This is a genomic window from Blastococcus xanthinilyticus, from assembly GCF_008124835.1.
GTDB lineage: Bacteria > Actinomycetota > Actinomycetes > Mycobacteriales > Geodermatophilaceae > Blastococcus > Blastococcus xanthinilyticus.
In genome coordinates, this window is the sequence record NZ_VNHW01000001.1 from 282,874 (window position 1) to 511,253 (window position 228,380).

Sequence of the window (228,380 nt, forward strand, 5' to 3'; positions counted from 1 at the left end):
ACGCGCTTCTGGGGTGCTCCTCGCGCTTCCCGGGTCCTGCAGGACCGGAGAAGCGCGAGGAACACCCCAGAAGTGGGAGCGGGAAGGTCCTAGACGCGGAAGCCGAGGGCGCGGAGCTGCTCGCGGCCGTCGTCGGTGATCTTGTCCGGGCCCCACGGCGGCATCCAGACCCAGTTGATCCGGATGTCGTCGACCAGGCCGGGGCCGGGGCCGCCGGTCAGCGCCTGACGGGCCTGGTCCTCGATGACGTCGGTCAGCGGGCAGGCCGCCGAGGTGAGCGTCATGTCGATGATCGCGACGCTGGAGCCGGGGCTGCTGTCGTCGACGTCCAGGCCGTAGACCAGGCCGAGGTCGACGACGTTCACGCCGAGCTCGGGGTCGACGACGTCGCGCATGGCCTCCTCGAGGTCCTCGAGCAGCGCCGACTTGTAGGCCGGCAGGTCGCCCGGGGCGCCGTCGGTGGCGGGGGTGGCGTTCTCGGTCATCTCGCTCATGAGTGGCCTCCGGTCGGGGTCGCGGGCGCAGCGGTGGTGGACATCGCTCGGGCGGACGCGTCCTTCAACGCCATCCAGCTCATCAGCGCGCACTTGATCCGCGCCGGGTACTTGGAGACGCCGGCGAACGCGACGGCGTCCTCCAGCTCGTCCTCGAGCTTCTCGGCGACCGACGGGTCGCCCTTGGCCTGCATCAGGGTCATGAAGTGCTCGCCGGTCTCCAGCGCCTCGGTGACCCGCTTGCCGACGACCAGGTCGTACATCGCCGACACCGAGGCCTGGCTGATCGAGCACCCCATGCCCTCGTAGGACACGTCGGCGACCGTGTCGCCGTCGAGCTTCACCCGCAGGGTCACCTCGTCGCCGCACGTCGGGTTGACGTGGTGGACCTCGGCGTCGAACGGGTCGCGCAGACCGCGCCCGTGCGGGTTCTTGTAGTGGTCCAGGATGATCTCCTGGTACATCGACTCCAGCTGCATCAGCTCGTTGCTCCCTCGCTGTCTCCAGAGGGTGCAACACCGAAGAAGCGCTGTGCTTCCCGGATCCCGTCGGCGAGCGCGTCGATGTCGTCATAGCCGGTGTGCACGTAGAACGTCGCCCGGGTGGTGGCCGGCACGCCGTAGCGCCGCACCACCGGCCAGGCGCAGTGGTGCCCCACCCGGACGGCGATGCCCAGGTCGTCGAGCACCTGGCCCACGTCGTGCGGGTGGATGTCCTCGACCGTGAAGGAGACCGCTCCCCCGCGGGCGACGGTGTCGGCCGGGCCGATGACCGTGACGCCGGGGATCTCGGCGAGCTTCGCCAGCGCGTAGCCGGTGAGCGCCTTCTCGTGCTCCTCGACCTTCGCCATGCCGAGGGCCTGCAGGTAGTCGACGGCCGCGCCGAGGCCGACCACCTGCGCGGTCATCGGGACGCCGGCCTCGAAGCGCTGCGGCGGCGGCATGAAGGTGGAGCCCTCCATGCGCACGACCTCGATCATCGAGCCGCCGGTGAGGAAGGGCGGCAGCTTGTCGAGCACCTCGTACCGGCCCCACAGCACGCCGACGCCGGTGGGCCCGAGCATCTTGTGCCCGGAGAACACCAGGAGGTCAGCCCCCAGCTCGGTCACGTCGACCGGCTGGTGCGGCACCGACTGGGCGCCGTCGACCAGCACCAGCGCGCCGACCTCGCGGGCCCGGGCGACGATCTCGCCGATCGGGTTGATCGTGCCGAGGATGTTCGACTGCTGGGTGACCGCGACGAGCTTCGTGCGCTCGTTGATCACCTCGGCGAGGTTCGACAGGTCCAGCCGGCCGTCGTCGGTCAGCCCCAGCCAGCGCAGGGTCGCCCCGGTGCGCTCGCACAGCTGCTGCCACGGGATCAGGTCGGCGTGGTGCTCCATCTCGGTGACCACGATCTCGTCGCCCTGGCCGACCGCGTAGGTGCGGAACTCCGGCTCCTTCGCCGTGACGGCGTTGGAGAGCGCGTAGGCCACGAGGTTGATCGCCTCGGTGGTGTTGCGGGTGAAGACGATCTCGCGCTCCGGCGCGCCGATGAACGCGCCGATCTTCGCCCGCGCCTCCTCATAGGCACCGGTCGCCTCCTCGGCGAGCTGGTGGGCCCCCCGGTGCGGCGCGGCGTTGATGTTCTCGTAGAACCAGCGCTCGGCGTCCAGCACCGAGCGCGGCTTCTGCGAGGTCGCCCCCGAGTCGAGGTAGACCAGCCGCTTCCCGTCGCGGACGGTGCGGGTCAGGATCGGGAAGTCCGCCCGGATCGCCCCGACGTCGAGGGGCAGGGGCACCTGCTGCGCCCCGGCTCCGGGACGCGAGACGGTCTGGGTCATGCGGATGCAACCTCCGGGGAGCCCTTGACGTAGGCGGCGTAGCCCTCGTCCTCGAGCTTGGCGGCGAGCTCCGGCCCGCCCTCGTCGACGACCTTGCCGGCGACGAACACGTGCACGAAGTCGGGCTTGATGTAGCGCAGGATCCGGGTGTAGTGCGTGATCAGCAGGACGCCGACGTCGCTGTCCTCGCGGCTGCGGTTGACGCCCTCGGAGACCACGCGCAGGGCGTCGACGTCGAGACCGGAGTCGGTCTCGTCCAGGATCGCGATGGCCGGCTTGAGCAGCCGCATCTGCAGGATCTCGTGGCGCTTCTTCTCACCACCGGAGAAGCCCTCGTTGACGTTGCGCTCGGCGAACGCCGGGTCCATCTCCAGGCCGGACATCTCGGTCTTGACGTCCTTGACCCAGGTGCGCAGCTTCGGGGCCTCGCCCTTGATGGCGGTGGCGGCGGTGCGCAGGAAGTTCGACACCGAGACGCCGGGCACCTCGACCGGGTACTGCATGGCGAGGAACAGGCCGGCGCGGGCGCGCTCGTCGACGCTCATCGCGAGGACGTCCTCGCCGTCGAGGGTGACGGTGCCCCCGGTGATCGTGTACTTCGGGTGGCCGGCGATCGAGTACGCCAGGGTCGACTTGCCCGACCCGTTGGGGCCCATGATCGCGTGCGTCTCACCCGAGCCGACGGTCAGGTCGACGCCGCGGAGGATCTCCTTCGCGTCGTCGCCCTCCCCCACGCTCACGTGCAGGTCGCGGATCTCCAGAACGGACACTTCTTCTCGCTCCTCAGTTGGCGGCCGCGGCGGGCAGGGCGCCGTCAGCCTCGGTGTCGACGTACACGTCCTCGCCGTCCAGCTGGACGGGGTAGACGTCGACCGGCTCGGTGGCCGGCAGGTTGGTGGGTTCACCGGTGCGCAGGTCGAAGCACGACCCGTGCAGGAAGCACTCGATCGTCGGCGCATCGTCGAAGATCTCGACGTCGCCGTCGGTCAGGGGGACGTCGGCGTGCGAGCACCGGTCCTCCAGCGCGTAGACCTGGCCCTCGAACCGGACGACGGCGAGGTCGATGTCCGAGAGCTCGACCCGCAGGGAGCCGTTCTCGGGGACGTCGGACAGCGCGCAGACCCGCTCGAACGCCACGGTCAGGCCACCTCGACCGGCTGCTCGTCCAGGCCCGGCAGGGCGCCCAGACGGGTGTCGATGGAGGCCATCAGCCGGTCCTGCAGCTCGTTCACGCCGATGTGCTGGACGACGTCGGCGAAGAAGCCGCGCACGACCAGCCGGCGGGCGGTCTCGGCGTCGATGCCGCGCGAGCAGAGGTAGAACAGCTGCTCGTCGTCGAACCGGCCGGTGGCGCTGGCGTGGCCGGCACCGACGATCTCGCCGGTCTCGATCTCCAGGTTCGGCACCGAGTCGGCGCGGGCGCCGTCGGTGAGCACGAGGTTCCGGTTGAGCTCGTAGGTCTCGGTGCCGGTGGCCGCCGGGCGGATGCGGACGTCGCCGATCCAGACCGTGCGGGCGCTCTCGCCCTGCAGCGCGCCCTTGTAGAGCACGTTGCTGGTGCAGTTGGGCACCGCGTGGTCGACCCACAGCCGGTGCTCCTGGTGCTGGGTCTCGTCGGCGAAGTAGACGCCGAAGAGCTCCGCGGAGCCGCCGGGGCCGGCGTACTGCACGTTGCTGACCAGCCGCACGAGGTCGCCGCCGAGGGTGACCACGATCTGCTTGAAGGTCGCGTCCCGGCCGATGACCGCGTCGTACTGACCGCCGTGCACCGCACCGGGTGCCCACTCCTGCACCGACACCAGCTTCACCTGGGCGCCGTCTCCGACGAGCACGGTGACGCCGCCGGCGTACCGGGCCAGGCCCGAGTGGTCGAGGACGACCGTCGCCGAGGCGAAGGCGCCGACCTCGACGACCAGCTGGCCCCAGACCACGTCGTCCGAGCCGCTGCCGGCCAGGCCGAGGGTGACCGGGCGGTCCAGCTGCGCCTCCTTGGCCACGCGGACGACGGCGGCGCCGCCGCTGCGCTGCCGGGCGAGGGCGGCCAGCCGGTCCACCGGGTCGGGCAGGCTCTTGAGCAGCGGGTCGCCGGCCTCGACGCTGGTCAGCTCGACGCCCTCGGGGAGGTCGGTGGTCCAGGTCAGGTGGGCGTCGGACGGGGCGCCGTCCAGCAGCGGGCGGATCCGCTTCATCGGCGTGAAGCGCCAGGTCTCCTCGCGGCCCGTGGGCACGCCGAAGGCGTCCGGGTCGGTGGAGGTGAACCGCTCGGCCGGCGAGCCGGTCGGCGTCGGGCCACCGTGCGAGTGCGCGCCGGGGGTCACCTCCGTCGAGTCGGCCGGGGTGGTCGGGGGACCCGCCTGCGCACCCACGCCCGGAGCGAACAGCTCCGAGGCGAGGGTGGCCGGCTGGGTGGTGAGATCGGTCGTACCGGTGTTCGGGTCGGTCATCAGCCGACGGCACCTTCCATCTGCAGCTCGATGAGCCGGTTGAGCTCGAGGGCGTACTCCATGGGCAGCTCGCGGGCGATCGGCTCCACGAAGCCGCGCACCACCATCGCCATGGCCTCGTCCTCGGAGAGGCCGCGGCTCATCAGGTAGAAGAGCTGGTCCTCGCTGACCCGGGAGACGGTCGCCTCGTGGCCCATGGAGACGTCGTCCTCGCGGACGTCGACGTAGGGGTAGGTGTCCGAGCGGCTGATCGTGTCGACCAGCAGCGCGTCGCACTTCACCGTGGACTTCGAGCCGTAGGCGCCCTCGTCGACCTGGACCAGGCCGCGGTAGGACGTCCGGCCGCCGCCGCGGGCCACCGACTTCGACACGATGGTCGAGGAGGTGTGCGGCGCGGCGTGCACCATCTTGGCGCCGGCGTCCTGGTGCTGGCCCTCGCCGGCGAACGCGATCGAGAGCACCTCGCCCTTGGCGTGCTCACCGGTCATCCAGACCGCCGGGTACTTCATCGTCACCTTGGAGCCGAGGTTGCCGTCGACCCACTCCATGGTCGCGCCCTCGTGGGCCACGGCCCGCTTGGTGACCAGGTTGTAGACGTTGTTCGACCAGTTCTGGATGGTCGTGTACCGGCAGCGCGCGTTCTTCTTGACGATGATCTCGACGACCGCGGAGTGCAGCGAGTCGCTCTTGTAGATCGGCGCGGTGCAGCCCTCGACGTAGTGCACGTAGGCGCCCTCGTCGACGATGATCAGCGTCCGCTCGAACTGGCCCATGTTCTCGGTGTTGATCCGGAAGTAGGCCTGCAGCGGGATCTCGACGTGCACGCCCGGCGGCACGTAGATGAACGAGCCACCCGACCACACGGCGGTGTTCAGCGCGGCGAACTTGTTGTCACCGGAGGGGATCACCGAGCCGAAGTACTCCCGGAAGATCTCCGGGTGCTCCTTGAGCGCGGAGTCGGTGTCCAGGAAGAGCACGCCCTGGTCCTCGAGCTCCTTCTGGATCTGGTGGTAGACCACCTCGGACTCGTACTGCGCGGCGACGCCGGACACCAGGCGCTGCTTCTCCGCCTCCGGGATGCCGAGCCGGTCGTAGGTGTTCTTGATGTCGTCGGGCAGGTCCTCCCACGAGGCGGCCTGGGCCTCGGTGGAGCGCACGAAGTACTTGATGTTCTGGAAGTCGATGCCGGAGAGGTCCGAGCCCCAGTCGGGCATGGGCTTGCGGCCGAACAGCTTCAGGGCCTTGAGCCGGCGCTCGAGCATCCACTCGGGCTCGCTCTTGCGGCGCGAGATGTCGCGGACGACGTCCTCGTCGACACCGCGGCGGGCCGAGGCGCCGGCGACGTCGGTGTCGGCCCAGCCGTACTCGTACCGGCCGAGCTGGTCGATCTGCTCGTCCTGGGTCAGCTGCGTGGCCGTTCCCGGCTGCTGCGTGCTCGTCATGCGGGCGTCCTCTCCCGGTCGTTCGTGGGGGTGGTGGTGCTGGACGGTGCGGTGCGCGCCCGGGCGGGCCGGGACGCTCCTCGCTCACCGGGTACAGGGCGCGCGGGGTCCGTTCTGTTCCCCGCACGCGAGTGGTCCCGGCCGCGGCCGGGACCGGTCCCGGGCACCAACGGCCCCGGGATGTGGGTGGTGCAGATCCCGTCGCCGTGGGCGATGGTGGCCAGCCGCTGCACGTGGGTGCCCACGAGCCGGCCGATCACCGCCGTCTCGGCCTCGCACAGCTGGGGGAACTCCGCCGCGACGTGCGCCACCGGGCAGTGGTGCTGGCAGAGCTGCCCGCCGCCGGAGAGCGCCGAAGCGGTGGCAGCGTAGCCCTCGGCGGTCAGCGCGGCGGCCAGCGCCTGGGCGCGGTCCACCGGCTCACCGGGACGAGCGTCGACGGCCTGCTGCACGGCGGTCGACGCGCGCTGCTCGAGCCCCGCGAGCTGCCGCTCGGCGACGGCCCGCACGGCGTCCAGGCCGCCCGCCTCTGCGACGTAGCGCAGCGCGGTCAGCGCAAGGTCGTCGTAGGCGTGCGGGAAGGCGGAGCGGCCGGCGTCGGTGAGGTGGAAGCGGCGGGCCGGGCGGCCGCGGCCGCGGTGTGCCTCGCGCGACTGGCGCTCCTCGACCCGGGCGGTGGCCAGCAGGGCGTCCAGGTGCCGTCGGACGGCGGCCGGCGAGATGCCCAGCCGCGTCGCCAGCTCCGTCGCGGTCTGCGGGCCGTGCTCGAGGAGGAGCGCGGAGACGCGGTCGCGGGTGCGCCCGTCGTCGGCAGGCGCCGACGGCCGGGGGTGCGCCGCGATGGATTCCACAACACGAGTGTGTCCTATTTCGGGAGCCCTGCAAGCAAGGTCCACCTAAGAACGGAGCTCCACGGCCCCTCGGGTGAGCAGCATCACGACGCCGGGCGTGATCCCGCTCCCGGAGCAGGCCCCGGTGGCCGGGGCCGGCCCCGCTCACGGCCTAGCATCGGGGCGTGCCGGTGCTGCCCGCCTCCTTCTCCCCCGCGACGATCTCCCGGATCGCGTTCGCCAACGTCGTGGCCAACGGCGCGATCGTTCTGACCGGCGGCGTCGTCCGGCTCACCGGCTCGGGCCTGGGGTGTCCCACCTGGCCGCGCTGCACCGACGACAGCTTCGTCACCACGCCCGAGATGGGCATCCACGGCGTCGTCGAGTTCGGCAACCGGTTGCTGACCTTCGTCCTGTCGGTGCTGGCCGTCGCCCTGGTCGTCGTCGTCGTCCGGTCGGCCCGTCGGGATCTCCGGCCGCTGGCCGTCGCCGCGTTCCTCGGCATCCCGGCGCAGGGCCTCATCGGCGGCATCACCGTGCTCACCGGGCTGAACCCCTGGACGGTCGCCGCCCACTTCCTCGTCTCCATGGGGTTGGTCGCGCTCACCACGGTGCTCTGGCTCCGCTCCCGCGAGCCGGGCGTCGGGGAGCCGCTGGTCGGGCGCCCGTTCCGGCTGCTCGTCGGCGGCGTCGCCGCGGCGGCCGCCCTCGTCCTGGTCATGGGCACGGTGGTCACCGGCAGCGGGCCGCACAGCGGCGACCGCGAGGCCGGCCGCACCGGTTTCGACACCGAGCTGGTCAGCCACCTGCACGCCGACGCCGTCTTCCTGCTCGTCGGGCTGACCGTCGCCCTGCTCGTCGCCCTGCACGCCACCGAATCCCCTGCCCGGCTGCGCCGGGCGGCCCGGGACCTGCTGGTCGTGGAGCTGGCCCAGGGCGTGATCGGGTACGTCCAGTACTTCACCGACCTGCCGGTGCTCCTGGTGCTGCTGCACATGCTCGGCGCCGTGCTGGTCGCCGCCTACGCCGCGCGGCTGGTGTGGTCGGTCCGCGGCCCGGCCTCCGAACCGGGCACACCGTCGTCCTCCGGACGACCCCGCGACCAGGTGCCGTCCCTCCTGAGCTGAGCCGCTGCGTCCCGCCTGCGCGGACCCCTCCGGGGCCCACTCGGCGAGACAGGGCTCCGCCCACCGTCGACGCCGTCGACGCCGTCGGTCAGCCGTGCCAGACCAGGACGAGCGCGGTGGCCCCGTCGACGGCCTCCCAGCGCCCGCCGGTCACCGAGTCCGGCTCCGGCAGGCCGGTGGTGAGCGAGCCGCGGGCATCCGCCCAGGCCGGCCAGGCCTCGTCCTCGTCGTGCCAGACCAGCCGGCCACCGGGCAGGTAGGTGACGACGGGGCAGCCGGACTCCGCCAGCGCCTCCGCCTCCAGGGGCTCGATCCGGGTGGTGCGCCGGCGGTAGGTCCGGCCGTCGGGGCCGATGAGCACGCCGGGCCCGAGCGCCTTCCAGTCCCGGTCCGGGAGGTCGCGCCGCACTCAGACGATGGCGTCGACGATGATCGCGACGGACAGCAGCGACAGGTACGAGATCGAGACGTGGAACAGCGTCATCGGCTTGAAGTCGCCACCGCGCTTGATGCGCGCCAGCAGCCGGTGCGACTCGACGACGAACCAGCCGCTCAGCAGGGCCGCCGGGATCGCGTAACCCAACCCGATGCCGTAGCCGGAGGCCACCGGCCAGAGCAGCAGCGAGACGGCGGCGGTCGCCCAGGCCCAGGCCACCGACTGGCGGCCGACCGACAGCGCGGTGGTGACCACCGGCAGCATGGGGATGTCGGCCCGCGCGTAGTCGTCCTTGAACCGCAGCGCCAGCGCCCAGAAGTGCGGCATCTGCCAGCAGAAGACGATCCCGAACACCACGACCGCCGGCCAGTCCAGCGACCCGGTCACCGCGGCCCAGCCGATGAGCACGGGGGCCGCGCCGGGCACCCCGCCCCACTCGGTGCTGCGGCGGGTGTGCCGCTTGAACACCATCGTGTACAGGACGGCGTAGTAGAAGATCGCGCCCGCGGCGAGCGCGGCGGCCAGCGGCGTCGTCGTCGCCAGCAGCAGGGCGATCGAGCCGACCGTCAGGACGATCCCGAACACCAGCGCGGCGCGCGGGGTCACCTCCCCGGTGACCAGCGGGCGCTTCTGGGTGCGCTGCATCAGCCGGTCGATGTCCCGGTCGAAGTAGCAGTTGAAGACGTTGGCCGCGCCCGCGGCGAGGGTGCCCCCGGCGAGCGTCCACAGCAGCAGCGACAGGGACGGCCAGCCGCGGGCGGCCAGCATCATGGCCGGCACCGTGGTGATCAGCAGCAGCTCGATGATCCGCGGCTTGGTCAGCGCCACGTAGGCCCCGACCCGCGTGCGCAGGCGGGCGCCGAGGCGAGGCGCGGAGGAGGCGGCGGCGGAGCGCTCGGACAGCGCCGTCACCGGGTGCCCTCGTGCGCGATCGCGCGCGGGCAGCAGGGCACCACGAGATCCCTTCGGACCGGAGAGCGGGACCCGCCCACTGTAGCCCCGGCCCGTCCGGAGGCAGCCGCACGCCATGACCTCGGATGACTAGGGTTGATCACGTTGCTGCCGGTGGTGCAGCGGGTAGGGCCGACGCCGACGACGCCGTCGCGTCCCCGTCCGCAGGGGGTCCGGGGACGCCGCAGGCAGCCCCCGACCGCCCCGCCGGCGGCCGGCCGCTCCGCCCGGGCACGACGTCAGGCCTACTCGAGGGAGAACCGACCAGATGGACACGCGAAGCACCGGACCCGAGGCCCCGGCCGAGGCCGCGACCGACGCGCCGACCGGAAACCCGTCGCAGCCGCGGCCGACCCTGCCGGAGGACTTCGGCGACCTCGACCGCCGCGCCATCGACACCGCGCGCGTGCTGGCGATGGACGCCGTCCAGAAGGTCGGCAACGGCCACCCGGGCACGGCCATGAGCATGGCGCCGACCGCCTACCTGCTGTTCCACAAGTGGCTGCGGCACGACCCGACCCAGCCGAACTGGGTCGCACGCGACCGCTTCGTCCTCTCGATGGGGCACTCCAGCCTCACGCTGTACGTGCAGCTGTTCCTCTCCGGCTACGGCCTGGAGCTCGACGACCTCAAGGCGCTGCGCACCTGGGGCTCGAAGACGCCGGGGCACCCCGAGGTCAACCACACCCCCGGCGTGGAGACGACGACCGGCCCGCTCGGCCAGGGCGTCGGCAACGCGGTCGGCATGGCGATGGCCGCCCGCCGCGAGCGCGGCCTGCTCGACCCGGACGCCCCCGAGGGCGAGAGCCTCTTCGACCACGCCATCTGGTGCTTCGCCTCCGACGGGGACATGGAGGAGGGCGTCAGCGGCGAGGCCTCGTCCCTGGCCGGCACGCAGAAGCTCGGCAACCTGACGCTGGTCTACGACGACAACAAGATCTCCATCGAGGACGACACGACGGTCGCCTTCACCGAGGACGTCGGCAAGCGCTACGAGGCCTACGGCTGGCACGTGCAGCACGTCGACGACGGCGAGGACCTCGCCGCGGTCGACGCCGCGTTCGCCGCCGCGAAGGCCGAGACCACCCGGCCGTCCCTGATCGTGCTGCGGACGGTCATCGCCTGGCCGGCCCCGACGAAGCAGAACACCGGCGCGTCCCACGGCTCGGCGCTCGGCGACGACGAGGTGCGCGCCACCAAGGAGATCCTCGGCTTCGACCCCGAGCGCACCTTCCAGGTCGACGACGACGTGCTCGCCCACGCCCGCTCGGTCGTGGACAAGGGCCGCGCCGACCGCGCGGAGTGGGAGGAGCGGTTCGCCGCCTGGGAGCGGGCGAACCCCGAGGGTGCGGCGCTCCTGGCCCGCATGCGCGAGCGCCGGCTGCCCGAGGGCTGGGCCGACGGCCTGCCCACCTTCCCCGCCGACGAGAAGGGTGTCGCCACCCGCAAGGCGTCGGGCAAGGTGCTGGCCGCCCTGTACCCGGCGCTCCCGGAGCTGTGGGGCGGTTCGGCCGACCTCGCGGAGAGCAACAACACCGCCGTGGAGGGTGAGCCGTCGTTCCTGCCGGCGGACCGCCAGACCAAGATGTGGAGCGGCGGCCCCTACGGGCGCACCCTGCACTTCGGCGTCCGCGAGCACGCCATGGGCGCGATCATGAACGGCATCGCGCTGCACGGCGGCACCCGCGTCTACGGCGGCACGTTCCTCACCTTCTCCGACTACATGCGCGGCGCGGTCCGCCTCGCGGCGCTGATGCAGCTGCCGGTGGCCTACGTTTGGACGCACGACTCGATCGGCCTGGGCGAGGACGGCCCGACGCACCAGCCGATCGAGCACTTCGCCGCGCTCCGGGCGATCCCCGGGCTGGACTTCGTCCGCCCGGCCGACGCCAACGAGGTCGTCGTGGCCTGGCGGACCATCCTGGAGAACAACGACCGGCCGGCCGGCCTGGCGCTGTCCCGGCAGAACCTGCCGGTCTTCGACCGCGACGAGTTCGGCTCCGCCGAGGGCACGGCCCGCGGCGCCTACGTCCTCGCCGAGGCCTCGACCGGCACCCCGGAGCTGATCCTGCTGGGCACCGGCTCCGAGGTGCAGATCGCGATGGCGGCCCGCGAGCGGCTGGAGGCCGACGGCGTCCCGACCCGGGTCGTGTCGGTGCCCTGCGTCGAGTGGTTCGCCGACCAGGACCAGGCCTACAAGGACGCCGTGCTGCCGCCGACCGTCCGCGCCCGCGTGAGCGTGGAGGCCGGCGTGCCGATGGGCTGGCGCGAGTTCGTGGGCGACGCCGGCCGGATCGTCGGGCTCACCCACTACGGCGCCAGCGCGTCCTACTCCGTCCTCTACGAGGAGTTCGGCCTGACCGACGAGGCGGTCGTCACCGCCGCACGCGAGAGCCTCGAGGCGGCGCACTCCGGCACCGCCGTCCCCGCCGGTCCGGTCGCCGCCACCGGCGGGCTCCCCCAGGCGACCGGCGACCGCTGAGCACCGACGCCTCCCGTCCACAGAAAGGCACTGTCATGGCACAGAACGAGAACCTGGCCGAGCTGTCGTCCGCGGGGGTCGCCGTCTGGCTCGACGACCTCTCGCGTGACCGCATCCGCAGCGGCAACCTGCAGTCGCTGGTCGACGAGCACTCCGTCGTCGGCGTCACCACCAACCCGACCATCTTCGCCGCGGCGATCAGCGGCTCGGACTCCTACGACGACCAGCTGCACGCCCTCGCGGTGCGCGAGGTGAGCGTCGAGGAGGGTCTGCGGACGGTCACCGCCGCCGACGTCCGCGACGCCTGCGACCTGCTGCGGCCGGTGGCCGAGCGGCAGCCCGGCGACGGCCGGGTCTCCCTCGAGGTGGCGCCGGGGCTGGCGAACGACACCGACGCCACGGCCGCGGAGGCCGCGCACCTGTGGTGGCTGGTCGACCGGCCGAACCTCTACATCAAGATCCCCGCCACCGAGGCCGGGCTGTCGGCGATCACCACGTCGATCGCCCGCGGGATCAGCGTCAACGTCACCCTCATCTTCAGCCTCGAGCGGTACCGCGCCGTCATGGACGCCTACCTCTCCGGCCTGGAGCAGCGGCTGGCCGACGACCCGGAGGCCGACCTGTCGAACCTGGAGTCGGTGGCCTCGTTCTTCGTCTCCCGGGTCGACAGCGAGATCGACAAGCGCCTCGACGCCGCGGGCGCCGACGCCTCGCTCAAGGGCAAGGCGGGCGTCGCCAACGCGCAGCTGGCCTACCAGGCCTACGAGGAGGTCTTCTCCTCCGACCGCTGGCAGGCCCTGGAGGCCAAGGGCGCCCGGCGGCAGCGGCCGCTGTGGGCCTCGACGGGCGTCAAGAACCCGGAGTACTCCGACACGCTGTACATCAGCGAGCTGATCGCGCCCGGCACGGTCAACACCATGCCGGAGAAGACGCTCATGGCCTACGCCGACCACGGCCGGCCCGGCACCCCGATCCAGAAGTCCTACGACGACGCCGCGGCCGTCATGAAGGCCGTCGCCGACGCCGGCGTCGACCTCGATGACGTCTTCCGCGTCCTCGAGACCGAGGGGGTGCAGAAGTTCGTCGACTCCTGGGACGAGCTGACCGACTCGGTGCGCTCCGAGCTGGAGGACAAGGCATGAGCCTTGGGCTCACCAGCACCGGGCTGGAGGTCCCCGAGCCCGTAGCGGCCCAGCTCCGGCAGGACGACGTCGCGGCGCGGCTGGTCCGCAAGGACGCCACCCTGTGGGGCCCGGACGCCGAGAACGAGGCGGCGATCCGGCTGGGCTGGCTCGACCTGCCGGCCAGCTCCCGGTCGCTGGTGACCCAGCTGGCCCAGCTGCGCTCGGAGCTGGTCGCCGAGGGGCTGGACCGGGTGGTGCTCTGCGGCATGGGCGGCTCGTCGCTCGCGCCGGAGGTGATCTGCCGGACCGCCGGGGTCCCCCTGGTCGTCCTCGACACCACCGATCCGGGCCAGGTGGCCGACGCCCTGACCGACCTGGCGCGCACCGTCGTGGTGATCAGCTCCAAGTCCGGCGGCACGGTGGAGACCGACAGCCAGCGGCGCGCCTTCCTCGCCGCCTTCGCCGAGGCGGGGCTGGACGAGCAGGCGATCGGCTCCCGGTTCGTCGTCGTGACCGATCCCGGGTCGCCCCTGGCCGAGACCGCCGCCGCCATGGGCGCCCGCGCGGTCTTCCTCGCCGACCCGACGGTCGGCGGCCGCTACAGCGCCCTGTCGGCCTTCGGGCTGGTGCCCTCGGCGCTCGCCGGCGCCGACGTCGCCGCCCTGGTCGACGACGCGGAGGAGCTGGCCGAGCGGCTCGCCGACCCGGGCAGCGCCGCGATGGAGCTGGGCATCGCCCTCGGCGCGGCCTTCCGCACCGGCCGGGACAAGCTCGCCCTCGCCGAGGCCGGCGAGACCCCGGTCCAGGGCTTCGGCGACTGGGCCGAGCAGCTGATCGCGGAGTCGACCGGCAAGGAGGGCCGGGGCATCCTGCCGGTCGTGCTGGAGTCGCCGGAGGCACCCGGCGGATCGGCGCCGGATGTGCTGCTCGCCCTCGTCGGTGCGCAGGCCCCGGCCCCGGGCCCCTCGATCGGCGTCACGGGTCCGCTCGGCGCGCAGTTCCTCGGCTGGGAGTACGCCACCGCGGTGGCCGGGCGGATCCTCGGGATCAACCCGTTCGACCAGCCGAACGTGACCGAGAGCAAGGAGAACACCCAGGCGATCCTCGGCGCCGGGCTGCCCGACGAGCAGCCGATGGCCACCATCGGAGCGGTGGAGATCCGGGCCACCCGCGGCCTGCTCGACGGCGTGGACCTGTCCTCGCACGACGGGCTCTCCCTCGCCATGGACGCCCTGCTCGCCGCCGTCCCGACCCGCGGGTACCTGGCGGTCATGGCCTACCTCGACCGCGTCCGCGACGCCCGCGCGGGCGAGCTGCGCGCCGCGCTCGCCCGCCGGATCGAGCACGCCGTGACGTTCGGCTGGGGACCGCGCTTCCTGCACTCGACCGGCCAGTACCACAAGGGCGGTCCGCAGGTCGGCGTCTTCCTCCAGGTGACCGGGGCGTACGGGCCGGACCTGCCGGTGCCCGACCAGCCCTACACCTTCGGCACGTTGCAGGCCGCCCAGGCCGCGGGCGACCGCAAGGCGCTCGCCGACCGGGACCGCCCCCTGCTGCACCTGCACCTGACCGACCGGGCGGCCGGCATCGGTCAGCTGCTCACCATCCTCCGCTGACCGCCCGCCGCCCGGCCGGTGTGCCGGGCGGCCGCTCCACCCCACGACGAGGACGGACGATGACTTTCTCCCCGCTGGCGCGGCCCAGGACGGCCTCATCCGCTCTGCGCGGCCCGAGATGATCCCCAACCCCCTGCGCGACCCGCGGGACCGGCGCCTCCCACGGGTGCCGGAGCCCTGCGCCCTGGTGGTCTTCGGCATCACCGGCGACCTCGCGCGCAAGAAGCTCCTGCCCGCCGTCTACGACCTGGCCAACCGCGGGCTGCTGCCGACGAACTTCGCGCTCCTCGGCTTCGCCCGCCGCGACTGGGGCGACACCGAGTTCGCCGAGCTCGCCCGCGACGCCGCCCGGCAGAACGCCCGGACGCCGTGGCGGGAGGAGGTCTGGGAGCGGCTGGCGGCCAGCGTCCACTTCGTCCAGGGCTCCTTCGACGACGACAACGCCTTCGACGAGCTCGCCGGGGCGCTGGCCGAGCTCGAGGGCAGCCACGGGATCGGGGGCAACGCCGCCTTCTACCTCTCCATCCCGCCGGCGATGTTCCCCGTCGTCCTCAAGCAGATGCAGCGCACCGGGATGGCCGAGAGCACCCCGGGGCGGTGGCGCCGGGTGGTCGTCGAGAAGCCCTTCGGAGAGGACCTCGCCTCCAGCCGCGAGCTCAACGAGCTGGTCGACTCGGTGTTCACCGCCGACGACGTCTTCCGGATCGACCACTACCTGGGCAAGGAGACCGTCCAGAACCTTATGGCGCTGCGGTTCGCCAACACGCTGTTCGAGCCGATCTGGAACGGCCACAACGTCGAGTCCGTGCAGATCACCATGGCCGAGGACGTCGGCATCGGCGGCCGGGCCGGCTTCTACGAGAAGACCGGCGCCGCCCGCGACGTCCTGCAGAACCACCTGCTGCAGCTCCTGGCGCTGACCGCGATGGAGGAGCCGGTCGAGTTCTCCGCCGAGGAGATCCGCACCGAGAAGCTCAAGGTGCTGCGCGCCGTCTCGCTGCCCGAGGACCTGGCCACCTTCGCCGTCCGCGGGCAGTACCAGCCCGGCTGGCTGGCCGGCCAGCGGGCCAAGGGCTACCGCGAGGAGGACGGCGTCGATCCCGACTCGACGACCGAGACCTACGCCGCCGTCCGGCTGGGCGTGGAGACCCGCCGCTGGGCGGGCGTGCCGTTCTACCTCCGGACCGGCAAGCGGCTGCCCCGGCGGGTCACCGAGATCGCCCTGGTGTTCAAGCGGGCGCCGCACCTGCCCTTCGCCGACACCGACACCGAGGAGCTGGGCAACAACCAGCTGGTGGTCCGCGTGCAGCCCGACGAAGGGGTCACCCTGAAGTTCGGGTCGAAGGTGCCGGGCAGCGTCATGGAGGTCCGGGACGTCTCCATGGACTTCCTGTACGGCGAGCAGTTCACCGAGAGCAGCCCCGAGGCCTACGAGCGGCTGCTGCTCGACGTCCTGCTCGGGGACGCCACCCTGTTCCCGCGCAACGCCGAGGTGGAGGCCTCCTGGGCGGTCATCGACCCGCTCGAGGAGTTCTGGGCCGGCACGAAGCCGCACCCCTACCGCGCCGGCGAGTGGGGCCCCCGGGCCGCCGACGAGATGCTCGCGGCCGAGGGCCGCAGGTGGCGGCGACCGTGACCACCCCGCGCTCGTCCGCCCCCCGATCGGAAGGAACACCGTGACCACCCTGTGGGACACCACCGGTTCGGCGGTGGTCAAGGAGCTGGCCGCCCAGCGGCGCACGGGAGGCGCGGTCCTCTCGGGGGTCGCGCTGACCGTCGTCGTCGTCGCCGACGAGAGCCGGGTGACCGAGGCCGAGGAGGCGGCCACCCACGCCGCCGAGATGCACCCGTGCCGGGTGCTGATCGTGGTGCGCCGGCAGATCGACGCCCCCGCCCCCCGGCTCGACGCCGAGGTGCAGATCGGCGGACGCCTCGGGCCGGGCGAGGCGGTCGTGATGCGCATGTACGGGCGCCTGGCCCTGCACGCGGAGTCGGTGGTGCTGCCGCTGCTCGCCGCGGACGCGCCGGTCGTCACCTGGTGGCACGAGGCCGCTCCCGACCGGCTGGCCACCGACGCGCTCGGGGTGCTCGCCGACCGGCGGATCACCGACAGCTCGCTGGCCGCGGACCCGCTCGCCGCGCTGAGCACCCGGGCGGAGGACTACGCCCCCGGCGACTCCGACCTCGCCTGGACCCGCAGCACGGCGTGGCGGACCGCGCTCGCCTCCACCCTCGACTCCGTCTCCGGCCGGCGCGGGGACGCCGTGCGGATCCTGGGCGGCGCCATCCAGGGCGACCCGGGCAACGCCACGGCCCGCCTGCTCTCCGGCTGGCTCTCCTCCCGCAGCGGCTGCCGGATCGACGTGACCGCCGGGCCGCAGCACCCCGGCCCCAGCGGCGTGGCGGCGGTCGAGCTGGAGCTGGACCAGGACGAGCGCGTGGAGATCCGCGCCGACCGCCGCGGCGGGGCCGTCATCTCCCAGCCCAATCGGCCCGACGCCACGGTCGCCCTGCCGGAGCGACCGCTGGGTGACCTGCTCAGCGAGGAACTGCGCCGGCTGGACCCGGACGAGCCCTACAGCGAGGCGCTCGAGGCGGCGACGGGCGTGCACGACATCCACGACCGTCCCGCCGTGCGCGAGTTCGTGTGGCTCGACCCGGCCACCTCCTCCGCCCGGCGGGAGACGCCGGCCCCCACGGTGCCCGGCGACTCCGAGGACGCCGACGAGGTCGCGCTCGCCGGCTCCCCCGACGACACCGACCGGCCCACCGGACAGGACGGAGCAACCGCATGAGCCTCTCCCCCGGCGACCGGGTGTCCGCCGAGCTCGCCGACGGCGACCGGCCCGCCCCCGACGTCGTCATCGAGCCCGACGCCGACCGGCTGGCCCGCGCGGTGGCCGAGGCGCTGGTCGCCCGGCTGGCCGCCGCGCAGGCGGTGCACGGCACGGCGTCGGTCGTCCTCACCGGCGGCGGCGTCGGGATCGCCGTCCTCGAGCGGATGGCCGGTCTGGCCGCCGAGCCGGTGCGGGAGACCGTCGACTGGACCGCCGTGGACGTCTGGTGGGGCGACGAGCGGTTCGTGCCCGACGGCGACGAGCAGCGCAACGAGCGGCAGGCCCGGACCGCGCTCCTCGACGCGGTCGGCGTCCCGGCCGAGCGGGTGCACGCCATGCCGCCGTCGGACGGCGAGTTCCCCGGTCCCGACGAGGCCGCTGCCTGGTACGCCGGGCAGCTGGCCGCCGCCGCCCCGGAGGGTCAGGAGCTGCCCCGCTTCGACGTCCTGCTGCTCGGCATGGGCCCCGAGGGCCACACCGCGTCGATCTTCCCCGGCTCCCCCGCGGTGCGGGACCCCCGGCCGGTCGTCGCCGTGCGGGACTGCCCGAAGCCCCCGCCCACCCGGGTCAGCCTGGGTTTGCGCGCCATCAACAGCGCAGAGGAGGTCTGGCTGGTGGTGGCCGGCGCAGAGAAGGCGCCCGCCGTGGCCGCCGCCCTCACCGGCGCGGCACCCGAGGAGATCCCGGCCGCCGGTGTCCGTGGCCGCCGGGCCACCCGGTGGCTCCTGGACGCCGGGGCGGCGTCCGCGCTGCCCGCCGCCGGCTGAGCTCAGCCGCCGCGGCGCATCCGGAGCCGGTCCAGCGCCTCCTGGAGCAGCGCGTCGCCGTCGGCGTCGCTGCGCCGCTCCCGGACGTAGGCGAGGTGGGTCTTGTACGGCTCGGTCCGGGGGGCGGGCGGTGGGGCCGTCTGGTCCTGCCCGGCCGGCAGACCGCAGCGGGGACAGTCCCACAGCTCGGGGACGTCGGCCTCGCTGGCCAGGATCACCCGGGTCTCGTGCCCGTTGGCGCACCAGAACGGGATGCGCCGCCGCGGCGCGGACTCGCCGCGCTCGGCCTCACCCATCGGACCCGCACCGACCCGGCTGCCCCGGATCGCGTTCCCACCTGCCACGTGTGCCCCCTGATCGTCGCTCCGGGTGCGGTGGCGGCGACCACCGTGCGGGCAGTCTAGGGCCTGTGAGCTTCGTCTCCGGTCACGTTTTCGCGCCAGTTGCCCGGCGCCCGGCGGGCTCAGGCGTTGATCTTGATCAGGATGCCGAGGCCGACGATGCACACCGTCCAGACCAGCGCGGTGAACACCGTCAGGCGGTTCAGGTTCTTCTCCACGACCGACGATCCGGACAGCGACGAGGAGGCGGCGCCGCCGAACATCGACGACAGCCCGCCACCCTTGCCGCGGTGCAGCAGGATCAGCACGATCAGGAGCAGGCTGCTGAGGACCAGCAGCGCGTTGAGGACCAGCTCCATTGACACTTCTCCGCAAGGCTCGACGACCGGCGACCGACGCCAGCTCTCGTACCGAGCCTAACCGACGACCGGGCCCCGACCGGTCAGCGGACCCCGGCGGTGGCGACGTCGTACCCGTCGTAGGGCCGCATCACCAGGCCGTTGCGCAGCCGCTGGCCCGACACCAGCTGGATGCGGCTCTCCGCCAGCGGGACGTACGCCCCCGTGGCCTGCGCGGCCGCGGCGACCTCCGCCCACTCCACCTCGCCGAGCCGGGCCCGGTCGACCAGCGCGTTGACCTCGGGGGCGTCCAGCCGCGCGTAGTTCGTGTTGCCCACCGTGGCGATGCTGCGGCCGTCGACCAGCGGCACGAGGAAGGACCCGGCCGTCGGGACGTCCGGGGTGCGGGTGGCCAGCACCAGCCCGTAGCCGTTCGCCGCCACGTTGGTCGGGTTGCCGACATCGGTGGCGTAGAAGCTCGCCGGGTCCAGCGGGCGGACCTCCACGTCGATGCCGACCTCCCCCAGCTGCCCGGCGACCTCGTCGGCGATCGCCACGCTGCTGGCCACGTCCGGCACCGCCAGCACGGTGGCGAAGCCGTCGGGCCGGCCGCACCGTTCCAGCGCGGCGCGGGCGGCCTCCGGGTCCGGGCCGTCCGCCGCGCCCTCCGGGCCACCCTCGAGCGCCTGCGGCCACAGCTGGGGGCTGCGCACGGCCTCGACCTCACCGCCCACTGCTGCCTGGACCCCGGCCCGGTCGACCGCCGCCGCGACGGCGACCCGGCAGTCGGCGTTGTCCATCGGGGCCACGTCGGTGGGCAGCGCCAGCACCCGGACGGCGCCCGTCGTCACGTCGTCCACCCGGTCCCGCAGGGGCTCGTCCTCCCCGGCCAGCCGCCGGGTCGTCGCCTGCTGCACCCCTGTGCCCGAGATGTCCAGGTCGGCGGAGCCGGCCAGCAGCGCCTGGTCGCGGGCCAGGCCCGGCAGGCCGGTCCGGACGACGACGCTGTCGGGCAGCGCGGTGCGCACCTCGTCGGTCGCCGGGTCCCACTGCGGGTTGCGCTCCAGGAGGATGCCGGTGACCGGGTCCACCGAGGTGATCGCGTACGGGCCCGAGGAGACCGGGTCCCGGCCGTACTCGGCGCCGGTGTCGGCCTCGACCGGCACGGGGCTGCTCGAGGGCAGCGCGAGGACGTACGGGAAGTCCGGCTGGGGCGCGCGGAGCCGGAAGACGATCGTCCGCTCGTCGGGCGTCTCGATCGAGGTGAGGTCGGGGTCGTCCTCCTCGCGGGAGTACGGGCCGGGATAGGGGTTCGCCGGGTCGTCGAGGAGGTCGACGACGTAGGTCGGGCCGCCGACGATCACGTCGGAGGCGAAGGACCGCTGGATGCCGTACTTGACGTCCTGCGCGGTGATCGGTCGGCCGTTCTCGAACCGGACGCCCTCCTTGAGGGTGTACGTCCAGGTCAGCCCGTCCTCGGACACGGTGCCGAGGTCGGTGGCCAGGTCGGGCACCAGCCCGCCGGTGCCGCCCGGCTCGCTCGCGAACGTGACCAGGGTGCGGGTGTACAGCCGCATCAGGTTCCACACACCGGGGAGGTAGGTCCGCTGCGGGTCCAGGCTGTCGATCTCGGGGGCGACGACGCGCAACGTGCCGCCGGGCTCGTCCGAGGGCGACCGGACGCCGTCCACGCCCGCGTCGGGGCCGTCGGCCAGCACCGGGACGTCGGCCCGGCCCCCGGAGCTGCCCAGGCAGCTCACCCCGAGCACCAGGACCAGCACGACGACGACCGCCGAGCCGAGGAGCCGGCGGCGGGACCAGCCACGCAGCCACGGCGGCAGCCGGTCGGCACGCCGCTCCAGCGTCTCCGGCGTCACCCGCTGCCCGCCCCCCACCCGTGTCCGGCCGGCGGCGGGCAGCAGGACCTCAGCTGCCGCCGGCGGCGATCCGACAGATCTGCGCGAACTCCTCGGCGTCCAGGCTCGCGCCGCCGACCAGTGCGCCGTCGATGTCCGCCCCGGCCAGGATCCCGGCCGTGTTCGCGGCCTTCACCGACCCGCCGTAGAGAATACGGACGGACTGGGCGGTCTCGGTGTCGAAGCGCTCGGCGAGCCGCGCCCGGAGCGCCCCGCACACCTCCTGCGCATCGTCCGGTGTGGCGACCTCGCCGGTGCCGATCGCCCAGACCGGCTCGTACGCGAGCACGATCCCGGTGCCGGGCTCGGCGCCGCGCACCTGCTCGGCGGACAGCCCCTCGAGGGCGGCGTCGAGCTGGGCGGTGCAGTGCGCGACGTGCGTGCCCGCCCGCCGCACGTCGAGCCCCTCCCCCACGCACAGGATCGGCACGATGCCGTGCCGCAGGGCGGCGCCGAGCTTCGCGGCGACGACGGTGTCGTCCTCCGCGTGCAGGGCCCGGCGCTCGGAGTGGCCCACGGTGACGTAGCCGCAGGCCAGCGCGCTGAGCATGGCGCCGCTGACGTCTCCGGTGTAGGCACCCGAGTCGACCGCTGCGAGGTCCTGCGCGCCGTACCCGATCGCCAGCTTGTCGCCGGCGACGAGCGTCTGCACGCTGCGCAGCGCGGTGAACGGCGGGAGGACGACCACCTCGGCGGCGTCGAGCTCCTCCTCCTTCAGCGAGAAGACGACCTTCTGGACCAGGCCGATGGCCTCCAGGTGGGTCAGGTTCATCTTCCAGTTGCCCGCGATCAGCGGCCGGCGCCCCTCGCGCGGCCGGGACCGGTCGTTGCGCGCCACGTCACTCCCCCGCTCGATCGGCGAGCACCGCGAGACCGGGCAGGTCGCGGCCCTCGAGGTACTCCAGGGACGCCCCGCCACCGGTGCTGATGTGGCCGTAGGCGTCCTCGTCCAGGCCCAGCACCCGCACCGCGGCCGCCGAGTCGCCGCCGCCGACGACCGACAGGCCGTCCACCGCGGCGACCGCCCGGGCCACGCCCCGGGTCCCGGCCTGGAACGGCGCCATCTCGAACACGCCCATCGGGCCGTTCCAGAAGACCGTGCGGGCGTCGCCGAGGGTGGCGCCGAACAGCTCCACCGTGCGCGGCCCCACGTCCAGGCCCAGCTGGTCGTCGGGGATCGCGTCGACGGCGACCGTGGTGGTCGGGGCGTCGGCGCTGAAGGCGGGAGCGCAGACGACGTCGACCGGCAGCACGATCCGGTCGCCGGCCTCGGCCAGCAGCCGCCGGCAGGTGTCGACCTGGTCGGCCTCCAGCAGCGACTTCCCGACCCCGTGCCCCTGGGCGGCGAGGAAGGTGAAGCACATGCCGCCGCCGACGAGCAGCCGGTCGACCTTCGGCAGCAGCGCCTCGATGACCGCGAGCTTGTCGCTGACCTTCGAGCCGCCGAGCACCACCACGTACGGCCGCGCCGGGTCGGCGGTCAGCCGGGTGAGGACCTCGAGCTCGCGGGCCACCAGCCGGCCGGCGTAGCGCGGCAGCCGCTGCGCCACGTCGAACACCGACGCGTGCTTGCGGTGCACGGCACCGAAGGCGTCGTCGACGTAGACGTCGGCCAGGGCGGCGAACCGGTCGGCCAGCTCGCCGCGCGCGGCGTCGTCCTTCGACGTCTCGGCGGCCTCGAAGCGGACGTTCTCCACGAGCAGCACGTCGCCGTCGCTGAGAGCGGCCACCTTCGCCTGCGCGTCCGCACCGGCGACGTCGGCGGCCAGCGGGACCGACGTCCCCAGCAGCTCGCCCAGCCGCGCCGCGACCGGCGCCAGGGAGAACTGCGGGTCCGGCGCGCCCTTCGGCCGGCCCAGGTGGGCCGCCACCACGACGCGGGCGCCGGCGTCGCGCAGCGCCTGCAGCGTGGGCAGGCTGGCGCGGATCCGGCCGTCGTCGGTGATCGCAGCGCCACCTTCGGACAGGCGGTCCTTGTCCAGCGGGACGTTCAGGTCGGCGCGCAGGAGCACGCGCCGACCCGAGACGCCCTCGGCGAGGAGGTCGTCGAGGGAGCGCATCAGAGCTTCGAGCCCACCAGGGAGACCAGGTCGACGAGGCGGTTGGAGTAGCCCCACTCGTTGTCGTACCAGCCGAGCACCTTCGCCATCGGGCCGAACACCTTGGTCAGCTTCGCGTCGTAGATGCACGACGACGGGTCGGTGACGATGTCGGAGGAGACGATCGGCGCGTCGGTGTAGGTCAGGTACCTGCCCAGCGGACCGGCGGCGGCCTCGCGGTAGGCGGCGTCGATGTCGTCGGCGGAGGCCTCGCGGGCCAGCTGCACGGTGAGGTCGGTGGCCGAGCCGGTGGGCACGGGCACGCGGATGGCGTAGCCGTCGAGCTTGCCCTTGAGCTCGGGCAGGACGAGGCCGATCGCCTTCGCGGCCCCGGTGGAGGTCGGGACCATGTTCAGCGCGGCCGCCCGGGCGCGGCGGAGGTCCTTGTGCGGGCCGTCCTGCAGGTTCTGGTCGGCGGTGTAGGCGTGGATCGTGGTCATCAGCCCGCGCTCGATGCCGAAGGCGTCGTTGAGGACCTTGGCCAGCGGCGCCAGGCAGTTCGTGGTGCAGGAGGCGTTGCTGATGATCGTCTGCGAGCCGTCGTACAGCTCGTCGTTGACGCCCATGACGATCGTGATGTCGTCGTCGGTCGCGGGCGCGGAGATGATGACCTTCTTGGCGCCACCGGCGTCGACGTGCTTGCGGGCGTCCGCGGCCTTGGTGAAGAAGCCGGTGGACTCGACCACGACGTCGACCCCGAGGTCGGCCCACGGCAGGTTGGCCGGGTCGCGCTCGGAGAGGACCTTCATGGTCTTCCCGCCGATGGTGATGCCGTTGCCGTCGGAGGTCACGTCCTCCTTGAGGACGCCCAGGATGCTGTCGTACTTGAGCAGGTGGGCCAGGGCCTCGTTGCTGGTCAGGTCGTTGACCGCCACGATCTCGATGTCCTGGCCGCTGGCCGCGGCGGCCCGCCAGAAGTTGCGGCCGATCCGGCCGAATCCGTTGATGCCTACCCGGACCGTCACTGCAGACCTCCCATGGGAAACGTCACGTTGGCTGCCGCGCGCACCGCGCGGCCTCGCTCCGTGCAGACCCTATCGGTCACGCCGGGACGCGGCTCCCGGTCCCTGGTGATCAGGTCACCTGATCGTCCAGGGTCCTGGCTCACCTCCGACGGTGAGCCAGGACCCCGCACGGTGAGCCAGGACCCCGCACGGTGAGCCAGGACGCCGATCGGCGCGGGGGCGGCGAGGTGCTCCTACTGGGCGAGCATGTCGTCGGTGACGACGGACTCCGTGTCCGGGATGCCGAGGTCCTTGGCCCGCTTGTCGGCCATGGCCAGCAGTCGCCTTATGCGGCCGGCGACGGCGTCCTTCGTCATCGGGGGGTCGGCGCGCTGGCCGAGCTCCTCCAGGGACGCCTGACCGAACTCCAGGCGCAGCCGGCCGGCGACCAGCAGGTGCTCGGGAGCGTCCTGGCCGAGGATCTCCAGGGCCCGCTCCACCCGCGCACTGGCGGCCACCGCGGCGCGCGCGGACCGGCGCAGGTTGGCGTCGTCGAAGTTCGCGAGCCGGTTGGCGGTGGCGCGCACCTCCCGGCGCATCCGCCGCTCCTCCCAGGCCAGCACGGCGTCGTGGGCGCCCATCCGGGTGAGCAGCGCGCTGATCGCGTCACCGTCACGCACCACCACCCGGTCGGCGCCGCGCACCTCGCGCGCCTTCGCGGCGATGCCGAGCCGGCGTGCGGCCCCGACGAGGGCCATCGCGGCCTCCGGCCCGGGGCAGGTGACCTCGAGGGAGGACGAGCGGCCGGGCTCGGTCAGGGACCCGTGTGCGAGGAAAGCCCCGCGCCAGGCCGCCTCGGCGTCGTTGATGCTCCCGGAGACGACCGCCGGGGGCAGCCCGCGAACCGGACGCCCGCGCTGGTCGACCAGGCCGGTCTGCCGCGCCAGACCCTCGCCGTGCTTGGCGATGCGGACCAGGTAGCGGACACCGCGCCGGATGTTGCCGCCCGCGAGCACGCTGACGCCGCTCGTGTAGCCGTACACCTCGCTGATGTCCCGCCGCAGCCGCCGGGCCACCGAACCGGTGTCCAGCTCGGCCTCGATGACCACCCGCCCACCGACGATGTGCAGCCCGCCGGAGAACCGCAGCAGCGCGGTCACCTCCGCCTTGCGCTCGGAGGTCTTCGTGCACTCCACCCGGGAGAGCTCGTCCTTCACCATGGCGGTCATCGCCACGCCGTCCACCCCCACGTTCCCCCGGGGTATCCCGCCCCCGCCATTCGGGCCAGCGCCATGTACGCCGTCCCCTTTCGCACTCGTGCCGGCCAGTCGGCCGTGCACTCCGGTACCCGTTCGGACACCCCTACCCGCTCACCGCACACCGACCACGGAGGCCAGTGCGCTCGACAGTCGCACGGGGTCGTGCCGTGGCGCGCCGTCCGGCTCGGCGACAGCCGCCAGCAGCAGCTCCGCACCGCACTCCCGGACAGCCTCCAGGAGACCACGGCGGTCAACAACCGCCTCCGCATCCGCGATCACCGTGTGCAACGCCACCCCGTCCAGATGGGCCTGCAGCACGGACAGATGCTCCTCCGGGGAGAAACCGTCCGTCTCTCCGGGCTGCGGCTCCAGGTTGAGGACGACGACGACCCGGGCCTGCGTGGCGGCCAGCGCGGCGCGCAGCCGGGGCACGAGCAGGTGCGGGAGCACGGAGGTGTACCAGGACCCCGGCCCGAGGGAGACCACGTCGGCCGCGGCGATCGCCTCGAGCACCGCGGGGTGCACGACCGGATCGGCCGGCGCCAGCCGGATCTCCCGGACCCGCCCCGGGGTCGCCGCGATGGCGACCTGGCCGCGGATGGTGCGCACCCGGTCGGGGTCGTCGGGATCGGCGACCTCCACCCGGGCCACCAGGTCCAGGGGTTCGTCGGCCATGGGCAGCACCCGGCCGTGCGCCCCGATCAGCCGGGCCAGCTCGTCGAGCGCCCGGACCGTGTCGCCACCGTGCATCTCGGTCAGGCCGGTGAGCAGCAGGTTGCCGACGGGATGCCCGGCGAGCACGCCGCTGCCGCCGAAGCGGTGCTGGAAGAGCGCCGCCAGGGTCTGCTCCCGCTCGGCCTCACCGGCGAGGGCGGCCAGGGCCATCCGCAGGTCGCCGGGCGGGAGGACCGGCATCTCGCGCCGGATCCGGCCGGAGGAACCGCCGTCGTCGGCGACCGTCACCACGGCGGTGAGGTCGGGGGTGATCCGCCGCCACGCCGCCAGGGCCGCGGCCAGGCCGTGCCCGCCACCGAACGCCACCACCCGGGGCGGCCGCCCCGGGAACGCCAGCCCGCCCACTACTCGCGACCCAGGTCGCGGTGCCGGGCCACGGCGGCGACGCCCTCGTCGCCGAGCCGCCGGGCGAACTCCTCGGCGATCGCGACGCTGCGGTGCTTGCCACCGGTGCAGCCCACGGCCAGCGTGAGGTAGCGCTTGCCCTCGCGGCGGTACCCGGGGACCAGCAGCCGGAGCACCTCGAGGTAGCGGTCGAGGAAGGCGGCCGCGTCCTCCTGCCCCAGCACGTAGTCCCGGACGTCGGCATCGCGGCCGGTGTGCGCCCGGAGCCCCGGCACCCAGTGCGGGTTGGGGAGGAACCGGGCGTCGACGACCAGGTCGGCGTCCAGCGGCAGGCCGTACTTGAAGCCGAAGCTCATCACCGTCGCGGTGAGCGGCGGGGTGCGGCCGTCCCGCGCGAACGCGTTCTCCAGCGTGGCCCGCAGCTGGTGGACGTTGAGGTCGCTGGTGTCCACCCAGAGGTCGGCCTCGCCGGCGATGCCGGTGAGCAGCCCCCGCTCCTCGGTGATCCCGTCGGTGAGCGTGCCGCTGCCCTGCAGCGGGTGCTCGCGGCGGTTGGACTCGTAGCGGCGGACCAGCACCTCGTCACGGGCGTGCACGTAGACCACCCGCGGGCGGTGCCCGGCCCTGGAGAGGACCCGGATGGCGTCCTCCAGGTCGCTGGAGAAGGCCCGGCTGCGCACGTCGACGACGGCGGCGAACCGCCGCAGGTCCCCCCGCGCACCCAGCTCGACCATGGGCAGCAGCAGGGCCGGCGGCAGGTTGTCGACGACGTACCAGCCGAGGTCCTCGAGCACCCGGCCGGCGCTGTTCTTGCCCGCCCCGGACAGGCCGGTGACCACGACGACCTCCAGCGGCGGGGTCTCGGTGCTCGACGGGTCCAGCGCCGGTGAGCGTCCGTCCTGCGGCCCGGCGCCCGAGGGCGCCTCGGGACCGGCCGTCACGAGGCCACCCGGCCGACCTCGGCGGTGTCCCCGGACCCGGGACGCGGGTCGCCCTGCTCGGCGGGCCCCTGCGGGGCCAGCGAGCTCTCCACCGCCGCCGTCGGCTCCGCGTCGGGTGCCTGCGCCGGTTCGGCGACCGCCATCTGCACCGCCTCCGCCGTCCTCCGGCCGATACCGGGCACCGCCATGAGCTCCTCCACTGTGGCCGCGCGCAGCCGCTTGAGCGATCCGAACTGCTTCATCAGCGCCTTCCGGCGAGCCTCCCCGAGGCCCGGGACGTCGTCCAGCAGGGAGACCAGCATGCCGGTGGACCGCTTCTGCCGGTGGTACGTGATCGCGAAGCGGTGGGCCTCGTCGCGCACCCGCTGCAGGAGGTACAGCGCCTCGGAGGTGCGCGGCAGGATGACCGGGTCGCTCTCCCCCGGCAGCCACACCTCCTCCATGCGCTTGGCCAGCCCGCAGACCGCGACGTCGACGATGCCGAGCTCGTCCAGCGACCGGGCGGCCGCGGCCACCTGGGGGGCGCCGCCGTCGACCACCAGCAGGTTCGGCGGGTAGGCGAACCGGCGCGGGCGCCCCTCCTCCGCGGCGATGCCCTGCTCGTCCCTGCGGTCGGCCTCGTCCTTGAGATGGCGGGCGAACCGGCGGCGGACCACCTCGGCCATCGCCGCGGTGTCGTCGGTGCCCTCGGTGACCGAGAACCGGCGGTAGTCGGACTTCTTCGCCAGGCCGTCCTCGAACACCACCATCGACGCCACCACGTTGGTGCCCTGCACGTGGCTGATGTCCATGCACTCGATCCGCAGCGGCGCGTCGGGCAGCTCCAGGGCCTCCTGCAGCTCCGAGAGCGCCAGCGAGCGGGCGGTGAGGTCGCTGCTGCGCTTCACCCGGTGCCGGGCGAAGGCCTCCTTGGCGTTGCGCTCGACGGTCTCCATGAGGCTGCGCTTGTCGCCGCGCTGGGGCACCCGCAGGGACACCCGCCCACCGCGCAGCTCCTCGAGGAGCTCGACGTAGACGTCGGCGTCGTCCGGGAGCTCGGGGACCAGCACCTCGCGCGGCACCGCCTCGCCGGCCTCGCCCACGCCCGTCTGCTCGTCGACGCCGCCGTACACCTGCAGCAGGAACTGCTCCACCAGCTCGCCGGTGCTGACCGCCTCGACCTTGTCGATGATCCAGCCGCGCTGCCCGCGCACCCGGCCGCCGCGCACGTGGAAGACCTGGACGGCGGCCTCCAGCTCGTCCTGCGCGAACGCGACGACGTCGGCGTCGGTGCCGTCACCCAGGACGACGGCCTGCTTCTCCATGGCGCGCCTGAGGGCGCCGATGTCGTCGCGCAGCCGGGCGGCCTTCTCGTACTCCATCGCCTGGGCGGCGTCGGCCATCTCCCGCTCGAGCCGCCGGATCATCGAGTCGGTGCGGCCGGCCATGAAGTCGCAGAAGTCGTCGACGATCTGCCGGTGCTCCTCGGCGCTGACCCGCTGCACGCACGGGGCGGCGCACTTGCCGATGTAGCCGAGCAGGCAGGGCCGGCCGATCTGGCCGGCGCGCTTGAAGACGCCGTTGGAGCAGGTGCGGGCCGGGAAGACGCGGGTGAGCGTGTCGAGGGTCTCGCGGATCGCCCAGGCGTGCGCGTAGGGGCCGAAGTAGCGCACGCCCTTCTTCTTGGGCCCGCGCATCACCTGCAGCCGGGGGTACTCCTCGTTCAGCGTCACGGCCAGCGACGGGTAGCTCTTGTCGTCGCGGTAGCGGACGTTGAAGCGCGGGTCGAACTCCTTGATCCAGTTGTACTCGAGCTGCAGCGCCTCGACCTCGGTGCCGACGACGGTCCACTCGACGGCCGCCGCCGTCGTGACCATCTGCCGCGTGCGCGGGTGCAGACCGGCCACGTCGGCGAAGTAGCTGTTCAGCCGCTGACGGAGGCTCTTGGCCTTGCCCACGTAGATGACCCGGCCGTTCGGGTCACGGAACTTGTAGACCCCCGGGCTCTCGGGGATCGAGCCGACCGCCGGGCGGTACGTGGACGGATCGGCCATGTCTCCAGCCTAGGTCGGCCCACCGACACGCTGTGCAGGACGGGGACCCGTCCGTCTCACCCGTCCCGCCCTGCTCCCTGGCCCCGGGCACGCAGACGGACGGCGCACCGCCGGGCTGCCCGGCGGTGCGCTGGTCAGGGGTGGGTCAGGCTGCGGGCTGGGACCGCCGGACCGTGACGGCCGGCATGCGCGCGCTGACGGCGGAGGCGCCCCGGGCGGCCAGCCGGACGCCGCGCCGGGTGAGGGCCACGGCCGCGAGCACGCCCACCGGGACGGCGACGAAGTCGAACGCGTCGGCCACCAGGTCCTTGGTCACGACGAGCAGGGACACCCCGAGCAGGCCCATCAGCACCGCCGCGGAGAGGAGGCCCGCTCCTGGCTTGCTCTTTCCCTGCCAGGGCTGACCGCAGTGAGCCATGTCCGGGTCGCAGTCGGGCGTGAGCGCGCTCATCGAGCCTCCTCGCAGCAACACAGGGGGTGTCCCGGTGATGTCGATCACAGCCACTGTACGCCCGAGATGACTTATCTCACAAGCACGGACAGCGGCCCGCGCCCCCGGTGATCGGGGACGCGGGCCGCCGCACGGGGCCGCGCCGGGTCAGGTCGCCGGGTCAGCTCGCCTTCTTGCGCACCCGCTTCTTGACCGGCCCGGCAGCGGCCGCGGCGATCGCGTCGGCGTCGAGCATCGGCACGAGGTACCGGCCGGTGTGGCTCTCCGGCACGGTGGCCACGAACTCCGGCGGACCCTCGGCGACGACGCTGCCGCCGCGGAAGCCACCCTCCGGGCCCATGTCGATGAGCCAGTCGGCGCTCTTGATGACGTCGAGGTTGTGCTCGATGACGATCACCGAGTTGCCCTTGTCGACCAGGCCCTGGAGCACGAGGAGCAGCTTGCGGATGTCCTCGAAGTGCAGGCCGGTGGTGGGTTCGTCGAGCACGTAGATGCTGCGGCCGTTGGACCGCTTCTGCAGCTCGCTGGCCAGCTTCACCCGCTGCGCCTCACCGCCGGAGAGGGTGGTCGCGGGCTGCCCGAGCCGCACGTAGCCCAGCCCGACCTCGGTGAGCGTGCGCAGGTACCGGGCGATCGCCGGGATGGCGGCGAAGAAGTCGGCCGCCTCCTCGATCGGCATGTCGAGGACCTCGGACACCGTCTTCCCCTTGTAGTGCACCTCGAGGGTCTCCCGGTTGAACCGGGCCCCCTTGCACACCTCGCACGGGACGTAGACGTCGGGCAGGAAGTTCATCTCGATCTTCAGCGTGCCGTCGCCCGAGCAGGCCTCGCAGCGGCCGCCCTTCACGTTGAAGGAGAAGCGCCCGGGCAGGTAGCCCCGCACCTTCGCCTCGGTCGTGCTGGCGAAGAGCTTGCGGACGTGGTCCCACACCCCGGTGTAGGTGGCCGGGTTCGACCGCGGCGTGCGGCCGATCGGCGACTGGTCGACGTGCACCACCTTGTCCAGGTGCTCCAGGCCGGTGATGGTGCGGTGCCGGCCGGGCACCTGACGAGCCCGGTTCAGCTGGTTGGCCAGCGTCGTGTAGAGGATGTCGTTGACCAGGGTCGACTTGCCCGACCCCGAGACACCGGTGACCGCCACGAGGCAGCCGAGCGGGAAGGTCACGTCGATGCCGCGGAGGTTGTTCTCGCGGGCACCCTTCACCACCAGCTCCCGGCCCGGCTCGGACTGGCGTCGCGTCTCGGGGACCGCGATCACCTTGCGGCCGGACAGGTAGGCGCCGGTGAGCGAGCGCTCGCTGGCGAGGAGCTCCTCGACGGTGCCGCTGACGACGACCTCGCCGCCGTGCTCCCCCGCTCCGGGGCCGATGTCCACGACCCAGTCGGCGACCTTGATCGTGTCCTCGTCGTGCTCGACGACGATCAGCGTGTTGCCCATGTCGCGGAGCCGGACCAGGGTCTCGATCAGCCGGGTGTTGTCGCGCTGGTGCAGGCCGATCGACGGCTCGTCGAGCACGTAGAGCACCCCGACCAGGCCGGAGCCGATCTGGGTGGCCAGCCGGATCCGCTGCGCCTCGCCGCCGGCCAGGGTGGCGGCGGGTCGCTCGAGGGAGAGGTAGTCGAGGCCGACATCGACGAGGAAGGACAGCCGGGCCTGGATCTCGCGCAGCACCTGGTCGGCGATCGCCTTCTCGCGCTCCCCCAGCTCCAGCGCGCCCAGCCACTGCGACGCCTCACCGATCGACAGGCTGGTGACCTCGGCGATCGACCGGCCGTTCATCTTGACGGCGAGGATCTCGGGCTTGAGCCGCGTCCCGTGGCAGACGGCGCACGGCACGTCGCGCATGTAGCCCTCGTACTTGTCCCGCATGTAGTCGCTGTCGGTGTCGTCGTGCCGGCGCTCGAGGAACGGGAGCACACCCTCGAACGCGGCGTAGTAGCTGCGCTCGCGGCCGTAGCGGTTCTTGTAGCGGACGTGCACCTGGTCGGGCGAGCCGTGCAGGATCGCCTTCTGCACCTTGGCCGGGAGCCGCTCCCACGGCTCGTCCATGGAGAAGCCGACCTGCTGGGACAGACCGGTGAGCAGCCGGGTGAAGTACTCGTTGCTCATGGAGCTGGCCCACGGCGCGACCGCGCCCTGGTTGAGGCTCTTGCCCGGGTCGGGCACCACGAGCTCGGGGTCGACCTCCTTGCGGGTGCCGATGCCGGTGCACTCCGGGCAGGCGCCGAACGGGGAGTTGAAGGAGAACGAGCGCGGCTCCAGCGCCTCGAACGACAGGCCGTCGTCGACGCAGGCCAGGTGCTCGGAGAAGGTCCGCTCGCGCTGCGGGTCGTCCTCGGGCAGGTCGACGAAGTCGAGGACGACGAGACCGCCGGCCAGCCCCAGGGCGGTCTCGACCGAGTCGGTGAGCCGGCGCTTCGCGCTCTCCTTCACGGTGAGGCGGTCGATGATCACCTCGATGCTGTGCTTCTCCTGCTTCTTCAGCGTGGGCGGCTCGGTGAGCGGGTGCACCGTGCCGTCGACGCGGACGCGGGAGAAGCCCTGCGTCTGCAGGGAGCTGAACAGGTCGACGTACTCGCCCTTGCGGGCCCGCACCACCGGGGCGAGCACCTGGAAGCGGGTGCCCTCCTCCATCGCCAGCACCTGGTCGACGATCTGCTGCGGCGTCTGCCGGGAGATCGGCTTGCCGCAGTTCGGGCAGTGCGGCTGCCCGGCCCGCGCGTAGAGCAGGCGCAGGTAGTCGTAGATCTCGGTGATGGTCCCGACGGTCGACCGGGGGTTCCGGTTGGTCGCCTTCTGGTCGATGGAGACCGCGGGCGAGAGACCCTCGATGAAGTCGACGTCGGGCTTGTCCATCTGGCCGAGGAACTGGCGGGCGTAGGCCGACAGCGACTCGACGTAGCGGCGCTGGCCCTCGGCGAAGATCGTGTCGAAGGCGAGGCTGGACTTGCCCGACCCGGAGAGCCCCGTGAACACGATGAGCGCGTCACGGGGGAGGTCGATGGTGACGTCCTTGAGGTTGTGCTCACGGGCGCCGCGGACGACGAGCCGGTCCATGTGATCCCTGTCGGTCGCTGGTGGCTGGCACCAGGTGGGTGTGCTGCGTGGGGTGTGCTGGTCTGCGGGGTTGCGGGGGTGGTGCTGTGCGCGGCGGCCGTCCCGGCCCGGTCGCGGTCCCCCGGTGCAACGCACCGCCGACCCCGGGACGTCCGCCGGGCGGTGTGAGCTGCGCCCGGTCGCCGCGCCCGCCGCGGTCGGGCCGAGCGGATCAGGTGGTGCCGGATGGACTGGTGCCGGACGAGGTGGTGCCCGTGGTCGAGGGCCCGGTCGGGTCGAAGACCGGTGCGTACCGGCGCCACGGCTGCCGGGCCTCCAGCTCTCCGGCGACCCAGAGTAGTAGCCCTTCGGCCCCCGGCGGGCCGACCAGCTGCACGGGCACGGGCAGCCCGCCCGGCCGGGTGCCGGCGGGCAGGACCGCGGCCGGGATGCCGGCCAGGTTCCACGCCGCCGTCCAGGGGGCCCAGCGCGCGTTGGCCGAGATGTTGGCGAGGAACGACCGCTCGTGCCACGGCCGCGCCGGGAGCGGCGGACCGGTGGTGACCGGCGTGACCAGCAGGTCGACGTCGTCGAAGAAGCGGGTCATCCGCTCCCGGAACCGCGCCTGGGTGCGCGGCCGCACCAGCCCGAGACGGCGCACCGCCCGCCCGATGCGCGCGTGGGTGCGGCTCCGCGGCTGCAGCTCGGCCCGCGGGATGCCGAGGAACTCCGCGTCGTCCTCCGCGCCGGCCATCCACCGCACCACCGCGCCGAAGGCGGCCGCCGGGGTGATGGGTGGCGTGCGCGGGACCACCGTGTGCCCGGCGGCGCGCAACTGGGCCACCACCGCGTCGACCGCGGCCCGGACGGGGGCGTCGCCACCCAGCCCCGGAACGGGTGACCGGGTGCTGACCGCGATGCGCAGCGGGCGGCCCGGGTCGGCGGACGGACCGGGCTGCTCACCGGCGAGGACCGCGTGCGCGACGGCGAGGTCGGCGACGGTGGTGGCCAGCGCGCCGTTCACGGCCATGTTCGACCAGTCGTCGGCGCCGATGCCGCCGGGCACCACGCCGATCCCCGGCTTCAGCGTCACGAGACCGCAGGCGGCGGCGGGCAGCCGGAGCGAGCCCATGCCGTCGTTGCCGTGCGCGAGGGGCACCGAGCCAGAGGCCACCGCCGCCGCGCTGCCCCCGGAGCTGCCGGCGGGCGAGAGCGCGGTGTCCCAGGGGTTGCGCGTCACGGTGCCCGGGCCGTCGGTGGCGGCGTACAGGCAGAGCTCGGGCGCCCGGCTGATGCCGACGACGACCGCACCGGCCTTCCGCAACCGCCGCACCACCTCGTGGTCGTGCGTCTCGGGGACCGCCGGGCGGGCGGGCGAGCCGTCGGTGCAGACCTCCCCGGAGACGGCGATGTTGTCCTTGACCGCCACCGGCACCCCGGCCAGGGGGAGCGCGAACCGGGTCAGGCTCGCGTCGACCGCCGCCGCCTCGGCCAGCGCCGCCTCGCGCCGCACCACCCGGAAGGCACCGATGCGCGCGTCGACGGCCTCGATGTGGTCGAGGTGCGCCCGGACCACCTCGACGGCGGTCAGCTCCCCCGCGCGGACGAGGGCCGCGATCTCGGTGGCCGGCAGGCCGACGATCCCGGGCCTGCTCCCGGCCGGATCCTCGCCTCCGCTCCCGGTCCGGCCCCCGGCCCGGCCCCTCCCGTCGCCCTGAGCTGTGCCGAGACCTCCGCTAGCGTCCATGCCTGGACCGTAACGGCGTCCGCCGACACTTTCCGAACGGAGTCCGGATGAGCCCCTCCCCCTACACCGGCGACGTCGCCGTGGGCGGCCCCGCCGACGTCCGCGAGCTGCCCGGGCTGACGATCAGCAAGGTCGCCGTCAGCGAGATGGCCAACAACGCCTACCTGCTCCGCTGCACCGCGACCGGCGAGGGGCTGCTGGTCGACGCGGCCGCGGAGCCGGACACCCTCCGCGACCTGATCGGCGGCACCCCGTTGCGCACCGTGGTCACCACCCACGGGCACTGGGACCACCACCGCGCGCTGCCCGACGTCGTCCGGGACACCGGCGCGGAGACCGTGGCGCACCCGGCCGACGCCGCCGAGCTGCCCGTCCCCGTGCAGCGCCCGGTCGGGCACGGCGACGCAGTGCGGGTGGGCGAGCAGATCCTCGAGGTCGTGCACCTGCGCGGGCACACGCCCGGGAGCATCGCGCTGGTGTGGCGCGGGCCCGCCGACGCGGGCGTGCACGTGTTCACCGGCGACAGCCTCTTCCCCGGTGGGGTCGGGAACACCCAGCAGGACCTGGCCCGGTTCACCAGCCTCCTCGACGACGTCGAGGAGCGGTTGTTCGCCGCGCTCCCCGACGACGCCTGGGTCTACCCCGGGCACGGCAGCGACACGACGATCGGCACCGAGCGCCCGCACCTCGCGGAGTGGCGCGAGCGCGGCTGGTGAGGCCGGCCGTCAGGCGACGCTGAGCGTCAGTCGTCGGTGAAGAGGCCGACCAGCTCGTCGGGGGTGCCGGGCACGTGCAGCGGCAGCACCGAGACGCTCCACTCCGGCCGGCGCCCGTCGACGCCGATCGCCAGGTCCCAGGCCGCGCGCGGGGTGAGCGGGCCGAAGCAGGCGTCGTCGCCGTCCTCCCCCAGGTCGATCTCGACCAGCCACTGGTCCGAGAGGTCGGCCGCGAGTTCGGCGAAGTCGGGAGCCGCGTCGTCGTCGGGCTCGGGGGTGTCGAGCCGGACCGGGTAGATGAGCGCCATTCCGCGACGCTAGGCCACCCGGGGCCGCGAGGGCATCCCGGCGTGCGCCGGACGTGGGAGAGCCGCCGCCGGCGCCCCGGAGGACGTCGGCGACGGCTCGGGAGAGCGGGCGGCCGGCCGCAGCCGGTCGCCCGCCCTCAGCGGTCAGCCCAGCGTGTCGTGGTCGTGGTCGTGCTCGAGACCACCACCGCCGGCCGTCTCCTTGAAGGTTCCCTGCTCACCGGCGGGAGCCGGCAGCTCGAACGCCGGCCCGGGGACCGGCCGGCCCCGCACGCCGTTCACCGACTCGGTGGAGAAGGCGTAGGTGAGCATCGCGAACGCCATCAGGTCGCTGTTGACGTCGAGCGCCTGCAGATCGAGGTTGTCGATGTCGTCGCAGGCCTGGTGGTAGCACGGGTCGAACTGCTCACCCGCGGTGCCGCCCCAGATGGCCTCCTGCTCCTCGGTCTTGATCACCTCCGCGCCGGTGAAGAGCCCACCGGCGGGGATACCGGCCTCGATGAACGCCTGGTAGTCGCTGCGGCCGGAGTACTCGGCGTCGTCGTAGGGGACGCCGATCTTGGTGTAGTAGGACTCGAAGAGGTCCTCGATGGCCGTGGAGCCGTCGGGGATCGCGACCGGGGCCTCCCAGGTCGACTGGTCGGCGTCGTAGACCATCTGGACGTAGTTCGGCGAGCCGATCATGTCGTAGTTCAGGTACAGGGCGATGCGGTCGAGCTCCTCCTGCGAGAGCTTCTCCACGTAGCTCGTCGAGCCGACCAGACCCTGCTCCTCCGCGGCCCACCAGGCGAACCGCAGCGTGTTGTGCGGCTTCATCCGGGCCATCGACAGGGCCGTCTCCAGCAGCGCCGCGGAGCCCGAGCCGTCGTCGTTGATGCCGGGGCCCTCGATGACGCTGTCGAGGTGCGCGCCGGCCATGACGACGTTGTCCTGGTCCCGGCCGCGCCGCTCGGCGATCACGTTGTAGTCGGTGCGCGTCTCCGCGGGGAGCACGTGCACGTAGGCGGTGGCGTCGTCGGCCGCGAGTGCCACGCCCTGGTCGAAGCTCGCACCCACGACGGGGATGCCGTGGGTGACGGTGCTGCCGTCGCCCAGGGTCGCCGCGTTGGCGACGATCAGCTCGAACCGGTCGGGGGCGTTGCCCTGGTTGAAGATGATCACGGCCTCGGCGCCGGCGTCCTCGGCGTTCTTGGCCTTGTCGCCGAAGTTGCAGGTGCCGCGCTGGACGAGCGCGATGTCCGCGTCGCCGGTGAACAGCGCCGGATCGAAGTCCTCGGCCTCGCAGCCGCTGGAGCTCGCCCGGTCTCCCTCGAGGTTGATGTCGACGGGGATGACCGCGCCCGTGACCTCGCCCGAGCCGCTGCCGGTGAAGACGCCGGTCTCGTACTCGGCCGCCACCGGCGTGAGCTGCCGGAGCTCAGCGGGGAAGTTGAAGGTGACCTCGACCGGGTCCAGCGTGACGTCGAAGCGGGCCTCCCGCAGCAGGCCCGCCACGTACTCCACGCTGCCGGCGTAGCCAGCGGTGCCCGCCGCGCGGGTCCCGGGGTAGACCGGGTCGCCGCTGTTGTCCGCGATCTTCTGGAACATGCGCTCGTGCTCGAGGACGTCCTCGAGGTCGACGCACTCCAGCAGCTTCTCGTAGGTGATGTTGTGCCTGCGGTCGCACGAGTCGCGCGGCAGGGTGTTCGAGTCGTGCGGCACGGCGTTCGCGGTCGTCACGGGCAGTGCGAGTGCGAACAGGAGTCCGCTGCTGCCCAGAGCGATGGTTCGAGCCGCCGTCCGTCGTGCGGACGCGGTCCGTCGTTCGTCCACGCTGCATCCCTTCGATCGGTCCTGGCGACGGCGAGCGTCGCCGGTGGTGCCGACACCGTTGTCGGCACGGCGACCTTGGCCGACCGGTGGCGCGTTGCCTAGGGGCGCTCCGTGGTCACTCAGGGGGACCGAAGCGCGCCCGCACGCGGCCGACCTGCGGAAACACGTGACCCAGGTCACGACACGCTGCTGAGCGGACGTCACGGAGCGTGCTGTGGCGTGTTCAGCCGGTCGGGGGCGGCCTCGTCGGCGACTGCGCTCGCGTCCCGAGCCGCGGTCGGCAGCCACCGGTCCCACCAGCGCAGCAGGTGCTCGAGCCGGGCCACCCGGTGCCGGGGACGCCCGGTGCGGCGCAGCTCGTGCCCGTCGCCCGGGAACAGCAGCAGCTCGGCGGGCACGCCCCGGTGCAGCAGCCCGGCGTGCAGCTCCTCCCCCAGCGCCGCGGAGGCCGCCCGGTCCCCCTCCGCCTGGATGACCAACGTCGGGGTCGTCCCGGTGGACGCCCCGACCACGGTGCGCTCCTCCGCGGCGAGGGCGGCCGCCGGCCGCTCGACGACCGCGGCGGCGAACCGGTCGGTGCGGCTCAGCAGGTGGACGGCGAGGTCGCCGCCGGCGCCGCTGCCCGCGATCCCCACCCGGGTGCCGTCGAGCTCCGGGGCGGTCAGCGCTGAGTCGAGGAGCGCCTCGACGTCGTCGGCGGCCCGGGGGTGGCACCGCAGCACCGCGTAGCCGGCCGACACCAGCACCTGGGTCTCGTCCGACAGCGACCACCCGGACTGCCCGCCGTGCACCGCGAGCAGCACCGGGTGCGGCCCCGGTCCGGGTGGCGTGGTCACCCAGCCGCGGACCGGGTGCCCGTCGGGTGCGGTCACTGCAACGTCCGCGCTCCGGTGCAATCGCCCCGTCTCCCCCAGCGGACGGCCGAATCCGCTGAGCAGCCGCCGGCCGGCACCGGTGACGGCGACGAGCTCACCGGCGGAGCGGTCGTGCCCCACGCACGCGACGACCACCCCCGCCGCCGCGCTGACCCCGTGGACGGTGAACGAGCCCTCGACCAGCACCTCCGGGGGGCCGCCGTCGAGCGGCACGCGCAGCAGGTCGACGGCCCCGCCCCGGGCCACCCGCACCAGGACCGCTCCCCCGGTCAGCACGGTGCTCCCCGGGGAGCCGGCGGCCAGGACGTAGCGCTCCGGGTCGAGCAGCGGCCGCAGGGGGCCGCCGTCCACGGGCATGGTGCAGGGCACGTCGGTCGGGTCGGCGGCGTGCCCGTCGCCGGCGTCGGGCACGGCGGTGAGCACGATCGTCGTGCCGTCGGGGGTGTACGCCGGTCCGGCGCAACGGGCGCCGGACCCGGTCACGCGGCGGAGCCCCGAGCCGTCGGGCCGGACGGCGTGGACCTCGCGCACCAGGTGGGCCTCGGCGGGGTCGGAACGGGCCCGCACGAAGGCCAGCTCGGCGCCGTCGGGACGCCAGGCCACGTCGGTGCAGTCGGCGTCGGAGGCGGTGAGCTGCACCGGCTCGGGCGGCGGGCTGCTGTCGTCGGTGAAGTCACCGGGCAGCTCCAGCAGGAACACCTGGCCGGGCCGGTCGGGCCAGAAGCCGACCCCGTCCAGCCGGGACGACGCCGTGGTGATCAACCGGGGCGGCTCGGCCGCCGGGCCGACGCCCGGCACGGTGCCGTACCGGCCGTGCTCGGGCACCCGCGCCACGTAGGCCAGCCGGCGGGAGTCCGGTGCCCACACCGGCGCGCCCGCGCCCAGGGGGTGTGCGGTCAGCCGGCGGGGCGCGCCCCCGGCGGCCGGCAGCACCAGGATCTGGGGGCGGGTGCCGGGCTCGCAGCCCAGGTAGGCCAGCCACCGGCCGTCCGGCGAGAACGCCGGATCCGTGTCGCGCTGCCCGGAGGTGAGCGGACGGGCCGGCGCGGATCCGTCCGTGGGCACCGCCCACAGCTGGCTGCGGCAGGCGTCCCCGTCGAGATCGAGCCACTCGACGGCCACGACCGCGATCCGGCCGTCGGGCGAGACCGCCGGCGTCCCCGGGACGCGCAGCAGCGCGAGGTCCGTCGGCAGCATGGCCGCGACGCTAGCGGAGGGCCCCGGCGCCGCCGCCCCTGCTCGGGGCGGGCGGCGCCGGGTACCGCTCAGCGGGTGGGGCGGTCCTGATCGGCGTCCTCGGTGGCGGCGACCCGCTGCTCGGCCGCGGCGGCCGCCTCCGGACCACCCGTGGGGATCCGCTCGGCCTCCTCGGGCTCGATCACCGGCTCCTCGCGGGACACGTCGCCGCGGGTCTTGAGCAGGCTGGCCACCGTCGCGATGACCAGCACGCCCAGGATGATCGTCAGCGACAGCCAGATCGGGATGTGCGGGATCGCCTCGATGGGCTCCCGCTCACCGGCGAACGGCAGCTGGTTCTCGTGCAGCGCCTCCATGATCAGCTTGACGCCGATGAAGGCCAGGATGACGGCGAGGCCCATCGAGAGGTACACGAGCCGCTTCAGCAGGCCACCCAGCAGGAAGTACAGCTGGCGCAGACCCATGAGGGCGAACACGTTCGCGGTGAAGACGATGAACGGTTCCCGGGTCAGGCCGAAGATCGCCGGGATGCTGTCGAGGGCGAAGATCAGGTCGGTCGTGCCGAGCGCCAGGATGACCACGATCATCGGCGTCCACATCTTCTTGCCGTTCTCGCTCACCCGGATCTTGGCGCCGTGGTAGTCCTGGGTGATCGGCAGCACCTTGCGCATCTGCCGGATGAACGCGTTCTCCTCGTAGTCCTCGTCGTCGCCGCGGTGCCGGACGAGGTTGAACGCGGTGTAGATCAGGAAGACGCCGAAGATGTAGAAGACCCACACGAACCGCTCGATCACCACGGCGCCGAGCAGGATGAAGATCCCGCGCAGGACGAGCGCGATGATGATGCCGATCATCAGCGCTTCCTGCTGGAACTTCCGCGGCACCTGGAACCGCGCCATGATGATGACGAAGACGAAGAGGTTGTCGACCGAGAGCGAGTACTCGGTGAGCCAGCCCGCGTAGAACTCCGTGGCGTACGTGCCGTTGGTGAACGCCAGCATCAGCAGACCGAAGATCAGGGCCAGGCTGATGTAGAAGCTCACCCAGATGCCGGCCTCCTTGATGGAGGGCTCGTGCGGACGGCGGGCGACGATCGCGAGATCGGCGAGCAGCAGGACGGTGAGTCCCACGAACGTCGTGATCTCGAACCAGACGGGTAGCTCCATGCGGTGGTTTCCTCCGGGGGACATGCCGTGTCAGCACCGGAGGTCTCTCCCACCGCACGCCCCGGGGGGCCTGCGACCGGCAGCACCGGAGGCCATGGGACCTCGTGATGACGACACTGCCGCGGGGGGATACTCCCCTCCTTCGCATCCCCCGGCGGCAGCGATCGTCAGTGTTCGCGCCGGCCCGGGTTCGCGGCGCTCACGCTACCTGCTCGCTCCGCGTCGGACCCGCTGGACATGGGGACGTCGTCCACCGGCGCCCCGTCGACGGCCGACAGTGCGGTCGGGTCGGCGGCCGCCGCCTCGGCGACGACGTGCTCCCGCCGGTCCCTGCGGACCCGCCAGAGGCTGGCGACGGTCGTCACCACCAGCGTCGCCAGGATGACCAGCAGGGAGATGGTGATCGGCACCTCGGGGATCACGGTGACGGCCTCACCCCCGTTGACGAACGGCAGCTCGTTCTTGTGCAGCGCGTGGATGACCAGCTTCACGCCGATGAAGCCGAGGATCACGGCCAGGCCGTAGGCCAGGTAGACGAGCCGGTCGAGCAGCCCGTCGATGAGGAAGAACAGCTGCCGCAGCCCGAGCAGCGAGAAGGCGTTGGCCGCGAAGACCAGGTACGTCTCCTGCGTCAGGCCGAAGATCGCCGGGATGGAGTCGACGGCGAAGATCACGTCGGCCGTCCCGATCGCGATCAGCGTGATGGCCAGCGGGGTGAGGAACCGCTTGCCGTCGAGCCGGACGGTCATCCGGTCGGAGTGGTACTCGTCGGTGGTCCGCAGGCGCTTGCGGGCGAAGCGGAGGACGGCGTTCTCCTTGAAGTCCTCCTCGTCGGAGTGGCCGCCGCTGCGCGCCTGCACCCAGGCGGTGTAGATGAGGATCGCGCCGAACAGGTAGAAGACCCAGCTGAAGTTCGCGATCGCGGCCGCGCCGACGAGGATGAACACCGTGCGCAGGACCAGCGCGAAGGTGATTCCGAAGAGCAGCACCTTCTGCTGCAGCTCCCGCGGTACGCCGAAGGCGGCCATGATCAGCACGAAGACGAAGAGGTTGTCGACCGAGAGGCTCTTCTCGGTCACGTAGCCGGCGAAGTACTCGCCGGCGAAGCCGGCTCCCCAGCCCCACCAGACGAGGAAGCCGAACACGATCGCGATGCCGACGTAGACCGCCGACCAGATCGCGGACTCGCGGAGCGTCGGTGCGTGCGGCGTGCGCACGTGACCGACGAGGTCGAAGACGAGCATTCCCACGATCACGCCGACCGTGAGTGCCCACACCCAGAAGGGGACGTCCAAGAAAAACCTCCGGAACTGGCAGCCGTCAGTAACCGGAGGTCTCTCCCACCGCCCTGCTGGGCGGCCGACGGGCCGGGGATCGTGGGATCCCGTAATGACGACCCGTTCGCGCGGGGATACTCCCCTCCACGAACCCACGGCGTGCAGACGTCACCGCCCGCACGACCCGTGTGGTTCACAGGCCACAACGGCCGACCCCGCCCCCGTGTTCCCGCCCCCGCGGAACGGCCGCACGCGTCCACCCCGCGGGCCGGGGTCGCGCCCCTGGGTCAGGCGTGCGCGGCGTCGAACTGGCGCAGCTCCTTCTTCAGCTCGGTCAGCTCGTCGCGGAGCCGGGCGGCGACCTCGAACTGCAGCTCGCGGGCGGCGGCGAGCATCTGCTCGTTCATCTGCGTGATCAGGTCGGCCAGCTCGGCGCGGGGCAGGCCCTGGACGTCGATCGAGCCGGCCTTCGCCTTCGACTTGGACGACAGCCCGGGCACGGGCGACTTCCCACGGGACTGCTGCCGCCCCGACCCGCCCAGCAGCTCGGTGGCGCCCTCGGCGTCCTCCGCGGCCCGGTAGATCCCGTCGAGGATGTCGACGATCTTCTTCCGGAGCGGCTGCGGGTCCAGGCCGTGCTCGGTGTTGTAGGCGATCTGCTTCTCGCGCCGGCGGCTGGTCTCCTCGATCGCCTGCGCCATCGACGGGGTGATCTTGTCGGCGTACATGTGCACCTGCCCGGAGACGTTGCGCGCCGCCCGGCCGATCGTCTGGATGAGCGAGGTGCCCGACCGGAGGAAGCCCTCCTTGTCGGCATCCAGGATCGCGACCAGCGACACCTCGGGCAGGTCCAGCCCCTCGCGCAGCAGGTTGATGCCGACCAGCACGTCGTACTCGCCCTGCCGCAGCTCCCGGAGCAGCTCCACCCGGCGCAGGGTGTCGACCTCCGAGTGGAGGTAGCGCACCTTGATCCCGAGCTCGAGCAGGTAGTCGGTGAGGTCCTCGGACATCTTCTTGGTGAGCGTGGTGACGAGGACCCGCTCGTCCTTCTCCGTGCGCAGCCGGATCTCGTGCACCAGGTCGTCGATCTGGCCCTTGGTCGGCTTCACCACGACCTCCGGGTCGACCAGCCCGGTGGGCCGGATGACCTGCTCGACGACGTCGCCCTGCACGCGGCCCAGCTCGTACGGGCCGGGGGTGGCCGACAGGTAGACGGTCTGGTGGATCCGGTCGGTGAACTCCTCCCACTTCAGCGGGCGGTTGTCCATCGCCGAGGGCAGCCGGAAGCCGTGCTCCACCAGGGTGCGCTTGCGGCTCATGTCGCCCTCGTACATGCCGCCGATCTGCGGGACGGTCACGTGCGACTCGTCGATGACCAGCAGGAAGTCGTCGGGGAAGTAGTCGATGAGACAGGCGCCGGCGCTGCCGGGCGCCCGGCCGTCGATGTGCCGGGAGTAGTTCTCGATGCCCGAGCAGAAGCCGACCTGGCGCATCATCTCGATGTCGTAGGTGGTGCGCATGCGCAGCCGCTGGGCCTCGAGCAGCTTGCCCTGCTTCTCCAGCTCGGCCAGCCGCTGCTCGAGCTCGGTCTCGATCCCGCGGATGGCCGCTTCCATGCGATCGGGCCCGGCGACGTAGTGGCTGGCCGGGAAGACGAAGAGCTCCTCGACCTCCCGGACGACCTCCCCCGTCAGCGGGTGCAGGTAGTACAGCCGCTCGACCTCGTCGCCGAACATCTCGATGCGGACGGCGAGCTCCTCGTAGACCGGGAAGACCTCGATCGTGTCGCCGCGCACCCGGAACGTGCCGCGGGTGAACGACAGGTCGTTGCGGGTGTACTGCTCGGTGACGAGGGTGCGCAGCAGCTCGTCGCGGTCGCGCTCCTCCCCCACCCGGATCTTGAGCGCCCGCTCGACGTACTCCTGCGGCGTGCCCAGGCCGTAGATGCAGGAGACGGTGGAGACCACCACCACGTCGCGCCGGGTGAGCAGGCTGTTCGTCGCCGAGTGGCGCAGCCGCTCGACCTCCTCGTTGATCGAGGAGTCCTTCTCGATGTACGTGTCGGTCTGCGGGACGTACGCCTCGGGCTGGTAGTAGTCGTAGTACGAGACGAAGTACTCGACCGCGGCGTCGGGCAGCAGTTCTTTGAACTCGTTGGCCAGCTGCGCGGCGAGCGTCTTGTTCGGCGCCATCACCAGCGTCGGCCGCTGCACCTGTTCGATCAGCCAGGCGGTCGTCGCCGACTTGCCGGTGCCGGTGGCGCCCAGCAGCACCGTGTCCTGGGCGCCGGAGTTCACCCGCTCGGCGAGCGCCGTGATGGCCGCGGGCTGGTCACCCGACGGCTGGAACTCGCTGACGACGCGGAAGCGCCCCTCGGTGGGCCGGAGATCGGTGGTCGTGCGCACGCGTCGACGGTACGTCGGGGGTGTGACAGAACGCGTCGCGAGCGGCCGCGGGCACCTCGAGGGGCTCGCGAGGTCCCGGTGGAGCGGCGGGTCCTTGTCTCTCCGGCCGGACACCCCTAGCGTGCCTGGTCGCAGGAGCGGTCCGGCGCCGAGGACCAGCGCCACCCGGGGAGGCCCGGGCGAGGTCGGTCCCCGGTTCCCCGGACGCGGCGCACGCGGCCCCGGGTGTTCCGGCCGGACCTGCGCACGACGCCCCCCGCGGTCCGCCGCGGGGGGCGTCGTCGACCGGCCGGACGCGCTGCCCGGCTGCACCCCGGGAAGCGGGCACGTCTCACATCCCGCGGAGGTGTGGCGGGGCCCGGACGGGGGCAACGGCATGCTGACGTCCGTCCAGACCCGGGGCGCCGGCGCGCCATCCGGGTTCCCGGCCCACACCCCACGCCGCCCCGGAGCCCACGGGGCGCCCCGCGCAGGAGGAACTGCTCACGATGACCCAGGTATGGCCCGGCAGCGCCTATCCCCTCGGCGCCACGTACGACGGCACCGGCACCAACTTCGCCATCTTCAGCGAGGTCGCCGAGAAGGTCGAGCTGTGCCTGTTCGACGAGCAGGGCAACGAGGAGCGCATCCGGCTCCCCGAGATGGACGGCTACGTCTGGCACGCGTTCCTGCCCGGCATCCACCCCGGCCAGCGGTACGGCTTCCGCGTGCACGGCCCGCACGACCCGGCGCAGGGGCTGCGGTGCAACCCGAACAAGCTCCTGCTCGACCCCTACGCCAAGGCGATCGACGGCCAGATCGACTGGGACCAGTCGGTCTTCGGCTACGACTTCGAGACCAAGGAACGCAACGACGACGACTCGGCGCCGCACATGCCGAAGTCCGTCGTCGTCAACCCGTACTTCGACTGGGGCGTCGACCGGCCGCCGAAGACCCCGTACAACAAGACGGTCATCTACGAGGCCCACGTCAAGGGCCTGACGATGACCAACCCGCGCATCCCCGAGGAGCTGCGCGGCACCTACGCCGGCGTCGCGCACCCGGCCACGATCGAGCACCTCACCGAGCTGGGCATCACCGCGATCGAGCTGCTGCCGGTGCACCAGTTCGTGCAGGACGACACGCTCCAGCAGAAGGGCCTGCGCAACTACTGGGGCTACAACACCATCGGCTTCTTCGCGCCGCACAGCGAGTACGCCAGCGACACGAACGCCGGGCAGCACGTGCAGGAGTTCAAGGGCATGGTCCGCGCCCTGCACGAGGCGGGCATCGAGGTCATCCTCGACGTCGTCTACAACCACACGGCCGAGGGCAACCACATGGGCCCGACCCTGTCCTTCCGCGGCATCGACAACCGCACGTACTACAAGCTCGTCGAGGGCGACGAGCAGTTCTACATGGACTACACCGGCACCGGGAACACCCTCAACGTCCGGACGCCGCAGTCGCTCCAGCTGATCATGGACTCGCTGCGCTACTGGGTCACCGAGATGCACGTCGACGGCTTCCGCTTCGACCTGGCCTCGGCCCTGGCCCGCGAGCTGCACGCCGTGGACCGGCTGGCCACCTTCTTCGACCTGGTCCACCAGGACCCGGTGGTCAGCCAGGTGAAGCTGATCGCCGAGCCCTGGGACGTCGGCGAGGGCGGCTACCAGGTCGGCAACTTCCCCGCGCTGTGGACCGAGTGGAACGGCAAGTACCGCGACACCGTGCGCGACTTCTGGCGCGGCGAGGGCGGCACGATCGGCGAGTTCGCCGACCGGATCTCCGGCTCCTCGGACCTCTACCAGCACTCCGGCCGGCGCCCGATGGCGAGCATCAACTTCGTCACCGCGCACGACGGCTTCACCCTCAACGACCTCGTCTCCTACAACGAGAAGCACAACGAGGCCAACGGCGAGGGCAACAACGACGGCGAGAGCCACAACCGCAGCTGGAACCACGGCGTCGAGGGCGAGACCGACGACGCGGAGATCCTGCAGCTGCGCGCCCAGCAGCGGCGCAACTTCATCGCCACGATGATGCTCAGCCAGGGCGTGCCGATGCTGCTGCACGGCGACGAGCTGGGGCGGAGCCAGGGCGGCAACAACAACGGCTACTGCCAGGACTCCGAGCTCACCTGGATCGACTGGGAGAACGTCGACGAGGGCCTGCTGGAGTTCACCAAGCTGGTCACCCGGCTCCGCGCCGACCACCCGACGTTCCGCCGTCGCCGGTTCTTCCACGGCCGGCCGGTCCGCCGCGGGCTGGGTGACCCGGTCCCCGACATCGCCTGGCTGACCCCGGCCGGCGAGGAGATGGCCGACGAGGACTGGGACGCCGCCTACGCCAAGTCGCTGGCCGTCTACCTCAACGGCGTCGGCATCCGGGAGATGGACGAGCGCGGCGAGTACGTGAAGGACGACCACTTCTACCTGGCCTACAACGCCTCGCACGAGCCGATCGAGTTCACCCTGCCCAGCGACGACTACTCGCGGAGCTGGATGCCGGTGCTCGACACCGCCGAGATGCACGAGGTCGAGCCGGTGGAGATCAAGCCGGGCGACACGGTCACGGTCCAGGGCCGGTCGATCGTCGTGCTGCAGGGCCCCGCCTCGTGAGCGAGCCGATCCAGGTGCCGGGCAGCGAGCGGCGCCGGCAGGTCCCGGCGGCCACCTACCGGCTGCAGGTGCACGCCGGCTTCCCGCTGCAGGACGCCGCCGACGTCACCGGGTACCTCGCCGACCTGGGCGTGACCCACGCCTACAGCTCGCCCCTGCTCCGCTCGGCCGAGGGCAGCACGCACGGCTACGACACCGTCGACCACGCGCACATCGACGAGCCGCGCGGCGGGCAGGCCGGCTTCGACCGGTTCGTCGCCGCCCTGCACGAGCACGGGCTCGGGCTGGTGCTCGACCTCGTGCCCAACCACATGGGGGTCGACGACCCGTCGGCGGCGCGCTGGTGGTGGGACGTGCTGCAGCACGGGCAGGGCAGCGCCCATGCCGCCGCCTTCGACATCGACTGGGACTTCGGCGGCGGCAAGGTCCGGATCCCGGTGCTGGGCTCGGCCGACGACGTCGAGAAGCTCGAAGTGGTGGACGGCGAGCTGCGGTACTACGACAACCGCTTCCCCCTGGCGCCCGGCAGCGAGGGCGGCACGCCGCAGGAGGTGCACGCCCGTCAGCACTACGAGCTGGTCGACTGGCGGCGCGCCGACTCCGACCTGAACTACCGGCGGTTCTTCGCCATCAACACCCTGGCGGGCCTGCGGGTGGAGGACCCCGCGGTCTTCGACGCCACCCACGAGCTGGTGCTCCGGCTGGTGGACGACGGCGCCGTCGACGGCCTGCGGATCGACCACCCGGACGGGCTGGCCGACCCGAAGGGCTACCTCGACCGCCTCGCGGAGGCCTCGGGCGGCCGCTGGACCGTGGTGGAGAAGATCCTGGAACCGGGGGAGGACCTCCCGGAGAGCTGGGCGACGGCGGGGACGACGGGCTACGACGCGCTCGCCGAGGTCGACGAGGTGCTCATCGACCCCGCCGGAGAGCCCGCGCTCACCGCGCTCGACACCGAGCTGGCCGGCCACGCGGTCGACTACGCCGAGCTGGTGCGGCGGTGCAAGCGCGAGGTCACCGACGGGATGCTCGGCTCGGAGGTGGCCCGCCTGGTGCGGGTCATCGGCGAGCTGCCGGGGATCGACGTCGCCCAGCAGACCGAGGCGCTGGCCGAGCTGCTGGCCACCTTCGGTGTCTACCGCAGCTACCTGCCCGACGGCCGGGTGCACCTGGACGCGACGGTGGCCGCCGTCCGCGCCCGCCGCCCCGACCTGGCACCGGCGCTCGACGCGCTGCACCCGGTGCTCTCCCAGGCCGGCACCGAGGCGGCGACCCGCTTCGAGCAGACCAGCGGGCCGGTCATGGCCAAGGGCGTCGAGGACAGCGCGTACTACCGGTGGGCGCGTTTCGCCGCGCTCAACGAGGTGGGCGGCGACCCGGCGCGCTTCGGCAGCACCGTCGAGGAGTTCCACGCGGCGCAGCAGCGCCGGGCGGAGCGCTACCCCGAGTCGATGACGACGCTGTCGACGCACGACACCAAGCGCAGCGAGGACGTGCGGGCCCGGCTCGCCGTGCTGGCGGAGCTGCCGACGGAGTGGGCGCGGCTGGTCCGGGGCTGGATCGCCCGCCACCCGCTGGCCGACCGGTCGCTGGCCCACCTGGTGTGGCAGAACCTGGTCGGCGCCTGGCCGCTGTCCCGCGAGCGGGCGCACGCCTACGTCGAGAAGGCCGCCCGCGAGGCCGGCACCTCGACCACCTGGACGAACCCGGTGCAGGAGTTCGAGGAGCAGCTGCACGCCCTCGTCGACGCCGCGTACGACGACCCGGCGACCAACGCGGAGATCGACGCGTTCGTCACCCGGATCGCGCCGCTGGGCTGGTCGAACTCGCTCAGCCAGAAACTGCTGCAGCTGACCATGCCCGGCGTCCCCGACGTCTACCAGGGCACGGAGCTGTGGGACCACTCGCTTGTCGACCCGGACAACCGGCGTCCGGTGGACTACGCGCTGCGGCGCACGCTGCTGGCGGCCCTGGACGCCGGCGACGTGCCGGGCATCGACGAGTCGGGTGCGGCGAAGCTGCTGGTCGTCTCGCGGGTGCTCCGCGCCCGGCGGGACCACCCCGAGTGGTTCGCGGGCTACGCGCCGGTGGCGGTCACCGGCTCGGCGGCCGACCACGTGGTGGCCTACGACCGCGGTGGCGCGGTTCCCGTGGCCACCCGGCTGCCCGTCCGCCTGGCCGGGTCCGGCTGGGGGGACACCGCGCTGCAGCTGCCCAACGGCGCGTGGCAGGACCTGCTCACCGGCCGGCGGGTGGTCTCCGACGTCGCGGGCATCGCCGTCGACGTCCTGCTGGGCAGCCTGCCGGTGGCCGTGCTGGTGCGCGCCTGAGGTCCCGCGGCTAGGACCGGGGCGCCGGTGGTGCGGGATGGTCGTCCCGCACCACCGAGCCGCCACGGCGCGGGTGCGGCACGGGGGCCTGACGCGGCGCCGCGGGCAGGGTCCACCGGTCGCCCAGCCACGCGTCGAACGACCGGGGCTCGTACCGCATGGAACCCCCGCTCGGGTACGGCGTGAGCTCGCCGAACCAGACTTCGTCGCCGGTGGTGTAGAGGTCGACCCGCATGAAGTCGAACGAGCGCCCCAGCACCTGGGCCGCGTGCACCATGGCGGCCAGGTTCGCCGGTTCCTCGACCGGCGGCCCGCACGGCACGACGAGCTGCACGGGGATGCGCTCCCAGCCGGGGGTGTAGTAGCTCCGCGTCTGCCCCGCGGTGAACCGGCCCCGGTCCACCTGGATCGCGGCCACCTCGCCGTCGAAGACCAGGAACTTGTAGTCGTCCAGGGGTTCCCCCGCGCCGATGCGCTCCTCGATGAGGAACAGCTTCCGGGCCGTGCTGTAAGCCCACTCCCCCAGCAGCGCGCTCTGGTCGTCCCGGACCCACTCCCGCGTCGCCTTCACCAGCGCCGCGTCGACCACGTCCGAAGCCGCCCCGAACCGCACGAGTCCGCTGCGGTGGTTCGGCTTGAGCACCCAGGGCCGGTCGAACGCGCGGCCGGCCACCGCCGCCAGCTCCTCGCCGCTCCACAGCGTCTCGGGCACGAGCACGCCGGCCTCCTCCTGGAGGCGGTGGGCGTGGTCCTTCATCGCCAGCTTGTCGCACGTCCACGCCAGCTCGGGCCGGCGGTCCCGCAGGATCCGCCAGCTGACCTTCTCGGTGAAGGTCCGCGGCTCGCGGAGCCGGGGCAGCCTCCCCTGGCCGGCCAGGTAGAGGTAGCGGCGCCGGACGGCAGGCGGGAGGAGGCCGGCGATCCGGCGGTGCGCCGGCTGCAGGTACGAGCGCAGAACCGCGTTGAGCTGGCTCCGGGGCATCACGAGCTCCCTCCGCGTGCGGGCCGCCGGCTCGCCCGGCGATGTTCCGGCCCGTGGCGGACCACGAAGTCACACGGGTGGCGCAGAGGTTAACGGGGATGGCGCGTCGAGGCGTCCCTCCGTCGAGCGACACGGCCACTCGGGCCGGCCGACCGGGCCGGGCCTTGGTGCCCCGTGCCGCGCTGGCGGTGCTGCGGCACTGACGGCGGGTGCGGCCCGGCCCGCCATCGGGGGCGTCAGCGCGGCAGCGCCGGCAGGGCCCACCGCTCCCCGAGCCACCGGTCGAACTCCCGCGGCTCGAACCGGGTCACGCCCCCGCCCGGGTACGGCGTCAGCTCGCCGAACCAGATCGTGTCGCCGGCGGAGTACAGGTCGACCCGCATGAAGTCGAAGGAGCGGCCGAGCACCTCGGCGGCGTGCAGCATCGCGGCCAGGTTGGCCGGCGGCGGGGTCGGCGCCCCGCTCGGCACTGTCTTCTGGACGGGGACCGGCTCCCAGCCGGGCGTGTAGAAGGTGCGGGTGTGCGCCGGGGTGAACCGGCCCCGGTCGACCTGGAGGGCGGCCACCTTCCCGTGGAAGACGAAGAACTTGTAGTCGTCCAGCGGGCCGCCCCCGGAGATGTCCTCCTCGATGAGGAACAGCTTCCGGGCCCGGCTGTAGGCCCACTCCCCCAGCAGCACGCTCTGGTCGTCGTCCAGCCATCCGCGGGTGGCCTCCACCGTCGGGGCGTCGACCGCCTGCGCGGGCTCGCCGAACCGGACGAGGCCGCTGCGGTGGTTGGGCTTGAGCACCCACGCCCGGTCGAAAGCCCGGCCGGCCACCGCGCCCAGGTCGTCCCCCGACCACAGCGTGTCGGGCACGGCCAGGCCGGTCTCCGCCTGGAGGCGGGACGCGTGGTCCTTCATCGCCAGCTTGTCGCAGGTCCACGCCAGCTCGGGCCGGCGGTCCCGGAGGATCCGCCAGTTGACCTTCTCCGAGAACGTCCGGGGGTCCCGGAGCCGGGGCAGTCGCCCCTGCCCGGCCAGGAAGAGGTACTGCCGCCGGGCCGTCGGTGGCAGGAGGCCGGCGATCTGCCGGTGCGCCGGCTGCAGGTACGAGCGGAGAACTGCGTTCAACGGGCTCCGGGGCATCACAAGGGTCCTTCTGGGAACGGGGCGCCTGCGCGTCCGGCGATCTCCTGGCGCTGGCGGACACAGTCGGCTCGCCGTGACCGTCACAGTAAGTGGCGGAACCGGTCCCGACATTCCTCGGTCGAGCGGGGCCACCCCCGTCCGGGTGAGCGCCCGCCCCCCCTTACGGTGAGGGTGAGATGGGACCGCGTCGGCCGGGGGCAGGGACGTCGGCGCGCGGAAGCAGAATGACTGCCCGATGGCCGGGTTGCGACGGGGAGATGCAATGGGAACGCCCGAGGACCTCTCTCGAGAATCTGAATCGTGAGCGCCGGCGAGGAGGCACTGTGGCCCTACTACGCGCTGGATTTCCCCGGCCTGTCGAAGGCGGACGCAGAACGAATCCTTGAGTGGGTGAAGAAGCAGGGCCCTGCCCTCGATTCGTTGATCAGCGGACGCGGCCTGACCCCCGGCTCGATTGTGGAGCCTGAACACTTCTACACGCGGCACATCGACGCCTGGTCAGTCCGGTTGCATCTGCGGGCCATCCAGATTGCGCTGGCGTCTGGTGAGCTCAGTGAGGATGAGGCCACCGGCCTACGGTCCGCCTCCGAGGACTTCACCGAGTGGCTCGAGCAGGCGGTCGATGACCCTGACGATGAGGACGGGGCCGATCGGTCTCCAGTCGTCTAGGTGACGCGTGTGGCGAGCGTCGTCGCCCGGCCGGTGCGGGCAGTCCATCGAGGTCTCGACCTCGTGCGGGGCCCGCAGGGGTTGTCTACTGAGCTCAAGCCCCTGGTCGCGGGGACGGCCCGCGGGGCGTGACTCGACGCCGCGGCGCCCGGGTCGTCTTAGCAGCACTTGCGGTGCGGCCTGATGACGAGGAGTTCGTTGAGGCCCCTGCCGTCATCTTGGCGGCGGGCGCCCAGCGTTGGTGGCGGGCGGGCTGCTGAGGCATCCAGGCCCGCAGGCTTGATGCCGACACCCGGCGACCGGGAAGGCGTGGGTCGGCCGCCACCGCACGCGCCGGTCGCGGAGCTTCGTTGAGCTGGCTGCGGAGGGCCGCGGCGAAGTCGCCCTCGTTGGCGGCGTGGTTGTAGCGGATGCGGACCAGCTCGAGCAGCTGGTTCATCCGGGCAGCGTTGCGGAAGGTCCACCGGCGCTGTGCCAGGACGCGCTTCACCTCCTCCAACGGCGCTTCGACTGCGCCGTTGGCGTAGTGCTCCGGGATGCTCGCCCGGCGCTTGGTCTGCACCCGCATCCGCTTGTTCCAGTAGTCAGCCCACTTCTGAGGCTCTCCGCCGGCCTCGCTGGCGAGGGTGTGGAAGGCGTCCCAGCCCTCCGGGGACTGCAGCGCCTTCGCCAGAGCCGCCTGCAGCGGGTCACCGAAGGCGGTGTGACCCCCCTTGACCAGGGCGGCCTTGCCGTTCTCGTACAGGTGGTGTTCGCAGAGGTGGATCGGCACGCCACGCGCGCCGTATCCCCAGCGCCGCTGCACCCCGCCGATTGCGCCGTAGTCGCGGTCGATCACGACCAGCTGCGGCCGGCCGGGCAACTCGGCCAGGAACTGCTGCCAGGTCGGGGCGTCCTGCAGCGGGTAGGCCCGCAAGAGCCACAGTCGGCCACGAGACGAGCCGGCCGGATAGCCCCACGCGGCCAGCACGCTGAACAGCTGGTGCTGACGGCCGGTGAATGAGTCCCGGTACAGGAAGCGCGTCGAGTCCAGGACGACCGTCTCGGGCCAGCTCTCCTCGGCGTGCGGCGCGGCCACCGCCGGCCCATAGCGGTCCAACCAGTCGGCGACGGTCTGCCCGGACACCACGGTCGTCTCCGCGCGACGGTCGGCGCCGTCATCGCCCCACGCCCGCCGACGGACCCGTAGCGCGGCGTCGGTGTAGGAGGCGCCCCCGGCGACAGCCCACAACGCCGCCGCGACCTCCTTGACCAGATAGCGGCCGCGCCAGGGAGCGACGGGGCCGCCATCGACCGGCAAGGCCTGGTCGCACTCGTCGCAGTGCTTTCCGCCGCCCCTGGTGTGACTCACCGAGCCGACGAATCGGTGGTACGAACCGTCGGGCAGCACGCAGCGGTACCGCTGGCGCTCCCGGCCCCCGCGCTTCTGCGCGCCGTCACGCACGACCTTCAGAGACTCGTGTCCCCGAGGGCAGACGGGCAGGTCCATGTCGTGATCTTCGGACGGTCACGGCCGGAACTGAAGAGTTCCTATCTCACCCTCACCGTAAGGGGGGGCGCCCGCTCAGAACCGGATCGCGTCGATGACCTTGGCGCGGACGGCGATAAGCGCGGGCAGCAGCCCGGCCAACGCCCCGACGGCGGTCGCCGCGACCAGCCCCTCGACCGCCGCCGCCACGGGGAAGCCGGGGGTGTCGGCCAGCGGGATGCCGTCGTTGAGCAGCTGCTCCAGTGGCAGGTTGCGCACCAGCACGATCGAGCAGCCCACCGCCGCGACGCCGGCCAGCGCCGTGGCGCAGACGCTCTCCAGCATCACCGCCGAGAAGATCCGCCCCGAGGTGGCGCCGAAGCTGCGCCGCACCCCGATCTCCCGGATCCGCTGACGCACGGTCACCAGGCCGATGTTCAGCACCCCGAGCCCGCCCAGCACCAGCACCACGATCCCGGCGCAGCGGATCGCCAGCCGCAGCATCGCCAGCGTCTCCTCCAGGCCCGAGGCGTCCTGGCGGTAGGTGTCCACCTGCACGTCCAGCGCGGCGCCGAGGTCGCGGGCGACCACCTCCATCACCTGCTCGGCCTGGTCGGGCGGCACCCAGAGCTCCAGGGTGCTCGGGCCGGCGTACATCGCCGTCGCCGGGTCGACGGCCCCGGGGGCGTCCCACGGCCCGCCCGACCGGTCGGCCCGGTAAACGATCGGCTCGCTGCCGTACCCCTCGCGGATGACGCCCACGATCGTGGCCCGCACCGGCGTCGGCCCGCCGAGCACCACGGTCGGCCGGGAGGACAGGTCGGGCACCCCGAGCAGCTCGAGAAACGCCTCGTTCACCACCAGGGCCGGGGACAGGCTCGTGCGGTCGCCCTCGCGGAGCCAGCGGCCCTCCACCGGCTCCTTGCGGTGCAGCTCGCCGTAGGCCGGTGACACCCGCATCGTCTGCAGCCGCTGGGTGCCGCCGGGCAGCCGGAAGAGGCCCTCCCCGTAGGAGATGGTCGCGGCCGTCGTGATGCCGTGGCGGTCGACCAGCTCCGCGACGGCGGCGTCCCACTCGGCCGCGTCGGGCGGCATGCCGGTCATGGGGTCGTAGGCGTTGACGGCCACGGTCGCGGGCCGGCCGGAGCCCCGTTCGGCGCCCTCCTGCTGGACCTGGGCCACGATCAGGCCCAGCGCGGTCACCGAGGTCATGGCGAACACGGCGAGGAAGACCCCGACCAGCGACAGGACCACCCGGCTCTTGTGGACCCGGACCTCGTCCCACGCCTCCGACAGCGCCCCCAGGACGGCGATCACGCCGTTCCCCGGTCGGCCGTCGCGGCGTTCAGCGCACCGCTCTCCACGAGCGGGGAGAGCCGGCCGCCCTCGAGCCGGAACCGCCGGCCGGCGAGGGCGGCCACGGAGAGGTCGTGGGTGATCGTCACCAGCGCCGCACCGTTCTCGGCCGTCGCCTGGGCGAGCAGCGCCATCACCTGGGCCCCGGTCTCCACGTCCAGCGCCCCGGTGGGCTCGTCGGCCAGCACCACCCGGGGCGACCGCACCAGCGCCCGGGCGATCGCCACGCGCTGCTGCTCGCCGCCGGAGAGCCGCTCGGGCACCTGGTCGGCGCGGGCGCCCAGCCCGACCCGGTCGAGCATCTCGAGGGCGGTGCGCCGGCGGCGCAGGAAGTCCCGGCCGCGCGCGTAGAGCAGGGGCGCGGCCACGTTCTCGGCGGCGGTGCGCCGCGGCAGCAGGTTGAACTGCTGGAAGACGAAGCCGAAGACCTCGCCGCGCAGCCGTGAGCGGCGCCGGGCGCGCAGGTGGTCGGTGGGTTCGCCGTCGAGCAGGTACTCCCCCTCGGTGGGGCTGTCGAGGAGGCCGAGGATGTTCAGCAGCGTCGACTTCCCCGAGCCCGACCGGCCGACGATCGACACGTGCTCCCCGGCGGCCAGCTGGAGGTCGACGCCGGTGAGGATGGGCAGGACGCTGCCGTCGGGCAGGTCGACCCGGCGGCTGATGCCGCTGAGCGAGAGCAGACTCATCCGTACGGCCCGCCCATCATCGGGTCCTCGACCGTGTCGTCGGGCACCGGCACGAACTGCAGCACCTGGTCGCCCTCGGCGAGCCCCTCGCGCACCTCGACCTGCTCGCCGTCGGTGAGGCCGAGGACCACCGAGCGCTGCTCCTCCGCGCCGCTCTCCCCGATCACCCAGACGTTGCCCTGCTGCACCGAGCCCTGGACCGCGGTGATCGGGACGACGAGGACGTTCTCCGCGATCCCGGCCGAGACGGCGACCGTCGTCCCCATGCCGGCGAACACGGTCACCCCGGCCGGGACGGCGCAGCGGGCCGTCGTCCCGGCCGCCTGCGGGGGCGCCATCGGGTCGCCACCGGCGCCGGGGTCCGGGGGGGAGCCGCCGGTGGCGGCGCCCAGCCGCAGGTCGGTGCAGGTGAACGGGGCCGGGCCGCCCTGCACGGTGACCTCCGCGGTCGACGGCGGTGCCAGGAGGCGGAACTGGTCGCTCTGCGACAGCGGCGCGGTCACCGAGAGGGAGCCCGGTGAGACCTCCCCGACCTTGTCGCCGACGGCCACGACCTGGTCGACCAGCACGTCCATCGCCGACAGCGTCCCGGCCCCCGGGGCGGCGACGGTCACCGTGCGGACCTTCGGCGGGCGGGGTGTGACCGTGGGGTTGCCCTCGGGGTCGGTGCCGGTGACCGGCTGCTGCTCCTCCTCCACGCGGATCTCGAGCAGCGCCTGGTCCGCGGTGACCGTGGAGCCGGCCTTGACGAGCACCCGGCGCACCGTCCCGGCCGCCGTGGCCCTGACCGGGACCGGGTCGTCGGCGACGACGGTGCCCGGCACCGTCACCGTGTTGGCCACGGTCCCCCGGGCGACCGGGACGATCGGCGAGGTGAGGTCGACGGTGGGTGCGCCCGGCCCACCGCCGGGCTCGGTGCCGGTGCCGCCGCGGAAGGCCAGCACCACGAGCGCTGCCGCGATGACCGCCCAGACGACCAGCCGCAACGCCGGGAGGACGAGGGTCCGAACCGTGCCCACGCGCGGTCTCCGCTCTGCTCGGGTACCCATGGGTACCGGTTCGGCGGGACGGTAGCGCGCCGGGGCCCGCGTACAGGTGCATTCGCGCACGCCAGGTGGCTCGTGTCCCATCCGGGACGTGGAGGGTTGGGCCGCGACGTCCCGGGCAGAATCGGTCCGCCCCCCGCCGTCCCCCCTCATCGGAGGCTCCCGCATGCCCGCTCCCGCCGAGTTCGCCGTCTGGGCGCCGCTGCCCGGACGGGTGCGTGTCCAGGTCGACGGCACCGTCCACGACATGAGCCGGGACGACGGCGGCTGGTGGCGCGCCGAGGTGGCGGCGGGCCCCGAGGCCGACTACGGGTTCCTGCTGGACGACGGCGAGAAGCCCGTGCCGGACCCGCGGTCCCGCCGCCAGCCCGACGGCGTGCACGGCCTGTCCCGCCGGTACGAGCCGTCGGCCTACCAGTGGGGCGACCGGTCCTGGCACGGCCGCCCGCTGGCCGGCGGGGTGGTCTACGAGCTGCACGTCGGCACCTTCACCCCCGAGGGCACCCTCGACGCGGCGATCGGCCGGCTGGGCCACCTGGTGCGGCTCGGCGTCGACTTCGTGGAGCTGCTGCCCGTCAACGGCTTCAACGGCACGCACAACTGGGGCTACGACGGCGTGCTCTGGTACGCCGTGCAGGAGGAGTACGGCGGCCCGGCGGCCTACCAGCGCTTCGTCGACGCCTGCCACTCCCACGGCCTCGGCGTGATCCAGGACGTCGTCTACAACCACCTCGGCCCGTCCGGGAACTACCTGCCGCAGTTCTTCCCCATCTTCGCCGAGGGGGGCGCCAACACCTGGGGCGACTCGGTCAACCTCTCGGGCCCGGACTCCGACGAGGTGCGCCGCTACATCATCGACAACGCGCTCATGTGGCTGCGCGACATGCACGTCGACGGGCTGCGGCTGGACGCCGTCCACGCCCTGGTCGACGAGCGGGCCACCCACGTGCTCGAGGAGATGGCGCAGGAGGTGGACAAGCTGTCGGCCTCCGTCGGCCGCCCGCTCACCCTCATCGCCGAGAGCGACCTCAACGACCCGCGCATGGTGACCCCGCGGGTCGCCGGCGGGCTGGGGCTGACCGCCCAGTGGAGCGACGACTTCCACCACTCCCTGCACTCGGTGCTGACCGGTGAGGGGCAGGGCTACTACGCCGACTTCGCCGCCGGCGGGCTGGCCGGGCTGGCCAAGACGCTGACCGGCGCCTACTTCCACGACGGCGCCTGGTCCAGCTTCCGCCGCCGGCACCACGGCCGCCCGGTCGACACCGGGCACCTGCCCGGCTGGAAGTTCCTCGGCTACCTGCAGGACCACGACCAGATCGGCAACCGGGCCACCGGTGACCGCATCTCGGCCACCCTCTCCCCCGGGCTGCTCGCGGTCGGCGCGACGCTGGTGCTCACCAGCCCGTTCACCCCGATGCTCTTCATGGGCGAGGATTGGGGCGCGACCACCCCGTGGCAGTTCTTCACCAGCCACCCGGAGCCGGAGCTGGGCCGGGCGACGGCGGAGGGCCGGATCGGCGAGTTCGCCGAGCACGGCTGGGACGCCGACGTGGTGCCCGACCCGCAGGACCCGGAGACCTTCACCCGGTCGAAGCTGGACTGGTCGGAGCTCTCCCGGGAGCCGCACGACCGGCTGCTCGCCGTGCACCGCTCGCTGCTCGCGCTGCGCCGGGCGCACCCCGACCTGACCGATCCCGACCTGGCGGCGGTCCAGGTCAACTGGGACGATGCGGACCGCTGGCTCGTGGTGCACCGGGGCTCGCTGCGGGTGGTGGTGAACCTGGCCGACTCCCCGCGCGAGATCGACCTCGACGTGCCCGCCGGCGAGGTGCTGTTCGCCACCGGCGAGCTGCCCGCGCTCGACGGCCGGACGGTCACCCTGCCCGCGGAGAGCGCGGCCGTGCTGGCCACCCGCTGACGTGCGGAGGCTGTTCCCGGAGCCGGCGGCCGAGCTCGACGACGCCGGCCTGGCCGAGGCGTACCGGCTGCCGGAGGGGCGCTCGCTGCTGGTGAACTTCGTGACCTCCCTCGACGGCGCGGTGACCGTCGAGGAGCGCAGCGCGGGCCTCGGCTCGCCGGGCGACAAGCGCGTCTTCCGGCTGCTGCGGGCGCTGGCCGACGTCGTCCTCGTGGGGCACGGCACGGCCGCCGCCGAGGACTACCGGCCGGTGCTGCCCGACTCCACGGTGGGCCGGCTGCGCGCCGCCCTCGGCCGCCCGCCGGGGATGCCGGTGGCGGTCGTCTCCCGGCGGGCGTCGCTGGACCCGGCCAGCCGGCTGGTCGCGGCGGCGCAGCTGCCTACCGTCCTGGTGACGTGCGCGGCCGCGGACCCGGACCGGCGGGCGCGGCTGGCCGACGCGGGCGTCGACGTCCTGGTGTGCGGCGACGACGACGTCGACCTGCCGGCGGCGCTGGCCGCCCTCGCCGACCGCGGGCTGGAGCAGGTGGTCTGCGAGGGCGGCCCGCAGCTGTTCCGCGCCGCCCTGCGGGCCGGCGTGGTCGACGACCTCGCCCTCTCGGTCTCCCCCGTGCTGGTCGGTGCGGCCGGTGCCCGCCTGCTCGGGGAGGAGCTGGCCGACCGCATCCCCTTGGAACTCCGCCAGGTGCTGGAGGAGGACGGGATGCTCTTCACCCGCTACGGCGTCCGGGCGGCACGCTAGCTCCGGTGCCGGCGCGGGCTACCGGACGACGGCGACGACGCCGCGCGTGGTGCTCCCGTCGGGGCGCGTCCAGTCCACCTCGACCGACCCGCGCGCGGTGGCCGGCACGCCCGGCTCGGGAACCCGCACCAGCTCCACCGCACTGGGTGCGCCGCCGTCCCACGACCGACCGACGGACGGGTCGAGGGTGTCGCTCTCGCTCTGGTGCTGGGCCTCGACCCCGCCGGTGACGAACGCGAGCAGCTGCGCCTGCGCGACCGGGTCGTGCGCGGCGTCGTACACCCAGCGGGTGCCGAGCACCCCGTGCTCGAGCGTGCCGATCAGCCCCGCCGCCGCCTCCTCCAGCGGCGCCCCGCGGTAGGTCAGCGGGGTGAAGTAGGCGGTGCCCGCCCCGGCTCCGTCGGTGACCACCATCAGCTCGATGCCGACCGCGCCGGCCGGGTCGTCGAGCCGGAAGCCCCCGGCGCGCTCCAGCCGGGGCGCCGTCTCCCCCGCCCGGTACCAGGGCTGCATCGGGAGCCAGCCGGTCAGCAGCTGGAGCTTGGTGGGCGCCAGCGTGGTGGAGTGGATCGTCGCCATACCGGCACCCTGCCACGGCGGGAGCTGCTTGACTGCCCGCATGGACCTGCCCGTGCAGCTGCCGGTGAAGCCGATGCTGGCCAAGGCCGTGACCACGATCCCGACCGGCGACGAGTGGTTCTACGAGCCCAAGTGGGACGGCTTCCGCTGCATCGTCTTCCGCGACGGCGACGAGGTGGAGCTGGGCAGCCGCAACGAGCGGCCACTCACCCGCTACTTCCCCGAGGTGGTGGCGGCGGTGAAGGAGCAGCTGCCCGAGCGGTGCGTGGTCGACGGCGAGATCGTCATCGCGCGCGACGAGCGGCTGCAGTTCGAGTCGCTCCTGCAGCGCATCCACCCGGCGGAGTCGCGGGTGACCATGCTGGCCGAGCAGACGCCGGCCTCGTTCGTCGCCTTCGACCTGCTCGCCCTGGGCGACGAGTCGCTGCTGGAGGTGCCGTTCGCCCAGCGCCAGGAGCGGCTGCGCGCCGTCCTCGCGGGGGCCCGCCCCCCGGTGCACGTCACCGCGATCAGCCGGGACGCCGGCACCGCGCAGCGGTGGTTCGAGACGTTCGAGGGCGCGGGCCTCGACGGCGTCGTCGCCAAGAACGGCGAGCTGCCCTACGGGCCCGACCAGCGGCTGATGGCCAAGATCAAGCACGTGCGGACGGCGGACTGCGTGGTCGCCGGCTTCCGCTGGCACAAGAGCGGGCCGATCGTGGGCTCGCTGCTGCTCGGGCTGTACGACGACGCCGGCGGCCTGCAGCACATCGGCGTGGCCGCCTCCTTCCCGATGAAGCGCCGCGCCGAGCTGGTGGAGGAGCTGGCGCCCTACCGGGCCGAGGCGCTCGACGGGCACCCGTGGCAGGACTGGGCCAACGCCCAGGTGCAGGAGAACGGCGAGAGCCGCATGCCCGGCGCGGTCAGCCGCTGGAACGCGAAGAAGGACCTCTCCTGGGTGCCGCTGCGCCCGGAGCTGGTGGTGGAGATCAAGTACGACCAGCTGGAGGGCCGTCGACTTCGTCACACCGGTCAGTTCCTCCGGTGGCGGCCGGACCGGGACCCGCGCAGCTGCACGTACGACCAGCTCGACGTGCCGGTTCGCTACGACCTGGCCGAGGTCCTCGACGGCTGACGCGCCGCCGTGCGCGGCCTTTCGGCAGGGGCCCACCTCGAGCGTGCGAGCGATGGGGGGCCGAAAGGTCCTTATGCTCGTGATCATGCGTCTCCACCGCGGCTTCCCGGCCGCTGCGTCCGGCCTGCTCCTGGCCCTCCCGCTCGCCCTCGCCGGCTGCACCTCCGGGGACGAGCCGACGCCGGAGGCCACGGCCAGCGCCACGCCGACCGAGCCGGAGGTCGCCGAGATCGAGTGGACCGACTGCGACGAGCAGATCCAGCCGCTGATCGCCGGGCAGCCGGGCAGCGAGCGCGACCTCGCGTTCGAGTGCGGGCGCACCGAGGTCCCCATCGACTACGACGAGCCGCAGGGCGCGACCCTGCCGCTGTTCCTGGTGCGGGCGTCGTCCGGGGCACAGACCGACCCCATCGGTTCGCTCATGGTCAACCCGGGTGGCCCGGGCGGGTCCGGCGCGGACGCCGCGATCGGGCTGGCGCTGACCCTTCCCGAGGACGTGCTGAACCGCTTCGACATCGTCGGCTTCGACCCGCGCGGCGTGGGCCTGTCCACCCCGGTCGAGTGCGTCCCCGCCGACCTGAAGGACCGGGCGATCGCCGCGGAGCCCCGCCCGACGACCGCGGAGCAGCTGGACGACGTCTTCGCCCTCTCCGGGGAGATCGCCGACGGCTGCGCCGAGGAGTACGGCGACGCGCTGGGCACCTTCAACACCGTCGACACCGCCCGCGACATGGAGCAGCTGCGCCAGGCACTGGGTGAGGACCAGCTGAACTTCCTCGGCTACTCCTACGGCACCACGCTGGGCTCCACCTACGCCGAGCTCTACCCCGACCGGGTGCGGGCCATGGTGCTCGACGCCGCCGTCGACCCCGACACCGACGCGATCGCCGACGCCGAGGCCAGCGCCGCCGGCTTCGAGGCGGGCTTCGACGCCTTCGCCGCCAACTGCACCAGCCTGATCGCCGGCTGCCCGCTGGGCGACAACCCGCGGCAGTTCGTGGAAGACCTGCTGGCGCAGGCGGCCACCACCCCGATCCCGAGCAGCGACCCCGAGGAGACCCGGCAGGCGACGCCGGGCGTCATCCTGACCGCCGTCCAGGCCGCCTTGTACGACACCGCCTCCTGGCCGCAGCTGGCCCAGGGGCTGGCGGCCGCCCAGGCCGGCGACGCCACGGCGCTGTTCTCGCTGGCCGACGACTACAGCGGCCGGCTGGAGGACGGCACCTACTCCAACCTGCTCGACGCGAACCTGGCGATCAACTGCGCCGACACCGAGGAGACGGTCGAGGAGGAGCGGGTGCGCGCGCTCGTCGCCGAGTGGAGCGCCGAGTACCCGCTGTTCGGCGCCGGCTCGGCGGCCGGGCTGTACACCTGCTCGACCTGGGACGCCGAGCGCACCCCGCTGCCCGAGCGGGACGCCGAGGGCAGCGCCCCGATCCTGGTGATCGGCAACCAGGGCGACCCGGTGACGCCGCTGCCGGGTGCCGTCGACCTCGCCGAGGACCTCGAGAACGGCGTGCTGCTGACCTGGCAGGGCCAGGGGCACACGGCCTACCCGAAGACCGACTGCGTCAACGCCGCGGTCAACGCCTACCTGATCGACCTGGTCGTGCCGGCGGACGGCCTCACCTGTCCGGCGTAGCCGACCGCCCCTCAGGGGCGCCGCTGCGGTAGGACTGGGCCATGGCCAGCAGCAAGGACGCCGTTCTCCTGGACGTCGACGGGCACGAGGTGCGCGTCTCCAACCCGGAGAAGCCGTACTTCGCCGAGCGCGGTCTGCGCAAGATCGACGTCGTCGAGTACTTCATCGCGGTCGGCGAGGGCATCCTGTTCGCGCTGAGGGACCGGCCGACGACGCTGGAGCGCTGGCCGGGGGGCTACTCCCCCGACGCGAAAATGGCCACGCGGGCGGACACCCACGGCGACGCCTTCTACCAGAAGCGGGTGCCCAAGAACGCCCCGCCGTGGGTGCAGACGGCGCACATCACCTTCCCCAGCGGGCGGACGGCCGACGAGATCGCCCCCGACTCGCTGGCCGTGGTCGCGTGGTGCGCGAACCTCGGCACGCTCACCTTCCACCCGTGGCCGGTCGGCAAGGACGACGTCGAGTCGCCGAACCAGATCCGCATCGACCTCGACCCGCAGCCGGGCACCGACTTCGCCGACGCCGTGTGGGTGGCCCCGCACGTGCGCGAGCTGCTGCACGAGTTCGGCATGGAGGGCTGGCCGAAGACCTCCGGTGGCCGCGGGGTGCACATCTACGTGCCCATCCAGCCGCGGTGGACCTTCACCGAGGTGCGCCACGCGGTGATCGCGTTCGGCCGGGAGCTGGAACGGCGGCTGCCCGACCGCGTGACCATGTCGTGGTGGAAGGAGGAGCGCGGCGAGAAGATCTTCATCGACTACAACCAGATGGCCCGGGACCGCACCATCGCCTCGGCGTACTCCATCCGGCCCAAGCCGCACGCGCCGGTGTCCGCTCCGGTGACCTGGGACGAGCTGCCGGACGTGTCACCGTTCGACTTCGACGTGCTCACCATGCCGGCCCGGTTCCGCGAGGTCGGCGATCCGCACGCCGGGCTGGCCGAGCACGCCTTCGGGATCGAGCCGCTGCTGGAGCTGGCCGAGCGCCAGGCGGCCGACGCCGGCCTCGGCGACCTGCCCTATCCCCCGGACTACCCCAAGATGCCCGGCGAGCCGATGCGCGTGCAGCCCAGCCGCGCCCGGCGCCCCGCTGGCGAGGACTGAATAGCGCCGGCTCTCGTGCATTCGCGATGGAGGGACGGGCCGAACGAGCCGGTCGTGAGCCTCCATCAGACCCGGGACGGTTCAGTCAGCGTCGAGAGGATTGCTCTTGCCCGAGCGATGCCGGTCGCTGCGGTCGGGACGGGCGACCTCGACGAGTCGGTCACCGTCTTATCAGCGGTACGAATATGTCTCGACCGAGCCCATCACTCCGCCGTCTACCAATCCTCATGTGATCCGTGCGCGGTCACCCAGTTTCGAGGGGCACCGTCGGACTCGACAACTGCTGCATTGGCCATGGCGAGCCTCGCCGGTTTCAATCGTCCTATCAAGATGGGAGATCGCAGCAGTCGTGATCTCCTGCCACCGAAGCACAATCAGCGAAAGGGACTGCTGCACGGATAGGTGACAGGTTGGGTCAGGCGGCCTGAGCTGCCTGTGTGGGGGCGATCATCTCGTACTCGATGGGTGTCAGTCGGCCGAGGGCGGCTTGCCGTCGTCGGCGGTGGTAGGTGCGTTCGATCCAGGTGACGATGGCGACTCGCAGTTGCTGGCGGGTGGTCCAGGTTTGCCGGTCCAGGACGTTCTTCTGCAGCAGCGCGAAGAAGGACTCCATGGCGGCGTTGTCCCCGCAGGCACCGACGCGGCCCATCGAGCCGACCATCTGGTGACGGCCGATGGCGCGGACGTATTTTCGGGATCGGAATTGGCTGCCGCGGTCGCTGTGAACGATGCAGCCGGCCACGATCTCACCGGCGGCGCGGCGCATCGCGACCGCGTTCGAGAGGGCGGTGACCGCGAGTCGGGACTTCATCCGGGAGTCGATGGAGTAGCCCACGATCCGGTTGGAGTGCACGTCCTTGACCGCGCACAGGTAGAGCTTGCCTTCGCCGGTCTTGTGTTCGCTGATGTCGGTCAACCACACGGTGTTGGGCGCGTTGGCGGTGAACGCGTGCCGGGTCACCCCGTGCTCATCGACGGTGGCCAGCAGGTCGTCATGGACCGGCGGGCCGGCCTTCTTCGACTTACCGCGGCGGGGCTTACCGAACGCTGACCACCAGCCGTTGGCCGAACAGATCGCCCAGGCGGTCCGCGCCGCCATCGGCTGCCCGGCATCGGCGGCCTCGTCGACCAGGAGCCGGTAGCCGAACTCCTGATCATCGGTGTGGGCGTCGTGCAGGGCGTTGGCCCGGTAGGCCTCGGCGAGTTCGGCGTCGGTGATCGGGGCGGCCAGCCACCGGTAGTAGGGCTGGCGTGCCAGCTTCAGAACCCGGCACGTCACCGTGACCGGCACCCGCACAGGGGCACCGACCGCGGCGAGCTCACGGACGAGCGGGTACATCATTTTCCCGGCAGGTTCGCCTGCGACAGGTAGGCCGCCGCCCGGCGCAGCACCTCGTTCTCCTGCTCCAGCAGCCGGATCCGGCGCCGGGCGTCACGTAGCTCGGTGTTCTCCGATGCGGTCGTTCCGGGCTTGACCCCGGCCTCGACGTCGGCGGCCTTCATCCAGTTGGTCAGGCAGGACTCGCTGATCCCGAAGTCCGCGGCGACCTGCTTGAGGTGAGTACCGGGCTCCCGGTTGCGGGCGACGTTCACGACATCGTCGCGGAACTCCTGGGGGTAGGGCTTGGGCACGGTGAACATCCTTCCAGCGGCACCTGTCGGCACCACAGATCAGATGTCACCTACTTGTGCAGCAGTCCCAAATTCGCCCCTCGGGTCTCTAGGCTCACCTGGCAAGAACAGCTCAGGCGCGGCAGACAGCGCCTCACTACGCCCAGGATGACTGTAGGTCGAAGGAAGCTCGTACCACCTCGTCCAGCCCTTGTCGTGATGGCGACGAAGGTAGGCACTCCCCCCGCCTTGAGATGCCAAGTAGACACGCCCGGCCTCCAATTCCTCATCGCTGAGTGGGCGTGAACGTTTCTCAGTCAGTCCGAGCTGCTCCCGTCGACGCTCAGCCTCGCCAGGACTCGCTGCGATGAAGACGACCTGACTTTCCCACCGTTGCGCCAACGGATCGTCGACCGCAAATCCATAGGCTTTCACGGTGTGCGGCCGACTTGAATCGGCCTGGCGTGCCCGCCTGATTTCCGACCGAGTGCGCTTGGATCTACCCATACAACCGCCCCCTCCAGATTGATCTGCGGATCGGTGCCGCACGCCAGACTCCCCGTGGAGACTAACAACCTTCACTATGTCTTCCTGGCGATCCTGCAACCTCCTGCTCACCCAGTTCGCTTCCCCGCCCTAACGATGATGTGGTGAATAGCTACGGGCGGCCTCTTCCGCATAGGCACGAACCGTCCACCACGGGACCGCTTTACGGTTACGACCACAACGTCAGACCGAATCGTATTGGGGCCATTGTATCTGCCAGAGCGGGCAGGATTGATGTAAGCATCAAAGCCGTCTGCACGCGCTTGCTTCTTCGCCGCGCGAGCTTTGGCATAGGCTTGGCCCAGAGTCTTGGCGAACTCGTGCGTAAGCCTTGGACAGCTTGAGTTGTGAACAAGAGAACCCTCGCCCCCGTGGCCGACGGCGAATGTATGGACGTTGGCAACCGTGAGGTTAAGAACCGTCTGATCAGCGATCCAGCCGTGATCGATTACTCCTACGACAACCCGCGTCTCGCCGTTAATGCCAATGGTGACGTCACCAGTCCGCAATTCCTCGGCGTCGGTCCAGCCTCGGCCTGCGACCCAGATTGGATGGTTGGCGGTCGCGATCCACGTTTCCTCGTTCATCGGGGCCGTGGCGTACGCCTCGCCGGACGGCGGTGCGCGTGCGGTAGTGATGCCGATCAAGTGCTTGTCGCCGTAGCCGACAATCACATCCAGGACCGGTTGGGCGGTGAGCTCGCCGGTGATCGGGTCTCTGGCGGCGACGAGGTCGCCGACGTCGATGTCGCTGATGGGCTGGGTGGTGCCGTCGGCCATGAGCACGGGCGTCTCGGGGGTGAAGCTGTTGCAGCTTCGCTTGGTCAGCCTGCTCAGCGACTGGCCGGCCTTGGCCGCGACCCGCCCGCCGGCTCGTGCTGCGGCGAAGCCGGCTTTCACCATCGCGCCGCCGCCGGGGACCATGGCGGCCACCGCCTGCACGCTCATCCGCAGCGCCGCGGCCTTGTTGCCGGTGACCGCATACGCCCCGGCCGAGATCGCCCCGGCCGCGACCCCGATCGGCCCCGGCACCACGGTGGCCACCACCTCGGCCACCGCGGCGACCTTCTTGGCCACCTTCTTCACCAGGGCCTTGAAGATCCCCCACTGCCCATCCAGATCGGTGCAGTTGACCGGATCACCCGAGCAGTAGTCATACGCGGTCGAGTTCCCACCCGGTGAGGGGTCCCGGGACCAGAACCGGCCCGTGCCCGGGTCATACAGCCGCACCCCCATCAACACCACACCGGCCAGCGCGTCGGCGGAGCGCTGCTTACCGCCCAGCCACCCGTACCGGCCCTCAGCACCCGGAGACTGCCCGTCACTGACCCGAGCGGCGCCGGTGGTCAGATCCGTGGGATTGCCGAACTCATCGGCGGACTGCACCCGCGCCCCGACCCAGTCGGCGGTGTCCTCCCCGTCCCGGATCGGCAGCCTGGTCATCACATCGCCGTGCAGATCCACCAGCTGCAGCACCCGGTCACCGGACTTCCCGGTCTCCACCGCCAGGCTGCCGTCCAGCCCGTCCACGTACCGGGTGATCTCAGAATCCAGCGACCTGTCCTCAGCGATCCACGCCGGCGAATCCGAATCCGAGTCGTAGTGGTTGACCTTGGTGACCGCCTCCTGCCACGCAGGCACGCCATCGGCCCCGGCCGCCCAAGCGGAGTTCGTGTACGAGGCGAACCGCCCGATCGCATCCAACGACCACGTCTGCCGGGCGACCCCCTCGATCGTCTGGGCGGCGATCAGGTCATTGGCGAAGTACTCGTTCGCGACAGTCGCATTCGGGGAGCCGCGCACCGGCGCGGTCGTGACCCGACCCAGCGGGTCATACACCCACGCCCCCGCGCCCACCGCCGACTCCTCCACCAGCCGATCAGCCGAGTCATAGATGTACGTGTTCGTGCTGGCCCCCGCACCGGGATCACCAGGATCCACACACCCGCCGGCGGCCGAGACCGCCGTCGACAGCGACAACCGGTTCCCCCGCACGTTGTAGCCGTAATCCCGCGCCACGCACACCGGCGTGCCGTTGATCGAGTCCTGCACCCCGGTCAACCGGCCCAGCGCGTCATAGGAGTACCGCTTGCTCGTCCCCGGCGTCACATGCGTGACCATCTGCCCCGCAGCGTTCTCCACCGCCGCCGACGAGGCAATCAGCGTCCCGTCGCCGGATCGCGCATACGTGCGCGACACCGGCGTCCGGTTCGCGTCATAGCCGATCGTCAGCGTGACCCCACCGGGAAGCGACTGGCTCATCACCTGACCATCGGGCCCGTAGGAAGCGGAAATCCGCCCGGCCACCGAATCGGTCACCGACGTCACGAACCCACGCGGCTCCTTCGCCCGGTCATAGCTGAAGGACGTCGTCGACCCCGTGGAGTCGGACACCTCCGTCGGCTTGCCGAACCGGTCGAAGACGCTGGTGGTCCAGCCACCCGAACCATCCTCGTACTTGGTCATCCGGCCCAGCAGGTCGAAGGACTTCTCCATTCTCGGCACCATTGCACCGCTGAACCGCTCGTCACCTAGGCCGCGTCATCACGCGATGAGCGCGGTAGGTACAAGAGTCCGGTAACGCCGGCACCGACGGCCTGCCCTTAGTCGTAAATGGCTCCTGACCACAGTATGTCTGCTACAAGCTTCCAAGCCTCGGGCGGGAGGTGGGAGTAGCGAGCGAGATATCCCTCCGTCGAGTCGCCTAAAAAGCCCGACAGTTGATCAAAGTATTGAGCAGTACTCCGCGTGTTGATAATCTTGTCGGTTGACATCAGCCGCTCCACAAACGAGAGCAACGCCTCCGGTCCATCGACGTCTTCGACCGATCTACCTAGCGCTTCCATCTCACACTCCGCCCTCGATTGGTCGTCGTGAACTTGCGAGCCCACTCTGCAGCTACATCCGTCTTCCTCACCATTACGTAAGGCATGTTCACCCCAGCACTTTGAAACGCCTTTAATCGCCTGTTGTCCAGGGCATACAAGCTCCCCCGGTGCTTGACGACTCGGACAGCGGGAATACTACTCGCCTTCACGGCTCCTGAACGGAGCCCAGCGGCAAGTCCCATAACCGGTGATCCATCACTAAAGTTGCGACTAATACTCGATTGCGAAATCTTACCTTACTAGGATCGATGAAGCCGCAGTTGTGTACGACGGTCCCGGAACCGGTCCCGCCGACGACAAAGGTATGAATGTTGGCGACGGACAGGTTGTAGACCAATTGGCCAGCCATCCAGCCAAAGTCGATAACCCGGACGACCGCACGGCGTTCCCCGTCCGCGGCGACCGTTACATCTTTGACCGCCAGGTCTTCTGCGTCGGTCCACCCCCTGCCCGCGACCCAGATCGGGTGGTCGGCCGTCGCGACCCATGCGTCCTGGCCGTCCAGGGTCGTGGCCGCGCCCGCTTCGGCGGGTGGTGCGCGTCCGGTGGTGACGCCGATGAGGTGTTTGTCGCCATATCCAACGATCACGTTCAGGACGGGCTGCGTGGTGAGCTCCCCGGTGATCGGGTCTTTGGCGGCGACGAGGTCGCCGACGTCGATGTCGCTGATGGGCTGGGTGGTGCCGTCGGCCATGAGCACCGGCGTCTCGCGCGTGAAGCTGTTGTCGCATCCGCCCTTGCGCAGCTTGGTCAGCGATTGGCCGGCCTTGGCCGCGACCCGTCCGCCTGCTCGTGCTGCGGCGAAGCCGGCCTTCACCATCGCGCCGCCACCGGGCACCATCGCCGCCACCGCGGTGACGCCCATCTCCAGGGCTTTGCGCTTGTTGCCGGTGGCGGCGTAGGCGCCGGCAGAGATCCCAGCCGCCGCAGCGCCGATCGGCCCGGGCACCACGGTGGCGACCACTTCGGCGACCGCGGCGACCTTCTTGGCCACCTTCTTCACCAGGGCCTTGAAGATCCCCCACTGCCCGTCCAGGTCGGTGCAGTTGACCGGATCACCCGAGCAGTAGTCATACGCGGTCGAGTTCCCACCCGGGGAGGGGTCCCGGGACCAGAACCGGCCGGTGCCCGGGTCATACAGCCGCACCCCCATCAGCACCACCCCGGCCAGGGCATCGGCGGAGCGCTGCTTACCGCCCAGCCACCCGTACCGACCCTCCGCACCCGGGGACCGCCCGTCACTGACCCGGGCGGCGCCGGTGGTCAGGCCGGACCAGGCCAGCGACGGTCATAGATTCCGGCCGTTAGGACTGGCGGCGAAGTGCCCGAGCAGCCAACTGATCTCCGGCGTCAGCGCCGCGCTGGAACTGCTCCAGAGCCGCTGCCGTATCGCCGCGGTCGAGTAGAAGTGCGCCCAGGTTGTAGAAGCAGTTCGTATCACCAGCGGCGATACCGCTTCGATACGCGCGCTCGGCGGAGGCGACGTCATCGAAATGGTCCAAGAGAATATTGCCAAGGGGAAGCCAGCAAGCCTTTTCGCCGCGCTCCGCCCCCCTCTGGAGCTGGGTTAAGGCTTCTTCGGTGCGACCGGTTAACAGCAGCAGGTCAGCCAACGAGACGCACGCTGGCGAATATGCCTCCAATGCGAGGCGAAGGGTGCGCTCCAAAGAGGGGTCCAGCGAGTCGTCCCACTGCCAACATGCCAGAATCGCGGCCGCCTTCGAATCGCCAGCCTCATCCGCCATCTGAAGCAGCTGCTTTGCCCGTCCCAAGTCGGGACTTCTGAGCAATAGGGCCAACTGGATCATGCTCTGCTCGTCTCCGAAACTTGTCGCCGCTTCAAATGCACTCTTAGCGCCTTCCTGATCACCCTGCTGCAGAAGGGCGTAACCTAAGGGACCCCATGCCGCCTCTTCGCCGTGGCCAAGGGCATGCTCGGCTGCCCATTCGGCCTCCGCCCAACGCTCCAACTCGACGTACACGATGGCCAAATTGAGCCATGCGTCATCATCGCCGACCTCCGCAGCGCGAAGGAATGCCCCCGCTGCCTCAGTCCACCGCTGCAGGCGACACAAACTGAACGCCAGATGAAAGAGCGCCTCATCCGCGCCTAGATCGACGGCGTGCGCAAGGTAGGCAACCGCCTCGGCGTGTTCTTCGGCTTCGGCAAGCCGTATCCCCGCTTGAATGGCGGCCTCTCGGTCGACATGCTCCATGGTGACCCTTGTACACCTCCTGACGAGCTTGAGCAATATCTAGTTTCGTCGCTTGGGCTTAGGGGTGAAGTTCGGTTTTACTCCACCACCGTAACCCTGCACCTTTGTGTGCTTATCACTATTACTGCGCCGCTTGTTGCTAGTGTGGGCATTATCGCGATCCTCGCCGATTCTGGCCTTTTTCTTACCTCTGTTGGAGAACATCACGGCAGCACCGGAGATGCCCGCACCCGCGCCCACTGCGTAAAACGCCCCTCGAGGGATCGCTGGCCGGCGCAGCGGACAGGCGGCTGAACTGTTATGGACGAGGACGCCTTCGTTCGCGTCCCCGGCTATGAACGTGTGAACGTTAGCCACCGAGAGGTTGAGCACTGTCTGGTCAGGAATCCACCCGTAGTCGATGACCTGCGAGATAACGCGACCATCTTGGCCCGCACCAGGGATGAGGTCCCCAACCCGCAGGTCCTCGGTGTTTGTCCACCCCAATCCTTCCACCCAGATGGGATGATTGGCGGTGGCGATCCAAGTGTCATCACCCGTGACCGCGGTGCCGTTGGACCCTGCGGGTGACGCAGGGGAGGTAGTGACGCTTATCAGGTGCTTCTCGCCGCGGCCGACGATCACGTCCAGTACCGGCTGCGCGGTGACCTTGCCGGTGTTCGGGTCCCTTGCGGCGACCAGTTCACCCACCTTGACGTCGCTGATCGGCACGGTGGTGCCGTCGGCCAGCAACACCCCGGTCTCGGGGGTGAAGCTGTTGCCGGGACCAGTACGGCAACTGGCGGACGCCCGACGGGACGGCTTGGCAACCGCCCGGCCAACCCTCGCCGCGACCTTTCCGCCGGCTCTTGCGGCGGCGAAGCCGGCTTTCACCATGGCCCCGCCGCCGGGGACCATGGCCGCGACTGCGGTGACACCCATTTCCAGTGCTTTGCGCCGATTGCCGGTGGCGGCGTAGGCGCCGGCCGAGATGGCCCCCGCCGCAGCGCCGATGGGTCCGGGAACGACGGTGGCCACGACCTCGGCCACCGCGGCGACCTTCTTGGCCACCTTCTTCACCAGGGCCTTGAAGATGCCCCACTGCCCATCCAGGTCGGTGCAGTTGACCGGATCACCCGAGCAGTAGTCATAGGCGGTCGAGTTCCCACCCGGTGAGGGGTCCCGGGACCAGAATCGGCCCGTGCCCGGGTCATACAGCCGCACCCCCATCAACACCACACCGGCCAGGGCATCCGCGGAGCGCTGCTTACCGCCCAGCCACCCGTACCGGCCCTCAGCACCCGGAGACTGCCCGTCACTGACCCGGGCGATCCCGCTTTTCAGGTCGGTGGGGTTGCCGAACTCATCGGCGGACTGCACCCGCGCCCCGACCCAGTCGGCGGTGTCCTCCCCGTCCCGGATCGGCAGCCTGGTCATCACATCGCCGTGCAGATCCACCAACTGCAACACCCGGTCACCGGACTTCCCGGTCTCCACCGCCAGATTGCCGTCCAGACCATCCACGTACCGGGTGATCTCAGAATCCAGCGACGCGTCCTCGGCGATCCACGCCGGCGAATCACTGTCGGAGTCGTAGTGATTGACCTTGGTGACCGCCTCCTGCCACCCCAGCTGCCCGTCCCCACCCACCGCCCACGCCGAGTTCGTGTAGGAGGCGAACCGGCCGATCGCATCCAACGACCACGTCTGCCGCGCCACCCCCTCGACCGTCTGAGCGGCGATCAGATCATTGGCGAAGTACTCGTTCTGGACCGTCACACCCGGCGAGCCACGCACCGGCGCCGTCGTGACCCGACCCAGCGGGTCATACACCCACGCCCCCGCGCCCACCGCCGACTCCTCCACCAGCCGATCAGCCGAGTCATAGATGTACGTGTTCGTACTGGCCCCCGCGCCCGGATCACCGGGATCCACACACCCGCCGGCGCCGGAGACCGCCGTCGCCAGCGACAATCGGTTCCCCCGCACGCTGTAGCCGTAATCCCGCGCCACGCACACCGGCGTGCCGTTGATCGAGTCCTGCACCCCGGTCAACCGGCCCAGCGCGTCATAGGAGTACCGCTTGCTCGTCCCCGGCGTCACGTGCGTGACCATCTGCCCCGCGGCGTTCTCCACCGCCGCAGAGTGCGAGATGACCGTCCGCAAAGCCTGCGCGCAGGGCTCGCCCCCCGTCGCCCGACGGGGCAGGCGCTCAGTGACGACAACCTGCGATAAGGGTGGGGTCAGCCGCAACCAGAACAGCGTCCTGGGCAGAATGCTCTCTTCTTGAAGCGAGAACGTCTCAGGCCACGCTCGCGCAGGAGGCCGTACCCCTTCGCGCTGTTCGACTGCTCGACATCTGGAAGGGATGCACGGCACTTGTCATGCGCGAGGCCGAGTATGCGCCCTAGCTTTCAATCTCACCGAACGTCCAAGTCCCGTCGACGTCTTCGCGAGTCGCCCACGCGCCAATAGGTAGCGCCTTCACCGCTTCCAACGTCGGGTCCAACTGATGCATGTGGCCCTGGTGCACCATCACCGCCTGATCAGGGTCAGGGTCTGGTGTCCCTAAGTACTGCCAATCGCCATCTGTCTCATGCCGGACCAATAAGACCGCACCTCCTTCCAGCATGTCCTTGGTCGAGTACACGAGAGGATCATCGCTTCGGCCGACTCCTGCTCGTCGCAACCATCTCATCATTTTGCACCCTTAATGTTGTTGCACCGCGCGCAGACATTCCTGCCATTCCTAATAGTGTTCCAGCCGCCCTTGGCTCGAGCAATGATGTGGTCGATTTCACTAGACAGCATATTCTTCCTCTCTCCTAGCCTGAGCCGCTTGGCCCGCGGAGTTTCGACTCCGCAGATGTCACACTTTAGCACTCCGCCATTTTTTTCCATGTTTGCATTGCGGATTTGCTCCCTCGCCATTTTCGTGAACCCCGCGCCTGAAGAGCAATTGTGAACCACGGTGCCGTCGCCCAAGTCGCCGATGACAAACGTGTGCGTATTGGCGACGCTGAGGTTGTAGACGGTCTGGTCGGCCAGCCAGCCGTGGTCGTCGAGGTGCTGGACGACGCGGAGTTCGCCGGTGGCGCCGTGGAGGAGGTCGCCGACGGCGAGGTCGTCCGCGTCGGTCCAGCCCTCGCCTTGGACCCAGATGGGGTGGCCTGCGGTGGCGGTCCAGGCGTCGGCGCGGGGGTCGTCGTCGGCGGTCTGCCCGTTAGCGAGTGCGCCGGCCGGTGCCGGTGCGGTGACGACCTCGATGAGGTGCTTGTCGCCGTGGCCGACGATCACGTCGAGCACCGGCTGGGCGGTCACCTCACCGGTGAGCGGGTCCCGGGCGGCGACCAGGTCACCGACCTCGATGCCGCTGATCGGCTGCGTGGTGCCGTCGGCCATGAGGACACCGGTCTCGGGCGTGAAACTGTTCGGGCGGGTGGCGCAACTAGCCGGTGCTCGCCGGAACGGCTTGGCCAGGGATTGGCCGGCCTTCGCAGCGATGCGTCCGCCGGACCGTGCAGCGGCGAACCCGGCTTTCACCATCGCCCCGCCGCCGGGGACCATGGCGGCCACCGCCTGCACGCTCATCCGCAGGGCCGCGGACTTGTTGCCGGTGACCGCGTACGCACCGGCCGAGATGGCCCCGGCCGCGACCCCGATCGGCCCGGGCACCACGGTGGCCACCACCTCGGCGACCGCGGCGACCTTCTTGGCGACCTTCTTCACCAGGGCCTTGAAGATCCCCCACTGCCCATCCAGATCGGTGCAGTTGACCGGATCACCCGAGCAGTAGTCATAGGCCGTCGAGTTCCCACCCGGGGAGGGGTCCCGGGACCAGAACCGGCCCGTGCCCGGGTCATACAGCCGCACCCCCATCAACACCACACCGGCCAGGGCATCGGCGGAGCGCTGCTTACCGCCCAGCCACCCGTACCGGCCATCCGCACCCGGGGACTGCCCGTCACTGACCCGGGCGCTCCCGCCCTTCAGGTCGGTGGGATTGCCGAACTCATCGGCGGACTGCACCAACGCTCGAGCCCAGTCCGCGACCGTCTCCCCGTCCGCGATGGGCAGCCTGGCCATCACATCGCCGTGCAGATCGACCAGCTGCAGCACCCGGTCACCGGACTTCCCGGTCTCCACCGCCAGGTTGCCGTCCAGCCCGTCCACGTAGCGGGTGATCTCAGTTTCCAGCGACTCGTCCTCGGCGATCCACGCCGGCGAATCGCTGTCGGAGTCGTAGTGGTTGACCTTGGTGACCGCCTCCTGCCACCCCGGCTGCCCGTCACCACCCACCGCCCACGCCGAGTTGGTGTAGGAGGCGAACCGGCCGATCGCATCCAACGACCACGTCTGCCGCGCGACCCCCTCGATCGTCTGGGCGGCGATCAGGTCATTGGCGAAGTACTCGTTCTGGACCGTCACACCAGGCGAGCCGCGCACCGGCGCGGTCGTGACCCGACCCAGCGGGTCATACACCCACGCCCCCGCGCCGACCGCCGACTCCTCCACCAGCCGATCAGCGGAGTCATAGGTGTACGTGTTCGTGCTGGCCCCCGCGCCCGGATCACCAGGATCCACACACCCGCCGGCGCCCGAGACCGCCGTCGCCAGCGACAACCGGTTCCCCCGCACGCTGTAGCCGTAATTCCGCGCCACGCACACCGGCGTGCCGTTGATCGAGTCCTGCACCCCGGTCAACCGGCCCAGCGCGTCATAGGAGTAACGCTTGCTCGTCCCCGGCGTCACATGCGTGACCATCTGCCCCGCAGCGTTCTCCACCGCCGCCGACGAGGCAATCAGCGTCCCGTCGCCGGATCGCGCATACGTGCGCGACACCGGCGTCCGGTTCGCGTCATAGCCGATCGTCAGCGTGACCCCACCGGGAAGCGACTGGCTCATCACCTGACCATCGGGCCCGTAGGACGCAGAGATCGTCCCGGCCACCGAATCGGTCACCGACGTCACGAACCCGCGCGGCTCCTTCGCCCGGTCATAGCTGAACGACGTCGTCGACCCCGTGGAGTCGGACACCTCCGTCGGCTTGCCGAACCGGTCGAAGACGCTGGTGGTCCAGCCACCCGAACCGTCCTCGTACTTGGTCATGCGGCCCAGCAGGTCGAAGGACTTCCTGACCGTCGACACCACCGCACCCGCCGGGTCGTGACCCTCGATCACCGTCACGTCACCGGTTGCCGGGTCATATCGGTTCACCGTCTTCGCCACCGGCGCACCGGCCCCGGCACCCGAGCCGCTCAAGGTCACCGACAGCACCCGGTCGGCGGCGTCGTACTCGGTGACCGTCGTGCGCGACACCGTCGTCGTCGCACCTGCCACCGGGCCGGTGGCCGACTCCGTCACCGAGGACACCGAGCCGTACCGGTTGTACGCGGTGACGTGCTTGACCGGCAGCTGACCCGCCATCCGCGAGGAGTCATGGCCGGTCACCGCACCCGCCGCGTAGGACATGCACGGCAGCCCGGCATAGGCCGCGTTGTTCCCGCACTCGCTCTTCTGCGCGTTCGCCCCGGCGGTGTAGTAGACGGCGAGGTTCGTGCTCGCGTCCTTGCCGGTCGAGCCGATCCCGCGCGACTCGACAGCCCGACCCTGGTCGTCGTACCGGACCAGCGCGGACAGCTTCGCACCGGTGGCGTCGAAGGTGACCACGGTGGGCTGACCCGTCTTCCACCCCGACGTCGGTCCGGCGGGCGAGGAGCCGTCGATCGGGGCGTACCCGTTGACCGTGACCTCGGCGTCCAGGAGACCGTCGGTGGCCGGGTTGCCACCGGCTGGGAGCAGCCCGTCGGTCTGGGTGGTGACCAGGTGGTATGCCTGCCCGTCGGGCCTGTCCTGGTCGTAGACGTACCTGGTCACGTCCTGAACGACCCGGGTGTCCTTCGGGTCGTTGCCGATCGCCAGGAGTACCCGCGGACCTCGGGTCCACAGCACGTCTAGCCCGTCGCGGCTGTAGAAGGTCTTCGTCGACAGGGCCTCGGCGCGGGTCGCACTGTTGTCGGTGTCGCTGTCGACGTTGTTGAGGTTGAGAAGATGCAGGTCGGCGTCCGCGGTCGGGAGCTGGCGGAGAGCCAACAGCCGATTGGTGGCGTCCAGGGAACGCACGACATTGCCGAATTGGTCGTACTGGGCGGTGTCGATGAAGCCGGCGGCCGGCGCATCCGGCCCGGCCGGTGTGGCGGTGTTGACCTCGCGCCCGGAGGCGTCCAGGTAGTGAACCGTGGCCGAGCGGTAGCCGTCGGGGCCAGGGCTGGTAGTGGTCGCGGTGGTGACGGTCGGTACGTCCTCCGGCCCGAAGACGGCGGTGGCGTCGGTCGGGCCGCGGGTCTGCGCCCAGGTCGCGAGCGCGTCGGGGCCGAGGTCGTAGGGGCCGCCGCTGCCGCGGGCGAGCGGCACGGCGTAGACGAGAGTTGTGACGTTCTTCTTCTCGCCGAGCTGATCGACCGTCCCGGGAATGAGCGAGTCGCGGGACACCGTGAGCAGCCGACCGGAGCTGCGGTCGACCAGGTCACCCTCGCCGATCGTCGAACGGGCGCCACCCGTGCCGTAGGCGAACGCCCAGGGCAGCTCACCGGGCACACCGAGGCCGACGACACGTCCATCCGCGTCGTAGGAGTAGCTCGTCTTCAGCGCGGGCGAGATCCGGGGGTCCCACACCTCGCGCAGGCGCCCCTCTGTGTCGTAGGCGTACCGGACCGCGGCCACCGACGTGGTGGCTGCCTGGCCGGCCACGGCCGAGTGCAGCCGGACCTCGACCAGACGCTCGGCGTAGTCACCGAACTTGTCGGCGGTGGCGGTGGTCGCCGTGGCGTAGAGGAGCTGGGTGACCTGGCAGCCGACCGCCGGAACCGGAGTCGTGCAGGCGGCCGTGTTGACCGGCCAGTTGTCCACACCGGGCTGGAGAGGGGCGATCATCCGGGCCAGCCGCAGGCGGCCGTTGACCGATTCGTACACGAGTCGCGTCTGGCCCGCATCGGCCGGAGGCGAGGTCGAGACCAGACGTGCCACGTTGTCGAACGCCGGGTTCGGGCCGCGCCAGGTCTTGGTGTCCCACAGCGAGACGTCATCGGTGCGGTAGACGACGGCGTTGGCGTCGTTCTGGAGGGTGAAGCGCGCGCCGGGATTCCCCCAGGTGTTCGAGCTCCAGACGACGGCGCCGTTGACGGCGTGCATGACCATGTTGCCGTCGGACTGCATGGTCAGCGCCGCGCCAGGGTGGTTCCACGTGCGGCTGTCCCAGAGCGCGGTCCTCCGCCCGTCGACGCGTCCGTCGAGGAGCTCGTAGACCACGGCGTTGCCATCGGTCTGCTGGATGAACTGGAAGCGCCCGTTCGTCGAGAGGACGTACTGACCGCCAGTCAGCCGGTCGCCCGGGTGCAGCATGCTGGTGACGCCGGTCCGGAAGGTGCTCACCGTGCCGTCGAGCTCGGTCAGCCGCCACTGCCCCCGGCCCGCGGGAGTCAGGGTCAGGCTCTCCGCACCCGGCTCGGGCCACCAACGCCCGTCACCGCCCTGGGTGAACCACACCTCCCCACCACCGGACAGGTGCAGCGCGGCGACGTCGGTATACGGCTGGCTGATGTGGCTGTAGCCCGTCTGCGCGCCGCCATCGGCGGTGCCCAGGGACCACTGCGGTCCGAGGGGCGCGAAGATCTCCCGCACCGAGACGTCGTCGAAGAACACCTCCTTGCCCGCGCCGGCGAAACCGTTGTACAGCCGCACGGCGCCGTTGCCTGCCGCCGATGCGGGGACGGTGACATCGACGGTCAGCTGCTGCCAGGCGTCGACGAGACGTGGCCGGGCGCTGGTCACCCGTACCTCTTTGCCCGACTCGGTGTAGACGGCGGACAGTCGCAGCCCGTCCGCGTGCTCAGGGCTCAACCCGCTGGCCGCGGGCACGTAGACCCACGCCGACAGCCGGTAGGTCGCCCCCTTGGCCAACACCGGGGATGTGCGGGGGGTGGCATAGACGTCGCTGCCGGTGCCGCGGCTGACCAGACGCATGGCGTTCTTCCCGGTGTGCCACCGGTTCGTCACCACGCTCACGTCGCCAGCGGTGGCGCTCCAGTCGCTGACCGCGGACATCTTCTGCATGGCCTCGGACAGCAACTCCGGCTGCAGTTCGAACCCGGACCGGGTGTCCCGGGAAGAGGTCGTGCGGCCCAGCGCCATGCCGAACTCGTCGACATCGGTGGAGGACAGGGCGTACTCACCGGTCAGCAGGTTCACCGAGCCGGGACCGACCTCCGTGGTGGCGGCGTAGGCAGCGTCCGGGGAGACGGTGACCGTCGTCCACGCAGTGGTGTACTCGTCGCGGCCGTCGGCGTCTTTGGCCACGACGGCGGCGATCTGCACCGGTCCGGGAACGTGCCCCAGCGTCAGCCCTGCATCCCAGGTGACGTACTCGCCCTCGGCGACCATCGGTGTGAAGGCCGATGTCAGCGGCCTGCCGTCGGCCTCGGTGAGGGCGGTGAGCGGGATCGGGCTGGTGACGGTCGAATCCGGGCCACGGCGCCAGAGGAACTTCACGTGGCTGAAGCCGGACTCCCCCGCGACGGCCACGCGGACGTTCCGCACCACCTGGGCGCCCTCGACCGGCGACAGCAGGCCGGCACGCCCGACGTTGAAGCTGTACCGGGCGATGCCCGACCGGTTGCCGGCCCGGTCGACGGATTGCACCTGCAGGACGTGCGGACCCGTGGTCGGAGGCGTGATGGTCAGGGTCGTGCTGCCGGTGGCGTTGATCCTGGTGGTGGGGGCGGCGTCCAAGCCCCAGTAGAAGCCGGACAGGGTCGAGTCAGCCGCCGGCATCGTCAGGGTGAACTCGCCGGGCTTGGTGGCGTCACCGTGCCAGGTGCCGTCCGCCGGGTAGACGACCGAGTTGACCGTCGGGGCCAGGGGCGCCGACTGGTCGATCGTGAAGTCGCCGCTCCAGTTGGCCGGAGAGGTGTGATAGCTGTCGACCGCGTAGACCACAGCCCGGTAGGTGACCCCGTCCTTCAGCACGTTCGGGTCCACCGTGGTGGCCCCGACCTGGCCGTGGGGGATACCGGTCAGGGTCTTCTCCCAGACGCGCACGTTGTCCGAGCGGCGCCACACCTCGAAGCGGAGATTGGCCGAGCCGTCGCCGTCATCGACCGTGGCGCTGAGCCTGGGCTGGGTACTGCTCGTGAATGCCCCGCCGTCGAAGTTCATCGGCGCCACACCGATGTTGTGCGCGTACGGCTTGTAGGACCACTGCACGTACAGGTGGGGCACCCCCGAACCCACGTCGGCCGAGTTGAACTTCTTCCAGCCGGCGTTGTCCGCCTCGTTGGCTGCCTTCAGCCCCATCGTTCCGTTCATCGCCCAGGTGTCGGCCCACATCCGGAGCAGGTTGGTGACGTCAGCCGACACCCACGCGTCGTCGCAGCCCGCGCCGTAGCCGGCCGTCGCCGAGGAGGTGCTCCAGTGCCGCACCCAGCCCGGCTGGTTGTTGATCCTCGTGGCGGTGCCGGCCGGGTAGGTCTCCCAGATCTGCCAGTCCCGGGGCGAGCAGGACCCGGCGTGCCAGCTCCACATCCACAGCGACGCGTGGTGGATGCTCGAGCCGCGCAACGCGCTCAGGTCGAAAGTCAGGAACGACCGGGCGATCGTCCGCCCTCCGTCGAAGGTGCCCAGGCGGAGGTCACCGGCGGCTGACTGGTCGCTGGCGTACCCGTGCTGCACGAACGTGTCGAAGCTCGCGTAGAGCTCGCCGGTGTTGACCTCCGGGTCGATCACCACGGGGTAGTCCGTGGCCGCATCGAGGAGGAACTCTGCCCCCGGCGTCAGGTCGTAGACGACGCTGCTCCCGTCCTCGCCGACGACGGCCTCCGGCAGCGGCAGGCTGACGCTGGCACCGGCGTCAGCCGCCAGCGCGTCCTCGGCCTGGCCGGCGTCGGCCGGCGGAGACCCCGCCGCCGGGTCGTCGATCGAGGGAACGGGCGCCTCGGTCGTCGCGGCGGAAGGTGTGTCCGGCACGTCCGTGGGGGGCGGCAGGATGCCCGAGCTGAGCAGGCCCTCGGCCGGCGCCGGAGCCTCGAAGGGCTCGGTGATCGGATGAACGCGCTCCCCGTCGGCCTCGGCGTCCCACGCGGTCGGCGTGCTCGAGGAGGCGACCAGCTCGCCGGACGGACGGGCGAACGCGACGCCCCCGCCCTCCGCGGGTACGACCTGCACCCCCTCGGCGGCCATCTCCAGGGACAGTTCCGGGATCGCGCTGCTGACCGGGCGCTCGGTCAGCACGTAGAACTGCTCGAACCCGGTACGTGTCACCTCCACCACGAGGTCGACCCCGGGCTGCACGTCCCGGTAGGTCGCGCGCGGACCGTCGAGCTCCGGCACTGGCAGTGGGTCGTTCCACTCGACGGCCACAGCCTGCCCGTCCGCCCCGCTGGCCAAGGACACCAGGCGGCCGTCCGCCGGGGCGCCACCACCGGGGGACAACACCAGGTCCGTGGGGTAGGACGCAGGTTCGACCGTCCCCTCGGGCGTGCGCACCAGCGTCAGATCGACCGGCGCCCAGTCCTCGGGCGCCGTGCCGTCCCCGGTCGGCTGGCGCACCCAGATCGGCGCCAGTGCCATCCCCGTGGTCATCGTCCCGTCGGGCAGCACCCACGTCGACGTGGTCGGCGTCCGCTCACCGATCACCTCGACCCGCTCGTCCATCAACCGGGCGATGGTCTGGGCCGACGCGGCATCCGGGGCCTGCAGGCCGTCCACCCCTCGCGCAGGCTCCTCCTGGGCGGGTGGCGCGGGCGCCGCGTACGCCTCGCTGGCGACGACCAGGGTCTCCGCCACCAGCGCAGCGCTGAGCGCCAGGCCGAGCGCGCCCCGGCTGCGCCAGCGCGGGACAGGTTCGAATGCGTGCCGTGACTGCACGACGGACCCCGTTCGAGTCGGGTAGCCACGAGTCTTCACAGACTCGGAACGCCGTAGTCACGGTGCTCGCAGGCAGTCTGAGCAGCTGGAACGCGTCACGCCATAGCTTATGGACACGATTCGATCACGAAGCGTCACATAGGTCGTACCCGGGCCGGCTTCGCCCATAGCACCTGTGGCGCAGCCCAGCCGCGCCGCGAGATGACCCGGGGCCCGCACCGACCTCCACCCTCGGATCCGCGGGTCAGTCCACGAGTGCGCCGCCGGACAGGTTGGCGATCGTTGCCGTCATGGCACCGGCCCGGTCCGAGGCCAGGAAAGCAGCCGTCTCCGCGATCTCGGAGAGCGTGGGTAGCCGGTTCAGCAGGGTGCCCTGCGCCAGCCCGCCGTCACCCAGGAACTCCGCGACCGACCGCCCGGACGCGGCTGCCGACTTCGCAAAGAGTTCCCCGGTGTAGGAGCCGGCCGCCGGAGCGTCGACGACGGCGTGCGGCCGGATGTCGACGACCCGGATACCCCGGGGCGCCAGCTCCGCGGCGAGCAGCCGCGAGAACGCCTCCTTGCCGGCCGCGCTCACGCCATCCCCGAGGATGCCGGGCAGAGCCAGCCTGGCCCCGGGCTCGGACAGGGTCAGGACGACGCCGGGCCGGTTGCCGCCCATGTGCCGCGCCACGGCCTTGCTCGTGACGAAGAGCGTCTGCAGGAAGCCCTGGATCGGGCGCATGAACTCCTCCAGCGACAGGTCGGCCAGAGGGGTGCCCTGATCGTGCATGACGCTCACGGCGTTGAGGGCGATGTCGATGCTCCCGACGCTCGCCGCCACGCCCTCCGCGTGCTCGTCGACCGCCCGCTGGTCGAACACGTCGACCTGCGCGACGTCGGCGCGCCCACCTGCGGCGGCGACGTCGCGCGCCACGGCGTCGAGTTTCGCCTGCGTCCGGCCGGCGAGGAAGACCCTCGCCCCCTCCCGGGCGAACACCCGCGCGACGGCGCGCCGATGGCGCCTCCGCCGCCGTAGATCACGGCGTTCCTGTCCTCGAGCAGCAAGCCGGTCATGGTCGTCCTCCGCGTCGTCGATCGGTCGTCGGCACAGCTCGTGCGGGCGGTCACGTCGGGTCCGGCGCCGCCAGCGTGCAAGTCGCACATGGGGCCACACAGTTCCCCCGCCCGGCACGCGGGCTGCGTCAGCCACTTGCCATCTGCATCCGGATGGTTGCACAATCCTCAGGCCAGATGCAATCGTGTGGTTGCTATACGAGAGGAGGGCACCATGCCGATCACCACCGCACCGCCACGGGACCACCGCATCGCGGTCGTGCTCGCGGTCCTCTTCAGCGGCGCCTTCGTCATGGGGTGCGCCGAGATGCTCGTCGTGGGGATGCTCGACCTGATCGCCGCTGACCTGGCCGTGCCCGTCTCGGCGGCCGGGGCGCTGGTCACCGCGAACGCCCTCGGGCTGGCCATCGGTGGCCCCCTCCTGACCTTCCTGACCATCAGGCTCGACCGCCGGACCGTCCTGCTCGGCGCGCTGCTCGTGTTCGTCCTCGCCAACCTGCTGCCGGCGCTCGCCGCCGGCTACCCGGTGTTCATGGCCGCTCGCGTCCTGATCGGGGCGGTGCAGGGCCTGTTCATCGCCGCCGCCTTCGTCACGGCCACGTCCGTGGTCCCACCGGAGCGCATCGGCCGCGCCATGGCGGTGGTGGTGTCGGGCTTCGCCATGTCCAGCGCCTTCGGGTTGCCGGTCGGCACCTTGCTCGGCCAGGCGGTCGGATGGCGAGGGTCGTTCGGCGCGGTCGTCGTGGTCGGCGTCGTCGTCCTCGCTCTCGCGCTCGTCGTCCTCCCGGCGGTCCCGACACCGCGGGACAGCCGCGGAGCCGGCCAGGCGCGGTACGCGTTCGCCCCGCGCGTGCTCGCCGTGCTCGCACTGAGCTCCGTGATCTTCGTGGCCATCCAGTCGGCGCTCACCTACCTCGTGCCGTTCCTGGACCGGGTCACCGGCGTCTCGGGCCCGCAGGTGAGCCTGTTCCTGCTGGCATACGGCGCGGCGACCGCGATCGGGTCCTTCGCCGGGGGTCGTTTCGCCGACGCGAACGCGGCGCGGTCGCTGGTCGTCGGGAGCACCGGGGTCACGGCGTCCCTGCTCGCGCTGCTCCTCCTCGGCGGGAACGGCCTCCTCGTGTTCGTCGCCGTCTTCGCGGTGGGCCTGTTCGGCATGGGTATGGCGCCGTCCATGCAGTTCCGCGTGACGAGTCTCGCGGGTCCCGGCGGGCCGCTCGCCTCGGCGCTGCCCGCGTCGGCGGTCAATGCGGGCATCGCGGTCGGCTCGCTCGCCGGAGGAGCGGCGATCGAGGTGGCCGGCGTGCGGGCGGCAGTGCTGACCGGCGCGGTCGTCGCCGCGCTCGCCATCGCCGGGGCGTGGCTGACCAGAGGGCTCGTGCCGCCCGCCGGTACCGCCGGGGCCGTCGAGGACGCAGACTTCAGCCCACCGGCCCCCGCACAGCCCGCCGAGGAGCGATGATCGTGAGCAGCACCGTCAACGAGCCGTCCGTGGTCGACGGCGGCGCCTTCACCGTGCGCCGCTCGATCCTCATCTCCGCCCCGATCGAGAAGGTCTGGTCCGCGGTCAGCGAACCGGCGCACATCTCCCGGTGGTTCGGGCGGGCGGTCCTCCACGGGTCCGGCGTCGGGGCGCACGGCACGCTCACCTTCGACGGGGGCCGCGCCGTGCCGGTGCGCATCGAGCACGTCGAGGAACCGCGGGTGATCTCCTACCGCTGGACCAACGACGACGCCCGCGACGTGCTCCCGGAGCAGGTCGACGTCGAGCACTCCACCGTCGTCACCTTCACCCTCGAGAACGCCTCCGGCGGCACGCGGCTGACCGTGGTCGAGACCGGCTTCGAGACCCTGGCCGACCCGGCGGCCGACCTCGAGACCCACCGCACGGGGTGGAACGTGGAGCTCGACAAGCTGGTCGACCTGCTCGAGGGAGCCTCGTGACCACGGCGACACTGGTCCCGGTCTTCGCCGCGCTCGGGGACGAGACGCGGTGGAACATCCTGGCCGCCCTCGGCGAGGGAGAGGCGTCCGCCTCCGCTCTCGCGCGGCGGCTGCCGGTCACCCGCCAGGCGATCACGAAACACCTGGCCGTGCTCCAGGAGGTCGGGCTGGTCGAGCCCGTCCGCGTCGGCCGGGAGATCCGGTTCCGCGTGATCGCCTCGCAGCTGAGCGAGACCGCCCGCCGCCTGGACGTGATCGGCGCCCGGTGGGATCGCCGACTGGCTGCGATCAAGCAGATCGCCGAGGACCTGTAGGGCCGCGTACGCCGTCAGCCGGCCAGTTGGCGGGCGGGCGCGCCGAACACGTGCGCCCGGAGGGCGTCGGGACGGGCGACGTCGCGGGTGCAGCCCAGCCGCGCCAGGCGGGCCACACCAGCGGGGACGAGTGATCGGGTCGTCAGCGTGGCAGCACAGCGCTGATCCCCTGGGCGACCCGCCCAGGTGCCGAGCCGCCGCCACGACCTGAGGTCGGCCGTCCGCGGCCGGCTGCGGGTGGGCGGGGGTACGGATGCCGTGCCGCCGGCGGGCCTGCCTGGGAGGCGTCCCAGGCAGGCCCGCGTCGGTCAGGCAGCGGCCTGCTGCTCCTGGGGGTCGTGGGCGAGCAGGAACGCCTGGAGGCCGGCCAGGTCGTCGGTGTTGATGTGGTCGACGTCCGCGGCGATCAGCTCGCGCCACACGGCGTCGCGCGCAGCGCCGGGCATGTCCGGGGTCGCCCAGAACCGCACCCGGTATCCCTGGGCGTGCGCGGTGGCCACGATGGAGTGCAGCTTCTGCCGTTCCGCCTCCGGCATCGGGCCGACGCCGGCCCAGGTGAAGTGGTTCGTCCAGTTGTCGCTCACCAGCGGCATGAGAGCCGCCGGGAGGCCGGAGTGCAGGTCGGCCAGCCGGCCGTCGTAGCCGGCGAGCCGCACCCGCTGCGCGGCCATGTCCGCCAAGGGCCGGTTACCGCTGATCACCGCGGTCACCGCCCCCTCCCTCAGCTGCCCGTTGTTCCAGCGGGTCATCATCGGCGCGTACGCGCGCAGCGCCCGGTCGATGGCGGCGTACGTGGCCGGGCCGTCGCTCTTGATGTCGATGAGCAGCTGCAGCTGCCCGTCCCAGCGGGGGTGGATGGAGCCGCGGTTCTCCCGGTAGAGGTCGCGCATCGGCTCCAGGTACAGCGACTGCAGGGTCACCCCGGGCTGGGTGTCCTCGAGGTCGTGCGCGACCCGCAGCTCACCGTCCACCAGCCACACGTCGGCCTCCACGCTGGTGAAGCCGTGCTCGAGCGCGTCCGCCAGTGGACGGTCGTGCTCGTAGTCGTTGTGGGCGTGAGCCCGCTCGAGGGGTTCGACGGCGGAGGTGGGTGGTGGCGCGGCAGCGGCCGGGCTGATGGCGGGAGCCGTGAGAGCGGCTGCGGTGGCGACGAGAAGGGTCAGTGTTCTGCGGGTGAGTCCCATGGCCAGGCACGGTTGCTCTCCCGGGCAACGCGCTCGCAGACCGCTGCCAGCCTCCCGGGGAAGATTTCCCGTCCGGCTCGAGACACCCGGGCGGGGTACATGCACCGGTCATGCGGCCTTCGCCTGCCGGGCGGTTTCCGGCCACCCGGGCACCCGGAGTAGGCAGGTGGAGCGCCTCCTCCAGCGCGCTCGGAGCTCAGCCGGCCAGCCGGCGGGCGGCCGCACCGAACACGTGCGCCCGGAGGGCGTCGGGACGGGCGACCTCGCGGGCCAGCCCGGCGGCGGCCACGGCGGCCCGGAGCGCGTCGGCCGACTCGGCCAGCCGGTCGGCCAGGATCAGGTCGAGGTCGGCGTCGTGCAGGTCCTCGATGTCACGCAGGAAGACAGCTCCGCCGTCGGAGGCCGGGGTGCGGGTGGACGAGGCGGCGAGGCGGTGCTGCATGACGGTTCTCCTTGAACGGTGGCGCGCCGGATCCGTCCGGTGCTGCCACTGACCCTGGGCGGCCAGCCGCACGGTGCCGCCGAGAGAAGCGCAGGAAAAGCGCAAGACCGGCGGCTCCCGGTTGCGCTGCGTTCCGGTCTCGGCCGCTCCTCCCCCGGCCGGTCGGAGCGGCGTCCCCCGGAGGGGTGAGGGGCGCCTCCCCGCCTGCCGCGCTGCCTCCAGGTGCGGGTAGCTGGAGCCGATGCAGGTCGGGACCGCGACGGAGGAGAACAGGTGAGGATCTGGTTGCTCGTGTACGGCGTGCTCTACGTCGTCGTCGAGCTGATCGGCTCCGCCCTGCAGTCCGTCGGCTGGGCGCAGCTGACCGCCCTCGACGTGGCGACGGCGGTGACCGACGCCTTCCTCACCGTCTCGGTGGGGCTCGCCGCGCTGCTGGCCGCGCACCTCGGCGCCCGGCGCTGGGGCGCCCGCCTGCTCGACAGGGGTCGGCCCGACGACGTCGAGATCGTCCCGGACGGCCCGATCGGCGTCCGGTCGTGGCGCCCGCCGCCGTTGGCGCTCCCGGCTGCCCCCGCCCCCCGGCCCTCGGCGCACAGCACCTACTCCGTGGGCGCCTACGGCACCGGCTCCGGACGCCGGACGCGGCGGCTGGCGCCGTCGTTCCCGGAGGAGCCCGGCCGCCTGCTCTGAGCTCGGCGGCGGCCGCCCTGGCTGCACCGAAAGAGTCGCAGGTCACAGTTGTGCCGCGGTGGTGTTCCCTTCTGGCGATCTTTGGCTAGGGTTGGGCCGTCGGGAAGGCCCTGCGCTATGGCAGGACCCCGGCGCACCACCTCAGCTAGGAGCGAGCAATGCCCGAAGGAACTGTCAAGTGGTTCAACGCGGAGAAGGGGTTCGGCTTCGCCACCCCGGACGGCGGCGGACCGGACGTGTTCGTCCACTACTCGGCCATCCAGTCCAGCGGGTACCGCTCGCTCGATGAAGGCCAGCGGATCGCGTTCGACATCGAGCAGGGCCAGAAGGGCCCGCAGGCCGCGAACGTCACCCCGCTCTGATCCCCTGATCAGCACAGCGCCCCCGCCCGGATCTCCGGGCGGGGGCGCTGTCGTTCTGCCGCGGATCAGCCGCCGGTCAGCGGGCCCGCGGCACGTACCCGCCGATGAGCGCGGACATCAGCAGTGCCCCGTCGTGCTCCCCCACGGCGGCTGCGGCGTCGGCGAAGGCCTGCCAGCGCTGCCGCTCGACGTCCGTGGGCGCCTTCTCCGCTCGGGCGGTGAGCTGCTCGAGCAGCCGCTCCCACTCCCCCTGCGGGGTCGGCCAGAGCCCGGCCAGCCGCCGGGCCTCGGCGGAGATGGCCGTGATCCGGACGATGTCCCCCGCGTGGTTGGTCAACGGCTCGATGTAGCCGGCCGACGCCAGCGCCTTCGCCGCCGCGATCACGTCCGCCTTGGGCAGGCCGCTCCCCGGCACGACGGAGCCGAGCAGATAGGGAGCCCCGCCGTGCTTCGGCTCGTCGACCAGCCGGGCGATCGCCCGGAGCACGGGCAGGTCACGGGTGAACCAGACGTCGGGCAGGAGGCCGTCGGGCGGCTGGGGAGCGGAGGTCACTCCCCCAGTCTCCTCGGCCCCGCACCGCCGGCGGCGCCCCGCCCCGGGGTCACGGGGGCGGGGCGCGGTGCGGCGGCCGGCCGGACCACCTGCAGGGGCCCGTCGCACGCCGGCGAGGGCGGGAGCGCGACGGCCCTCGTTCAGTCGCCGGCGGCGGTCAGCTCCGGCCGGGTGGCCAGGATGACCCCGAGCAGCGTGTAGCCGATCAGCAGGTGCCCGGCGCTGACGAAGGCGGTCGCCTCCTCGCTGACCAGCGTCATGGCGGGGAACATGACCAGGGCCCACGTCTCGGCGATCGCCGGCCAGATGCGCGCCGGCCCCCGCCACCGGCCGGCGATGGCGATCCGGATGCCGATGGCCGCCATGCCCAGCATGGACAGCGGCCAGAACAGGTCGAGCGCCATGAAGAACGCGTTGTCGGACAGCTCCGGCGCGACGATCCACTGCACCGACGAGGCGATCGCCAGGCCGAGCAGGACGTGCTCGGCGTGCAGGAAGCCGCGGGCCAGCCGGCCGGCCCCGGTCGCCCGCGTGCGCAGCTGCACCGAGACCAGCGCGACCAGGCCCAGCTGGAACAGCAGCGAGGACACCTTGTAGGCGACGGGGTACTGCCCCACCGCCGGGTCGACGTCGTAGGTGAGCACGGTGCCCAGGGCCCACGCGGCCGCGCCGGCGGCCGTGGCCAGGCCGCCGAGGCGGATCGAGCGGAACGGGTCCGCCGCGGGCCGCGCCGCGGGCGCCGCGGGTGCGTCGGTGCGGGCGGGCGGCGGGCTGGCGTTCAGGGTCATGCGGTCCTCCGGGAGCTGCGGCGCGGTGCCCGGTGGCACCGCCGGCCCCCACCGTGGCGAACCGGCGTCCCGGGCGGCCAGGGCGCCGGTGCCCGGACGATCCCGGCCGGTGTCCCGGCCGATCCGGGACGCCGACCCCTGTCCACCGGGACGCCGACCCCGGCATGATCCGCGCGTGGACGTCGAGGAGCGCCGCGCACCGACGCCCCCGGCCGCCCCTCCCCGGTCCGCAGCGGAACGGCTGGGGCCGGTGCTCGGCTGGTCGGCGATGGTCGCCACCCTCGCCGCCGTGGCCGGCAGCGCCGCCCTCGACCTGGCCACCCCCGAGGCGGCTCGGATGGCCGCCGAGGCCGGCCCCGGGTGGGAGGTCGGGCTGCCCGGTCTGCTGCTCGCCGTCCCCGGCGCCCTCCTGCTGCACCGGGCGCCGCGCAACGCCGTCTCGTGGGTGGTCGCGGGCAGCGCCCTGTTCTGGGCGGCGGACGGGCTGGCGTCGTCCTGGCTGACGTACGCGGTGCAGAGCGATCCGCCGCTGGCGGGCGCCTCCGCCGCGTTCTGGTTCGTGTCGCGCTTCGGGGCGTGGCTGCTGCTCGGCCTGCCGCTGTTGCTGCTGCTCTACCCCGACGGCCGGCTTCCGGCGGGCCGGTGGCGCACCGTGTCGATCGCGAGCCTCGGCTGCGCGGCGGCCCTGCCGCTCCTGCTCCTGGTCACCCCCTCCGACATCGCCGACCGCCGGTCGCAGAACCCGGTGCCGGCGGTCTACCGATCCCTCGACCTCGACCCCACCAGCCTGCCGCTGCCCGAGGTCGTCCTCCTGCCGCTGCTGCAGGTGGCCTATCCGCTCGGCGCGCTCGGCATCCTCGGACCGCTGGCCGTCGTGGTCGACCGCCTGCGCGGAGCCACCGGCGACGATCGCCGGCGGATGCGCTGGCTGCTCTGGGCCGGGGTGGTCGATGCGCTGGTCATGCTCTCGGCGATCTTCTTCCCCAGCACCACCGTGAGCATCGACCTGGCGGTCGCCGTCGGCCTGACCGGTCTGGCCGTCACCGTCGGCATCCTGCGCCCCCGGGCGGTCGACATCGACCGGCTGCTGGGCGCCACCCTCGTCTACGGCGGCCTCGCGGTCGGCGTCGTCGTCCTCGACCTCGCGGTCCTCGCCGGGGCCGGCGCCCTGGTGGGCGACGCGTTCGGCCAGGACGACGCCACGCTGCTCACCCTCCTGCTGGTCGCCGCCGTCTACGTGCCGCTGCGGGCCCCGCTGTGGCGGCTGGTCCGGCGGTGGGTGCTCGGCGAGCGCGAGGACCCCTACCGCGTCGTCTCCGGGCTCGCCGAGCGGCTGGAGCTCTCCGACGACGCCGACGCCCAGCTCATGGCCGTCGCCGCCGCCGTGGCCGACGCGTTCCGCTCCCCGTACGTCGGCGTGGAGGTCGGGGCCGGCGACGGCGGCCGGCTGCTGGCCGAGCACGGCCGCCGCCCCGGCGCGGTGCAGACGCTGCCGATCACCTACCGGGGTGAGGAGGTCGGCCGGCTGCTCCTGCCGCGGGACGGCGCCCGCGCGCAGCTGCTCACCCGGGACGAGCGGCTGCTCGCCGACGTCGTCCGGCAGGCGGCGGCCGCCGCCCGGGCGAGCTCGCTCGCCGCCGAGCTCCAGGTGAGCCGGGAGCAGCTGGTGACCGCCCGCGAGGAGGAGCGCCGCCGGCTGCGGCGGGACCTGCACGACGGGCTGGGACCGACGCTCGGCGCCGTCGTCCTGCGGATCGACACCGCTCGCAACCTGGCCGGCTCCCGCCCGGAGGAGGCCGACCGGATCCTGCGGGCGGCCCGGGACGACGTCGCCGCCGCCCTCGGTGACGTCCGCCGCCTGGTGCACGACCTGCGGCCGCCGGCGCTGGACGACCTCGGCCTCGCCGGTGCGATCAGCCAGCAGGCCGAGCGGCTGCTCGCACCCCGGGTGGCGGTCGCCGTCACGGCGGCGCCCGGGACCGACGACCTGCCGGCCGCCGTCGAGGTGGCCGCCTACCGGATCGCCTCCGAGGCGCTGGCCAACGTGGCGAAGCACGCGCGGGCCCGGCACGTCACCGTCGCGCTGGACCGGGCCGGCGACGGCGCGCTGGTCGTGCAGATCGCCGACGACGGCGCCGGCATCGACCCGGCCGCGCCCGCGGGGGTCGGGCTGGTGTCGCTGCGCGAGCGGGCCGCGGAGCTGGGCGGCCGGTGCACGGTGGAGTGCCCCGCGACGGGCGGCACGGTGGTGCGGGCGGTCCTGCCCGCGGGAGGAGGGCCGGATGGGCGAGCCTGAGGAGCCGTTGCGGGTGCTGGTGGTCGACGACCACCCGGTGTACCGCGACGGCCTGGCGATGCTGCTCGGCTCCGTGCCCGGGCTGGTGGTCGTGGGCACGGCCGCCGACGGCGTCGACGCGGTCGCGCTGGCCCGGGAGGAGCAGCCCGACGTGGTGGTCATGGACGTGCAGATGCCGCGGCTGGACGGCATCGAGGCCACCCGCCGGATCACCACCGAGTCGCCGTCGGTGGGGGTGGTGGTGCTGACCATGAGCGAGGACGACGGCACCGTCTTCGCCGCCGTCCGGGCCGGGGCCCGCGGCTACCTGCTCAAGGGCGCCGACCAGGAGGAGGTCCTGCGCGCGGTGACCACGGTGGCGGGCGGCGGCGCGGTGTTCGGCGCAGCGCTGGCCCGGCGGATCGCCGAGTTCTTCGCGGCCGGGCCGGCCGGTCCCGGGACGGCCTTCCCGCAGCTGACCGCCCGGGAGCGCGAGGTGCTCGACCTGGTCGCGGCCGGCCGGTCGAACGCGCAGATCGCCGCGGCGCTCTACCTGTCGCCGAAGACCGTGCGCAACAACGTCTCCAACGTGCTGGCCAAGCTGCAGGTCACCGACCGGGCGCAGGCGATCGTGCGCGCCCGGGAGGCCGGCCTGGGGCGGTAGCGCCCGGGAATGGCGGTCCGGGACCGGTCGTTGACCCGGACATGACCACCTCCCCCCAGAAGCCCCAGGTCAGCAAGACCGACGAGGAGTGGCGGGCGCAGCTGTCGCCGGAGGAGTACGCGGTGCTCCGCCAGGCCGGCACCGAGCGGCCCTGGACCGGCGAGTACGTCGACACCAAGACCGTCGGCGTCTACGAGTGCCGGGCGTGCGGCGCCGAGCTGTTCCGCTCGGAGACCAAGTTCGACTCGCACTGCGGCTGGCCGTCGTTCTACGAGGCCTCCGCGGAGGACAACGTCCTGCTCCGCGAGGACCGCGGCTTCGGGATGGTCCGCACCGAGGTGCTGTGCGGCACCTGCCACAGCCACCTGGGCCACCTCTTCGACGACGCCCCGCAGACGCCCACCGGCGACCGCTACTGCATCAACTCGGTGAGCATCAAGCTCCAGCCCGCCGAGTAGGCGCGCATCACGCCTGAGGGCGGCTACCGATTCGTCGGTAGCCGCCCTCTGGCATGTCGGGGCGTCGCGCCCCGGCTCTGGGGGTCGTTCTCGCGCCTCCGGGGCCCTGCAGCATCCCGGGAGCGCGAGCAGCACCCCCGAAGTGCGTCAGGGCAGGTCGGCGACCAGCTCCGCGACCGGCTTGCGAGTGCCGGTGTAGAACGGCACCTCCTCGCGCACGTGCCGGCGGGCGCGGCTGGCCCGGAGGTCGCGCATCAGGTCGACGATGCGGTGCAGCTCGTCGGCCTCGAAGGCGAGCATCCACTCGTAGTCGCCGAGGCCGAACGAGGCGACCGTGTTGGCCCGCACGTCGGGGTAGGGCCGGGCCTGCATGCCGTGCTCCTTGAGCATGTCCCGCCGCTCCTCGTCGGGCAGCAGGTACCACTCGTAGGAGCGCACGAACGGGTAGACGCAGACGAAGCGGCGCGGCTCCTCGTCGGCCAGGAACGCCGGGATGTGGCTGCGGTTGAACTCCGCCGGCCGGTGCAGGGCCATCTGCGACCACACCGGCTCCAGCCGCCGGCCCAGCGCGGTGCGCCGCAGCCGGGTGTATGCCTCCTGCAGCGCCTCCGGCGTCTCGGCGTGCCACCAGACCATGAGGTCGGCGTCGGCCCGCAGACCGCTGACGTCGTAGGTGCCGCGGACGACGACGTCCTTGCCGGCCAGCTCCTCCACCAGCGCGGCGGCCTCGTCGGCGGCGGCGGTGCGCGACTCGTCGCCGAAGGGCCGGGCCAGCTTGAACACCGACCACATCGTGTAGCGGATGCTCGCGTTCAGCTCGTTCGCCCGCTTGCCGATGCTGCGTTCCTCGACCTGCTGCTCGCTCATGCGCCCATTGTCGCGCGCCCCCGGCGCCGGCCCGGAGCAGGGCCGGGCCGGGGGTGCGGCCGGCACCTGTTCCGGGCGCCGGCGGACCTCAGCCCGCGGCGGGGGTCGTGCTCGGCCGCCGCGACGGAGCGGGACGCGCGTCGCGGCAGTCGCCGCACGCGGCCATCCACACGTGGTGGCGCAGGCAGCGCGCGGGGCGGTTGCGGTCGGTGGAAATCGGTTGGGGGCGGTGCACTTCTCTCACTCCGGACCCAACGCCCGCAGCCCCTCGGGCATGCCGTGACCCGGGTCGCCCGCCCCGCCGCTCAGGCTGGCACGACCGCCAGCAGCGGCCGGCGGTTCCGGCCGGGCAGGCAGGCCAGCGCGGCCAGGGCCAGCGCGACGCCGTCCTCGAGCAGCGCCGCCCGGGTGTCGGGCATCCGCTCCCCCGCCCACCGCCGCCAGGCCAGGCCGCCGAACGAGCCGGCCAGCGTGCCGGCGACCCCCGCGGCCACAGGGAAGGCGCCATTCGCCCGGTCCCGCAGCGCCAGCCGCCACGCGCCCTCCGCACCGGCGAACAGCCGGGACACGAGGACGGCCGGCTCGGTGCGCGGCGGGATGCCCGGCTGCTTGTCGGCGACCACCTCGACCAGCACGCCGGCCGCCGCGAACACCTTCTTCACCGGGGACGTCCGGCCGACGGCGCCGCGGGTGGACGGCGCGGTCAGCACCGGTGCCGCGAAGCCGAGCGAGCTGCGGCTCCCGGCGGCCAGGCCGAGCAGCCCCGAGCGCAGCACCAGCCCCGCACGGGCCGGGATCCGCGGGGTCGCCCGCTCGCGCGGCGTGGGCACCGCCTCCAGCACCGCCTGCACCGCGGCGCCGTACGCCAGGTGGGGCACCACGTCGGCCGTCCAGTCGGCCGCCGACCAGGTGCGCGGGTCGTCGACGCCGAGCCCGGCGACCGTGCCGGTGGTGACCGCGTTCGACGCGGCACCGGCCAGCACGGCCCCGAGCGGCGCCGGGAAGCGCACGCCGAGGGACCGGACGACGCTGGCCGCGACCCCCACGCCCACGCCGTTGGCGACGCCGGCGAGCGCACCGAGCGCGGACCGGCGGGCCGCCCGTTCCCGACCGGAGCCGGGGATCGTCCACCCGGCGCGGGCGGCCAGGGCGTCGACGACGTCCTCGGGCACGCTGCTGGCCGGGCGTCCGCGGCGGGCCATGTCGAGGTGGTTGACGACGTTGAGCGCGACGGTGCCGGCCGCGCCGGCGGCCAGTCCACGCGCGAAGGACCCGGTCATGCCCCCGACCATGGTCACTGGGGCGCGCGGCGGCAAGCCGGGGCGACCGGCCGGCCGCTCACGCGAGGGCGTCGACCGCCCGGTGGGCGTCCCGGATGCAGGCCGGCACGCCGAGCCCCTCGAACGCGGCGCCCGCGACGGCCAGCCCGGGCACCCCGGCCACCGCGGCCCGGATCGCCGCCACCCGCTGCGGGTGGCCCACCTGGTACTGCGGCAGCCCGCCGCCCCAGCGGACCACCCGGGTGTCCAGCGGCTCCGGCCGGGACAGGCCGAGCAGGTCGGCGACGTCGGCCACCACGTCGGCGGCGAGCTCGCCGTCCGGGCGCTGCAGCTGAGCCTCGTCGCGGAAGCGGCCCACCGAGGAGCGCACCAGCAGCGCCTCCCCACCGGCCAGGTGCGGCCACTTGGCCGAGGACACCGTCACGCCCTTGACCAGCCGGCCGGTGACCGGGGGCACCAGCAGCCCCGAGCCGGCGGCGACGTCCTGCGCCGGGAACGCCATGGCGACGACGGCCATCGACGCGTACGGGATGCCCTGCAGCGGCTCGACGGCATCGGGGGCGACCTCGCCGAGCAGCCGCGCCGCCTTGCCCGCGGGCGCGGTGACGATGACCGCGTCGGCGGTGATCACGTGCGGCGCGGCGACCGGGCCGGCGGAGACCTCGAACCCGGTCGCGGTCCGGCGCAGCCCGTGCGCCGGGGTGCGCAGCCGGACGTCGGCCCGCGCCGCCTCCACCAGCGCCGCGGGCAGCGCGCCGAGCCCGGCGTCGACGGTGACGAAGACCGGGCCGTCGGCGTCCCCGCGGCTGCGGTTGCCGGCCTCGCGCGCGGCCGCGGCGGCGGCCAGCACAGAGCCGGCGCCGGGCAGCGCGGCGGCGAGCGCCGGCATCGTGGCGGTGAGCGACAGCTCGTCGGCCCGCCCCGCGTACACCCCGCCCAGCAGCGGCTCGACCAGCCGGTCGACGACCTCGTCGCCGAGCCGCTCGCGCAGCAGCCCGCCGACGGCGACGTCGCCATCGGCCGGCGACAGCGGGGGCAGCTCCGCCTCGGCGCGCACCCGGGCCACCCCGGCGGGGGTCAGGATCCCGTCGAGCCCCTCGGCCGAGGCCGGGACCCCCAGCACCGTGCCGGCCGGCAGGGGGTACCGGCCGTCGGGCAGCACCACCGACGCCTGCGTGGTGGCCGGCGCCACCAGCCGGTCGCCCCAGCCGAGCTGCTCCACCAGGCGCACCGCCTCCGGCACCCGCGCGAGCAGCGCCTCGGGGCCGGTGTCGTACCAGCTGCCCGCCAGCTCGATGCGGTGCAGCTTGCCGCCGATCCGGTCACCGGCCTCGAGGACGACGATCTCGTCGTCCGGCCGGCGCCGGCGCCACTCGACGGCGGCGGCCAGCCCGGTGATGCCGGCCCCGACGACGACCAGCCGGTTCGCCGGGGTGGGAGGGCGGGACGGAGTCATCGCGCCGTCAGCTCGTGCACCAGCGCGGCCACCCGGGTGAGCACGTCGGGATCGGTGTCGGGCAGCACCCCGTGGCCGAGGTTGAAGATGTGCCCGCGGGCCGCCTGCGCCTGCTGCACCACCCGCCGCACCTCCCGCTCGACGGTGTCCCGGTCGGCCAGCAGCACCGCGGGGTCGAGGTTGCCCTGCAGCGAGCGCCCCGGCCCGACCCGACGGGCCGCCTCGTCCAGCGGCACGCGCCAGTCGACGCCCACGACGTCCGCGCCGGCGTCGCCGATGAGCGGCAGCAGCTCGCCGGTGCCGACGCCGAAGTGGATCCGCGGCACGTCCCGCTCCCCCAGCCCGTCGAAGACCGCGCGCGAGTGCGGCAGCACCCGCTCGGCGTAGTCGGCCGCGGACAGCACGCCGGCCCAGGAGTCGAACAGCTGGACGGCCGAGGCGCCGGCGTCGACCTGGGCGCGCAGGAACGTCGCCGCCGACAGCGAGAGGCGCTCCAGCAGCCGCCCCCAGGCCTCCGGCTCGGCGTACATGAACGCCTTGGTGCGGGCGTGCTCCTTCGACGGGCCGCCCTCGATGAGGTAGGTGGCCAGGGTGAACGGGGCGCCCGCGAAGCCGATCAGCGGCGTCGGCCCGAGCTCGGCGACCAGCGCGCGCACCGCCGTCTCCAGGAAGGCCAGCTGCCCGGCGTCCAGGTCGGGCAGTGCGTCGACGTCCGCGACCGTCCGCACCGGGTTCGCCACCACCGGGCCGATGCCCGGCTTGATCTCGATGTCCACCCCCGCCACCACCAGCGGCAGCACGATGTCGGAGAAGAGGATCGCGGCGTCGACCTGGTGCCGTCGGACCGGCTGCAGGGTGATCTCGGTGACCAGGTCGGGGTCCTGGCAGGCCGCCAGCATCGCGGTGCCGGCGCGCAGTGCCCGGTACTCCGGCAGCGACCGGCCGGCCTGGCGCATGAACCACACGGGGGTCCGGGTCACCGGCAGACCACGTGCGGCGCGGACGAGATCGGAATCGGCCGGGGACGCGGCAGCGGGACTCACGACCGCCGATCCTCCCAGACCGCCCGCCCCGGGCTTCCCGCCGTGTCCCCGGGGGTGCGGCGCGTCGGCGCCGGTGCGCTCGTTCCCGGCCTACCCTGCGAGACGTGGAGCCGCGCGACCTGGCCGATGCCAGGGACCAGAGCAGGGAGGCCGACGCCGTCCCGGCGGAGTTCCGTGCTGCCCTGGAGTCGCTGGCGGCGGTGCGCGTGCGGCCGGAGATCGAGCTCGGCCTCATCCCGGCACCGCAGCGGCTCGCGCCGTTCGCCCACGCGCTCGGCGCCCGGGTCACCGACCCCGAGGGCGACGACGAGGACGAGATCGCCAGCGCGCGCTTCATCGTGCTGTTCGACCCGGCGGGGCACGAGGCCTGGCACGGCACAACCCGCTGCGTGGGCTACCTCTCCGCCGAGACCGACGAGGAACTGGTCGACGACGCGATGTTCTCCGAGGTGGCCTGGAGCTGGCTCACCGACGCGCTGAGCGAGTCCGGCGCCGGGCACCACAGCGTCGGGGGCACGGTCACCCGCACCGCCTCCACCCGGTTCGGCGACCTGGCCGGCCCCGAGCACTCGGTGGACGTGGAGATCCGGGCTTCCTGGACCGCCGAGGACACCGACCTCGCCCGGCACCTGCTCGCCTGGCTCGACGTCCTCGGCAACGCCGCGGGCCTGCCGCCGCCGGGAGTGCGGCTGCTGGGTCCCTCTGACCGGGTGGGTAGTGAGACTCTCTAACATCGACCTGGCACGGCGGGCGCCCGCCCGCTGAGCCGGTGTTCCTCGTCGAGGTTCCCGCGGCGGACCCGCGGGGCGCCGGTGGACGAGGACCGGCGAGAAGGTGGACGGCAACTGAGCACCGAGCCCACTCCCCAGCCCGCGGAGCGCGTGGCCCCGGACGGGGCCACCGACCCGGCTCCGGAAGCGACCCCCCTGCTCGCACCGCGCGACGGCCTCCCCCCGGTCATCGAGACCTCGACCCAGCTGGTCGAGTACGCCGCGGCGCTCCGCGAGGGCACCGGGCCGGTCGCCGTCGACGCCGAGCGCGCCTCCGGCTACCGGTACGGCCAGCGCGCCTACCTCGTGCAGCTGCGGCGTCACGGCGCGGGCAGCGGTCTGGTCGACCCGGTCCCGCTGCCCGACCTCTCGGTCATCCAGGACGCGATCGCCGACACCGAGTGGGTGCTGCACGCGGCCAACCAGGACCTGCCCTGCCTCGCCGAGATCGGGCTGGTCCCCGCGCGCATCTTCGACACCGAGCTCGCCGCCCGGCTCGCCGGCCTTCCCCGCGTCGGCCTGGGCGCCGTCGTCGAGTCGCTGCTCGGCTACTCGCTGGTCAAGGGGCACTCGGCCGCCGACTGGAGCACCCGCCCGCTGCCCGAGGAGTGGCTGGTCTACGCCGCCCTGGACGTCGAGGTGCTCGTCGACCTCCGGGACGCGCTGGCCGCGATCCTCGAGGAGCAGGGCAAGACCGAGTGGGCGCGGCAGGAGTTCGAGGCGATCCTCGCCGCCGGCCCGCCGCCGCCGAGGCAGGACCCGTGGCGCCGGGTGTCAGGGGTGCACAACCTGCGCAGCCGCCGCCAGCTGGGCATGCTCCGGGCGATCTGGGAGGCCCGCGACGAGCTGGCCCGCCGGCGCGACATCGCCCCCGGCCGGGTGCTGCCCGACTCGGCGATGGTCGCCGCCGTCCAGGCCGATCCGAAGAACGAGGGCTCGCTGCTCGAGCTGCCGGTCTTCCGCGGCCGGGCCAACCGGCGCCTGGTGGCGCACTGGTTCACCGCACTGGCCCGCGGCAAGGCGCTCCCCGAGGCGGAGCTGCCGCTGCACAGCAAGCCGGGGGACGGCCCGCCGCCGGCGAACCGCTGGGCCGACCGCGACCCCGCCGCCGCCACCCGCCTGCAGGCCGCCCGCGCCGGGCTCGCCGAGATCTCGGCGAAGCACGAGTCGATGCCGGTGGAGAACATCCTCTCCCCCGACCTGGTGCGCCGGATCATGTGGAGCCCGCCCGAACCGCGGGATCCCGCCGCGGTGGCCGCGGCGCTGCGCGCCGGTGGTGCGCGCGAGTGGCAGGTGGAGCTCACCACCGACCTGCTCACCGACGCGATCACCCGCGCCTGACCCCCCTGGGCATAGGAAGCTTTACCTGCGTAACGAGCCCCTAGGACGTAGGTAGAGCTTCCTATGCCCATCCCTGCGCCGGGGCCTGGCGGGGGCATACCAACGACGACGCCGGCGCCCTCCCGAGGAGGACGCCGGCGTCGGCGTGGTCACCTGCCGCCCGCCGGCCTGGAGCGCGGCGGGCGGCAGGGGTCAGCGGCGGGCCGTGGCGGCCCGTCGGCGGGCGAGCGCGTCCACGCTCGCGGCCAGCAGCAGGACGCCGCCGGTGATGATGAAGTTCAGGTACGCCGCGACACCCAGCAGGCCGAGCCCGTTGTTGATGATCGCGATGACCAGACCACCCAGGACGGCGTCCCTGGCCTTGCCCCGGCCGCCGAAGAGGCTGGTGCCACCGATGACGGCCGCGCCGACCGCGTACAGCAGGGTGTTGCCCGCACCCGCGTCGGGCGTCACCGAGCTCAGCCGGGACGTCGCCAGGATGCCGCTGATCGCGGCGAGGCTGGACGAGATCATGAACGCGGCGACCCGGATCCGGGTGACGTTGATGCCGGCCCGGCGGGCGGCCTCGGCGTTGCCACCGACGGCGTAGACGTGCCGCCCGAACGCGGTCCGGGCGAGCACGAAGGTGGCCACCAGCAGCAGCACCACGACCAGCGGCACCGCGTACGGGATGCCGGCCAGGTCGATCGCGGCCGCGAGCGCGCGGTCGACGCTGAGGATGGCGGTCACGCCGAAGACCACCGCGGCGATCAGGACGACGCGGGCCACCACGAGCGCGAGCGGCTGGTGGGCCAGGCCGCGGGACTTCAGCGACCGCCAGCGCCACAGCTCGAAGGCCGCGTACGCCACCGCGACGACCGCCGCCAGCACCCAGCCCAGGGTGACCGGCACGTTCTCGTTGGCCAGTGCGCGGATGACCGGCTCGCGCACGGGCACGGTGCCGCCCTGCCCGATGATCCGCAGGGTGACCCCCTGGAAGCCGAGGAAGAGGGCCAGGGTGACCACGAACGAGGGGATGCCGATGATCCCGACCAGGGTGCCGGTGAACACGCCGATCACCGCACCGGTGGCGATGGCGGCCAGCACCGCGATCGGCCAGGAGACGCCGACCTGGACCAGCAGCTGGGCCAGCACGGCGGAGCAGACGCCGCTGATCACGCCCGCGGACAGATCGATCTCGCCCAGCAGCAGGACGAAGACCAGGCCCATCGCCAGCACGATGATCGGCGTGGCCTGGACCAGCAGGTTCGAGAGGTTCAGCGGCGTCAGGAAGGTATCGGGCCGGAGGACCGTGAAGAAGATCCCCAGGACGATGATGCCGAGGATGGCCGGCAGCGCGCCCAGGTCACCGGCCCGCAGCTTGTTCAGGTAGCCGCGGACGGCGCCGCCCACGGTGTTGTCCTGGCGATCGCCCTCGAAGCCCGCGGCCGGCTTGTGCGGCCCGCTCGCCTCGGCGGCGGTCAGGGTGTTGCTCGACATGGAAGTCCTCTCAGTCCTCGAGCGCGTCGGGCGCGAGCCCCAGCTCGCCGGAGCGGCCGGAGGTGATCAGCTCGATGATCTGCGTGCGGTCGACGTCGGAGATGGGGACGTCCGCGGCCACCCGGCCGAGGTAGAGCGCGGCCACGCGGTCGGCCACCTCGAAGACGTCCACCATGTTGTGGGTGATGAAGACGACGGCGTGGCCGGTGTCGGCGAGCCGCCGCACCAGGTCCAGCACCTGCCGGGTCTGGGCCACGCCCAGAGCCGCGGTCGGCTCGTCGAGGATGACCAGCTTGGACTCCCAGAGGACCGCCTTGGCGATCGCGACCGTCTGCCGCTGACCACCGGAGAGGCTGGAGACCAGCTGGCGCACCGACTTCAGGGTGCGCACCGACAGCTTGGCCAGCGTGTCCCGCGCGGCCTCCTCCATCGACGCCTCGTCCAGGACGATGCCCTGCTTGCGCTCGCGGCCGAGGAACATGTTCTGGACGACGTCGAGGTTGTCGGCGAGCGCGAGGTCCTGGTAGACGACCTCGATGCCCAGCCGGGCGGCGTCGCGGGGCCCGTTCAGCTGGACCGGCTTCCCCTCGAACTCCACCGTGCCGGAGTCGATCGGGTGGATGCCGGCGATGGACTTGATCAGGGTGCTCTTGCCGGCGCCGTTGTCACCGACGAGCGCGGTGACCTTGCCGGGGTAGACGTCGAGGTGGACGTCGTGCAGGACCTGGACGGCCCCGAAGCTCTTGTTGACCCCCCGCAGGCTGAGCGTGGGGCGCTCGAGGGCCGGGGGGGTCGTGCTCTCAACGGGTGCGGACACCGCTGCGTCCTTCCTGCAGGGGATCGGCCCGGGTGGGCCGTGGTGTGACGGAGTGGCGCCCGGCGGGCCCCGGGAGGCCCGGGACCCGCCGGGCGGGGAGCACGCGACCGGGGCACCCGCGTTCGGGTGCCCCGGCCGGATGCCTCAGGAGATGCCGAGCTCGGTGCAGGCCGCGGCGTACTCACCGGTGCAGACGTCGGCGGCGGTCTGGTAGCCGTCGTCGATGACCTGCTTGACGTTCTCGCGGGTGATCGAGACCGGGTCCAGCAGGACCGACGGCACCTCACGGTCGCCCTCGACGTCCTCGACCGAGCCGTCGACCTGCGGCTCCTCGCCGTTGACCAGCGCCACCGCGAGCTCGGCCAGGGCGTTGGCCTCCTCCTCGATCGGCTTGTAGACCGTCATGCACTGGTTGCCGGCGAGGATGTTCTGCAGGCCCTCGACCGTGGCGTCCTGACCGGTGACGGGCACCTGGCCGGCCGCGTTGTTGCGGCCGAGGATCGAGACGACCGCGTTGGCCAGGCCGTCGTTGGCGGCCACCACGCCCTGGATGTCGCCACCGGCCTGGGTGTACATCTGCTCGAAGATGGTGGCGGCCTGCTGGTTGTCCCACTCGGGCACGGACTGCTCGGCGACCTGGGTGTACTGGGTCATCGGGTCGAGGACCTCGTGCGCACCCTCCGAGAAGAGGGTGGCGTTGTTGTCGTCGGGCGAGCCGTTGAGGAACGCGATGTTCGCGGCCTCGTCACCCAGGCAGTCGGCCAGGCCCTGGCCCTGCAGACGGCCGACCTCGGTGTTGTCGAAGGAGACGTAGTAGTCGCTCTCGCCGCCGAGGGTGAGCCGGTCGTAGTCGATCGTCTGCACGCCCTGCTGCTCGGCCTGCTGCTGGATCGCCGCACCGGAGGCCGAGTCGAGGTTCGTGATCGCCAGGACGGTGACGCCCTCGGTGATCATCTGCTCCGCGATGGTCGCCATCCGCTGCTTGTCGCCCTGGGCGTTGTCGATCTCGTACTCGACGCCGGCCTCCTCGAAGGCCGCCTCGAGCAGCGGGCGGTCCGCGGACTCCCAGCGGGCCGAGGAGGCGGTGTCGGGGAGGATCACGCCGATCTTGCCGGCAGCAGCCTCGCCGCCGCCGGCCTCGCCGCCGCCGTTGCCGCTGTCGTCGCCACCGCACGCGGCCAGGCCGAAGACCATGGCCGCTGCGATCGCCGTCGTCACAGTGCGCCGTCGCGCCATGAGAGGGACCTCTATTCGTTGGGGTTACAGATAAATTCCGGCGGGTCATCTTGCGCGCCGGTCGCTTGTGACCGCAAGCACACCCCCTGGCCGTTGCCGGACCGTGATCCGGAACCCCCTCGAACGGGGGGTCGTGCCGCGCTTGGTCGACCGGTTACCGGCGGGTAACTTATACCCACCGGCCCTGCCGGGCCGGTTCCACGTCCTGCGGAGGTCCTGTGTCATTCCAAGAGCGCCGGCCGCGCGCCCTGCGCGAGGTCGTCTTCGTCGACGGCGTGCGCACCCCGTTCGGCAAGGCGGGCCCTGCGGGCATCTACGCCGAGACGCGCGCCGACGACCTGGTCGTCCGCTGCATCCGCGAGCTGCTGCGCCGCAACCCGGCGCTGCCGGCCGACCGCGTCGACGAGGTGGCCATCGCCGCCACCACCCAGATCGGCGACCAGGGGCTCACCCTGGGCCGGACCGCCGCGCTCCTCGCCGGGCTGCCGAAGACGGTGCCCGGCTACTCCATCGACCGCATGTGCGCCGGCGCCATGACCGCGGTGACCACCACCGCGTCGGGCATCGCCTTCGGCGCCTACGACGTCGCCATCGCCGGCGGCGTCGAGCACATGGGCAACCACCCGATGGGCGAAGGCGTCGACCCCAACCCGCGGATCATCAGCGAGAAGCTGGTCGACCCCTCCGCCCTGGTCATGGGCTCCACCGCGGAGAACCTGCACGACCGGTTCCCGCACCTGACCAAGGAGCGCGCCGACGCGTTCGCGCTGGCCAGCCAGCAGAAGTACGCCAAGGCCGTCGCCAACGGGCAGATCGGCCCGGAGCTGGTGACCATGGCGACCCGCTCGGCCGAGCACGGCTGGGGCGTCGCGACCGTCGACGAGCCGCCGCGGCCGCAGACCACCCTCGAGGGCCTGGGCACGCTGAAGACGCCGTTCCGCCCGCACGGGCACGTGACCGCCGGCAACGCCGCCGGTCTCAACGACGGCGCGACCACCTGCCTGCTCGCCGCCGAGGACGTCGCCGAGGAGCTCGGGCTGGACGTCGGCATGCGCCTGGTCGGCTACGGCTTCGTGGGCGTCGAGCCCGAGGTCATGGGCATCGGCCCGGTCCCCTCGACCGAGCGCGCGCTGTCCCGCACCGGCCTGACCATCGACGACATCGGCCTGTTCGAGCTGAACGAGGCCTTCGCCATCCAGGTGCTCGCCTTCCTCGACCACTTCGGCATCGCCGACGACGACGAGCGGGTCAACCCGTGGGGCGGCGCCATCGCCGTCGGCCACCCGCTGGCGTCCTCCGGCGTCCGCCTGATGACGCAGCTGTCGCGGCAGTTCGCCGAGCGCCCCGATGTCCGCTACGGCCTGACCGCCATGTGCGTGGGCCTCGGCATGGGCGCCACCGTCATCTGGGAGAACCCCCGCTGGGAGGGCAACAAGTGAGCAGTACTCACGGCACCGCGGTGTTCGAGAACGAGGTCGTGACTCGGGCCTTGGTCCGGTACCTGAGCTTCCCCGGCCTGTCGGGCGAGTTCGCGCTGATCACCATCGACAACGGGCACGACCACACCCGGCCGTCGACGTTCGGCCCCGGCGGGCTCGCCTCGCTGGACGCCGCCCTGGACGAGATCGCCGCCCACTCCCCCGCCCCCGCCGCCATCGGTGTCACCGGGAAGCCGTTCATCTTCGCCGTGGGCGCGGACCTCTCCGGAGTTCCGTCGGTGACCGATGCCGCCGCGGCCCGCCAGATCGCCGAGACCGGCCACCGGGTGTTCCGGCGGCTCAAGGACTCCGGGGTCCCGACGTTCGCCTTCGTCAACGGCGTCGCGCTCGGCGGCGGCCTGGAGCTGGCGCTGCACTGCCATTACCGGACCATCAGCGCCGGCGCGGCCGTCGCCTTCCCCGAGGCCTTCCTCGGGCTGGTGCCCGGCTGGGGCGGGACGCAGCTGCTGCCGAACCTGATCGGCATCGACGCCGCCGTCACGGTGATCGTCGAGAACGCGCTGGCCCAGAACAAGATGACGCCGGCGCCGAAGGCGGCGAAGCTCGGCCTCGCCGACGCGCTGTTCGAGCCCGCCGACTTCCTGGAGCGCTCGCTCGAGTGGGCCGCCGGTGTGCTCGGCGGCTCGGTGGCGGTCTCCCGCCCGGAGGTCGACCGCTCCGGCTGGGACGAGGCCATCGCCCGGGCCCGCGGCGTCGTCGCCGCCCGCACCCGCAACGCCTCCCCCGGCGCCGTGCGCTCGGTGGACCTGCTCGAGCTCGCCCGAGCCGGCGTGGACGGAGAGGCGTTCACCACCGGCACCGCCGCCGAGGACGACGCGCTCACCGAGCTGCTGATGAGCGATCCACTGCGGGCCTCGCTCTACTCCTTCGACCTGGTGAACAAGCGGGCCAAGCGGCCCGCCGGCGCACCGGACACGTCGCTGGCCCGCAAGGTCACCAAGGTCGGCGTCGTGGGCGCCGGGCTCATGGCCTCGCAGCTGGCGATGCTGTTCGTGCGGCAGCTGAAGGTGCCGGTCGTGCTGACCGACATCGACCAGGCGCGCGTGGACAAGGGCGTCGCCTACGTGCACGGCGAGCTGGACAAGCTGGCGCAGCGCGGGCGGCTGAACCCCGACAAGCTCAACCAGCTCAAGGGCCTGGTCACCGGCTCGCTGTCCAAGGACGTCTTCGCCGACGCCGACCTCGTCATCGAGGCGGTGTTCGAGGAGATGTCGGTCAAGCAGCAGGTGTTCGCCGAGGTCGAGGCGATCGTCTCGCCCGAGTGCGTGCTGGCGACCAACACCTCGGCGCTGTCGGTGACCGAGATGGCCGCCAAGCTCGATCACCCCGAGCGCGTGGTCGGGCTGCACTTCTTCAACCCGGTCGCCGTCCTCCCGCTGCTGGAGGTCGTGCGCGCCGAGCAGACCGACGACGCGACGCTGGCCACCGCGTTCGCCGTCGGCAAGGCGCTGAAGAAGAGCTGCGTGCTCGTCGCCGACGCCCCGGCGTTCGTGGTCAACCGGCTGCTCACCCGCTTCCTGGGCGAGGTCACCGCGGCCGTGGAGCAGGGCACCCCGGTGGAGGTGGCCGAGCGCGCGCTCGACCCGCTGGGCCTGCCCATGACGCCGTTCGAGCTGCTCTCGCTCGTCGGCCCCGCCGTCGCGCTGCACGTGGCCGAGCGCATGCACGAGGCGTTCCCCGACCGGTTCGCCGTCGGCGAGGGTCTGCGGAAGGTGGTCGAGCTGGGCAAGGCGAGCGTGTTCTCCGAGCCCGGCGTGGTGGACCCCGAGCTCGTGGACGCCTTCGCCGGCGACTCCCCGCTCACCGGGCAGCAGGTGCACGACCGGGCGGTCGAGGCGCTGGCGCAGGAGGTCCGGCTGATGCTGGACGAGGGCGTCGTGCAGGCGGTGCAGGACATCGACCTGGCCATGATCCTCGGCGCAGGGTGGCCGTTCTGGCTGGGCGGCATCTCCGCCTACCTGGACCGCACCGGCGTCTCGGAGCGGGTCACCGGTTCCCGGTTCCTGCCCCAGGGCGTGGCCTCCCTGCCCACCCGCTGATGATCCGGTGACCTGATCGTTCCGGGTCCTGGCTCACCGTCGACGGTGAGCCAGGACCCCGCACGGTGAGCCAGGACGACGGCCCCGCACCTCGACTAGGCGGCGCAGGCCGTTCGCCGCTGAACGAGGAATTCGCGGCGAGCGCTACAGGCAGCAGCTCAGCGTAGGCGGCGCCTGCCTAGGCGTTGGACTGTGAGGGCCGCCGGTGTCTTAACCTTCCGATGCTGCGCCGGAACCGCCGGTGAGCCAGGCGGTGACGTCGCTGGGAAGGTACTGCGAGATGGCCCTTACCGTCCTGCTACAGGCGGCCGCTGAAGACCCATCGACGACCGATCCCTTGGCGCGCGTTCTTGCGATCGCCGCCATTGGCATCTCGTTGCTTGCTCTCGTCCTAAAGCTTCTTGACTACCGACGCGGTGGCAGAGTGGAAAAGGCAGCTGCAGCCGCCGAGCAGCGTCGCGTCGAGGCCGAGCTAGCAGCCGGCGCACGGGTCAGGTTGGAGCTCATCCAGTGGTTCGACACGGGCGCCGGCGCAACAGAAGTCTCTTACGACGGATACCACGTACCGGGCGCCCCGTTCAGCTTGCAGCTGGCGAAGGACACCATCGCCAACGGGCCACCGAGCTACATCGGTGTTGTCGCCCGCAATTCGGGGCGAGCGAGCATTGAGGTCCGTCATGTCCGGCTGGAAGCCCGGCGCGAAGGCGGCCAGATTGCCAGCCGATCGGGGCCGCTGTACGGAGATCCTCTTCCAGGCACGGTGGACGGTCTCTCGTCTCGTCGTTGGGGCCTCGACCTGGTCACCATGGAAACGATTACCGGCAGCCTGGGGAAGGTGGACCTGCAGTTCGCGGCTGACCTCGGCGATGGCACCACTGTCCGAAGCGATCCCTTCAACTTCGACGTGCGACCGGGCCGCTAGTCGTGGCACGACTGCACGTCGGTGGCCGCTGGGCGGCGGTTGCCGCATCGGGGAAGGCAAGATGTCGCAAAGGCGGCCATTCCAGTCGAACCGGTCCAAGCCGGTCGGCCCGACGTTCCGATGCAACTCGGACGCCGTCGCCCGGGTATCCCTGCCCCGCGAGCTGGGGCTGGGAACAAGTTCGACGGTCTGCCACATGGTGACGTGCGAGGACGCATGAGCGCGACGGTGGATGGCGTGAGACGACCGGACTAGCGCGATGCCGGGCAGCCGCAGGACGGGCCAGGCTCAGCCGATACCTGACTGGCCCAGCGTCCCGATCAGGGGCGTCAGCGGAACTTGCTGGTGAGGCTGTCCATCGTGCGGTTCACCGAGGCCACCTTGATGTGCGAGAGCCCGGCCGAGGCGCCGGCGGCCAGCATCGCCTCGTGCGCGGCGCGCAGCGTCGCCCACACCTCGTCGGCCCCGCCCTCCAGCGTGGTGCCCAGCGCGCCCACCTCGTAGCGCAGCCCCGACGCCTGGATGACGGCGATCGCCGCCTCCACGTGGGCGTGCGGGTTCTCGTCGGTGCCGGGCGGGGACGGCGCCACCTGGATCTCGGCGATCACGGTCACCGCCGGCCCCCCTCGACGGGCTCGACGACGGCGGTCTCGCCGCGCTCGCCGACCTTGGCCGCCCACTCGGCGATGCGCCGCGCGACGTCCTGCTCGGTGAGGCCGACGTCGGCGAGCACCTGCCCGCGGCTGCCGTGCTCGAAGAACTGCTGCGGCAGCCCGACCGTGCGCACCGGCACGTCGCAGTCCCGGTCCTGCAGCTCCCGGGTGAGCGTGGTGCCCACTCCCCCGGCCCGGCCGCCGTCCTCGACGGTGACCACCAGCCGGTAGCCGGCGGCCATCCCGACGAGCTCCCCGGCCACCGGCAGCACCCACCGCGGGTCGACGACGGTCACCTCGATCCCGTGGTCGGCAGCGCGCTCGGCGACCGCCAGGCACAGCGGCACCATCGATCCGACGGCGACCAGCAGGACGTCGTCCTTGTCGCCACGGCGCAGCACGTCGACCGGACCGCGCCGCTCCAGCGCCGGGATGTCCGGCGGCAGCACACCCTTGGGGAACCGGATGACCGACGGCGCGTCGGAGATGTCGACGGCCTCGTGCAGCGCCTCCCGCAGCGTGGACTCGTCGCGGGGCGCGGCCAGGTGCAGGCCGGGCACCACCGAGAGGATCGACATGTCCCACATGCCGTTGTGCGAGGCGCCGTCCTCACCGGTCACGCCGGCCCGGTCCAGGACGACGGTGACCGGCTGGCGGTGCAGCGCGACGTCCATGAGCAGCTGGTCGAACGCGCGGTTGAGGAACGTGGAGTAGACGGCGACCACCGGGTGCATGCCGGCCATCGCCAGCCCGGCCGCGGAGGTGAGCGCGTGCTGCTCGGCGATCCCGACGTCGAAGGTGCGCTCGGGGAACCGCTCCGCGAAGGGGGCCAGACCCGTCGGGTGCAGCATCGCCGCGGTGATGGCCACGACGTCGGGGCGCTCGGCGCCCACGCGCACCAGCTCGTCGGCGAAGGCGTCGGTCCAGGCCAGCCCGGTCTTGCGGACGCTGGTCCCGCTGTCGGGGTCGAAGACGCCGGTGGCGTGCCAGGCGTCGATCTGGTCGGTCTCGGCCGGCGGGTAGCCGAAGCCCTTGGTGGTGACGGCGTGCACGATCACCGGGCCGCCGAAGGAGCGGGCCCGCCGGAGCGCGGACTCCATGGCCCGGACGTCGTGACCGTCGACCGGGCCGACGTACTTCATGCCGAGGTCCTCGAACATGCCCTGCGGCGACAGGACGTCCTTGAGGCCCTTCTTGATGGCGTGCAGGGCGTCGTACAGCGCCGAGCCCACGACCGGGGCCCTGTGCAGCGCCTGGCGCACCTGGAGCAGGGCGTTCTCGTAGCCGGGCCGCAGCCGCAGGGTGGCCAGCGCGTCGGCGACGCCGCCGATGGTCGGCGAGTAGGAGCGGCCGTTGTCGTTGACCACGATGACGACCGGCCGGTCCTGCGCCGCGGCGATGTTGTTCAGCGCCTCCCAGGCCATGCCGCCGGTGAGCGCGCCGTCGCCGATGACGGCGACGACGGGACGCGAGTCACCGCGGATGGCGAAGGCCTTGGCCAGCCCGTCGGCGTAGGACAGCGACGTCGAGGCGTGGCTGTTCTCCACCCAGTCGTGCTCGCTCTCGGCCCGGCTGGGATAGCCGGAGAGCCCACCCCGCTGGCGCAGCCGCTCGAAGCCCTCGACCCGGCCGGTGAGCATCTTGTGCACGTAGGACTGGTGGCCGGTGTCGAAGACGATCGGCTCGCGCGGGGAGTCGAAGACACGGTGCAGCGCGATGGTCAGCTCGACGCAGCCGAGGTTGGGGCCCAGGTGCCCGCCCGTGCGGGCCACGCTGGTGACCAGGGCATCACGGATCTCCGCCGCGAGAGCGGGGAGCTGGTCGGCGGGCAGGGCGCGCAGGGCCTCGGGACCCTGGAGCGATCGCAGGAGCGGCACGGCTCGGCGGTGTCCTCTCGATTGGGCGGCAGCTGCTCGGCAGCCGCCGACCCACTGTAACTGCGGTTTCGCGGGACTTCCGGTCGAGCGGGTGCCCCGGATGCACCTCACAGCCGCGGCACCCACCGCTCGCCGCGCAACGCGCCCGCCACCACCTCCACCCCGCGGGCGGCCGCGGCCAGCCGGGCACCCTCGCGCTCGTAGGCCGTCATCGCGGCCTCCAGGGCGTCGGCGGGCAGCTGGTCGGCCAGCTCGACGCGCAGCGTCCGCCACCCCCGGCGGGCCGCCTCCAGCCCGGCGGCGACGTGGTCGCCGGCGAAGCGGGCCAGCAGCACCGGGTACCGGCGGAGCACCTCGTGCGCGCGGTAGTCGGGCGGGACGAGGTCGAACAGCCACGCCACGGCGGTGCGCTCCCAGTCCGGCGCCCCCGGGGGCCGGACCTCCTCCGGCCATCCCGGCGGCACGGTCGCATCCACCCCACCAGTCTGCCGCACCTGTCGAACATGCGTTCGACGACGTGCCGCACACGCCGGCCGGGCTAGCTCAGGAGGCGACCTGCCGCTTCAGCCAGAACTGCTCGAAGCCCCAGCTGCCGGCGCCGCTGGAGTGGTAGCTGACCAGCTCCCACCCCTCGCCGCCGAGCTTGTTGAGCACCGAGCTGGTGTCGCCCTGCTGTCGTTCCGACTGACCACCGGGGAGCTTCACGCTCACTCCGGCTCGCTGCGACTCGGCGTCGTTGGCGGTGATGACCGAGGCGTACTCCCACGTGGGCACCCCTGAACCGTAGCCGAGGCGCCGCAGGCCGCCGCCGCTCAGTGCTCGGCGAGGTCGCGCAGCAGCTCCGCCAGGCGGTCGGCGATGAGCCGGTGACCGGCGTCGTTGGGGTGGATCGGGTCGAACCAGATGGTCGGGTCGGCCGGGTCGGTCCAGTTCTGCGCCGCCACGTCCACGAACCGGAGCCCGGCGGCGTCGGCCGCGGCCTCGATGTCGTCGTTGATGTCGTCGATCGTCCCGGCCGGCGTCCCCGGGTTGTAGGACGCCCCGAGCACGAGGACCCGGGTGTCGGCGTCCTTCTGGGCGGCCAGGCGGGCCAGCGTGTCCCGGGCGGCCGGCGCCAGCGCCCCCGGTTCCCCGATGCGCTCGTTGAGGCTGCCCTGCACGACGATCACGTCGCTGCCGGTGGCCAGGGCCTGGCCGATGCGCTCGGCGTAGGTGCTGCCCGCGCCGCCGCCCCCGACGAGGGTGTAGCCGCTGCCGCCCACGCCCAGCACGTCGTAGTCCCACCCCAGGGCCTCCCCGGTCAGCTCGGGGTAGCCGTGCCGGTCGGAGGCGCCGTAGCCCGCGGTCCAGGAGTCCCCGAGGAAGACCACCGACGACGGTTCCTGCCGCTCCTGCTCGACCGCCGGCGGCCGCTCGGTGACCGCCGGGGTCTGCGCCGCGGTCACCGGCGACTGCGCGGTGACCGACTGCACCTCCGGCCCGGCTCCGGGATCCGCCGCGATCGCGGTCCCGACCAGCACCGCTCCGCCGGCACCGACCGCGACCACCGCCCACCAGCGCGCCCGCCGCCGCTCCGTCCTCATGCCCACGACGGTAAGCCGGTCACCCGGCGTCCACTCACCCCACCCGGCACGGCGCGCCGACGCCCCGCTGCCCGGCACCGGGTGGACCGCGCCACGTCGGGCGCAGCGGTCAGGACCGGGCCTCGGCCGGGACCAGCAGCGCCACGCACTCCACGTGCGCGGTCATCGGGAAGGCGTCGTACGCGCGGACGGCGGCCGGCCGGTAGCCGGCCTCGGCGAAGGCGGCGACGTCCCGGCCCAGGGCGGCCGGGTCGCAGGCCACGTAGACGACGGCCCGGGCGCCGGTGCCCGCCAGCAGCCGGCTGACCGCCCGGCCGGCGCCGGCGCGCGGCGGGTCGAGGACGACGACCTCGGGCGCCGGACCGAGCTCGACGAGCAGCTCCGCCAGCCCTTCGGCGTCCACGTCGCCCTGCCAGACCTCGGCCTGCGGCAGGGCGGCGAGGTTCGCGTCGGCGGCCGCGCACGCCGCGGGGTCGGACTCCACGCAGATCACCCGGCCGTGCTCCCCGGCGGCGGGGGCGAGGGCGCCGCCGAACAGGCCTGCGCCGGCGTAGAGGTCCAGGACGGTCTCGCCCGGCCGCACGGCGGCGAGCTCCGCGACGGCCCCGACGAGCGCGTCCGCGGCGGCGGGGTGCACCTGCCAGAAGCCGGTGCCCTCCACCTCCCAGTCCCGGCCCGCGGCCCGCCGTCCGGCCCGCCCGGCCGGCTCCTGCGGCGTCGTCCGCCCGGCCGGGAGCACCTCGGTGCGCTGCGGCCGGCCGCGGCGGTCCAGCCGGGTGGTGGTCACCGCGCCCGCCGAGTCGACGGACACGTCGACGGCCCCGGCGCCGGACCAGCGCCGCGAGAGCACCGCCCGTGCCGCCGGTTCCACCGTGATCGGGCAGTCGTCCAGCACGACCAGGTCGTGCGAGCGGTGCCGCCGCAGGCCGGCCGCGCCGGTCCGGTCGACGGCGAACCGGGCGCGCGACCGCCACCGGAGGGGACCGCCGGGCAGCGCTTCCACGACCAGGTCCGCCACCACCGGGTCGCCGGCGTCCAGCCCGCCCAGGCGCACCAGCTGCTCGCGCACGACCGCGGCCTTGAGCCGGCGCTGCTCCGCGGGGTCGACGTGCTGCCAGTCGCAGCCACCGCACTTCCCCGGGCCGCTGTACGGGCAGGGTCGCTCGACCCGGGCGGGCGCGGCCTCGAGCACCTCGACGGCGTCGGCGCGGCAGAAGCCGCGGTGCCGGTCCTCGGTCACCCGGACCCGCACCCGCTCCCCCGGCAGCGTGTGCCGCACGAAGACGACCCGGCCCTCGTGCCGGGCCACGCAGTGCCCGCCGTGCGCGACCGGCCCGACCTCGACCTCGAACTCGCGGCCGAGCCACCCGAGGCCCTGCTCAGCCATAGGGCGACGCCTCGGGCTGGTCGTCGGTGATCCCGCGCCGCAGGTCCCCCGGCGCGGGGCCGCCCCGGCGGCCGTCGCCGTCGTCGTGCCCGACCGAGCTCTCCAGCTGCCAGGGCACGGTCGTGATCATCACCCCGGGCTGGAACTGCAGGCGGGCCCGCAGGCGCAGCGCGCTCTGGTTGTGCAGCGCGTTCTCCCACCAGTGGCCGACCACGTACTGCGGCACGAACACCACGACCAGCTCCCGGGGGCTGTCCCGCCGGATGCCCTTCACGAAGTCGACGACCGGGCGGGTGATCTCCCGGTACGGCGACTCCAGCACGGTCAGCGGCACGGGGATGTCGAAGCGCTCCCAGTCGGCCTGCAGGTGCCGGGTGTCGGCATCGTCGACGTTCACCGTGAGCGCGGTGAGCTGGTCGGGGCGGGTGGCCCGGGCGAAGGACAGCGCCCGCAGCGTCGGCTTGTGCACCTTGGAGACCAGGACGACGGCGTGCACCTTGCTCGGCAGGGTGCGGGCGTCGGTGTCGGGGACCAGCTGCGCGGAGACGTGCGAGTAGTGCCGGTTGATCCCGCGCATCAGGACGAACAGGATCGGCATCGCGACCAGCACCAGCCAGGCGCCGTGGGTGAACTTCGTGGTCACGATGATCACGAGCACGACCGTGGTCAGCGAGCCGCCGACGGTGTTGATGATCTGCGACCGGCGCATGCGACGGCGGTCGGCCGGGTCGTGGCTGGCGCGCATCTCGCGGTTCCAGTGCCGCACCATGCCCCACTGCCCGATGGTGAAGCTGGTGAAGACGCCGATGATGTAGAGCTGGATCAGCCGGGTGACGTCGGCGTCGAAGGCGACGATGAGCAGCACGGCGAACCCGGCCAGCAGCAGGATGCCGTTGCTGAAGACCAGCTTGTCCCCGCGGGTGTGCAGCTGGCGGGGCATGAAGCGGTCCTGGGCCAGCACCGAGCCCAGCAGCGGGAAGCCGTTGAACGCGGTGTTGGCCGCCAGGATCAGGACCAGCGCCGTGGCGGCCTGGATGTAGAAGAAGCCGACGGAGCCGTCGCCGCCGAACACGGCCGCCGCGAGCTGCGCGATGACCGTGCGCTGCGGCTCGGTCTCGCAGTTCGCGAACCCCTCGAGGTCGCAGGGGTGCTCGACGTACTTGACGTCGGCCAGCAGGGCCAGGGCCGTCACGCCCGCGAACATGCTGGCCGCGATGCCGCCCATGAGCGCCAGCGTCGAGGCGGCGTTCCGGCTCTTCGGCGGCCTGAACGCCGGCACCCCGTTGGCGATGGCCTCCACCCCGGTCAGCGCGGTGCAGCCGGAGGCAAAGGCCCGGAGCGCGAAGAACAGCAGCGCCAGGCCCGCCATGTTCTCGTAGCCGGGCTCGGGGGTGACCGTGTACTGCGAGGTCTCCGCGACCAGGCGCTCGTCGGTGAAGAACCACCGGATGAGCCCGGTGACGATCATGACCCCGATCCCGGTGATGAACAGGTAGGTCGGGGCGGCGAAGGCCTTGCCCGATTCCCGCAGACCACGCAGGTTCGCGGCCGCCAGCAGCGCCACCAGGCCGATGGCGATGGCCACCCGGTGCTCGTTCAGCGACGGGAACGCCGAGATGATGTTGTCCGTGCCCGCCGACACCGACACGGCGACGGTCAGGACGTAGTCGACCAGCAGCGCGCTGGCGACCACCAGCGCCGCGAACTGCCCGTGGTTCTTCATGGCGACCTCGTAGTCACCACCCCCCGACGGGTAGGCGCGCACCACCTGCCGGTAGCTGAGGACGACGGTGACGAGCAGCAGCACGACCCCGACGGCCAGCCACGGGGCCAGGTACAGGAACGCCGTCCCCGCGAGGGTCAGGACGATCAGGATCTCCTGGGTGGCGTAGGCCACCGAGGACAGCGGGTCGCTGGCGAAGATGGGCAGCGCGTAGCGCTTGGGCAGCAGCGACTCGCCGAGCCGGTCACTGCGGACGGCTCGGCCGAGGACCAGCCTCTTCGGGAGATGGCCGAGGTCGGACAGCGTTGGCACGGCGCGATGGTACGGACGCCGGAGGGTTGCGAGCGGGTGACTCGGCGCACCCCTCCCCTCCGGGGGGAACCGGCGTCCCTGCCCCGTCGGGGCCGTCTCGCGGGTGTAGCTTCGCGCCCGGGAACGCGCCGGCGGACGGAGCCGGCGTGCCCGGATGCAGCGGGGAGTGACACGTGCACGTGGTCGTGATGGGCTGCGGCCGTGTCGGCTCGGCCATCGCCCGGCGCCTGGAGCAGATCGGTCACAGCGTCGCCGTGATCGACCAGGACCCCGAGGCCTTCCGGCGGCTGGGGCCCGAGTTCACCGGCCGCCAGGTCACCGGGCTGGGCTTCGACCGGCAGACGCTGCTGGACGCCGGCATCGACTCCGCCGGTGCGTTCGCCGCGGTCAGCAGCGGAGACAACTCCAACATCATCTCCGCCCGGGTGGCCCGCGAGACGTTCGGCGTCCAGCACGTGGTCGCCCGCATTTACGACTCCAAGCGCGCCGAGGTCTACGAGCGCATGGGCATCCCCAGCGTCGCGACCGTCCCGTGGACGGTGAACCGGCTGCTGCGCGAGCTGCTGTCGGTCAAGGTCAGCGAGCTGTGGCGGGAGCCGACCGGCAAGGTGCTGCTCGTGCGGGTCACCGTCACCGAGGGCTGGGTCGGCCGGAAGCTGGTCGCCCTGGAGAGCGCCACCGGCGCGCGGGTGGCCTGGCTGGTCCGCTTCGGCGAGGCGCAGCTGCCCACCCCGGCCACCGTCCTCCAGGACGGCGACCAGCTCGTCGTCGCGCTCACCGACGAGCTCACCGCCCGCGTGCACGAGGTCGTCGAGCGCGGCCCGCAGGAAGGCGGCCACTGATGCGCGTCGCGATCGTCGGGGCCGGCGCCGTCGGCCGCTCCATCGCCGGTGAGCTGCTGGAGAACGGGCACACCGTCATGCTCATCGAGAAGGACGGCCGCAAGGTGCGCACCCGCTCGGTGCCCGGCGCCGAGTGGGTGCAGGCCGACGCCTGCGAGGTCTCCTCCCTGGAGGAGGCCCAGCTGGCCACCTGCGACGTCGTCGTCGCCGCGACCGGTGACGACAAGGCCAACCTCGTCGTCTCGCTCCTGGCCAAGACCGAGTTCGCGGTGAACCGGGTCGTCGCCCGGGTCAAGGACCCGCGCAACGAGTGGCTCTACACCGAGGCGTGGGGCGTCGACGTCGCCGTCTCGACCCCGCGCGTGCTCGCCGCCCTCGTCGAGGAGGCGGTGACCGTCGGCGACGTCGTCCGGCTGATGAGCTTCCGCAAGGGCGCGGCCAACCTCGTCGAGATCACCCTCGGCGACGACACCCCCTGGGTCGGCCGGGCGCTCCGCGAGGTCCCGCTCCCCCGCGAGACCGTCCTCACGGCCATCCTGCGCGGCGACCGGGTGGTCACGCCGTCACCGGACGAGCCGCTGGAGAGCGGGGACGAGCTGCTGTTCGTCTCGCACGGCGACACCGAGGAGCAGCTGCAGTACGTCTTCGCCCCGGAGGGACCCGGCCGCGCCGAGGGCTGAGCGAGGCCCCCGCCCTCGCTCAGGGAGCGGGGTCCTCGGCCGGCGGCGTGCGGTGGCGGTGCAGCCGGGACACGACCCAGAGGGTGACCAGGAGCGCCACCGCGGTGACCGGCAGGCCCAGCGCGATCGACGCCACGCCCAGCAGGTCGTCCTCGTCGGCGAGGTAGAGCGGCCCCTGCACCGCCACCCGCAGCAGGAAGGTGCCGGCCCACAGGACGGTCAGCCAGGAGTAGGCCCGCACCATCCGCCGGTCGGTGCGCCAGTGCCGCTCCGCCGGGGCCGACGCCGCGGCCCCCGCCCCTGGCGGTGAGCTCACCGCCCCACCCGTGCCGCGCAGCCCGGGCACCGCGCCGGCGCTCAGGCTGCCCAGGTGGCTGGGCGCCAGGAACTCGGCGACGACGCCCACCAGGGGCCAGCGCACCAGGACCGACCCGAGCAGGACCACCCCGATGACGGCGTTGCGGATGATGCCGGGGGCGTAGAAGTTCCGGGCCTCCCCGGAGGCGGCGGCGATGGCCACCGCCACGGCCACCCCGAACAGGCCGCTGACCGCCTGCTGGGTGCTCTCCCGCCGGACCATCCGGAGCACGAAGACGACCACGGCCGCGGCCACCGCCGCCCAGATGCCGGCGCGGAGCCCGCCGATGCCGTTGGCGACCACGAAGGTGAGCGTGGGCACCGTGGCGTCGACCATGCCGCGCCAGCCACCCAGCTGGGACAGCACCTCGTCCCGGCCGAAGACCGGGCGGTCAGCCGCCGGCGCCTCGCGTTCGTCCTCGCCGTCGGCCGGCGGACCTGCTGCGGTCACCCTCGTCCCCTCTGCTCGACGACCTGTCGCCCGCGCACGGCGAGCCCTGCCCGGCGACCGTCGGTCAGCCGGCGGCCAGCTCGTACCAGGGGTTGTAGATGACCTGCCGCCCGTCGAACGCGGCGAACCGCCCGCGGGCGGTGAGCGTGCGCCCCGGCTCGATGCCGGGGATGCGGCGGCGGCCCAGCCAGACCAGCGTCACCGAGCCCGAGCCGTCGAACAGCTCGGCCTCCAGCGTCGGCACGGTCTCCCGCGGCGTGTAGACCACCGACTTCAGCCGGCCGGTCACCGTGACCACCGCGCCCTTGCGGCACGAGCTGACCGGCTCGCAGCCGGCGCTGGCCGTACCCGCCCTCAGCTGCTGGGCGTCGATGGTCTGGTCGTCGGCGGTGAGTCGCTGCATCGCGCGCGACCACCAGCCCGCCGATCGGGTCTCCGTCACGGCTCCAGCGTAGTGGGGCCGGCGCCGCCTGCCGACCACGCACGGTGTCGTCTGCGTCGCGTCGCGCCGGTCAGGCCGGCCCGGCAGCGGGCGGCGGGACCGGCCCGGCGCCCGGCCGGCCGCCCGCCTGCGGCGGGGTGGTCTGCTGCCCGGGCTGCTGCACCGCCTGCTGCCCGGGCTGCTGCACCGCCTGCTGCCCGGGCTGCTGCGCCGCCCGCTGGGCGGCCTGCTGGGCGGCCTGCTGGGCCGCCTGCTGGGCCGCCTGCTGGGCGGCCAGCTGCGCCGCCGCCTGCGGGGGCAGCGCCAGCGGCAGCGGCTCCCGCACCGGCATGGGCTCGCTGCCCCGGACGACGACGATGCCCCGGAACGCCTGCTCCAGCGCCGCGGTCTCGGCCTCGGCACCCGCGACCGGCGAGCCGCTGAGCAGGCCCCGGAGGAACCAGCGGGGCCCGTCCACGCCGAGGAAGCGGGCCGGGCGCCGGACCGCCTGCGGGGCCTGCTGACCCGGCTGCGGCGGCAGGGCCGCGACCACGGTGCCCGCCAGCTCGACGCCGAACGGGCCCTCGACCTCGCGCAGGGACGCCCCCTGCCCCGACGCGGTGCGGGCCAGCTCGACCCGGATCTCGTCCCAGATGCCGGCCGCACGCGGGGCCGCGAACGCGGCCACCTGCAGCTGCGAGTTCCCGTGGCGGAGGGTCGCGCCGATGACCTTCTGCTGCGGGTTGAGCTCCACCCGCAGGTCCATCCCGGGTAGCGCGGGCAGCCGGATGGCGCCCAGGTCGATCCGGGTCACGCCGTCGTCCGGGGCGTCCCCCTCGTCCCACGGGCCGGTGGTGGCCTCGACGTCCCGGATCCGCTGCTGCGGCTCCGGCGGGACCCCCCGCTCGCGCAGGCTGCGGTCGATCCGGTTGCGCCGCCGTCCGAACGGCATGTCAGTTCCGCCCCTCGAGTGCTGTCGTGTCGCCGGGCGCGGGCGCTGCCCGGTGCCCGCCGGTGGAGCCGTGCCCGCCGGCGCCGCGCTCGCTGGCCGGCAGCTCGGCCACGGGCACGAAGCGCGCCCGGGCGACCGGCTGGACGACCAGCTGGGCGATGCGGTCCCCGCGGGACAGCCGCACCGGCGTGGTCGGGTCCAGGTTGATGAGATTGACCTTGATCTCGCCCCGGTACCCCGAGTCGATGGTGCCAGGAGCGTTGACCACGCTCAGGCCCAGCCGGTGGGCCAGCCCGGAGCGGGGGTGCACGAAGCCGGCGTACCCCTCGGGGATGGCCACCGCGATCCCGGTGCCCACCAGGCGCCGCTCGAACGGGGCGAGCTCCACGTCCTCGGCCGCGGTCAGGTCGGCGCCGGCGTCACCGGGCAGCGCATAGCCGGGCAGGGCGCCGCCGGGGCCGGTCAGGACGACCGGCACGGCCGGGTCGGCGGAGGATTCGGGCACGACGGCGATCCTATGAGCACCCCCGCGGCCGGCACCCCGCGCAGGCTCGCTCAGGGCGGCGGCGTCCGGAGATCGCCCAGCACCCGGCGGGCGAGGGACTCGGTGGCCCTGCGGTTGACCCGGCTGGAGAGCGCCGCACCGAGCAGGAGCGGCGCGGCCGACGGCGCGGACCCGGCCAGCCGGCGGGTCAGCCGGCGGCGCAGCGCGCGCAGACCCGCCGTGCCGAGCAGCGAGCCCAGGCCGGCGGCGCCGGCGCCCGCGCCGGGGACGGCTCGCTGCTCCGACCAGCCGGCCAGGTACGCCTGGGCGCGCGCCGTGGCGTCGCCGGGTGCGCGGCGGCCGTGCAGCTCGTGCAGCTCGCCGATGAGCACGACCTCGACCGCGGCGACCAGGACGGTCTCCGCGCCCAGCTCCAGGGGGACGGCGAGCAGCGAGGGCGGGGCGAACCAGTGCGCGGCCGAGAGCCCGCCCGTGGCGGCGCCGATCCCGGAGGTGAGGCGGGCGGCCCGCTCGACCAGGGCGTCGGCGATCTCCTCGTCGGAGGCGCCGGGATGAGCGGCGCGCAGGGTGGCGGCGTCCCGGATCGGCAGCCGCGGCACCGCGGCGGCCAGCAGGTCACCCAGCAGCGCGCCCGGGTTGCGGGCCTCCCCCGTTCCCCCGCCGGCCTGCGGCGGAGTGGAGGTCCCGGCCGCCCCGGAGAAGGCGGCGGTGACCGCACCGGCGACGGCACCGACGACGTCCCGGAGCCCGCCGGCCGCCGACCGGCCGGCCGCCGTGCCGGCCAGTCCCGCCACGGCGTCGGCGACCGCGCGGCCGGCCCGCAGCAGCGGGCTCTCCTCGGCCGCCGGCGGAGCCGGCACCGGCCGCGGCGCCGGGACGTCGCGCGGCGCCCCCGTGCGTGGCCCCTCGGTCATCGGTCCCCCCGGTGAGGTGGTGCGACTGCCCCCGTGCAGGGCCCCGCCGCGAGCGTGCGGGTGGCGGGGTGCACGGGGGTCCTCCTAGGCGCAGTCGCGGCAGAACACCTGGTCGCCACGGGTGGCGGCGAGGCGGCTGCGGTGCTGCACCAGGAAGCAGCGCGAGCAGGTGAACTCGTCCTCCTGCTTGGGCAGGACCCGGACGGTGAGCTCCTCGTTCGACAGGTCGGCGCCGGGGAGCTCGAGGTTCTCGTTGAAGTCGGTCTCGTCGACGTCGACCGACGCGGACTGGGCCTCCGCGCGGCGAGCCTTGAGCTCCTCGAGCGAGTCCTCTCCGAGCTCGTCGGTCTCGTTGCGGCGCGGGGCGTCGTAGTCGGTGGCCATGGGGTGTGCCCCTCCTCCGGGGTCGGCGCGGGCGTCGTGCCCGCTCGTCTGACGCGGCGGGGTAGCCGCCAGCGTCCTGGTCCGATCGCCGGTGGGCGACCGGTGGGTCGTCGTGGGCGCAGCCCGCTGCCGCGGCGCCCGTCCACGTGCACCGGCCCCTCCTCGTGGAAGCACCGGCAGCCGCCCAACGCCGTCCGGGCCCGATTTGTGCCCGCCTCCGGAGAGGTGACACATCGGGCTCGCCGTACGGCCGGTCGGGGTGCGGAGCGCCAGAGGTTACCCTGCGCCCGTGGCGACTCCCCCGGGTGCCGATCCAGCCGTCGTCGGGCCCTACCTGGCTGCCGTGCTGGGGCACGAGCGCTGGCGTTCGGTGACCGTCGAGCTGATCGCGGCAGGCATGTCCAACCTCACCTACGTGGTGAGCCCGCAGGACGGCCCGGCCGACGCCGCGGTGATCCTCCGGCGGCCGCCGACCGGTGCCGTGCTCGCCACCGCGCACGACATGGCGCGCGAGCACCGGGTGATCTCCGCGCTGGGTCCGACGCCGGTGCCGGTGCCCCGGACGCTGCACCTGTGCACCGATCCGGCGGTGCTCGGCGCGCCGTTCTACGTCATGGAGCGGGTCGTGGGCGTGCACGTCGCCCGCGAGCTGCCGGCCGGTTACGCCGACGACCCGGCGCAGCGCCGGGCGGTCGGGAACGCGCTGGTCGACACCCTGGGCGACCTGCACGCCGTCGACCCCGCCGCCGTCGGCCTGGCCGACTTCGGGCGGCCCGAGGGGTTCCTGGCCCGCCAGGTGCGTCGCTGGACGACCCAGTGGGAGGCCACCCGCGACCGCGACCGGCCCGAGCTGGACGCGCTGGCGGCCCGGCTGGCCGAGACGCTCCCGGTCACCCAGCGCCCGGGGATCACCCACGGCGACTACCGGCTCGACAACTGCCTGCTCGACCCGGCCGAGCCCGGCCGCATCGCCGCGGTGCTGGACTGGGAGATGTCCACCCTCGGCGATCCGCTCACCGACCTCGGGATGATGCTCGTCTACTGGCCCGAGGCCGGCGAGGAGCGGCCGTCCACGCTGAGCCCGGTGACCGCCCTGCCGGGCTTCCCGACGCGCCGGGACGTCGCCGAGCGGTACGCCGCCCGCACCGGCACCGACCTGTCGGCGCTCAACTGGTACGTCGGCTTCGGCTTCTTCAAGTTCGCCGCGATCATCGCCGGCATCCTCGCCCGGTCGGCCGCCGGCGCGATGGCGGGCAAGGACACCAGCGGCTACGCCGAGCGCATCGGCCCCTGCGTGGAGCTGGGACGCGCCGCACTCGAGGACGGTGCGATCTAGAACGGCGCAGCGCCCCTAAGCTCGGAGCGACCGCCGTCCGCACCAGGACCCGGCGCCCGGCACGTCCGGCGCCGCCCTGCGCGTCCCTGCCGAGGAGCACGACCGTGACCGAGCGCACCGCCCGTCCACCGGTGCGGCCGCGCAGTGGTCGCCGGCCGCTGCCTCCGCTGATCTTCCTGCTGGTGCTGGCCGTCGCGGCCGGCGCCGTGTGGTGGACCGTGATCCGCCAGGACAACGCCAAGCGGGCCGAGGCGGCCGCGGCGTGCGAGGAGGCCGAGGCCGCACCCCCGTCGCTGGACCCGGCGACGGTCTCCGTGCGGGTCCTCAACGCCACCGACACCGGCGGCCTGGCCCAGCAGGTCGCCGACGACCTGAGCGGCCGGGGGTTCACCGTCAGCGAGATCGCCAACGACTCCTCCGACCGGCAGGTCGAGGGCGTCGGCGAGGTGCGGTACGGCGCGCGCGGCGAGGACCCCGCCCGGTTCCTGGCGGTGTTCATGCCCGGCGCGGGCACCTACCGGGACACCCGCGCCGACGCGGTGGTCGACCTGGTCATCGGCCCGGAGTTCGTCTGGCCGGAGAGCCTGGCCACCCCGGAGGCGGTCACCGCGGCCCTGGAGGCCGTGCCGGAGCCCGACCCCAACTGCTGAGCGCCTGCGCTCAGCGGTGGAGAGCGGCCACCAGCTCGAGGAACGGCGCGGCCACCCCGGGCGCGGCGGCGACGACCATCGGCTCCCCGAGCCGCGTGCCCGGCAGCCCGGTCACCACCGCACCCGCCTCCGCCGCCACGAGGGCGCCGGCCGCGTGGTCCCAGGGGTTGAGGTGCAGCTCGTAGTAGGCGTCGACCCGCCCCGCGGCGACGGCGCACAGGTCCAGGGCGGCGCTGCCGTACCGGCGGATGTCGCGCACCTCCGGGAGCAGCGCCGCCACCACGGCGCCCTGCGCCCGCCGCTGCTCCACCCGGTAGCCGAAGCCGGTGGCCACCAGCGTCTGGTCCAGCGACCCCGGGCCCTCGACGGACAGCCGGCGCACCGGCCGGCCCGGGGCCGAGAGCTCGGCGCCCCCGCCGGCCGTGGCGGTGAACAGCTCCCCGGTGGCGACGTTGAGGACCACGCCGGCGGTCACCACCCCGTCGACCTCGGCGGCCACCGAGACGGCGTAGGCGGGCAGGTCGTAGAGGAAGTTGACGGTTCCGTCGATCGGGTCCACGACCCAGCGGACGCCGCTGGTGCCGGGCCGGGACGCCCCCTCCTCCCCCAGGACGCCGTCGTCCGGCCGGGCGGCGAGGAGGCGCCGCACGAGCAGCTCCTCGCTGGCCGCGTCCACCGCCGTCACGACGTCCACCGGGCTGGACTTGGTCGTCACCTGCTCGGCCGCGGTGTCCCGGCCATCGGCGACGAGGGCCCCGGCCTCCCGCGCGGCGGAGACGGCCAGCTCGAGCAGCGCGCGGGGGTCGGGAGCGGCCGGGGCACCGGTGCGGGGATAGCTCATGCGGGTGATCCTGCCGCAGCCTCTGTCCGCGAGAGCGCGTGAGCGACGGGGAGCGGGGAGGCCCTCCACTAGCCTGTCGGCGTGCAGGGCTTCGGGGTGGACATCGGCGGTAGCGGCATCAAGGGGTGCCTGGTCGACCTGGACCAGGGCCGGTTGATCGGCGAACGGCTGCGGATCGAGACGCCGCAGCCGTCGCTGCCGGAGCTGGTCTACGACGTCGTGGCGGAGATCGTCGGCGGCTTCGGCTGGGCCGGTCGGATCGGCGTCACCTTCCCGGGGGTGATGAAGTCCGGGGTGGCGCACACCGCGGCGAACGTGGACAAGAGCTGGATCGGCACGGACGTGGACGCCGGGCTCTCCCGGCTCATCCCCGGCTCGGTGGAGACGCTGAACGACGCCGACGCGGCCGGGCTGGCGGAGATGCGCTACGGCGCCGGGCGCGACCGCAACGGCGTGGTGCTGATGCTCACGTTCGGCACCGGCATCGGCAGCGCGCTGTTCGTCGACGGCCGGCTGGTGCCCAACACCGAGTTCGGGCACATCCAGGTCGACGGTGAGGACGGCGAGCGGCGGGCCTCGGCGGCCGCCCGCGAGCGCGAGGAGCTCGGCTACCCCGAGTGGGCGCGGCGCGTGGACCGGTACCTCGACGTCCTGGAGGCCGGCCTCTGGCCCGACCTGATCATCGTCGGCGGCGGGGTGAGCAAGAAGGCGCACAAGTGGGTGCCGCTGCTCTCCACCCGCACCCTGGTCGTGCCGGCCGAGCTGCAGAACGACGCGGGCATCGTGGGGGCGGCCCTGGCCGCCGCCGAGCGCCCGGAACGCTGACCGCACCGGGCCCCCGCCTCCTCCGAGCGATGCCCGCGGATCCGAGGCGCTGGTTTCGACCGGAGACGTCGTTACAATGGTGACGCCCCAGCCCGCCGCCCTTCAGCCGGGAGGGATTCCCCCGCACCGACAGCGGCCAAACGCCGCGCCGGTCAGTGGGCTCCTCACCCGGTCGTGAGCGCGAGCCGGCGCCGCTGCCCGCGGGCCACACGGCCCCCGGGGAACGAACCCAGCACCGGAAGGAACCTGAGTGCCCGCCGATCAGCCAGCACCGGAAGCAGCCGAAGCGAGCACGCGCTCCACGGCGGCCGCCACCGGTAACCGGGCGCGCACCAGCGCCGCGGCAGCCAAGACGGCGAAGACGGTCACGGCCGCCGCGGACGGGGCCGCGAAGCCGGCCCGGAAGCGGGCCCCGGCGAAGACCGCCGCGAAGGCCAAGCCCGCCGTCGTCCCGTCGCCGGGCGCCGGCGAGGGCACCGTCCTCACCGCCGTCGCCACCGACGGCTCCACCGTCGCCGTGGTCGACGCCGGCGCCGAGGGCCTCAAGCTCGACGACGCCGTCGTCACCGGCAAGGACGGCGTCGTCGTCGCCGCGGCCGAGGACGAGACCCCCGAGGCCGAGGCCGGCTTCGAGTGGGACGACGAGGAGGAGTCCGAGGCGCTGCGGCAGGCCCGCAAGGACGCCGAGCTCACCGCCTCGGCCGACTCCGTCCGCGCCTACCTCAAGCAGATCGGCAAGGTCGCGCTGCTCAACGCCGAGGAGGAGGTCGACCTCGCCAAGCGGATCGAGGCCGGGCTCTACGGCTCCGAGCGCCTCCGCCAGGTCGAGGAGGAGGGCCAGAAGATCTCGCCGCAGATGCGCCGGGACCTCAACTGGATCGTCCGCGACGGCGAGCGCGCCAAGAACCACCTGCTCGAGGCGAACCTCCGCCTCGTGGTCTCCCTCGCCAAGCGCTACACCGGCCGCGGCATGGCGTTCCTGGACCTGATCCAGGAGGGCAACCTCGGCCTGATCCGCGCGGTCGAGAAGTTCGACTACACCAAGGGCTACAAGTTCTCGACCTACGCCACGTGGTGGATCCGCCAGGCCATCACCCGCGCGATGGCCGACCAGGCCCGCACCATCCGCATCCCGGTGCACATGGTCGAGGTCATCAACAAGCTCGGCCGCATCCAGCGCGAGCTGCTCCAGGACCTGGGCCGCGAGCCCACGCCGGAGGAGCTGGCCAAGGAGATGGACATCACCCCGGACAAGGTGCTGGAGATCCAGCAGTACGCCCGGGAGCCGATCAGCCTGGACCAGACCATCGGCGACGAGGGCGACAGCCAGCTCGGTGACTTCATCGAGGACTCGGAAGCCGTGGTGGCGGTCGACGCGGTGAGCTTCACGCTCATGCAGGACCAGCTGACCAGCGTGCTCCAGACCCTCTCCGAGCGGGAGGCCGGCGTCGTCCGGCTGCGGTTCGGCCTCACCGACGGCCAGCCGCGCACCCTCGACGAGATCGGCCAGGTCTACGGCGTGACCCGCGAGCGGATCCGCCAGATCGAGTCGAAGACCATGTCGAAGCTGCGGCACCCCAGCCGCTCGCAGGTCCTCCGGGACTACCTGGACTGACGCTCGACCGCACGAAGGCCCCGACCAGCCGGTCGGGGCCTTCGTCGTCCCGGGGGGCACGCCCCGTCGGACGAGTGCGCAGTCGTGGTCGTCGGAAGCGGCGCGTCGGCACGTGTCGGCGACCGCAACTGCCCACTCGTGCGGGTCACAGTTCGGTCCCGGACGTCACCCGGAGGGGCGGGCCGCGGTGTACGCCGACAACTGTCGGGTAGACGGCGTAGCGTGGGACTCGTCAGAACAGCAGCGGACCCACGGTCGGCCGGCTACCAGCCAGTCGGCAGTTGACCACCAGCACGTGCTCCACCAGTTCCACCCCAGTGACGTCCCCTGCTGAACCCGCTCCACCCAGACCCGGTGTGTTACGGACTCATCTCTTTCGGCGAGTCCACGACGATCCGGGTCGGAACGGGAATCCGAGGGGCCATCCTGGCGCTGTGCAGGAGGCCGATCCGCAGCCGCGGGTCCGTGCGGTAGAGAGCGAGTGATGACCCAGATGACCCAGACGCTGACGACGACCCCCGCCGCCGACGACCTGGTCGTGCCCTTCCACTGCGACCGTTGTGGCGCCCTGGCCAAGGTTCGTGTCGTGCTCGCCAGCGGCAGCGATCTCGTGTTCTGCGGGCACCACGCCCGTGAGTACGAGAGCAAGCTCCGCGACATCGCCGTCGACATCATCGACACAGAGGGCGAGCAGCACGTAACCGCGTGAGAGAGGCGATATCGTCGCGCCCGCGATGACCGCCTCACCCGACGACGCCGCCGCGTCCGACACCCCGCCTGGTGCGGGTGTCGGGCCGGCGGCTCCGTCGTCTCCGGGGACCCCCGGTCGGCGGCGACCGGAGGAACCCCCCATGTCCCAGCAGTCCCAGGCGCCCGACGAGACGGTGCGCATGCGCGCCGACGAGGGCGCCGGTGCTCCGCCGCCGGTGGCCGGCCCGGCCACCGGGTTCGGCGGCGAGCCCGACGACACCCGGCCCGTGGGCCGCGACTGGCCGGCCACCGGATCCGGGGCGGCCCAGCCGGAGGCGCCCCAGCCGGAGGCGCCCGCCACGGGCGGAGACGAGGCCGGCGAGGTGCCCCAGCCGACCGGGGACGACGAGGCCGACCACACCCAGCGCATGGGCCGGGCCCCCGCCGCGCCGGAGGCCGAGGACGACCACGCCACGCAGCGCACCGCCGTCGTCCCGCCCCTGGAGGACGAGCCGGGTACCGACGGGCCGTCCGCTCCCCCGCCGGAGGACGACGCCCCGGCCGGCGCCGACCGCGGCCCGTGGTGGCGGCGGCGCGCCGCGCTGGTCCCCGCCGGGGTGCTCGTCGTGCTGGGCCTCGCCTACGGGGCCGACCTGGCGCTGGCCTCGGGCGAGATCCCGCGGAACACCGTGGTCGCCGGCGTCGACGTGGGCGGCCTCACGCCGGCCGCGGCGGCCCAGCGGCTGGAGGAGCAGCTCGCCCCCCGGGTGACCGCGGACCACACCGTCGTCGCCGCCGACGTGACCGCTCCCCTCTCCCCCGCGGCCGCGGGGATCGCCCTCGACGTCCCCGGCACCGTGGATGCCATCGACGACCAGCCCCTCAACCCCTGGACCCGTCTGGTCACCCTGGTGGCCGACCGCGAGGTCGAGCCGGTCATCAGCGGCGAGGAGACCGCGCTGGCGGCCCAGATCGAGGGCATCGCCGCGCAGGTGGACCGCGCCCCGCAGGACGCCACGATCGCGATCGAGGGCACCACCCCGTCGGTGGTCGAGCCCGCGGACGGCCGTGCGCTGGACCGCGACAGCGCGGCCGACGCCATCACCGACGCGCTGGCGTCGGGCGGGGACCCGGAGACGCCGATCGAGCTGCCGGTCCAGGTGAGCCCGGTCGACGTGGACGCCGCGGAGGCCGGGCGGGTGCTCGAGGAGACGGTCACCCCGGCCCTCGCCGCGCCGGTCACCGTGGTCAGCCAGGACGGCGGCACGTCCGCGGAGGTCCCGGTGGAGGCCATCGCGACCGCCCTGACCTTCACCCCGCAGGAGGACGGCGAGCTGGTCGTCGGGCTGGACCCGGCGGCGCTGCAGACCGCCCTCGGCGATGAGCTGGGCGTCTTCGGCACCCCGGCGCAGGACGCGGACTTCGAGGTGTCCGGCGGCGCGGTCAGCATCGTCCCCTCGGTGGACGGCACCGGCATCGCGCCGGACCACCTGGTCGAGCAGCTGCTCCCCGTGCTCGACGCCCCGGCGCCGCGCTCGGTGACCGCGGAGCTGGGGCCGGTGCCCGCGGAGTTCACCACCGCCGAGGCGGAGGCGCTCGGCATCAAGGAGGAGATCTCCAGCTTCACCACCAAGATCGGCAACGCCGCGAGCGGGGAGAACATCCGCGTGGTGGCCCAGGAGGTCGACGGCGCGGTGATCATGCCGGGCGAGACGTTCAGCCTCAACGGCTTCACCGGGCCGCGCGGGGTGGCGCAGGGGTACGTCGAGGCCGGCGTCATCAACAACGGCGAGTTCACCACCGCCGTCGGCGGCGGGATCAGCCAGTTCGCGACCACGATGTTCAACGCGGTCTTCTTCGCCGGGCTCGAGGACGTCTTCCACAAGCCGCACAGCTACTACATCAGCCGCTACCCGGCCGGCCGCGAGGCGACCGTGTACTACGACTCGATCGACCTCAAGTGGCGCAACGACAGCGACACCGGCGTGTACGTCGACACCGCCTGGACGCCGGGCTCCCTGACGGTCACCTTCTACGGGACCAAGCGGTACGAGATCGAGTCGGTCAGCAGCGACCGGTACAACCTGCGCCAGCCCGTGGTGCAGGACAAGCCCGCCAGCCCGACCTGCAAGCCGCAGGCCGGGACCACCGGGTTCGACATCACGGTCACCCGCGTCTTCCGCGACCTGACCACGGGCGCCGAGCTCCAGCGCGAGGACTTCCAGACCCGGTACGCGGCCGAGCCGGTCATCAACTGCGTCCCGGTGCCCGACCCGGCCGCCCCGCCGGGAACGGCGCCCGGTGGCGCACCGGCGCCGGGCTGACGTCGCCCGGCCCGGCCGCGGGTGGCCGGACGGCGGGGCAGCGGCGCCTTCCCCCTCGGCACCGGACGCGGCAGGCAGGCCGCTGACGTGCACACTGGGCAGGTGAGCGCCGTCCTGCCCAGCGGCACGCCCGCCCGGGCCGAGGTGGACGAGCCGGTCATCTCCGGTCCCGGCGCCACCGGTGCCTCCCGGGCCGAGGGAACCGCGCCGTCGAAGCTCCGCCGCTGGCCGGCGCCGCTACGGGTGCCGCTGCAGGTGATCGGCCGGGCGCTGGCCAAGGCCTGGCAGGACCGGATCCTCGGGCTGTCGGCCGAGGCGGCGTTCTGGCAGATCCTGTCCGTGCCGCCGCTGCTCATCGGGCTGCTCGGGTCGCTCGGCTACCTGGGGGCGCTGATCGGCGCGGACGCCGTCCGCCAGATCGAGGAGCAGCTGCTCAGCGCCTCCGCCGAGGTCCTCACCTCCGACGTCGTCGACGACCTCGTCGCCCCCACCCTGTCCGACATCCTCGGCTCGGGCCGGCTCGAGGTCGTCAGCGTGGGCTTCCTCGTGGCCCTCTGGGCCGGGTCCTCGGCCACCGCGACGTTCATGAACACGATCGTCATCGCCTACGACCAGCGCGACGTGCGGGGGCCGATCCGCACCCGGCTGAAGGCGCTGTGGCTGTTCGTCGTCGGCATGGTCCTGGCGGTGCTGACGCTGCCGCTGCTGGTGCTCGGCCGGGGCGTGCTCGTCCAGCTGGTGCCGCCGGACTGGCGGAGCACCACCGACACGCTGATCGGCGCCGTCTACTGGCCGATCGTCGTGGTGGGCCTGCTGCTCGCGCTGACCAGCTTCTTCCACGTCGTGCTGCCCAACCGGCTGCCGTGGCGGCGGCACCTCCCCGGTGCCCTGCTCAGCCTGGTGTTCTTCCTCGTCGCCGCCGTGCTGGTGCGCTCGTACGTCACCGACATCCTCACCACCGCCCTGCCCTACGGGGCGCTCGCGGCCCCGATCGGCGCGCTGCTGTTCTGCTTCTTCTTCGGCATGGCGGTGCTCCTGGGCGCCGAGCTCAACGCCACCATCCAGGCGCGCTGGCCCGCGCCGCTGCGCCGCCACGACCGCCGCCGGAAGGCGCGCCGGCAGGCGAAGCTGGACTCGGAGGCGCGGCGCCTGGGTCTGCGGTGAGAGAAGGGCGGTCAGTCCTTCTTGAGGCTCTCGTAGACCTCCTTGCAGGCCGGGCACACCGGGCTGCCGGGCTTGGGGCTCTTGGTCACCGGGAAGACCTCACCGCACAGCGCCTCGACCATCGTGCCCATGACCGCGCTCTCGGCGATCTTGTTCTTCCGGACGTAGTGGAAGACCTCGTTGGCGTTGCCGGTGTCCGATTCGCGGACGTCGGGCCGCTCGAGGATGTCGCTGCTGCTCATGCGGGGCTCCCTGCTCGACGGTCGGGGCGGGCGGTCGCCGCGCGACAGGGCCTGCCGCGGGGCTCCCGCACCCGCCGACCATGATGACAGGGTGCCCGTCGCGAACCCCGCTCCCCGCCCCGTCCTCTCCCCCGAGGTGGCCGACGCCCTGGGCGCCGGCCGTCCGGTGGTCGCGCTGGAGAGCACGCTGCTGGCGCACGGGCTGCCCCGCCCCGACAACCGCGCGGCCGCGGACCAGGTCGAGTCCGCCGTCCGCGCCGGTGGCGCGGTACCGGCGACGATCGCCGTGCTCGACGGGGTTCCGCACGTCGGGCTGACCGCCGACCAGGTCGACCGCGTCTGCGCCGATCCCGACCTGGCCAAGCTGGGCGTGCGCGACCTGCCCGTCGCCGCCGCCCTGGGCATCAGCGGCGCCACCACGGTGTCGAGCACGGCACTCCTGGCCGAGGCGGCCGGCATCGGCGTCTTCGCCACCGGCGGGCTCGGCGGGGTGCACCGGCAGTCCGCCGAGACGTTCGACGAGTCCGCGGACCTGACCGCACTGTCGCGCACGTCGCTGGTGGTGGTCTGCGCCGGGGTGAAGTCGATCCTGGACGTGCCGGCCACGCTCGAGCGGCTGGAGTCGCTGTCGGTGACCGTCGTCGGCTTCGGGACCACCACGTTCCCCGGCTTCTACGTGGCCGACTCCGGTGCCACGCTGGACTGGTCGGTCACCGACGCCGGGCAGGCCGCGGCGGTCTTCGCCGCCCGCCGCGGTCTCGCCCCCGGAGCGGTCGTCGTCGCCAACCCGCTGCCGGCGGACGAGCAGCTGGACCCGGAGCTGCACGACCGGGTCATCGCCGACGCGCTGGCGGCGGCCGATGCGGCCGGCGTCCGCGGCAAGGCCGTGACCCCCTTCGTGCTCGACCACCTGCACCGGGCCAGCGACGGCGCCACGCTCGCGGTGAACGTCCGCCTGGTGCTGCGCAACGCGGAGCTGGCCGGCCGGATCGCCGCGGCGCTGGCCGCCCTCCCCGCCTGAGCCGTGGCGCAGCTCCCGGTCGTCGTCGTCGGTGACGTCGCCACAGACGTGGTGGTGCTCCTCTCCGGGGCGCCGGCGCCCGGCTCGGACCGGCCCGCGTCGATCCGCAGCCGCGGCGGCGGCGCCGGGGCCAACGTCGCCGTCCACCTGGCCCGGCAGGGGGTGCCGACGGTGCTGGCCGGGTGCATCGGGGACGACGCGCCCGGCGCCGGGCTGGTCGCCGAGCTCACCGAGGCGGGGGTGGACGCGCGGCTGCGGGTGGTGCCGGGTGCGCCGACCGGCACCATCGTCAGCCTGGTGGAGCCCGACGGGCAGCGCAGCATGCTGGCCGACCGCGGCGCGAACCTGGAGCTGCGGCCGTCCGACGTCCCCGCCCCCGCACCCGGCGGGCACCTGCACCTGTCCGGCTACACCCTGCTGGACCCGCGCCCGCGCGGCGCCGGCCTGGCCGCGGTCGCGGCCGCCACCGCGGCGGGGTGCACGGTGTCGGTCGACCCGGCGTCCACCGGCCCGCTGCGCGGGTACGGGGTGGACCGCTTGCTGGGCGACACCGCCGCGGCCACGCTGGTGCTGCCCAACGCCGACGAGGCGCGGCTGCTGACCGGGTGCGCGGACGTCGCGGCCGCGGCCCGGGCGCTGGCCGCCCGCCACCGGATCGCCGTGGTCACGCTGGGCGCGGAGGGCGCGCTGTGGGCGTCCGGCGACGCGCTGGTGCACCGGCCGGCCCACCCGACGACGGTCGTGGACACCACCGGCGCCGGCGACGCGTTCGCCGCCGGGCTGCTGGGCGCGTGGCTGGCCGACCCGGACGGGGATCCGGCGGCGGCGCTCGATGCGGGGCTGGTCCGCGCGGCCGCCGTCGTCCGCCGTCCCGGGGCCCGGTAGGCCGCCGCGGCGGGAGCCGCCCGGGCCATCGCGGCGGGAGCCGCCCCGGACGAGGCGGCGTGAGCCGCCCCGGGCCATCGCGGCGGGAGCCGCCCCGGACGAGGCGGCGTGAGCCGCCCCGGGCCATCGCGGCGGGAGCCGCCCCGGACGAGGCGGCGTGAGCCGCCCCGGGCCATCGCGGCGGGAGCCGCCCCGGGCGACCGGCCGTTACGCGATCGTGACCTGCGCGGAATCGCCCATGACCTAGGTTAGGCGAGGCTTACCTCAATACCCCGCCACGCCGGGCTCCGACCGGAAGGACATCATGCACCGCGCCCCACGACTGGTCGCCGTCGCCAGCGCCGCACTGCTCACGGGCGGGCTGGCCGCCTGCTCGTCGACCTCGTCCGCCGAGACCACCCCCGAGAGCTCGGAGGACTGGACCCCGGTCACCATCGAGCACGCGCTCGGCACGACCACGATCGAGGAGAAGCCCGAGCGGGTCGCGACGGTGCAGTGGGCCAACCACGAGGTGCCGCTGGCGCTCGGGGTCGTCCCCGTCGGCATGGCCGCCGCCAACTTCGGCGACGACGACGGCAACGGCCTGCTGCCGTGGGTGGAGGAGCGCCTCGAGGAGCTCGACGCCGAGACGCCGGTGCTGTTCGACGAGACCGACGGCATCGACTTCGAGGCGGTCGCCGACACCGACCCCGACGTCATCCTCGCCGGGTACTCGGGGCTGACGCAGGAGGACTACGACACCCTCAGCGACATCGCGCCGGTCGTCGCCTACCCGGAGGCGCCGTGGGCGACCCCGTGGCAGGACATGATCGAGGTCAACGCCGCCGGCATGGGCATGGCCGAGGAGGGGGCGGAGCTGATCGAGAGCCTCGAGCAGGAGATCGACGACGCCGCCGCCGAGCACCCCGAGCTCGCGGGCACCGCCACGATGTTCATGACCCACGTGGACACCACGGACCTGAGCGAGGTCAGCTACTACACCCCGGCCGACACCCGCGCCGCGTTCTTCGAGGACCTCGGGCTCGCCACCCCCGCGAGCATCACGGCGGCGTCCACCGACCCGGACAAGTTCTCCGGCTCGATCAGCGCCGAGCAGATCGACACCCTGGGTGACGTCGAGATGATCGTGACCTACGGCGACCAGGAGCTGGTCGACGCGCTGGAGGCCGACCCCCTGCTGTCCCAGATGCCCGCCGTCCGGAACGGGTCGATCGTGCTGCTGCCCAACACCCCGCTGGGCACCGCCGCGAACCCGACCCCGCTCGCCATCCCGTGGGTGCTCGAGGACTACGTCGGCATGCTCGCCGAGGCCGCCGCCAAGGCTCCGTGACCTCGACCGGCACCGCGCCGGCCCCGGACGCCGCCCTCGTGCGGCGCCCGGGGCCGGCGCGCGTCCTGTGGCTGCTCGTCGTGCTCGCCGTCCTCGGCGCGCTGCTGGCGACCTCCGTCGCCATCGGGTCCCGTGGCGTCGGGTGGGCCGACATCGTCGCCGCCCTCGGGGGCTCCTCGGAGACCATCGGCGAGGCGGCGGTGACCAAGCGCATCCCGCGCACCGCGCTGGCGGTCGTCGTCGGCGCCGCGCTGGGGCTCTCGGGCGCGGTGATGCAGGGCGTCACCCGCAACCCGCTGGCCGACCCCGGCGTCCTGGGCATCAACATGGGCGCCTCGCTCGCCGTCGTCGCCGGGTTCGCCTGGTTCGGCCTGTTCTCCGAGACCGCGATCGTCTGGACGGCGATCGCCGGTGCCGGCGTCGCGGCGGTGTTCGTCTACGCCGTGGGCTCCCTGGGCCGGGGCGGGCCCACGCCGCTCAAGCTCGCCCTGGCCGGCGCGGCCACCGCGGCCGCGCTCACCTCGTTCGTCACCGCCATCACCCTGCCCCGTGGTGACATCGCCGAAAGCATCCAGTCCTGGGAGATCGGTGGGGTCGGCGGCGCCACGTTCGACCGCATCGGCACCGTGCTGCCCTTCCTCCTCGTGGGCCTGGCCGTCAGCCTGCTGTCGGCCCGGAGCCTCAACTCCCTCGCGCTCGGCGACGAGCTGGCAGCCGGCCTCGGCGAGCGGGTGGCGCTGGTCCGCGGCGTGGCGGCTCTCGGCTCGGTGCTGCTCTGCGGCGCCGCCACCGCCGTCGCCGGGCCCATCGCGTTCGTGGGCCTGGTCGTCCCGCACCTGTGCCGGCTGCTGGTCGGCGTCGACCACCGGTGGCTGCTGCCCTTCTCCGCGCTGACCGGCGCCGCGCTGCTCACCGCCGCCGACGTGGTCGGCCGGGTTGTCGCCCGCCCCGGGGAGCTCGACGTCGGCATCCTCACCGCCCTGATCGGTGCCCCGTTCTTCATCTGGATCGTCCGCCGACAGAAGGTGCGCGAGCTGTGACCGCCGTCGTCGCACCGGCCACCATCGACGCCGTCGCCCGCGGTCGGGTCCGCCGTGCCGCCCGCCGGCGCAGCGTCATCGCCGTCCTCGCGGTGCTGGTCGTCGTCGCCTTCGCCGTCACGCTCATGGTCGGGCGCACGTTCTACCCACCCGGCGACGTGCTGCGCGTCGTGCTCGGCCAGGAGGTGCCGGGCGCCTCGTTCACCGTCGGCCGGCTGCGGCTGCCGCGTGCGGTCCTGGCCGTCGTGGCGGGGCTCGCCTTCGGCCTGGCCGGCGTCACCTTCCAGACGATGCTGCGCAACCCGCTGGCCAGCCCCGACGTCATCGGGATCACCTCCGGCGCCAGCGCCGCGGCCGCGTTCGCCATCGTGGTGCTCGGCTGGAGCGGCAGCGCCGTCTCGGTCACCGCGATCGTCGCCGCCCTCGGCGTCGCCATGGCGATCTACGGCCTGGCCTTCAAGGACGGCGTCGTCGGCACCCGGCTGATCCTGATCGGCATCGGCGTGGCCGCGATGTCGCGCAGCCTCATCTCCTGGGTGCTGTCCGAGGCCGGGGCCTGGGACTTCGCCGAGGCGCTGCGCTGGCTCACCGGCAGCCTCAACGGCACGACCTGGGAGGCGACCGTGCCCGCCCTGGTCGCCCTGCTCGTACTCGGCCCGCTGCTGCTGGCCTGCGCCCGCCAGCTCGCGGCGCTCCAGCTCGGTGACGACACCGCCTCCGCGCTCGGCATCCGCGTCGACCGCACCCGGGTGGTGGTGATCGTCGCCGCGGTCGGCCTGCTCGCCTTCGCCACCGCGGCCTGCGGGCCGATCGCCTTCGTGTCGTTCCTCGCCGGCCCGATCGCGGCGCGCATCGTGGGTCCGCACGGCTCGCTGCTGCTCCCGGCCGCGCTGGTGGGCGCGCTGCTGGTGCTGGTCGCCGATCTGGTCGGCCAGTTCGCGCTGGGCACCCGGTACCCGGTCGGCGTCGTCACCGGGGTGCTCGGCGCGCCGTACCTCATCTACCTGATCGTCCGCACCAACCGGGCCGGAGGCTCGCTGTGAGGGGCGGTGCTGCACTGGCGACTGCGCCGCACGCGAGCGAACGGAGAACGCGATGACCACCACCCACACGCTCGCCGCCGAGAAGCTGACCCTCGGCTACGGCGAGCGCACCGTCATCGAGGACCTGGACCTCGTGGTGCCCCCGGGCCGGATCACCGCGATCGTCGGGGCCAACGCCTGCGGCAAGTCCACCCTGCTGCGCGCCATGACCCGGCTGCTCGCCCCGCGGTCCGGCCAGGTGCTGCTCGACGGCAAGGCCGTGCACCGGCTGCCCGCGAAGGAGCTGGCGCGCACCTTGGGGCTGCTGCCGCAGTCACCGATCGCGCCGGAGGGCATCACCGTCGCCGACCTCGTCGGCCGCGGTCGGAACCCGCACCAGGGCGTGTTCTCCCGGTGGAGCCGGGAGGACGACGCCGCGGTGGCCGCCGCGCTGGAGGCCACGCAGACCACCGAGCTGGCCGACCGGGCGGTCGACGAGCTCTCCGGTGGCCAGCGCCAACGGGTGTGGATCGCGATGGCGCTGGCCCAGCAGACCGACCTGCTGCTGCTCGACGAGCCCACGACGTTCCTCGACGTGAGCCACCAGATCGAGGTGCTCGACCTGCTCACCGACCTCAACCGGGCGCGCGGCACGACCATCGTCATGGTGCTGCACGACCTGAACCTGGCGGCGCGCTACGCCGACCACCTGGTGGCCCTGACCGAGGGGCAGCTGCACGCCGCCGGGAGCCCGTCCGACGTGCTCACCGAGGAGTGCGTGCGGGTGGTGTTCGGCCTGGACAGCCGCGTCGTGGTCGACCCGACCTCGGGCCGGCCGCTCATGCTGCCGCTGGGGCGCCACCACGTGCGGGAGCCGGCCGGTGCCTCCGCCGGCGACGGGGCGGCCGGGCCGGCCTGAGCGCGGCCGCTCAGCCCTCGATGACCCGCCCGGACCGTGCGGGGTTCTCCAGCACCCGGTCGGGCCGGGCATCGACCCCGGCCAGCCGGGTCCGGGGCTTGGGCGGCCGGTCGTTGGCCATGACGACGGCGATCCAGGGCAGCACCGTGCCGAGGATCGCCAGGATGATCATCAGCCAGACCGTCTGGTAGAAGACGGCGGCCAGCACCAGGGCCAGACCGCGGACGGCCATGGTGATCGCGTAGCGCCGCTTGCGGGCGGCCTGCTGGTCGCCCAGGCTCGGAGCCGCCTCGGTGATGACCACCGGCTCGGGCCTGCGCGAGCGTGAGAACTGCTGGCTCGATGCCACGAGCACCTTTCCCTCCGCCGGCCGGTGCCTGCGCGCCTCCGCGCGCCGGCTCCCGGACCACCCCCATGGTGCCACCGCCGAGGGCCCCGTGCAGGAGCCCGGCGATCAGCTGCCGGCGGCCTGCTTCGCCGCCTTCGCGGCCTGCTTCTGCTCCTGCTTGACCGCCCGCACCTCGGCCAGCGTCTCCGGCCCGGTGATGTCGGCGACCGATCGGCGCGAGCCGTCCACGCCGTAGTCCCCGGCGGCCTCCCGCCAGCCCGGCGGGGTGACGCCGTACTGCTTGCCGAGCAGCGCGAGGAAGATCTTCGACTTCTGCGCGCCGAACCCCGGCAGCGCGTTCAGCCGCTTCAGCAGCGTGCGCCCGTCGGGGCCGTCGGCCCACAGCCCCTCGACCCGCCCGCGGTGCTCGGCCACCAGCGCCCGGCACACCTCCTGGGTGCGCCCGGCCATCGACCCGGGGTAGCGGTGCAGCGCCGGCGGCCCCTGGAAGAGGCGGACGAGCTGCTCGGGGTCCATCGCCGCGAGCTGCTCGGCCGAGAGGGCGTCCACGCCCAGCCGGTCGGCGAGCAGCCGCGGCGCCCCGAACGCCCGCTCCATGGGGAACTGCTGGTCCAGCAGCATCCCGATCAGCAGCGCGAGCGGGTCCCGGCCGAGCAGCTCGTCGGCGGCGGCGTCCTGGGCGATGCGGAGGGTCGGCACGCCCGAGATCGTGCCGCATCGGCTCCGCGGCGGGGAAGCCCGCCTCCCCGCTCCGGCCGGGGAACGGGAGCCGGCGAGGTGGTCAGTCCCGGCGGCGGGCCCCGCCGGGCACCGCGCCGGTGTCGGTGAGCTCGGCGGCGACGTCCGTGAGCTTCCGGTTCAGCTCCTGCGAGACCCGGGCGAGCACGGCGAAGGCCTGGTCGGCGGTGAGCTTGTGCCGCTCCATCAGGATGCCCTTGGCCTGCCCGATGGCATCCCGGCTGCCCACGGCGGCGCGCAGCTGCGCCTCGTGCTCCGCACCGGCCAACGCGACCGCCGCGTGGGCCGCGAGCAGGTGACCGACGTCCTGGCTCACGTCGTCGAAGGTGCCCGGCTTCCGGCCGTACAGATTCATCGCACCCAGCCGGTTCCGCTCCACGAAGAGCCGGAAGCACAGCATGCTCCCGACACCGCGCCCGGCCGCCTCCCGCGCGAACAGCGGCCAGCGGTCGTCCGCGGCCAGGTCGTCGACCCGGACGGCGTCGGTCTCCCAGACGGCGTCCATGCACGGCCCCTGACCCAGCCGTCCCTGGAGGAGGTCGAGCGACCGGGACAGGTCCCCCGTCGACGCGCGCGGCTCGACCGTCGACCGGCCGATGACGTAGCTGATGCTGCACCCCGCCGCGCCGGGCACGATCTCGACGGCGGTGACGGTCACGGCCTGCAGCGTGGCCTCCACGTCACCGTGCTCCTCCTGGAGGCGGCGGGCGGTGCGGCTCATCACGTCGGCCAGGTGCGTCGCGCCGGGCGTTCCCCGGGGATCGCTCGCCGCGGCTGCCATGTCAGGACGCTATCGCCTCCGGACACCGGACGGGCGGCGCGACGGCCCCGCCGCCCCGGACTTGGAGCGACGAGGCCTGACCGCCCCGGCCCCCCGGGGAACGAGGGCGGCTGCTCAGGAGTGTGGTCGAGGATCCGGACCCGGGCGAGCCGGCGCACGGCTGGGCCGGTCGCGGTCAGCACGCTGCACCACAGCGGGGAGCTCTCCGGTCCGGACCAGCTGGTCGGCGATGTCGCGGACCTTCCGGTTGGCGCTCATCGACGCCCGGGCCAGCAGCTGGAACGCCTGGTCGGGCGTGAGCTTGTAGCGCTCGATGAGCACTCCCTTGGCCTGGTCGATCACCGCCCGGGACTCCAGGGCCACCTGCAGGTTGTCCGCCATGCTGCGGGCGCTCTGGTAGGCGTGCAGGTTGCCCGCCGCCACCGCGGCGTACGGGCCGAACCGGACCGCCGCCGCGCGGGCGTCCTCGTCGAAGGCGTGGGCCTGCCGCGCGTAGATGTTCAGCGCGCCGGAGACCTGCGCGTCGGGGTCGATGCCGAGCGGGACCGACAGCGAGCTGAGTGCGCCCTGCTCGACCGCGCTGGGCATGTAGTCCGGCCACCGCGGGTCGGTCCGGGTGTCGGCGACCTCGACGAGTTCCCCGGTGCGGGCCGCGTGCAGGCAGGGTCCGTGTCCGTGCTCGTACTGCGACTCGTCGACGTCGCGGGCGAGCCGGCCGGTGGAGACCACGGTGGTGGGAGCGCCCCGGACGAGGAGGGACACCGATGCCTCCGGGCTCCCCGGCAGGACGGACTTGGTCAGGTCGGCCACGGTCTGCAGCAGACCCTCCATCGTGAGCTCCCGCAGGGACAGGCGGCCCAGGCTCTCGAGGGCCTCGCCCACGTCGGCAGGTTCGGTTCGCGGTTCGCTGGGCATGGCAGGGGCCTCCGGTCGGAAGAACCGGGGCGGGTGACCTCGGCCGCGGGACCCCGATCTGGGGACCCGTGCTGGCACGGCGCGCCGCTGCTGGACGCACGGTCGGCCACGGGGCGTCCCCGGGCCTGGGCGGAGCGTACCCGCGCCGACCCAGCGGGCACCGGCACCGGCGCGTACCGTCGGCTCCAGGTGTCCCGGCCAGGACCACCAGCGGAACGGCGAGGCCGACCGCGTCACCAACGAGGGCCTGTGTCCAACCAGAGGCACAGACCGTGGAGGTCGGCCGATGAGCACGTCACCCTGGGCTCGCCATGCGCCGCCTCCGAGACCGGCCGGCTCCGCCGCCGTGGGACGGTGGCAGCCGGGAACGCTCGCGGAGCTCACGCTCGCCCGCCGCCAGCTCAACGCCGCGCTGCACGACGGCGCCCGCCCGGCCGGCTGCGACGAGGGCGCCGTGCAGCTGCTGCTGCTGGCGTTCGAGGAACTGGTGTCCAACGCGCTGCGGCACGGCGGCACCCCGATCGAGGTGGTGGTCACCCGCACCGGCGCGTGCTGGCTGCTCGAGGTCCGGGACACCGCGGCCGACCGGCCACCGGCGCCGGCGCGCGACCGCGACCCCGCTCTTGGCGGCCTCGGGCTGCCGCTCGTCGCGAAGATCTGCGACGACCACGGCTGGACCGTCGAGGACGGCCGGAAGCTGGTGTGGGCGAGCCTGGCGCACAGCAGCGCCGGGCCACCGGACGCGGGGACGCCGGGCTGCGGCTGAGGGCTCCCCCCGCCGCTACAGCGCCAGCAGCAGGGCGGTGAAGGCCAGGCAGGAGCCCAGGAACACGGGGAAGCGCACCCGCCCCGATCCGGGCAGCTGCTGCTTGAGGCTGGTGAGCACGATCGAGCCGGCCAGCAGCGCGGAGAAGACGCTCACCGCGGCGTTCCCCAGGTCGACCGCGGCCCCGATCGCCCACCCCGCCAGGACCGCCGCGCCCAGCACCCACCGGACCAGCCGGTCGTAGCCGCGCGGATCCTGGTCACGCAACGCGATCTCGCCGGTGAGGTACCGGGCGCACAGCGCCACCGTGTAGAGGACCAGCTCGACCGGTCCGGGCCGCACCTGGTGCACCAGCAGGTAGCCGACGAAGACGTTGAACAGCAGGTACAGGACGGCGCTCGCCCAGAACGGCCAGGGAGTCGGTGGGCCGCCCTGCTCGTGCCGCTCCCGGCGGTCCCGGTCCTGGGCCCAGTCGAGCACCGCGTAGTAGGCGAGCAGGCCGGCGAGCGCGACCAGGAACGCGTGGGTCTCCAGCAGCCCGGGCAGCCCCCCGCGGCCCTCCGCGGGAGGTGCGGCCGACCCCGCCAGACCGGGCAGCAGGCGGCCGAAGACGTAGGCGACGCCGAGTCCGCCGGCCAGCGAGTGGAACCACGCCGAGCGCGGGGAGACCCGCCGGCGCACCCGGGGGACGAGCAGCTGCACGAGCACCAGCGCACCCGCGGCCGCCAGGGGCCCCAGCGGCAGTCCGGCCCCGGTCAGCGCGGCGGAATCCGGCAACGGGGTCGAACTCCTTCGCTGTCCGGTCGGCGATCGACCCGCAAGCTAGCGCCGGAGCCGGTCGCGCGCCACCGTGCCCCCGCGGTCCCGCGCGCGCACCGCAACTCCTGGAACCGGCAGGATCAGCGGCATGCGGGCGGTGGTGAGCCGGGTCGGTACAGCGGCTGTAACGGTGGGGGACGTCGTCGTCGGGGAGATCGGCCGGGGACTGCTGTCACTGGTCGGAGTGGGTCACGGGGACGACGTCCCCGCCGCCCGGGCGATGGCCCGGAAGATCCACGAGCTGCGCATCTTCCCCGGTCCGGACGGCGCCGTCTCCGCCGCCGACCTCCAGCTACCGGTCCTGGTGGTCAGCCAGTTCACCCTCTACGCCGACACCCGCAAGGGTCGCCGCCCGTCGTGGCAGGCGGCCGCGCCCGGCGAGGTCGCGGAACCGCTGGTCGACGAGGTGGTGGCCGAGCTCCGCCGGCGCGGCGCGGCGGTGGCCACCGGCGCGTTCGGCGCCAGCATGCGGGTCTCGTCGGTGAACGAGGGGCCGATGACCCTGCTCCTGGAGACCTGATCGGCCCCCGTTGTCGCACAAATGACATGTCTGCGATGCGGGGCGGTCGGGTATCGGAGGGTGACCGACAACACTCCCTGTTGGTTTGCTGTGAACGGTCGAATTGCGGAACACCGGACCCCGTGGCAGCCGTTGTGCAGGGCGTACCACACCGGACAGACAAGGGCGGGACCGGCCGGCGACCCCGGAGCCGTGGCCCCCGCTCCCACGCCTGGATCCGCTCCGCCGACGACGACGACCGGCGGATGCATCCGAACCGAAGGCAAGGACGAAGACCCACCGTGACGCTGCTGCAGTCCTCTCCCTCCGACGCCCTGGACGTGCGCGCTCCCCGACGGGAGCCCGACACCAGCGGGCTGGTCTCCACCGACCTCGTGCGGGTCTACCTCAACACCATCGGCAAGACCGCTCTGCTCACCGCGGAGCAGGAGGTCGAGCTGGCCAAGCGGATCGAGGCCGGCCTCTACGCCGAACGGCTGCTCGGCGAGCAGCAGGGCCTGACCCCTGCCCGCAGGCGGGACTACAAGACGCTGGCCACCGACGGCAAGGCCGCGAAGGCCCACCTGCTGGAGGCCAACCTGCGCCTGGTCGTCTCCGTCGCCAAGCGCTACACCGGCCACGGCATGACGTTCCTGGACCTGATCCAGGAGGGGAACGTCGGCCTGATCCGCGCCGTCGAGAAGTTCGACTACACCAAGGGCTTCAAGTTCTCGACCTACGCCACCTGGTGGATCCGGCAGGCCATCACCCGCGCCATGGCCGACTCCGGGCGCACGATCCGGCTGCCGGTCCACCTGGCCGAGCAGGTCAACAAGGTGGTGCGGACCCGCCGGCGCATGCACCAGGAGCTCGAGCGGGAGCCCACCGCCGAGGAGCTCGGCCTGGAGCTGGACCTGCCCGAGGAGCGGATCACCGAGCTCCTCGAGTACAGCCGCGACCTGGTCAGCCTCGACCAGACCGTCGGCACCGACGAGGAGTCCCGGCTGGGTGACTTCATCGAGGACGCCGACGCCGCCGTCGCCGAGGACGCCGTCGCCTTCCAGATGATGAAGGGCGACGTCCGCACGGTCCTGTCGACCCTCGAGGACCGGGAGCGCGACGTGGTCGTGCTGCGGTTCGGCCTCGACGGCGGCCAGCCCCGGACGCTGGAGCAGATCGGCAAGCAGTTCGGTCTCTCCCGCGAGCGGGTCCGGCAGATCGAGCGCGAGACGATGGCCAAGCTGCGCGACCCGCAGCGCGCCGACGCGCTACGGGATTACCTCGCCTGAGCGATGACACTGTCGTCCTCCGGACGACACCGCATCCACGAGCCGTCCCCGGCTGCGCTGAGCGTGTCCACGGACGTCCTGCCGGGAGCCTGCGGCCCCGCGTCAGGACGCCGTTGCTCGCGGAGCGGCTCACCTCGGCGACCTGACCGCTGGTCGCGAGAGCCCGTCCCCGATCCGGGGCCGGGCTCTCGTCGTCATGATGATCAGGTGACCTGATCGTTCGGGGTCCTGGCTCAGCACCGGTGGTGAGCCAGGACCCGTCATGGTGAGCCAGGACGGCGATCAGACAGGGCTGCGCATCCGTCTCGGTCCCGGGTCGACGCGGGCCGTGGGCGGGCCGACCAGTCCGGTGCCGCCGGCCACCACGAGGGACCGTCCCCCGTGCCACGGGTTCGGCGGGCCGACGATCACCGGCTCCAGCGTCAGCCGCAGCACCTCCGGGAGGTCGTCGGCCAGCCGGGCGACGCGCAGCACCAGGTCCTCCAGCGCGGCGAGGTCCACCGGCTCGGACCCGCGGTAGCCGTTCAGCAGCGGGAACGCCCGCGGTGAGCGCACCAGCTCGGCGGCGTCCAGGTCGGTGAGCGGCAGGGTCCGGTACGCCCGGTCGCCGAGCAGGTCGGTGGCCACTCCCCCGAGGCCGAAGCTGACCAGGGCGCCGAACGAGGGGTCATCGACGATTTCCACCACCGCGGCCACGCCCGGGGCGGCCATCTCCTGCACGATCACCGGGTCGCCCGACGGGATGGCGGCGAAGGCGGCGCGCACCGCGTCGGCGTCGGGCAGGTCCAGCCGCACGCCGCCCAGGTCGGAGCGGTGCCGGAGCCAGGGCGCCGTCGACTTGAGCACCACGGGGTAGCCGACCGCGTCGGCGGCGGCCACCGCCGCATCGGCGTCGGCGACCGTCCGGGTGCCCAGCAGCGGCACGCCGTAGGCGCCCAGCAGCCCGATCAGCTCGTCGTCGGTGAGTTCCCTGCCGCCGGGCGCCTCGGCGAGCGCGCCGTGCACGATCCGCTGCGCGGCGGCCTCGTCGACGTCGGGCAGCTCCGGCACCTCACCGACCGGCCGGCGGCGCCAGCTGGCGTACTCGCAGGCCTTCGCCAGCGCGATCACTGCCCGCTCGGGCGTGCTGTACGAGGGCACCGAGCCGCGCAGCGGCATGCCGTCCTCGTCGCACACGGCGAGCTCGGGCGGGATGCCCTCGGTCGAGAGGAAGCTCGCGACGATCGGCTTGCCCGAGCTCGTCGACACCTCCCGCAGCGCCGGTCCGTACTCGTGCGAACCGGCCATCAGCGGCGGCAGGAAGACCGCCACGACGGCGTCCACGCCGTCGTCGTCGACCGCCGCCTGCAGCGCCGCGCGGAACTCCTCCGGGCTGCCCTGGACCCCGATGTCCACCGGCGCCTCGTGCGACAGCTCCAGCCCCTCCTCAAGGACGGCGTCGGCGACGAGTACCCCGATGGCCGTCGAGTTGCCCACGATCGCCACCCGGTCGCCGGCCGGCAGCGGCTGGTGGGCCAGCAGGGTGCCGACGTCGAACAGCTGGGCGACGGTCTCCACCCGGATGACGCCGGCGGAGGCGAACAGCGCTGCGACCGACTGCTCCGGCACGGCCACCGAGGTGCCGGCCAGCCCGGGGGTCACCCCGACGTGCCGGCCGCTCTTCACCGCCACCACGGGCTTGGTGCGCCCCACCGTGCGGGCCAGCCGGGCGAACTTGCGCGGGTTGCCGAAGCTCTCCAGGTGCAGCAGCACCACCTCGGTGCCCGGGTCGGTGGCCCAGTACTGCAGCAGGTCGTTGCCGCTGACGTCGGCCCGGTTCCCGGCGGAGACGAACGTCGACAGGCCGATGCCGCGGCTGCGGGCCCGCTCCAGCAGGGCGACGCCGAGCGCGCCGGACTGGGCGAAGAAGCCGACCCGGCCGCGGCCGGGGACCATCGGGGCGAGGCTGGCGTTGAGCCGCACCTCGGGGTCGGTGTTGACGATGCCCAGGCAGTTCGGCCCGACGACCCGCATGCCCGACGCCCGGGCGGACGCCACCAGCTCGCGCTCGGCGGCGCGCCCCTCGGGACCGGACTCGCCGAAACCGCCGGAGATGACCACCAGCCCGCGGACCCGCTTGCGGCGGCAGGCCTCGACCACCCCGGCGACCTCGTCGGCCGGGACCGCCAGCACCGCGAGGTCGACGTCGTCGGGGATGGACTCGATGTCGGCGTAGGCGGGAACTCCCCGCACGTGTCGCGCCCCGGGGTTCACCGGGTAGACCGGCCCGGCGAAGCCGTAGTCCAGCAGGTGCCGCAGGACCGCGTTGCCGACCTTGCCGGCGTCGTTGCTGGCGCCGACCACGGCCACCGACGAGGGGGTCAGCAGCCGCGCGATCGACCGCGACTCGCTGCGCTGCTCGCGCTCGTAGGCGACGGCGAGGGCGTCCTCGGTCTGCTCGATCGGGAACGTGAGGTGGACGACGCCGTCCTCGTAGGAGCGCTCGGCCTTGTACCCGGCGTCGCGGAAGACCCGCACCATCTTGCTGTTCTGCGCCAGGACCTCGGCGACGAAGCGGGTGATGCCGCGTTCCCGGCCGGCGGCGGCCAGGTGCTCGAGGAGGACCGAGCCCAGGCCCCGGCCCTGGTGGGCGTCCTCCACGAGGAACGCCACCTCGGCGTCGTCGGTGCCGGGGTACCGGTCGTAGCGGCCCACGGCGACGATCTGCTCGCCCAGCAGCACGACGAAGGCCACCCGGTCGACGTGGTCGACGTGGGTGAACCGGTGCAGGTCGCGGTCCGAGAGCCGCTTCATCGGCCCGAAGAAGCGGTAGTAGCGGGTCTGGTCGCTGCTGCGCTCCATCAGGCCGTTGAGGCCCTCGGCGTCCTCCGGGCAGATCGGCCGCAGGTGCACCGTCCCGCCGTCGGCGGCGACGATGTCGGCCTCCCAGCCCGGCGGCGGGGTCGGGTTCTCCTCCTGGACGGGGGTCTGCTCAGTCACGGGGGTCGTCCGGGTCGAGGCCGAAGTAGGGGAAGCTGGCGCGTCGGGTGCGCATGATCGCCCGGTCCACGCGGGACTCGGTGAAGGTGTCCCACCGCGAGAAGCCGGTGTAGCCGCCCTCGGTCATGTGCGTGGGCGGGCGGGCCCGCAGCCCCCGGCGCAGGACGTCCTCGCGCCAGGACTCCGGGATCTCCGTGGCCGGGTCCAGCGGGGAGCCGCTCACCTCGGCGATCAGGTGCGTCCACGCCCGCGGCACGCAGCGGACCAGCCCGTAGCCGCCACCGCCCAGCGCGATCCACCGGCCGTCGCAGAGCTGGTGGGCGAGCTCGTGCATGGCCTTGTAACTGGCCCGCTGCCCGTCGACGGTGAGCGCGAGGTCGGCGAGCGGGTCCTCGTGGTGGGCGTCGCAGCCGCACTGGGTGACGATGATCTGCGGCTGGAAGGCCCTCAGGACGCTGGGGACGACGGCGGTGAAGGCGCGCAGCCAGGAGGAGTCGTCCGTCCCGTTGGGCAGGGCCAGGTTGACCGCGCTGCCCAGCGCCTTGTCCGGGTCCCCCGTCTCCTCGGGGTAGCCGGTGCCGGGGAACAGGGTCAGCGGGGTCTGGTGGATGCTGACGGTCAGCACCCGGGGGTCCTCGTAGAACGCGGCCTGCACGCCGTCCCCGTGGTGGACGTCGAGGTCGACGTAGGCGATCCGCTCGTAGCCTTGCTCCAGCAGCCAGGCGATGGCGACCGCGCCGTCGTTGAAGACGCAGAACCCCGAGGCCCGGTCGCGCATGGCGTGGTGCAGCCCGCCGGAGATGTTCACCGCGTGCTGCGCGGCACCGCTGTGCACCTGCTGCGCGGCGAGCACGCTGCCGCCGGTGATCAGGGCCGCGGCGTCGTACATGTCCGGGAAGATCGGGTTGTCGGGGGTGCCCATCCCGTGGCCGATGTCGGGCACCACCGGCGCCTGCCGGACGGCCTCGAGGTACAGCGGGTCGTGCACCAGGGTGAGCAGGTCCTCCCCCGCCGGAGTCGGCGCGAGCACCCGCAGCCGGTCGCTGCGCAGGACGCCGAGGCCATCGGCCAGGCGCATGGTCAGGTCCAGCCGCACCGGGTGCAGCGGGTGGTCCCCGCCCATCGTGTAGCCGAGCAACGCGTCGTCCCAGACGACGGCCACCGAGTCGCTCATCGGCCCTCCCCCTGCCGGCGCCCGGTCCGGGTGGGCCGGGTGCGCCTGCTCCCGCCGGACGCTACCGGGTGGGCCGCCTGCGGGTACGCCGCCGAGACCACCCGCGGGATCACCGCTCCGGGTCCCGCCGCCCCGTAGACTGGCCTCCGACCCGGAGGAGTACCTGTGAACGACCTGATCGACACCACGGAGATGTACCTCCGCACCATCTTCGAGCTGGAGGAGGAGGGCATCGTCCCCCTCCGCGCCCGGATCGCCGAGCGCCTCCACCAGAGCGGCCCCACGGTGAGCCAGACCGTCGCCCGGATGGAGCGCGACGGCCTGCTCACCGTCGAGGGCGACCGGCACCTGCAGCTCTCCGACGAGGGGCGCGCCCTGGCGACCGCGGTGATGCGCAAGCACCGGCTGGCCGAGTGCCTGCTCGTCGACGTCATCGGCCTGGACTACGCCGACGTGCACGAGGAGGCCTGCCGCTGGGAGCACGTGATGAGCGAGGCGGTCGAGCGCCGCCTGCTCTCGCTGCTGGGCAACCCGACGGTCTCCCCCTTCGGCAACCCGATCCCGGGGCTCGAGGCGCTGCGTGGCGACGAGCCCGTCGGCGGGGAGACCTCCGCGGTGCTCGACTCGCTGACGCTGCTGTCCACCACCGCCACCGCCGAGGGCCGGCCGGTCGTCGTCCGCCGGATCAGCGAGCAGCTGCAGGAGAACGCGCCGCTGCTCCGCGCGCTGGCCGAGCACGGGGTCCGCGCGGGCGTCACGATGACCGCCCAGCTGGTCGACGGCTCGGTGAGCCTGGACGGCTACGTGCTCCCCGCGGGGGTCGCCCAGCACATGTTCGTCAGCGCCGTCGACGAGGAGCTCACCCCGCTGGAAGCGGCCCCGCTGCTCTGATCGGCCGACGGAGCCGCGGACGGCCACCGCGGGCGCGCCGGGGCCACCCGCTCACTACGGTGAGGCGGTCCCTGCCGTTCCGAGGAAGGCCACCGGTGAGCTCCTCCGCTCCTCCCCCCGCCGACCCGATCGCCGAGCCGGCGCCCACGCCGTTCCACCGGCTGTCGGACTTCGTCGCGCTGCCCCGCATCGGCGGGCTGGCGCTGTCGGCCGACGGGTCGCGGCTGGCCGTGTCGCTGCAGACGCTCGACGCCGAGCGGAAGAAGTGGCAGTCGGCGATCTGGGAGCTGGACCCGGAGGGCACGCGCCCGGCCCGCCGGCTGACCCGGAGCGCCCCCGGGGAGAGCGCGCCCCGGTGGGCGCCCGACGGCTCGCTGCTGTTCACCTCCGCCCGGCCGGACCCGGACGCGGCGGCCGAGGACGAGCCGCGGCCGGCCCTGTGGAGCCTGCCTCCGGGTGGCGGTGAGGCCCGCCCGGTGCTCAGCCGGCCCGGCGGGATCTCCTCCTTCACCGTGGCCGCGGCGAGCGGCGACGTGGTGGTCGTCGCCGGGACGATGCCCGGCGGCTCGGACCCCGACGCCGACCAGGAGCTGCGCAAGCGCCGCAAGGACGCCGGGGTCTCGGCGATCCTGCACGAGGACTACCCGGTGCGGTACTGGGACCACGACCTCGGACCGGCGGCTCCGCACCTGTTCTGGGCCGGCCGGCCGAGCGCCGACGAGGAACCGGTCGGGGGGACGCCGGCCGTCCTCCGCGACCTCACCCCGGAGGCGCTGCCGCCCACGGGCGCCGGCGACGACATCGCCCTGTCCCCCGACGGGCGCTCCCTGGTGCGCACCGAGGAGGTGCCCGACGGGCCCGCCGGCCGGCGCAGCCGGCTGGTGCTCACCGACACGGCCGACGGCGGGACGCGGGTGCTCGTCGACGATCCGCTGGCCGACATCCACTCCGCCGCGTTCTCCCCCGACGGCAGCCAGGTGGTGTGCGTGCGGGAGGCGATGTCCAGCTACGCCGAGCCGCCGGACTACACGCTGCTGCTGGTGGACGTCGCCGAGAGCGGCGCCCGGGAGCTGACCGCCGGCTTCGACCGGTGGCCGAGCGCACCGCAGTTCGCCGCCGCCGGCGACGCCGTCTACTTCCTCGCCGACGAGGACGGCCGGCACTGCGTCTTCCGGGTGGACCTCGACGGCGGCGAGCCGGTCCGGCTGACCGGCGACGGCGCGTACAGCGATCTCCAGGTGGCCCGCGACGGCGGCGCCCTGTACGCCCTGCGCTCGGCCTACGACTCCCCGCCGCTGCCCGTCCGGCTGGATCCGGCGGCACCGCTCCAGGACCCCGAGCCGCTGCCCGGCCCGGCGGCGGTGGACCGCCTGCCCGGAACCCTGCAGGAGTTGCACGCGACCGCCGTCGACGGCACCCGGGTGCAGTCCTGGCTGGTCCTGCCCGAGGGCGCCTCGGCGGAGCGGCCGGCGCCGCTGGTGCTCTGGGTGCACGGCGGGCCCCTCATGAGCTGGAACTCCTGGTCGTGGCGCTGGTGCCCGTGGGTGCTGGCCGCGCAGGGTTACGCGGTGCTCCTGCCCAACCCAGCGCTGTCGCAGGGCTTCGGGCAGGAGTTCGTCCGCCGCGGCTGGGGCGAGTGGGGCGACGCGCCCTACACCGACCTCATGGCTGCGGTCGACGCGGCCGAGCAGCGACCGGACATCGACGCCACCCGCACGGCGGCCATGGGCGGTTCCTTCGGCGGCTACATGGCCAACTGGATCGCCACGCAGACCGACCGGTTCGCCGCCATCGTCACCCACGCCAGCCTGTGGAACCTTGAGGCGTTCACCGGCACCACCGACGCGGCGTACTACTGGGAGAAGGAGTGGGGCGACCCGTTCACCGAGCCCCGCCGCTACGAGCAGCACTCCCCGCACCGCTACGTCGACCAGATCCGGACCCCGATGCTGGTCATCCACGGTGACAAGGACTACCGGGTGCCGATCGGCGAGGCGCTGGCCCTCTGGTACGGGCTGCGCAAGCGCGGCGTCCCGGCGAAGTTCCTGTACTTCCCCGACGAGAACCACTGGGTCTTCACGCCCGGGAACTCGCAGGTCTGGTACGAGACCGTGCTCGCCTTCCTGGCCGAGCACGTGCTGGACGAGGACTGGGAGCGGCCCGCGCTGCTGTAGCGCCGACGGTGGGGACGGCAGGCGGCGCGGGCGGGCCGCACCGAGGTGACGCGAGAGGTGCGGGTGGCGGCCGGCGGCTGCGGTGGCTAACGTGCCGTGCGTCACATCGGCCCGCTCGCGGCCGACAGGGACCCGATCCGAGTCCCTCACGCGTTCACCGCGGGACCGATCGCCATCCCTGACGGGAGACCCCGGTATGCGACCTCGCCCGCTCCTCCACCGTCCCCTCCGCGCCGGCGTCGCCCTCGCCACCGCGACGGCCTTCGCCGTCGCGGGGATCGTGGCCGTCCCGGTCGCGTCCGCCGCTCCACCGGGCGACGACCGGGGCACGGCGGGGGGTCCGTCGCGGTTGCAGGTGACCACGCTGTCGACCGCACCGGACATGGTGAGCGGGGGCGACGTCCTCGTGCGGGTCGACCTCCCGAGGCGGCTCCCGGCGGCCGATGTCACGGTGCGCCTGAACGGCGACGACGTGACCGAGGTGTTCCGCCCGGCCGCTGACGGGCGGTCGCTGCTCGGACTGGTCACCGGGTTGGCGGACGGCGAGAACGCGCTCGTCGCCGAGGGGGGTCGCGCCGGGACCGCTGACGTGACGGTGGTGAACCACGCCGTCGGCGGGCCGATCTTCTCCGGCCCCCAGCAGATGCCGTTCGCGTGCACGACCCACGAGTGGGGCCTGGTCCCCGCCGACGGAGGACCGTGCTCAGCGGCCACGGAGGTGGCCTACCAGTACCGCACCGATTACGGCGCCTTCCAGCCGTTGCCTCCGGGCGACACCCGCCCCGACGACCTGGTGGAGACCACCACGAGCACCGGGGAGCGGGTTCCCTACATCGTCCGGGTGGAGACCGGGACCATCAACCGCGCGGTCTACGAGCTCGCGGTGCTCGACGACCCGGCGACGGCCGGGCCGGATCCCTGGACCGACGAGCCGGGCTGGAACGAGCGGCTCGTCTACACCTACGGCGGCGGCTGCCGGTCCGGCTACCACCAGGGCACCGCCACCGGTGGGGTCATGCAGGACCTGCACCTGTCGCAGGGCTATGCGGTGGCCTCCTCCACCCTCAACGTCAACAACACCAACTGCAACGACGTGGTGTCGGCCGAGACCACGATGATGGTCAAGGAGCACGTCATCGAGCAGATCGGTGTGCCGCTGCACACGATCGGCTGGGGTGCGTCCGGCGGGGCGATGCAGCAGTACGAGATCGCGCAGAACTACCCGGGCCTGCTCGACGGGATCACGCCCACGATGAGCTTCCCCGACGCGACGACCTACTTCATCGGCGCGGACGACTGCCGGGTGCTGCTCCGTCCCTACCTGAACGCGCACGACTTCACCGACGAGCAGAAGGAGGCGATCAGCGGCTACGCCGAGTGGGAGACCTGCGACGTCCAGCACGCCGGGCGGCCCGGCCGGCTGGACCCGGAGGACTGCGATCCCGCGATCCCCGAGGCGTGGCGGTACGACGCCGAGAGCAACCCGGACGGTGCCCGCTGCTCCATCTACGACGGGATGCGGAACATCTTCGGCGTCGACCCGGCGACGGGCTTCGCCCGCCGACCGCACGACAACGTGGGCGTGCAGTACGGCCTCGAGGCGCTCGACGACGGCGTCATCACCACCGAGCAGTTCCTGGCGCTCAACGAGGGCATCGGTGGCTACGACATCGACATGAACTGGACCCCCGAGCGAGTGGAGGGGGACATCGCAGCCATCGAGGCCGCCTACTCCACGGGGCGGACCACGACGGGCGCCGGCGGCCTCGCGACCGTGCCGATCATCGACGCCCGTCCGTACCTGGACCTCGAGGCCAACTTCCACGACAGCGTGCGCTCGTTCTCCATGCGCGACCGGCTCGTCAAGGCCAACGGGCACGCGGACAACCAGGTCATCCTGCGAGCCCACGCCAGCGTGTACGACGACGTCGAGCGGGAGTTCCTCGCCCAGATGGACGCCTGGCTGACCGCGCTCGGTGAGGACCGGAGCAGTGCTCCTGCCGCCGTCAAGGTCCTCCGGGCCAAGCCGGACGACCTGGTCGACGCCTGCTGGACCGAGGACGGCACGAAGATCGAGGAGCCGGCGACGTACTCCGGCGAGGGACGGTGCAACGAGCTGTTCCCGCCCCACTCGGGCCCGCGGATCGCCGCCGGGGGGCCGCTGTCCGACGACGTGTGGAAGTGCCAGCTCATGCCGGTCGACCCGGCCGGCTACGAGGTCCCGTTCACCGCGGCCGAGGCGGAGCGCCTCCGGGCGATCTTCCCCGACGGCGTCTGCGACTGGTCGCAGCCGAGCGTGGGCTTCCAGCCGTTGGCGGGCACCTGGCTCTCCTTCGCGGATGCGCCGCAGCCCGGCGAGGGATAGGCCCGGCGGGTGTGCGGTCGGGCCGGGCACGAAAGCCCGGTCCGACCGCCCGGCCGCGGCCCGTGCGCGGGTCCGGCCGGTCAGGCGGGCCGCCGGGTGGGCTCCGCCGCCACGGCCGCCTGCTCGATCAGCGCCCGCAGGTCCGACGGCGTCACGCAGGCGGCCAGCCCCCGGCGGAGCAGCCGGGCCAGCTCCAGCCCCGGGTCGCTGTCGAGAGCGCGGTCCAGGGCGACGCCGGCCATGGCGCCGTCGCCGCGCAGCCAGGCACTGACCGCCAGCAGGGTGGCCGGCGCCGCGTCCAGCGGCACCGGTGCCCGCCGGGTGCACTCTGTCCAGAGGTTCTCGGCCGCGGCCGCGTCGGCACCGAGGGCGATCGGGAGCGCCCGGTCCCGCACCCGGGTGTCGCGCAGCGCCCAGAGGACGACGGCCAGCTCCTCGTCGTCCAGCCCGGCACCACCGCCGCCCGCCGGCCCGGGACGGCAGCGGGCGAGGGCCCGCTGCACCGCCGGCCACGACTCCTCGGCGACCACCGCCCCGCCCACCGCGCCGATCCGGGCGGCCCGCGCGCCCGCCACCCGCAGGCAGGCGGCCCAGATCCCGGCGCGGGACCCCGGCGGGGCGGCGATCCGACCGGCCAGCTCCGACCGGTCGGCGGCCACCACCTGCCCGGTGGCGACCGCCGCCGCCGCCAGCTCGCTCACCCCGCCGGGCAGCGGGGTACCGGCTCCGGGCCGGCAGCAGGGGTGCGGGCAGTCGTAGGACCACCAGCGGCCGCCGCGCACGAGCAGCGCGTCGCACAGCGGGACCCCGGCCTCGGTCAGCGCCCGCAGCAGCGCCCCGACGACCGGCCGGTGCGGCAGCCCCGTGCCCGGCGCGCCCCCGACTCCGGTCTCCGGTTCGTCCGGCGCCTCGGAGACCACGGTCAGCAGGGCGGCCGCGGGCCCGTCCGTGCAGAGGCTCTCGACCAGCTGCCCGGCCAGCGCGGCGACGTGGCCCGGCGGCGGCAGGTCGCCCCGGACGGTCAGGCCGACCCGGCCGCCGGAGGGGCCGCCCAGGCCGATGAGCACCACGGACTCGCGCGGGTGGAAGCCGAGCAGGTGCGGGAGCGCGGCGGCCACCTCCCCGGGATCGGAGAGCCGGACCTCGGGGCGGTCGGGCCCGTACGGCCCAGCGGTGGCGTCCATGCCCTCGACCCTGGCGCTGCTCCGGCCGGCGCGGGGTGCGCCGGCCCGAGCTGTGGATCCGGCGGGCAGGTGTGGACAGGGCTCCGTCGCGGCGGCTCGCCCGGCCCCGCGGCGGACGGGAGGACCGCGTCAGCCGAGCGCGTCGGCCTGGACCTGGTACGCCTGCGCCAGGAGGTCGGCGAAGGCCGCCGGGTCCGTCGTCGCCGCGGCGTCCTGGCCGGCGTCGATGTTCAGCAGGAGGAGCAGCCGGTCGCCGTCCTCCACCGCGCCGATCAGGGTCGGCACCGAGACCTGCACCCCGTCCGGTCCGGTGATCGAGGTGGTGTAGCGCACCAGTGCCGCGCCGTCCCCGAGGTCGTCGACCGGCAGGTTCTCGAAGGTGACGGTCGCCTGGCCGATCTCCGGGGAGCTGATCTGCGCCTGCGGGCACCGCCCAGCGGCCGCGGCGAGCTGGTCGACCGAGTCCTCGGTCGGGCCGCCGCGCACGAGCATCTCGACCGTCGTCGCCGCACCGGTGACGGCGCTGAGCGCGGCGATGTCGTCCACGTCGTCCAGGTCGGGCTGGGTGCCGTCGACGGCGGCCCGGCAGCTCTCCGGGGTGATCTGCACGTCCGCCCCGGCCGCCGCGAGACCCGCCCCCTGCCGGAGCTGCTCCGGCGAGACCGCGACCACGGTGGCCCCGGGGCCGAAGGCGCCGGCGGGGAGCAGACCGGACGCGAGGTCGGGTTCCCGCGACTGCTCCTGAGAGGAAGAGGCCGCAGCGGACGAGGAGGCCGCGGCCGAGGACGCCGCGGCGGTCCGGTCGGAGGCGTCCTCGCCCCCGCAGCCGGCCAGCAGCGTGGTGGCGGCGCAGCCGGCCACCAGCACGCCCGGGAGACGGCGCCGGCCGGCGGCGCGCTTCGCGAGAGCCATGCCGACGAACGTAGCCGCCCGCCGCCGGCACGGGAGCCGGGCGGCCGCCGTCAGAGGCGGTACTGGACGGCGCTGCGCGCGGCCAGGACCGGCCGCACGTGCTCGGCGATGACCGCCAGGTGCACCGGGTCCTGCGCGTAGCGGCGGAACGCCTCGACGTCGGGGAAGTCGGCGACGAGCACCGCGTCGGCGTTGCCCTCCACGAGGCCGGCGTCGTCGGCGACGGTCAGCGCGGTCATCCCGCCGACGTCCTGCCGGAGGGCGCGCAGGGCCTCGACGGTGGCGGCCCGCCGCTGCGCGTCGGCGTCCGGGGACCAGGTGAAGAGCACGACGTGACGGATCATGCGGGCACTCTCCCAGCCTGCCCGCCCCGTCGGCCCGACGGGACGGGTTACCGACTGGTAGCCGGGGTGGCGGGCCGGGTCGTTAGAGTCCGTTTCCATGGGACGGTCGTTGCGCATTGCACTGCTGTCCTACCGCAGCAAGCCGCACAGCGGTGGCCAGGGCATCTACGTCCGCGCGCTGTCCCGGGAGCTCGCCGAGCTCGGTCACCGGGTCGAGGTGTTCAGCGGCCAGCCCTACCCGGAGCTGGACCGCGGGGTCCCGCTCACCCGCGTGCCGAGCCTCGACCTGTACCGGGAGCCGGACCCGTTCCGCACCCCGCGGCCGGCGGAGATCCGCGACTGGGTCGACCTCGCCGAGTGGGCCACGATGTGCACCGCGGGCTTCCCCGAGCCGCTCACGTTCACGCTGCGGGCGGCCCGCCGGCTGCTCCCGCGCCGGGACGAGTTCGACATCGTGCACGACAACCAGTCGCTGGGTTACGGCCTGCTGCGCCTGGTCCGGGCCGGCCTGCCGACCGTCGCCACGATCCACCACCCGGTGGCCATCGACCGCGAGCTGGAGCTCGCCGCCGCGCCGACCCTGCGCCGGCAGCTGACGCTGCGCCGCTGGTACGCCTTCACCCGGATGCAGGCCCGGGTCGCCGGCCGGCTCGACGGGATCACCACCGTGTCGGAGAACTCCCGGCGGGACATCGCCGCGCGCATGGGCCTGCCGCCGGAGCGCACGGCGGTCATCCCGGTGGGCATCGACCCCCTGCGGTTCACCCCGCCGCCGGAGGGGCAGCCGCGGGACGCCACGTCCATCCTGGCCGTGACCAGCGCCGACGTCCCGCTCAAGGGGCTGGTGCACCTGCTGGAGGCCGTCGCCAAGCTGCGCACCGAACGCCCCGTCCGGCTGACCGTCGTGGGCACCGCCCGGCCCGGCGGTCCCGCTGAGGCGGCCCTGGACCGGCTGGGGCTCCGGGACGCCGTCCGGTTCACCGGTCCGGTCCCCGAGGCGGAGCTGGTCGGGCTGTTCCAGCGGGCCACCGTCGTGGCGATCCCCTCGCTGTACGAGGGCTTCTCGCTGCCGGCCGTCGAGGCCATGGCCTGCGGGACCCCGCTGGTGACCACCGACGCCGGCGCGCTGCCGGAGGTGGTCGGCACCAAGGCCGGGCTGCGGGTCGCCGCCGGTGACGTCGGGGAGCTCACCGCCGCCCTCGCGCTGGTGCTGGACTCCCCCTCCCTGGCCGAGCAGCTCGGCCGGGCCGGCCGGCGCCGGGTGCTGGAGAGCTACACCTGGCGGGCGACGGCCGCGCGGACCGCCGACTGGTACGCCGAGACGCTGGACCGCCGGGCTGCCCGGCGCGAGGGGGACGAGCAGTGCTGACCGTCGACTACGACCTGCTCGGCCTGCGGCCGGGGATGACCGTGCTCGACCTGGGCTGCGGCGAGGGCCGGCACGCCTTCGAGGCCCTCCGCCGGGGTGCGCACGTCGTCGCCGTCGACTGGGGACGGTCGGAGGTGGAGACGACGAAGCGCTGGCTGGGCGCGATCGCCGAGGCCGGGGAGGCCGGGCGGACCGACGACGGGACGGCGGCGCGCTACGAGGTGGTGCGCGGCGACCTGCTGCACCTGCCCTTCCCCGACGCCAGCGTCGACCGGGTCATCGCCTCGGAGGTGCTGGAGCACGTCCCCGACGACGCCACCGCGATGGCCGAGATCTTCCGGGTGCTGAAGCCGGGGGGCCGGGCCGCCGTGACCGTCCCGCGCTACGGGCCGGAGCGGATCTGCTGGGCGCTGTCGGACGACTACCACGCCAACGAGGGCGGGCACATCCGCATCTACCGCGGCGGCGAGCTGCGCTCGCGGCTGGCGACCGCCGGCCTGGAGCCGGGCCCGAGCCACCACGCGCACGCCCTGCACGCCCCCTACTGGTGGCTGAAGTGCGCGGTGGGCGTGGAGCGCGACGCCGCGGTCGTGCGGGGCTACCACCGGCTGCTGGTCTGGGACCTGATGCACCGGCCGTGGCTCACCCGCACCGCCGAGCGGCTGCTGGACCCGCTGATCGGCAAGAGCTTCGTGGTGTACGCCGACAAGCCCGCCGCCGAGCGCACCGCGTCGGCGCGCACCTGGACGGCGGGCGCCGGCCGGCCCGACCGGGAGCGGTCCGCTGCCGCCGGCTGACCGGGCCAGCCTCCTGCTGCCCGAGCTGCCCGGGTTGCTCGGCGCCGACCAGGTGCGGCGGACGGTGGCCTGGATCGCCGGCGAGCAGGCGGCCGACGGCGCCCTGCCGTGGTTCGCCGGCGGCCAGCTGGACCCCTGGGACTCGGTCGAGGCGGCGATGGCGCTGGACGTCGGCGGCGAGCACGCCCGCGCGGCCGCCGCCTACCGCTGGCTGGCCGGCCGGCAGCGACCCGACGGCAGCTGGGCGGCCGAGTACCGCGCGGGTGCGGTGACCGCGCCGGGCGCCGAGAGCAACCACGCCGGGTACCTCGCCGTCGGGCTGTGGCACTCCTGGCTCAGTTCGGGCGACGCCGCGCTGGTGGCCGAGCTGTGGCCGGTGGCGCGGGCAGCGCTGGACCTGGTCACGCGCATGCAGCTGCCGGGCGGCGCGATCGGCTGGGCGCTACGCCCCGACGGCACACCCGACGACCTCGCGCTGCTCACCGGGAACGCGAGCCTGTTCCAGGCGCTGCGCTGCGGCCTGGCCCTGGCCGAACTCGTCGGGGAGGGGCAGCCGGACTGGGAGCTGGCCGTCGCCGACCTCGGCGCGGCCCTGCGCGAGCGCCCGGCGGCCTTCGCCGACCGGTCGCGGTACTCGATGGACTGGTACTACCCGGTGCTCGGCGGCGCGGTCACCGGGCACGCCGCCCGCGCCCGGCTGGCGGCCGGCTGGGACCGCTTCGTCGTCCCCGGGCTGGGGATTCGCTGCGTCGACGACCGGCCCTGGGTGACCGGCGCGGAGACCTGCGAGCTCGCGCTCGCGCTCGTCGCGGCCGGGCAGCGCGACGCGGCGCTGGAGCAGGTCGCGGCGATGCAGCACCTGCGCGACGACGACGGCGCCTACTGGACGGGGTACGTCTACCCCGACGACGCCCGGTGGCCGGTCGAGCGCACCACCTGGACGGCGGCGGCGGTGGTGCTGGCGGCCGACGCGCTCTCCGGGGCCTCCGCGGCGGCGGGGCTGTTCGCCGATCCGGCCGGCCTGCCCCCGGCGGGCATGGCCGATCCCACTGCCGGGGCCGGTTGGCCGACCGGACCAGCGGGCACGGGAACACCGTGACCGCACCGCCCCGCTCCGAAGCGCCCCGCCTCCCGGCGGCCGACGTCACGGTCGTCGTCGCCAGCCGCAACCGCCGGGACGACCTCCTCGCCTCCCTGCCGCGGCACGAGGCGCCGGTGGTGCTCGTCGACAACGCCTCCACCGACGACACGGTCGCGGCGGTGCGCCAGGCGCACCCCGAGGTCACGGTGCTGCCGTTGCGGCGCAACGAGGGGGCGCACGGCCGCACCCTGGGCGCCGCGCAGGCGCACACCCCGTTCGTCGCCTTCGCCGACGACGACTCCTGGTGGGCGCCGGGCGACCTCGCGCGGGCGGTGGCGATCATGCGGGCCCATCCCCGGCTGGCGCTGCTCAACGCGCGCATCCTGGTGGGGCCGGAGGAGCGGCTCGACACGGTCTGCACCGAGATGGCCGGGAGCCCGCTGGGCACCGCGCCCGACCTCCCCGGGCCCTCGCTGCTCGGCTTCGTCGCCTGCGCCGCCCTGGTGCGCACCGAGGCCTTCGAGGCCGTCGGCGGTTTCGACCCGGTGGTGCGCTTCCCCGGCGAGGAGGAGCGGCTGGCCCTCGACCTGGCCGCCGCCGGCTGGGGCCTGGCCTACGTCGACGCGGTCACCATCCACCACCACCCGTCGCCGCGGCGGGATGCCCCGGGCCGCCGGCAGACCGGGATCTGGCGCAGCCGGGTGCTGACCGCGGCCATGCGGCTGCCGGCCCGGGAGGTGATCCGGACGGCCGGGCGCGCGCTGCGGGCGGGGCGGCCCGGCGTCGAGGGCGTCCTCCGGGCGCTGCCCGACCTGCCCGCCGCCCTGCGCCGGCGGCGGACGCTGCCGGCCGGCGTGCTGACCGACCTGCGCCGGCTCGCCGGCGGACCGGCATGAGCGCGGATCCCCGCGTCGCCGTCGTGGTGATCACCCACCAGCGCCGCGACGAGCTCCTCGCCGCCCTCGAGCGGCTCGTCGCCCTGCCCGAGCAGCCGCACGTCGTCGTCGTGGACAACGGGTCGACCGACGGCACCGCGGACGCCGTCCGGGACCGGTTCCCCCAGGTGGAGCTGATCGCCAGCCCGAAGAACCTGGGTGCGGTCGGCCGCAACCTCGGGGTGGCCCGCCTCGACACCCCCTACGTCGCGTTCTGCGACGACGACACCTGGTGGGAGCCCGGCTCGCTCCGCGCGGCCGCCGACACCCTCGACGCCCATCCCGGGCTCGCGGTGGTGACCGCCCGGATCCTCGTGGAGCCCGGCGGCACCGAGGACCCGATCGTGGCCGAGCTGCGCGACTCCCCCGTGCGCGGCGCCGCCTGGCTGCCCGGCCCGGCACTCGGCTCCTTCCTCGCCGGCGCCTCGGTGCTGCGCCGCGCGGCCTTCGAGGAGGTGGGCGGGTTCTCCGAGCGGCTCTGGCTGGGCGGCGAGGAGGAGCTGATGGCCGGCGACCTGGCCGCCGGCGGCTGGGAGCTGTGCCACCTGCCCGCGCTGACCATCCACCACCAGGCGAGCACCGCCCGCGACCCGCACAAGCGGCGGGCCGACGGCATCCGGAACACCCTCTGGACGACGTGGCTGCGCCGCCCCTTCCGCCCCGCGCTGCGCCGCACCGTGCACCTGCTGCGCACGGTCCCGCGCGACCGGGTGACCGCGCGGGGGCTGGCCCAGGCGCTCCGCGGGATGCCGTGGGTGCTCCGCGAGCGCCGGGTGCTGCCGCCGCACGCCGAGGCGCGGTTCGCCGCGCTCGAGGCCGCGCAGCGTTCCTCGTCCGCGCGCAAGTACGTCAGCTGACCTCGTGCCGCCGGATCGGCCTACCCTGCCGGCCGTGGAGCACCGGCGGCGGCACGTGCGGTTGATGACCGACTACATGGCCGCGTGGCCGTTGTGGATCGACCACGGCCTCACCACCCCCGCCGCCCTCGGCCTCTCCGCGGCGCTCACGGCCCGCCTGGCCGCCTGGAACGAGCTCTTCCAGGAGCACTTCCACTGGAACGGCGGCTGGCGGGATCCGGACGCCCGCGCCCGCTTCGCCGCGGACGGTCCCCAGCTGCTGCGCGACCTGCGCCGCGAGCTCCCCGACGACGAGGTCGAGCTCGACGACTGGACGCAGGAGGAGGTGTCCGACCCCGGGTGACCGGCGGCCGGTGCCTCAGCGGGCGCAGTCGATGCAGGTGCGGGCCGTGGGCCGGGCGGCGAGCCGCTCCGCCGCGATCGGCCGGCCGCAGCTCTCGCACCGGCCGTAGGTGCCCGCCTCCACGGCGGTGACCGCGGCGTCGACGTCGGCCAGCCGCCGGCGCGCGCGCTCCAGCAGCGCCACCACCTGCTGCCGCTCGAAGGCGATCGTGGCGCCCTCCGGGTCGTGCTCGTCGTCGGCGTTGGAGGACTTCGAGGCGGCGACCACCTCGTCGAACTCCCGGGTCAGCGCCTCGACCTGCGCCTGCGCCGCGGCCCGCTCGGCGCTCAGTGGATCGGTCACTCCCCCATGCTCCCCCGACCCCCGACAACCTGCCCCGGGCCGGTCAGCGCGCCCGGCGGAGCAGCCGCAGCGAGCCGGTGCCGGGCAGCTCGGTGAAGTCCCCCGACGCCAGCACCCGGGTGTAGACGCCGTACGGCGCCTGCCCGCCGTCGGTCGGGTCGGGGAAGACGTCGTGGATGGCCAGCGTGCCGCCGACGGCGAGCTTCGCGACCCAGGCGTCCTGGTCCCGCCGCGCGGACTCCTCGGTGTGGCTGCCGTCGAGGAACAGCAGCGCCAGCGGCGTGCTCCAGAGCGGAGCGAGGAGCTCCGAGCGGGTGACGACGGCGATCACGACGTCCTCGGCGCCGGCTTCGGCGATGGTCCGGCGGAACCTGGGCAGCGTGTCGATGCGACCGACCGCGGGGTCGACCAGCGACGGGTCGTGGTACTCCCAGCCGGGCTGGTGCTCCTCTGACCCCCGGTGGTGGTCGACCGTGACGACGAGCCGGGAGGCCTCCCGCGCGGCGGCGGCGAGGTAGAGCGCCGACTTCCCCATCCAGCTGCCCACCTCCAGCAGCGGCCCCGGCACGGTCACCGCGCGGGCCGCCTCGTACAGCGCCCGCCCCTCGTCGTCGGGCATGAACCCGGCGGCGGCCCGGGCGGCGGCGAGGAGGTCGGTGCGCACGGCGACAGCCTCGCTCATGGGATGAACCGGGCCCGCAGCGCGGTCACCCTCCGCTCGGCGGCCGCCCCGGTCTCGGTGTCGGCGGCCTTGGCGAAGAAGGCGCCGGCCGCCGTCGTCACCGGGACGGCGAGCACCAGCGCGATGGCCCCGACCATCGTGCGGATGACCTCCTCGGCCAGTGCGGACGAGGTCAGGACGACGTTCCACGGCTGGGAGTACAGCTCGAAGAGCAGCAGCAGCGGCAGGGCCGCCCCGGCGTAGGCGAAGACGATCGTGTAGACGGTCGAGGCGATGTGGTCCCGGCCCACCGCCATGCCGCGGGTGTACAGCTCCCGCCAGGTCATCGTGGGGTCGACCTCGTGCAGCTGCCAGATCGCCGAGGCCTGGGTGATCGTGACGTCGTTGAGGACGCCGAGCCCGGCGACGACCACCCCGGCGAGGACCAGCCCCGAGAAGTCCAGCGTCGGGTCGTAGCCCTGGAGCGTCACGGTCTCCTCGCTGGTGAGCCCGGTCAGCCGGGCGGTGGCCACCGCCAGCGTGCCCATCACGGCGACCAGGGTGAGGCCGAACAGCGTGCCGACGAGCGCGGTCGTCGTCCGGGCGGAGAAGCCGTGCGCGAGGTAGAGGACGACGAACATGATCGCCGCGGAGCCGACGAGGGTGACCAGCACCGGCGAGGTGTCCCCGAGCAGCCCCGGCAGCACGAACCGCAGCAGCACGAAGAACGCGAACCCCAACCCGAGCAGCGACGCCAGCCCACGCCATCGGGCCACCAGCCCGACGACGACGGCGAAGGCCACGGCCAGCGTGATCATCGGGACGTCGCGGGCGAAGTCGGAGAAGAAGTAGGCGGGCCCGCCCTCCGCGGTGGGGTCGCGGGTCAGGACCAGCGTGTCGCCCTCCTCGACGCCGTTGGCCACGACGACGGCGTCGAGGTCGATCCGCACGAAGTCGCCGCTCCCCGGGCCGTCCAGGACCTCGACCACGGCGAACGCGCAGGTGGCCGGCCGGCCCTCCGCACCGCAGTCGTAGGGGTCGACCGACACGACCCGCCCGTCGGGGTACTCGGTGCCCGGCGGCAGCGCCGCGGCGGCCGCCTGCTGGGCGCGGCTCGGCTCCCCGTCGGGCCACAGCGCCAGCAGGCCGATGACCGTGGCGAGCCCCACCGGGACGAGGACCAGCAGCATCAGCCACACGGCCCGCCGCCGCCGGGTCAGCGCCTCGGGGGTCGGTGGCGGCGCGTCCGGATCAGGACCGTGGGTGTGGGCGTGGGGAGACGACACCCGGTCAGGCTAGGAGGCCGCGCCCGCCCCACGCGCACCCCACACCGGGGTCAGGAGTGCTCGGTGCCCCGCGACCCGGGGCCGCCGTCCGGGGCCTGCTCGGCCACTCCGCCGCCGTCGGCCTCGACGATGGTGAACCGGTGCCACAGCCCGGTCAGCTGGAGCGGCCGGGCGACCGAGGGGGGCGGCTCGACGAGCACGGTCTCGATCGCGCGCGGCACGCCGAGCTTCTGCAGCTGGACGAGCACCGCCAGCCCGGCGGAGCCCATGAAGGTCACCTCGCGCAGGTCGAGCTCGAGCCGGCGCAGCGACTGCTCGGCCAGGAGCAGGTCGGTGACGATCCGGACGAGCGGGCGCCGGGCGGTGTCGGTGAGCTCGCCGCTGACGGTGAGCCGGGCGGTGTCCCCCTCGACGACGTGCCCGACGACCGGCTCGGCGGCGGAGCCTTCGGGCGAGGCGTGCGGGGCGGCGTTGGTCGTCTCCTCCACGGGCACGTCCTGCCCCGCGGAGGCCCGCTTCACGCCTCCGCCGGGCGGCAACCGGGTCAGCGGTGCGACGAAGTTTTCTCCGCGGGAGATGTTTACCGGGTCGTCGAGGCGAGGTAATCTGCAGTCGCCACTAGAGGTTGACGCCTCGGGCAGCGAACTCCCGAACGACCCCCGCAGGAGGTTCCAGCCATGATGCTGACCGCGTACGACCCGTTCGCCGCCACGTCCGCCGCCTTCCGCGCGCTGGACCAGCTCACCGGCCGCGCCGGCACCGGCACGGCCCGCCAGCTGTCGGGCATGCCGATGGACGCCTACCGGGTCGGTGACAACTTCGTCGCCCACTTCGACCTGCCGGGGGTCGACCCCGGCTCGATCGACCTGTCGGTCGAGGGCAACACCCTGACCGTCAGCGCCGAGCGCTCGGTCCCGCAGCTGGAGAACGCCGAGTGGGCCGTCGCCGAACGCCCCTTCGGCAGCTACACCCGGCAGCTGGTGCTCGGCCGCAGCCTGGACACCGACCGGCTGGAGGCCAGCTACCACGACGGCGTGCTGAGCATCAGCATCCCCGTCGCCGAGAAGGCCAAGGCGCGGAAGATCACCGTGACCCGGGCCGACGTCCCCGCGGCGGTCGGGAGCCGCACGATCGAGGGCGAGCCCCAGCAGGACCAGGCGGCGGTCGAGAGCTGACCGCAGCCCCCGGGCCGGGCCCGACCGGGCCCGGCCCCTGCGGCGTCCGGGCGGCCGACGACAGGAGAGCCACGTGATCAGCCCCGACCCGGGCGAGCCGCTGCGCCGGCTGGACGACCCGGACTACCCCGCCCTGACGATGAGCCAGGCGGCCGAGCTCCTGGGCGTCCAGGCCGCGTTCCTGCGCAGCCTGGACGGCTCCGGTGTGCTGCAGCCGCACCGCTCCCCCGGAGGGCACCGCCGTTACTCGCGCTCCCAGCTGACCATCGCCGCCCGCGTGCGCGGGCTGCTCGACGACGGGCACCCCCTGGCCTCGGCCGAGGTGATCGTGGGCCTCCAGGACGAGCTGGCGTCCGCACAGGCCGACCTCGCCCGCCTCAGGGACGACGACCAGGACCATCCGGCCGACCGGGTGCGCAAGGAACCCTAGGGGGGTATGGTTCTCCGTGGGCGCCGAGCAGCGGCGCCGGCAGGAGGACGACGTGGAACCCACCGCGGACGCGTGCAGCGGGCACGACCACGCGCACGGCTACATCCACCGCAAGGACGACTACCTCAAGCGGCTGCGCCGGATCGAGGGCCAGGCCCGCGGGCTGCAGCGCATGGTCGAGGACGAGAAGTACTGCATCGACATCCTCACCCAGGTCTCGGCCATGACGAAGGCGTTGCAGGCCGTTTCCCTCGGCCTCCTCGAGGAACACCTGAGCCACTGCGTCGTCGACGCGGCGCGGGCCGGTGGCCGCGAGGCCGAGGAGAAGGTCCGCGAGGCCACGGAGGCGATCGCCCGCCTCGTCCGCTCCTGACCACCCATCCCCCCGGGAGGAACACCATGACCACCACTGCCAGCTACACCGTCACCGGCATGACCTGCGGGCACTGCGTCACCTCGGTCACCGAGGAGGTCACCGCTCTCCCCGGCGTGACCGGCGTCGAGGTCGACCTCGCGACCGGCGGCCTCACCGTGACCAGCGAGCAGCCGGTCGACGAGTCCGCCGTCCGCGCCGCCGTCGAAGAGGCCGGATACGAGGTGAGCGGCCGCTGATGCGGCCGGCCCCATGAACACCCCCGCGAAGATCGCCGCGTTCGCCGTCGGCCTGGTCGCCGTGTTCGGCGCGGCGGTCGGCGTGGGCTCCGCGGTCGGCCCGGTGGGCCCGGCGGCGACCGAGCACTCCCCCGCCGCCGGCTCCCCCGGGGCCGCCGCCGCACCGCACGCGGACGGCGGCTCCGCTCCCGCCGCGCCGCCCCCGGTGCCCGCCGGGCTCCAGGTCTCCCAGGACGGCTACACCCTCGCGCTGGCCGACGACACGGCGCCGCCCGGCGAGGCCGTCCCGGTCGCCTTCACGATCGTGGGCCCCGACGGCGCCCCGGTGACCGGGTACGAGACCGACCACGACGTCGACCTGCACCTGGTCGCGGTGCGCCGCGACCTCACCGGCTACCAGCACGTGCACCCCGAGCTCGGCGACGACGGCGTCTGGCGCGCGCCGCTGGCCCTGGACCCGGGCAGCTGGCGGCTGTTCACCGACTTCACCGCGGCCGCCGACGGCGAGAACCGCGTCCTCGGCGCCGATCTCGCCGTCGCCGGCGACTACGAGCCCGCCCCGTTGCCGGAACCGTCGCAGGTGGCGGAGGTGGACGGCTACACCGTCGTCCTGAACGGCGAGCTGACCCCCGGCGCCGAATCGGAGCTGACCCTGAGCGTCAGCCGGGACGGCGCCCCGGTCACCGACCTGCAGCCCTACCTCGGCGCCTTCGGGCACCTGGTCGCGCTGCGCGACGGCGATCTCGGCTACCTGCACGTGCACCCGGCCGGGGACGACGCCGTCGAACCCGCGCCCGGCCCGCACCTCCGCTTCGCCACCACCGCCCCGTCGGGAGGCACGTACCGGCTGTTCCTGGACTTCCGCCACGACGGCGAGGTGCACACCGCCGAGTTCACCGTGCCCGCGGGAGAGCCCGCCCCGCCCGTCGAGGGGGCGGCCCCGCACACCGGGGACCACGAGGAGCACGGATCATGACCACCACCCCCTCCCCTGGCACGACGCTGCAGGACGTCGAGCTGCTGATCGGCGGGATGACCTGCGCCTCGTGCGCGGCCCGGGTCGAGAAGAAGCTCAACAAGCTCGACGGCGTGCGCGCCACGGTCAACTACGCCACCGAGAAGGCCAAGGTCAGCTTCGGCGACGGCGTCAGCACCGACGACCTGATCGCCACGGTGGAGAAGACCGGCTACACCGCGCACCTCCCCGAGCCCCCGAAGCCGGAGCTCGACGCGGAGGCCGACGCCGATCCCGCCGACGCACCGGTGCGCGCGCTGCGCACTCGCCTCGTCGTCTCGGCGCTCCTGAGCGTGCCGGTGATCGCCCTGGCGATGGTGCCGGCGCTGCAGTTCGAGTACTGGCAGTGGCTCTCGCTGACCCTGGCCGCGCCGGTGGTCGTGTGGGGCGGCCTGCCGTTCCACCGTGCGGCCTGGACCAACCTGCGGCACGGCGCCGCCACGATGGACACCCTGGTGTCCCTGGGCACGCTGGCGGCGTTCGGCTGGTCGCTGTACGCGCTGTTCTGGGGCACCGCCGGCGTCCCCGGCATGACGCACCCGTTCGAGCTGACCATCGCGCGCACCGACGGCAGCGCCAACATCTACCTCGAGGCCGCGGCCGGGGTGACCACCTTCATCCTCGCCGGGCGCTGGTTCGAGGCCCGCTCCAAGCGGCGGGCCGGGGCCGCGCTGCGCGCGCTGCTCGAGCTCGGCGCCAAGGAGGTCTCCGTGCTGCGCGGGGGCACCGAGCGCCGGGTGCCGGTCGCCGACCTCGGGGTGGGCGACGCGTTCGTCGTCCGCCCGGGCGAGAAGATCGCCGCCGACGGCGAGGTGACCGAGGGCGCCTCCGCCGTGGACGCGTCCATGCTGACCGGTGAGTCGGTGCCCGTCGAGGTGCGCCCCGGCGACCCCGTCACCGGCGGCACCGTCAACGCCGGCGGCCGCCTGGTGGTGCGCGCCACCCGCATCGGCAGCGACACCCAGTTGGCCCAGATGGCCCGCCTGGTGGAGGACGCGCAGAACGGCAAGGCCGAGGTCCAGCGCCTGGCCGACCGGATCTCCGGCATCTTCGTGCCGGTCGTGCTCGCCCTGACCGTGGCGACCCTCGGCTTCTGGATCGGCACCGGCGCCGGGCTGCCCGCTGCCTTCACGGCCGCGGTGGCGGTCCTGATCATCGCCTGCCCGTGCGCCCTGGGCCTGGCCACGCCGACGGCGCTGATGGTCGGCACCGGCCGCGGGGCGCAGCTGGGCATCCTGATCAAGGGCCCGGAGGTGCTGGAGTCCACCCGCCGCGTCGACACCGTCGTCCTGGACAAGACCGGCACGGTGACCACCGGCCGCATGACGCTGCTGGACGTCGTCCCCGCGCCCGGGCAGGACCCCGAGCAGGTGCTCCGGCTGGCCGGCGCGCTGGAGCAGGCGTCGGAGCACCCGATCGCCCAGGCCGTGGCCCGGGGCGCGACCGAGCGCACCGGCGCGCTGCCCGCGGTGGCCGAGTTCGCCAACGTGGAGGGCCTCGGCGTCCAGGGCGTGGTCGAGGGCGCCGCGGTGGTCGTCGGCCGGCGCCGGCTGCTGGCCGACTGGGCGATGGCCCTGCCGGAGGAGCTGGCGCGGGCCGTGACCGCGGCGGAGGGCGCCGGCCGGACCGCGATCGCGGTCGGCTGGGACGGCGCCGCCCGCGGGGTGCTGGTCGTCGCCGACGCGGTGAAGCCCACCTCCGCGACCGCCGTCGCGCAGCTGCGCGCGCTCGGGCTCACCCCCGTGCTGCTGACCGGCGACAACGAGCAGGCCGCCCGCGCGGTGGCCGACCAGGTCGGCATCGACCAGGTCATCGCCGAGGTGCTGCCGCAGGACAAGGTGGACGTCGTCCGCCGGCTGCAGCAGGAGGGGCGCACCGTCGCCATGGTCGGCGACGGGGTGAACGACGCCCCGGCGCTGGCGCAGGCCGACCTCGGCCTGGCCATGGGCACCGGCACCGACGTCGCCATCCAGGCCAGCGACCTGACCCTGGTGCGCGGCGACCTCCGGGCCGCGGCCGACGCCATCCGGCTCGCCCGCCGGACGCTGGGCACGATCAAGGGCAACCTGTTCTGGGCCTTCGCCTACAACGTGGCCGCCCTGCCGCTGGCCGCCGCAGGGCTGCTGAACCCGATGATCGCCGGCGCCGCGATGGCGTTCAGCTCGGTGTTCGTGGTGTCCAACAGCCTGCGGCTGCGCGGCTTCGCGCCGCTGCCGGAGAACCGGGACGCGGCTCTCGCCGTGGCCGGCGGCCGCCCCGACGCGTCGGCCGACCCGGACCGCACCGTCCCGGCGGGGTAGCTGCCGCGAGCGACCGCGCCGGGCGTCCGGGGCACGTCCGGTCGCCCTTGCCATGCTCCTCCACGGAGAGTCGGTCTCTGCTTCCCCGGCGAAGCAGAGACCGACTTCCCGGGAAGCAGCCCCCGCCAGGAGGCCGGACCGCGAGCAGTGGCCCAGGGACCAGTAGGCGCCAGGGAGCAGTAGGCGCCAGGTTCCCCGTGCACAGTCGGTCTCTGCCCACCATGGTGGGCAGAGACCGACCATCCGCAGATACACCGGCCGACTCCGAGGGATCACCGTGAGCGCTCGATCCGACGACCGTGCGCAACGGTCCGCCCGCCTGCTCGCGGCCGCCGGTCTGGTCGGCGGCCTCGTTCTCTCGACGCGTCCGGCCGCGGTGACCGCGGCGGTCGCGCCGGAGTACCCCTCGGCCCGGCTGTGGGTCGCCCGGCTCCTCGGCGCCCGGCTGGTCGTCCAGCACGCCGTGGTCCTGGTGTCACCCGGGCCGGGGGCGCTGCGGGCAGTGGCGGTGGTCGACGGCCTGCACGCGGCGAGCATGCTGCCGGTGCTGCTCCTGCCCCGCTACCGCCGGGCCGCGCTGGTCAGCGGGGCCGCCGCGGCGGCCTCCGCGCTCGCCGCGGGGCGGCTGGCGGGACAGGTCCCGGCGGGATCGGACCCGGTGGGCTCGGGGCCGGTGGGGTCGGAGCCGACGGGGTCAGAGCGCCGGTAGCAGGAGCAGCGCCGTCGGCAGGAGGAGCAGCAGGACGGCGGCTCCCAGCGCCGACCACCGGGCAGCCGGCGGCAGCGGGTCGGCGGGTTCCAGCAGCCGGACGACGCGCGCCCGCACCCCCGCACCGGCCACCGCCAGGGCGCCGGTGGGCACGCCGCCGGAGCCCGCACCGCCGGCCGCCGCGACGATCGCCTCGGCCAGGGTCCGGCGCGGGGTGGGGCCCTCCAGCGAGGTCAGCGCGACGTCGTCGGCCCGCATCTCCACCAGCTCGCGCACCGACCCGTAGGCCCGCTCGGCCGCCGGGAGCACCGGCAGCGCGGTCTTCCAGGCCACGAACGGCAGCAGCAGCAGGTGGTGGTGCTCCCCCAGGTGGGCGCGTTCGTGCGCCACGACGGCGGCCAGCTGCGCCTCGTCCAGCTCGGCGACCATCCCCGACGACAGCACCAGCAGCGGCCGGGCGCCCGGGATGCAGAACGCCACCGGTGCGGGGTGCTCGAGCAGCCGGGCGTCGGGCTGCGGCGCCGGCTGCACCACCAGCTCGAGCAGCGCGCGGTGCCGGCGCCGGGTGCGGGTGATGCGGACCCAGGACAGCAGCAGGACGCCGACCAGCTCGGAGGCCAGGACGGCGGCGAGGGTGAGGGTCACCCAGTGGTCGCCGCGCACCGGATCGCCGGCGGAGCGGCCGGCCAGGACCGACCACACCGCCTCGGGCAGCGAGTGCCCCCAGGGCGCCAGGCCGTGCACCAGCAGGGCGCCGATGATCGACAGCCCACCGGCCAGGCCGACCGCCTGCCAGCACAGCAGCGCGACCAGCGGGTCCCGCCCCGGCCAGCGGGAGCGGGCGAGCAGCGCCGGCACCGGCCACGCGAGCAGCGCGGCGAGGATGCCGAGGGCGGCCGCGGTGGTGGGCAGCACGGCTCAGGAGCCGGCGAGCAGCTCGCGCAGCAGCCGGGCCTCGTCCTCGTTCACGCTGCCGACGAACCGGGCCAGCACGGCCTGCCGGTCGCCGGCCTGGCCGAGGACCTCGTGCATCAGCTCGGCGGCGTGCTCCGCGCGGCTCGAGCGCGCCGAGAACCCTCGTGGCCGGGCGTCGTCGTGCACCACGAAGCCCTTCTGCTCCAGCCGGGTCAGGACCGTGTGCACGGTGGTCAGCGCCACCCCGCGGTCGGCCAGCTCGTCGCGCAGCGTGGTGGCGGCGACGGGGCCGTCGGCGGCCCACAACCGCTCCATGACCGCCCGCTCCAGGTCCCCCAGCGACGCCATCACCCCTCCTGTCGTCCGTCTCACACGACACTCTTCTACGCCTTGTAGAAAGAGTCTTCTACGTGGCGTAGAAAGGACCTGTCGATAGTACGACGACCGGAAGGGGCCTGGGCGTGGACGTCCTGGACATCGCTCGCTGGCAGTTCGGGATCACCACCGTCTACCACTTCCTCCTGGTCCCGCTGACCATCGGGCTGGGCATCCTGCTGGTGTTCCTGCACACCATGTGGGTGCGCACCGACAACCCCGAGTGGCTCCGGCTCACCCGCTTCTGGGGCAAGGTCTACCTGATCAACTTCGTGCTCGGGGTGGCCACCGGGCTCGTGCAGGAGTTCCAGTTCGGCCTGGCCTGGAGCGAGTACTCCCGCTTCGTCGGCGACGTCTTCGGCTCGCTGCTGGCGCTCGAGGCGCTGCTGGCCTTCTTCCTCGAGTCGACGTTCCTGGGCCTGTGGATCTTCGGCTGGGGCCGCATCCCGAAGAAGGTGCACCTGGCCGCGCTGTGGGCCGCGGTGATCGGCTCGATCGTCAGCGCCTACTTCATCATCGCCGCCAACTCGTGGATGCAGCACCCCGTCGGGGTGGTCGCCGACGACACGACGGGACGCCCCGTGCAGGTGGACTTCCTCGCCGTGCTCAGCAACAACACCGCGCTCGCCGCCTTCACCCACACCATCGTCGCCTCGCTGATGGTCGCCGGTGCGCTGCTGGTCGGCGTCGGGCTCTACCACCTGCGCAAGCGGAAGCTGGCCGGCCGGTCCGTCGACGAGGTCGACCACCGGGTGTGGCACCGGTCGGTCCGGATCGGTGGCTGGGTGTCCCTGGCGGCCTTCGTCCTGGTGGCTCTCACCGGTGACTGGCAGGCCAAGCTCATGTACCAGCAGCAGCCGCTGAAGATGAGCTCGGCCGAGGCGCTGTGCGAGACGGAGGCGCCCGCGTCGTTCTCGATCTTCGCCTGGAACAAGCTCGGCTCCAACGAGTGCGACGACGTCCACTCCATCACGGTCCCGGGGCTGCTCTCCTTCCTCGCGCACAACGACTTCTCCACCGCGGTCCCCGGCGTCAACCAGCTCCAGGAGGAGTACGCCGAGGTCTACGGCGCCACCTACCCCGACGACCCGGCCCGGTTCGGTGCCCTGGCCGGGGAGCCGGTCGACTACCAGCCGGTGCTCGCCGTGACCTACTGGAGCTTCCGGCTCATGATCGGCATGGGCGCGGTCTCGGCGGGGGTGGCCGCCTACGCGCTCTGGTCGACGCGGCGCGGGCGGATACCGACCTCGCGGGTGGGCGTCTACGGCTCGCTGCTCGCCGTCGGTGCCCCGTTCGTGGCCAACGCGGCGGGCTGGGTCTTCACCGAGATGGGCCGCCAGCCCTTCGTCGTCGTGCCCAACCCCGACGTGCCGGTGGACGAGCAGATCTGGTTCTTCACCGCCCAGGCCGTCTCCCCCGGGGTCACCGCCGCGGAGGTCTGGACGTCGCTGGTCGCGCTGACGCTGGTCTACGGCGTGCTCGCGGTGATCGAGGTCGGCCTGCTCACCCGGTTCATCCGCGCCGGCATCACCGCCGGCGACACCAGCCCCACCCCGGTCGGCACCGGCCCGGACGACGACCGCCGGGAGGGGCCGGACGGCGACGCCGGCGGCGCCGGAGGGGACGGCCGGGAGCGCCGCACCCCGGACGACGACGTCCTCCAGTTCGCCTACTGACCCCCGACGAGAGACAACCGAGGACGAGAGTCATGGACCTGCAGACCCTGTGGTTCGCCGCCGTCGCCGTGCTGTGGACCGGCTTCCTCCTGCTCGAGGGGTTCGACTTCGGCGTCGCCGCGCTGCTGCCCGTGCTGGGCCGCCGGCCCGCCGACCGGCACCTGATGCTGCGCAGCATCGGCCCGCTCTGGGACGGCAACGAGGTGTGGCTGATCACCGCGGCCGGGGCGGTGTTCGCCGCCTTCCCCGGCTGGTACGCCACCTGGCTGCCGGTGCTGTACCTGCCGTTCGTGCTGGTCCTGCTCGGGCTGATCGTCCGGGCCGTCGCCTTCGAGTGGCGGCACCAGTCGCACGACCCGCGCTGGGACGGCACCTGGACCCACGTGATCACCGCCGGCTCGCTGATCGCGGCGCTCGGCGTGGGAGCCGCGCTGGCCACCACCACCCTGGGGCTGCCGATCGACGCCGACGGGATCCGGGTGGGCGGCAGCTTCGCCGGCGTGGGCTGGACGGCGCTGCTCGGGGCGGTCGCGGTCGGCGCCTTCTCCGTCGTCCACGGCGCGCTGTTCCTGGCGCTGAAGACCGACGGTGACATCCGGCTGCGCGCCCGGGCCCTCGCGCTGCGCTGGGCGCCGGTCGCCGCGCTGCCGCTGCTGGCGTGGGCGCTGGTCGCGCACCTGCGGTACGGGACCCCGGTCACCGCGGCGCTGTGGGCGGTCGCCGCGCTCGCGGTCCTGGTGACCTGGGTCCGCATCAAGGTCGACCGCGAGGGCCAGGCGTTCGCCGCCTGGGCGGTGATGCTCGTGTCGTCGGCCGCGACGATCTTCGGTGCCGCGTACCCCGTCGTCGTCCCCTCGACGATCGACCCGGCCTTCGACGTCACGATCGCCACCGCGTCGGTGAGCGACTACACGCTCACCATCATGACCTGGGTGGCCGCGTTCGGGCTTCCCGTCGTCCTCGGCTACCAGGCGTGGACCTACTGGGTCTTCCGCAAGCGGCTGACCGCCGAGCCGCAGCACGAGGACGCGCCGGCCGCCGGCACCGCGCCCGCACCCGGGGAGGTGCCCGCGTGAGCGCCGGCCCGACGTCGCCGCGGGGCCCCCTCGGAGCGCTGGCGGGCGTCCCCGGGTTGCGCGGCGCGCTGGTCCGGTCGGCGCTCGCGGCCCTCGTGCAGACGGCGGGCCTGGTGCTGCTGGCGGCCGGCCTCGCGCACGCGGTGGCGCGGGTGTCCGGGTTCGCCGACGGACCGCTGACCATCCCCCTGCTCCTGGCGGCGGCCGGCGCCGCGGTGCGTGCCACGGCCGGCTCGGTCGGCGAGGCGGTGGCCGCCCGCGACGCCCGCCGCGCGGAGGACGAGCTGCGCCGGCGGCTGCTGGAGCGCTTCGCCGGCTCCCCCGCGGCGGTGGCCGCGGCCGGCGGCACCGGTCCGGCCGCCGTGCTGGCCACCACCCGGCTGCACGACCTCGGCCCGGCGCTGACCACCTACCTCCCCGCGCTGGCCCGCACGCTGGTGGTCCCGCCGGCCCTGCTGGTCGTGCTGGCCGCCACCGACCTGCTCTCCGCCGTCCTCGTCGCGGTCACCCTGCCGCTGGTCCCGGTCTTCATGGTGCTGGTCGGCCGGTACACCCAGGACGCGACCGCGGACTCCGCCCGCGCGCTGGACCGCATCGCGGCGCACGTCACCGAGCTGGTCCGCGGACTGCCGGTGCTCGTCGGGCTGGGCCGGGCCGCCGAGCAGACCGCCGCGCTCGCCCAGCTCGGCGAGACCCACCGGACGCGGACGCTGGCCACCCTGCGGGTGGCGTTCCTCTCCGCGCTCGTCCTCGAGCTGATCGCCACCCTCTCGGTGGCCCTGGTGGCAGTCACCGTCGGGCTGCGCCTGCTTCACGGCGACCTGACCCTCGCGCTCGGTCTGACCGCGCTGCTCCTGGCCCCCGAGGCGTTCGCGCCGCTGCGTGCCCTGGGCGCCGCCCACCACTCGGCCGAGGACGCCGCGCTCGCCTCGGCCGAGGCCCGCTCGGTGCTGGCCGCGCCCGCTGCCGGCCCGTCGGCGCCGGCCGGCGCCGACGACGACCCTCGGGGCGCCGACGTCGCGGTGCACGGGTTGTCCGTCGCCCACCCCGGGCGGTCGGTGCCCGCGCTGCCGCCCACCGACCTGGTCCTGCGTCCCGGCGACCTGGTGTCGGTGACCGGGCCCAGCGGCTCGGGCAAAACCACCCTGCTGGCCGCCCTGGCCGGCGGGCTGCCCCCCGGCGCGGTGGTGGCCGGCACCGTGGCCGGGGTCCCCGCCGGCGCGGTCGCGTACGCGCCGCAGTTCCCCCGGACCACCGGGCGGACGGTCGCCGACGAGCTGCGCCGGCACGCCGGCTGCGAGCCCGGGATCGACGAGATCGTCGGCGAGGCCTACGTCGTGGAGGCGCTGCGCCGCGTCGGTCTGGGCCACCTGGCCGGCCGGGCTCCGGAGAGCCTCTCCCCCGGCGAGCTGCAGCGCGTCGGGCTGGCCCGCGCGCTGGTGCGCATCCGCCGCGGCGCCCGGCTGCTCCTGCTCGACGAGCCGACCGCCCACCTCGACGAGGACGGCACGGCGCTCGTCGCCGACGTGGTGGCCGGACTGCGCGGCACGGTCAGCACGCTCCTGGTCACCCACGACCCGCGGCTGGCCGCCCTCGCCGACCGCACCGTGGCGCTCCCCGCGCCCGGTCCCGCGGACCCCGCCCCGGTGCCCGCACAGCTCCCGGCCGCGGTGCCGCCCACGTCGCCGATCTCGTCGCCCCCGGCCGCCGATGTGGCTGCGCACGGGCCGGCTGCCGACAAGGTGGCCAGGACGATGCGCCGCGCCGTGCTGTTCGGCACCCTGTCCTCCCTCGCCGGTGTCGCGCTGACCGCCGTCTCGGGGTGGCTGATCGTCCGGGCCGCGGAGGCGCCGCCCGTGCTCACCCTGCTGGTCGCCACCGCCGGGGTGCGCGGCTTCGGCGTGGCCCGCGCCGCGCTGCGCTGGCTGGAACGGCTGGCCGCCCACGACGCCGCCCTCCGGCTCGCCACGCAGACCCGGGTGCGGGTCTGGGAGGCGCTGGCCGCGCAGGGCCTGGCCGCCGACCGGACCCCGGGTGCCGCCCTCGCCCGGGTCGTCGGCGACATCGGCCTGGTGCAGGACCTGACCGTGCGGGTGCGCCCCCCGCTGGCGGTCGCGGTGGCGGTGCCCGCCGTCACCGTCACCGCCCTGGCGTTCGTCGACCTCCTCGCCGCCGGCGCGATCGCCGCCACCCTCGCCGTCACCGCGGCGCTGGTCCTGCTCGTGCACCGCTCCCTCGATGCCGGCGCCGCCCGCGCCGCCGGCACGCTCCAGGTGGCGACGCTGCGCGAGACCACGGCGGCCCTGGAGGGTGCCGCCGACCTGCGCGCCCACGGGCTGGCCGGCCGGACGGCGGCCGATCTGGCCGCGCTCGCCGACCGGCAGGGACGCTCCGCGGACACCGGGTCCCGGGCCGCGGCGCTGAGCACCGGGCTGGTCGTGGCCGGCACCGGGCTGGCCGCCGTGCTCGCCATCGCCCTCGGCGCGCGGGCCGGCCTCGGTGGCCCGGCAGCAGCCGCCCTGGCGCTGGCCCCGCTCGCCCTCGCCGAGCCGCTGGCCGGCCTGGTGCCCGCGCTGCAGCGGCGCGGTGCGCTGGCCGACGCCCGGGCGCGGATCGACGCCGTCCTGGACGCCCCGGTGGCGGCCGATCCGGCCGACCCGCTCCCGGCTCCGTCCCCCGTCACCTCGCTGGTCGTCGAGGACCTGGCGGCCGGCTGGCCGGGCGGTCCGGACGTCCTGCGCGGGCTGGCCGCCTCCGCCGCCGCGGGAGAGGGCTGGCTGGTGGTCCGCGGCCCGTCGGGCAGCGGCAAGTCCACCTTCCTCGCCGTGCTGATGGCGGCGCTGCGCCCGCGGGCGGGCAGCTACTCGGTCGACGGGACGCCGGTCGACCGGATCCGCGGTGCGGACCTGCGGGCGCGCACCGCCTGGCTGCCCCAGGAGGCGCACGTCTTCGCCTCGAGCATCCGGGCGAACCTGGCCCTGGCCGCTCCCCGCGGCGCCCTGGCCGGGGCCGACGGCGAGGACCGGATGCGGGCGGCCCTGACCGCGAGCGGGCTGGGCGGGCTGCTGGCCACGCTCCCCGCCGGCCTCGACACCCCCGTCGGTGCCGGTGGCACGGGGCTGTCCGGCGGGGAGCGGCGCCGGCTGGCCGCGGCCCGGGCGCTGCTGGCCGGGCGGGACGTGGTCCTGCTCGACGAGCCGACCGCCCACCTGGACGCCCCCACGGCCGAGGCACTGGTGCGCGACCTGCGCCGCGCGCTGGCCGGGCGGGTCGTCGTCTGCGTCACCCACGACGAGGGGCTGGCCGAACCGGGCGACACCGTCGTCCGGCTGGGTGCCGAGCACATCCCGGTCAGCCCGGGAGCGCCGGCCCCTCGTCCTTGAGCGCCACGCCCGAGGCGCCGAGCTCCCGGGCCGCCACCAGGAGCCGGACGACGAGGTCGGCGGCCTCCGCGTAGCCCAGCCCGTGCGGCGGCCGGACGTTGGAGACGCAGTTGCGCTCGGAGTCGATCCGCCCCGGGCGCGGGTCCCAGGTGAGGTACACGCCGAGCGAGTCCGCCGAGGAGAGCCCCGGCCGCTCCCCGATCAGCACCACGACCGCCCGCGCCCCGAGCGCCGCGCCGATCTCGTCGCCCAGAGCGACCCTCGCCTGCGACGCCAGCACCACCGGGCCCACCGACCAGTCGGCCAGCCGGTCGAGCAGGGCCGTCGCCAGCGGCGCCCCGTGCTCGTGGACCGCGCGCGGGGAGAGCCCGTCGGCCAGCACCAGCGCCAGGTCGGCCCTGGCCCGCGGCAGCGTCGTCCCTGCCGCCAGCCGCCGCCCGAGATCCGGTCGCTGCAGGTACTCCGCGCGGTCGGCGGCGGCCGAGTGCACCTCGATCGACGACACCCCGTCGAGCCCGGCCCGGACGACGGCGGGGTCGAAGGCGGTGTGCACGGCGTCGCGGGCCACCGCGTGCGCCAGCCGGAACTCCAGCTCCCGGGCGGTCGGCAGCCCGTCCCCGGCCCGGCCCAGCGCCACCCTCGCCCGGGTCGCCGCCCGCAGCACCGACCACGGGTCGTCGCCGCCCGGGCGGGCCGGCGCGCTCATGCCCGCGCCGCCGCGAGCAGCGCCTTCGCCGCCGGGGCGTCCGGGGCCAGCGACCGCACCCGGCCGGCGTCGTCGAGCAGGTCCATCCGGGTCAGCCAGTCCTCGAACTCCGGTGCCGGGCGCAGCCCCAGCACCTGCCGGGCGGTGAGGACGTCGGAGAACGACAGCGACTGGTAGTGCAGCATCACGTCGTCCGACCCCGGGACGGCGATGACGAACGAGCAGCCGGCCGCCCCGAGCAGCAGGGTGAGGGTGTCGGTGTCGTCGCCGTCGATCTCGGCGTGGTTGGTGTAGCAGACGTCGACCCCCATGGGCAGGCCGAGCAGCTTGCCGCAGAAGTGGTCCTCCAGCCCGGCCCGGATCACCTGCTTGCCGTCGTAGAGGTACTCCGGCCCGATGAACCCGACGACGGTGTTGACCAGCAGCGGCTCGAAGTGCCGGGCCACCGCGTACGCCCGCGCCTCCAGGGTCTGCTGGTCCACCGGCCGCCCGTCGATCCCGCGGTGCGCGTCGGCCGACAGCGCCGACCCCTGCCCGGTCTCGAAGTAGGTGACGTTCCGGCCGACGGTGCCGCGGCCGAGCTCCAGCGCGCCGGCCCGGGCCTCGGCGAGCAGGTCGAGGGTGACGCCGAAGCCCCGGTTGGCCGGCTGGGTGCCGGCGACGGACTGGAAGACCAGGTCCACCGGCGCTCCCTTCTCCAGCGCGCGGAGCGTCGTGGTCACGTGGGCGAGCACGCAGGACTGGGTGGGGATCGCGTACCGCTGGATCACCGCGTCGACCAGCTCGAGCAGCGCGACCGTCCGCCCCGGCGAGTCGGTGGCCGGGTTGATGCCGATGACCGCGTCGCCGGAGCCCTGGAGCAGCCCGTCGACGATCGAGGCGGTGACGCCGACCGGGTCGTCGGTGGGGTGGTTGGGCTGCAACCGCGAGGCCAGCCGGCCCGGCAGCCCGAGCGTGCTGCGCAGGCCGGTCACCACCCGCGCCCGCCGCCCCACCGCGACCAGGTCGGCGTTGCGCATCAGCTTCGAGGTGGCCGCCACCATCTCCGGGGTCAGCCCGGGGGCCAGCGCGCCGATCGACGCCTCGTCGCCCTCGGCGGCCCAGCCCAGCAGCCGGTCGCGGAACTCCCCCACCGTCAGCCCGGCCACCGGCGCGAACGCTCCCGGGTCGTGGGTGTCCAGGATCAGCCGGGTGACGTCGTCCTCCTCGTACCCGACCACCTGCTCCTCGAGGAAGGTGGCCAGCGGCAGGTCGGCGAGCAGCGACTGGGCGGCCACCCGCTGCGCCGCCGACTCCGCCGCGCACCCGGCGAGCGCGTCACCGGAGCGGGCCGGGGTGGCCTTGGCGAGCAGGTCGGACAGGGACGCGAACTCGTGGGTGTGCCCGCCCAGCGTCGTCCGGCGGACCGTCACCGCACCTCCTCCTCGGCCGCGGCCAGCAGCTCGAACTCCTCCTCGGGAGCCGAGGCGACCAGGTGGTGGCGGCTGTACAGGGCGAAGTAGCCCAGGAAGACCGCGTAGGCGCCCAGCGTCCACAGCGCGGCGACCTCGTCGACCAGGAAGGTGGCGACCACCGCGGCGGCGGCGAGCACCAGCGCGACGCCGGTGGTGGCCGTGCCACCCGGCGTCCGGTACGGGCGGGGCAGGTCCGGCTCGCGGCGGCGCAGCACGATGTGGCTGACCATCATGAGCACGTAGGAGACCGTCGCGCCGAAGACGGCCATGTTCAGCAGCATCGCGCCCTGGCCGGTCAGCGAGAGCGCGAAGCCGATGGCCCCGGGCACCAGCAGGGCCAGGACCGGGGCCTTGCGGGAGTTGGTCACCGACAGCGCCCGCGGCAGGTAGCCGGCACGGGACAGCGCGAACGTCTGCCGGGAGTAGGCGTAGATGATCGAGAAGAAGCTGGCGACCAGCCCGACCAGCCCGGCGTAGTTGATGACCGTGGTGAGGGCGCTGGAGGCCCCGGCCACCTCGAGCGCCTCCACCGGCGGGTTCCCGCTGGCCGACATCGTCTCCGCACCGCCGGCGCCGGCGGTGAACACCAGCATGAGCACCGCGAGCACCAGCAGCAGGCCCATGGCCGCGACGATGCCGCGCGGCATGGACCGGGCCGGGTCGCGCGCCTCCTCGGCCGCCAGCGGGACGCACTCCACCGCCAGGAAGAACCAGATGGCGAACGGGAACGCCGCCCAGACGCCCATGAGGCCGAACGGCAGGAACTCCGAGGCGCCGGCCGCGTCGGTGGGCGCGATGTCGGTGAGGTTCGCCGGGTCGAAGGCGGGGATGGCCCCCACCAGGTAGAGCACCAGGCCGGCCACGGCGACCGCGGCGATGGCCAGCATGACCTTCAGCGCCTCCCCGACGCCGAGCAGGTGGATGCCGATGAAGAGGGCGTAGGCGGCGAGGTACACCCACCAGCCGTCGGTGATGCCGAAGAGCCCCAGCGACTCGACGTAGGCGCCGATGAACGTGGCGATCGCGGCCGGCGCGATCGCGTACTCGATCAGCACCGCGACCCCGGTCGCGTAGCCGCCCCAGGGGCCGAGCGCCCGCCGGGCGAAGGTGTACCCGCCGCCGGCGGTCGGCAGCGCCGAGCCCAGCTCGGCCAGCCCGAAGACCATCGCCGAGTACATGACCGCCATGAGGACGACGGCGATCAGCAGCCCGCCGAAGCCGCCCTCGGCCAGCCCGAAGTTCCACCCGGCGTAGTCACCGGAGATGACCGCGGCGACGCCGAGGCCGGCCAGCAGCACCCAGCCCGCCGTCCCGCCGCGCAGCTGGCGCTTCTGGTGGTAGCCGGCCTCGACGGCCTCGGCCTCGACCCCGGCGTGCCGGGACGCCGGCCGGGCTGGACGAACTCGTGGATCCGCGGTCATGGGTGGGCCTCCCGGGTGGGCCCCCGCAGGTCGGGTGGGCACAGCCTGGCCCCCGTCCCCCACCCGGGCAATGCCCTGCGACAGGACGGAACACGGAGTTCACACGACGACGCGTGCGGGCAGGGCGCTCCCGCCCACGGGTCAGGCCGGCGGGACCTCGACCGGGATCTCCGGGCCCAGCCGCGCACCCTGCTCCAGCGCCAGGTCGTCGCCGGACCAGAAGCTGCCCGGGTCGTAGGCGTTCAGCGGCCGGTCGCCGGGGAGCAGCCCCATCGCCGTGTAGGTGGCCGCGACCAGCTCCGCGCAGAACACGGTCTCGGCGGCGGTCTGCCGGCGCAGCCGGCCGTTCACCCAGCCGCGCACCAGGCCGCGGGTGGTCGGGAAGGGGCGGCCGTCCAGCCGCGCGACGGTGCGCAGCACGGCGTCCTCCATCGCCGGGGTGACGCCGCCGTCCTCGGCCGGCCCGACCAGCTGCCGCAGCCACGCCTGCTGCCCGTAGCGCTGCCGCCAGGTGAGGACGGCGTCGCGCAGTTCGTGCAGCTGGACGCCCCGCTGGTGCTGGCCGGTCCACGCGTCGGGCAGCGACCTCCCGAGCTCCGCGTGCCACAGCAGCGGGGGCAGGTCCTCCAGCACCACGGCCATGCCGACGTGGTTGACCGGGGCGTTGGTGAAGGTCCGGATCGCGCGGTCGGCCAGCGAACCGCCCCGGAAGATCCACACGTCGCCGGTGCGGGTGAGGTCGACCGCCTCGTCCAGGGTCAGCGTGGGCACGGCGCTACGTTACGGAGGTGCGCCTCTGGAAGCTGATCGGACTGGCCGGCCTCGCCGGTGTCGCCGCGACGGGCACCGTGCTGGCGCGCAACGAGCGCCAGCGCCGCGCCTACTCCCCCGACGACGTCCGCACCCGGCTGCACGAGCGGCACGCGGTCGCGGGCGCCGCACCCGAGCCGGTGCCGGTGGCCGAGCTGACCGCCGGTCGCCGGCACCGGCTGGCGCAGGTGCTCCGCCGCCGCTGAGCCGCTCAGCCCGGGGCAGGGGCCTCGGGCAGCACGACGATGCCGTCGCGGTCGGCGCAGAGCCACTCCCCGTCCCGGAAGACCGCGCCGGCGAAGACCACCGGGATGCCGGCCTGCCCGGAGTGCAGCCCGCGCCGGCTCTTGCGCGGCATGGCGGCGAGCGCGCGGACGCCGAGCGGCTGAGCGGCCAGCTCGTCGGCGTCCCGGATGCACCCGTTCACCACGATCCCGGCCCAGCCGTTGGTCGCCGCGGAGACCGCCAGGTTCCCGCCGACCAGCCCGCACCGGGTCGAGCCGCCACCGTCGACGACCAGCACCCGCCCCTCCCCCGGGCCCTCGACGGCCTGCTTCACCAGGGTGTTGTCCTCGAAGACCTTGAGGGTGGCGATCGAGCCGCTGAAGGCGACCACCCCGCCGAAGATCTGGAAGACCGGGTCGCAGACCTGCCCGTCCGGATGGGCGTCGGACACGTCCGTGGTCGCGAAGGTCGTCGGCTGGCTGCTCATGCGGCTCGCTCGCTCTCTGCTGGATGGCGGTGCTCGCTGGCGGGTGGCGGTGCTCGCTGCCCTGCAACCGAGGTTATAACCTATAGCGCGACGAGGGGAGATGCGTGGCAGAGGTTCCCGCGGAGTACGCGACCAAGAGCGACCTGGCCTACACCCGCGTGCGCGGGCTGATCCTGTCCGGCGAGCTGGCGCCCGGCGAGGTGCTCCCCCAGGCGGCGCTGGCCCGCACCATCGGCATGAGCACCACCCCCCTGCGCGAGGCGCTGCGCCGGCTGAAGCAGGAAGGCCTGGTGGAGCTCGACGCGCACCGCGACGCGCGGGTGCGGCCGCTGGACGCGGCCGAGGCGCGCGACCTGCTGGAGCTCCGGGAGACCCTCGACCCACTGGCCGCGTCGCTGGCCGCGCGGCGCCGCACCGACGACGACCTCGCGCAGGTCCGCGCGGCGCTCGACGGCCTGGAGTCCCTGAGCCCCAGCCCGTCGGCCGGCCAGCTGGAGAGCCACCACCGGTTCCACGCCGCCATCCACCGCGCCGCGCACAACGCGCTGCTGGTGCAGACGCTGGACGACCTCTGGACCAAGACCGACCGCTACCGGCGGCACGGGCTCGAGGAGGGTCGCAGCGACGCGGAGCTCGACGCCCGGGCCACCGAGCACCGGCAACTGTTCGAGGCGGTCCGGGACCAGGACGCCGACGCCGCCGCCGAGCTCATGAGCCGCCACGTCCGCACCAGCCTGGGCGCCCGGTCGCTGGACCGCCTGGGCGAGCCGCAGCGCGCCCGGTGAGCACCCCGGCCGACGGCGGGCGCACGGGTCCCGGCCGTCGCATGCTCTGGCTGCTCCTGGCGCACTCCGCGCTCACCCAGGTGGTCACCTTCGTGCTCCGCCCGACCTCGGCCTACCGGGCGCTGGAGCTGGACGTCCCGACCGCCTGGCTGGGTGCGCTCACCGCGTCCTTCGCCGTCGTCCCCCTGCTGCTCGCGGTGCCGTCGGGCCAGGCCACCGACCGGTTCGGCGAGCGCCGGGTGATGCTCGTCGGGGCCGTGCTCCTGGCGCTGTCGGCCGTCGTCTTCGCCACGGAGCGGGGTGGTGCGGCCGGCCTGGTCCTCGGCAGCGTCGTCCTGGGCACCGGGCACCTGCTCTCGGTGGTGGGCCAGCAGGCCGCGGTCGCGAACACCGCCGGCCCCGGCCGCTTCGACACCGCGTTCGGCCACTACACCTTCGCCGCCTCGCTGGGGCAGGCGATCGGCCCCGCGCTGATCACCCTCGTCGGTGGGTCCGGAGCGCTGCCCGACACCCGGCCGATCTTCCTCACGGCCACCGGGCTGGGCGTCGTCCTGCTGGCCTGCACCGTCGTGCTGCGGATACCGGGACGGGCGCGCTACGGAGGTGCCGCGGAGGCCGGCGGCATGGGCACCCTGCTGCGCCTCCCCGGACTGGTGCGGGCCCTGGTGATCAGCTGCGTGGTGCTCGCCGCCGTCGACATCACGCTGGTCTACCTGCCGGCGCTGGGAGCCGACCGGGGCCTGGCGGCCGGCGTCGTCGGCCTCCTGCTGACGCTGCGGGCGGTGGCCTCGATGGCCTCCCGGTTCTTCCTCGGGCGGCTGGTGGCCTGGGTGGGCCGCCGCCGGCTGATGATCGTCAGCGTCGCGCTGTCGGCGGTGTCGATGGCCGCCGTCGCGGCTCCCCTGCCACCGGCCGCCCTCGCCGTCCTGGTGGTGCTCCTCGGCCTCGGCCTGGGCGTCGGCCAGCCGCTGACGATGTCCTGGCTCGCCGAGGTCGCCCCCGCCGGGCTGCGCGGACGGGCCATGTCGCTGCGGCTCACCGGCAACCGCCTGGGCCAGGTGCTGATCCCCAGCACGGTCGGTCTCGTCGCGGCCGGGGTGGGGGCCGCCGGCGTGCTCTGGGCCACCGCCGCCGCCCTCGGGGTCGTCGGGTTCGCCGCCCGGCGGCTGGCCGTGGACGGTGGTCCGGGCACGTGACGCGGGTCAGCCGGACTGCCGGAGCCGCGCCGCCTGCCGGGTGAGGTGGTCGCGCTCGGCCGCGTTCGACGCCGCCCGCGCTGCCGCGGCGTAGCGGTCGGCGGCCTCGGCGAGCCGCCCGGCCCGCTCGTGCAGGTACGCCGAGGCGGCGGTGTGCCTCGGCAGGGCGGGGTCCAGCTCGGCCAGGGCGGCCAGCCCCGCGAGGGCGCCGTCGGCCTCCCCGACCGCCACGGCGCGGTTGAGCCGGGCGACGGGTGAGCCGGTGAGGCCGACGAGCTCGTCGTACCACTCCACGATCTGCACCCAGTCGGTCTCCTCGACGCTCCGGGCGTCGGCGTGCAGGGCGGCGATCGCCGCCTGCGCCTGGTACTCGCCGAGCCGGTCGCGGGCGAGCGCGGCCTGCAGGACCGCGACGCCTTCGGCGATCATCGCGGGATCCCACCGCGACCGGTCCTGCTCGGCGAGCGGGACCAGCCGGCCGGTGGCGTCGGTGCGGGCATCCCGGCGCGCGTGGTGCAGCAGCTCGAGCGCGAGGAGGCCGGCGACCTCCGGCTCGTCGGCCACCGCCGCCAGCTGCCGGGTCACCCGGATCGCCTCGGTGGCGAGGTCGACCTCCCCGGAGTGCCCCTCGTTGTAGATGAGGTAGAGCACCCGCAGCACCGTCGGGAGGTCGCCGGGTTCGTCCAGCCGCACCGCCGCGAGGCGCCGCTTGGCCCGGCTGATCCGCTGGGCCATCGTCGGCTCCGGCACCAGGTAGGCCTCGGCGATCTGGCGGGTGGTGAGCCCGCCGACGGCGCGGAGCGTGAGCGCCACCGCCGAGGCCGGCGGCAGCGTCGGGTGGGCGCACAGGAAGTACAGCCGGAGCGTGTCGTCGGCCGTGGGCACGGGCCCCGGTGGCGGCTCCAGGTCGTACGCGACCTCCCGGCCCGCGCGCGCCCGCCCGGACCTCAGCTGGTCCAGGTGCTTGCGCCACGACACGGTGACCAGCCAGCCCTGGGGGTCACGGGGCGGGTCGGCCGGCCAGTTCGCGACGGCCGAGACCAGCGCCTCCTGGACGGCGTCCTCGGCCGACGCGAAGTCCGCTCCGCGCCGGACGAGGACGCCGATCACCGCGGGCACGATCTCCCGCAGGCGGACGTCGTCCACCGCGTCAGTCGTCGACCGTGGGCGGTGCGGGGAAGAGCGGCCGCACCTCCAGCCACTCGTGGATGGGCTTCCCGCCCGCCCCGGGCGCGGCGGACAGCTCCCCTGCCAGCTCGACGGCGCGCTCCCAGGCGTCGACGTCGATGATCATCCAGCCGGCGATCAGGTCCTTGGTCTCCGCGAACGGGCCGTCGGTGACCGGTGGCCGCCCGTCGCCGTCGGACCGGACCCACGCGCCCTCGGGCTTGAGGGCCTGACCGTCGACGTACTCGCCGGACTCTTCCAGCCGCTTGGCGAAGTCGTCCATGTACGTCATGTGGGCGTCGATCTCCGCCGGCGTCCACCGGTCCATCGGCACGTCGTTCACCGCCGCCGGCGCGCCGCGGTAGTGCTTGAGCAGCAGGTACTTGGCCATGGGTACTCCCTCGCACGGTGCGGCCCATCCTGGCCGCCTCGTACCTGGGACGGAACCGGCCGCCCGTTCTCGACACCGACCGGGGTCAGCCCCCGGCGATGCACCGCACGACAGCGTCGGTGAACTCGCCGGTCGACGCACTGCCCCCGAGGTCCCGGGTGCTCACCCCGGCCCGGACGACCGCCCGGACACCGGCCTCGACCCGCACGGCGCCGTCGACCGCCCGCTCGTCGCCGTGCCGCCGGCCCAGCCAGTCCAGCAGCATGCCCGCGGACAGCACCATCGCGATCGGGTCGGCCAGCCCCGTGCCGGCGATGTCCGGGGCCGAGCCGTGCGCGGCCTGGGCCATGCAGCGGTCGTCGGAGGCGTTGATCGACGGCGCGATGCCCAGTGAGCCGGCCAGCTCGCCGGCCAGGTCGGAGAGGATGTCGCCGAACATGTTCTCTGCCAGGACCACGTCGAAGTCGGCCGCCCGGCGCAGCAGGTGCACCGTCATGGCGTCGATGTGGACGTCGTCGACCTCGACGTCGGGGTAGCCCTCCCCCACCTCCAGGCACACCTTCGTGAACAGCCCGGAGGTCAGCTGCAGCACGTTGGCCTTGTGCACGATCGTCACCCGGTTGCGACGCCGCCGGGCGAGGTCGAAGGCGGTCCGCGCGATCCGCTCGATCGCCGGCCGGGTGAAGACGCCCATCGCGATCGCGACGTCCGCCGTCGGCATGTACTCCCCCGTGCCGGCGTACGTGTTGCGGTCGGCGTAGAAGCCCTCGGTGTTCTCCCGCACGATCACCAGGTCGGTGTCCGGGGCGATCGCCCGCCCACCCTCGAAGGCCCGCGCCGGGCGGATGTTGGCGAACAGGTCGAAGTGCTTGCGGATGGCGCCGCTGGGGTTGAGCCGCGACCGGAACGGCTCCGGGTAGGCCGCGCTGTCGTGCGGTCCGAGCAGCCAGCCGTCGAGCTCGCCGAGCGCGGCCATCGTCGTCGCGGGTATCGCGCCGCCGTGCGACTCGATGGCCGCGGCCCCCAGGGGCAGCTCGTGCCAGTCGACGGGCTCCGGCCCGATGCCGTCACCGAGCAGCACGCCGAGGTGATAGGTGCGGGAGGTGGTCATGTCTCTCCTCGGGAGCTTCCGGGTCACTCGCTGACGGGGGCCGCGCCGCCGGGCTCGTCCAGGACCCACCAGGTGCGGACGTTCACGAACTCGCGGATCCCCGCGGCGGCCAGCTCCCGGCCGTAGCCACTGGCCCGCGTGCCGCCGAAGGGCATGCGCGGGTCGGAGGCGACCAGCGCGTTGACGAAGGCGGCGCCGGAACGGATCCGGCGGGCCACGGCGATCCCCCGGGCGGGGTCGCCGGTCCACACGCTGGCGCCCAGGCCGAAGCGGGTGTCGTCGGCGATGCGGACGGCGTCGTCCTCGTCCCGGGCCACGATGACCACGGCGACCGGGCCGAAGACCTCCTCCTCGTAGGCCGGGACACCGGGGACCACGTCGGCCAGCACGGTCGGGGCGTAGAAGCACCCCGGGCCGGGCAGCGGGTGCCCACCGGCGAGCAGCCGCGCGCCGGCCGCGACCGACGCCTCGACCTGCTGGTGCACGCCGTCGCGCAGATCGGCGCGGGCCATCGGCCCGACGTGCGTGCCTGACGCCTCGGGGTCGCCCACGACGAGGCCGTCGACCTCGGCCACGAGCAGTCGCGTGAACTCCTCGGCCACCGACGCCTCGACGATCAGCCGCTTGGGTGAGATGCAGCTCTGGCCCGCGTTCATCAGCCGCCCGCGAGCCGCCAGGGCCGCCACGCGGGGAAGGTCCGCATCGGCGAGCACGACGAACGGGTCGGAGCCGCCGAGCTCCAGCACCGACTTCTTGACGGCCCCGCCGGCGGCAGCGCCCACCGCGCGGCCGGCGCGCTCGCTGCCGGTGATGGTCACCGCGCCGATGCGCGGATCGGCGATCAGCCGGGCCGTCACCGCCGGGACGTCGGGCTCGGCGACCACGAGAGCGGCGAACAGGCCCGCCGGCGCACCGGCGGCGGCGAGCAGACGCTCCACCGCGAGCGCGCAGCCGGTGGTGTTCGGCGAGTGCTTCAGCAGCGCGCCGTTGCCGGCCATCAGCGCGGGGGCGGCGAACCGGAGCACCTGCCAGAGCGGGAAGTTCCACGGCATGACGGCGAGGACCACGCCGACGGGGTCGTAGGAGATCCAGCTCCGGTCGGCGGAGGTCTCGACCGGCTCGTCGGCGAGGAACGCCGCGGTGTTGTCGGCGTAGAAGTCGCAGGTGGTGGCGCACTTCTCGACCTCGGCGCGCGCCTCGACCAACGGCTTGCCCATCTCCCGGGTGACGAGGAGGGCGAGGTCGTCGATCTCCTCGCGGAGGAGACCGGCCACCCGGCGGAGCACGACGGCGCGCTCGTCGATCGGCCGCGCCGCCCACTCCTGCTGCGCCCCGGCCGCCCGTTCCAGCGCGGCGTCGACGTCCGCGTCGGTGAACGCCGCGTACTCGGCCAGCGGCTCGCCGGTCGCCGGGTTGACGGTGACGACGGCGCTCATGCCGGTGTCCCGCCACGGTCGGCTTCCGACAGGTGCTCGAAGGTCTCCCCCGTCGCGGTGACGGTGCGGGTGACGTCGCGGCCGCCGTAGACCCAGTAGATGGTCATCGAGCCCTCGCCTCGGTTGCGGAAGCAGTGCGGCACCCCGGCGGGCACCCACGTCGCCTGCCCGGCGACCAGGTCGAACTCGTCGTCCCCGATGACCGCGGTGGCCTCGCCCTCGTAGACCAGCACGGTCTCCTCGACGTTGTGCGAGTGCAGCGGGATGCCGGTGCCGGGCGAGAAGACGGTCATCCCCGTCGTCACCCGGTTCTCCGCGCAGTTCCACTTGCCGACGAACGGGATGGTGACCACGCCGTTGCCGCGGTCGAAGCGCTCGATGTCGTCGGGCAGCAGCACCATCGACGGTGGGACGGGGCGGGAGCCGGCCGGGGTCACCGGGTTCCCTCCGCGGCGTGCGAGACCAGCAGCGCGCCGGGGGTGTTGACCTGCTCGGCGACGACCTCGCCGGCGATCGTGCGCCAGTGCGCGAAGTGCGCCGCCCGCTTGTGCGCCTCGAACGCCTCGGCGTCGGTGTAGAGCTCGTAGAGCAGGAAGCGGTTCTCGTCGCCCTCGACCGCGCTGACGTCGAACCGCAGGCAGCCGGGCTCGTCGCGGACGGACGCCTCCGCGTTGGCCGACATCCCGGCGAGGAACTGCTCCCGCTTCCCGGGCCGGACCTGCATCTGGACCACCAGGCTGAACATGCGCGCCTCCATCGCTCGAGTTTGTATACAAGTTGTATACAGTATCGGCAGCCGATGGGAAGAGGACGCACGATGACCGACCGGATCGACCCCCAGCAGCTCCGCACCTTCTGCGCCCGCGTGCTGACCGCGCTGGGCGTGCCGGACGACGACGGCGCCCTGGTGGCCGACAGCCTGGTGCAGGCCGACCTGTGGGGGCACCAGTCGCACGGCGTGCTGCGCCTGCCCTGGTACGCCGCGCGGCTGCGCTCGGGCGCCATGCGCGCCGTCACCGAGCCCGTGGTCCTCTCCGACACCGGGGCCCTGCTGCTGCTGGACGGGCGGGACGGCATCGGGCAGGTGCTGGCCGACCGGGCCCGGTCGCTGGCGACCGAACGGGCCCGCGCGCACGGCGTCGGCGTCGTCGGCGTGCGGAACTCCAACCACTTCGGCACGGCCATGTGGTTCACCCGCCGCGCCGCCCGGGACGGTTTCGTCGCGGTCCTCACCACCAACGCCAGCCCCGCGATGGCGCCCTGGGGCGGTAGGGAGAAGGTGCTCGGCACCAACCCGTGGTCGATCGCCGCCCCGGCGCCGGACGGCCGGGTCGTGGCCGTGGACATCGCGAACACCGCCGTGGCCCGGGGCAAGATCTACCTGGCGCAGAGCCGCGGCGAGGCCATCCCGGAGGGGTGGGCGCTCACGGCCGACGGCGCGCCGACGACCGATCCGGCGGAGGGGGTGCTCGGCGTGATCCTGCCGATGGCCGGGCACAAGGGCTACGCCATCACGTTCCTCATGGACGTGCTCTCGGGCGCGCTCACCGGCAGCGCCGTCGGCACCGGCGTGCACGGCCCGTACGAGGCCGGGGTCCGCAGCGGCTGCGGGCACCTGTTCCTGGCGCTGGACCCGGCGGCGTTCGGCGACCCGGCCGGCTACGAGGAGCGGGTCCGGCAGCTGGTGGACGAGGTGCGCTCGGTGCCGCTGGCGCAGGGCTTCGACGAGGTCTTCCTCCCGGGCGAGGTGGAGGACCGCGCGGAGGCCGCGGCCCTGGCCGCCGGCGGCATCGCGCTCGCCGAGGGCTCCCTGGCCGAGCTGCGCGAGCTGGCCGGCACGACCGGCGTCCCGCTCGGGCCGCTCCGGTGAGCGGCCCCGCCGGCGGCGACGCCAGCAAGGCCGACCTGGTCCACCGGCAGCTCAAGGAGGAGATCGAGCTCGGCGAGCTGGCACCCGGCACGCCGCTGTCGGAGCTGTGGCTGGTGGAGCGCACCGGCGCGTCCCGCACCCCGGTCCGGGAGGCCCTGCGGCGGCTGGCCGCCGAGGGGCTGGTCGACCTCGTGCCGCGCCAGGGGGCCCGCGTCTCCCGGGTGTCCCTGCAGAGCGTCCGCGACCTGTTCGACTTCCGCACCCTGCTGGAGCCGGCGGCGATGCGTCAGGCCACCGAGGCCGCCGCGGCCGACCCGGAGCTGCGCCGGCTCTTCACCGCGATGCGCAACGAGTTCGCCCGCACGGTGCGCCGGGTGCCCTCGCAGGCCCGCTCCCGCGCGTTCTACGAGCTGGCCGACCGGTTCGACTGGGCCATCATCGGCGCCACCCGCAACGAGCACCTGCGCCGCACCATCGCCGAGCTGCGGCCGCACACCGCCCGCCTGCGGAACCTCTCCCACGTCGACCCGCAGCGGGTCGAGGTCTCCGTCGCCGAGCACCTGCGCATGTGCGACGCGCTGCTGGCCGGGGACGCCGACGGGGCCGCGGCCGCGATCGCCGACCACCTCGAGCAGAGCCTGGCGACCATCTTCCGCAACCTCGCACGGGGGCCCGGCGAGGGGCTGGACCTGCTCGGCTAGCCCTGGTCTGCTAGCCCTGGTCTGCCTTGACCGCCAGCACCGGGCAGTGGGCGTCGAGCAGGATCCGCTGCGCCTGGCTGCCGGTGATCAGCTTGCCGGTCGGCGTGCGCCGGCGCAGGCCGATCACGATCATGCTGGCCCGGACGCGGTCGGCGATCTCGACGACCTCCTCGGCCGCGTCGTGACCGCCGACGTGCTGATCGATCTCGTACACCACACCGGCGGCCTCCAGCCGCCCCCGGACGTCGGCGAGCACCTCCTCCGAGGCGAACCTGTTGTCGACGTACGCGTCGCCGCGCGAGGTGTTGACGACGTGCAGCGGCTGCTCGCGCAGCGTCGCCTCGCGGATACCGGCGGCCAGCGCCGCCTCGCCTTCGGGAGTGGGGACGTAGCCCACGACGATCGTCATGCGGGCAGCCTCCCCGCCCGCGCCGGGCAGGTCAGCATTGCGCGCCTAACGGTCGTTTCGGTCCTTGCGTCAGCCGGTGTGTCAGCCGATGCGGGCGTCGGAGGACGTCAGCCGGCCCGCAGGGTGAACCGGCGCTCGGGACGACCCGCCGTGCCGTACCGCTGCCGCACCTCCGCCTCGTGCTGGGCGACGAGCTGCTCGAGGTAGCGGCGGGCGCTCACCCGGGCCAGGCCGGTGCGCTCGCTGCACTCGGAGGCGGACAGCCCGTCGGCTCCCGCCGACCGCAGGGCCGTACGCACCAGTTCCAGGGTCTCCGGCGCGATCCCCTTGGGCGTGTGCACCGGCGCCGGTGGCGCGCCGCGGGCACCGGCGAGCATCCGGTCGACGTCGGCCTGGCCCGCCTCGTCCAGCACCTCGAGGTCCGCCCGGAGCCGGGCGTAGTCGCGCAGCCGGGTCTCGAAGGCCCGCCGGTCGAAGGGCTTCACCAGGTACTGCAGCACGCCGCCGTGCAGGGCGCTGCGGATGCTGTCCACGTCCCGTGCCGCGCTGATCACCATGACGTCGACCGACGACCCGGCCGACCGGAGGCGCCGCAGCACCTCGAGCCCGGTCATGTCGGGCAGGTAGACGTCGAGGAGCACCAGGTCGGGCGCGAGCTCGGCGACGGCGTCCAGCGCGGCCGCCCCGGTGGCCGCGCTCCCGACCACCCGGAAGCCGTCGAGGGCGCCGACGAAGCCGGCGTGCACCTTGGCCACCATGAAGTCGTCGTCGACGATGAGGACGCCGATCACGGGCGCACCAGGGCCGGCGCGGCGGGGAGCACTGCGGTGAACGTGCTTCCCCCCGCCGAGGACGCCGTCACCTCACCGCCCCGCCGGGTGCAGACGAGGTGGACGACCGACAGCCCGATCCCACGCTCCCGCGAGCCGGCCGTCTTCGTCGACACCCCCCGGCGGAAGACCTCCCGCTCCATCCCGGCCGGCACCCCGGGCCCCGAGTCGCGCACGACGACGTCCACCTCTCCGTCCACCAGCCCGAGGGCCACCTCCACCCAGCCCTGCCCGGACGCCGCCGCGGCGTCCATGGCGTTGTCCACGAGGTTCCCGACGACGGTGGCGACGTCGGCGCTCAGCTCGCCGTCCAGCACGGGCAGCTCGGAGTCGGCGGCGATGCGCAGCTCGACGCCGAGCTCGGTGGCCTGGCTGACCTTGGCGATCAGCAGCGCCGCGACCGACGGATCGGCCACGGCCTCGGTGACCGCGCCGGTGAGCGCCGAGCGGCTGGAGCTGATCCGGTGCACGAACCGCACCGCCTCGTCGGACTCCCCCAGCTCGATGAGGCCCGCGATGGTGTGCAGCCGGTTGCTGAACTCGTGGGCCTGGGCGCGCAGCGTATCCGTGACGTGCCGGGTGAGGTCGAGCTCGCGGCGCAGCTCCAGCAGCTCGGTGCGGTCCCGGAGGGTGGTGACCGAGCCGATCTCCCGGCCGCGGCTCGCGATCGGCAGCCGGTTGACCACCAGGACCCGGCCCGCGCTGGCCACCGCACGGTCCCGCTCCACCTCGCCCGACAGCAGGGCGTCGCGCATCTCCTCCCCCACCCCCAGGTCCTCGAGGGTGCGGCCCAGCGCGTCGCCGGGGATCCGCAGCAGCCGGATCGCCTCGTCGCTGATCAGGGTCACCCGGCCGCGCAGGTCCAGCCCGACCACGCCCTCCCGGATGCCGTGCAGCATCGCGTCGCGGTGCTCCACCAGGCCGGTGATCTCCGCGGGCTCCAGCCCCAGGGTCTGCCGCTTCACCCGCCGGGCGACCAGCAGGGAGCCCCCGATCCCCAGCGCGCTGGCGAGCCCGAGGTAGGTGAGCAGATTGGGCGCCGCGGCGGCCAGTCCGTCGAGCACCGACGGGTACTCGCGGGTGACCGCGACGAAGCCGGCCGGCTCGCGGCGCGGGCCGGTCAGCACCGGCACCATCGCCACCGCCGCGTGCTGGCCGTCGACCTCGCGCTCCCCCACCCACGCCGGGCCCTCGAGCACCGTGCTGTCGCCGAGCGGGAAGCGGGTGCCCAGCTGTGCCGGCTTCGGGCTCGCCAGCACCGTCGCGTCGGCGTCGGCGACCACGACCGAGGCCGAGCCCGACACGCTGCGCGTGCTCTCGGCGGCCACCCGGAGGTAGGCCACCCCACCCTCGTCCATCGCCTCGCGGAAGATGCGGGCATTGGCCAGCGTCTCGGCGACCGCGAGCGCCCGCCGGCCCTCGGTCTCCTGCGCGCGCTTGGTGGTCTGCGCGACGGTGACCGCGGTGACGCCCACCAGGACGACACAGATGATCACCACCTGCAGGGCCAGCAGCTGGCCGGCCAGCGACAGCCGCCGGGACACGGTTCCTCCTGATGTCCGGTGGGGCGCCGGTCGCGCCCGGGAGCCACTTCACCACGGATCCCCCGGCCCTGTGACCGTGGACACAACGACCACAAAGCTCAATGCGCACGCAACCGTGACACCGCTTCCGTGGCTCCCCATTGTCGGCTCCGACGGCGTCCTGCCGACATGACCCAGGAGGAACGATGCGTACTGCTTCACTGCGGAGGCTGACGGTCGGCGCCGTGGCCGCCGGACTCGCGCTCACCGGCTGCGGCACGACGGCCGAGGGCGGTTCCGCCGCGGCCGGCGGCGCGGACGGCCCGATCGAGGGCCTGCGGATGCTGGTGCCCAACTCGGCCGGGAGCGGCTACGACACCACCGCGCGCACCGTCGCGCAGGTGCTCGAGGCCAACGACCTCGCCTCCTCGATCGAGGTGTTCAACCTCGAGGGGGCCGGCGGCACGGTGGGCCTGCAGCGCCTCGTGAACGAGGAGGGCAACGCCGACATGCTCATGCAGATGGGCCTCGGCGTCGTCGGCGCGCAGTACAGCAACCAGTCCGAGGCCACGCTCGACCAGACGACGCCGGTGGCCCGGCTGATCGAGGAGGCCGAGGCGATCGTCGTCCCCGCCGACTCCCCGTACGAGACGCTGGACCAGCTCATCGAGGCGTGGAAGGCCGACCCGGGCAACGTCCCGGTCGGCGGCGCGTCCAACCCCGGCGGCCCGGACCACCTGACCCCGATGCTGCTGGCCGAGGAGGCCGGCATCGACCCCACCGAGGTCAACTACGTCTCCTACGACGGCGGCGGCGAGCTGCTGGCCGGCATCCTCGGTTCGCAGATCTCCTTCGGCGCCACCGGCATCAGCGAGATCACCGAGTCGGCCGCCAGCGGTGACGTGCGCGTCCTCGCGGTCACCAGCGAGGAGCCGATCGAGGGTCTCGACGCCCCCACCCTCACCGAGGAGGGCGTGGACCTGGTCTTCACCAACTGGCGCGGCCTGGTGGCGCCGCCCGGGATCACCGAGGAGGAGACCCAGCGGCTGGTCGACGCGGTGACCGAGATGCAGGCCAGCGAGGAGTGGCAGCAGGAGCTCGAGGACAACGGCTGGACCGACGCCTTCCTCGCCGGCGACGAGTTCACCGAGTTCCTCGGCGAGCAGAGCGAGCGCGTGGAGACCGTCCTGGGCCGGCTGGGGCTGGCGTGAGCACGGCCGCCCACCACGAGGAGCAGAAGGAGCAGGGCCGCTCCGAGCTCGGCGTGGCCCTCTTCCTGGGAGCGCTCGGCGCCCTGGTGATCGTGCAGGCGCTCCTCCTGCCGGAGAGCCTCATCGCCCGGGGCCCGGTCGGGCCGCGGACGGTCCCCCTCGTGGTGGGCGGCCTCCTCCTCGCCGTCGCGGCCTTCCTCGCGGCCGACGTGCTGCGCGGCGGCCGGGGCGAGCCGGAGGGCGGTGAGGACATCGACCTCACCGGCCGCAGCGACTGGCTCACCATCGGCATGCTCGTGGCCGCCTTCGCCGCGAACGCGCTGCTCATCGAGCCGCTGGGCTGGCCGGTCTCCGGCGCCATCCTCTTCTGGGGCTCGGCGTTCGCGCTGGGCAGCCGGCACTACATCCGCGACGCGGTGATCGCCGTCGTCCTGTCGGTCGGCACCTGGTACCTGTTCGTCCTCGGGCTGAGCACCGCGCTGCCGGTCGGCATCCTGGAGGGGATCCTCTGATGGACGCCTTCGACCAGCTGATCGGCGGCTTCGCGACCGCCCTGACGCCCGGCAACCTGATGTTCGCGCTGCTCGGCGTGCTGCTGGGCACCGCGATCGGCGTCCTGCCGGGCATCGGCCCGGCCATGACGGTGGCCCTGCTGCTGCCGCTCACCTTCGGTCTGGACGTCGTCCCGGCGCTGATCATGTTCGCCGGCATCTACTACGGCGGCATGTACGGCGGATCGACCACCTCGATCCTGCTCAACACCCCCGGCGAGAGCGCCTCGGTGGTCACCGCCGTCGAGGGCAACAAGATGGCCCGCAGCGGCCGGGCGGCGCAGGCGCTGGCCACCGCGGCCATCGGCTCTTTCGTCGCCGGCACGATCGCCACCCTGCTGCTGGCCCTGGTCGCGCCCACGATCGCCCGGCTCGCCGTCCAGATCGGCGCGCCCGACTACTTCGCGGTCATGGTGCTGGCCTTCATCGCGGTCACCTCGGTGCTCGGCAGCTCCCGGGTGCGCGGGCTGGCCTCGCTGGGGCTCGGGCTGACCATCGGGCTGGTCGGCATCGACGCGACCTCCGGGCAGCAGCGGCTGACCTTCGGCGTCCCGGAGCTGGCCGACGGCATCGACGTCGTCGTGGTCGCGGTCGGTCTCTTCGCCGTCGGCGAGGCGCTGTGGACGGCGGCGCACCTGCGCCGCCGTCCGATCGAGGTCATCCCGACCGGTGCGGCGCGGATGAACCGCGAGGACTTCCGCCGCTCCTGGAAGCCGTGGCTGCGGGGCACCGCGATCGGCTTCCCGTTCGGGGCCATCCCGGCAGGCGGCGCGGAGATCCCGACCTTCCTCTCCTACGTCACCGAGAAGAAGCTCTCCAAGCACCCGGAGGAGTTCGGCCACGGCGCCATCGAGGGCGTCGCCGGCCCGGAGGCGACGAACAACGCCTCGGCCGCCGGCGGCCTGGTCCCGCTGCTGACCCTCGGCATCCCGACGACGGCGACCGCGGCGGTGATCCTCGCGGCGATCGAGAGCTACGGGATCGAGCCCGGGCCGCGGTTGTTCGACACCGAGCCCGAGCTGGTGTGGGGTCTCATCGCCAGCCTCTTCATCGGCAACACCGCGCTGCTGCTGCTGAACCTCCCGCTGGCTCCCCTGTGGGCGAAGCTGCTGCGGATCCCGCGGTCCTACCTGTACGCGGGGATCCTGTTCTTCTCCAGCCTGGGTGCCTACGCGGCGAACGCCTCGCCGTTCGACCTGCTGCTGCTGCTGGTCATGGGCGGGCTCGGTTTCATGATGCGCCGGTACGGCCTGCCGGTGCTGCCGGCGATCATCGGGGCGATCCTGGGCCCGTTCGCCGAGGAGCGGCTGCGGCAGGCGCTGCAGATCAGCAACGGCGACCCCGCCGGCCTGCTCACCCCGGTCTCGGGAACCGTGTACGTGGTCGTCGCGCTGATCCTGCTCTGGCCGCTGGTCCGCCTGCTGCTGCCCCGGAAGGCCGCCGTCCCGGTGCTGTCCGACGCCGTCCACGAGATCGAGGAGGCGCACGCCCACCACGGGCTGACCGAGGCGGTGTCGGTGGAGCGTCCCGTCGACGGGGACGACCGCACCCGCTGAGCTCCGCGACCGGGGAGGAGGCACACCGCCCTCCCCGGCCGCGGCTCGGCGCGTGAGCGCGCCCGTGCGGGGTACCCAGACGACTTCAGCCGTCTGCCGAGGAGCCCTCATGGCCCGCAACACCCTGTCCCGCTCGCTGCACGACCTCGGCCTCTCCGCCTGGTTCGGCGGCACGCTCGCCAACGCCGTCGCCCTGAACGCCGCGGCCGGAGAGGCCGGTACCGACTCCGCGACCGGCCGGGTCGCCAACGCCGGCTGGGACCGCTGGACCCCGGTCAACGCCCTGGCCATCGGCGCGCACCTGACCGGCAGCGTGGGGCAGCTGCGCGCCAACAGGGCGCGGGTCGCGCAGCAGGAGGGCGTGGCGTCCATGTCCGGCCTCAAGACCCTGCTGACCGCCGCCGCCCTCGGCGCCACCGCCTACAGCCGGGTCCTCGGCCAGCGCGTGTCGGCCGCCGGCGCCGTCCCGTCCAAGTCCGGGACCTGGCCGAGCAAGCGCACCAAGGCCCTCCGGGCGGACGTCGCCGCCGCCCAGCAGCAGCTGGACACGCTGCAGTGGGTCATCCCCGCCCTCACCGGCGCGCTCGTCGCGCTCAGCTCCTACGCGGGCGAGCAGCAGCGCCCCTCCGAGGTGGCCCGGGGGATCGCCACCGGCGGCTCGGCCGGTCGCCTCTGACCGATGTGTCGACCGGTCGACGTGTCGCCCGGGCGACACGTCGACCGGTCGGTGCCGGCGTCAGATGCTGCGCCAGCGCCCCTCGGTGGCGTTGCCGGCCGGCTGGGAGCGGAAGACGTTCCCCTCGGTGGGCGCCACTTCGTCGCCGGCCATCGCCAGCCGCCGGAGCAGCGGCTCGACCAGCGTGTCGTACAGGCCCGGGAGCAGCCGGAAGCCGGCGGTGATGACCGGGTTGAACACCCCTGCCTGCACCACCCGGCGCGGCCGGTCCAAGGTGCCCAACACCCGGCTGGCCACCCGCTGCGGCGAGTAGACCGGCGGCGGCGGCCGGCCGGTGCTGCCGGCCCAGGTCGCGCCCTGGTAGTAGATCGGGGTGTCCACGCCGCCGGGCTGGACGATGGAGATGGAGATCCCCGGCTCGTCGCGGGTCTCCTGCTGCAGCACCCGGGCGAGCGCCAGCTGCCCCCACTTCGCGACGGCGTAGCTGCCCAGCAGTGGGGTGGTCACGGTGCCGAGCAGCGAGTTGACGATGACCAGGTGGCCGGCGCCCTGGCGGCGGAAGACCGGCAGCACCTGCCGGGCCACCGTGGCGGTGCCGTTCACCGCGGTGGCGACCACCCGCTCGTAGACCTCCTTGGGCACGTCCTCGATCCGGCCGTAGGCCATCACCTGGGCGGAGTGGACGACCACGTCCAGGCGGCCGAACTCGGCGACGGCGGCGTCGACGACCGCGGCCATCGCCTCCTCGTCCAGCACGTCGGCCGGGCACACGGTGACCGCGGCGGCCCCGGTGGCGCGGACCTCGTCGGCCGCCGCCTCCAGGGCCTCACGACCGCGGGCGACCAGCACCAGCCGCGCGCCGCGCCGGGCCAGCTGCACGGCCGTCGCCCGGCCGATGCCGCTGGACCCCCCGGTGATGAGGACGGTCAGCGGCGCTCTGCTGGTCGGGGAATTCGGCACTAGCAGCTCCTCGGCGTGGTGCGGCCGGCGCACTCGGGCACACCGGTTGTCCGCAATCGACTACCCGCCTCCCCCGGCGGTCATGCCGTCGCGCCGGTCCAGCTCGGCGAGCAGCCAGCCCGGCCCGGTGACCGCGCTCCCGGCGGGGAGTCGCGCGCGGAGCCCCCGGTCGGCGGTCACCACGAGCGCCGGCGCCGCCAGCCCGCCGACCGCCGCGACCAGGGCGTCGTCGCCGCCGGCCGGGGCGCGGACCAGCTCGATCCCCTCCGGCGCCGGGACGCCGCGGGCCGCGCCCTCGACAACGGCGAGCACGCCGGTGCAGGTCAACGGCCCCCCGTCGGGCCCGGGGAGGACCGCCCCCGGCAGCGCGGCCAGCCGGTCCAGCAGCCGGCCGGCGGCTCCGGCGCGGTCCCGCCACCAGCCGTCGGGGCGGGACCCGACCACGTTGGCCACATCCACCGCGAGCACGGTCATGGCCGCCGCCCTCCTCCGCTCCTACGCTGCCGGCATGTGCCGGAACATCCGTCCCCTGGCCCACTTCGAGCCGCCCGCGGCCGACGACGAGGTGCACGCCGCCGCCCTGCAGTACGTCCGCAAGATCAGCGGCAGCACCAAGCCGTCGCGCGCCAACGCCGAGGCGTTCGAGCGGGCGGTGGCCGAGGTGGCCGAGGCCTCCGCCCGGTTGCTCGACGCGCTGGTCACCACCGGGCCACCCAAGGACCGGGAGGTGGAGGCGGCCAAGGCCCGCGCCCGGTCGGCGGCCCGGTACGGCACCTGACCGGCTCAGCTCCCGGTGGGCCCGACGTCGTCCGGATCGGGCGTGCGGAAGGGCGGGTCCTCCGGTGCGTCGGCCTGCGCCCCGCCCTCGGCCGGGCTCTCGGTCGCCTCTGCCGGGCGGTCCGTCTCCTCGCCGCCGACGCCGAAGCCCTCGGCGGGCGGCGGCGCGCCCGCCCCGGGATCGGCGGCCGGGATGCCGTCGTCCTGACGACCGAGGTGCGGTTCCATGGGGCTCCACATCGACATGGCCGGGTGCCTACCCGCTGAGCCGGCCGGCACACAGGGTCGCCTAACCTCGGTGCATGGCGGCGGCGGCGGAGGTGGTGCCGCGGGCCGGCTCCGCGGCTGACCCGGGACTCGCTCCCGGGGTCCGCTGGTCGCCGCTCGAGCTGCTGCCCGCGGTCCTCGTCGCGGTTCTGGGCATCGTGCTGCTGGCGCCGGGGCACGGTCTGTGGTTCGACGAGCTCTTCACCGCCGAGGTGGGCCGGCTGCCCCTGGGCGAGATCCTCACCGCGATCGCGACCGGGCAGGGGACCAGCAGCTACCTGGCCGACGTCCCGCCGTCGTACAACGCCCCCTACTACCTCGTCGTCCACCTGTGGAACTCCGTCCCGGGTCTGGGCGGGGACACCTCGCTGCGGGTGCTCTCCCTCCTGGCGACGGCGGGCGGGCTCGCGCTGGTCACCCGCGCGGGAGCCCGCCTCGCCGGCCGGGGCACCGGGGTGCTGGCCGGGCTGGTGCTGGCGGCGAACCCGCTGGTGCTCGAGCAGTCGGTCGAGGCGCGCAGCTACGGGCTGGCGGTGCTCGCGACGGGGGCGACCGCGCTGGGGCTGGTCCGCTGGCTGCAGGAGGCACCCCGCGGGCTGCTGCTGTTCGGGCTGGCCGGGGCCGGCATGGGGCTGGCGCACTGGTACGCGGTGACCGTGCTCGCCGCCTTCGTCACCGCGGCGGTGGTGCTGCGCCGCCGGCGTGCGCTCCCGGTCGTGCTCGCCGGTGCGCTGGCCGCCCTCCCACCCGTCGGCTTCGTCGTGCTCGCGGTGCTCAACGGGACCGGGGCGCGCAACGCCGAGCACCTGCGCGACACCGACGGCGCGCTCCTGGGGATGGCGGCGGAGGCGTGGGCCGGCGGGCGCACCCCGCTGCTGCACGTCACGCTCGTGCTCGCGGTGGTGGGCGCGGTGCGTGCCCGCGGCGCTCGTGTCGTCGCCACCAGCTGGGTGGTGGTGCCGCCGCTGCTGCTGCTCGCCGCCGAGCTGGTGCGGCCGGTGTTCCTCCCCCGGTACCTGCTGGCCGGGCTGCTCGGTCTGGGCGTGCTGGCTGCCGCGGGGGCCATGGCGTTCCCGCGGGCGGCTCGGGCGCCGGTCGCGGCCCTGCTGCTCGGCTGCTCGCTGCTCGCGGCCTCGCCGTTGGCCGAGCGCCCCCCGCGCGAGCGGGCCGAGGAGGTCGTGGCGCTGCTCAGCGAGCTGCACGAGCCCGGCGAGCCGATCGTCGCCGCGGACCAGCGCTCGGCGATCGGCCTGGACCACTACATCCGGACGTCCGCCCCGGAGCTGCGGCGCGACGTCGTCCTGCCGCCGGACGACGCCCCCGCCGACGCCGACCAGGTGTGGCTGGTCCGCCGGATCGTGCGCGGCGAGCCCGTTCCCACCGACGACGACGCGATCCTCCGGGATGCCGGCCTGCGGATGGTCGAGCAGCACGAGTTCCCGGCGGACAAGACCTTCCTGGTCCTCCAGCGCTGGAGCCGCTGAACCGATCGGCTCAGCGGCGGGAGCTCAGCGGCGGGAGCGCAGCGCCCAGACCAGCGACCGGGCCGACTGCCGCAGCCGCGCGCCCGGCGTCCAGGCCGACCGCCCGACCGGGCGCTGGTCCCGGATCACCGGCAGGCTGGTCGTCGGCTGACCGGACCGGCCGACGGCGAGCACCACACTGGGAGCACCCCGCTCCTCCACCGCCGTGACGACGGCGGTGCGCACGGCCGGGCCCATCGCGAGGAACGCGCCGGCGTCGGGCGGCAGTCCGGTGAGCGCGGCGGCCACCCGCCGGTGCAGCGCGCCCGTCACGCGGCGCAACGGGGACTCGTAGCGGCCGCGCCGGCCGGCGAAGACCGCCTGCACGTCCCCGACGGCCAGCCGATCCAGCAGCAGCGGCACGGCCTCCGGCGGGTCCTGCAGGTCGGCGTCCAGGCACACCCACACGTCGGCGCCGGACTCCTCGGCCAGCCCGCGGGCCAGCGCGGCGTGCTGCCCGACGTTGACCGTCAGGCCGGTGACCGCGATCCGCCGGTCCCGCGCGACCAGTGCACGGGCCACCCGCGCGCTGTCGTCCGGTGAGGCGTCGATGACCAGCCGCAGCCGCCAGTCCCGGCCGGCGAGTGCGGCGGCCAGCCGGCCGGCGAGCTCGGGCAGGGTCGCCTCGTTCCCGTACACCGGCACCACCACGGCCACCCGCCACCCGGCTCCCGCGGCGGTCACCCGGTAGCCCAGGTGCGAGCCAGCCCCTCGGGGAGGTCGACGGTCGGCTCCCAGCCGAGCAGCCGGCGGGCGAGCGCCGGATCGCAGACCCAGTCGGCGGTGTCCCAGCCCCGGCCGGGGTGCGCGCCCGGCGCCGTGGCGATCGGCCGGCCGGTGACCCGCTCGGCGGTCGCCACGAGCTCTTCGGTGCTGGTCTGCACGCCGGTGCCGATGTTGAGGACCACGCCCGGAGGCAGACCGTCGTCCGTGGCGGCGCGGAGGCAGGCCTCGACCACGTCCCCGACCCACACCCAGTCCCGCCGGCTCAGCCGCGCCGGCAGGTCGACCGTGCCCCCGCCGCGGGCGGCGGCCATCACCACCGGGACCAGCCGGGTCGGGTGGTCACCGGGCCCGTAGACCTGGAAGGCGCGCAGCACCGCGGCGCGGACGCCGCGCTCGGCGGCGGCTGCCTGCACGAGGAGCGAACCGGCCGCTTTCGTGGCGCCGAAGAAGCCACGCGGCTCCAGGGGCGCGTCCTCCGCCAGGGGCACGGAGGCGGCGGCGTACTCGGTCGAGGAGCCCAGCCGGACCACCGTGCGGCAGCGGTCGGGCAGCGCGTCGACCAGCCAGGGGCTGGTGTTGACCGCCACCGTGGCCGCCCGTTCCGCCGGTGTGCCCTTGGCCCGGCCCGCGGCGAGGGCGAAGACGACGTCCGGATCCGCCGCCCGCACCGCCGCCGCACCGGCGACCGGATCGGCGAGGTCGACGTCCCGGCGGGTGAGGCCGGTGACCTGCCAGCCCTCACGCTCCAGCCGGGCCACCAGGTGCCGTCCGACGAAGCCGCCCGCGCCGGTCACCAGTGCCCTCACGCCGGCTGCGCCACCTGCGCGCCCGGCAGAGCGTCGACGGTCGCGATGAAGGCCTCCCGCAGCGCGGCGGCCCGCGGGGCGTCGGCGCCGCGCAGCTCCGCGAGGCCGGCCAGCAGCCGCGGCACCTCCACGAAGGGGTCACGACCGGCCATGTCGGCGGTGAAGGCCCGGCGCAGGAACGTGAACTGCGCGCCGATCCGCACCAGCTCGGCGGCCAGCAGGTCACCCGGCAGCGGGGAGCCGTGCCCGGGCAGGGTCAGTCCGCCCACCCCGAAGGGCATCGGGACCTGCGCCCGCACCTCGTCGACCGTGCCGTCGACGAGCGGCCGGAACAGCTCGGTGGAGCGGCGGTCGATGCGCAGGTCGTTGAGCCCCACGTAGATGCGCGCGAGCGGCCGCCGGGCGAGCTCCGCCGCCCGGTCGACCGCGTCCTGCGTCTCGATCAGGATGCCGAGCGGGCAGCGTCCACCGATGGCCTCCAGGGTCCGGTCGACCTCCTCGGCCGAACGCACCATCGGGAGCAGCAGCTCGTCGGCCCCCCGGGCGACGGCCTCGCCGACCTCGCCGGCGGTCCAGGGGCCGAAGCCGTTGACCCGGCAGATCACCGTGCCCGGTGTGGCGTCGCGGACCCGGCTCAGGTCGGCCGGGGTGTCCGCGTTGATCTGCGTCCCCTCACCTGCCTGGCGGCGCGCCTTGCCCCGGCGCTCCCAGTCGACGACGAGGCCCGCCGCGCCCGCGGCGACCACGTCGCGCCCCCAGGCGGCGTCGGTGGTGAAGAGGAACAGATCCATGGCAGGCAGCTTAGGCTTCCCTAACTGATCGCCTCGGCGGGGCGTCGGCGCGTCGGCTCCGCATCCACCGGACCGGCGGCGCCGGCCGGCCCGGCGACGTCGGCGGCACCGCCGGCGACGGGGAAGGCCACGGCCGCACCGACCACCTCGATGCCGACCTCCTGACCCACCGAGGGCAGGTCGGCGCCCTCCAGCCGGGCGGTCACGGTCTGGCCACCCGGCAGCTCGAGGTGCGCCCGGGAGTCGTGCCCGTAGTAGTCGAGGGCGCGTACCCGGCCACGCGGCCCGCGGCCAGCCGGGGCGACCAGCCGCAGCTGCTCGGGACGCACCAGGATCCGCGCCGGGCCGGCGGGGACCGCGCCCGTGACGGCCAGGCTGCCCAGCACCGACTCCGCGCGCCCGTCCCGGACGTCGCCGGCCAGGACCACCGACTCCCCCACGAAGGCGGCGACGTCGAGGTCGGCCGGCCGCTGGTAGAGGGTCCGCGGATCGCTGAGCTGCACCAGCCGCCCACCGCGCAGCACCGCCACCTGGTCGGCCATCGACAGCGCCTCGGCCTGGTCGTGGGTGACCAGCAGCGCGGTGGCCCCGGCGGCGGCGAGCGCGGCGCCCACGGCCTGCCGGGTGTCCTCCCGGAGCCCCGCGTCGAGGGAGGAGAAGGGCTCGTCGAGCAGGACGATCGAGGGCTCGGGCGCCAGCGCGCGGGCCAGCGCCACGCGCTGCTGCTGGCCGCCGGAGAGCTGGTGCGGCGACCGGTCGGCGAGGTCGACGTCCAGACCGACGAGGTCCAGCAGCTCGCGGACCAGCCCGCGGTCGCGCCGCCGTTGCCGGGCCAGCCCGAAGGTGACGTTGCCGGCGACGGTGAGGTGCGGGAAGAGACCGCCCTCCTGCGGGACGAACCCGATACCGCGGCTGCGGGCGGGCACGCCGCGCCCGGCGCCGGCCACGAGCCGGTCGCCGAGGGTGACGCTTCCGCTGTCCGGGTCGTCGAAGCCGGCGACCAGCCGCAGCAGCGTCGTCTTGCCGCACCCGGAGGGTCCGAGCAGGGCGGTGAGGCCCCCGGCCGGCACGTGCAGGTCCACTCCGGTGAGCACCGGGGTGGACCCGAACGCCTTGGTCAGGGCGGTGACGGTCAGGGAGCTCATGGAAGCAGACCTCGTCGGGTGTTCCGGGAGAGCAGGACGGTGGCCGGGGCGGAGAGCAGGACCATGACGACCGCGTACGGAGCGGCCGCCCCGTACTCGAAGGCCGAGCTCGCCGACCAGAACGCCGTGGCGAGGGTCGTCGTCCCGGTCGGGGCGAGCAGCAGGGTGGCGGTCAGCTCGGTGACCACCGCCAGGAAGACCAGCGCGGCCCCGGCACCCAGCCCCGGCGCGAGCAGCGGGAGGGTGATCCGCCGGAGCCGGTCGGCGCCGGAGGAGCCCAGGGACGCCGCCACGTCGTCGTAGAGCGGCGGCGACTGCTCGACCGCCGCCCGGACGGGGACGACCGCCCGCGGCAGGAACAGGATCGCGTAGGCCGCGATCAGGACCGGCACGGTCTGGTACAGCCAGGGGGTGGCCCGGATGCTGATCGTCACCAGCGCCAGGGCGACCACGATGCCGGGGACCGCGCTGCCCACGTAGGTGGCCCGCTCCAGCAGCGTGGCCACCCGGCTGCGCGCCCGGACGGCGAGCCGCCCGGTGGGCAGCGCCAGCGCGGTGGTGACCACCGCCGCGACGGCGGCCAGCGCCAGCGTGGTGGCGGTGGTGGTGGCCAGGTCGGCGACGTCGAGGTCGCCGGCGGCCCCGGCCAGGGTCCAGTACGCCAGCGCGCCGAGCGGGACGAGCAGGGCCGCCACCACCAGCGCCGCGAGCGCGGAGAGCGCCGGGAGGGTCCACCGGCCGAGAGCCGCCGGGCGGACCGGGCGGACGGCTCCGCGACCGCTCCCGGCGTAGCTGCGCGCACCGCGCAGCCGGAGCTCCGCGACGAGCAGGAGCAGGCACAGGAGCACGAGCACCCCGGCCAGCATCGTCGCGCCCGGACCGTTGAACGTCGCCCGGTACTGGTCGTAGATGGCGGTGGTGAAGGTCGGGTACCGCAGCATCTGCAGGGCACCGAACTCGGCGAGCAGGTGCAGGGCCACCAGCAGGCTGCCGCCGAGCAGGGCGACCCGCAGCTGCGGCAGCTGCACCCGGGCGAACACCGCCCAGCCGGACAGGCCCAGGCCCCGCGCGGTCTCCTCCAGCGCCGGGTCCAGGCCACGGAAAGCGGCCACCGCCGGCAGGTAGACGAACGGGAAGTAGGACAGCGAGACGACCAGCAGCGCCCCGGCGTAGGTGTCCAGCCCGGGCAGCAGCGAGATCCAGGCGAAGCTGTTCACGAACGCCGGGACCGCCAGGGGCGCCACGAGCAGCACGTGCCAGATCCGCCGGCCGGGCACGGTCGAGCGCTCGACCAGCCAGGCGGCGCCCACCCCCAGGACGGCGCACACGGCGACCGTCCCGAGCACCAGCCGGCAGGTGTTCCAGAGCAGCTCCGCCACCCGCGGCCGCAGGACCAGCTCACGGACGCCGGACCAGCCGACGTCCACGGTGTAGCCGGCGATGTAGCCCAGCGGCAGCAGCGCCAGGACGGCCACGCAGACGGCCAGCGCCAAGGTCACCGGCGAGCGCCGCAGCCGGCGACCGCCGCGGGCGGCCACGCCGGAGCCCCGGGGCGCCGGGGGTACCGGCGCTCCGGGGCTCGCGGGGTCGAGCACGGGAACGGTCAGAGGAGACCCACTTCCTGCATCAGCTCGGTCACCCGGGCGGCGTCGAGGTCGCCGGGGTCGAGCTGCGGTGCGCCCAACCTGGCCAGCGGCGGTAGCGAGTCGGCCGACGCGACGCCGGTGCCGACCGCGTACTCCAGGGCGTCGCTGTCGGCCAGCCGCTCCTGGGCGGCCGGGCCGGTCAGGTACTCGACCAGCCGCTGGGCCTGCTCCTGCTGGTCGGAGGAGGCGAGCACGCCGGCGCCGGAGACGCTGAGGAAGGCGCCGGGATCGGCGTTGCCGAAGTAGTGCAGCTCGGCGTCGTCGCCCACGAGACCGCCCTCGGCCTGGTCGCGGTACCAGTAGTAGTGGTACATGACCCCGAGGTCGACCTCGCCCTCGTCCACCGCCTTCATCACCGCGGTGTTGCTGGCGTAGATCTCGGCGTTGCGCTCCAGGCCGGCCAGCCACTCCCGGGTGGCCTCCTCGCCCTCGAGGGCCAGCACCGCGCTGACGATCGCCTGGAAGTCCGCGCCGCCGGCGGCGATGCCCACGCGCCCCTGGTACTCCGGGTCGGCGAGCTCCAGGATCGAGGCGGGCAGCTGGTCCTCGCCGACCGCCTCCGCGTTGTAGGCGAGCACGGTGGAGCGGGCGGCGAAGCCGACCCAGTTCCCCGAGGACGGGCGGAACTGCTCGCCGACCCGGCCGAGCGTGCCCTCGGCCAGCGGCGCGAGGAGCCCGGCAGCGTCGACGGCGTCGATGGCCGGGCTGTTCTCGGTGAGGAAGACGTCGGCGGGCGAGGCGTCGCCCTCCTCGATGATCTGGTTCGCCAGCTCCGAATCGTTGGCGTCGCGGAACTCCAGCTCGATGCCGGTCTCCTCGGTGAAGTCGGCGAGCATCGTGCGGACCAGGCTCTCGTGCTGAGCGCTGTACACGGTGAGCGTGTCGGCGTCCGAACCACAGGCGGCCAGCGACGCCGCCAGGGTGAGGGTGGAGACGGCGCCCGCGGTCGCGCGCCCGAGCCTGGTCACGAAGTCCTCCTGCAGATAGGCGAGGCACACCTAAGCACGTGCGCCGGGAGCGCGGCCAGCCGCCTCGGCCGGGAGCACCGTGGGATACAACGGACCCCATGCGCGCCACCCGTGCCGAGCCCCCCCACCTGCGCCGCGCGCGGTTCGCCGACCTGACACCCTTCGAGGTCTACGCGCTCTGCCGGCTGCGGGTCGACGTCTTCGTGGTGGAGCAGGAGTGCCCCTACCCCGAGCTCGACGGTCGGGACCTCGAGCCCGCCACCGAGCACCTGTGGCTGGAGTCCGACGGCGAGGTGCTGGCGACCATCCGCGTGCTCGACGACGGCGCCACCCGCGCCATCGGGCGGGTGGCCACCGCGGCGACCGCCCGCGGGCGCGGGCTGGCCGCCCGGCTCATCGAGGAGGGCATCGCCGGCTACGGCCACCTCCCCCTGACCCTCGGCGCCCAGGCCCACCTGGAGGACTGGTACGCCCGCTTCGGCTTCCGGCGCAGCGGACCGGGATACCTCGAGGACGGCATCCCGCACGTACCGATGCGCCGCGAGCCGGCGTGACCGGGGACGACACGCTGCTGCGGGAGGCGGCGGACCGGCTGGAGCGGCTGGCGGCGCGGACGACCGGCGGAGACTGGCGCGTGGCCGGCCTGCTGGCCAGCCGGCCCGAGGTCGTCGCGCACGCGCCGGACGGCGGCACCGAGCACGTCGCCGAGGCGCGGGAGCGCAGCGGCGCCTGGATCGCCGCGCTCTCCCCCGCCCTGGCCGGTCCGCTGGCGGCCTGGCTCCGGGCGTCGACCGGGGCGGCGTCGCCGGAGGCGGCCGCGGTCGCCCGGCACCTGCTGCGGCGGCTGCCCTGAGCGCGGCCGCACTGGGTAGTCGCCGGGCATGAGTCCACGTCCGGCACCCGAACCCGGAGGCCCGCACCCCGGCGAGCCCGCCGACACCGCCCCCGAGAAGGAGGGGCTGGCCCGGCGGCTGGACAAGCCGATGGGCGCGCTCGGGCTGGTGTTCGTCCTCGTGGTGCTCGGCCAGTCGCTGGCCCGCGAGGCCTGGCTGGTGACCACGCTGAGCGTCGTCGGGTGGGTGTTGTGGGCGGTCTTCGTGGCCGAGTTCGGCTACCGGGCCGTCACCGCCACCGACCGGCGGCGCTTCTGGACCCGGAACTGGTGGCAGCTGGTCTTCCTCGCCGTGCCGTTCCTCCGGTTCGCCCGCGCCCTCACGCTGCTCCGCGCGGCGCGGGTGGGCGGAGTCGTGTCGGCGGCCGTGCGCGGCTCGCGCTCGGCCGGCCGGCTGCTGAGCGGCCGGATCGGCTGGCTCGGCGCCGTGACGGTCGTCGTGGTGCTGGCGGTCAGCCAGCTGCTCTACGTCCTGGGCGCTTACGACTCCTACGCCACCGCGCTGTACGACGCGGCGCTGGCCACCGTCAGCGGGGAGCCGCTGACCGCGGACGGCGGGCTGGCCCGGGTCCTCGACGTCGCCCTGGCCGTCTACTCGGTGGCCGTCTTCGCGACGCTCGCCGGCGCCTTCGGCGCCTACTACCTCGACCGCGGGACGGGCGAGCGGACCGCGGCCTGAACGACCGCGAGCCCGGCCCTTCCGCGGGCGTGGCGGGGCGGCGCCGGGGGTAGGGCCGGGCCATGAGCAGCGACGACGTGGCCGCGGGTGGGTTCGCCGCCCGGCTCGGGGCCCGCCCCGAGGCGACCGAGGACGGTTCCGCCCGGCTGGCCTTCGAGGTCACCGAGGACCACCTGAACCCGGCCGGCACGCTGCACGGGGGCGTGCTCGCCACCCTCGTCGACACCGCCATGGGCATGGCGGTGCGCACCACCACCGGCGACGGCGACGTGCCCGCGACCAGTCAGCTCACCGTCACCTACCTGCGCCCGGGGAAGCCGGGACCGCTCATCGTCACCGCCCGGGTGCGCACCCGCGGCGAGCACCTGACGGTGTGCGAGGCCGACGTCGAGCAGGACGACCGGTCCCTCGCGCACGCGGTCGCGACCTTCGCCCTGCTGCACCGCTGAGGGGTCGGCAGCGTCAGGCGGGCGCCGCCGCCACCACCGCCGCGGGCGTCGGGGCGCCGACCTCCTCGGCCTCGTCGGCGCCGAGCCCGACGATGAGCAGCCAGCCGAAGATGACGACGAGGACGAGCGCGATCACCAGGGGGATGATCAACCGGCCGCGGCGGCGCCCCTCCGGGGAGCCACCGGCCTGCTCGGGGCGGTCGTTCGAGTGCACGGGTGCGACATGCGCGGTACCTCCTGACGGGGCACGGCGGCCGGCAGACCGCCTCCCCGGCTCGTTGCCCACCTCGGGGGCGGTCACTCCTGCCGGCGAGCACGACCGCCCGGGGACGAGGACGATCGGGGCATGACCACTGCCACCTGGAACGGGCTCGTCGTCGCCGAGTCCGACGACATCGTCACCGTCGAGGGCAACGCCTACTTCCCGCGGGACGCGGTCCGCGAGGACGTGCTACGGCCCTCCGAGACGCACACCGTGTGCCCCTGGAAGGGCACCGCCTCCTACCTCACCCTGGAGGTCGACGGGCAGAGGAACCGGGACGCCGCCTGGTACTACCCGGAGCCGAAGGACGCCGCCCGGGAGATCGCCGGGCGGGTCGCCTTCTGGAAGGGCGTCGAGGTGCGCTGAGCGGTCGTGGTGGGCTGGGCCGACGATGCGCGGGGGCTCAGCGACCGGGCCGGCTGCCGGCCAGCTCCCGGGCGGAGGCGGCGGCGTCGGCGTCGAGTTGCCCGCCGACCAGCTCGGTGAAGGTGTCCCAGGCCCGCCGCGGGGTCGTGCCGAGCGCGGCGGCGATCTGCTCCCAGTCGGCGCCGCCGCGCAGGGCCGCGCGCATGCCGACCAGCCGGCTGTCGTGCGCCTTGCGGGAGACGACCTCGCCGAGCGCCAGGAGCTCCAGCGACTCGTGGACGTCGAGCTGCGTGCCGGTGTCGCGCAGCGTGGCGGCCCAGGAGTCCTCGTCGTCGTGGACCGTGTTCAGTGCGGTGTCGCCGTTGTCGCGGCGGCTGAGGAAGTCCAGCCGGGTCGCGGCCGTCGTCAGCGAGAACTCCGCCTCGAGGGCCTCGGGTGTGATGCTCATGAGAACGGGGATCCCCGTTCTCCCCGGCGCGCCAAACGCGGCCGGCCGGCGATGTCGCGCACACCAGAGGGCCCGCACTGCCTGTGGCAGCGCGGGCCCTCTCGGTGCACCCCCCTGCGCGAGCAGGGGATCCTTGCTCAGCTGGTGACGCCTACCGCGTCCTTGGCGAGCGCGGCGAGCTGGGTCTGCGCGGCGCTGGCCACGTTCGCCCGGTTCTTGTGCGTCTCCTCGTACCGGATGATCACGTTGATGTCGTGCGGGGTCTTCAGCTGCTTGACGGCCTTGACCGCATCCTGCACCGACAGCGAGTCGTAGCCCTTGATGGGCAGCTCGTCGGCGGTCACGTCGCCGAGCTCCTCGCGGGCCGCGCGGGCGACCTCGGCGGCGTCCTGGTTCCCCTCGCGCTGGGCGATCCGCTCGGCCCGGCGCAGCGAGGCGGCGCGACCGACGGTGAGGGTCTCGCGGACCGCGTCGCTCAGGGCGGCGGCCCGGTCGGAGACGGCGGAGAAGCGGTCGGAGGTCTCCTCGCCGGCGTGCTTCACGGTGTCGACGGCGTTGTTGACCGTGTTGGCCCAGAAGCGGACCGGCGCGTTGACGCCGCGGGCGACGGCGCCGGCGACCCGCTGCGCGGGGGTGGCGACGAGGGCGGCGGGACCGCCCAGGGCCTCCTCGGCGAGGACGACGGTCAGCCACTCGACCGTGGCGGTGTGCGCCTCGATGAGCTTCTCGGCGAGCCGGCGGACCTTGGTCTCACCCGCGGTGTCGGCCAGCACCTTGAGGTATGTGGCGCGGTCGAGCAGCTGGTGCTCGAGCTGCAGGTCCTGCAGCAGGGCCTCCTCGACGGAGCCGGCCTGCTCGAAGGTGGCCTTGAGCCCGGCGGAGAGCCGGCCGACCAGCGGGGTGACGACGTCCGGGACGCCGCCGAGGGCGCGCAGCTGCTCGGTGATCTCGAGCGAGCGGGCCGCCGCGTTGTCGGCGTTCTGGGTCAGCTCCCGGCGGACGGCGTCGGTGCGCGCCTGGGAGATGCGGGTCCGTGCGATCTGCTCCTCGGTCTGCGTGAGCAGGACGAGGGCGCGCAGCTGGTTGACGAGCTTGGCGTTGTTGTCGGTCATGACGGAAACAGCTCCAGGGACTTGGGGATGACCTGACGGTCTCTTACATGCCCCAAGACCCGGGAGTGCTAACAAGAGCAAGCAGATTGCTAGCAGTGAGCCTCGTCACCCGTTCGGGTGAGGAGGCCCGAGTCCGGCGCCGCTCAGCCGGCCTCGGCGACCGCCCGCTCCGGTGCCGGCGCGCGCCGCGGGCGGACGTCGAAGCGCAGCACCGGCTGAGTCATGTCGTCGGTGACCTCGTAGGGCGGCCGCGGCGCCAGCCGGACGGGGCGCGGCGGCAGCGTCGAGGGCGGCATGGTCCGGCCGCAGCCGACGCAGAAGCGGCCTCGCTGGTGCACGGCTCCGCAGTTCGCGCAGTTCATGACGACTCCTCGGGGATCGGTGGCGACGTGGACACCCGGACCCTGGCAGGCCGCGCCACCGGGCTGCGGCCGCTGTCGACGGGAGTGACGAGCCGTTACGCGACCGTCATGAACTGTCCCGTACCGCTTCTCCCGAACGGCGCGTCGCCCGTGGATGCCGGTCGCTCCGGCCAGGATGCGGTTCCCGTCAGCCGACACAGGGAGGCACGAACCATGCAGCCGAACACGGTGCGGACGCGACTGCGCACCGCACTCCGGCAACTGCTGGTCGACGACTGGACGCTGTTCACGTCGTGGGCGGCCGGTCGGCCCGTGTCCGAGGTCAGCATCTGCGCCCACCTCGGATGGCACCTGAGGCCACAGTTCCCCCGGAGCTGGGACGTCGACTGCGAGTACAACCGGGCAGGCGACGACGCCGTGAAGCGGGGCGCGGGCGGCGAGACGCTGCGCGCGGACCTGCTCGTCCACCGGCGCGGCCGGACCGGGCCGGGGAACAACCTGCTCGTCCTCGAGCTGAAGGTGACCGAGGCGAGCGCGGGCACCGGGGGCTCCTTCGACAGCGTCCGGTCCCTCGCCCGGGCGCACCGGTACCAGCACGGCGTCTACCTGACCCTCGGGGCCCGGCGCGACGGCGACGACGTCCGGCTCGCACCGCGGTGGCAGTGGGTGCACGGCGGGGAGGTCGCCCCCCAGCAGGACGTGTTCGGCTCCGCCGCACTGGAGGCCATCCGCCAGGAGTCGTTCCTCGAGGCCGACGTCCGGGCCCGGTACGCCGCACCGGACAAGTGACGTCAGCGGCCGCTCCAGCGCGGCGGCCGCTTCTCCAGCCGGGCGGAGATGCCTTCCTTCCGGTCCTCGCTGAGGTAGGGGTTCGGGCCGACGTCGAGCCGCAGCCCCTGCCACAGCGGCAGCTCCAGCGCCTTGACGGCGGTCTCCTTCATCCGGCGGACCGAGATCGGCGCGTTCGCCGCGATCCGCCCGGCGAGCTCGAGCGCCGTGGGCAGCACCTGCTCCGGCTCGACCAGCCGGTTGACCAGGCCCCACCGCTGCGCCTCGACCGCGTCGATCGCGTCGCCGGTGAAGAGCAGCTCGAGCGCGATGCCCACCGGGATCCGCTTGGGCAGGACCACCGAGCCGAAGTTGGCGCCCATGCCGATGGCCGCCTCGGGCAGCGCGAACCGCACCGCCGGCGAGGCGATCCGCAGGTCGCAGGCGAGCGCCAGCTCGAAGCCGCCCGCGACCGCGGGGCCGTTGAGCGCGGCGAGCACCGGCACCGGCGTCTCGGTCACCACCTCGAACAGCGACCGGGCCGGCCGGTTCATCGGGGGGCGGAACCGCTCGCCGCGCTCGTCGGCGGCCCGGATCTCCTTGAGGTCCAGCCCGGCGCAGAAGGCGGGGCCGGTGCCGGTGAGCACGACCGCGCGGACGCCGTCCTCGACCACCCGCAGCAGCTGCTCGACCAGGTCGGCCTGCAGGTCGGTGGAGAGCGCGTTGCGGCGCTCGGGCCGGTCGAGGGTGAGCACGCGGATGTGCTCGCGGTCCTCGACGAGCAGTCCGGAGTCGTGGCGGTGGGCATCGCTCATGCCGACAACCTCCGTCGTCGGCGGACCGGTGGCAACCCGGCCTCATCGGCAGGACTCCGGGGTGCCGGAACCGTCCGCGCGCGGGAAACCGGCGCATCCGCGCAACGATCGACCGCACCCGTCACACGCGCCCCACCTGTCGGGGACCATGGGCGGACCAGTCCGTCCGACCCGGTAGACAGGTGACATGGAGAGCACTGCCGACATCGAGCTCGGTGATGTCGTCGCGCCCTCGGCCGTCTCCATCGAGCTGACCTCCACCCCGGTCCTCAGCTACGCCCTGGCGCACAACCGGCTGCCCGTGGTGTCCCGCCTCGCGCTGACCGCCGACCGAACGCTGCGCGGGGCGACCGTGCGCGTCTCGGTCCGCGACGCGGAGGGCCCGATCGCCCACCCGGTCGAGCTGCTCGCCGACGTCGACGAGGGCCGCACCACCGTGCTCACCGACCTCGGCGTGGTCATGGACCCGGCGGCGATGCTGCAGGTCGAGGAGCAGCGCCCCGGCGTGGTCGAGGTCGAGGTCGAGGTCGACGGCGAGCTGCTCGGTGAGGCCGGCGCGGCGGTGCAGGTGCTCGCGGCCAGCCAGTGGCTGGCCACTCCCCTGCCGCTGGCGCTGGAGATGCTGGCCGCGCACGTCCTGCCCAACCACCCGGCGGTCACCGCCCTGGTGGCCGAGGCGGCCGAGCTGCTGGAGACCCGGACCGGCAGCGGGGCGATGGTCGGCTACGCGGCCACCGCCGAGCGGGTGGACGAGGTGGTGCAGGCGCTCGCCGAGGTCCTCCGCCGGCGCGGCGTCCGCCACTCCGAGCCACCGGCCAGCTGGGCCGACCTCGGCCAGCAGGTCCGCTCCCCCGGCGACGTCCTCACCTGGCGGGTGGGCACCCCGCTGGACACGGTCGTGCTGCTGGCCGCCGCCTGCGAGCAGGCCGGCATCCGGCCGCTGCTCTGGCTGGCTGAGGGCCACTGCTTCCTCGGGTACTGGCGGGAGGAACGCAGCTGGGAGAGCGCCGCCACCACCGACGCCGCTCCCCTGGTGAACCTGGTCGACCTCGGGCTGATCGGCCTGGTCGAGACCACCCTGCTCACCGGCGCGGGCGAGCCCGGCGCCGACCTGCACGGTGCCGCGTACAGCGGCTGGCTCAGCAGCGACCTGGACCGGATCCTCGGCGTCACCGACGTCCACCGGGCCCGGCGCGACGGGATCCTGCCGCTGCCGGCCCGCGCCCGAACGCCCGAGGGGCTGCTGCAGGTCGTCGAGTACCACCCGGCCGAGCACAGCCTCCCCGCCTTCCCGACCGGGCCGGCGCCGGCGCAGCCGGGCGGCCGCCCCGAGGCGCCGCCGCGGGTGCAGCAGTGGAAGAACGCGCTGCTCGACCTCAGCCTGCGCAACCGGCTGATCAACTACTCCGAGCGCTCGGGGCTGCCGCTGACGCTGCCCGGCACCGCGCTGCCGATCCTGGACAACTTCGTCCACGACGGCACCCCGATCAACCTGCTTCCGGGCGACCAGCTCGCCGCCGTGCAGCGGGAGCGCGGCCTCACCGGCGCCGCGGACCTCCCCGCCGAGCAGCTGACCGAGCTGCTGGTGGAGCGGCGCGAGGTGCACACCGACGTGCCCTCCGGCGGCTACCTGACCCGGCTGCGCAACCTGGCCTACCGGGCCAAGACGGTGCAGGAGGAGACCGGCGCCAACAATCTGTTCCTCGCGCTGGGCTCGCTGGTGTGGGAGCTGGACGGGCGGCCGCTGCGCTCGCCGCTGCTGCTGGTGCCCGTCGTCCTCACGCCGGTCGGGCGGACCGGCTCCTACCGGCTGGCCCTGGACGAGTCCGGCGCCAGCACCCCGAACTACTGCCTGCTGGAGAAGCTCCGGCAGGTGCACGGCCTGGTGGTCCCCGCGCTGAGCGACACCGCCGAGACCACCCCCGACCTCGAGCGGGCGCTGGAGGCGGTCCGGGTCGGCCTGGTCGGGCACGGCCTGCCCTACCGGGTCGAGGCGACGGCGGACCTGGCGATCCTGCAGTTCGCCAAGTACCGGCTGTGGAAGGACCTCGACGAGCACTGGGCGGACTTCACCGCCAACCCGCTGGTGCACCACCTGGTGCACGAGCCCACCGAGCCGTTCCTCGACCCCGCCCGCGACTCGGGCGCCCACGTCGACCTCGACGAGCTCGCCGGGCAGCTGCCGGCCCCCGCCGACGCCTCCCAGCTGCGCGCGGTCGCGGAGGCGTCCGCCGGGCGCACCTTCGTGCTGGAGGGCCCGCCGGGCACCGGCAAGTCGCAGACGATCACCAACCTGCTCAGCCGCGCGGTCGCCGACGGCAAGCGGGTGCTCTTCGTCGCCGAGAAGCGGGCGGCCCTCGACGTCGTGGCCCGGCGGCTGGACGCCGTCGGCATGGGCATGTTCGCCCTCGACCTGCACGACAAGGGCTCACGCGCCTCGATGGTGCGGGCCCAGATCCGGCTGGCCCTGGAGCACGCGGTCGCCGTCGACTCCCAGGGCCTGGCCGCGGACTCCGAGACGCTGCGCTCGGCCCGCCGGCAGCTGGCCCGCTACGCCGACCGGCTGCACGCCGAGAACGCCGCCGGGCTGTCGCTGTACACCGCGCGGACGGCGGAGCTGGCCGCCGGCACCGACGTCCCGACCCTGCCGGTGCCGCTGCCGTTCGTGGCGAACGCCCCCGCCGAGGTGCTCACGGCGGTGCGACGGGCCCTGGCGCTGCTGCCCGACATCGCCGACCTGACCCGGCCCTCGCCGCGGCACCCGTGGGCCTTCGTCGACTCCCCCGAGCTGGACCTCCCCGCGGCCGGGGCGGCCGCCGCCGAGGTCGACGCGGGGGTGCGCGAGGTCGCCGCCTTCCCCGAGCTCGGCGGCGTGCTGCGGCACGCCCGCACGCCGGCGGACCTCGACGCCCTGGTGCACCTGCTCTCCGGCCCGCCGGTGGGCCTCGACGTGCTCGACGAGACCTTCAGCGGCCGGTGGACGACGGCGACCGGCGCGGTGCTCGGCGAGGTCGCGGCCTTCACCGCGTTCCGCCACCCCGGCCTCGACGTCGCCGTCCCGGAGGCGCTGGACCTGCCGCTCGCGGAGGTCTACGTCTCCGCCCAGACGGCGGCGGCCTCGGGCTGGTGGGGACGCCGCCGCCGGCTGATCGCCGTCCGCGACGAGATCGCCGGCTGCCTGCGGCCGGGGGCGAAGGTCCGGCCCAAGGACGTCCCGGCCGTCGTCGAGAACCTGTGGCGGGTGCAGACCGCGGTCCAGGCGATCGCCGGACGGGCCGGCTCGGTGCCCGGGCTGGCCGCGCCCGAGGACTGGAACCCGTTCACCGACCCGGGCCTGCTGGAGCGCCAGGTCGAGTGGCTGCGCCGGGCGGGCGCCGCGGTCGACGGCTCCTCGGCCTTCCACGTGGCGCTGCGCAAGCTGATCGTCGCCGGGATGCCCACCGGCCCGGGGACGGCGGCGGCGGTGGCCCGGCTGCGGGACGCCGTCGAGGCGCTGCTGCGGGTGTGCCGCAGCTCCCCGGACCAGCTCGCGGCGTGGGCCGGCGACGACGGCCTCGTCCTCCGCTGGTCGATGACGCGGCCCGAGCGGGGCATCCTGACGCCCTCGGCGGCCGGCGGCAGCGGCGCGGTGCTGATGTCGCTGCGCCGCTGGATCTCCTTCCTGGACACCCTCGAGCCGCTGCGCTACGCGGGGCTGTTCGACGCCCGCACGCTCCTGGTCACCGGGGCCGTCGCCGCCGACGACGCGGTGCGGGCGCTCGACCGGGGGCTGGCCACCGCCTCGGTCACCGAGCGGCTGGACGCCTCCGGCCTGGACGTCTTCGACGCCGAGGCGCACGGCACCGCCATCTCCCGCTTCACCGCGGCCTCGCGCGCGGTGCGCAGCCACCTCACCGCGGCCCTCCCGGCGGCGGTGCTCGGCTCGCGGCCCTTCGACGCCGCGATGGGCACCGGCCAGGTGGGCGCGCTCCAGCGCGAGCTGGCCAAGCAGCGCCGCGGGCTGGGCGTCCGCCAGCTGCTCGCCCAGTACGGCGAGCTGATCACCGCGGTCATGCCCTGCGTGCTCGTGTCGCCGGACTCGGTGGCCCGCTTCTTCCCGGCGCAGTCCGGCCAGTTCGACCTCGTGGTGTTCGACGAGGCGTCGCAGATCCGGGTGGCCGACGCGGTCGGCGCGCTCGGCCGGGCCCGGGCCGCCGTCGTCGTCGGCGACTCCAAGCAGATGCCGCCGACGTCGTTCCTGGAGCCCTCCACGGCGCACTCCGACGACGTCGAGGTCGTGGAGACCGCGGTGGAGGACGAGGAGTCGATCCTCGGCGAGTGCGTCATGGCGCGGGTGCCCCGGCACTGGCTGTCGTGGCACTACCGCAGCCAGGACGAGTCCCTCATCGCGTTCTCCAACGCGCAGTACTACGAGAGCCGGCTGTCGTCGTTCCCGGCGCCCACCCACGGGCGCGCCTCCGCGGAGCCCGACGGCCGCGGCGTCTCGCTGGTGCGGGTGCCCGGCACGTTCCACCGCTCGGGCGCGGGCCGGCTGCTGCGCACCAACCCGATCGAGGCGGCGGCGATCGTCGCCGAGATCCGGCGGCGCTTCGACGCCTCCCCCGGCGCGGTCCCCTCGCTCGGCGTGGTCACCTTCAACGCCCAGCAGCGCTCCTACATCGAGGGGCTGCTGCGCGACGCCGACGACGACCGGCTGTCGGCCGCGCTGGACCGCTCCGACGGCGAGGGGCTGTTCGTCAAGAACCTGGAGAACGTGCAGGGCGACGAACGCGACGTCGTCTTCTTCTCGACCGGCTTCTCCCCCACCGCCGACGGCACGCTGCCGCTGAACTTCGGCCCGCTCAACCGGCAGGGCGGGGAGCGGCGGCTGAACGTCGCCATCACCCGCGCCCGCCGGCAGGTCGTGGTGTTCTCCTCCTTCGACCCCGCGCAGCTGCGGGCCGAGGAGACGACCTCGGTCGGCATCAAGCACCTGCGGGCCTACCTCGACCTGGCCGAGCAGGGCACCGACGTGCTCCCGCGCTCACCGCGGTCGGCCGCCGTCGTCGACCGGCACCGGGAGCAGATCGCCGCCGCCCTCCGGGAGCGCGGGCTCGCCGTGCGCACCGACGTCGGCCTCTCGGAGTTCCGGGTCGACCTCTCGGTCTCCCGGGCCGCCGACCCGGCCACCCCGGTGATGGCCGTGCTGCTGGACGGCCCGGCGTGGGCCCGTCGCGGCACGGTCGGCGACCGGGACGGCCTGCCGGTCGAGGTGCTCGGCGACCTGCTGCGCTGGCCGGTGGTCGAGCGGGTCTGGCTGCCGACCTGGCTGGCCGACCCTGCCGCCGTCGCCGACCGGCTGGTCGCCGCGGTCGACACCGCACCGGTGTCCTCGCTGCCGCTGCCCGAGCCGCTGCAGCTGCCGACGGCGGCCGTCGAGTCGTTCCGGGGCGTGGCGGCGCTGCGCTCCTCGGTGACGTCGATGGCGGTGCCGGCCGCCACCCGCCCGGCACCGGCGAAGGCCCCCGCCCGGAAGCCGGCCGCGGCTCCGGCGCTGGAGGGCGAGCTGCCGTTCGTGCCGTGGATCCCGAAGACCGCCGGGGAGAAGTCGGTGCTCGACGAGCTCCCGGTGGCCAAGGCGGCGCGCGTGGTCCGCCGGGTGCTCACCGCCGGCATCAAGGCGGAGGGGCCGATCCACGTCGACCGGCTGGCCAAGCTCACCGTCGGGGCGTTCGGGCTCAACCGGATCACCGAGACGCGCAAGCAGGCCCTGCTGTCCCTGCTGCCGCCGTCGGCGATCGACGGCGAGCACCTCTGGCCCGAGGGGCTCGACCGCGCCTCCTGGACCGGGTTCCGCCGCCAGGTGTCGAGCACCGACCGGCCGATCGAGCACGTGGCGCCGGAGGAGGTCGCGAACGCCATGGCGGCGCTGTGCCGGGCCGCGGCCGGGATGCAGCGCGACGAGCTGCTGACCGCCACCGCCGCGGTGTTCGGCTACAAGCGCCGGGCGGCCTCGATCACCCCGGCGCTGGAGAAGGCGCTGGCGTTCGCACTCGACGCCGGCCGGCTCACCGAGCAGCCCTCCGGCCTGCTGACCGCCTGACCCTCCCGGGGGATGCGGACTGTGCAGCGGTACCGGATCGGCCGATATCCCTGGAGACGACGACGTCCGAACCGGGGAGGCAGCAGCACCATGTACATCACCTGCCGGGCCACGGTGCCCGCCAGCGAGACGCAGGTCGTGACCGCCGTCCAGGAGCTCCTGGACCGACGCGGCTCCATGGCGCACGCGCCGGTCACCGTCGCCGTGACCGATGCGGTCGCGCTCGGCATCGCCGGCTTCTTCGTGAGCCGGACCGACTCCGGGCAGCTGCTCGAGCGGCTCTTCCGCGGCGGGGAGGTCGACAGCGCGGAGCTGCTCGAGGCCATCGCCTTCGAGAAGGGCTACGCCTCCGCCGAGGGGGGCGCCGCGCTGCACTGCCTCGCCGGCTGGGTGCAGGCCAAGGTGCACGCGCTGCGGGCTGCGTAGGCCGACGGCCCGCGGCCCCGCTCAGGTGCGGGCGACGGCGAGCAGCGTGATGTCGTCGGTGCCCGGAGGGTCGAGGGTGGCCAGGACGGCGTCGAGCAGCGCCTTCGGCGGCACCGGCCCGGCGGCGACGGCGCCGCGCAGCGCCGCCAGCCCGGCGTCCAGGCCCCCGGGGCCGCGTTCGACCAGCCCGTCGCTGAACAGCAGCAACCGGTCGTCCCCGGCCAGCCGCAGCCGGGTCTCGCGGTAGCCGGCGACGTCGAGCAGGCCGAGGGCCGGGCCCCGCCCCTCGTGCAGGAAGGCTGCCGCGCCGGCGGTGGCGTGCAGCACGGGCAGGTGCCCGGCGCTGGCGATGACCACCTCGCCGGTGGCCGGGTCCAGCTCGGCGACGACGGCGGTGGCCAGCTCCCCGGGCAGGAGCGCGCCGATGACCTCGTTGAGCCCGTCGAGGGCCGCACCGGGGCCGGGGGCGCGCAGCAGGTGGGCCCGCAGCGCGTGCCGCAGCTGCGCGGTGATCGCGGCGGCCGCCAACCCGTGCCCGGCGACGTCGCCGAGCACGATGGAGATCCGGCCGCCGGGCAGCGGCACCAGGTCGTACCAGTCCCCACCGACCACGTCCTCCTGGCTCGGCAGGTACCGCGCCGCCAGGTCGACCCCCGGGACCTCGGGCAGCCGGTCGAGCAGCAGGGTGCGCTGCAGGGCCCCGGCCAGCCGGTTGTCCTCCGACGCCCGGTTGACCGCGGCCTCGGTGAGCAGGGCGGCCAGCCGGCCGGCCGCGGCGACCTCGTGGGCCAGCCACGGCCGCGACGTCTCCCGGACCGTCTCGCTCCAGGCGGCGAACGACCGGCGCGGGCTCAGCCGCGGGCCGGCGTCGGTCTGCGCCGTCTTCGACGTGTAGGGGTTGCCGCCCCAGGTCACCTCGCGCAGCGTCTCCGGCCGGAACCAGGCCACGAAGTCGTCCCGGCCGCCGGCCACCTCGGCGAGGAGCACGCCGCTGGCGGTGCCGGCGAGATCGGCCGCTCCCGGCACCACCCGGCCGACCGAGTCGGTGGCCGTCACCCCGGCGGCGCGCAGCGCGGTCACCAGCGGGAGCACCCGGTCGGCCGGCGGCGTCGTCCCCAGCAGGTGCAGCCGCCCGCCCAGGCGCACCGCCGCGCCGTCCGCGGGCAGCAGGTCCAGGGCGGTGACCTCGCCCCCGGTGAGGGCGGCGGCCGGCGTCCGGGGCGTCCGGCCGATCGCGGCGGCGAGCTCGGCCTGCCGCTGGGCCACCTCCACGACCCCGGCCTGCTCCCCCGCGTCTCCCAGGGTGGGCAGCAGCAGGGACGCGGTGCGGCCGAGGAACTCCGCGGCCACCCGGTCGGTGTAGGACGGCCGGTTCGGGCCGGCGTAGTGGTGGCAGGCGATCAGCCCCCAGAGCACTCCCCGGTCGATCAGGGAGATCGACATCGACGCCGCCACGCCCATGTTCGCCAGGTACTCCAGGTGCACCGGGGAGACGCTGCGCAGCATGGCGCCGGAGAGGTCGAGCGGGCGGCCGCTGCCCGGCGCGACCGGTGGCTCCAGCGGCACCCGCTCGTAGCGGGCGTCGGGGATCAGCCGCATCCAGTTGGTGGCGTAGAGGGCGCGGGCCTGGGCGGGGATGTCGCTCGCCGGGAACCACAGGCCGAGGAAGGGCTCCAGGTCCGCCCGCCGGTCCTCGGCGATCACCTCGCCGTTCCAGGCGCGGTCGAAGCGGTAGACCATCACCCGGTCGAAGCCGGTGACCGCGCGCACGTCGCGGGCGAGCACCTCGCCCAGCTGGCCGAGCGTGGTCGCGGCCGACAGGCGCTGGAGCACCGTGGGCAGCCGGCGGTGCCACTCCGGACCGGCCTGCGCGGCGCCCCGCACCGGCTCCCACTCGGTGAGCAGCAGGCCGTCGGCGCGGTGCAGCACCAGGTCGACGTCCTCGCCGCCCACGGTCACCCGCAGCGGGTTCACCTCGGCGAGCTCGTCGGCCAGCCCGGCGCGCAGCCGCTCGGCCTCCGCTGCGTCCAGCAGCTCGTCCAGCGTCGCCCCGCGCACCGGGCGGCCGAAGAGAGCAGCGGCGTTCGCCGAGGCGACGACGACGTCGAGCCCGGGCTCGCGGACCGCCAGCAGCACCCCGTGCGGCTGCACCGCCCCCGGGACGGCGATCGGCTCGTCGGCGCAGCGGGCGAGCGCGTCGGCGTCGACGGCGGTGCTGGTCACCGCCGGGACGTTACGTCCCCTCACGCCCCACGGCGGCAGCGGGCAGCTCGCCGGCGGAGTTCACGATCGGCATCACCGAGTCGAGCTCCATCAGGTCGATCGGCAGCCGGATCGGCCGGTTGCTCCGCGGGGCCACGACGTGGAAGGCGACCCCCTCGTCGGCGGCCCGGCGGGCCAGCCGGAACAGCGAGCGGGCCCCGGAGGAGTCGAGGAACTCGGTCGGCGTCAGGTCGACCACCAGCGCGGCCGGCGAACCGGCGAAGACCGCTTCGGCGGCCTCGGCGAGCTGCGGTGCGGTGGCGATGTCCAGCTCACCCCGTACGGTGAGTGCCGGTCGCCCGGCGACCGTCGTCCGTTGCACGTCGAAGAGCACCGTCCACCTCCCTCACCTCGTCGTCCTGGCGTAGCGAGGGTAGGCCACCCGAGGAGAGGAGGCAGACCGGCCATGAACATCGACTTCAGCGTGCGGCTGCCGACGGACGCGCACAGCGTGCCGCTGGTGCGCGGGCTGCTGCGCCAGGCGCTGGAGCACCTCGGCGTTCCGCAGCTGGTGATCGACGAGATCGTGCTCGCGCTCACCGAGGCCTGCGCGAACGTGGTCGACCACGCCGCCGACCAGGAGGCCTACCAGGTCGACGTCTCCATCGACGACGAGGTCTGCCGGATCAGCGTCCTCGACGACGGCCCGGGCTTCGACGTCGACAGCGCCACGGAGTCCGACCCGGAGCCGACCGACGACCGCGGTCGCGGGCTGATGCTCATGCGCGCCCTGGTGGACCGGCTGCAGTTCGTCCAGGACGCCGACGGCCGGCACCGGGTGACGTTCGAGAAGGAGCTGGTCAGCCAGCCGCGGCTGCGCCTGCTCGACCCGCGCTGACCACCCGGCGCGGCGCGACGACCTCCGCGAGCGCCTGACCCCACCGGCGCGCCCGGTCCTCCTCGCCCTCGGCCAGACCGGCCGCCTCCCCGACCAGGAGGAAGTGCTCGGGCGGCGCCGCCGGCGTGGCCCCGAGCCCCCGCACCAGCCGCATCTCGGCGGCGATCGCGCCGTCGGAGGCCAGCCGCGCCGGTTCGTCGGGGCGTAGGTCGAAGGTGGCGGCGTGCACGCCGCGGGGCAGGCTCACCGAGCCCAGCCACCGGTCCAGGCCGTAGCGGGTGCGACCGGCGCCACCGGGGAGGTGGGCCGGGCCGCCGGCGACCAGCAGGCAGACGTCGCCGGGCACCGCGACCGGCGCCTCGCGGGCGCAGGCGACGTCGACCGGCAGCCGGGTGGCCAGCCCGTGGGCGAGGGCCATCGCGATCTGCCGGGTGGGGTCGGAGTCGGACTCGAAGACGACCAGGGCTCGGGCCATGGACGGTCACCGCCTCTGCGCGGACTGCGGGCCGTCGACGGTAGGCCCTGATCGGCCGCCGTGGGGCAGATCACCCCGAGAATCTTCAACCCCCGGTCGACCCGCCCGGTCCGTCGTCGACGATGGGCGGTGTGACCAGCACTCCCGGCGACGACCCGCTGAACTTCCCCGCCCAGGTCCGGGACGCCGTCGGCCGGCTCGCCGGCGTGGCCGAGCGGACGCCGCTGCAGCGCAACGCCCGGCTGTCCGGCCTCACCGGCGCCGACGTGTGGCTCAAGCGGGAGGACCTCCAGGTGGGCCGCTCGTACAAGATCCGGGGGGCCTACAACACGATCAGCCGGCTGGACGCCGCGGCGCGCACCGCGGGTGTCGTCTGCGCCAGCGCCGGCAACCACGGGCAGGGCGTCGCCTACGCGTGCCGCGCGCTGCAGGTGCACGGCCGGGTGTTCGTGCCCGGGACGACGCCGCGGCAGAAGCGCGCGCGGATCGCCGCGCTGGGCGGTGACATGGTCGAGCTGGTGGTCGTCGGCGACTCCTACGACGAGGCGGCGGCCGCGGCCGCGCAGGCCGCCGTCACCTCCGGCGCCACGCTGGTGCCGGCCTTCGACGCGCTGTCCACCGTCACCGGGCAGGCGACGGTCGCCGTCGAGATCCTGGAGCAGCTCGGCGCCGCGCCCGACGTCGTGGTCCTCCCGGTCGGCGGCGGCGGGCTGCTCGCCGGCTGCGGCACCTGGCTGCGCGCGGCCTCCCCCACCACCCGCCTGGTGGGCGCGGAGCCGGCCGGCGCGGCGAGCATGGCCGCGGCGCTCGCCGCCGGGCGCCCGGTCGACCTGCCGGAGATCGACACCTTCGTCGACGGCGCCGCCGTCCGCCGCGCCGGCGCCGTGACGCACCCGCTGGTCCGGGACGCCGGCGCGGAGCTGGTCGTGGTGCCCGAGGGCCAGATCTGCACCGAGATGCTCGACCTCTACCAGGCCGACGGGATCATCGCCGAGCCCGCCGGGGCACTGGCCCCGGCGGCGCTGAGCGGCGGGGCGGTCGCCGTCGAGCCCGGCCAGACCGTGGTCTGCCTGCTGTCCGGCGGCAACAACGACGTCAGCCGGTACGCCGAGGTGGTCGAGCGGTCGCTGGTGCACCGAGGCCTCAAGCACTACTTCCTGGTCGAGTTCCCGCAGGAGCCCGGCGCGCTGCGCCGCTTCCTGGACGAGGTGCTCGGCCCGGACGACGACATTGTGCTGTTCGAGTACGTGAAGCGGGACAACCGGGAGACCGGCGCCGCGCTGACCGGCATCGAGCTCGGCAGCGCCGACGGGTTCCCCGGCCTGCTGGAACGGATCGAGGCGAGCCCGCTGCGGATCCAGCTGGTCGCGCCGGGGACGACCGCCTACCGCTTCCTGATCTGAGCGGCCCCGCGCCCGGCCGCCGACTACCGGCGCGGGACGGGGGTGCGCGGCGGTTCTCCAGCGAGCACCGCGCGCACGTTGTCGACGGCCAGCAGCCCCATCGCGTCGCGGGTGGCCCGGCCGGCGCTGCCGATGTGCGGCAGCAGGACCGTGTTGTCCAGGGCGCGCAGGCCCGGGTGCAGCCGCGGCTCGTCCTCGTAGACGTCGAGACCCGCGGCGGCGATGACCCCGGTCTCCAGCGCGGTGACCAGCGCGGCCTCGTCGACGACCGGCCCCCGGGCGGTGTTGACCAGGATCGCGGTCGGCTTCATGGCGGCCAGCTCGGCGGCGCCGATCAGGTGGTGGGTGTCCGGCGTCAGGGGGCAGTGCAGGCTGACCACGTCGCTCTCGGCGAGCAGCCGCGGCAGGTCGGCGGCCGCCACCCCGTACCGGCGGGCCTCCTCGCCGGTCGCCCGGCTGCCGGTGGCGAGGATGCGCATCCCGAAGGCGGCCGCGCGGCGGGCGACGGCCATCCCGATCCGGCCGAGCCCGACGATGCCGAGCGTCGCCCCGCCGCTGACGTCGAGCCCGACGAACGACTGCGGGCCCCAGATCCACTCCCGCCCGCCCCGGACGAACCGGTCGGCCTCGACCAGCCGGCGGGCGGTGGCCAGCACCAGCGCGAAGGCGAGGTCGGCGGTCGCCTCGTCCAGCACGCCGGGGGTGTTGGTCACCACCACGCCCCGCGCCGAGGCCGCGGCGAGGTCGACGTTGTCGAACCCGACCGCGCAGTTGGCGACGATCCGCAGCCCCGGCCCGGCGGCGTCCAGCAGCTCGGCGTCCACCCGGTCGGTCAGCAGGGTGATCAGCGCGGCCGCCCCGGCGACGTCGCGGAGCAGCCGTTCCCGGGACGGCGGGGTGTCCGGGTCGTCGTGCATCACCAGTGGCAGCCCGAGGTCGCGGGCGGCCGCCGTCGCCGGCGGGGTCAGCTGCCGCGACAGGTAGACGTGACTCATCCGAGCACGCGGATGGGCGTGCCGGCCATCCACGCGGCGACGTCCTCGACGGCCTCGCCGTAGAAGACCTCGTAGGTGCCGCGGGTGACGTAGCCCAGGTGCGGGGTGAGGACGGCGCGGCGCAGCTCGCGCAGGGGGTGGTCGCGCGGCAGCGGCTCGGCGTCGTAGACGTCGAGGCCGGCCCCGGCGATGGCGCCGCGGCGCAGCACCTCGATCAGGGCGGCCTCGTCGACGATCGGGCCGCGGCTGGTGTTGACCAGCACGGCGTTGTGCTTCATCAGCGCCAGGTCGTCGGCGCCGATCAGCCCGCGGGTCCGCTTGGACAGCAGCAGGTGGATCGTGACGACGTCGGCGGTGGCGAGCAGCTCCTGCTTCTCGACCCGGCGCACCCCGACCTCCGCCGCGCGCTCGTCGGTGAGGTTCTGGCTCCAGGCGACGACGTCCATCCCGAACGCCTGCCCGATCGTCGCCACCCGGCTGCCGAGCCGGCCGAGGCCGACGACGCCGAGGCGGGCGCCGGCGAGGTCGCCGCCGATGGTCTGCTGCCAGGCGCCGGCCCGCATCGCGGCGTCCTCCCGCGGGATGTGCCGCACCGCCGCGAGGATCAGGCCCCAGGTCAGCTCGACCGTGGCGGTGGCGCCGGAGCCGGTGCCGCAGACGGTGATGCCGAACTCGGTGGCGGCCTCGACGTCGATGGACTTGTTGCGCATGCCGGTGGTGACCAGCAGCTTCAGGTCCGGCAGCCGGGACAGCACGTCGCGGCTGAACCGGGTGCGCTCCCGCATGGCGACGACGACGTCGAAGCCCTGCAGGCGCGCCACCAGCTCTGCCGGGTCCGGGACCGCGTCGTGGAACTCGACCACCTCGGCCGGAGCGGGCAGCCGCGACCAGTCGGTGAACTCGGCGGCGACGGACTGGTAGTCGTCCAGGACGGCGATGCGGTGCACGTGCCCGGTCTACTACACCGGCCGCGGGTCAGCGCGTTCCGGCGTCCCGCTGCCCGGGATCCGCGCCGGCGGTCAGGGGCGCTTGGTGGTGCCGCCCTTGCCCCTGTTGGAGAAGCTGGAGATCGCGTCCTTGATCTTCTTCTGGTTCTGCGGCTTCTTGGCCTCGTCCATGACCTTCTTGGCGACGCCTGCCTTGGCGAACTTGCTCATGAGTCCCATGCCTGGTGCTGTGCCCACCGGGGCGGCCGGGAACCCTTCGTAGCGGGATCGTCATGCCGGCGTGCCGTCGGCCCGGCCCGCGTCCTCTGCGTCGGGGCCGGTGCCGGGGTCGCGGGCGAGCAGGTACGTGGCCACGCCGAGCACCACGCCGGCCACCGCCGAGAGGCCCACGATCGCCGGGGTCCCGATGTCCCCGAGCACGGCGGTGAGCAGGTCGTGCGAGCGGGAGGTCGGGTCGGCGAGCACCACCCCGACGAAGACCGCCACGAGCAGCCCGGCGCCGGCCGAGGCCAGGTGCGCGATGCGCCCGGTGAAGCCCAGCCGGTCCCCCACGCTGCGGGCCGCCTTGACGATGCGCCCGGCGCGCAGGATGCGCAGCGCCCCGACGGTGCGCACCAGCCGCAGCACCTGGGCGGGGCCGAGGGCGAACACGACGGCGACCACGACCACCACGGTGAGGGCGATGAGGCCGAGGTGGCCGCGGATCCAGGCGCGCTTGCTCTCGGCGACGGCGAACAGGATGACCGTCTCGGCGACCAGCACCGCCCCGCTGGCGATGTCGACGACGTGCCCCGCGGTGCCCAGGGCGCCGTCGGCGACGGTGAGGAACATGGCCGGGAGCGAGGCCAGCGCCGCCACCAGCACCGGGAGGGCGAGGCGCTCCTGCCAGCGTTCCTCGCGCGTCGCCACCGCCTGAACGGTAGTGCGGCGGCCCGGAGCCGGTCAGGCGGTCATGAAGCCGCTCTCGTACGCGGCGATCACCGCCTGCGTGCGGTCCCGGGCGCGCAGCTTGAGCAGCACGCTGCTCACGTGGGTCTTCACCGTCTCCCGGCTCAGGAACAGCTCGGTGGCGATCTCGGCGTTGGACAGCCCCCCGGCGACCAGCCGCAGCACGTCGGCCTCACGGACGGTCAGCTCGGGCAGCGCGGCGGCCCCGCGGGCGCGTGAGGGCGCGTGCGAGGCGATCAGCCGGCGGGTGAGGTCGGGCAGCACCAGCGACGTTCCGCGCGCGACCACCCGGATCGCGTCGACCAGCTCGTCGGGGTCCGACCGCTTCAGCGCGAAGCCGCTGGCGCCGGCCTGCAGCGAGCGGAACAGGTAGTCGTCGTCCTCGAAGGTGGTCAGCACCAGCACGCGCGGCCGCCGGGGATCGCGGGCGACCAGCTGGGCGGTCGCGGCGATCCCGTCCATGTCGGGCATCCGCACGTCCATGAGCACGACGTCGGGATCGGTGCGCGCGGCGACGTCGAGGGCCTCCCGGCCGGTCCCGGCGTCCCCGACGACGGTGAGGTCCGGTTCGCTCTCCAGGATCACCCGCAGCCCCGAGCGCACGAGCACGTCGTCGTCGACCAGCAGCAGCCGCAGCGTCATGCGGCGCCCGACAGGGGCAGGGTGACGGCCAGCTCGAAGCCGCCGGACGGCGTGGGCTCGGCGGACAGCGTGCCGCCGGCCGCGGCGGTGCGCTCCCGCAGCCCGGCCAGCCCGCGGCCGCCACCGGGCCCGGGCCGGCTGTCCAGCTGCGAGGCCCGCTCGTTGCAGACGCGGACGACGAGGACGGCGCCGTCGCGGACGACCTGCGCCACGGTGAGCGGGGTGCCGGCGTGCCGGAGCACGTTCGTCGTCCCCTCCTGCACCACCCGGTAGGCCAGCTCCTGCACGCCGGGCGGCACGTCGTCGACCTCGCCGTCGACCACCAGGGCCACCGGCAGGCCGCCGTCGCGCAGGCCGGCGAGCAGGTCGTCGAGGTCGGCCAGCGAGGGGGCGGCGAACGGGGCGGCGTCCCGGCCGTCGTCCTCGGCGCGCAGGACGGAGAGCACCCGGTCGAGCTCGGCGAGCGCCGCACGGGTGTTGGTCTCGATGTGCTCGAGGGCCTGCCGGGCGAACTCCGGCTGCAGCGGCCGGTCCCCGGCCGGGGTGAGCGTGCGGCGGGCGGCGGTGGCCTGCAGCAGGCTGGCGGTGAGGGCGTGCCCGATGGTGTCGTGCAGGTCGCGGGCCAGCCGGTTGCGGTCGGCCAGCCGGCGGCTGCTCTGCTGCAGCGCGGCGATCTGCTGCTCGGCCCCGGCGCCCAGGAGCCGGGGTGCGACGGCGGCGGCCAGCCGGACCACCAGGTCGAGCAGCACCAGGGTGCCGACGGTGAGGACGGCCATGAGCGCCAGCAGCGGCAGCGTGGAGAGCAGGTTCCAGTCGGCCTCGAACCCGAGCCCGCCGACGGCCACGGCGCCGAAGAAGATGATCCCGAGGGTGGCCACCCCCAGCAGCACCCGCACCCCCAGCCAGCCGACGGCCCGCCAGGTGCCGGCCGACATCACCAGCCGCCGCACCCGGGTCACCACGCCGGGCAGCCGGCGCACCCGCTCCCCGTCGGGGATGTCGACGAGCAGCAGGCTGCGGGCCAGCCGGCGCTCCAGTCCCGCGAACCCGCGGATCCCCGCCAGCACGGCGAGGATCAGCACGATCCCGATGCCGTAGATCACCGCGACCACCGAGCCGACCAGCGCGAAGTAGAAGGCCACGGACAGCACGGCGATCGGCAGGCCGGCCAGCGCGTACAGGAGGCGGCCGGGCCAGCCGGGGCTCGCCGCGGTGGCGACCACCGCGCGGAGGCGGACGGCGATCTCGGCGGCGGACCGCGGGAAGGTCGTGGGGGGCACGGATCGATCCTGACCGA

General features: G+C 73.9%; 210 protein-coding genes. 87 read left to right on the plus strand and 123 right to left on the minus strand.

Annotated features, from left to right (window positions below; all coding sequences use genetic code 11):
• Positions 1-89: 89 nt before the first annotated feature.
• From BD833_RS01345 to BD833_RS01380, 8 genes are read right to left on the minus strand one after another with little or no spacing between them, the layout of a single operon-like run.
• A complete protein-coding gene (locus BD833_RS01345; protein WP_166531316.1) occupies positions 90-494 on the minus strand; it encodes a metal-sulfur cluster assembly factor in 405 nt (134 codons plus the stop codon).
• The gene (sufU, locus tag BD833_RS01350) at positions 491-973 is read right to left on the minus strand and encodes a Fe-S cluster assembly sulfur transfer protein SufU (RefSeq protein WP_166531317.1); all 483 of its coding nucleotides are present in this window, start codon (positions 971-973) and stop codon (positions 491-493) included. Before sufU ends, BD833_RS01345 begins: the two co-directional genes overlap by 4 nt.
• A complete protein-coding gene (locus BD833_RS01355; protein WP_166531318.1) occupies positions 973-2,316 on the minus strand; it encodes a cysteine desulfurase in 1,344 nt (447 codons plus the stop codon). Before BD833_RS01355 ends, sufU begins: the two co-directional genes overlap by 1 nt.
• Entirely contained in the window at positions 2,313-3,086 is a 774-nt protein-coding gene (gene sufC, locus BD833_RS01360; RefSeq protein WP_166531319.1) for a Fe-S cluster assembly ATPase SufC, read from the minus strand. The genes BD833_RS01355 and sufC overlap by 4 nt, the downstream gene beginning before the upstream one ends.
• A 13-nt stretch (positions 3,087-3,099) precedes the next feature.
• A complete protein-coding gene (locus BD833_RS01365) occupies positions 3,100-3,453 on the minus strand; it encodes a Rieske (2Fe-2S) protein (protein WP_166531320.1) in 354 nt (117 codons plus the stop codon).
• A gap of 2 nt (positions 3,454-3,455) precedes the next feature.
• Positions 3,456-4,760 carry a Fe-S cluster assembly protein SufD gene (sufD, locus tag BD833_RS01370; protein ID WP_166531321.1) on the minus strand — a complete coding sequence of 435 codons (1,305 nt, stop codon included), beginning with the start codon at positions 4,758-4,760 and terminating at the stop codon, positions 3,456-3,458.
• Positions 4,760-6,202: a Fe-S cluster assembly protein SufB gene (sufB, locus tag BD833_RS01375; protein WP_166531322.1), complete on the minus strand. Its 1,443-nt coding sequence runs from the start codon at positions 6,200-6,202 to the stop codon at positions 4,760-4,762. Before sufB ends, sufD begins: the two co-directional genes overlap by 1 nt.
• Complete coding sequence (locus BD833_RS01380; protein ID WP_208092275.1) at positions 6,199-7,053, minus strand: helix-turn-helix transcriptional regulator; 855 nt, start codon at positions 7,051-7,053, stop codon at positions 6,199-6,201. The genes sufB and BD833_RS01380 overlap by 4 nt, the downstream gene beginning before the upstream one ends.
• Positions 7,054-7,217: 164 nt before the next feature.
• Between BD833_RS01380 and BD833_RS01385 the strand changes: the two genes are divergently transcribed.
• On the plus strand, positions 7,218-8,159 hold the full coding sequence (locus BD833_RS01385; RefSeq protein ID WP_166531323.1) for a COX15/CtaA family protein: 942 nt from the start codon (positions 7,218-7,220) through the stop codon (positions 8,157-8,159).
• An 88-nt stretch (positions 8,160-8,247) separates the two neighbouring features.
• Here BD833_RS01385 and BD833_RS01390 read toward each other — a convergent pair whose 3' ends face one another.
• Both BD833_RS01390 and BD833_RS01395 read right to left on the minus strand, forming a co-directional pair.
• Positions 8,248-8,568 (minus strand): hypothetical protein, encoded by a 321-nt coding sequence (locus BD833_RS01390; protein WP_166531324.1) that lies wholly within the window; start codon positions 8,566-8,568, stop codon positions 8,248-8,250.
• On the minus strand, positions 8,569-9,507 hold the full coding sequence (locus tag BD833_RS01395) for a heme o synthase (protein WP_166531325.1): 939 nt from the start codon (positions 9,505-9,507) through the stop codon (positions 8,569-8,571).
• Between the two features lie 307 nt (positions 9,508-9,814).
• Between BD833_RS01395 and tkt the strand changes: the two genes are divergently transcribed.
• From tkt to pgl, 6 genes are all read left to right on the plus strand, one after another.
• Positions 9,815-12,028, plus strand: a complete 2,214-nt coding sequence (gene tkt, locus BD833_RS01400) for a transketolase (protein WP_166531326.1) — start codon at positions 9,815-9,817, stop codon at positions 12,026-12,028.
• 35 nt (positions 12,029-12,063) lie between these two features.
• Positions 12,064-13,170 carry a transaldolase gene (tal, locus tag BD833_RS01405; protein WP_166531327.1) on the plus strand — a complete coding sequence of 369 codons (1,107 nt, stop codon included), beginning with the start codon at positions 12,064-12,066 and terminating at the stop codon, positions 13,168-13,170.
• Complete coding sequence (locus BD833_RS01410; protein ID WP_166531328.1) at positions 13,167-14,768, plus strand: glucose-6-phosphate isomerase; 1,602 nt, start codon at positions 13,167-13,169, stop codon at positions 14,766-14,768. The genes tal and BD833_RS01410 overlap by 4 nt, the downstream gene beginning before the upstream one ends.
• A gap of 118 nt (positions 14,769-14,886) precedes the next feature.
• Positions 14,887-16,404, plus strand: coding sequence for a glucose-6-phosphate dehydrogenase (zwf, locus tag BD833_RS01415; protein ID WP_166531329.1), 1,518 nt, complete (start codon positions 14,887-14,889; stop codon positions 16,402-16,404).
• 40 nt (positions 16,405-16,444) lie between these two features.
• On the plus strand, positions 16,445-17,563 hold the full coding sequence (locus BD833_RS01420; protein WP_166531330.1) for a glucose-6-phosphate dehydrogenase assembly protein OpcA: 1,119 nt from the start codon (positions 16,445-16,447) through the stop codon (positions 17,561-17,563).
• The gene (gene pgl, locus BD833_RS01425) at positions 17,560-18,372 is read left to right on the plus strand and encodes a 6-phosphogluconolactonase (RefSeq protein ID WP_166531331.1); all 813 of its coding nucleotides are present in this window, start codon (positions 17,560-17,562) and stop codon (positions 18,370-18,372) included. Before BD833_RS01420 ends, pgl begins: the two co-directional genes overlap by 4 nt.
• Positions 18,373-18,374: 2 nt before the next feature.
• Here the strand turns inward: pgl and BD833_RS01430 are convergent, their stop codons facing one another.
• The 13 genes from BD833_RS01430 to BD833_RS01490 all read right to left on the minus strand — a co-directional run bounded on the left by BD833_RS01430 (position 18,375) and on the right by BD833_RS01490 (position 34,558).
• Positions 18,375-18,716 carry an RNA polymerase-binding protein RbpA gene (locus BD833_RS01430; RefSeq protein ID WP_166531332.1) on the minus strand — a complete coding sequence of 114 codons (342 nt, stop codon included), beginning with the start codon at positions 18,714-18,716 and terminating at the stop codon, positions 18,375-18,377.
• Positions 18,717-18,835: 119 nt separating this feature from the next.
• Positions 18,836-19,072, minus strand: a complete 237-nt coding sequence (gene secG, locus BD833_RS01435) for a preprotein translocase subunit SecG (RefSeq protein WP_166531333.1) — start codon at positions 19,070-19,072, stop codon at positions 18,836-18,838.
• A gap of 83 nt (positions 19,073-19,155) precedes the next feature.
• Positions 19,156-20,928 carry an ABC transporter substrate-binding protein gene (locus BD833_RS01440; protein WP_166531334.1) on the minus strand — a complete coding sequence of 591 codons (1,773 nt, stop codon included), beginning with the start codon at positions 20,926-20,928 and terminating at the stop codon, positions 19,156-19,158.
• Positions 20,929-20,977: 49 nt separating this feature from the next.
• A complete protein-coding gene (tpiA, locus tag BD833_RS01445; RefSeq protein ID WP_243737378.1) occupies positions 20,978-21,805 on the minus strand; it encodes a triose-phosphate isomerase in 828 nt (275 codons plus the stop codon).
• Position 21,806: 1 nt separating this feature from the next.
• A complete protein-coding gene (locus tag BD833_RS01450) occupies positions 21,807-23,027 on the minus strand; it encodes a phosphoglycerate kinase (protein WP_166531335.1) in 1,221 nt (406 codons plus the stop codon).
• Entirely contained in the window at positions 23,027-24,031 is a 1,005-nt protein-coding gene (gap, locus tag BD833_RS01455) for a type I glyceraldehyde-3-phosphate dehydrogenase (protein WP_166531336.1), read from the minus strand. The genes BD833_RS01450 and gap overlap by 1 nt, the downstream gene beginning before the upstream one ends.
• Before the next feature lie 233 nt (positions 24,032-24,264).
• Entirely contained in the window at positions 24,265-25,239 is a 975-nt protein-coding gene (gene whiA / locus BD833_RS01460; protein ID WP_481748691.1) for a DNA-binding protein WhiA, read from the minus strand.
• A 141-nt stretch (positions 25,240-25,380) separates the two neighbouring features.
• Positions 25,381-26,349 (minus strand): gluconeogenesis factor YvcK family protein, encoded by a 969-nt coding sequence (locus BD833_RS01465; protein WP_208092276.1) that lies wholly within the window; start codon positions 26,347-26,349, stop codon positions 25,381-25,383.
• Complete coding sequence (gene rapZ / locus BD833_RS01470) at positions 26,349-27,290, minus strand: RNase adapter RapZ (protein ID WP_166531338.1); 942 nt, start codon at positions 27,288-27,290, stop codon at positions 26,349-26,351. The genes BD833_RS01465 and rapZ overlap by 1 nt, the downstream gene beginning before the upstream one ends.
• Positions 27,287-29,323 (minus strand): excinuclease ABC subunit UvrC, encoded by a 2,037-nt coding sequence (uvrC, locus tag BD833_RS01475; RefSeq protein ID WP_166531339.1) that lies wholly within the window; start codon positions 29,321-29,323, stop codon positions 27,287-27,289. The genes rapZ and uvrC overlap by 4 nt, the downstream gene beginning before the upstream one ends.
• A 145-nt stretch (positions 29,324-29,468) precedes the next feature.
• A complete protein-coding gene (locus tag BD833_RS01480) occupies positions 29,469-29,774 on the minus strand; it encodes a hypothetical protein (RefSeq protein WP_166531340.1) in 306 nt (101 codons plus the stop codon).
• A gap of 160 nt (positions 29,775-29,934) precedes the next feature.
• On the minus strand, positions 29,935-32,832 hold the full coding sequence (gene uvrA / locus BD833_RS01485; RefSeq protein WP_166531341.1) for an excinuclease ABC subunit UvrA: 2,898 nt from the start codon (positions 32,830-32,832) through the stop codon (positions 29,935-29,937).
• A 211-nt stretch (positions 32,833-33,043) separates the two neighbouring features.
• Positions 33,044-34,558 (minus strand): amidase, encoded by a 1,515-nt coding sequence (locus BD833_RS01490; RefSeq protein WP_243737379.1) that lies wholly within the window; start codon positions 34,556-34,558, stop codon positions 33,044-33,046.
• Between the two features lie 47 nt (positions 34,559-34,605).
• On the opposite strand from BD833_RS01490, the gene BD833_RS01495 reads away from it, so the two are divergent.
• Complete coding sequence (locus tag BD833_RS01495) at positions 34,606-35,274, plus strand: MBL fold metallo-hydrolase (RefSeq protein WP_166531342.1); 669 nt, start codon at positions 34,606-34,608, stop codon at positions 35,272-35,274.
• 26 nt (positions 35,275-35,300) lie between these two features.
• Here the strand turns inward: BD833_RS01495 and BD833_RS01500 are convergent, their stop codons facing one another.
• The 6 genes from BD833_RS01500 to uvrB form a co-directional block, all read right to left on the minus strand.
• Positions 35,301-35,582 (minus strand): hypothetical protein, encoded by a 282-nt coding sequence (locus BD833_RS01500; protein WP_166531343.1) that lies wholly within the window; start codon positions 35,580-35,582, stop codon positions 35,301-35,303.
• A gap of 144 nt (positions 35,583-35,726) precedes the next feature.
• Complete coding sequence (locus tag BD833_RS01505; protein WP_243737380.1) at positions 35,727-37,301, minus strand: M28 family metallopeptidase; 1,575 nt, start codon at positions 37,299-37,301, stop codon at positions 35,727-35,729.
• A 293-nt stretch (positions 37,302-37,594) separates the two neighbouring features.
• A complete protein-coding gene (locus BD833_RS01510; RefSeq protein ID WP_166531344.1) occupies positions 37,595-39,466 on the minus strand; it encodes a S9 family peptidase in 1,872 nt (623 codons plus the stop codon).
• Positions 39,467-39,534: 68 nt separating this feature from the next.
• Entirely contained in the window at positions 39,535-40,632 is a 1,098-nt protein-coding gene (locus BD833_RS01515; protein WP_166531345.1) for a TerC family protein, read from the minus strand.
• A gap of 167 nt (positions 40,633-40,799) precedes the next feature.
• Complete coding sequence (locus BD833_RS01520; protein ID WP_166531346.1) at positions 40,800-41,927, minus strand: TerC family protein; 1,128 nt, start codon at positions 41,925-41,927, stop codon at positions 40,800-40,802.
• 269 nt (positions 41,928-42,196) lie between these two features.
• Entirely contained in the window at positions 42,197-44,314 is a 2,118-nt protein-coding gene (gene uvrB / locus BD833_RS01525; RefSeq protein WP_166531347.1) for an excinuclease ABC subunit UvrB, read from the minus strand.
• Between the two features lie 488 nt (positions 44,315-44,802).
• Here uvrB and glgX point away from each other — a divergent pair, with 488 nt between their 5' ends.
• Positions 44,803-46,914, plus strand: coding sequence for a glycogen debranching protein GlgX (glgX, locus tag BD833_RS01530; protein ID WP_166531348.1), 2,112 nt, complete (start codon positions 44,803-44,805; stop codon positions 46,912-46,914).
• Complete coding sequence (gene treY, locus BD833_RS01535) at positions 46,911-49,244, plus strand: malto-oligosyltrehalose synthase (protein WP_166531349.1); 2,334 nt, start codon at positions 46,911-46,913, stop codon at positions 49,242-49,244. Before glgX ends, treY begins: the two co-directional genes overlap by 4 nt.
• Before the next feature lie 10 nt (positions 49,245-49,254).
• Here treY and BD833_RS01540 read toward each other — a convergent pair whose 3' ends face one another.
• Together BD833_RS01540 and BD833_RS01545 are read right to left on the minus strand one after the other, a co-directional pair.
• Entirely contained in the window at positions 49,255-50,226 is a 972-nt protein-coding gene (locus BD833_RS01540) for an ATP-grasp fold amidoligase family protein (RefSeq protein WP_166531350.1), read from the minus strand.
• 236 nt (positions 50,227-50,462) lie between these two features.
• Positions 50,463-51,341 carry an ATP-grasp fold amidoligase family protein gene (locus tag BD833_RS01545; RefSeq protein WP_166531351.1) on the minus strand — a complete coding sequence of 293 codons (879 nt, stop codon included), beginning with the start codon at positions 51,339-51,341 and terminating at the stop codon, positions 50,463-50,465.
• 318 nt (positions 51,342-51,659) lie between these two features.
• Here BD833_RS01545 and BD833_RS01550 point away from each other — a divergent pair, with 318 nt between their 5' ends.
• Complete coding sequence (locus tag BD833_RS01550) at positions 51,660-52,028, plus strand: hypothetical protein (RefSeq protein WP_166531352.1); 369 nt, start codon at positions 51,660-51,662, stop codon at positions 52,026-52,028.
• 94 nt (positions 52,029-52,122) lie between these two features.
• Here the strand turns inward: BD833_RS01550 and BD833_RS01555 are convergent, their stop codons facing one another.
• The 4 genes from BD833_RS01555 to BD833_RS01570 all read right to left on the minus strand — a co-directional run bounded on the left by BD833_RS01555 (position 52,123) and on the right by BD833_RS01570 (position 56,557).
• Positions 52,123-53,517, minus strand: a complete 1,395-nt coding sequence (locus tag BD833_RS01555) for a hypothetical protein (protein WP_166531353.1) — start codon at positions 53,515-53,517, stop codon at positions 52,123-52,125.
• A 75-nt stretch (positions 53,518-53,592) separates the two neighbouring features.
• Entirely contained in the window at positions 53,593-54,813 is a 1,221-nt protein-coding gene (locus BD833_RS01560; RefSeq protein WP_166531354.1) for an ABC transporter permease, read from the minus strand.
• Positions 54,810-55,538, minus strand: coding sequence for an ABC transporter ATP-binding protein (locus BD833_RS01565; RefSeq protein ID WP_166531355.1), 729 nt, complete (start codon positions 55,536-55,538; stop codon positions 54,810-54,812). The genes BD833_RS01560 and BD833_RS01565 overlap by 4 nt, the downstream gene beginning before the upstream one ends.
• Positions 55,535-56,557, minus strand: coding sequence for an efflux RND transporter periplasmic adaptor subunit (locus BD833_RS01570; RefSeq protein ID WP_166531356.1), 1,023 nt, complete (start codon positions 56,555-56,557; stop codon positions 55,535-55,537). Before BD833_RS01570 ends, BD833_RS01565 begins: the two co-directional genes overlap by 4 nt.
• Positions 56,558-56,750: 193 nt before the next feature.
• On the opposite strand from BD833_RS01570, the gene treZ reads away from it, so the two are divergent.
• Positions 56,751-58,505: a malto-oligosyltrehalose trehalohydrolase gene (gene treZ / locus BD833_RS01575; protein WP_166531357.1), complete on the plus strand. Its 1,755-nt coding sequence runs from the start codon at positions 56,751-56,753 to the stop codon at positions 58,503-58,505.
• 1 nt (position 58,506) lies between these two features.
• Positions 58,507-59,247, plus strand: coding sequence for a dihydrofolate reductase family protein (locus BD833_RS01580; protein ID WP_166531358.1), 741 nt, complete (start codon positions 58,507-58,509; stop codon positions 59,245-59,247).
• Between the two features lie 18 nt (positions 59,248-59,265).
• Here BD833_RS01580 and BD833_RS01585 read toward each other — a convergent pair whose 3' ends face one another.
• Entirely contained in the window at positions 59,266-59,826 is a 561-nt protein-coding gene (locus BD833_RS01585) for a maltokinase N-terminal cap-like domain-containing protein (protein WP_166531359.1), read from the minus strand.
• A 40-nt stretch (positions 59,827-59,866) separates the two neighbouring features.
• Between BD833_RS01585 and BD833_RS01590 the strand changes: the two genes are divergently transcribed.
• The 3 genes from BD833_RS01590 to BD833_RS01600 all read left to right on the plus strand — a co-directional run bounded on the left by BD833_RS01590 (position 59,867) and on the right by BD833_RS01600 (position 63,688).
• Complete coding sequence (locus BD833_RS01590) at positions 59,867-60,940, plus strand: ATP-dependent DNA ligase (RefSeq protein WP_166531360.1); 1,074 nt, start codon at positions 59,867-59,869, stop codon at positions 60,938-60,940.
• Positions 60,941-61,025: 85 nt separating this feature from the next.
• A complete protein-coding gene (locus BD833_RS01595) occupies positions 61,026-62,582 on the plus strand; it encodes an alpha/beta hydrolase (protein ID WP_166531361.1) in 1,557 nt (518 codons plus the stop codon).
• A gap of 41 nt (positions 62,583-62,623) precedes the next feature.
• A complete protein-coding gene (locus tag BD833_RS01600; protein ID WP_166531362.1) occupies positions 62,624-63,688 on the plus strand; it encodes a DNA polymerase domain-containing protein in 1,065 nt (354 codons plus the stop codon).
• Positions 63,689-64,103: 415 nt separating this feature from the next.
• Here BD833_RS01600 and BD833_RS01605 read toward each other — a convergent pair.
• The 8 genes from BD833_RS01605 to BD833_RS01640 all read right to left on the minus strand — a co-directional run bounded on the left by BD833_RS01605 (position 64,104) and on the right by BD833_RS01640 (position 83,150).
• Positions 64,104-65,320, minus strand: a protein-coding gene (locus tag BD833_RS01605) for an IS3 family transposase (RefSeq protein ID WP_166531363.1) whose coding sequence is annotated in 2 segments (ribosomal slippage) — positions 64,104-65,033 and positions 65,036-65,320 — 1,215 coding nt in all. Because the reading frame shifts where the segments join, the coding sequence is not laid out codon by codon here.
• Positions 65,321-65,913: 593 nt separating this feature from the next.
• The gene (locus BD833_RS01610; protein WP_166531364.1) at positions 65,914-68,340 is read right to left on the minus strand and encodes an RHS repeat-associated core domain-containing protein; all 2,427 of its coding nucleotides are present in this window, start codon (positions 68,338-68,340) and stop codon (positions 65,914-65,916) included.
• A gap of 537 nt (positions 68,341-68,877) precedes the next feature.
• Complete coding sequence (locus BD833_RS22630; protein WP_341770579.1) at positions 68,878-70,014, minus strand: RHS repeat-associated core domain-containing protein; 1,137 nt, start codon at positions 70,012-70,014, stop codon at positions 68,878-68,880.
• 22 nt (positions 70,015-70,036) lie between these two features.
• Entirely contained in the window at positions 70,037-70,948 is a 912-nt protein-coding gene (locus BD833_RS01620) for a tetratricopeptide repeat protein (RefSeq protein WP_166531365.1), read from the minus strand.
• A gap of 39 nt (positions 70,949-70,987) precedes the next feature.
• Positions 70,988-73,063, minus strand: a complete 2,076-nt coding sequence (locus tag BD833_RS01625) for an RHS repeat-associated core domain-containing protein (protein WP_166531366.1) — start codon at positions 73,061-73,063, stop codon at positions 70,988-70,990.
• Positions 73,064-73,334: 271 nt separating this feature from the next.
• Positions 73,335-73,577 (minus strand): hypothetical protein, encoded by a 243-nt coding sequence (locus BD833_RS01630; protein ID WP_166531367.1) that lies wholly within the window; start codon positions 73,575-73,577, stop codon positions 73,335-73,337.
• 47 nt (positions 73,578-73,624) lie between these two features.
• Positions 73,625-81,847 carry a DNRLRE domain-containing protein gene (locus BD833_RS01635; RefSeq protein ID WP_166531368.1) on the minus strand — a complete coding sequence of 2,741 codons (8,223 nt, stop codon included), beginning with the start codon at positions 81,845-81,847 and terminating at the stop codon, positions 73,625-73,627.
• A 244-nt stretch (positions 81,848-82,091) separates the two neighbouring features.
• Positions 82,092-83,150, minus strand: a complete 1,059-nt coding sequence (locus BD833_RS01640; protein WP_341770576.1) for an SDR family NAD(P)-dependent oxidoreductase — start codon at positions 83,148-83,150, stop codon at positions 82,092-82,094.
• Between BD833_RS01640 and BD833_RS01645 the strand changes: the two genes are divergently transcribed.
• The 3 genes from BD833_RS01645 to BD833_RS01655 are packed head-to-tail and all read left to right on the plus strand — an operon-like array spanning position 83,118 to position 85,161.
• Complete coding sequence (locus tag BD833_RS01645; protein WP_166531369.1) at positions 83,118-84,365, plus strand: MFS transporter; 1,248 nt, start codon at positions 83,118-83,120, stop codon at positions 84,363-84,365. The genes BD833_RS01640 and BD833_RS01645 overlap by 33 nt on opposite strands.
• Before the next feature lie 2 nt (positions 84,366-84,367).
• On the plus strand, positions 84,368-84,847 hold the full coding sequence (locus tag BD833_RS01650) for an SRPBCC domain-containing protein (protein WP_166531370.1): 480 nt from the start codon (positions 84,368-84,370) through the stop codon (positions 84,845-84,847).
• Entirely contained in the window at positions 84,844-85,161 is a 318-nt protein-coding gene (locus tag BD833_RS01655; RefSeq protein WP_166531371.1) for an ArsR/SmtB family transcription factor, read from the plus strand. The genes BD833_RS01650 and BD833_RS01655 overlap by 4 nt, the downstream gene beginning before the upstream one ends.
• 308 nt (positions 85,162-85,469) lie before the next feature.
• On the opposite strand, the gene BD833_RS01660 is transcribed toward BD833_RS01655, so the two are convergent.
• On the minus strand, positions 85,470-86,345 hold the full coding sequence (locus BD833_RS01660) for a phosphatidylinositol-specific phospholipase C/glycerophosphodiester phosphodiesterase family protein (protein ID WP_166531372.1): 876 nt from the start codon (positions 86,343-86,345) through the stop codon (positions 85,470-85,472).
• 196 nt (positions 86,346-86,541) lie between these two features.
• Positions 86,542-86,787: a hypothetical protein gene (locus BD833_RS01665; protein ID WP_166531373.1), complete on the minus strand. Its 246-nt coding sequence runs from the start codon at positions 86,785-86,787 to the stop codon at positions 86,542-86,544.
• 273 nt (positions 86,788-87,060) lie between these two features.
• Here BD833_RS01665 and BD833_RS01670 point away from each other — a divergent pair, with 273 nt between their 5' ends.
• On the plus strand, positions 87,061-87,477 hold the full coding sequence (locus tag BD833_RS01670) for a hypothetical protein (protein ID WP_208092280.1): 417 nt from the start codon (positions 87,061-87,063) through the stop codon (positions 87,475-87,477).
• Between the two features lie 158 nt (positions 87,478-87,635).
• Complete coding sequence (locus tag BD833_RS01675) at positions 87,636-87,839, plus strand: cold-shock protein (protein WP_014377016.1); 204 nt, start codon at positions 87,636-87,638, stop codon at positions 87,837-87,839.
• Between the two features lie 76 nt (positions 87,840-87,915).
• On the opposite strand, the gene BD833_RS01680 is transcribed toward BD833_RS01675, so the two are convergent.
• Together BD833_RS01680 and BD833_RS01685 are read right to left on the minus strand one after the other, a co-directional pair.
• The gene (locus tag BD833_RS01680) at positions 87,916-88,392 is read right to left on the minus strand and encodes a hypothetical protein (protein ID WP_166531374.1); all 477 of its coding nucleotides are present in this window, start codon (positions 88,390-88,392) and stop codon (positions 87,916-87,918) included.
• Between the two features lie 140 nt (positions 88,393-88,532).
• Positions 88,533-89,180 carry a hypothetical protein gene (locus BD833_RS01685; RefSeq protein ID WP_166531375.1) on the minus strand — a complete coding sequence of 216 codons (648 nt, stop codon included), beginning with the start codon at positions 89,178-89,180 and terminating at the stop codon, positions 88,533-88,535.
• A 175-nt stretch (positions 89,181-89,355) separates the two neighbouring features.
• Here BD833_RS01685 and BD833_RS01690 point away from each other — a divergent pair, with 175 nt between their 5' ends.
• The 3 genes from BD833_RS01690 to msrB are packed head-to-tail and all read left to right on the plus strand — an operon-like array spanning position 89,356 to position 92,577.
• Positions 89,356-91,476, plus strand: a complete 2,121-nt coding sequence (locus BD833_RS01690) for a histidine kinase (protein WP_166531376.1) — start codon at positions 89,356-89,358, stop codon at positions 91,474-91,476.
• Positions 91,463-92,119, plus strand: coding sequence for a response regulator transcription factor (locus tag BD833_RS01695; RefSeq protein WP_166531377.1), 657 nt, complete (start codon positions 91,463-91,465; stop codon positions 92,117-92,119). The genes BD833_RS01690 and BD833_RS01695 overlap by 14 nt, the downstream gene beginning before the upstream one ends.
• A gap of 41 nt (positions 92,120-92,160) precedes the next feature.
• A complete protein-coding gene (gene msrB, locus BD833_RS01700) occupies positions 92,161-92,577 on the plus strand; it encodes a peptide-methionine (R)-S-oxide reductase MsrB (protein ID WP_166531378.1) in 417 nt (138 codons plus the stop codon).
• Between the two features lie 147 nt (positions 92,578-92,724).
• Here the strand turns inward: msrB and hemQ are convergent, their stop codons facing one another.
• The 4 genes from hemQ to hemE form a co-directional block, all read right to left on the minus strand.
• On the minus strand, positions 92,725-93,444 hold the full coding sequence (gene hemQ / locus BD833_RS01705; protein WP_166531379.1) for a hydrogen peroxide-dependent heme synthase: 720 nt from the start codon (positions 93,442-93,444) through the stop codon (positions 92,725-92,727).
• A gap of 305 nt (positions 93,445-93,749) precedes the next feature.
• The gene (locus BD833_RS01710) at positions 93,750-94,724 is read right to left on the minus strand and encodes a hypothetical protein (protein ID WP_166531380.1); all 975 of its coding nucleotides are present in this window, start codon (positions 94,722-94,724) and stop codon (positions 93,750-93,752) included.
• A 58-nt stretch (positions 94,725-94,782) separates the two neighbouring features.
• Positions 94,783-96,180: a protoporphyrinogen oxidase gene (gene hemG / locus BD833_RS01715; RefSeq protein WP_166531381.1), complete on the minus strand. Its 1,398-nt coding sequence runs from the start codon at positions 96,178-96,180 to the stop codon at positions 94,783-94,785.
• Complete coding sequence (gene hemE / locus BD833_RS01720) at positions 96,177-97,223, minus strand: uroporphyrinogen decarboxylase (protein ID WP_208092281.1); 1,047 nt, start codon at positions 97,221-97,223, stop codon at positions 96,177-96,179. Before hemE ends, hemG begins: the two co-directional genes overlap by 4 nt.
• Before the next feature lie 104 nt (positions 97,224-97,327).
• Here hemE and BD833_RS01725 point away from each other — a divergent pair, with 104 nt between their 5' ends.
• Complete coding sequence (locus BD833_RS01725) at positions 97,328-97,954, plus strand: DUF3000 domain-containing protein (RefSeq protein WP_166531382.1); 627 nt, start codon at positions 97,328-97,330, stop codon at positions 97,952-97,954.
• Between the two features lie 150 nt (positions 97,955-98,104).
• Positions 98,105-99,334 carry an HRDC domain-containing protein gene (locus BD833_RS01730; protein WP_243737382.1) on the plus strand — a complete coding sequence of 410 codons (1,230 nt, stop codon included), beginning with the start codon at positions 98,105-98,107 and terminating at the stop codon, positions 99,332-99,334.
• Positions 99,335-99,526: 192 nt separating this feature from the next.
• On the opposite strand, the gene BD833_RS01735 is transcribed toward BD833_RS01730, so the two are convergent.
• The 3 genes from BD833_RS01735 to BD833_RS01745 all read right to left on the minus strand — a co-directional run bounded on the left by BD833_RS01735 (position 99,527) and on the right by BD833_RS01745 (position 102,866).
• Positions 99,527-100,813 carry a sugar ABC transporter permease gene (locus BD833_RS01735; RefSeq protein WP_166531383.1) on the minus strand — a complete coding sequence of 429 codons (1,287 nt, stop codon included), beginning with the start codon at positions 100,811-100,813 and terminating at the stop codon, positions 99,527-99,529.
• 10 nt (positions 100,814-100,823) lie between these two features.
• The gene (locus tag BD833_RS01740; RefSeq protein ID WP_166531384.1) at positions 100,824-101,630 is read right to left on the minus strand and encodes an ATP-binding cassette domain-containing protein; all 807 of its coding nucleotides are present in this window, start codon (positions 101,628-101,630) and stop codon (positions 100,824-100,826) included.
• A gap of 144 nt (positions 101,631-101,774) precedes the next feature.
• The gene (locus BD833_RS01745) at positions 101,775-102,866 is read right to left on the minus strand and encodes a sugar ABC transporter substrate-binding protein (RefSeq protein ID WP_208092282.1); all 1,092 of its coding nucleotides are present in this window, start codon (positions 102,864-102,866) and stop codon (positions 101,775-101,777) included.
• A gap of 218 nt (positions 102,867-103,084) precedes the next feature.
• Here BD833_RS01745 and BD833_RS01750 point away from each other — a divergent pair, with 218 nt between their 5' ends.
• The 3 genes from BD833_RS01750 to BD833_RS01760 all read left to right on the plus strand — a co-directional run bounded on the left by BD833_RS01750 (position 103,085) and on the right by BD833_RS01760 (position 107,326).
• Entirely contained in the window at positions 103,085-104,305 is a 1,221-nt protein-coding gene (locus BD833_RS01750; RefSeq protein ID WP_166531385.1) for a thiolase family protein, read from the plus strand.
• Positions 104,302-106,404, plus strand: a complete 2,103-nt coding sequence (locus BD833_RS01755) for a 3-hydroxyacyl-CoA dehydrogenase NAD-binding domain-containing protein (protein ID WP_166531386.1) — start codon at positions 104,302-104,304, stop codon at positions 106,402-106,404. The genes BD833_RS01750 and BD833_RS01755 overlap by 4 nt, the downstream gene beginning before the upstream one ends.
• A gap of 241 nt (positions 106,405-106,645) precedes the next feature.
• A complete protein-coding gene (locus BD833_RS01760; RefSeq protein WP_166531387.1) occupies positions 106,646-107,326 on the plus strand; it encodes a hypothetical protein in 681 nt (226 codons plus the stop codon).
• 329 nt (positions 107,327-107,655) lie between these two features.
• On the opposite strand, the gene BD833_RS01765 is transcribed toward BD833_RS01760, so the two are convergent.
• From BD833_RS01765 to BD833_RS01795, 7 genes are all read right to left on the minus strand, one after another.
• A complete protein-coding gene (locus BD833_RS01765) occupies positions 107,656-107,940 on the minus strand; it encodes a thiamine-binding protein (RefSeq protein WP_166531388.1) in 285 nt (94 codons plus the stop codon).
• Positions 107,937-109,856 carry a 1-deoxy-D-xylulose-5-phosphate synthase gene (gene dxs, locus BD833_RS01770; protein ID WP_166531389.1) on the minus strand — a complete coding sequence of 640 codons (1,920 nt, stop codon included), beginning with the start codon at positions 109,854-109,856 and terminating at the stop codon, positions 107,937-107,939. The genes BD833_RS01765 and dxs overlap by 4 nt, the downstream gene beginning before the upstream one ends.
• 107 nt (positions 109,857-109,963) lie before the next feature.
• Positions 109,964-110,332, minus strand: a complete 369-nt coding sequence (locus tag BD833_RS01775) for a hypothetical protein (protein ID WP_166531390.1) — start codon at positions 110,330-110,332, stop codon at positions 109,964-109,966.
• Positions 110,333-110,399: 67 nt separating this feature from the next.
• The gene (locus BD833_RS01780) at positions 110,400-110,630 is read right to left on the minus strand and encodes a DUF4177 domain-containing protein (RefSeq protein WP_166531391.1); all 231 of its coding nucleotides are present in this window, start codon (positions 110,628-110,630) and stop codon (positions 110,400-110,402) included.
• Between the two features lie 38 nt (positions 110,631-110,668).
• Entirely contained in the window at positions 110,669-111,439 is a 771-nt protein-coding gene (locus BD833_RS01785; protein ID WP_166531392.1) for an SGNH/GDSL hydrolase family protein, read from the minus strand.
• A 109-nt stretch (positions 111,440-111,548) separates the two neighbouring features.
• Complete coding sequence (locus BD833_RS01790) at positions 111,549-112,826, minus strand: class I SAM-dependent RNA methyltransferase (RefSeq protein WP_166531393.1); 1,278 nt, start codon at positions 112,824-112,826, stop codon at positions 111,549-111,551.
• The gene (locus tag BD833_RS01795) at positions 112,819-114,861 is read right to left on the minus strand and encodes an APC family permease (RefSeq protein ID WP_166531394.1); all 2,043 of its coding nucleotides are present in this window, start codon (positions 114,859-114,861) and stop codon (positions 112,819-112,821) included. Before BD833_RS01795 ends, BD833_RS01790 begins: the two co-directional genes overlap by 8 nt.
• A gap of 173 nt (positions 114,862-115,034) precedes the next feature.
• Here BD833_RS01795 and BD833_RS01800 point away from each other — a divergent pair, with 173 nt between their 5' ends.
• Together BD833_RS01800 and BD833_RS01805 are read left to right on the plus strand one after the other, a co-directional pair.
• Entirely contained in the window at positions 115,035-115,703 is a 669-nt protein-coding gene (locus BD833_RS01800) for a potassium channel family protein (protein ID WP_166531395.1), read from the plus strand.
• Positions 115,703-116,383: a potassium channel family protein gene (locus BD833_RS01805; protein ID WP_166531396.1), complete on the plus strand. Its 681-nt coding sequence runs from the start codon at positions 115,703-115,705 to the stop codon at positions 116,381-116,383. Before BD833_RS01800 ends, BD833_RS01805 begins: the two co-directional genes overlap by 1 nt.
• Positions 116,384-116,402: 19 nt before the next feature.
• On the opposite strand, the gene BD833_RS01810 is transcribed toward BD833_RS01805, so the two are convergent.
• From BD833_RS01810 to BD833_RS01835, 6 genes are all read right to left on the minus strand, one after another.
• A complete protein-coding gene (locus BD833_RS01810; RefSeq protein WP_243737383.1) occupies positions 116,403-117,191 on the minus strand; it encodes a DUF3159 domain-containing protein in 789 nt (262 codons plus the stop codon).
• A gap of 64 nt (positions 117,192-117,255) precedes the next feature.
• Positions 117,256-117,633, minus strand: a complete 378-nt coding sequence (locus BD833_RS01815) for an OB-fold nucleic acid binding domain-containing protein (RefSeq protein ID WP_208092283.1) — start codon at positions 117,631-117,633, stop codon at positions 117,256-117,258.
• Positions 117,634-117,703: 70 nt separating this feature from the next.
• Positions 117,704-118,564, minus strand: coding sequence for a DUF3710 domain-containing protein (locus BD833_RS01820; protein WP_208092284.1), 861 nt, complete (start codon positions 118,562-118,564; stop codon positions 117,704-117,706).
• Between the two features lies 1 nt (position 118,565).
• Positions 118,566-119,069, minus strand: coding sequence for a dUTP diphosphatase (gene dut, locus BD833_RS01825; protein WP_166531397.1), 504 nt, complete (start codon positions 119,067-119,069; stop codon positions 118,566-118,568).
• 50 nt (positions 119,070-119,119) lie between these two features.
• A complete protein-coding gene (locus BD833_RS01830) occupies positions 119,120-119,983 on the minus strand; it encodes a hypothetical protein (protein WP_166531398.1) in 864 nt (287 codons plus the stop codon).
• 84 nt (positions 119,984-120,067) lie between these two features.
• Positions 120,068-120,367: a DUF4193 domain-containing protein gene (locus BD833_RS01835; RefSeq protein ID WP_166531399.1), complete on the minus strand. Its 300-nt coding sequence runs from the start codon at positions 120,365-120,367 to the stop codon at positions 120,068-120,070.
• Positions 120,368-120,656: 289 nt separating this feature from the next.
• Between BD833_RS01835 and BD833_RS01840 the strand changes: the two genes are divergently transcribed.
• Positions 120,657-121,703: a phosphotransferase family protein gene (locus BD833_RS01840; RefSeq protein ID WP_166531400.1), complete on the plus strand. Its 1,047-nt coding sequence runs from the start codon at positions 120,657-120,659 to the stop codon at positions 121,701-121,703.
• 104 nt (positions 121,704-121,807) lie between these two features.
• Positions 121,808-122,353 carry a LytR C-terminal domain-containing protein gene (locus BD833_RS01845; RefSeq protein WP_166531401.1) on the plus strand — a complete coding sequence of 182 codons (546 nt, stop codon included), beginning with the start codon at positions 121,808-121,810 and terminating at the stop codon, positions 122,351-122,353.
• A 10-nt stretch (positions 122,354-122,363) separates the two neighbouring features.
• On the opposite strand, the gene BD833_RS01850 is transcribed toward BD833_RS01845, so the two are convergent.
• Positions 122,364-123,194: an inositol monophosphatase family protein gene (locus BD833_RS01850; protein WP_166531402.1), complete on the minus strand. Its 831-nt coding sequence runs from the start codon at positions 123,192-123,194 to the stop codon at positions 122,364-122,366.
• A gap of 81 nt (positions 123,195-123,275) precedes the next feature.
• Here BD833_RS01850 and ppgK point away from each other — a divergent pair, with 81 nt between their 5' ends.
• The 5 genes from ppgK to BD833_RS01875 all read left to right on the plus strand — a co-directional run bounded on the left by ppgK (position 123,276) and on the right by BD833_RS01875 (position 129,812).
• Positions 123,276-124,019 carry a polyphosphate--glucose phosphotransferase gene (gene ppgK / locus BD833_RS01855; protein ID WP_166531403.1) on the plus strand — a complete coding sequence of 248 codons (744 nt, stop codon included), beginning with the start codon at positions 123,276-123,278 and terminating at the stop codon, positions 124,017-124,019.
• Positions 124,020-124,269: 250 nt separating this feature from the next.
• Positions 124,270-125,634, plus strand: coding sequence for an RNA polymerase sigma factor (locus tag BD833_RS01860; RefSeq protein ID WP_166531404.1), 1,365 nt, complete (start codon positions 124,270-124,272; stop codon positions 125,632-125,634).
• Between the two features lie 484 nt (positions 125,635-126,118).
• The gene (locus BD833_RS01865) at positions 126,119-126,343 is read left to right on the plus strand and encodes a DUF7455 domain-containing protein (RefSeq protein ID WP_014377049.1); all 225 of its coding nucleotides are present in this window, start codon (positions 126,119-126,121) and stop codon (positions 126,341-126,343) included.
• 142 nt (positions 126,344-126,485) lie between these two features.
• Complete coding sequence (locus tag BD833_RS01870) at positions 126,486-128,648, plus strand: VanW family protein (RefSeq protein ID WP_166531405.1); 2,163 nt, start codon at positions 126,486-126,488, stop codon at positions 128,646-128,648.
• A 102-nt stretch (positions 128,649-128,750) separates the two neighbouring features.
• Positions 128,751-129,812 carry a YihY/virulence factor BrkB family protein gene (locus tag BD833_RS01875; protein WP_166531406.1) on the plus strand — a complete coding sequence of 354 codons (1,062 nt, stop codon included), beginning with the start codon at positions 128,751-128,753 and terminating at the stop codon, positions 129,810-129,812.
• Between the two features lie 11 nt (positions 129,813-129,823).
• Here BD833_RS01875 and BD833_RS01880 read toward each other — a convergent pair whose 3' ends face one another.
• Positions 129,824-130,054 carry a DUF3039 domain-containing protein gene (locus BD833_RS01880; RefSeq protein ID WP_166531407.1) on the minus strand — a complete coding sequence of 77 codons (231 nt, stop codon included), beginning with the start codon at positions 130,052-130,054 and terminating at the stop codon, positions 129,824-129,826.
• Between the two features lie 91 nt (positions 130,055-130,145).
• Between BD833_RS01880 and BD833_RS01885 the strand changes: the two genes are divergently transcribed.
• The 6 genes from BD833_RS01885 (at position 130,146) to BD833_RS01910 (ending at position 136,271) form a co-directional block, all read left to right on the plus strand.
• Positions 130,146-131,075, plus strand: coding sequence for a pseudouridine-5'-phosphate glycosidase (locus BD833_RS01885; RefSeq protein WP_166531408.1), 930 nt, complete (start codon positions 130,146-130,148; stop codon positions 131,073-131,075).
• Between the two features lie 3 nt (positions 131,076-131,078).
• Positions 131,079-131,960, plus strand: coding sequence for a carbohydrate kinase family protein (locus BD833_RS01890; protein ID WP_166531409.1), 882 nt, complete (start codon positions 131,079-131,081; stop codon positions 131,958-131,960).
• A 304-nt stretch (positions 131,961-132,264) separates the two neighbouring features.
• Positions 132,265-133,290, plus strand: coding sequence for an iron-siderophore ABC transporter substrate-binding protein (locus tag BD833_RS01895; RefSeq protein ID WP_166531410.1), 1,026 nt, complete (start codon positions 132,265-132,267; stop codon positions 133,288-133,290).
• On the plus strand, positions 133,287-134,330 hold the full coding sequence (locus BD833_RS01900; RefSeq protein ID WP_166531411.1) for a FecCD family ABC transporter permease: 1,044 nt from the start codon (positions 133,287-133,289) through the stop codon (positions 134,328-134,330). Before BD833_RS01895 ends, BD833_RS01900 begins: the two co-directional genes overlap by 4 nt.
• Positions 134,327-135,373 carry a FecCD family ABC transporter permease gene (locus tag BD833_RS01905; protein ID WP_166531412.1) on the plus strand — a complete coding sequence of 349 codons (1,047 nt, stop codon included), beginning with the start codon at positions 134,327-134,329 and terminating at the stop codon, positions 135,371-135,373. Before BD833_RS01900 ends, BD833_RS01905 begins: the two co-directional genes overlap by 4 nt.
• 52 nt (positions 135,374-135,425) lie before the next feature.
• A complete protein-coding gene (locus BD833_RS01910; protein WP_166531413.1) occupies positions 135,426-136,271 on the plus strand; it encodes an ABC transporter ATP-binding protein in 846 nt (281 codons plus the stop codon).
• Between the two features lie 10 nt (positions 136,272-136,281).
• Here BD833_RS01910 and BD833_RS01915 read toward each other — a convergent pair whose 3' ends face one another.
• The 4 genes from BD833_RS01915 to BD833_RS01930 all read right to left on the minus strand — a co-directional run bounded on the left by BD833_RS01915 (position 136,282) and on the right by BD833_RS01930 (position 139,054).
• On the minus strand, positions 136,282-136,626 hold the full coding sequence (locus BD833_RS01915) for a DUF3099 domain-containing protein (RefSeq protein WP_243737384.1): 345 nt from the start codon (positions 136,624-136,626) through the stop codon (positions 136,282-136,284).
• A 99-nt stretch (positions 136,627-136,725) separates the two neighbouring features.
• Positions 136,726-137,319 (minus strand): HhH-GPD-type base excision DNA repair protein, encoded by a 594-nt coding sequence (locus BD833_RS01920; protein ID WP_166531414.1) that lies wholly within the window; start codon positions 137,317-137,319, stop codon positions 136,726-136,728.
• A gap of 82 nt (positions 137,320-137,401) precedes the next feature.
• Positions 137,402-138,139, minus strand: a complete 738-nt coding sequence (locus tag BD833_RS01925) for a GAF and ANTAR domain-containing protein (protein ID WP_166531415.1) — start codon at positions 138,137-138,139, stop codon at positions 137,402-137,404.
• A 114-nt stretch (positions 138,140-138,253) separates the two neighbouring features.
• Positions 138,254-139,054 carry a GAF and ANTAR domain-containing protein gene (locus BD833_RS01930; RefSeq protein ID WP_166531416.1) on the minus strand — a complete coding sequence of 267 codons (801 nt, stop codon included), beginning with the start codon at positions 139,052-139,054 and terminating at the stop codon, positions 138,254-138,256.
• A gap of 346 nt (positions 139,055-139,400) precedes the next feature.
• Here BD833_RS01930 and BD833_RS01935 point away from each other — a divergent pair, with 346 nt between their 5' ends.
• On the plus strand, positions 139,401-139,820 hold the full coding sequence (locus BD833_RS01935; protein WP_243737385.1) for an ATP-binding protein: 420 nt from the start codon (positions 139,401-139,403) through the stop codon (positions 139,818-139,820).
• Positions 139,821-139,835: 15 nt separating this feature from the next.
• Here BD833_RS01935 and BD833_RS01940 read toward each other — a convergent pair whose 3' ends face one another.
• Positions 139,836-140,597: a hypothetical protein gene (locus BD833_RS01940; RefSeq protein ID WP_166531418.1), complete on the minus strand. Its 762-nt coding sequence runs from the start codon at positions 140,595-140,597 to the stop codon at positions 139,836-139,838.
• A 130-nt stretch (positions 140,598-140,727) separates the two neighbouring features.
• Here BD833_RS01940 and dtd point away from each other — a divergent pair, with 130 nt between their 5' ends.
• Both dtd and sigB read left to right on the plus strand, forming a co-directional pair.
• Positions 140,728-141,159, plus strand: coding sequence for a D-aminoacyl-tRNA deacylase (dtd, locus tag BD833_RS01945; protein WP_166531419.1), 432 nt, complete (start codon positions 140,728-140,730; stop codon positions 141,157-141,159).
• Between the two features lie 281 nt (positions 141,160-141,440).
• Positions 141,441-142,427: an RNA polymerase sigma factor SigB gene (sigB, locus tag BD833_RS01950; protein ID WP_166531420.1), complete on the plus strand. Its 987-nt coding sequence runs from the start codon at positions 141,441-141,443 to the stop codon at positions 142,425-142,427.
• A gap of 282 nt (positions 142,428-142,709) precedes the next feature.
• On the opposite strand, the gene BD833_RS01955 is transcribed toward sigB, so the two are convergent.
• Both BD833_RS01955 and BD833_RS01960 read right to left on the minus strand, forming a co-directional pair.
• Positions 142,710-145,406 (minus strand): bifunctional acetate--CoA ligase family protein/GNAT family N-acetyltransferase, encoded by a 2,697-nt coding sequence (locus tag BD833_RS01955; RefSeq protein WP_166531421.1) that lies wholly within the window; start codon positions 145,404-145,406, stop codon positions 142,710-142,712.
• Positions 145,399-146,580, minus strand: coding sequence for an acetoin utilization protein AcuC (locus BD833_RS01960; protein WP_166531422.1), 1,182 nt, complete (start codon positions 146,578-146,580; stop codon positions 145,399-145,401). Before BD833_RS01960 ends, BD833_RS01955 begins: the two co-directional genes overlap by 8 nt.
• A 165-nt stretch (positions 146,581-146,745) precedes the next feature.
• Here BD833_RS01960 and BD833_RS01965 point away from each other — a divergent pair, with 165 nt between their 5' ends.
• The 3 genes from BD833_RS01965 to BD833_RS01975 all read left to right on the plus strand — a co-directional run bounded on the left by BD833_RS01965 (position 146,746) and on the right by BD833_RS01975 (position 152,010).
• A complete protein-coding gene (locus BD833_RS01965) occupies positions 146,746-147,471 on the plus strand; it encodes an iron-dependent transcriptional repressor DtxR (RefSeq protein WP_166531423.1) in 726 nt (241 codons plus the stop codon).
• Positions 147,472-147,566: 95 nt separating this feature from the next.
• Entirely contained in the window at positions 147,567-149,645 is a 2,079-nt protein-coding gene (locus BD833_RS01970; protein WP_208092285.1) for a S9 family peptidase, read from the plus strand.
• Positions 149,646-150,000: 355 nt separating this feature from the next.
• Positions 150,001-152,010 carry a DUF6351 family protein gene (locus BD833_RS01975; protein ID WP_208092286.1) on the plus strand — a complete coding sequence of 670 codons (2,010 nt, stop codon included), beginning with the start codon at positions 150,001-150,003 and terminating at the stop codon, positions 152,008-152,010.
• 80 nt (positions 152,011-152,090) lie between these two features.
• On the opposite strand, the gene BD833_RS01980 is transcribed toward BD833_RS01975, so the two are convergent.
• The 3 genes from BD833_RS01980 to BD833_RS01990 all read right to left on the minus strand — a co-directional run bounded on the left by BD833_RS01980 (position 152,091) and on the right by BD833_RS01990 (position 154,450).
• Positions 152,091-153,194: a DUF4192 domain-containing protein gene (locus BD833_RS01980; protein ID WP_166531424.1), complete on the minus strand. Its 1,104-nt coding sequence runs from the start codon at positions 153,192-153,194 to the stop codon at positions 152,091-152,093.
• Between the two features lie 129 nt (positions 153,195-153,323).
• Positions 153,324-154,106 carry a hypothetical protein gene (locus tag BD833_RS01985; protein ID WP_166531425.1) on the minus strand — a complete coding sequence of 261 codons (783 nt, stop codon included), beginning with the start codon at positions 154,104-154,106 and terminating at the stop codon, positions 153,324-153,326.
• Between the two features lie 50 nt (positions 154,107-154,156).
• Positions 154,157-154,450, minus strand: a complete 294-nt coding sequence (locus BD833_RS01990; protein ID WP_166531426.1) for a Dabb family protein — start codon at positions 154,448-154,450, stop codon at positions 154,157-154,159.
• A gap of 97 nt (positions 154,451-154,547) precedes the next feature.
• Here BD833_RS01990 and BD833_RS01995 point away from each other — a divergent pair, with 97 nt between their 5' ends.
• Genes BD833_RS01995 through BD833_RS02020 form a run of 6 tightly spaced genes read left to right on the plus strand, consistent with a single transcriptional unit; the run spans position 154,548 to position 159,832 of the window.
• Positions 154,548-155,819, plus strand: a complete 1,272-nt coding sequence (locus tag BD833_RS01995; protein ID WP_208092287.1) for a glycosyltransferase family 4 protein — start codon at positions 154,548-154,550, stop codon at positions 155,817-155,819.
• Entirely contained in the window at positions 155,813-156,616 is an 804-nt protein-coding gene (locus tag BD833_RS02000) for a class I SAM-dependent methyltransferase (RefSeq protein ID WP_166531427.1), read from the plus strand. The genes BD833_RS01995 and BD833_RS02000 overlap by 7 nt, the downstream gene beginning before the upstream one ends.
• Positions 156,617-156,650: 34 nt before the next feature.
• Positions 156,651-157,715, plus strand: coding sequence for a prenyltransferase/squalene oxidase repeat-containing protein (locus tag BD833_RS02005; protein ID WP_243737386.1), 1,065 nt, complete (start codon positions 156,651-156,653; stop codon positions 157,713-157,715).
• Complete coding sequence (locus tag BD833_RS02010; protein ID WP_166531428.1) at positions 157,712-158,593, plus strand: glycosyltransferase family 2 protein; 882 nt, start codon at positions 157,712-157,714, stop codon at positions 158,591-158,593. The genes BD833_RS02005 and BD833_RS02010 overlap by 4 nt, the downstream gene beginning before the upstream one ends.
• On the plus strand, positions 158,590-159,489 hold the full coding sequence (locus BD833_RS02015; protein ID WP_166531429.1) for a glycosyltransferase family 2 protein: 900 nt from the start codon (positions 158,590-158,592) through the stop codon (positions 159,487-159,489). Before BD833_RS02010 ends, BD833_RS02015 begins: the two co-directional genes overlap by 4 nt.
• A gap of 34 nt (positions 159,490-159,523) precedes the next feature.
• Positions 159,524-159,832, plus strand: coding sequence for a hypothetical protein (locus tag BD833_RS02020; RefSeq protein WP_166531430.1), 309 nt, complete (start codon positions 159,524-159,526; stop codon positions 159,830-159,832).
• Between the two features lie 15 nt (positions 159,833-159,847).
• Here the strand turns inward: BD833_RS02020 and BD833_RS02025 are convergent, their stop codons facing one another.
• Genes BD833_RS02025 through BD833_RS02040 form a run of 4 tightly spaced genes read right to left on the minus strand, consistent with a single transcriptional unit; the run spans position 159,848 to position 162,642 of the window.
• Positions 159,848-160,174 carry a TraR/DksA family transcriptional regulator gene (locus BD833_RS02025; protein ID WP_166531431.1) on the minus strand — a complete coding sequence of 109 codons (327 nt, stop codon included), beginning with the start codon at positions 160,172-160,174 and terminating at the stop codon, positions 159,848-159,850.
• 43 nt (positions 160,175-160,217) lie between these two features.
• Complete coding sequence (locus tag BD833_RS02030; RefSeq protein WP_166531432.1) at positions 160,218-160,856, minus strand: class I SAM-dependent methyltransferase; 639 nt, start codon at positions 160,854-160,856, stop codon at positions 160,218-160,220.
• Positions 160,853-162,121 (minus strand): YibE/F family protein, encoded by a 1,269-nt coding sequence (locus tag BD833_RS02035; protein WP_166531433.1) that lies wholly within the window; start codon positions 162,119-162,121, stop codon positions 160,853-160,855. The genes BD833_RS02030 and BD833_RS02035 overlap by 4 nt, the downstream gene beginning before the upstream one ends.
• A 50-nt stretch (positions 162,122-162,171) precedes the next feature.
• The gene (locus tag BD833_RS02040; protein WP_243737387.1) at positions 162,172-162,642 is read right to left on the minus strand and encodes an STAS domain-containing protein; all 471 of its coding nucleotides are present in this window, start codon (positions 162,640-162,642) and stop codon (positions 162,172-162,174) included.
• A gap of 156 nt (positions 162,643-162,798) precedes the next feature.
• On the opposite strand from BD833_RS02040, the gene BD833_RS02045 reads away from it, so the two are divergent.
• From BD833_RS02045 to BD833_RS02075, 7 genes are all read left to right on the plus strand, one after another.
• Positions 162,799-163,296 carry an Hsp20/alpha crystallin family protein gene (locus tag BD833_RS02045; RefSeq protein ID WP_166531434.1) on the plus strand — a complete coding sequence of 166 codons (498 nt, stop codon included), beginning with the start codon at positions 162,799-162,801 and terminating at the stop codon, positions 163,294-163,296.
• A 73-nt stretch (positions 163,297-163,369) separates the two neighbouring features.
• A complete protein-coding gene (locus BD833_RS02050; protein WP_243737388.1) occupies positions 163,370-163,726 on the plus strand; it encodes a MerR family transcriptional regulator in 357 nt (118 codons plus the stop codon).
• Positions 163,727-163,778: 52 nt separating this feature from the next.
• Complete coding sequence (locus tag BD833_RS02055; RefSeq protein WP_166531435.1) at positions 163,779-164,099, plus strand: metal-sensitive transcriptional regulator; 321 nt, start codon at positions 163,779-163,781, stop codon at positions 164,097-164,099.
• A gap of 26 nt (positions 164,100-164,125) precedes the next feature.
• On the plus strand, positions 164,126-164,338 hold the full coding sequence (locus tag BD833_RS02060; protein ID WP_166531436.1) for a heavy-metal-associated domain-containing protein: 213 nt from the start codon (positions 164,126-164,128) through the stop codon (positions 164,336-164,338).
• Between the two features lie 13 nt (positions 164,339-164,351).
• Positions 164,352-165,314 (plus strand): hypothetical protein, encoded by a 963-nt coding sequence (locus tag BD833_RS02065; RefSeq protein WP_166531437.1) that lies wholly within the window; start codon positions 164,352-164,354, stop codon positions 165,312-165,314.
• Positions 165,311-167,653 carry a heavy metal translocating P-type ATPase gene (locus BD833_RS02070; protein WP_166531438.1) on the plus strand — a complete coding sequence of 781 codons (2,343 nt, stop codon included), beginning with the start codon at positions 165,311-165,313 and terminating at the stop codon, positions 167,651-167,653. The genes BD833_RS02065 and BD833_RS02070 overlap by 4 nt, the downstream gene beginning before the upstream one ends.
• 277 nt (positions 167,654-167,930) lie before the next feature.
• Complete coding sequence (locus tag BD833_RS02075; RefSeq protein WP_166531439.1) at positions 167,931-168,362, plus strand: hypothetical protein; 432 nt, start codon at positions 167,931-167,933, stop codon at positions 168,360-168,362.
• On the opposite strand, the gene BD833_RS02080 is transcribed toward BD833_RS02075, so the two are convergent.
• Positions 168,348-169,277: a M56 family metallopeptidase gene (locus tag BD833_RS02080; RefSeq protein WP_166531440.1), complete on the minus strand. Its 930-nt coding sequence runs from the start codon at positions 169,275-169,277 to the stop codon at positions 168,348-168,350. The two genes, BD833_RS02075 and BD833_RS02080, sit on opposite strands and share 15 nt — an antisense overlap.
• A 3-nt stretch (positions 169,278-169,280) precedes the next feature.
• Entirely contained in the window at positions 169,281-169,625 is a 345-nt protein-coding gene (locus BD833_RS02085; protein ID WP_166531441.1) for a BlaI/MecI/CopY family transcriptional regulator, read from the minus strand.
• A 113-nt stretch (positions 169,626-169,738) separates the two neighbouring features.
• Between BD833_RS02085 and BD833_RS02090 the strand changes: the two genes are divergently transcribed.
• The 3 genes from BD833_RS02090 to cydC are packed head-to-tail and all read left to right on the plus strand — an operon-like array spanning position 169,739 to position 175,787.
• Positions 169,739-171,328 (plus strand): cytochrome ubiquinol oxidase subunit I, encoded by a 1,590-nt coding sequence (locus BD833_RS02090; RefSeq protein WP_166531442.1) that lies wholly within the window; start codon positions 169,739-169,741, stop codon positions 171,326-171,328.
• Between the two features lie 32 nt (positions 171,329-171,360).
• Positions 171,361-172,404: a cytochrome d ubiquinol oxidase subunit II gene (gene cydB, locus BD833_RS02095; RefSeq protein ID WP_166531443.1), complete on the plus strand. Its 1,044-nt coding sequence runs from the start codon at positions 171,361-171,363 to the stop codon at positions 172,402-172,404.
• Complete coding sequence (cydC, locus tag BD833_RS02100; protein WP_166531444.1) at positions 172,401-175,787, plus strand: thiol reductant ABC exporter subunit CydC; 3,387 nt, start codon at positions 172,401-172,403, stop codon at positions 175,785-175,787. The genes cydB and cydC overlap by 4 nt, the downstream gene beginning before the upstream one ends.
• On the opposite strand, the gene eutC is transcribed toward cydC, so the two are convergent.
• The 4 genes from eutC to BD833_RS02120 all read right to left on the minus strand — a co-directional run bounded on the left by eutC (position 175,756) and on the right by BD833_RS02120 (position 180,139).
• Positions 175,756-176,493 (minus strand): ethanolamine ammonia-lyase subunit EutC, encoded by a 738-nt coding sequence (eutC, locus tag BD833_RS02105; RefSeq protein WP_166531445.1) that lies wholly within the window; start codon positions 176,491-176,493, stop codon positions 175,756-175,758. The genes cydC and eutC overlap by 32 nt on opposite strands.
• Positions 176,490-177,905, minus strand: coding sequence for an ethanolamine ammonia-lyase subunit EutB (locus BD833_RS02110; protein WP_166531446.1), 1,416 nt, complete (start codon positions 177,903-177,905; stop codon positions 176,490-176,492). Before BD833_RS02110 ends, eutC begins: the two co-directional genes overlap by 4 nt.
• Complete coding sequence (gene eat, locus BD833_RS02115) at positions 177,902-179,368, minus strand: ethanolamine permease (protein WP_166531447.1); 1,467 nt, start codon at positions 179,366-179,368, stop codon at positions 177,902-177,904. Before eat ends, BD833_RS02110 begins: the two co-directional genes overlap by 4 nt.
• Positions 179,369-179,509: 141 nt before the next feature.
• The gene (locus BD833_RS02120) at positions 179,510-180,139 is read right to left on the minus strand and encodes a hypothetical protein (RefSeq protein WP_166531448.1); all 630 of its coding nucleotides are present in this window, start codon (positions 180,137-180,139) and stop codon (positions 179,510-179,512) included.
• 17 nt (positions 180,140-180,156) lie between these two features.
• On the opposite strand from BD833_RS02120, the gene BD833_RS02125 reads away from it, so the two are divergent.
• A complete protein-coding gene (locus BD833_RS02125; RefSeq protein ID WP_166531449.1) occupies positions 180,157-180,384 on the plus strand; it encodes a hypothetical protein in 228 nt (75 codons plus the stop codon).
• Positions 180,385-180,389: 5 nt separating this feature from the next.
• Here BD833_RS02125 and rraA read toward each other — a convergent pair whose 3' ends face one another.
• Complete coding sequence (gene rraA / locus BD833_RS02130; protein WP_166531450.1) at positions 180,390-180,890, minus strand: ribonuclease E activity regulator RraA; 501 nt, start codon at positions 180,888-180,890, stop codon at positions 180,390-180,392.
• A gap of 104 nt (positions 180,891-180,994) precedes the next feature.
• Here rraA and BD833_RS02135 point away from each other — a divergent pair, with 104 nt between their 5' ends.
• The gene (locus tag BD833_RS02135) at positions 180,995-181,675 is read left to right on the plus strand and encodes a GntR family transcriptional regulator (RefSeq protein ID WP_166531451.1); all 681 of its coding nucleotides are present in this window, start codon (positions 180,995-180,997) and stop codon (positions 181,673-181,675) included.
• On the plus strand, positions 181,672-182,871 hold the full coding sequence (locus tag BD833_RS02140) for an MFS transporter (RefSeq protein WP_243737389.1): 1,200 nt from the start codon (positions 181,672-181,674) through the stop codon (positions 182,869-182,871). Before BD833_RS02135 ends, BD833_RS02140 begins: the two co-directional genes overlap by 4 nt.
• Before the next feature lie 6 nt (positions 182,872-182,877).
• Here BD833_RS02140 and BD833_RS02145 read toward each other — a convergent pair whose 3' ends face one another.
• From BD833_RS02145 to BD833_RS02170, 6 genes are all read right to left on the minus strand, one after another.
• Complete coding sequence (locus BD833_RS02145) at positions 182,878-184,017, minus strand: RNA polymerase sigma factor (protein WP_166531452.1); 1,140 nt, start codon at positions 184,015-184,017, stop codon at positions 182,878-182,880.
• 4 nt (positions 184,018-184,021) lie between these two features.
• Complete coding sequence (locus BD833_RS02150; RefSeq protein WP_166531453.1) at positions 184,022-184,429, minus strand: YciI family protein; 408 nt, start codon at positions 184,427-184,429, stop codon at positions 184,022-184,024.
• 85 nt (positions 184,430-184,514) lie between these two features.
• Entirely contained in the window at positions 184,515-185,540 is a 1,026-nt protein-coding gene (locus BD833_RS02155) for an isocitrate/isopropylmalate dehydrogenase family protein (RefSeq protein WP_166531454.1), read from the minus strand.
• Positions 185,541-185,563: 23 nt separating this feature from the next.
• Entirely contained in the window at positions 185,564-186,976 is a 1,413-nt protein-coding gene (locus tag BD833_RS02160) for an NAD-dependent succinate-semialdehyde dehydrogenase (protein WP_166531455.1), read from the minus strand.
• Positions 186,973-187,413 carry a cupin domain-containing protein gene (locus tag BD833_RS02165; protein WP_243737390.1) on the minus strand — a complete coding sequence of 147 codons (441 nt, stop codon included), beginning with the start codon at positions 187,411-187,413 and terminating at the stop codon, positions 186,973-186,975. Before BD833_RS02165 ends, BD833_RS02160 begins: the two co-directional genes overlap by 4 nt.
• Complete coding sequence (locus BD833_RS02170; protein ID WP_166531456.1) at positions 187,410-187,721, minus strand: putative quinol monooxygenase; 312 nt, start codon at positions 187,719-187,721, stop codon at positions 187,410-187,412. Before BD833_RS02170 ends, BD833_RS02165 begins: the two co-directional genes overlap by 4 nt.
• A 72-nt stretch (positions 187,722-187,793) precedes the next feature.
• Between BD833_RS02170 and BD833_RS02175 the strand changes: the two genes are divergently transcribed.
• A complete protein-coding gene (locus tag BD833_RS02175; RefSeq protein ID WP_166531457.1) occupies positions 187,794-188,846 on the plus strand; it encodes an Ldh family oxidoreductase in 1,053 nt (350 codons plus the stop codon).
• Positions 188,843-189,547, plus strand: coding sequence for a GntR family transcriptional regulator (locus BD833_RS02180; RefSeq protein WP_166531458.1), 705 nt, complete (start codon positions 188,843-188,845; stop codon positions 189,545-189,547). Before BD833_RS02175 ends, BD833_RS02180 begins: the two co-directional genes overlap by 4 nt.
• Positions 189,548-189,557: 10 nt before the next feature.
• Here BD833_RS02180 and BD833_RS02185 read toward each other — a convergent pair whose 3' ends face one another.
• From BD833_RS02185 to BD833_RS02195, 3 genes are all read right to left on the minus strand, one after another.
• Entirely contained in the window at positions 189,558-189,956 is a 399-nt protein-coding gene (locus tag BD833_RS02185; protein ID WP_166531459.1) for a universal stress protein, read from the minus strand.
• Between the two features lie 107 nt (positions 189,957-190,063).
• On the minus strand, positions 190,064-190,747 hold the full coding sequence (locus BD833_RS02190; RefSeq protein ID WP_166531460.1) for a response regulator: 684 nt from the start codon (positions 190,745-190,747) through the stop codon (positions 190,064-190,066).
• Positions 190,744-192,330: a sensor histidine kinase gene (locus BD833_RS02195; protein ID WP_166531461.1), complete on the minus strand. Its 1,587-nt coding sequence runs from the start codon at positions 192,328-192,330 to the stop codon at positions 190,744-190,746. Before BD833_RS02195 ends, BD833_RS02190 begins: the two co-directional genes overlap by 4 nt.
• A 224-nt stretch (positions 192,331-192,554) precedes the next feature.
• Here BD833_RS02195 and BD833_RS02200 point away from each other — a divergent pair, with 224 nt between their 5' ends.
• The 4 genes from BD833_RS02200 to BD833_RS02215 all read left to right on the plus strand — a co-directional run bounded on the left by BD833_RS02200 (position 192,555) and on the right by BD833_RS02215 (position 196,303).
• Entirely contained in the window at positions 192,555-193,520 is a 966-nt protein-coding gene (locus BD833_RS02200; RefSeq protein ID WP_243737391.1) for a Bug family tripartite tricarboxylate transporter substrate binding protein, read from the plus strand.
• Positions 193,517-194,032 (plus strand): tripartite tricarboxylate transporter TctB family protein, encoded by a 516-nt coding sequence (locus tag BD833_RS02205; RefSeq protein WP_166531463.1) that lies wholly within the window; start codon positions 193,517-193,519, stop codon positions 194,030-194,032. The genes BD833_RS02200 and BD833_RS02205 overlap by 4 nt, the downstream gene beginning before the upstream one ends.
• Positions 194,032-195,627: a tripartite tricarboxylate transporter permease gene (locus BD833_RS02210; RefSeq protein WP_166531464.1), complete on the plus strand. Its 1,596-nt coding sequence runs from the start codon at positions 194,032-194,034 to the stop codon at positions 195,625-195,627. The genes BD833_RS02205 and BD833_RS02210 overlap by 1 nt, the downstream gene beginning before the upstream one ends.
• Before the next feature lie 109 nt (positions 195,628-195,736).
• Complete coding sequence (locus BD833_RS02215; protein WP_166531465.1) at positions 195,737-196,303, plus strand: hypothetical protein; 567 nt, start codon at positions 195,737-195,739, stop codon at positions 196,301-196,303.
• A 60-nt stretch (positions 196,304-196,363) separates the two neighbouring features.
• Here BD833_RS02215 and BD833_RS02220 read toward each other — a convergent pair whose 3' ends face one another.
• Together BD833_RS02220 and BD833_RS02225 are read right to left on the minus strand one after the other, a co-directional pair.
• Positions 196,364-197,263, minus strand: coding sequence for an SDR family NAD(P)-dependent oxidoreductase (locus BD833_RS02220; RefSeq protein WP_166531466.1), 900 nt, complete (start codon positions 197,261-197,263; stop codon positions 196,364-196,366).
• Positions 197,264-197,323: 60 nt separating this feature from the next.
• A complete protein-coding gene (locus BD833_RS02225) occupies positions 197,324-197,737 on the minus strand; it encodes a hypothetical protein (protein ID WP_166531467.1) in 414 nt (137 codons plus the stop codon).
• A 34-nt stretch (positions 197,738-197,771) separates the two neighbouring features.
• On the opposite strand from BD833_RS02225, the gene BD833_RS02230 reads away from it, so the two are divergent.
• The gene (locus BD833_RS02230; protein ID WP_166531468.1) at positions 197,772-198,041 is read left to right on the plus strand and encodes a DUF2277 domain-containing protein; all 270 of its coding nucleotides are present in this window, start codon (positions 197,772-197,774) and stop codon (positions 198,039-198,041) included.
• A gap of 5 nt (positions 198,042-198,046) precedes the next feature.
• Here the strand turns inward: BD833_RS02230 and BD833_RS02235 are convergent, their stop codons facing one another.
• Positions 198,047-198,268 carry a hypothetical protein gene (locus BD833_RS02235; RefSeq protein WP_243737392.1) on the minus strand — a complete coding sequence of 74 codons (222 nt, stop codon included), beginning with the start codon at positions 198,266-198,268 and terminating at the stop codon, positions 198,047-198,049.
• Positions 198,269-198,342: 74 nt separating this feature from the next.
• Here BD833_RS02235 and BD833_RS02240 point away from each other — a divergent pair, with 74 nt between their 5' ends.
• Positions 198,343-199,791, plus strand: coding sequence for a glycosyltransferase family 39 protein (locus BD833_RS02240; RefSeq protein ID WP_166531470.1), 1,449 nt, complete (start codon positions 198,343-198,345; stop codon positions 199,789-199,791).
• A gap of 24 nt (positions 199,792-199,815) precedes the next feature.
• Here the strand turns inward: BD833_RS02240 and BD833_RS02245 are convergent, their stop codons facing one another.
• The 6 genes from BD833_RS02245 to BD833_RS02270 all read right to left on the minus strand — a co-directional run bounded on the left by BD833_RS02245 (position 199,816) and on the right by BD833_RS02270 (position 205,912).
• On the minus strand, positions 199,816-200,514 hold the full coding sequence (locus BD833_RS02245) for a glycosyltransferase (protein ID WP_243737393.1): 699 nt from the start codon (positions 200,512-200,514) through the stop codon (positions 199,816-199,818).
• Positions 200,511-201,362 carry an NAD-dependent epimerase/dehydratase family protein gene (locus BD833_RS02250; protein WP_166531471.1) on the minus strand — a complete coding sequence of 284 codons (852 nt, stop codon included), beginning with the start codon at positions 201,360-201,362 and terminating at the stop codon, positions 200,511-200,513. Before BD833_RS02250 ends, BD833_RS02245 begins: the two co-directional genes overlap by 4 nt.
• The gene (locus BD833_RS02255) at positions 201,359-202,153 is read right to left on the minus strand and encodes an aldolase/citrate lyase/malate synthase family protein (RefSeq protein ID WP_166531472.1); all 795 of its coding nucleotides are present in this window, start codon (positions 202,151-202,153) and stop codon (positions 201,359-201,361) included. Before BD833_RS02255 ends, BD833_RS02250 begins: the two co-directional genes overlap by 4 nt.
• A gap of 20 nt (positions 202,154-202,173) precedes the next feature.
• On the minus strand, positions 202,174-203,298 hold the full coding sequence (locus BD833_RS02260; protein WP_166531473.1) for an ABC transporter ATP-binding protein: 1,125 nt from the start codon (positions 203,296-203,298) through the stop codon (positions 202,174-202,176).
• A complete protein-coding gene (locus tag BD833_RS02265; RefSeq protein WP_166531474.1) occupies positions 203,295-204,836 on the minus strand; it encodes an ABC transporter permease in 1,542 nt (513 codons plus the stop codon). The genes BD833_RS02260 and BD833_RS02265 overlap by 4 nt, the downstream gene beginning before the upstream one ends.
• A 65-nt stretch (positions 204,837-204,901) precedes the next feature.
• On the minus strand, positions 204,902-205,912 hold the full coding sequence (locus BD833_RS02270; RefSeq protein ID WP_166531475.1) for an iron ABC transporter substrate-binding protein: 1,011 nt from the start codon (positions 205,910-205,912) through the stop codon (positions 204,902-204,904).
• Between the two features lie 98 nt (positions 205,913-206,010).
• On the opposite strand from BD833_RS02270, the gene BD833_RS02275 reads away from it, so the two are divergent.
• The 4 genes from BD833_RS02275 to BD833_RS02290 all read left to right on the plus strand — a co-directional run bounded on the left by BD833_RS02275 (position 206,011) and on the right by BD833_RS02290 (position 207,932).
• A complete protein-coding gene (locus BD833_RS02275) occupies positions 206,011-206,466 on the plus strand; it encodes a GNAT family N-acetyltransferase (RefSeq protein WP_166531476.1) in 456 nt (151 codons plus the stop codon).
• Positions 206,463-206,765, plus strand: a complete 303-nt coding sequence (locus tag BD833_RS02280) for a hypothetical protein (RefSeq protein ID WP_166531477.1) — start codon at positions 206,463-206,465, stop codon at positions 206,763-206,765. Before BD833_RS02275 ends, BD833_RS02280 begins: the two co-directional genes overlap by 4 nt.
• Positions 206,766-206,793: 28 nt before the next feature.
• Positions 206,794-207,483, plus strand: coding sequence for a hypothetical protein (locus BD833_RS02285; protein ID WP_166531478.1), 690 nt, complete (start codon positions 206,794-206,796; stop codon positions 207,481-207,483).
• 62 nt (positions 207,484-207,545) lie between these two features.
• Entirely contained in the window at positions 207,546-207,932 is a 387-nt protein-coding gene (locus BD833_RS02290; RefSeq protein WP_166531479.1) for a PaaI family thioesterase, read from the plus strand.
• Positions 207,933-207,945: 13 nt separating this feature from the next.
• Here BD833_RS02290 and BD833_RS02295 read toward each other — a convergent pair whose 3' ends face one another.
• Positions 207,946-208,146 (minus strand): hypothetical protein, encoded by a 201-nt coding sequence (locus BD833_RS02295; protein ID WP_166531480.1) that lies wholly within the window; start codon positions 208,144-208,146, stop codon positions 207,946-207,948.
• Positions 208,147-208,278: 132 nt separating this feature from the next.
• On the opposite strand from BD833_RS02295, the gene BD833_RS02300 reads away from it, so the two are divergent.
• Positions 208,279-208,560: a DUF427 domain-containing protein gene (locus tag BD833_RS02300; protein ID WP_166531481.1), complete on the plus strand. Its 282-nt coding sequence runs from the start codon at positions 208,279-208,281 to the stop codon at positions 208,558-208,560.
• A 37-nt stretch (positions 208,561-208,597) separates the two neighbouring features.
• On the opposite strand, the gene BD833_RS02305 is transcribed toward BD833_RS02300, so the two are convergent.
• The 3 genes from BD833_RS02305 to BD833_RS02315 all read right to left on the minus strand — a co-directional run bounded on the left by BD833_RS02305 (position 208,598) and on the right by BD833_RS02315 (position 210,482).
• Positions 208,598-209,008, minus strand: coding sequence for a hypothetical protein (locus BD833_RS02305; RefSeq protein ID WP_166531482.1), 411 nt, complete (start codon positions 209,006-209,008; stop codon positions 208,598-208,600).
• A 137-nt stretch (positions 209,009-209,145) separates the two neighbouring features.
• Entirely contained in the window at positions 209,146-210,120 is a 975-nt protein-coding gene (locus tag BD833_RS02310) for a ferritin-like domain-containing protein (RefSeq protein ID WP_166531483.1), read from the minus strand.
• Between the two features lie 143 nt (positions 210,121-210,263).
• Positions 210,264-210,482: a hypothetical protein gene (locus tag BD833_RS02315; RefSeq protein WP_166531484.1), complete on the minus strand. Its 219-nt coding sequence runs from the start codon at positions 210,480-210,482 to the stop codon at positions 210,264-210,266.
• 213 nt (positions 210,483-210,695) lie between these two features.
• Between BD833_RS02315 and BD833_RS02320 the strand changes: the two genes are divergently transcribed.
• Positions 210,696-211,271 (plus strand): hypothetical protein, encoded by a 576-nt coding sequence (locus BD833_RS02320; RefSeq protein WP_166531485.1) that lies wholly within the window; start codon positions 210,696-210,698, stop codon positions 211,269-211,271.
• Between the two features lie 2 nt (positions 211,272-211,273).
• On the opposite strand, the gene BD833_RS02325 is transcribed toward BD833_RS02320, so the two are convergent.
• On the minus strand, positions 211,274-212,065 hold the full coding sequence (locus tag BD833_RS02325) for an enoyl-CoA hydratase/isomerase family protein (RefSeq protein WP_166531486.1): 792 nt from the start codon (positions 212,063-212,065) through the stop codon (positions 211,274-211,276).
• A gap of 187 nt (positions 212,066-212,252) precedes the next feature.
• On the opposite strand from BD833_RS02325, the gene BD833_RS02330 reads away from it, so the two are divergent.
• Positions 212,253-218,147, plus strand: coding sequence for a DUF4011 domain-containing protein (locus tag BD833_RS02330; protein WP_166531487.1), 5,895 nt, complete (start codon positions 212,253-212,255; stop codon positions 218,145-218,147).
• A 90-nt stretch (positions 218,148-218,237) separates the two neighbouring features.
• Positions 218,238-218,573, plus strand: a complete 336-nt coding sequence (locus tag BD833_RS02335; protein ID WP_166531488.1) for a hypothetical protein — start codon at positions 218,238-218,240, stop codon at positions 218,571-218,573.
• Positions 218,574-218,594: 21 nt separating this feature from the next.
• On the opposite strand, the gene BD833_RS02340 is transcribed toward BD833_RS02335, so the two are convergent.
• Positions 218,595-220,796: a SpoIIE family protein phosphatase gene (locus tag BD833_RS02340; RefSeq protein WP_166531489.1), complete on the minus strand. Its 2,202-nt coding sequence runs from the start codon at positions 220,794-220,796 to the stop codon at positions 218,595-218,597.
• Positions 220,797-220,806: 10 nt separating this feature from the next.
• Positions 220,807-221,169 carry an STAS domain-containing protein gene (locus BD833_RS02345; protein WP_208092289.1) on the minus strand — a complete coding sequence of 121 codons (363 nt, stop codon included), beginning with the start codon at positions 221,167-221,169 and terminating at the stop codon, positions 220,807-220,809.
• 72 nt (positions 221,170-221,241) lie between these two features.
• Here BD833_RS02345 and BD833_RS02350 point away from each other — a divergent pair, with 72 nt between their 5' ends.
• Positions 221,242-221,673, plus strand: coding sequence for an ATP-binding protein (locus tag BD833_RS02350; RefSeq protein WP_166531490.1), 432 nt, complete (start codon positions 221,242-221,244; stop codon positions 221,671-221,673).
• Here the strand turns inward: BD833_RS02350 and BD833_RS02355 are convergent.
• Positions 221,636-222,148, minus strand: a complete 513-nt coding sequence (locus BD833_RS02355; protein WP_166531491.1) for a hypothetical protein — start codon at positions 222,146-222,148, stop codon at positions 221,636-221,638. The genes BD833_RS02350 and BD833_RS02355 overlap by 38 nt on opposite strands.
• 131 nt (positions 222,149-222,279) lie before the next feature.
• Here BD833_RS02355 and ilvA point away from each other — a divergent pair, with 131 nt between their 5' ends.
• The gene (ilvA, locus tag BD833_RS02360) at positions 222,280-223,551 is read left to right on the plus strand and encodes a threonine ammonia-lyase IlvA (protein WP_208092290.1); all 1,272 of its coding nucleotides are present in this window, start codon (positions 222,280-222,282) and stop codon (positions 223,549-223,551) included.
• A 23-nt stretch (positions 223,552-223,574) separates the two neighbouring features.
• Here the strand turns inward: ilvA and BD833_RS02365 are convergent, their stop codons facing one another.
• From BD833_RS02365 to BD833_RS02390, 6 genes are all read right to left on the minus strand, one after another.
• Entirely contained in the window at positions 223,575-224,546 is a 972-nt protein-coding gene (locus BD833_RS02365; protein ID WP_166531493.1) for a 2-hydroxyacid dehydrogenase, read from the minus strand.
• Positions 224,543-225,493, minus strand: coding sequence for a D-2-hydroxyacid dehydrogenase family protein (locus BD833_RS02370; protein WP_166531494.1), 951 nt, complete (start codon positions 225,491-225,493; stop codon positions 224,543-224,545). The genes BD833_RS02365 and BD833_RS02370 overlap by 4 nt, the downstream gene beginning before the upstream one ends.
• A 72-nt stretch (positions 225,494-225,565) precedes the next feature.
• Positions 225,566-225,712 (minus strand): hypothetical protein, encoded by a 147-nt coding sequence (locus BD833_RS02375; protein ID WP_166531495.1) that lies wholly within the window; start codon positions 225,710-225,712, stop codon positions 225,566-225,568.
• A gap of 51 nt (positions 225,713-225,763) precedes the next feature.
• Complete coding sequence (locus BD833_RS02380) at positions 225,764-226,402, minus strand: hypothetical protein (protein ID WP_166531496.1); 639 nt, start codon at positions 226,400-226,402, stop codon at positions 225,764-225,766.
• A 33-nt stretch (positions 226,403-226,435) separates the two neighbouring features.
• Complete coding sequence (locus tag BD833_RS02385; protein ID WP_166531497.1) at positions 226,436-227,083, minus strand: response regulator; 648 nt, start codon at positions 227,081-227,083, stop codon at positions 226,436-226,438.
• Positions 227,080-228,363, minus strand: coding sequence for a sensor histidine kinase (locus tag BD833_RS02390; protein ID WP_166531498.1), 1,284 nt, complete (start codon positions 228,361-228,363; stop codon positions 227,080-227,082). The genes BD833_RS02385 and BD833_RS02390 overlap by 4 nt, the downstream gene beginning before the upstream one ends.
• Between the last annotated feature and the right edge of the window lie 17 nt (positions 228,364-228,380).

Coding starts and splice junctions, on each gene's coding strand:
- BD833_RS01345 (WP_166531316.1), bottom strand. CDS start 494: ATGAGCGAGATGACCGAGAACGCCACCCCCGCCACCGACGGCGCCCCG.
- sufU (WP_166531317.1), bottom strand. CDS start 973: ATGCAGCTGGAGTCGATGTACCAGGAGATCATCCTGGACCACTACAAG.
- BD833_RS01355 (WP_166531318.1), bottom strand. CDS start 2,316: ATGACCCAGACCGTCTCGCGTCCCGGAGCCGGGGCGCAGCAGGTGCCC.
- sufD (WP_166531321.1), bottom strand. CDS start 4,760: ATGACCGACCCGAACACCGGTACGACCGATCTCACCACCCAGCCGGCC.
- sufB (WP_166531322.1), bottom strand. CDS start 6,202: ATGACGAGCACGCAGCAGCCGGGAACGGCCACGCAGCTGACCCAGGAC.
- tkt (WP_166531326.1), top strand. CDS start 9,815: ATGGACACGCGAAGCACCGGACCCGAGGCCCCGGCCGAGGCCGCGACC.
- tal (WP_166531327.1), top strand. CDS start 12,064: ATGGCACAGAACGAGAACCTGGCCGAGCTGTCGTCCGCGGGGGTCGCC.
- BD833_RS01410 (WP_166531328.1), top strand. CDS start 13,167: ATGAGCCTTGGGCTCACCAGCACCGGGCTGGAGGTCCCCGAGCCCGTA.
- zwf (WP_166531329.1), top strand. CDS start 14,887: ATGATCCCCAACCCCCTGCGCGACCCGCGGGACCGGCGCCTCCCACGG.
- pgl (WP_166531331.1), top strand. CDS start 17,560: ATGAGCCTCTCCCCCGGCGACCGGGTGTCCGCCGAGCTCGCCGACGGC.
- secG (WP_166531333.1), bottom strand. CDS start 19,072: ATGGAGCTGGTCCTCAACGCGCTGCTGGTCCTCAGCAGCCTGCTCCTG.
- BD833_RS01450 (WP_166531335.1), bottom strand. CDS start 23,027: ATGCGCTCCCTCGACGACCTCCTCGCCGAGGGCGTCTCGGGTCGGCGC.
- whiA (WP_481748691.1), bottom strand. CDS start 25,239: ATGACCGCCATGGTGAAGGACGAGCTCTCCCGGGTGGAGTGCACGAAG.
- uvrC (WP_166531339.1), bottom strand. CDS start 29,323: ATGGCCGATCCGTCCACGTACCGCCCGGCGGTCGGCTCGATCCCCGAG.
- BD833_RS01480 (WP_166531340.1), bottom strand. CDS start 29,774: ATGAGCGCGCTCACGCCCGACTGCGACCCGGACATGGCTCACTGCGGT.
- uvrA (WP_166531341.1), bottom strand. CDS start 32,832: ATGGACCGGCTCGTCGTCCGCGGCGCCCGTGAGCACAACCTCAAGGAC.
- BD833_RS01490 (WP_243737379.1), bottom strand. CDS start 34,558: ATGGACGCTAGCGGAGGTCTCGGCACAGCTCAGGGCGACGGGAGGGGC.
- BD833_RS01495 (WP_166531342.1), top strand. CDS start 34,606: ATGAGCCCCTCCCCCTACACCGGCGACGTCGCCGTGGGCGGCCCCGCC.
- BD833_RS01500 (WP_166531343.1), bottom strand. CDS start 35,582: ATGGCGCTCATCTACCCGGTCCGGCTCGACACCCCCGAGCCCGACGAC.
- BD833_RS01510 (WP_166531344.1), bottom strand. CDS start 39,466: ATGCTGCCGACGGACCTCGCGCTGCTGCGCGTCCCGGGGACGCCGGCG.
- BD833_RS01515 (WP_166531345.1), bottom strand. CDS start 40,632: ATGGAGCTACCCGTCTGGTTCGAGATCACGACGTTCGTGGGACTCACC.
- glgX (WP_166531348.1), top strand. CDS start 44,803: ATGACCCAGGTATGGCCCGGCAGCGCCTATCCCCTCGGCGCCACGTAC.
- BD833_RS01540 (WP_166531350.1), bottom strand. CDS start 50,226: ATGCCCCGGAGCCAGCTCAACGCGGTTCTGCGCTCGTACCTGCAGCCG.
- BD833_RS01555 (WP_166531353.1), bottom strand. CDS start 53,517: ATGGACCTGCCCGTCTGCCCTCGGGGACACGAGTCTCTGAAGGTCGTG.
- BD833_RS01565 (WP_166531355.1), bottom strand. CDS start 55,538: ATGAGTCTGCTCTCGCTCAGCGGCATCAGCCGCCGGGTCGACCTGCCC.
- treZ (WP_166531357.1), top strand. CDS start 56,751: ATGCCCGCTCCCGCCGAGTTCGCCGTCTGGGCGCCGCTGCCCGGACGG.
- BD833_RS01585 (WP_166531359.1), bottom strand. CDS start 59,826: ATGGCGACGATCCACTCCACCACGCTGGCGCCCACCAAGCTCCAGCTG.
- BD833_RS01590 (WP_166531360.1), top strand. CDS start 59,867: ATGGACCTGCCCGTGCAGCTGCCGGTGAAGCCGATGCTGGCCAAGGCC.
- BD833_RS01595 (WP_166531361.1), top strand. CDS start 61,026: ATGCGTCTCCACCGCGGCTTCCCGGCCGCTGCGTCCGGCCTGCTCCTG.
- BD833_RS01600 (WP_166531362.1), top strand. CDS start 62,624: ATGGCCAGCAGCAAGGACGCCGTTCTCCTGGACGTCGACGGGCACGAG.
- BD833_RS01610 (WP_166531364.1), bottom strand. CDS start 68,340: ATGGAGAAGTCCTTCGACCTGCTGGGCCGGATGACCAAGTACGAGGAT.
- BD833_RS01620 (WP_166531365.1), bottom strand. CDS start 70,948: ATGGAGCATGTCGACCGAGAGGCCGCCATTCAAGCGGGGATACGGCTT.
- BD833_RS01645 (WP_166531369.1), top strand. CDS start 83,118: ATGCCGATCACCACCGCACCGCCACGGGACCACCGCATCGCGGTCGTG.
- BD833_RS01660 (WP_166531372.1), bottom strand. CDS start 86,345: ATGGGACTCACCCGCAGAACACTGACCCTTCTCGTCGCCACCGCAGCC.
- BD833_RS01665 (WP_166531373.1), bottom strand. CDS start 86,787: ATGCAGCACCGCCTCGCCGCCTCGTCCACCCGCACCCCGGCCTCCGAC.
- BD833_RS01675 (WP_014377016.1), top strand. CDS start 87,636: ATGCCCGAAGGAACTGTCAAGTGGTTCAACGCGGAGAAGGGGTTCGGC.
- BD833_RS01685 (WP_166531375.1), bottom strand. CDS start 89,180: ATGACCCTGAACGCCAGCCCGCCGCCCGCCCGCACCGACGCACCCGCG.
- BD833_RS01695 (WP_166531377.1), top strand. CDS start 91,463: ATGGGCGAGCCTGAGGAGCCGTTGCGGGTGCTGGTGGTCGACGACCAC.
- msrB (WP_166531378.1), top strand. CDS start 92,161: ATGACCACCTCCCCCCAGAAGCCCCAGGTCAGCAAGACCGACGAGGAG.
- hemQ (WP_166531379.1), bottom strand. CDS start 93,444: ATGAGCGAGCAGCAGGTCGAGGAACGCAGCATCGGCAAGCGGGCGAAC.
- BD833_RS01710 (WP_166531380.1), bottom strand. CDS start 94,724: ATGACCGGGTCCTTCGCGCGTGGACTGGCCGCCGGCGCGGCCGGCACC.
- hemG (WP_166531381.1), bottom strand. CDS start 96,180: ATGACTCCGTCCCGCCCTCCCACCCCGGCGAACCGGCTGGTCGTCGTC.
- BD833_RS01735 (WP_166531383.1), bottom strand. CDS start 100,813: ATGTCGAGCAACACCCTGACCGCCGCCGAGGCGAGCGGGCCGCACAAG.
- BD833_RS01745 (WP_208092282.1), bottom strand. CDS start 102,866: ATGGCGCGACGGCGCACTGTGACGACGGCGATCGCAGCGGCCATGGTC.
- BD833_RS01785 (WP_166531392.1), bottom strand. CDS start 111,439: ATGAGGACGGAGCGGCGGCGGGCGCGCTGGTGGGCGGTGGTCGCGGTC.
- BD833_RS01790 (WP_166531393.1), bottom strand. CDS start 112,826: ATGGCTGAGCAGGGCCTCGGGTGGCTCGGCCGCGAGTTCGAGGTCGAG.
- BD833_RS01805 (WP_166531396.1), top strand. CDS start 115,703: ATGCGCGTCGCGATCGTCGGGGCCGGCGCCGTCGGCCGCTCCATCGCC.
- BD833_RS01820 (WP_208092284.1), bottom strand. CDS start 118,564: ATGCCGTTCGGACGGCGGCGCAACCGGATCGACCGCAGCCTGCGCGAG.
- BD833_RS01830 (WP_166531398.1), bottom strand. CDS start 119,983: ATGACCGAGGGGCCACGCACGGGGGCGCCGCGCGACGTCCCGGCGCCG.
- BD833_RS01835 (WP_166531399.1), bottom strand. CDS start 120,367: ATGGCCACCGACTACGACGCCCCGCGCCGCAACGAGACCGACGAGCTC.
- BD833_RS01850 (WP_166531402.1), bottom strand. CDS start 123,194: ATGAGCTATCCCCGCACCGGTGCCCCGGCCGCTCCCGACCCCCGCGCG.
- BD833_RS01865 (WP_014377049.1), top strand. CDS start 126,119: ATGACCCAGATGACCCAGACGCTGACGACGACCCCCGCCGCCGACGAC.
- BD833_RS01870 (WP_166531405.1), top strand. CDS start 126,486: ATGTCCCAGCAGTCCCAGGCGCCCGACGAGACGGTGCGCATGCGCGCC.
- BD833_RS01880 (WP_166531407.1), bottom strand. CDS start 130,054: ATGAGCAGCAGCGACATCCTCGAGCGGCCCGACGTCCGCGAATCGGAC.
- BD833_RS01895 (WP_166531410.1), top strand. CDS start 132,265: ATGCACCGCGCCCCACGACTGGTCGCCGTCGCCAGCGCCGCACTGCTC.
- BD833_RS01910 (WP_166531413.1), top strand. CDS start 135,426: ATGACCACCACCCACACGCTCGCCGCCGAGAAGCTGACCCTCGGCTAC.
- BD833_RS01925 (WP_166531415.1), bottom strand. CDS start 138,139: ATGGCAGCCGCGGCGAGCGATCCCCGGGGAACGCCCGGCGCGACGCAC.
- BD833_RS01930 (WP_166531416.1), bottom strand. CDS start 139,054: ATGCCCAGCGAACCGCGAACCGAACCTGCCGACGTGGGCGAGGCCCTC.
- dtd (WP_166531419.1), top strand. CDS start 140,728: ATGCGGGCGGTGGTGAGCCGGGTCGGTACAGCGGCTGTAACGGTGGGG.
- BD833_RS01960 (WP_166531422.1), bottom strand. CDS start 146,580: ATGAGCGACTCGGTGGCCGTCGTCTGGGACGACGCGTTGCTCGGCTAC.
- BD833_RS01980 (WP_166531424.1), bottom strand. CDS start 153,194: ATGGACGCCACCGCTGGGCCGTACGGGCCCGACCGCCCCGAGGTCCGG.
- BD833_RS01985 (WP_166531425.1), bottom strand. CDS start 154,106: ATGGCTCTCGCGAAGCGCGCCGCCGGCCGGCGCCGTCTCCCGGGCGTG.
- BD833_RS01990 (WP_166531426.1), bottom strand. CDS start 154,450: ATGATCCGTCACGTCGTGCTCTTCACCTGGTCCCCGGACGCCGACGCG.
- BD833_RS01995 (WP_208092287.1), top strand. CDS start 154,548: ATGGGACGGTCGTTGCGCATTGCACTGCTGTCCTACCGCAGCAAGCCG.
- BD833_RS02015 (WP_166531429.1), top strand. CDS start 158,590: ATGAGCGCGGATCCCCGCGTCGCCGTCGTGGTGATCACCCACCAGCGC.
- BD833_RS02030 (WP_166531432.1), bottom strand. CDS start 160,856: ATGAGCGAGGCTGTCGCCGTGCGCACCGACCTCCTCGCCGCCGCCCGG.
- BD833_RS02045 (WP_166531434.1), top strand. CDS start 162,799: ATGATGCTGACCGCGTACGACCCGTTCGCCGCCACGTCCGCCGCCTTC.
- BD833_RS02060 (WP_166531436.1), top strand. CDS start 164,126: ATGACCACCACTGCCAGCTACACCGTCACCGGCATGACCTGCGGGCAC.
- BD833_RS02065 (WP_166531437.1), top strand. CDS start 164,352: ATGAACACCCCCGCGAAGATCGCCGCGTTCGCCGTCGGCCTGGTCGCC.
- BD833_RS02070 (WP_166531438.1), top strand. CDS start 165,311: ATGACCACCACCCCCTCCCCTGGCACGACGCTGCAGGACGTCGAGCTG.
- BD833_RS02085 (WP_166531441.1), bottom strand. CDS start 169,625: ATGGCGTCGCTGGGGGACCTGGAGCGGGCGGTCATGGAGCGGTTGTGG.
- cydB (WP_166531443.1), top strand. CDS start 171,361: ATGGACCTGCAGACCCTGTGGTTCGCCGCCGTCGCCGTGCTGTGGACC.
- eutC (WP_166531445.1), bottom strand. CDS start 176,493: ATGAGCGCGCCGGCCCGCCCGGGCGGCGACGACCCGTGGTCGGTGCTG.
- eat (WP_166531447.1), bottom strand. CDS start 179,368: ATGACCGCGGATCCACGAGTTCGTCCAGCCCGGCCGGCGTCCCGGCAC.
- rraA (WP_166531450.1), bottom strand. CDS start 180,890: ATGAGCAGCCAGCCGACGACCTTCGCGACCACGGACGTGTCCGACGCC.
- BD833_RS02150 (WP_166531453.1), bottom strand. CDS start 184,429: ATGGCCAAGTACCTGCTGCTCAAGCACTACCGCGGCGCGCCGGCGGCG.
- BD833_RS02155 (WP_166531454.1), bottom strand. CDS start 185,540: ATGACCACCTCCCGCACCTATCACCTCGGCGTGCTGCTCGGTGACGGC.
- BD833_RS02160 (WP_166531455.1), bottom strand. CDS start 186,976: ATGAGCGCCGTCGTCACCGTCAACCCGGCGACCGGCGAGCCGCTGGCC.
- BD833_RS02170 (WP_166531456.1), bottom strand. CDS start 187,721: ATGTTCAGCCTGGTGGTCCAGATGCAGGTCCGGCCCGGGAAGCGGGAG.
- BD833_RS02175 (WP_166531457.1), top strand. CDS start 187,794: ATGACCGACCGGATCGACCCCCAGCAGCTCCGCACCTTCTGCGCCCGC.
- BD833_RS02185 (WP_166531459.1), bottom strand. CDS start 189,956: ATGACGATCGTCGTGGGCTACGTCCCCACTCCCGAAGGCGAGGCGGCG.
- BD833_RS02210 (WP_166531464.1), top strand. CDS start 194,032: ATGGACGCCTTCGACCAGCTGATCGGCGGCTTCGCGACCGCCCTGACG.
- BD833_RS02215 (WP_166531465.1), top strand. CDS start 195,737: ATGGCCCGCAACACCCTGTCCCGCTCGCTGCACGACCTCGGCCTCTCC.
- BD833_RS02225 (WP_166531467.1), bottom strand. CDS start 197,737: ATGACCGTGCTCGCGGTGGATGTGGCCAACGTGGTCGGGTCCCGCCCC.
- BD833_RS02230 (WP_166531468.1), top strand. CDS start 197,772: ATGTGCCGGAACATCCGTCCCCTGGCCCACTTCGAGCCGCCCGCGGCC.
- BD833_RS02235 (WP_243737392.1), bottom strand. CDS start 198,268: ATGGAACCGCACCTCGGTCGTCAGGACGACGGCATCCCGGCCGCCGAT.
- BD833_RS02240 (WP_166531470.1), top strand. CDS start 198,343: ATGGCGGCGGCGGCGGAGGTGGTGCCGCGGGCCGGCTCCGCGGCTGAC.
- BD833_RS02255 (WP_166531472.1), bottom strand. CDS start 202,153: ATGGATCTGTTCCTCTTCACCACCGACGCCGCCTGGGGGCGCGACGTG.
- BD833_RS02260 (WP_166531473.1), bottom strand. CDS start 203,298: ATGAGCTCCCTGACCGTCACCGCCCTGACCAAGGCGTTCGGGTCCACC.
- BD833_RS02275 (WP_166531476.1), top strand. CDS start 206,011: ATGCGCGCCACCCGTGCCGAGCCCCCCCACCTGCGCCGCGCGCGGTTC.
- BD833_RS02285 (WP_166531478.1), top strand. CDS start 206,794: ATGAGTCCACGTCCGGCACCCGAACCCGGAGGCCCGCACCCCGGCGAG.
- BD833_RS02290 (WP_166531479.1), top strand. CDS start 207,546: ATGAGCAGCGACGACGTGGCCGCGGGTGGGTTCGCCGCCCGGCTCGGG.
- BD833_RS02300 (WP_166531481.1), top strand. CDS start 208,279: ATGACCACTGCCACCTGGAACGGGCTCGTCGTCGCCGAGTCCGACGAC.
- BD833_RS02305 (WP_166531482.1), bottom strand. CDS start 209,008: ATGAGCATCACACCCGAGGCCCTCGAGGCGGAGTTCTCGCTGACGACG.
- BD833_RS02310 (WP_166531483.1), bottom strand. CDS start 210,120: ATGACCGACAACAACGCCAAGCTCGTCAACCAGCTGCGCGCCCTCGTC.
- BD833_RS02315 (WP_166531484.1), bottom strand. CDS start 210,482: ATGAACTGCGCGAACTGCGGAGCCGTGCACCAGCGAGGCCGCTTCTGC.
- BD833_RS02320 (WP_166531485.1), top strand. CDS start 210,696: ATGCAGCCGAACACGGTGCGGACGCGACTGCGCACCGCACTCCGGCAA.
- BD833_RS02325 (WP_166531486.1), bottom strand. CDS start 212,065: ATGAGCGATGCCCACCGCCACGACTCCGGACTGCTCGTCGAGGACCGC.
- BD833_RS02330 (WP_166531487.1), top strand. CDS start 212,253: ATGGAGAGCACTGCCGACATCGAGCTCGGTGATGTCGTCGCGCCCTCG.
- BD833_RS02335 (WP_166531488.1), top strand. CDS start 218,238: ATGTACATCACCTGCCGGGCCACGGTGCCCGCCAGCGAGACGCAGGTC.
- BD833_RS02350 (WP_166531490.1), top strand. CDS start 221,242: ATGAACATCGACTTCAGCGTGCGGCTGCCGACGGACGCGCACAGCGTG.
- BD833_RS02355 (WP_166531491.1), bottom strand. CDS start 222,148: ATGGCCCGAGCCCTGGTCGTCTTCGAGTCCGACTCCGACCCCACCCGG.
- BD833_RS02365 (WP_166531493.1), bottom strand. CDS start 224,546: ATGAGTCACGTCTACCTGTCGCGGCAGCTGACCCCGCCGGCGACGGCG.
- BD833_RS02375 (WP_166531495.1), bottom strand. CDS start 225,712: ATGGGACTCATGAGCAAGTTCGCCAAGGCAGGCGTCGCCAAGAAGGTC.
- BD833_RS02385 (WP_166531497.1), bottom strand. CDS start 227,083: ATGACGCTGCGGCTGCTGCTGGTCGACGACGACGTGCTCGTGCGCTCG.